This window comes from Stenotrophomonas sp. 71799_Sma, assembly GCF_056482505.1.
The window spans coordinates 3,995,656-4,220,592 of sequence record NZ_CM151202.1 but is presented as its reverse complement, the minus strand read 5'-3'; the positions used below and the strand labels follow the sequence as shown (position 1 = coordinate 4,220,592).

Genomic DNA, 224,937 nt, shown 5'->3' with positions numbered 1-224,937 from the left:
AGCTCTTTTCCGGGGTGTGGATGACCGCGCCCTTCGGGCCACGGGTGGTGATGTAGGCCTTGACCCGGCTGACGATCTCCTTCTCGTCCCAGCCGGTGCGCTCCTGCAGCAGGTTCGACTCGTAGTCGTTGACCACCACGTAGTCGGCCTGGTCGATGAAGGCGCGCAGCTCCGGGCCGTTGAACAGCGGCATGGCCTGGCCCGGGTCGAAGATGAACGGAATACCGTCTTCGTGGAATTCCTGCGCGTTCTGGATCATGCCTTCGCGGCCGTCCGGGCCGACCAGCCCCAGAGTCACGCCCGGTACGCCACGCACGTGGTTCTCGTAGGAGCGCATCATCGCGCCCGGGTGGAAGGCGGTGATCTGGTTGTTGTCGTGGTCGGTGGTGATGAACGCCTGCGGGGTGAACAGCTCATCAATCACGCGCACGCGCGACAGGTCGATGCCCAGGCCGTCGAAGTATTCGCGGTACGGGCCGAAGTCCGAACCCACGGTGCCCATCGGGATCGGCTGGCCGCCCAGCAGGTGCAGGTTGTAGGCGATGTTGCCGGCGCAGCCGCCGAACTCGCGGCGCATGCGCGGGACCAGGAAGGACACGTTCAGGATGTGCACCTTGTCCGGCAGGATGTGATTCTTGAACTGGTCCGGGAACACCATGATGGTGTCGAAGGCAAGAGAACCACAGATCAGAGCGGACATCGATGTAAGCCTATGCGGTGAATTTTGGGGTGGGCCGGCCCGGTTCGGCGGGCAAGCAAACGGCGCCCTTGGGCGCCCGACGGCGCAAAGGTTACCCGCTGGTGTCGCTCAGGGCCAGAACCGGGTGAGACCCGATCAGGCCGAAAGCCTGTGAAGACGCGGGTTCAGCTAGTTTTTTCCTTGCTCGGCGGCAGGCGGGTTGCTAGGCTTGTCGGCCTCGATTTCTGCCCATTTTTTCGCCATCCCGCGGCGGGCACGACACCCCTCAGGACTCCTTCCTCAGATGTTCAAGAAACTCCGTGGCATGTTCTCCAATGACCTGTCCATCGACCTGGGCACGGCCAACACCCTCATCTACGTGCGCGGGCAGGGGATCGTGCTGAACGAGCCATCGGTCGTGGCCGTGCGTCAGGACCGTGCCATTGGTGGCACCCGCTCGGTGGCAGCCGTAGGCGCCGAAGCCAAGCAGATGCTTGGCCGTACCCCGGGCCACATCACCACCATCCGCCCGATGAAGGACGGCGTCATCGCCGACTTCACCTACACCGAGGCGATGCTCAAGCACTTCATCAAGAAGGTGCACAAGTCGCGCGTGCTGCGCCCGAGCCCGCGCGTGCTGGTCTGCGTGCCGGCCGGCTCGACCCAGGTCGAGCGCCGCGCGATCAAGGAATCGGCCGAGGAAGCCGGTGCCCGTGACGTGTTCCTGATCGAAGAACCGATGGCCGCCGCGATCGGCGCCGGCATGCCGGTTACCGAAGCCCGTGGCTCGATGGTCATCGATATCGGCGGCGGCACCACCGAAGTGGCGGTGATCTCGCTCAACGGCATCGTCTATTCGGCCTCGGTCCGCATCGGCGGCGACCGCTTCGACGAGTCGATCACCAACTACGTGCGCCGCAACCACGGCATGCTGATCGGTGAAGCCACCGCCGAGCGCATCAAGGTCGAGCTGGGCTGTGCCTACCCCCAGGCGGAAGTGATCGAAATGGAAATCTCCGGCCGCAACCTCGCCGAGGGCGTGCCGAAGATGATCAAGATCAGCTCCAACGAGGTGCTTGAAGCCCTGCACGAGCCGCTGTCGGGCATCGTCAGCGCGGTCAAGCTGGCGCTGGAACAGACCCCGCCGGAACTGTGCGCCGACGTCGCCGAGCGCGGCATCGTGCTGACCGGTGGTGGCGCCCTGCTGCGTGACCTGGATCGCCTGATTTCCGAGGAAACCGGCCTGCACGTGCAGGTGGCGGACGATCCGCTGACCTGCGTGGCCCGCGGCGGTGGCCGTGCGCTGGAGCTGGTCGACATGCACGGCAACGAGTTCTTTGCGCCGGAATAAGCCGTCCCGGCTGCCTGCGCCCGCAGCGCCCCTCCGGGGTGCGGCCCACCATGAGGGTAGGCCGGCACCGGCGGGGCGTCCGCGTGTTTCCCTTCCGCCTTCTGCCAGTTGAATCGTTGCCGTGCCGCCCTACGCCGGACCTCCCGTTGCTTCCCGATCCGGTGATGCCGCCAGCCCGCTGCGTCTGCTGGCTTATCTCGCACTGGCCATCACCCTGATCGTGCTTGACGACCAGGCCGGCTGGCTTGCGCAGCTGCGCGGGCAGGCCAACAGCCTGGTGCAGCCGGTATGGGCACTGGCGGGACTGCCGGGCAAGCTCGGCAACCAGGTCAAGGACTCGGCGGCCAGCCACGGCCAGCTGGTCAACGAGAACCGTGAACTGCGCAACCAGCTGCTGCTGGCCAACGCCCGCCTGACCCGCCTGCAGACCGCCGCGCTGGACAACGCCCAGCTGCGCGAACTGCTGAACGTGGCCGAGCGCAGTGGCCTGGACGTGCAGCTGGCGCCGATCCTGGACATCGACCTGGATCCGGTGAAGCAGCGTCTGGTGCTCGACGCCGGCAGCCGCGAAGGCGTGCACGTCGGCCAGGCGGTGATCGATGCCGGCGGTCTGATGGGCCAGGTGATCAGCGTCACTGGCGGTACCTCCACCGTGCTGCTGCTGACCGACCCCGACCATGCCGTGCCGGTGACGGTGGCCCGCAACGGCGTTCGCCTGATCGTCTACGGCCGCGGCGACAAGCTGGAACTGCGCGACATCCCGCTCAGCGCCGGCGTGGAAGTGGGGGATGAGATCGTCACCTCCGGCCTCGGTGGCCGCTTCCCGGCCGGCTTCCCGGTCGGCACCATCACCGGCCTGCGTCCGGACGATACCCATGCCTTCCTGGTCGGCGAACTGAAGCCGGCGGCGCAGCTGGATCGCGGCCGCGACGTGCTGCTGCTGCGCCCGGGTGCAGCAATTCGCTTGCCTGCGGTCAGCGAACTGCCGCCGACTGCACCTTCGGTGCAACCGGCCCCCGCATCCTCCCTTACCCCCGCGCCTTCGGCGCGCCCCCCCAACAAGAGGGGGGCTCTCCACCCGATGCTGGGTCGGCGACGGTAGTGCCGGCCGCTGACCGGCAACCGACTCCGTCTTCGACGAAGCCGGTTGCCCCCGCATCCTCCCTTGACCCCGCGCCGTCGGCGCGCCCCCTTGAACAACAAGGGGGCTCCACTCCAGCCAGCTCCACGGTAGTGCCGGCCGCTGGCCGGCAACCGACCGCGCCGGAGGCCCAGCGATGAGCCGCCTGCGCGACAACCCGTGGGTGCTGCCGGCCAGCCTGGTGGTGGCGCTGCTGCTGGGCCTGCTGCCGTTGCCGGCGCTGCTGCAGCCGCTGCGCCCGTATTGGCTGGCGCTGGTGCTGGCCTATTGGGTGATTGAAGCGCCTGAGCGTGTCGGCCTGGGCGTCGCTTTCGCCAGTGGCGTGATCGCCGATCTGCTGTACGGCGGTGTACTCGGCGAACAGTCGCTGCGGCTGGTGATGCTGGCCTTCATCCTGCAGCGTTTCCGCGCCCGCATCCGCTTCTTCCCGATGTCCCAGCAGATGCTGGCCATCGGCGGCCTGCTGTTCAACGACCGCATCGTCAGCGCGCTGGTCCACATCGTGGTGGATGAGCCGACCCTGCCGTGGTCGTACTGGTGGGCACCGCTGCTGGGCATGGGCCTGTGGCCGCTGGTATTCGTGCTGCTGGACGCGGTGCGCTTCGGCAAGCGCGGGCGCTGAGCCATGATCCCGCGCCGCCAGGTCAAGAACCCCCACGCCGAAGCCGAACAGTTCCGCCGCCGCGCGGCGCTGGGCTTCCTGGGTGTGCTGGTCTGCCTGCTGGGCCTGGGCGGCTGGTACTTCAAGCTGCAGGTGCTGGACCACGACGTCTACGCCACGCGCTCGGAAGCCAACCGCATCAAGCCGCGGCCGGTGGTGCCCGGGCGCGGCATGATCTACGACCGCAACGGCCGCCTGCTGGCCGAGAACGTGCCGGCCTTCCGCCTGGACGTGACCCCGGACAAGGTCAAGGACATGGACGCCACCCTGGAAGGGCTGGCGAAGATCATCAGCATCAGCCCGGAAGAACTGGAAGCGTTCAACAAGTCGCGCAAGGCGCGCCGCAAGTTCCTGCCGGTCACGCTGAAGCTGCGCATGAGCGACGAGGAGATGGCACGCTTCGCCGTCGACCGCTGGCGCTTCCCCGGCGTCGAGCTGGAACCCTATCTGACCCGTCGCTATCCCTATGGCGACCTGTTCGCGCACATCATCGGTTACGTCGGCCGCGTCGATGACAAGGACCTGGAAATCCTCGGCGAGGGCAATGCCGCGCTGACCCACATCGGCAAATCCGGTCTGGAGCGCTATTACGAGCAGCAGCTGCGCGGCAAGGTCGGCTACGAGCAGGTCGAGACCAACGTGCAGGGGCGTGCGATCCGCACCATCGGCCGCGTCGCCGCGCAGTCCGGCGCCGACCTGCGGCTGTCGATCGACGCCGACCTGCAGCGCGCCATGGTGGCCGCCTTCGGCGACCAGGAAGGCTCGGCGGTGGCGATGGACCCGCGCACCGGCGAAGTGCTGGCGATGGTCAGCCTGCCGTCCTACGACCCCAACCTGTTCGTCAACGGTATTTCCCATGCCGACTTCAAGGCGCTGAACGACAACCCGTCGCGGCCGCAGTTCAACCGCCTGGTGCTGGGTGGCGTCGCGCCCGGTTCCACGCTGAAGCCGCTGATCGGCCTGGCGGGCCTCGATTCGGGCGTGCGCCGCCCGGAAGACAAGGTGCTGTCCACCGGCATGTTCTACCTGCCCGGCACCTCGCGTGGCTGGGGTGACTCGCACCGCGGCGGCCACGGCTGGACCGACCTGCGCAAGTCGATCGCGCAATCGGTCAACACGTACTACTACAAGCTGGCGCTGGATCTGGGCATCGAGCGCTTCGACCATTACATGGAGTACTACGGCTTCGGCCAGCCGACCGGCATCGACCTGACCGGCGAGATCGGGGGCATCCTGCCGTCGCCGGCCTACAAGCGGAAGAGCCGCAAGGAAGCCTGGTATCCGGGCGATACAGTCAACATCAGCATCGGCCAGGGTGACTGGAAGGTCACTCCGCTGCAGCTGGCGCGGGGCGTCAGTGGGCTGGCCAACGGGCAGCTGCGCACGCCCCATCTGGTGATCCAGCAGCGTGCGGGGTTCGACCACGACTGGATGGCGACCGACCCGGGCGAGAGCAAACCGGTCAGTCCGAACCCGAACAACCTGCAGGCGGTGCGCGAAGGCATGATGGCCACCATGCTGCCTGGCGGCAGCGCTGCGCGGATGGCGGCCGGCGCGCCTTACACGATGGCCGGCAAGACCGGTACCGCGCAGGTCATCAGCCGCAAGGGTACCGCCGCGGTGAATCCGAAGAGCCTGCCGATGCACCTGCGCCACCGCGCGTTGTTCGTCGGCTTTGCGCCGGTCGAACAGCCGGTGATCGCGCTGGCGATCGCAGTGGAGGGCGGTGGTTACGGCGGCGCGGCGGCAGCGCCGATCGCACGCAAGGTGTTCGACGCCTACCTGCTGGGCAAGATGCCCGAAGGCATGCAGCCGCTGGACAGCGAGCGCGGCACCACCGCCATCGGTGCAACCGCATTCGACAACGAAGATGTGGGCGCGCGCCAGGCCGGTGACCTTGCTGCGGCACAACTGGGGGAACACCCCGTGCTGATTGGCGTGCCTGCGCCGGAACCGGCACCCGCACCCGCACCCGCACCGCAGCCGGGGCCGCCGGCCGCCGCCGCGCTGCCGGCCACGCCACGCCCGACCACCGCGGAGCCCGCACGATGAGAGTGTTCCTGCGTTGGGCCGGCGACATGCTGCGCCGCTTCTTCAGCACGCTGGACTGGGTACTGTGCCTGGCCCTGGGCGCGCTGATGGTGATCGGCCTGGCCACCTTGAAGAGTGCCGGTGGCGACGGCCTGGTGATGGCCCAGGGCGCGCGCTTTGCAGTGGGCATGGCCGCGCTGTGGGGCATCTCACGGGTACCGATCCTGCGCATCCGCTCGGCCACACCGATGATCTACGCGATCTCGATGATCCCGTTGCTGGCGGTGTTCGTGCTGGGCACCGGCAAATACGGCCGGCAGTGGCTGGACCTGAAATTCTTCTACCTGCAGCCGGCCGAGCTGCTGAAGGTCAGCCTGCCGATGATGGTGGCCTGGTACCTGCACAAGATGCCGTTGCCACCGCGCTTCAATACCGTGCTCGTGTCCCTGGTCATCATCGGCGTACCGACCGGCCTGGTGATGCTGCAGCCGGACTTCGGTACTGGTGTGCTGATCGCCGCCAGCGGCGTGTTCGTGTTGCTGTTGGCCGGCCTGCCGTGGTGGTGGGTCGGGCTGGGCGTAGGTGGCGTGGCTGCGGTCGCGCCGGTGGCCTGGTTCTGGCTGCTGCGGCCGTACCAGAAGGACCGCATCATGATGTTCCTGGACCCGGAGATGGATGCACTGGGAGCCGGCTGGAACATCATCCAGTCGAAGATCGCGATCGGTTCCGGCGGCTTCGATGGCAAGGGCTGGGGCGAGGGCTCGCAGTCACATCTGAACTTCATTCCCGAGCAGACCACCGACTTCGCGTTCTCGGTGCTGAGCGAGGAGTTCGGCTGGATCGGCGTGGCCACCGTGCTGGCGCTGTACCTGGTGGTGATCGGGCGCTGCCTGTGGATCGCCAGCCAGTCGCGCGATTCCTATTCGCGCCTGCTGGCCGGCGCCACCGGCCTGGCGTTCTTCGTCTACGTGCTGGTGAACGGCGGGATGATCTCCGGCCTGCTGCCGGTGGTGGGCGTGCCGATGCCGCTGATCAGCTATGGCGGTACCTCGGCGGTCTCGCTGCTGGCCGGCTTCGGGTTGGTGATGGCCGTGCGTAGCCACAATCCAGTGCACGGCGGCTACGGGTAACACCGGCCCCGCGCTTCGTCGCGCTTCCATATGCTCGCTTGCTTCTCGCTGTTCTGTAGAGTCGAGCCATGCTCGACTGCTTCTGCTGCATGAAAGGCAGTCGAGCATGGTTCGACTCTACAGACGCAGAAGCACCCTGACAGCTTCACGCAAGCGCGCGTTGTTACCGTGGCCAGCGTGGACTGGAAACGAATGCTTGGCGGCTGCCGTGAGGCGGTGCGCACGATCGACCTGCCGTTGCTGGTCGCGTTGTTGATCCTGATGGGCGCGGGGCTGGCGGTGCTGCACAGCGTTTCCGGTCCGGTCACCGGGCAGGCGGCGCGCTTCGCCGGTGGCCTGCTGGCGATGTGGCTGCTGTCGCGTGTTTCGCTGCTGCGCCTGCGCGCGTGGACACCGGCGCTGTACGCGCTGTCGATGCTGCCGCTGATGGCGGTGTATGTGATCGGCACCGGCAAGTACGGGCAGCGCTGGCTCAACCTCGGCGTCTTCTACCTGCAGCCCTCCGAGCTGCTCAAGCTCAGCCTGCCGTTGATGATGGCCTGGTACCTGCACCGGCAACCGCTGCCACCGTCACCACGCACGGTACTGACGGCCGCAGTGCTGATCGGCGTTCCCGCCGTGCTGATCCTGATGCAGCCCAACCTCGGCACCGCCACGCTGGTCACCGCCAGCGGCGTGTTCGCGTTGTTGCTGGCGGGCCTGCACTGGGGCTGGGTGGCCACCGGCGCGGTGGGGCTGGCGGTGGCCGCGCCACTGGCCTGGCTCGGCGTGTTGCGGCAGTACCAGAAGGATCGCGTACTGACCTTCCTAGACCCGGCAGCAGACCCGCTCGGCACCGGCTGGAACATCCTGCAGTCGCGCATCGCGATCGGTTCCGGTGGCTGGCAGGGACGTGGCTGGGGGCAGGGCACCCAGGCCACACTGGATTTCCTGCCCGAGTACACCACCGACTTCGCGTTTTCGGTGCTGGCCGAGGAGTTCGGCTGGATCGGTGTGGCGACGCTGTTCGCGCTGTACCTGTTCGTGGTCGGGCGTTGCCTGTGGATCGCAGTGCACGCGCGCGACACGCATGCGCGGTTGCTGGCCGGCAGCCTGGGGCTGGCGTTCTTCGTCTACGTATTGGTGAACGGTGGAATGATTTCCGGCCTGCTGCCGGTGGTGGGCATTCCGATGCCGTTGATCAGTTATGGCGGGACATCAGCGGTCTCGCTGCTGGCCGGCATCGGACTGGTGATGGCGGTACGTGGGCACCGGCCCGTGCACGGGGGATAGGGTTTCCAGCCAACGGCGCAGCCCCTCGTGGGTGGTCGCGCAAAGCAGTTCATGGGTGGGGCCGGGTAGATGGGCTGCGCAGGGGACGCTGCAAGTACGTCCATGTAGCTCGGTCGCCGCATCCATGCGGCTCACGCCCCTGCGCAGCCCATCTACCCGGCCACGGACAGGTTCCGTGCGCGTCCACCCACGGAGAAGAAAAAGAAGATCAAAAGCAAAAGCGGCCTGGCGGGTCGCTTCCTTGCTTTGTGTAGAGCCGAAGGCAGCGGCAGGAGCCGCTGCCAACGTCGCCCACGGCGACGGCCCGAAGGGTGCCGGTCAGGACGACCGGCATAGCCATGCTCGGCTCTCGAGCAAGCGCAGCGCGCGACCCGCTTGTGATCTTCTCTTTCTTCTCCGTGGGTGGCAGACCACCGAAATCTGTCAGAGGGCGGTCGGGTTGGGTATGCGGGGGTGTCAGCCGCATGGATGCGGCTGCCAAGCCTCCAGGGACGGATTCACGGCGTCCCCCGCGTACCCAACCTGACCGGCCCAGCGGCGGCTTCTGCTTTCCGCAACACACCCCACCCACGAGGGGCTGCGCCGTTGGCTGGAAACTTCCTGACTCTGCGCAACGCCCGTTGTGGAAGCGTTCTCACAACGATGCACGGCAGCACGCCCACTGACCAAAGTCCGGAAAAAGCGTTAGCTGGTTCACACTTTTACAGCGCGTTGATCCTGATCAATGGACTTGTCGTAATCGGCCTGCACAATGGCGGCCCGTTCGGCACGGCGCGCCGTCAATCGTTGCAGCGCGAGGGGGCGTCGGGCGGGAAGCAGTACTGATCCAACGGGTACAGGGAGCGCGGAGCACTGCCACTGGGGAGCGGCAGCCGCGCGGGTACCGACCGGATCCGGTCGCCGGTTGCGTCTGCGGGGATGGGGACGCAACCGGCAACCTCTATCTGAATGGGGAAGTGTGATCACGACGTCTTCACATTTCCCGCTGCTCGCAGGCAAATCGTTGTGATTCATGGTGTTAGGGGTTTTAATTCATCCATGACCTGCTAACCTGCGACGATGATTCGACGCACTCTGGCCTGCATGCTCACCCTCGGCCTGGTCGCCTGCGCGACCCAGCCGAAGTCCCCACCGTCTTCGCCCCAGGCCAGCAGTACGCCGCGCCAGCCCGCCGCCAAGGCCCATGGCCCGGCCGAGGCCGCGCCCGAAGCCGCTGCCGCCACCGCGCCGCCGGTCGATCTCACCCCGGTGCCGTTCGAGGTCGCACGGGCCCGCTTCATTGCCGATACCGCCAAGCGCTATGGCCTGAAGCCGGAGCAGATCAGCAGCGTGCTCGACCAGGCGCAGGTGCGCCAGCCGATCATCGCCGCGATGTCGCGCCCGGCCGAACGGGTCAAGCCGTGGAACGAGTACCGGCCGATGTTCATCAGCAAGGCGCGCATCGATGGCGGCCGCGCGTTCCTGGCCCAGCATCGCGCCGAACTGGATCGCGTCCAGCAGCGCACCGGTGTGCCGGCCGAAGTGATCGTGGCGATCATCGGCGTGGAAACCAGCTACGGGAAGAATGCCGGCAGCCACCGCGTGCTGGATGCGCTGTACACGCTGGCCTTCTATTACCCGCGCAGCGGCGACCCGGCCAAGCTGGAACGCGAAGTGCGCCGCGAGCTGTTCTTCCGCGATGAGCTGGCCAAGCTGTTCGAGCTGGGCCGCGAAGAGAACCTGGACATCACCACGCTCAAGGGCAGCTATGCCGGCGCGATGGGCATGGGCCAGTTCATGCCGTCCAGCTACCTCGATTACGCGGTGGACGGTAATGGCGACGGCCGTCGCGACCTGTTCACCAGCTACGACGACGTGTTCTCGTCCATCGCCAACTACTTCGTGAAGAAGGGTGGCTGGGTGCGTGGCGGGCAGGTGGCCGTGCCGGCCACGTTGGCGCCGGGCCGCGAGGAATTCAATCCGACCGAATGGATGCCGACCTGGTCGCTGGCCGACCTGACCAAGCGTGGCTACCAGCCCAGCGCAGCGGTGCAGCCGGGCGCCACCGCCACGCCGATCACGCTTGAAGGCAGCACCGGCAAGCAGTACTGGCTGGGCTTCCAGAACTACTACGCGATCACCCGCTACAACCTCTCGAAGATGTACGCGATGGCCGTGTTCCAGTTGTCCCAGGCCATCGCCGGACAGGAGCTGCCCCCGGCATGAACATCAGATGGCTGGTCCCAGGCTTGATCGTCCTCGCGCTGGCTGCCTGCAGCAGCGCGCCGAAGAAGCCGGCCACGGCCGGCCATGGTGGCAAGTCCGGCGGCACCCTGGTGCAGGGGCGCGGCCCGCGCCCGGCACACTGCCCGGAAGGATCGCCCTACGCGGCGGCCAAGGAAGACCTGAGCACCCGCGGCAACTACACCGCCGGTGGCCTGTACAAGCCGGGCGTGCGTGACAGCACGCCGGACTACATTCCCAACGTGGCCTGCATCCCCGAGCCGGAAGTGACCGCGGAAGAACGCTCGGCGATCGGCAACAAGACGCCGTACGTGGTGCTGGGCAAGTCGTACAAAGTGCTCGACGACACCCGCAACTATGTCGAGCGTGGCACTGCGTCGTACTACGGTGCCAAGTTCCATGGCCGCCTGACCTCCAATCGCGAGGTCTACGACATGTACCAGTTCACCGCTGCGCACAAGACGCTGCCGCTGCCCAGCTTCGCCCGCGTGACCAACCTCGACAACGGTGAGTCGGTGATCGTGCGCGTCAACGATCGCGGTCCGTTCCATGATGGCCGCGTGGTTGATCTCAGCTATGCCGCCGCTGTGCGCCTGGGCATCACCCAGCGCGGCACCGGCAACGTGGAAGTGCGCGCGCTGCAGCCGGGTGAGGGCAACCTGCTGGCGCAGAAGCCGTCGCGCCGCGAGCGTCGTGCTGCGGAAGCTGCCGCCGCCAGCGCTGTAGCCAGTGCGCGCCCGGCACCGCCCGCGCGTGCCGCCGTCGACAGCGACATCGATCGCCTGGTCAAGGGGCTGCCGGCCGATGGCATGCCGGCGCGTGGCCAGCCGGCCACCACCCAGGGCGTGGCCAGCACCGTGCCGGATGTGGCGGTCAGCAGCCTGCCGCCGAGTGCTCCGCCGGTGCGCAGCACCGCATACGCGCCAGCTCCGGCGGTCGTTGCCAGTACCACGCCGCGCGCCGCTGCGCAGGCACCGGTCCGCACCGCCGCCGCTACCCCCAGCCTGTCGCAGCAGGTGGTGGGCGCAGTCATGGTGCAGGTTGCCAGCTTCTCCAACCGTGACAACGCCAACCGCGCGATGGGCCAGCTCAACGCCGCCGGCATCGTCGGTGCGACCATCAGCGATATCGCCGCCGGTGGCCGCACCCTGTTCCGCCTGCGCGTCCCCGCCAGCGACCATGCCAGTGCCGCGGAACTTGTCGGCCGCATCGCCGGTCTGGGGCTGGGTTCGCCGCAGATCGTCAAGGATTGATCCACCCGGGCCGGTGCTGCCGGCCCACGCTGCCCCGGCCTTACAATGGCCGCTACGTTCCACCCTCCATTCCCGGCCGTCCCCTGGAGCCTGCTGTCCAATGAATTTCCGTTCCGCCGCCACCGCCCTGGCCGCCACCCTGGTGGTGGGCCTGGCTTCCGCCCAGACGCCGCTGCCGACTCCGGCCACGCCGGCGCCTGCCGCCGCCGCTGCCGCCCCGGCCACCGTCGCCACTCCGCCGGCGCCGGCGCCGAGTGTGTCCAAGGCCTGGGTGCTGATGGATTACGCCACCGGCCAGGTGCTGGCTGGTGAAAACATCAACGAACAGCTGGCTCCGGCCAGCATCACCAAGGTGATGACGTCCTACGTGATCGCCGCCGAGGTCAAGAACGGCAAGGTCCGTGCGGATGACCAGGTGATGATGAGCGAACGCGCCTGGCGCGAAGGTGGCGCGGGTACCGATGGCAGCTACAGCGGCTTCCCGGTCAACCAGACCGCGCGCCTAGAAGACATGGAAAAGGGCATGGCGATCCAGTCCGGCAACGACGCCGCGATCGCCCTGGCCGAGCACGTGGCAGGCAGCGAAGAAGCTTTGCGTCGCTGATGAACAGCTATGCCGCCAAGATCGGCATGAAGAATTCGCACTTCGTCAACGCCCATGGCCTGACTGCGCAGGGCCACCACAGCACCGCCTACGACCTGGCGCTGCTGGGCCGTGCGATGGTGCGCGATTACCCGGAAACCTACGCGTACAACAAGATCAAGGAATTCCAGGTCGGCAACATCAAGCAGCCGAACCGCAACCTGCTGTTGTGGCGCGATGGCAGCGTGGACGGCATCAAGACCGGCCACACCTCGGAAGCCGGTTACTGCCTGATGAGCTCGGCCCAGCGCGGCGACCAGCGCCTGATCGCCGTGGTGCTGGGCGGCCAGTCGGAAAAGCAGCGTGCCGATGACAGCCTGGCCCTGCTGAACTGGGGTTTCCGCTTCTTCGAGACCCACCGCCTGTACGAGCCGGGCAAGGCCGTGGCCGAGCACAAGGTCTGGAAGGGCACCACCGACAAGGTGCAGCTGGGCGTGGCCCAGCCGATGCTGGTGAGCGTGCCGCGTGGCCGTTACAACGACCTGAAGCCGAGCATCGACGTGCCCAAGACCCTGGAAGCACCGTTCACCGCCGGCCAGCAGATCGGCACCGTGAAGGTGATGCTGGATGGCAAGCTGGTGGCCGAAGCGCCGCTGGTGGCGGTGGCTGCCGTCGAACAGGCCGGCTTCTTCAAGCGCCTGTGGGACAGCTTCTGGATGTGGTGGGAATCGGAATGATCCACGCCCCGGCGTGGTGAAGGAAACGGCCGGCAAATGCCGGCCTTTTCTGTTTCGGGATGCCGCTTGCGCATGAATCCTGCCGGATGTGGGTAGTGCCGGCCGCTGGCCGGCTCCTCATGAACCCATCCGGATATGCCGGCCCCGGTGTGCCGACCAACGGTCGGCACCTACCTACAGCGAGCGGCTGATGGTGAAGCTGCCGAACACCGGCGCTTCGCGCTGGCCGTTGAACTCGCGCGTGCTGTGGTAACGCGCCGCGGCGAACTTCCAGCGTCCGTACATCACCGCCACGCCATAGCCGCCGTAGGCCACCACATGGCGCTTGTCCACACTGTGGCTGTTGCGGAACGTGTTGCCATCCAGCGTGATGTCACGGATCACCCAGGCGGCGTCCGAGGTCGCGAACAGGTGCCAGGACCAGCCATTGGGACGGCCGCCGCGGGTCGGCGCAGTGTTCTCACCGGCCGGGCGCAACGGCGTGCTGCCGAAGTCGTCCGGCAGCTTCCAGCCGAAGCGCACTTCACCGCCAAGGTTGGCCTTGGTTTCCAGGTTGCCGATTGATCCGCCGTAGTGGCTGATCGCGTCCCAACCCCAGCCGTCGGCATTGACGCTGGCATCGCCCGGCCAGCGGCGCATGCGCTCATGGGTCAGCATGAACAGGGGCTCGTTGTGCAGCTGGTTGTCCCAGCCCTTGAATTTCTCGTCGCCCAGCACTTCGTGCACGGCATTCTGCACCTGCTTGCCCTGTGCCCACGGGCCAACCACGCCCAGCGTCAGCTGGGTGGTCTGCAGGCGGTCGCCGCTGCGCGCATTGAAACCGAAGTTTGCGATCAGTACGCCGGCGTAAGGGCGGTCGTCCTCGATCAGGTCCCTGCGGCTGAAATCGGTCGGGGTGAAGATGCCCTGGCCGATGCTGAAGATCATGTTCTGCTGTTCGAACTTGCCCGGATGCAGCCCTTCCAGGTACTGGTTCACCCAGCGGGCCATGCGTGGCAGGCAGGGGTCGTCGGTGTAATCGACCAGATTGGGCGAGACCAGGGTCAACAGTGCACCATTGGTATAGCCCTGGTCCTGGTGGCGGCCGCCGAACAGGTCGTTGTCAACGCGGAAATTGACCTGCGGAGGGTGGTCGCGCATCGCGTCCGGGCCACATTGTTCGGCCGCCTGGGCGGCGAGGGGGAGGGCAGCAGCCAGCAGGCCGGACAGCCCGAGGGCTGCAAGGCGGCGTTGGGAAGGGGGGCTCATGTGGAGGTTTTTTCTGTCTGTCGTTATATGCCGCGACACGGTACTCGTGCGGGCGTGATGGAACGAGCGCGTTCGAATCACTTGTCTGTTCCGAAAACGACATTGTCTCGTGAAGACAATCCTGCACTGTCCTGCGGCGCCCCAAGGGGCAACGGCCAATGCTGAACGGCCGTTCAGCTGCAACGCAGCGACTCACCGGTGCACTGTTTGACGTTGATGAATACTCTTGGGTTTGTTGGCCTGCGGCCCGATAATGGGGGCATGGAAATCAAGTCCGACAACCCCGACCACGGCTTCCAGTTCCCCGGCCAGTTCGAGCTCAGTGCCATGGGCCCGGCCAACCGCGGCCTGGAACATGAGCTTCCCCGCCTGCTGCTGGCTGCCGGCATCGATGTGGTGAATGAACGCATCAGCTGGAAGCATTCCTCCAACGGCAAGTACGTGTCCGTGCGCATCGTGTTCAAGGCCGAGAGCCGCGAACAGTACGACCTGGCGCACCAGGCACTGCGCGACCACCCGGAAGTGAAGTGGACGCTGTAGCCGACAGCTGCCCGGCCGAAGCCGCCCCGGAAGACCGCGCGCCGCGCCCGGCGCTGGTCCGCGACCTCGGCCGCCAGGCCTATGAACCGGTGTGGCGCGCCATGCAGCGCTTCACCGACCAGCGCAGCGAGGCCGACGCCGATGAGCTGTGGGTGGTCGAGCACGACCCGGTATTCACCCTGGGCCAGGCCGGCAAGGACGAGCATGTGCTGGCGCCGGGCGAGATCCCGGTGCTGCACGTGGACCGCGGCGGCCAGGTGACCTATCACGGCCCCGGCCAGCTGGTGGTCTATCCGCTGCTGCGCCTGCCACGGCTGGGCATCGGTGTGCGCGACTACGTGTGCCGCATCGAGCAGGCCATCATCGATACCCTGGCCGAGTGGAACATCGGCGCCGAACGCCGCGAGGGCGCCCCGGGCGTCTACGTCGGTGGCGCCAAGATCGCCGCGCTCGGCATCCGCGTGCGTCGCGGCTGTACCTTCCATGGCCTGGCCTTCAACGTGGCCATGGACCTGGAACCTTTCCACCGCATCAACCCCTGTGGCTATCAGGGGTTGCAGGTGACCTCGGTAGTAGACTTGGGCGGGCCCTCCGGGATGGAGGCCGTCAAGCCGGTGCTGCTGGACCACCTGGCCCGCCAGTTCGGCCTGCTGCTGCAGCCCACGCCCGAACTGCCTGATCTTTCTGCGGCCGCCTGACCGCCCCCCGGAACTGCCATGACTGAAACCACCGCCCGTTCCATTCCCCTGCAGATCGTGCAGGGCGACTCTCCGTCCGCCGCGCCGTTGCAGGCCGGGGTCAAGCAGCTGGGCGGTGACAAGATCAACCGCTCGCCGGTGCAGTTCGCCGACGCGCCGGTGCTGCGCAAGCCGTCCTGGATCCGCGTGCGCATTCCTTCGGGCAATGCGGTGCAGAACCTGAAGGCCAAGCTGCGCGAGAACCGCCTGGTGACGGTGTGCGAGGAAGCCAGCTGCCCGAACATCCACGAGTGCTTCGGCCACGGCACGGCAACGTTCATGATCCTCGGCGAGGTCTGCACCCGCCGCTGCTCGTTCTGCGACGTCGCCCACGGCCGCCCGAAGCCGCCGGATGCCAACGAACCGGCCAGCCTCGGCCAGACCGTGGCCGACATGGGGCTGAAGTACGTGGTGGTGACCAGCGTCGACCGAGATGACCTGCGCGACGGCGGTGCCCAGCACTTCGTCGACTGCATCAGCGCCATCCGCGCGAAGTCGCCGGGCACCCGCATCGAAGTGCTGACCCCGGACTTCCGCGGCAAGGGCCGCATGGAGCGCGCGCTGGAGATCCTGGCGCAGAACCCGCCGGACGTGTTCAACCACAACATCGAAACCGTGCCGGACCTGTACCGCAACGTGCGCCCGGGTGCGGACTACCAGTGGTCGCTGAACCTGCTGAAGAACTTCAAGGCGCAGCACCCGGACGTGCCGACCAAGAGCGGCATCATGCTGGGCCTGGGCGAAGAGTTCGAGCAGATCAAGGCCACCATGCGCGACCTGCGCGCGCACGACGTGGACATGATCACCATCGGCCAGTACCTGCAGCCGACCGCGCATCACCACCCGGTGCTGAAGTACTGGACCCCCGAGGACTACAAGGCGCTGGAAGACTACGGCTACGAGCTGGGCTTCAGCCACGTGGCCTCCGGCCCGATGGTGCGCTCGTCGTACCACGCCGACGTGCAGGCCAAGGGCGCCGGCGTCTCCTGAGGTGGGTGCGGACCGTTGGTCCGCACGCCTTCGCCAAGCACGGCCCGGCGCTGCCAATGGGTGCCACCACCATCGTGGGTGCGGACCGTTGGTCCCACGCCTTCGCCTGCATTCACAATTTGCTACACCGGCCCGGCTAGGCTGGTTTTCCACCGAGCGCGGCCGGGTGACAAACCCGGCAACTTTCGGCACTGTCGTGGTGTCTTAACACCCCGCAGTCTCCCCCTTGGCAAGGCGCCTTCGAGCACGTCAATGAAATTCAAAGCCCCCGCATTCCTGATGGCCCTGGCGCTGGTCGCGCCGCTGGCGCTGGCGGCCAAGGCCGATTCGCCGGCATTGCCCGCTGCGGCAACCGCCGATCAGGTGACCACCTCCAAGCTGGTGTACGGCCTGCTGTCCGACAGCCGCTACGCGTACCGCCCGCGTGCGCTGGACGAGGCCACCTCCAAGGACGTGTTCAAGCGCTACCTGGAGACGCTGGACGGCGGCAAGCAGTACTTCACCCAGGCCGACGTGGCGCGCTTCGCGCCGTTCGAAGCCAACATTTCCTCGGCCATCCGTGGCGGCGAGCTGGAGCCGGCGTTCCAGGTGTTCGCGGTCTACAAGCAGCGCGTCGGCGAACGTGTGGCCTACGCGCGCAAGCTGCTCAAGCAGGAGCCGGACTTCACCACCGACGAGCGCTTCGAATACGACCGCAAGAAGGTGCCGTGGGCGGCCAGCAGTGCAGAGCTGGATGAGCTGTGGCGCAAGTCGGTCAAGAACGACTGGCTGCGCCTGAAGCTGGCCGGCAAGAAGCCGGACGACATCCGCAAGACGCTGGACAAGCGCTACGCGACGCTGGAGAAATCGGTCAATGAACTGAAGGGCGAAGACGTCTTCCAGTTCTTCATGAACTCGTACACCAGCGCCGTTGACCCGCACACGGATTACTTCACCCCGCGCACCGCCGAGAACTTCAACCAGGCGATGTCGCTGTCGCTGGAAGGCATTGGTGCGCAGCTGCAGCGCCAGGACGACGTAGTGGTGATCCGCGAGATCATCGCCGGTGGCCCGGCCGCAGTGGATGGCACGCTGAAGCCGGGTGACCGTATCGTCGGCGTCGGCCAGGGCAAGTCCGGCCTGGTCGAGGACGTGATCGGCTGGCGCATCGACGACGTCGTGGCCAAGATCCGCGGCGCCAAGGATACCCAGGTCAAGCTGGAGTTCATCCCGGCTGCTGAGGGCGCCGACGGCAAGCACCACACCCTGGTGCTGACCCGCCAGAAGGTGCGCCTGGCCGAACAGGCCGCCAAGGGCGAGACCATGACCATTCCGGCCGCCAATGGCGAGCCGGCGCGCAAGGTCGGCGTGATCAAGCTGCCGACCTTCTACCAGGACTTCGAAGGCCGTCGCCGCAACGCGGCCGACTACGCCTCGGCCACCCGCGACGTGGCCAAGCTGCTGGCCGGCTTCAAGAACGACAAGCTGGACGGCGTGGTGCTGGACCTGCGCAACAACGGTGGTGGTTCGCTGGATGAAGCCATTGAACTGACCGGTCTGTTCATCGAGCAGGGCCCGGTGGTGCAGGTGCGCGAGTCCGGTGGCCGCGTCACCGTCAACAGCGACCGCAACCAGGGCGTGGCATGGGATGGCCCGCTGGCAGTGCTGATCAACCGCGGTTCGGCCTCGGCTTCGGAAATCTTTGCCGGTGCCATCCAGGATTACGGCCGTGGCCTGGTGATCGGTGAGACCAGCTTCGGCAAGGGCACCGTGCAGAACATCGTCGACCTGGACCGTTGGCCGAGTGGCGAGACCCAGCGCTTCGGCCAGGTGAAGCTGACCATCGCCCAGTTCTTCCGCATCAGCGGCAGCAGCACCCAGCACAAGGGTGTGGTGCCGGACCTGGCGTTCCCGGCCAGCGTCGATGCCACCGAGTTCGGCGAGAGCACCTACGACAACGCGCTGCCGTGGACGCGCATCGCTGCCGTGCCGCACACCCAGTACGGCAACTTCGCGCCGCTGCTGCCGAAGCTGGAAACCCGCCATGACGCGCGCATCGCCGCCGACAAGGAATTCCAGTGGTGGAACGAGGACGTGCAGCAGTTCCGCACCGAGGCCGCGAAGAAGTACATCTCGCTCAACGAGGCCACCCGCCGCGCCGAGCGTGAGCGCCAGGACACCCAGCGCAAGGAGCGCCAGGCGATGCGCAAGGAACTGGGCCTGGCCCTGGACCCGCTGGCCGATGACAGCAACGACGACGGCCTGACTGGCAACGAGCGCGACATCGTCAAGGATGCCGCCCGCGAGAAGGCTGCCGAGAAGCGTCCGGACCCGCTGCTGCGCGAGTCGGCCTCGATCCTGGCCGATGCGGTGAACCTGCTGGCCAATGATCGCCCGCTGTCCGCACAGGTGCTGCCGCAGTCGACCGGCGCTGGTCGCTGGGCGGACTGAGCCGGCGACGGCATGTGATACCCGAGGGGCCGGCATTGCCGGCCCCTTTCTGTCTGGGGACCTCGCTCACGGTAGCGCCGGGCCATGCCCGGCGAGCGAAGTGCCACAAACGACTTAATCCCCTCCGTCCCCTTTTCTGTGCATGAACCGGCAGCAACGGGGTGGCTCGGTCACGCCGGTTTCAACCTGCCGCACACGGCCGCAGGGCTACCCTTGGCGGTACCGTCCTCGCAGGAGTACCCATGCGGGCCTCCCGTCTTTCCAGTGCTGCCGTGGCGCTCGCCAGCGCCCTGATCCTGTCGGCCTGTGGTGGCCGCGCCGCCGACAGTACGTTGCTGCGCGAATCCTTTGATTCCGGCGACACCTTCTCGCGTACCGTCGATGGCCGCCCCGGTGACGCCTGCGAGGCCGCGCGGCGCACCCTGCTCAGCCAAGGCTACGCCATCGCCCGCTCCGACGAAGCGCAGGTGGAAGGCAACAAGAACTTCCAGCCACGCGAGGACGACCACGAGCAGCTGGTGCTGCGCATCTCCTGCGCGCCGCGTGGCAGCCAGACGCTGGTGTTCGTCAGCGCGGTGCAGGACCGCTATGCGTTGAAGAAGAGCCCGACGTCGGCCAGCGTGGGCGTGGGTGCATTGGGCTCGGTGTCGCTGCCGTTCGGCAGCAATGACGATTCGCTGGTGAAAGTGGCCAGCAGCACCGTCACCGATGCCGGGTTCTATCAGCGCTTCTTCCAGCGCCTGCAACAGTACCTGCCGGCGGATGCTGGCAAACCCGCACCGCCTGCGCTCGCGCCGCCCGAGCCTGCATCGTCCGAGCCCGCACCGGCCCGCAGCACGGATCAAGGGTGATCGTGCGCGGCACGTTGATGGGCGTGGCACTCCTGCTGATGCCCGCGCTGGGCATTGCGTCCGCAACGCCGGACTGCACGCAGGGCCTGCTGCAGCGGCTGGGATGGCGCTTTGACGAGGTCACGGCCGGTGCACCACAGGTGCACGGCGGCCCGGTGTGTACACGTGCCTCGCTGGCTGAAGCACAGGCGGCAGGCGATCTGCGCGTGGGGTGGCCGGCCGGAATGTCCGCTGCAGCACGCCAGGCGTTGCTGCAACAGTTGCTGGACGATCCAGCCACGGTCTGCGCCTATGCCTTCGAACTGGGCGCGGCCACGCAACGTGCGGCTTCGGCACTGCAGGACAACCCCACCTTCCGCTTCTCCGGCCCGCAGCTGGGCTGGATCGGCTTCGGCCTGCAGGGCCCACGCGCGCAAGGCTGGCAGCGCACACGCAGTTTCGGTCGTGGCTTCGTGCCGAGCGCGGGTAACAGTCATGCACTGGAGGCGTTCTACAGCGGTGCCGTGCGTGCCGAATGCGGGGTCGGCCGCCAGGTCGCGCAGCTGGCTACGCAACGAGAGCTTTATGGTGATGCCGCGTTCGATACTGAGTTCGCAGCGGATGAACTGTCGATCGGCACCTTCCTCGCCCTGCACGATACCGACAGCATCCTGCTCGGCGCACATGCCGGCGATTTCTTCGCCGATGGCAAGGCGGTGCGCACCTCGGCGATGGGGCGGCAGGCCTTCGTTGGCGTGCCCGGTTTCATCGAACATGTGTACGACAAAGGCACGCTGGACGACCTGAGCAACCAGGCCGAGAACTTCGTGGTAGCCGACGTGGGCGCAGATGCTGCGCAGGCACTGGCGATGCACGGTGGGCTGGCCTGGTACGACCAGCGCAATGTCGAACTCTGGAAACTCGCGCAGGGTATCCCGCGCATCGGCCAGCGCTACTTCGAGCGCCTGCTGTTCGAGCGCGATCCCAACCTTCGTGCACGGCTGGAACCGCGCTACCACGACACGCTGGCACGCATGGACCAGCTGCTGGACGATCCGTTCTACCAGCAGTTCGTGATCTATGTGCATCCACGCGGTATACGTCCCATCGGCTACCACATCGCCCGCCTGCTCGATCGCAACCCGCGGACGCCGTTTTCGATCGACCTGGCGGTGCACAATCTGCATACCACGCTCTACCGGCGTTGGCGCGAGGCGCAGCTGCGCCAGTGCGCGGCTACCGGCAGGCCAGGCAGCCTGACCCTAGACCCCAACTGAAGGTGAAACAATGGACATTGCAATGATCGGCCTTGGCCGCATGGGCGCCAACATGGCCCAGCGCCTGCATCGCGGCGGCCACCGCGTGGTCGGCTACGACCCGGGCGAGGGTGCCCGCCAGCGCGCTGCCGAGGCCGGCCTGGAAGTGGTTGATTCGCTGGCCGCCGCGGTTGCCGCGCTGCCGGTGCCGCGCGTGGTGTGGCTGATGGTGCCGGCCGGCGAAACCGTCGACCAGACCCTGGGCCAGCTGACCCCGCACCTGGCCGAGGGTGACATCGTCATCGATGGCGGCAACTCCAACTACCAGGACTCGATCCGTCGCGCCAAGGCACTGGCCGAAGACGATCTGGGCTACGTCGACTGCGGCACCAGTGGTGGCGTGTGGGGCCTGCAGGAGGGCTACAGCCTGATGGTCGGTGGCGAAGCGTCGGTGGTGGAGCAGATCGCACCGCTGCTGCGCACGCTGGCACCGGCCGAAGATCGTGGCTGGGGTCGTGTCGGCCCGTCCGGCGCTGGCCACTTCACCAAGATGGTCCACAACGGCATCGAGTACGGAATGATGCAGGCCTACGCCGAAGGCTTCGCGCTGATGGAGCGCAAGCAGGAAATGGAACTGGACCTGGCCCAGGTCGCCGAAGTCTGGCGCCACGGCAGCGTGGTGCGTTCGTGGCTGCTGGACCTGAGCACTGAAGCCCTCAAGCGCAATCCGTCGCTGGATGGCATCGCCCCGTACGTGGAGGATTCCGGCGAAGGCCGCTGGACCGTGGCCGAAGCGATCGCACTCGATGTGCCGGCACCGGTGATCACCCTGTCGCTGCTGGAACGCCTGCGCTCGCGCGAATCGAATTCGTTCACCGATCGCCTGCTGTCGGCGATGCGCAATGAATTCGGCGGCCACGCCATCAAGAAATCGTAAGCACCGCGGTGGGGTCGGAGCCCTTCGGCGTTGCCGAAGGGCTCCGACCCCATGAAGCCAGTCGAGCATGGCTCGACTCTACAAAAGCCGTCTCCGATGGTTTCCACGTCGATGTGTCGACCAAGGTCGACACCTACCGTCGGACCCACCCCGCCATCCACGGAATGCCCGCTTTTGACGTTGGCGTTGCCGTTGATTCGGCAGGTGCAGGGCGCAGCCCTGCCGATCACCCCAACGCGATTCGCCGCCCTTCGCGCGCGCTGTCCATGCCGGCCTGCAGCAACCGCATCAGCTGCAGTGCCTGCACCTGGCTGACCGTCGGCTCGCCATCGCCGTGCATCGCCGCCGCGAACTGCGAATACAGCCGCCGGTAGTCGCCCGGCAGGTTGTCCACGGTACTGCGCTGCACATTGTCCTCAGCATCGCAGCGCACCAGCTCGCCGTGCCGTGGGTCGATGCCCCAGCCTGGCGCTCCTGGCGCAACACCGCGCCGCAGCTGTGCCTCCTGCACGTCCAGCCCATGCTTGATCCAGCTGCCACGGCTGCCATGCACACTGAAGTGCGGCGTGGGGGCCGCCACCAGCGAACCGGCATGCACGATCGCGCGATGCCGCGGGTAGTGCAGTACCGCGTGGAAGTAATCGATGCCGCTGCCGCCTTCGCGCTGCACGGCCAGATCGGCATCGATCGCCTCGGGCCAGCCGAACAGCACCAGCATCTGGTCGAGCAGGTGCGGGCCGAGGTCGTACCACAGGCCACTACCCGGCCCGTCCTGCTCGCGCCAGCGGTCGCGCACCTGCGGGCGGTAACGATCAAAGTGTGCATGGCACTCGGCCACGTCACCGAGCGTGCCTTCGGCCAGCAGCGCCTGCAGGGTGAGGAAGTCGGCATCGAAGCGCCGGTTCTGGAACACGGTCGCGATGCGTCCGGCATCACGTGCCGCAGCCAGCACCGCTTCGGCTTCAGCGACATCCAGCGCGAACGGTTTGTCGACCAGCACGTGCTTGCCCGCGGCCAATGCCGCGATCGCCAGCGGTGCGTGTTGTCCGTTCGGTGTGGCGATCACCACTGCGTCCACCGCCGGGTCGTCGAACACCTCCTGCGGCGTGGCGCGCACGTGCACGTCGCTGAACGCGCGCAGCAACGTGTCGCGCTGCGAACTGACGATGCTGTGCAGCACCAGCCCGGGCGTGTGCTGGATCAGCGGCGCATGGAAGACGCGGCCGGCGAGGCCGTAGCCGATCAGGGCCAGTTGCAGGTCGGGGCGCATGAGGCGGCTCCGGCAATGGGGAAGGGCAGGGTAAACGACACCTGCGTACAGGCCAAAACTGAACCGTTGCCGTTGGAATCGCCTCGATTCACAGCGGCATGACCGCAACGCCACGCCTGCTCTACGGAGGCTTGTCCAGACTGGCAGCACATCCCGAAGGAGTACGACACGATGAGCAATACCACCCGCACGCTGATTGCTTCCGCCCTGACCCTGGGCCTGGCGCTGTCCTCCTCGGCTGCCTTCGCCAAGGACCCGGCCGCGAAGAGCCCGCCGACCAGCACCCATCCGGCAACCCATGCTGATCGCCATGACTCCAACGAGCCGGTGACCGATACCTGGATCACCACCAAGGTGAAGGCCGATCTGCTGGCCAGCAGCAACGTTCCGGGCACTGAAATCAAGGTGGAAACCGTGAACGGCGTGGTCAGCCTGAGTGGTGCCGTGGCCACCCAGGCCGAGAAGGACAAGGCGGTCACCACCGCCAAGGGCATCAAGGGCGTGACCCGCGTCGATGCCGCTGCATTGAAGGTCAGCGCTGCTGCCAAGCGCTGACCCCGGAGGGCGCCCCGCATGGGGCGCCCGCTGCCTGGGTAGAGTCGAGCTTGCTCGACTGCCCTTTGGGTTGCAGCCGAGCACGTCTCGGCTCTACCGTGGGTTTCCGCAACCCGTTCAGCCAACCAAGCTGGAAACTCCAGAGTTGTGACCGCCTGCGCTATATTGCCCGTTCCGCCGCAGCCGGGCCGGTATCGGCCTACGCTCCGCGGCTGTGCTGACGAGGAACTATGGCGCTGGTTTTCAGTGATGACATCTGGGACCGTTGGCGGTTGCCGGCCTTGGCGCTGGCCGCCGCCGCGATCATCGTGGTGCCGTGGTTGACCCTGCGCCAACTGCAGCAGGACAGCGAAGATGCGATGGCCTGGGTCAATCATACCCAGGCCGTGGGTGTGGCCCTGCAGCAGCTGCAGGCTGATGTACGCGATGTCGAATCGGCTGCGCTGACCCTGTCCAAGGGTGTGGATGCGCCTGGCCTGCGCGAGCGCATGGCCAAAGCCAATGACCTTCCCGGTCGCCTGGCTGAACTGGGCCGGATGACCCGCGACAATCCTGAGCAGCTGATCCGCATCGGCCGTATCGAGTCGATGCTGGAAGGGCGCATGGCGCTTGCCCGCGAACTGGCAAAGTCCGAACCCAACAGTGATCAGCGCGAGCTGGTGCAGGACCTGAGCACGCGTTACCCGATCCGTGGCCTGGTGGAGGAACTGCAGGCGAGCGAGCAGAAGCTGCTGACACAGCGCGCCGAGCAGGCCGCACGCCAGCGCAAGCAGACCGAGCTGGTGTCGTGGAGTTCGCTGGTGATCCAGCTGGCGCTGCTTGGCCTGGTGCTGTGGCTGCTGCAGCGGCAGATCGGTCGCCGCCTGCATGCCGAACGACAGTCGCTGCGTTCGGCCGCGCGTGCAGCCTCGGTGCTGCAGACCGTGCGTGAGCCGATCGTGCTGCTCGACCGCGACCTGCGTGTGCAGCTGCACAACCCTGCCTTCGCCGAGCTGTACGGGCTGCAGGATGAACGCGCCGATGGCCTGTTGCTGGACACTGTCGGCGACGGTGCATGGAAAGACCCCGTGATGCGCCAGCGACTGTCCGATGTGCTGTTGCGCGGCCGCGAACTGTGGGACTTCGAGCATGAACAGCGCGCCGCCGATGGCATGGTGCGCTACATGCTGCTCAACGCGCGGCGCATGCCGCTGCCGGACACCGACGACGAAGTGGTGTTGCTCACGGTCAGCGACGTCACCGTGCAGCGTGCCGTGCAGCTGCGGGTGGAGGAACTGAACCGCCAGCTGGAAGGCAAGGTTGCGCAGGTGTCCGAGGTCAACAGGGAACTGGAAGCCTTCAGCTACTCGGTGTCGCACGACCTGCGTGCACCACTGCGCCACGTGGCCGGTTTCTCCGACAAGCTGTCGCGCCATCTGGGCGACGCCGCCGATGACAAGAGCCGCCATTACCTGGAGGTGATCTCCAGTTCGGCGCGGCGCATGGCGGCACTGATCGACGACCTGCTGGTCTACTCGCGGCTGGGCCGTGCGGCAATGCGCCAGCAGGCGGTGGACATGCAGTCGCTGGTGGCCGATACCCGCGCCATGCTCGATTCCAACCTGCAGGCCGAAGCCGAGAACAGCGGCCATGCGCACCACGTGGAGTGGAGCATCGCGCCGCTGCCGATCGTGGTGGGCGATGAGAACATGATCCGCCAGGTCTGGCTGAACCTGCTCGGCAACGCGGTGAAGTACTCGGGCAACCGCGAACCAGCGAAGATCCGCGTGGACTACCAGCCGCAGCCTGACGGCGGTCATCAGTTCACGGTCAGCGACAATGGTGCAGGCTTTGACATGGCCTACGCCGGCAAGCTGTTTGGTGTCTTCCAGCGCCTGCACAAGGCCAGCGACTACCCGGGTACCGGCATTGGCCTGGCCAGCGTGCGCCGCGTGCTCACCCGTCATGGCGGCCGTATCTGGGCCGAGGCCGAACCGGACGTCGGCGCCACCTTCCACTTCTACCTGCCTCCCGCGATCGATGCGGACAAACAAGGGCCTTCTGCATGACCACTCTGCGCACCATTCTTCTCGCCGAAGACAGCCCGGCTGATGCCGAAATGGCGATCGACGCCCTGGAAGAGGCGCGTCTGGCCAACCCCATCGTGCACGTCGAGGATGGCGTGGAAGTGATGGACTACCTGTTGCGCCGTGGTGCCTTCGCCAACCGCGAGGAAGGCCTGCCGGCGGTGCTGCTGCTGGACATCAAGATGCCGCGCATGGATGGCCTGGAAGTGCTGCGGCAGATCCGCGAGCACGAAGAGCTCAAGCGCCTGCCGGTGGTGATCCTGTCGTCCTCGCGCGAGGAAAGCGACCTGGCCCGCAGCTGGGACATGGGCGTGAACGCCTATGTGGTCAAGCCGGTGGACGTGGACCAGTTCTTCGGCGCGGTGCAGACCCTGGGCAAGTTCTGGGCGTTGATCAACCAGGCACCGGAACTCGAGTGAGCCCATGCCCCTGACCGGTCCCGCCCTGGGGGCGCTGCGCATCCTGCTGGTGGAGGACTCACCGGAAGATGCCGAGCTGATGTCCGAACAGATGCTCGACGCGGGCCTGGAGGCCCGTTTCGAGCGCGTCGAAAGCGAGGCCGAGCTGCGCCAGGCACTGGTCGCGTTCCAGCCGGACATCGTGCTGTCCGACCTGAGCATGCCGGGGTTCTCCGGTGATGACGCGCTGCGCATCGTGCGCGAGACCTCACCGGAAGTGCCCTTCATCTTCGTCTCCGGCACCATGGGTGAGGAGAATGCGGTGGCGGCGCTGCAGAAGGGCGCCAACGATTACATCATCAAGCACCTGCCGGCGCGCCTGCCGTCGGCGGTGGCGCGTGCGATCCGCGATGCACGCAGCGCCATAGAGCGCGCGCGGGTGGAAACCGAACTGATGCGCGCGCAGCGCCTGGAAAGCCTGTCGCTGCTTGCCGCCGGCCTCAGCCACGACCTGCGCAACATCCTGCAGCCGCTGCTGATCATGCCGGACCTGCTGAAGGCGCGCACCGAGGATCCGCAGCTGCACCACCTGGCCGATGTCATCGCCGAGTGCGGCCGCCGTGGCCACGAGATGGCCGAATCGATGCTGTCGTTCGTGCGCGGCTCGCGCAAGCCGAGCGAGCGCATCGAGATCGATGGCCTGTTCGATGCGGTGGCGCTGCTGTTGCGCAGCAACGTGCCCGATGCGGTGCGCCTGGAGTTGCAGGTGCAGGACGAAGGCCTGGTGGTCGACGCCAACTACACCGAACTGCAGCAGGTGATGCTGAACCTGGCGCTCAACGCGATCCAGGCGATGCCCAACGGCGGGCGCCTGAGCCTGACTGCCAGCCATGCCGGCGAGCGCGATGGCGTGGACTGGATGCAGATCTGCGTGGCCGATGAAGGCATCGGCATGGATGCGGACACGCTGTCGCACCTGTTCAATCCGTTCTTCACCACCAAGGCGGATGGCACCGGCCTGGGGCTGATTTCCTGCAAGCGCATCGTTGAAGGCGCCGGTGGCAGCATCCACGTCAACAGCCAGCCGGGGCAGGGCACCTGCTTCGAGCTGCGCCTGCCGATGCATGAGGCCATCGATGGCAGCGAGCCGATCGAGCAGCTGGTGGCGCTGGGCAGTGGCCAGTCGATCCTGGTGGTTGACGGCGAAGCCACGCGCCTGTCGCTGCTCGGTAATGCGCTGTCCAGCCAGGGCTATCAGCTGCAGCTGGCATCCGATGGTCCGGCGGCGCTGCGCTGGATGCAGCAGGAGGCGTTGCCGGCACTGGTGATCGCCGATGCCGGTTCCAAGCTGCTGCCGGCCAGCCAGCTGCTGGGCGAGATGGCTGTACTGGGCTATCGCGGCCCGGCGCTGGTGCTGGAAGACGCAACGGTGGATGTATCGGCCGATGCATTCCCCGCTGGCGTGGAAGTGCACGTGCTGCGTAAGCCGCTGCAGATGCAGCAGGTGTTCCGCGCGGTGGCCGAAGCGCTGGGCTGATGCCGCGGTAGTGCCGGCCGCTGGCCGGCATTCCCGTGCAGTGGGATCACTGCGGTTGCCGGCCAGCGGCCGGCACTACCGGTCCCCGGTTTCTCTGGAGATGCGTGGCTGGTATTGGCCGCTGCCGATGCAGCAGGTCTTCCGCGCGGTGGCCGAAGCGCTGGGCTGATGCCCGGCACTACCGGTCCCCGGTTTCCCTGAAGATGCGTGGCTGGTATTGGCCGCTGCCGATGCAGCAGGTGTTCCGCGCGGTGGCTGAAGCGCTGGGCTGATGCCCCGGTAGTGCCGGCCGCTGGCCGGCATTCCCGTGCAGTGGGATCACTGCGGTTGCCGGCCAGCGGCCGGCACTACCGGTCCCCGGTTTCCCTGGAGATGCGTGGCTGGTATTGGCCGCTGCCGATGCAGCAGGTGTTCCGCGCGGTGGCCGAAGCGCTGGGCTGATGCCGCGGTAGTGCCGGCCGCTGGCCGGCATCGCCGTGCGATGGGATCACTGCGGTTGCCGGCCAGCGGCCGGCACTACCGGTCCCCGGTTTCCCTAGAGATGCGTGGCTGGTATTGGCCGCTGCCGATGCAGCAGGTGTTCCGCGCGGTGGCCGAAGCGCTGGGCTGATGCCGCGGTAGTGCCGGCCGCTGGCCGGCATCGCCGTGCGATGGGATCACTGCGGTTGCCGGCCAGCGGCCGGCACTACCAGTCCCCGGTTTCCCTGGAGATGCGTGGCTGGTATTGGCCGCTGCCGATGCAGCAGGTCTTCCGCGCGGTGGCCGAAGCGCTGGGCTGATGCCGCGGTAGTGCCGGCCGCTGGCCGGCATTCCCGTGCGGTAGGATCACTGCGGTTGCCGGCCAGCGGCCGGCACTACCGGTCCAGGGTTTCCCACGGGAAGCGTGGCAGCGCGTCCACCGCCTGTTCCAGCCGCCGCGACCAGTTCTGGTGAATATCGGCATACAACGCCGAATCCGCGCCCAGCCGCAGCTGCTGGCCGATGCGCAGCTCGCCGTCGCGCAGCAGCGCCAGATCGATCGGCAGGCCCACCGACAGGTTGGAACGGATGGTGGAGTCCAGCGAGACGATCGCCGTACGCGCGGCATCCTCCAGGTGTGTGGCCGGGCTGAGGATGCGGTCGAGGATCGGCTTGCCGTACTTGGACTCACCGATCTGCAGGTAGGGTGTCTCCGGCGAGGCGGCGATGGCGTTGCCCAACGGGTAGACCATGTACAACCCTGGGCGTTCACCGGCAACCTGGCCGCCGAAGATAAGCGTGGCCTGGGTGTTGACCCCGTCATGGCCGTGCTCGCTGTGCTCGGTCCTGACCTGGCTGTCGACCAGCAACTGGCCGACGTAGGCCGCGGCCTCGAACAGGTGGGTCATGTCACGCAGGTTGGGCGTGCGTCGCTCGTCGGCATCGCGCCCCAGGCGCGACACCAGCAGCTGGGTGGTGGCCAGGTTGCCAGCCGCCATCAGTACGTAGGCTGCCTGGCCGGGGTACTCGAACACGTGCAGCTTGCGGTGCACGCGCACATCGTCCAGCGAGGCATTGGTCCGGGTGTCGGCGGCGAAGACCAGGCCCTCGTCCACCTCGATTCCAACGCAATAGGTCATGTCGGTGCCCTATCATGTGCGTCCCGGATTGTAGGCAGGTCGCCGTGACGACGGCATGTCCACGCCCCCCCAAGTGCCGTCACCTGAACCGCATGACCACCGTGCTCCTGAGCCTGGGCAGCAACGTCCAGCCCCGTCGCTACCTCCACGCCGCGGTGGCGGCCCTGCGCGAGCGCTTCGGCGCGCTGCAGGTGTCGCCCGCCTACCGTACCGCCGCGGTCGGCTTCGATGGCCCGGCCTTCCTCAACAATGCGGTGGCGATCGAAACCGACCTGCCGCTGCAGGAACTGGACGAGTGGCTGCATGCGCTGGAAGACGCGCACGGGCGCGACCGCAGCGGGCCGCGCTTCTCCGATCGGACCCTGGACATCGACGTAGTGTTCTACGGGGATCTGGTGGTGGAAGGTCCCGGCCACCTGCGCATTCCGCGCCCGGAGCTGAAGCACGCCTTCGTGCTGAAGCCGCTGGCCGACATCGCGCCGGGCTTCATCGACCCGGTCAGCGGGCAGGACCTGGCAACGCTGTGGCGTGCGCACAGACAGTTTGGCGAGGCGTTCGAGGTCGTGGACCTGGAATGAGGGTGGTTGCCGGCTGCTGGCCGGCAACATTTCAACTGACCGTTCGCCCACCATCCACGCGCAGGGTGTGGCCGGTGACGAAGCTGGCTTCGGCCACCAGCCAGTAGACCGCCTCGGCGATCTCCTCGACCGTGCCGATCCGTGCCAGCGGCGTGCGTGCCAACAGCGCCTCGCGGGCGAAATCGTCCTTGCCCTGTTCCGGCCACAGGATCGCCCCCGGCGCTACTGCATTGACCCGCACTTTCGGCGCCAGCTCCAGCGCCAGCGAGCGGGTGGCCATCTCCAGCGCGGCCTTGGCCATGGTGTAGGCGATGTGGTCGCGCATCGGGTCGGTGCCGTGCAGGTCGGTCAGGTTGACGATGCAGCCCTGCTGGCGGCGCAGGTAGGGCGCCGCCGCCTGTGACAGCAGCAGCGGCGCGCGCGCATTGACCGCATACAGCTCGTCCATCGCCTCGGCGGTGACCTGGCCGAGTGGGGTGGGGAAGAAGTTGGAGGCGTTGTTGACCAGTGCATCCAGTCGCCCGAAGTGGGTGACGGCCTGCTCCACCAGGTCGGCCAGGGCGTCGGCGTCGCGCAGGTCGGCCTGCAGGGCCAGCACGCTGCCCGGGCGCACGTTGTCGAAATCGAACGCGGCCTGCTGCAGCTCCGCGCTGGAGGTGTTGGCGTGCAGCACCACCGACCAGCCACAGGCATGGAACTGGCGGGCGATGGCCGCACCGATCCGGCGCGCGCTGCCGGTGATCAGGACCACGGGGTGGGTATCGCTCATCGAGGGTCCTCCAAGGCTCGGCTATCCTGTGCACCATTGTCACCGCATTCGAAGACGCCATGCAGCCCACCTTCCCCCTGCCCGAAGCCGATGCCCTGGCCCATAGCGACCAGCTGGCGGCCGCCCTGCGCGCCGAGATCCTTGCGCAGGGCGGGGCGATGCCGTTCTCGCGCTTCATGGAGCTCTGCCTGTATGCCCCCGGCTGGGGCTATTACAGCGCCGGCGCCAGCAAGTTCGGCGGCAGCGGCGATTTCACCACCGCGCCCGAGCTCGGCAGCCTGTTCGCCGGCAGCGTGGCCAATGCGCTGGCCCCGGTGTTCGCCCAGTTGGGCGCTCAGGCGCGCATGCTGGAGCTGGGCGGCGGCACCGGCGCCTTCGCCGAAGCGGTGCTGCTGCGCCTGGCCGAGCTGGACGCACTGCCGGCGCGCTACGCCATCCTCGAACCCAGTGCGGACCTGCGCGAGCGCCAGCAGCAGCGCCTGCAGCAGAACCTGCCGGCCGAGCTGGCCGCGCGGGTGGACTGGGTCGACCGCCCGTTTGAAGAGGATTGGGAGGGCGTGGTGTTCGCCAACGAGGTGATCGACGCGCTGCCGACTCCACGCTTCCTGATCAGGGACGGCGAGGTCTACGAGGAAACCGTCGAGCTCGATGGCGATGGCAACTTCATCCGCGGTGCGCAGCCGGCCGACGTCCTGCTCAACGGTGCGGTGCGCCATCTTGAACGCTACCTGGAAAAGCCTTTTGCCGAGGGCTACCGCTCCGAAGTGCTGCCGCAGCTGCCGTACTGGCTGCAGGCGGTGGCCGGTGGCCTGCAGCGTGGCGCGATGCTGTTCGTCGACTACGGCTACAACCGTGGCGAGTTCTACATGGAAGATCGCGATGACGGCACCGTGCGCGCGTTCTATCGCCAGCACGTGCACAACGAGATCTACCGCTGGCCGGGCCTGCAGGACATCACGGCGTCGGTGGATTTCACCGCGATGGCCGAGGCCGGCATGCACGCCGGTTTCGAGCTGGCCGGTTACTGCAGCCAGGCCAGTTTCCTGCTTGGCAACGGCCTGGACCAGGTGCTGCTGCTGGCCGAGGAACGCACCGATGAAGTGGGGCGCATCCAGCTGCGTGACCAGGTGAAGAAGCTGACCCTGCCGACCGAGATGGGCGAGCGCTTCCAGGCCATCGGCCTGCAGCGCGACGTCGATTTCGAGCCGGCGTTCGAGCTGGGTGACCTGAGCTGGCGCCTGTGAGCCACGCGTTGCCGGTGATCAAGCCGCTGCAGCGGCCGCGCCTGTGGGCCGTGCTGTGGGCGCTGGCGGTGCTGCTGGTGATCGTGGTCTGCCTGATCCCGCCGCCGCCGATTCCGCTGCCGGAAAACAGCGACAAGGGCGAGCACTTCCTCGCCTATTTCATCCTCGCCGGCAGCGCGGTGCAGCTGTTCCGTCGCGGCCGCCCGCTGCTGTGGGTGGGCGTAGGCCTGGTACTGATGGGCATCGGCATCGAGTTCGCGCAGGGCGCGCTGACCAGCAACCGCATGGCCGACCCGATGGATGCGCTGGCCAACACCATTGGCGTGCTGGCCGGCATGGCCACCGCACTGACCCCGATGCGCGACCTGCTGCTGCGCTGGCGCGGGTAAAGGCGTGCCAACCAAGGTTGGCACCCACCTGTAGATCCACGCCATGCGCGGATGGAATCCGTAGATCCACGCCATGCGTGGCCATGCGTGGATGAACTGCCCGGGGTGCCGACCAAGGTCGGCACCCACCAGGACAGACCTGCCGTCATTTCCCCAGCGTGACCTCATCCAGCACCCACATCGCCGGGCGCGTGTCGCCGGTGAAGTTGATGCACAGGTCACCGGTGCCCTGGGTACCCTTCGGCAGCGCTGCACGCAGTGTCACGAAGCCATCGGCACCGGGCTTGGCCGGCAGCGGTACCTCAGCCAGCACCTTGCCGCTGCAGTCGCCGCGACGCACCTGCATCTCGCCGTGCGCGCGCTTGGCCTTTTCGAAGCGGCGCTTGGGTTCGTCGTGGGCCAGCTGGAAGTAGTACGGAATACGTCCCGCACGCACTTCCACGCTGCCGATGCCGTCCAGCTGCGCCTGCGGCCAGCGCCAGCACGGCTGGAAGATGTCCACGTTGAACACCGCACGGTTGCCTTCGCGGGGGCCATCGTCTTCCAGGCGCAGCACCAGCCCCTTCTTGCCCACGCAGCTGAGCAGTTCATCACTGCGGCGGCTGAGCAGCGATTGCGCAGTGAAGTCCGCAACCGTCGGCTTCGCGGCCAGCATCTGGCCCTGGTAGAACGCGGCGGCCTGCACGGCGGCGGGCAGCTGCGCCGTCAGCGGCTGCTGGTACAGCGGCGACTGCGCGGTCACCGGCTGTCCGTCGGTGCGGTAGCGCACCTCATAGCCCAGCGGATTGGCCAGAGACACGGTCACCGTGTTCTTCGCGCGATCATCGGTATAGTCCACGCCTACTTCGAACGGGGTCTGCGCATAGGCCAGGCCCCAGGCACGGTAGCGCTGCAGCTGTGCCGGCAGTCGTGCGAGGAAATCGCGGAAATCGCGGTGTTCCGGCGTGCTCCAGCCGGTCTCGGCCACGGCGGCCAGGCGCGGGAACAGGTTGTGCTGCAGGCGTGCGTAGTTGCGCGTGTGCTCGGTGAACATGTTGGCCTGCAGGCCGAGAATGTGCCCGCGCTTGTCGGCGGCCAGTTCGGCCGGCACCGGCTCGAAGTTGTACAGCTTGCCGAGGTTGACCTGGGTCGGGCGACCAGGCGGCTCGTTCTGCGAGGCAGTCTGCAGGTAGTCCAGGTACAGGTAACCCACCGGCGACATGATCACGTCATGGCCGGCACTGGCCGCAGCGAGGCCACCTTCGGTGCCCTGCCACGACATCACCGTGGCCTGCGGCGGCAGACCACCTTCGAGGATCTCATCCCAGCCGATCAGGCGCCGGTCGTGCTCCTCCAGGAACGTCTCCAGGCGCTTGATGATGTGGCTCTGCATGGCCATCTCATCCTTGATGCCCAGTGCACGCATGCGCTGCTGCACCTGCCTGGAGGCTTCCCACTGGTCCTTCACTGCCTCGTCGCCACCCACGTGCACGTACTTGGCCGGGAACAGTTCGATCACTTCCTCCAGCACGTTCTCGAGGAAGGTGACGGTGCTGTCTTCAGTGTTGAACAGGTTGGGGAACACGCCCCATTCGCTGATCGGCTTCAACGGCGTATCGATGGTGCCCAGCTCCGGATACGCAGCAATCGCGGCAGTCGCGTGGCCCGGGACATCGATTTCCGGGATCACCTGGATATGCAGCTTCGCCGCATAGGCGATCACCTCGCGAATCTGGTCCTGCGTGTAGAAACCGCAGTACGGATGCTCCTGGCCGCTGGCCGGGTCGACGCCGCCATCACCGGCCGGCAGGCGGCAGCTGCCCACATCGGTCAGCTTCGGGTAGCGCTTGATCTCCATGCGCCAGCCCTGGTCGTCGGTGAGGTGCCAGTGGAAGGTGTTGAGCTTGTGCGCGGCCATCGCGTCGAGTACGCGCTTGATCTCGTCCAGGCTCTGGAAGTGACGTGCGGAATCGAGCATGAAACCGCGCCAGCTGAAGCGCGGCGCGTCCTGGATCTGCACCGCCGGCAGCACGCCATTGCTGCCGCCGGTGGCGAGCTGGGCGAGGGTGGTCGCGCCGTAGAACAGGCCGGTTTCGTTGCCGGCCTGGATCAGCACGCCCTGCGCGGTGCTCTCCAGCGTGTAGCTTTCGCCGCTGTCGCGGAAGGTGGGCACGATCTGGAAGCGGATGCTGCCCGACGTGCCTGCCGCCTTGCCCCTGGCTGGTGCAAGGCGCGGACCACCGCTGCGGGCCAGCAGATCGGCGAACTGGCTGGCGACGCGCTGCGCGGCTTCGCCTTCGGCCTGCAGCACGGTGTCGGCGCGGACGGTGATGCCGCTGCCCTGGCCGCGCTGCACGGTGGCCGGGGCGGGAATCAGCATCAGGCTGTCGGCGCGCAGCAGGGGGCCGGGTGCTTCAGCGGCAGGCGTGGGATCGGCGGCGAGTGCCGGCAGTGCCGGCAGCAGGGCGAGCAGGCTGCCCAGCAGCACTGCGCTGCGCATCCGGGCGCGGGAAGGCTTGACCATCGGAACGACTCCTTGGAACGGTGCGATGAACGCTATACATGAAAAACGCCGGGCCCGGAATGACCCAGGCCCGGCGTGCGTGCACGACTCGGCGATGTTGCCGCCGCTGGATCAGTACTTGAAGCGGAAGTTGAGGTAGTACTGGCGGCCGTTGCTGTAGAACGAGGTCGGGATGGCCGCGGTCTGGTAGTACTTGTAGGTCGGGTTGTTGAGGTTGAGCGCATCGAAGCTGATGCTCAGCCAGTCGGTGGCCTTGTAGCTCAGCGATGCCGACAGCGTGCCGAAGTCATCCTGGTAGTACGGGTTGGCACCGGACAGGCCGATCAGGAACGACGAACGGCGCGTGTAGCTGACGCGTGCACCGAAGGTGTCGTTCTCGAAGTAGGCACCCACGTTGTAGGTGTTCTTCGAAGTGCCCAGCAGGTTGTCGGTTCCATCGGCCCAGGTGTGCTCGGTGCTGCCATCAGCGTAGGTGTAGTTCGCGTTGACGCCGAAGTATTCGCCGATCGGCTGTTCATAGGCCACTTCAATACCGCGTACCTTGCCGTCGGCATTGCGCGGGCGGGAGATGTTGTATTCCTCGAGGCGGTTGGTCAGCTCGCTGAACAGCATTTCCTTCTCGGTGCTGAAGGCCACGTAGTCCTTCAGGCGCATCGAGTACGCACCGATCGACAACATGCCGCGCGGCATGAAGTACCACTCCAGGTTGGCATCGAAGTTGGTCGACACCACCGGCTTCAGCTTCGGATTGCCGCCGCCGCCGGTACGGTTCAGGTCCGAACCGTAGGATGAAGCGCCCAGGGCCGAGAAGTCCGGCAGAGTCTGCGTCTGCGACGCAGCCACGCGCAGCACCAGATCGTCACGCAGGTCGTACTTGAAGTTGGCGCTCGGCAGCACACGGTTGTGCTTGTTCTCGAAGGCCTGGCGGGTCCAGGCACCGAACAGGCTGCTCACGTCCGGCACAGTCGAACCGGTGGCGGCCGCGTAGGTATCGATGTCCTGCTTGATGTTGACGTAGCGCAGGCCGACGTTGCCGCTCCAGCGGTCGCCGCTGAAATTGCCCTGCACGTAGGCAGCGAAGTTCTTCTCCGACACCTTCCATTCGGCGCCGTAGTTGTGGCGGCCAGTCGGGCCATCATTGCCGGACAGCCAGGTGGAGTTGTTGGTCACTGCATCCTTCAGTGCACCTGGGGTGAAGTACCACAGGTCGCGCGGGAAGCTGCCACCGATGCCGTTGGCGAAGCCACCGGGGAAGTTGGCGGTCGCGCCGTTCTTCAGCGCATTCCAGATCGCGCCCGGGGTTGCGCCTTCCGGCGACTTGGCCTCGCGCTTGTGGTCGCCGAAGCGGGCGCCGAAATCGATCGAGTTCAGTACGCCGGCATCGGCGAAGTACTGGTTGAAATCGAGCGTGGCCCACTTTTCCTTGTCGATCGCGGTGACCTGCTGGTTGCCCCAGGTGCCGAAGTCGGTCACGCCGCCCGGACCGATGTTGCCACCAACGTTCCAGTCGATCGGCGAGCCGTTGCCGTGGGTCGACCAGTTGGCACCGCCACCGCGGGCCAGGTTGACCTCGGCGATGTACTGGCGCGGCGTATCGCCGGTGCCCTTGGTGTTGCCGGCCTGGAACTTCATGCCCAGGTTGTCGCTGATTTGCCAGTCGGCATCGAAGGTGATGTAGTTGGTCTTGGCCTTCGACTCGCGGTAGATCATGTCGTACACCGCGTAGTCGCGGTCGGCCTGGCCGGCGAAGGTGGCGTTGGCCAGTACGCCATCCTTGACGACGTAACCCGGATTGGGGGCCTGGCCCGGAATCAGGATCTTGTTGCCATTGGCATCTTCAACGGTGCGGTCGTTGAGGATGCGGCCGCCCCACAGCATGAAGTTGCGGTTGTAGTTGTTCGCCTTCAGTTCCGAGCTGAAGCCTTCCAGGCCCAGGGTCAGGTTGTCCATCGGCTTGAACTGCAGCGACACCAGGCCGCCCTTGCGCTCGCGGGTCTGTTCGAACAGGGTCGAGCCGAGCAGGCCCGGCGCGTACACGCCGGCCAGGTCCGGGTTGGACTTGGCCACGGTGCCATTCGGATCGATCTGGAAGAAGCCGCCCGGTACTTCCTGCGCTTCGCGGCGCAGCTCGCGCTTCTGGCTGAAGGCCTGCACCATCACGCCGAAGTTGCCTTCATCGTTTTTGTAGTTGAACAGCGCCGACAGCTGCGGGTCGTTCGACTTGGCCTGGTCCGAACGCACCATGCCGACCGAACCTTCTGCGGTGAACTGCTTGGAGAATTCCAGCGGCTTGCGGGTGAGGATGTTGACGGTACCGGTGGTGCCGCCGTCCTGCAGCTTGGCCTGCGAGGACTTGTTCACTTCCACCGAGCGCACCAGTTCCGACGGCAGCAGCGAGTAGCTGACGCTGCGGCCGACGTTGTTGCCCTGGCTGAGCACGAACCAGTCGGCCGAGCCGACGGTATGGCCGTTGATCAGGGTCTGGGTCAGGCTCGGGCTGGTGCCGCGCAGGCTGACACGGTCGGCTTCGTCGAAGCCGCCTTCGTCGGCGCTGGACGAGCTGATGTTCACACCCGGCAGGCGCTGCAGGGTGTCGGCGACGTTGTGCGCGGGCAGCTTGCCCACGTCTTCGGCGGTGACCACTTCCACGCGCGCATTGGCTTCGCGCTTGGTATCCAGCGACTTTTCCATCGAACCACGGATGCCGGTGACCTGCACGGTATCCAGGTCGGTGGCGGTCTGGGTGGCCTGCTGCGCGTGCGCGCTGAAGGCGAGGCAGCTGACGATGGCGGCCGAAAGCAGGGTCTTGCGGGTGTTCATGATGTCTCTCCTCATCACTCGATTGGATGCCGGCGGCGGTGTTCGATTACGGTTGCGATGACATGCGCGGGGCGGCGGCGAAGTCCCGTGCGTTGGCGTGCCACGTACTGCGTGCTGCGATTGCGTTGAAGCCTGTTGCGGTGTCAGGCGGCCGACTGCTGCAGGTACCAGCTGGCAGCGCCGACCACGCCCAGCTGGCCGTGCTCGACGACCTTCACCGGGATGCGTGCCAGCGCTTCGCCCATCGGTCCCTTCTGCAGGTAGCGTTCGACGAAAGTGCTGGCGTGCAGGTATTCACGGATCTGCGGCAGGATGCCGCCGGCCAGGTAGACGCCACCGTGGGCGCCGTAGTACAGCGCCATGTCGCCGATGGTGCTGCCGAGCAGGCCGCAGAACACATCCAGCGCCTGGCGCGCATGTGCATCGCTGTCGGCCATGGCCGCAGCGGTAACCGCGTCGGGGCTGGCCAGGGTCGGCGCCTGGCCCTGCAGTGCGCACACCGCGCGATACAGGTTCATCAGGCCCGGGCCGGAGATCGCGTGTTCGATCGACACGTGCGCGCGGTCGCGCTGCATGTGGCGGACGATGGCCATTTCCAGTTCGGTGCTGGCGGCCAGGGTCGGTTGCCCGGCTTCGGTCGGGAGCACCACCGGGCCGTGCGCGGTGGGGATCCACAGCGCGGCGCCGAGGCCGGTGCCGGGGCCGACCACCAGGGTCGGGCCGCGGGCGGCGGTTTCCGGTCCGCACAGGTGCAGCACGCCACTGGCGTCAACCTGCGCAGCGGCGTAGGCCACGGCTTCGAAGTCGTTGACGATGTAGACCCGCTGCAGGCCGACGTCGGCTTCCACCTGGCGCGCCGACAGCGGCCACGGCAGGTTGGCGGTGATCACCGTGCCGTCCTCGCGGGCGTAGCCGGCACTGGCGACCACGCAATGCGTGGGCCGCGGGCCTTCGCCGAGGAAGTCGGACAGGATCGCGCTGAGGCCGGCATGGTCGGCGTTGCGGTACTTGCGGTACTCCAGCACCTGCACCGGATGGGCGGCATCACCGCTGGCCTGGACCCGGGCCACGCGCACATGGGTGCCACCGACGTCGGCGGCCAGGAACGTCGGCGCGACTCGGGACAGGACATGGGCCGGGGCGGGGTGGCTGGCGGTCACGCGGGCTCCTGCTGCAGGTGGGGCCGGACCCGGGATCGGGGGCGGCGATTGGGGCGGAGTCTGTAACCCCGCTGACAACGATGTCAACGAGTTCGTGACACTTTCGTTGCTGCATCGCAACGAATGCGACATGCAGTAAACGTTTACATGGCGTGAGTGCAGGTTTCACGTGGGAACCGTTGCCGCACATGGGCCAAGGCCTTCGGCGCATTCAGCACGATGCGTTGCGATCGGGTTGCGCAGTGCAGCACGAGGTTCACAGGGCTGCGCGTGGAAGTTGACAAACCGCGGCTGTCCATCGAAAGAATGTGACAACGTTGTTCCCAGCCACTCTCCGACGCCGCGTTCTGCGGCCGTCGCCGCAGGAGCCCTCCTGATGTCCGCCGTCCCCGCTGCAAGCGCGCGCCCGAACGTGGCCACCTCCATCGCCATCGTAGGCGTGTTGTTCTTCCTGATCGGCTTCTTCACCTGGCTCAACGGCCCGCTGATCACCTTCGTCAAGTTGGCCTTCGAACTCAGCGAGGTCGGTGCCTTCCTGGTGCTGATGGTGTTCTACCTGTCCTACTTCTTCCTGGCCCTGCCGGCGTCGTGGATCCTGCGCCGCACCGGCATGAAAAAGGGCCTCAGCCTGAGCCTGCTGGTGATGGCCGGTGGTGCTGCGTTGTTCGGTGAGTTCGCCACCCAGCGCTGGTACCCGGGCGCGCTTGGCGGCCTGTTCGTGATCGGCAGCGGCCTGGCCCTGCTGCAGACTGCGATCAACCCCTACATCTCCATCCTCGGCCCGATCGAGACGGCGGCACGCCGCATCGCGCTGATGGGCATCTGCAACAAGATCGCCGGCATGCTGGCGCCGGTGCTGATCGGCACGCTGGTGCTGCACGGCATCGGTGACCTCGATGCACAGGTGCAGGCCGCAGATGCGGTCACAAAGGCCGCGCTGCTGAACGAGTTTGCCGCCAAGATCCACACCCCGTACCTGGCGATGGCTGCGCTGCTGGTGGTGCTGGCGGTGGCGGTGCTGTTCTCGCCGCTGCCGGAAATCAAGTCGTCCGAAGCCAACGCCACGCCGGCGGCTGCCGGTGCCGCCGAGCGTCGCAGCATCTTCCAGTTCCCGCATCTGTGGCTGGGCGTGCTGTGCCTGTTCGTCTACGTGGGCGTGGAGGTGATGGCCGGCGATGCCATCGGTACCTACGGCCACGGCTTCGACCTGCCGCTGGACCAGACCAAGATGTTCACCTCGCTTACCCTGGGCGCAATGCTGGTCGGTTACGTGGTCGGCCTGCTGCTGATCCCCAAGGTTGTCTCGCAGTCGCGCTACCTGACCATTTCGGCGGTGCTTGGCGTGGTGTTCTGTCTTGGCGCCTGGGCCACCCACGGCTATGTGTCGGTAGCCTTCGTGGCCCTGCTGGGCTTTGCCAACGCCATGATGTGGCCGGCCATCTTCCCGCTGGCGATCCGTGGCCTGGGCCGCTTCACCGAAACCGGCTCGGCCCTGCTGGTGATGGGCATCGCCGGTGGCGCGATCATTCCGCAGCTGTTCGCCGTGCTCAAGCAGCACATCGACTTCCAGCTGGTGTTCGTTCTGCTGATGGTGCCGTGCTACCTGTACATCCTGTTCTATTCGGTGATCGGGCATCGCGCCGGCCTGCCGCAGGACAAGGCCTGATCGGCGATGATGGACGGCAGCCAACCCCAGGGAAAACCCATGCGCAGAGCGACTATCAAGGACGTTGCGGAGAAAGCCAAGGTCTCGCTGAAGACGGTCTCGCGGGTGATCAACAACGAGCCTTCGGTGATGCAGGCCACCCGTGCGCGGGTGCTGCGTGCCATCGCTGAACTCGATTACGAACCCGATCCATCCGCGCGCAACCTGCGCAGCGGCACCACCTTCGTGATCGGGCTGGTCTACGACAACCCGAACCCGTACCACATCATCGGCGTGCAGAACGGCGTGCTGGCCGCGTGCCGCGAGACCGGTTTCGGCCTGCAGATCCATCCCTGCGATTCCAGCTCGCCGCTGCTGGCCGATGAGCTGGCCGACTGGGTGCAGCGTTCGCGCCTGGCCGGGTTGGTGCTGACCGCACCGATGTCCGAGCGCCGCGACCTGATCCAGGCACTGACCGCGCGCGGCATCAAGCTGGTGCGCATCATTGCGGCCACCGAAGACCCGGCCGATGGTGCCTGCGTATTCGTCGACGACCGCGAGGCCGCCTACGAGATCACCGAGCACCTGATCCAGCTGGGCCACCAGCGCATCGGCTTCCTCTGGGGCGGCATCTCGCACCGCTCATCGGGCGAGCGCTATGCCGGTTACGAAGCCGCACTGAAGGACTACGGCATGACCGTGGACAAGCACCTGGTGGTGCAGGGTGACTACACCTTCGACGACGGTTTCCGGGGCGCACGCCGCCTGCTGGCGCTGCGCGAGCCGCCCACGGCCATCTTCGGTTCCAACGACGAAATCGCCGCCGGTGTGCTGGCCGCCGCCAAGTCGGCCGGCATGAACGTGCCGTATGACCTGTCCATCGCCGGTTTCGAGGACAGCCCGTTCTCGCGCCAGTCGTGGCCGCCGCTGACCACCGCCAAGCAGGCCACCGAAGACATCGCCCGCCACGCCGCGCGCCTGCTGATCGCACAGCTGCGCAGCGACGCCTATGACGATGCGCCGGCACCGCTGCACAACCAGGGCTTCGTGCCGCAGCTGGTGGTGCGCGGTTCGACCGCGCCGATGCGCCCGGTCGGCGCACGCCCCCTTCCTTCCGATCCTGCCTGAGCCTGCCATGTCGCTGTCAGACCCCACGTCCACCCTGATGTTCGCCGAAGCCGCTGAAGCGGCCGACGTGGTCGCGCGCCAGTTCTCGCGCAACCACGCCACCATGGAAACCCTGGCCGCCAGCCTGCGTGCGGCGCCGCCGCCGTTCGTGGTCACCTGCGCACGCGGCAGCTCCGACCATGCCGCCACCTATGGCAAGTACCTGCTGGAAACCCAGCTGGGCCTGGTGGTCGCATCGGCTTCGCCGTCGGTGGGTTCGGTCTATGCCGCACCGCTGCAGCTGCGTGGCGCGCTGTTCATCGTCATCTCGCAGTCGGGCAAGAGCCCGGACCTGCTGCGCAACGCGGAAGCTGCCAAGGCCGCCGGCGCGCGCGTGATCGCACTGGTCAACGTCGAGGATTCGCCGCTGGCGCAGCTGGCCGATACGGTCATTCCGCTGCATGCCGGTGCCGAAAAGAGCGTGGCGGCGACCAAGAGCTACCTGGCGTCCCTGGCCGCGCTGCTGCAGCTGGCTGCCTACTGGAAGCAGGACGCAAGCCTGCGTGCGGCGCTGGACCTGCTGCCGGACGCGATGCGCGAGGCCTGGCAGTGCGACTGGACGCCGGTGACCGAGGGCCTGGTCGAGGCGACCAACCTGTTCGTGCTCGGCCGTGGCCTGGGCCTGGGCGCGGCGCAGGAAGCCGCGCTGAAGTTCAAGGAAACCTGCAGCCTGCATGCCGAAGCCTACAGCTCGGCTGAAGTGAAGCATGGCCCGATGGCGCTGGTCGACCGCGGTTTCCCGGTGCTGGCCTTTGCGCAGCCTGATGAAACCGGCGCCGGCACCCGTGCCGTCGTCGAGGAATTCACCGCGCGCGGTGCACAGGTGTGGATGGCCGGTGCCGGTGGCAACCTGCCGGTAGCGGCCGCGCCGCATCCGCTGTGCGCACCGCTGCTGACCGTGCAGAGCTTCTACCGCGCGATCAACGCGCTGGCGCTGCGTCGTGGCTTCAACCCGGATCTGCCGCCGCACCTGAACAAGGTCACGGAGACGGTGTGATGGCCACGGTCCTGCGCAATGCCCGCATCCTGGCAGGCGACGAGTTCCGCGACGATCTGGCGGTCGTGATCGAGCATGGCCGCATCAGCGCGCTGCTGCCCGATGCAGCGCCGCAGCTGGGCCAGGCCGCCGAGCAGGTTGATCTGAGCGGTGGCTGGCTGCTGCCCGGTTTCATCGATGTGCAGGTCAATGGTGGCGGCGGCGCGCTGTTCAACAACACGCCAGACGTGGCGGCACTGCGCACCATCGCGCAGGCGCACCGCCGCTTCGGTACCACCGCGATGCTGCCGACGCTGATCAGCGACGACGTGGGCGTGATGCGTGAAGCCATCGATGCGATGCGCGAGGCGATCGCGCAGGGTGTGCCAGGCGTGATCGGCATCCATCTGGAAGGACCGTACATCGCGCCGGCCCGCAAGGGTACGCACGATGCCAGCAAGTTCCGTGTGCCAGACGAAGCAGAGATCGCGCTGGCCGCATCGCTGGACAACGGTGTGACACTGCTGACGCTGGCACCGGAACGCGTGCCGCTGGAGACCATTCGCGCGCTGGTCGAGCGCGGCGTGGTCGTTGCCGCTGGGCATACCGCAGGCACCTACGAAGAGATCCGCGCCGGTCTGGATGCAGGCGTGCGTGGCTTCACCCACCTGTACAACGCGATGTCGCCGCTGCAGGGCCGTGAGCCCGGCGCGGTGGGTGCTGCGCTGGAGGACCGCGACAGCTGGATCGGCATCATCGTCGATGGCGTGCATGTGCATCCGGCCAGCCTGCGCGTGGCGCTGGCAGCCAAGCCGCGTGGTCGCCTGCTGTTGGTCACCGATGCGATGCCGCCGGTTGGCGCCGACGATCCCAGTTACGTGCTGTACGGCGAAACCATCACCGCCATCGACGGCGTGGTGCGCAATGCCGCCGGTTCGCTGGCGGGCTCGGCGCTGGACATGGCCACCGCGGTGCGCAACACCGTGCAGCTGCTCGGCCAGCCACTGGCCGAAGCCGCGCGCATGGCCTCGACCTATCCGGCCCAGTTCCTCAACGTTGACGATCGTCTGGGCCACATCGCCGAGGGCTACCAGGCCGACCTGGTGCTGCTGGACGATGCCCTGCAGGTGCGTGGCACCTGGATTGCCGGACAATACGAGGCCGCCTGATGGCCGATCCCTTGAAGGGAAGTATGCCGCCGCGCCGCCTGGGCTCGATCGATGCCCTGCGCGGCATCACCGTGGCGGCAATGCTGCTGGTCAACAACCCGGGTGACTGGAGCGCGGTGTTCGCGCCGCTGCGTCATTCGGAATGGCATGGCTGCACGCCCACCGATCTGGTGTTCCCGTTCTTCCTGTTCCTGGTGGGCGTGTCGATGGCCTTCAGCGTGGCGCCACGCGCGCTGGACACGGCGGCGCGACCCGCGTTGGCGCGCGGCGTTCTGGAGCGCGCACTGCGCATCCTGGTGGCCGGTGCGTTGCTGCACCTGCTGATCTGGTGGGCGCTGCATACCCCTCACTTCCGCATCTGGGGCGTGCTGCAGCGGATCGCGGTATGCGCGGCGCTGGTGGGCGTACTGGCGGTGTATGCGCGGCCGCGCATGCAGGCGGGCGTGCTGGTCACGTTGCTGGTGGGGTACACGGTGCTGCTGCTGGGCATCGGTGACCTGGCGCCATGGACCAACCCGGCCAGCCGTCTGGATACCACGCTGTTCGCACCGTGGATCTATCAATGGCACGCCGACACCGGGCTTGGCCACGACCCGGAAGGGCTGCTGAGCACGCTGGGTGCGCTGGCCAGTACCGTGCTTGGCCTGTTGGCCGGAGGACTGCTGCGCAGCGGGCGTGCCGCGGCGCTGGCGGGGCTGGGTGCGGTGACTGCCGCGCTGGGCCTGCTGCTGGCCGTGGTGCTGCCGTTGAACAAGCAGCTGTGGACACCCAGCTACGTGCTGTGGACCGGCGGCCTGGCCGCGCTGGCGCTGTGGCTGGGCCATGTGTTGATCGACCAGAAGGGTTGGCCGGCGCTGGGCCGGCGCTTCGGTGTCAACGCGATCACCGCGTATCTGGGTGCATCGATAATGTCGGTGGTGCTGATGGCCAGCGGCGCCTGGGGCTGGTTCTGGCAGCAGCTGGCCACCGCGATGCCGCAGGCGCTTGAGCTGGCGTCGATGCTGCAGGCGCTGGCGTTCGTCGCGCTGTGGTGGGGCGTGGCGTGGTGGCTGGACCGGCGGAAGATCTATCTGAAGATCTGACCCCATCCGCCAACGGCATCCATGCATGGCGTGGATCTACCAGGTGCCATGAGTGAATCGATTGGCGATGCAGGGTCAGTAGATCCACGCCATGCGTGGATGCTTTGCGCTTGATTCCCACGTGCCGAAAAAATGAACGATTTCAGCCACATCACATTGGCGTGAGGACCGGGCGATTTCACATCTGAACTGTGATTCTCTGCACGCAAGTTCACCTGTCGAAACGGTTCACCACACGGCAGACTGCAAGCGCAGTGCCGCACATACGCAGTTCCTGATTTCCCGTCCAGGAGTGCCCCATGTCCCGTGCCGTTCCGCGTGCGTTCCGCCCGCGCCGCCTTGCTGTTTCCGTGTTGCAGGCCCTCGCCGTTCCCTCCCTGCTTCTGACGACCGCCAGCGTCGCCTGGGCCGGCTGTAACAACTCGACACCGACCGCCGGCCAGACGGTCACCTGTGATGCCAACGCACCGAATCCGCAGACCACTCCCGTTACCGCCAGTGGCGCGGCTGACGTCACCGTCAACGTCGGCAATGGTGCCCAGTTGCAGCAGAGTGGTGGTGGATCGGCCCTCGTGCTGGTCGGTGCCGGTGGTCACCTGCTGTCAAACCAGGGCACGATCAGTTCGGTGGGCGGTGCGGCCGTGCAGCTTGGGGGCGGCAGCCGCGTCGACAACCGCGGCAGCATCAGCACCGGCAACAACATTGCCCTGCAGTTCATCGGCGCAGGTGACAGCGTGCTGGTCAATCGGGGAACGATCAGTGGTCAGACCGGCGTGCAGTTCGATGCGGGCAACGATCGCCTCGAGATGCAGGCCGGCAGCATCACCGGAGGCGTACTGCAGGGCGATGGAAACGATGTGCTGCTGCTCAGTGACGGCACGATCGACAGCGTCGACCAGGGCGGTGGCGATGACCAGATGACTGTCACCGGCGGCACCGTCACCGGCGTGGTGGTGCAGGGCAGTGGCCGCGATGATTTCGTCATGAGTGGCGGCACGATCGGCGCGCTGCAGCAGGGCGACAACATCGATACCTTCCGCATGAGCGGTGGCCGCATCGTCGGTGCGTTCGAGGATGGCGACCAGGCCTGGATGACCGCTGGCCGCATCGGCCGCGTCAACATGAAGCTGGACAAGAATCTGTGGGATCAGTCCGGCGGCATCGTTGAGGGCAACGTGGTCACCGGCTTCGACACCGACACCATCATCATCTCGGGTACGGCCTACATCGGCGGCAACATCAGTGTCAGTGGTGGTGCCGACAGCGTGACCATCACCGATGGCACCGTGCGCGGCCAGGTACTGCTCAGCACCGGCAACGACACCTTCAACTGGAACGGCGGCGGCATCGTCTACGGCGCGATCGACATGGGGCCGGACAACGACGTGGCCAACCTCAGCAACCTCAACCAGGGCAACCTTGGTGCAGTGCCGCTGTTCGACGGTGGCAGTGGCATCGATCAGCTCAACTTCAACAACGTCAAGGCTGCGGGCGTGGGACGCTTCCAGAACTGGGAGACAATCAGCCTGGCCAACAGCACCGAGCTGACCTTCGATGGTGATCTGGTGCTGGGTGACAGCGGAACCGGCACCGGCACGCTCACGGTGGATGACACCAGCACTGTCTACGCGGGCAGTGGCGGCCATGCCGTCCGTCCGTTCAACAGTGGCACACTGGTGGAGATGGTCAATGCCGGGCGCATCGACCTGACCGGTGCCGGCGCTGGCGACGTGTTCACCGTGCGTGGCAACTACCGCGGTGACGGTGGCGGCCTGTACCTGCGTACCGTGCTGGGTGCGGACAATTCCACCAGCGATCGACTGGTGATCGATAGCGGTGCCGCCACCGGCACGACCGGCATCGGCGTCATCAACGCTGGAGGCAGTGGAGCGGCCACGTTGGCCGATGGCATCCTGTTGGTGCAGGCGTTGAATGGTGGTCGCACCGCGCCGGGCGCGTTTTCGCTGTTCGCACCGGTGGCGGCCGGTGCCTACGAGTACTTCCTGTTCAAGGGCGGTGTCAGTGCCGGTACCAGCGAGAACTGGTACCTGCGCTCGACCGTGGTGGCCGGGCCTGCACCGGCGCCCAACGGAAGCGGTATCAATGGCGCGCCGCCGCCGCCGACGCCACCCGTCGCACCCCCACCACCGATCACCCCGGCACCGCCACCGCCGCCCGAAGGCGCCACCGATCCGGATCTGACCGCAGGCGAGACCGCGCCGCCACCACCGCCGCCGGAACCCGTGCCGGTGGCGCCGCCCAGTGATCCAGCGGTGCCGGACGTGCCGGTGGCTGGCGGAGCGCTGCCCGGAACCGGTGCGCCGCCGACGCCGGGTGCACGCCCCGCCGAGGGCGCAGTGGTACCGCTGTACCGCGTGGAAACCGCCACCTACGCCGTGGTGCCGCCGCTGCTGCGCGAGACCTCGCTGGCCAGCCTCGGCACGTTCCATGAGCGGCAGGGCGAGCAGCGCCTGCTGTACAACCAGGGCGCATTCCGCACGGCCTGGGGCCGGTTGGTGGGGCAGAGCAGCGAGATCCATTGGAAGGGCGATGCGCAGCCGGGCTTCGATGGCGATGTGATGGGCCTGCAGGCCGGCCTCGATGTGTGGGCCACGGCCAATGACAGCCATCGCAATCAGATCGGCGTGTTCGTCGGCCGCACCCGCGCGCAGGGCAAGACCACCGGCCTGGCACTCGGCTGGGAGAACGTGCAGGTGGGGCAGAACCGCTTGGACGACAAGCACGTGGGCCTGTACTGGACGTTCACCGACAGCAGCGGGGGGTACATCGACGCCGTGGCGATGCAGAGCCGTTACGACGGCCGCGTACGTTCCTCTCGCGGGCTCGGCTTCGGCCTGAGCGGCGACGGCACCAGCGTGTCGGTGGAGGCCGGCAAGCCGCTGCTGCACTTCGGTCAGTCCGCATGGTGGCTGGAACCGCAGGTGCAGGTGATCTGGCAGCGCACCTCGCTGGACGACCGTCGCGATGAAGTATCGAGCGTGCGTTTCGACAACGACAATGCCTGGACCGGCCGCATCGGCCTGCGCCTGGCCGGCGATTACCAGTTGGCCGACAACGGCTGGCAACCGTACTTCAAGCTCAATTACTGGCATGGCCGTTCCGGCGAGGATCGCATCGGCTTCGACGATGACGTGATCGTCAACTCGCCGCGCTCGCGCGCAGTGGAAGCCGGCGTGGGTGTGGTCGGGCGCTTCAATCGCACCATCAGTGCGTACGCCGTGGCCGACTACACGTGCGAGCTGGGCGGCGACCGCAACGAGAAGCGCCGCATCATCGAAGGCAACATCGGCCTGCGCGCGGACTGGTGACCACCGCAGGATTGGGTAGGTGCCGACCTGGGTCGGCACAGATTCCACCGGCGCCATGACCTTGCTCTGGTAGGTGCCGACCTTGGTCGGCACGACTCTCTCCGCTGCCATGACCCTGTAGAGCCGAGCCATGCTCGGCTGCTTCGGTCCACTCCCACAGAGCCGAGCATGGGCTCGGCTCTATAGAACACTGGTGCGTGGCGAGATCGATCCCGCCACGGCTATCCTAAGGCTTCGATACATGACAAGGAGTCGTCGATGCTGGACCTAAGGAATGTTCGTGCCGCCATGCTCGCCACGCTGCTGCTTTCATCTGCGGCCGCTGTTGCAGAGGAAACAGTGGAGCTGCCGTCGCCCGAGGCGCGTGAGCAGATGCTGCAATTGTTGGAAACCCAGTCCTTGTACCGTGGCCGCGTCGATTGGAACGACGTGCGCGCACGCCTGAACGCCGCAGGCGATGACCGCGCACAACAGCGCCGTGTTCTGGATGAGGCCGCCGCACGCAGCAGCGGAGGCCACGGCCGTTGGTTTTCACCAAGCGAGCAGCGTCAGCGCTCCGAACGTGCTCAGCGCTTGAATGCCGCTCAGGCGACCGACCTCGCTGCCCCCAGACACGCCAATCCCCGCATCGGCGTGCTGCGGGTGAGCCCCTTCGTGGAAGACCTGCAACGCAGCGAATCGGAACGTTATGAAGCACGCAAGGTCTACGCGCTGGCGTTGCAGGAGCGTATCGCTGGCCTGGATGACGGAATGCGGTGCGGCTGGGTAGTGGATGTAAGCAGCAATGGCGGCGGCAACATGTGGCCGATGTTGTTTGGTTTGTTGCCATTGCTGCATGGAACGCCGGATACGCAGGGAGCGTTGATCGGCGCTTTCCGTAGTGCCAATGGATTGCTGTGGTGGCGGCAGGCGGAAGGTGAAGTCGTGCAAGGCAACGCATCGATGCTGCGTTCACGACAGGGCGCGTATCGGCTGCGTGCGGGCACGGCACCGGTGGCGGTGGTGATGGGGGCAGGCACTGCCAGCTCCGGCGAAGCAGTGGCACTCGCGTTTCGAGGGCAACCAGGGAGTCGTAGTTTCGGTCAGCCGAGCGCGGGCTTTTCTACCGGCAATCGACCGACGACGCTGGTGGACGGTACCACCTTGCTGTTGACCCACAACGTCATGACCGACCGTAACGGCCAGGGCGACGGTGGCAGGATGCAGCCGGATCAGGCTACCCCCAGCGGACCAGCCACCCTTGCCGCCGCCCAAGCCTGGCTGCTGGCCCAGCCCGCCTGCCAGAGCAGCTGATCCATGATCCTGAACGGCCAGCAGGAGCGGGTGGTGGTCGGCCCAACCGAACCCCAACACTGCCTGCGCTGCCAGACGGAAACCGAGTTCGCGCCCCAGCTGCGCTACAAGATGGCGCGCATCGACCTGCTGTTCGGCCTCACCTACCATCGCCGCTACGAGACCCGCTCTGGTAGGTGTCGACCTTGGTCGGCACAGATTCCACCGGCGCCATGACCCTGTAGAGCCGAGCCATGCTCGGCTGCTTTGATCGTGTCCCATGCAGCCGAGCATGGGCTCGGCTCTACAACGGCTATCCGCATAATGGCGCGGCATGATTCGCCACGGTTATGCTGTGAACCTGACCCAACGACAAGGAAACGTCGCATGCAGATGTGCAAGGGAGTGCCTGGGAATGGCGCGCTGATACTGACCCTTCTGGCAGCCAACGCAACGGCCGCCATCGCGTCCACCACCGAAGTACCTTCGCCGGAAGCGCAGGTACAGATCCTGGATCTGCTCGAGCATGAAGCCTTGTACCGCGACAAAGTGGACTGGCCTGCCGCTCGTAAGCGACTGGCGTCGTTGCAGGCGTACCCGGGTGCGTTGCATACCGCTCTGCGTGAGATCATCGTGGAGAGCACCGGGGGGCATGGTGTCTGGATGACGCTTGCACGCAAGCGTGAAGCCACGGAGCGCTCGAAGCAGGTCGGCGCTGAGGCCGTTGCCAAGGCGAAAGTGACTGGTGCCGTCGATGCACGCATTGGCTGGGTGGTCATCGAAGGCTATGCCGCCACGCCGGGGGCTGCGCGGCAGGACGAGTTCAATCAGGACATCCAGCGCGCGCTGCAATGGCAGGATGTCATCCGTGGCAAGGACAGCGGCGATCGCTGTGGCTGGATTGTCGATCTGCGCAGCAACCATGGGGGCAACATGTGGCCGATGCTGCTGGGTGTTGCGCCGTTGCTGCGCACGTCGTCGACAGGCGTGGAAGAGGTCGGGTCGTTTGCTACTGCCCACGGGTCGCGGCGCTGGAGTCTGACGCCGACCATGGTGCAGGTCGATGGTCGTCCCAGGCTGGGATTCGGTCGACCGGGGTATTCCCTCAAGCAGCCCGGCGCGCCCGTCGCCGTTCTGGTCGGGTCGAATACCGCCAGCTCTGGCGAAGCGACGATGCTGTCATTCAGGGGGCGCCCCCAGACGCGGAGTTTCGGGCAGTCGACAGCGGGCTTCTCGACAAGCAACGATACGCGGCCCCTGGTGGATGGCAGTGTGTTGGCAGTGACGACCGCGGTGATGAAAGACCGCACTGGCGCTGGCGCCGGTGCCAGGATTACTCCGGATGAATTGACGACAGGCGATGCGGCCACCCTTGCCGCCGCCCAAGCCTGGCTGCTGGCCCAACCCGCCTGCCAGGGCCGCTGATCCATGATCCTGATCGGCCAGCAGGAACGGGTGATGGTGGTCGGCCCGACCGAAGCCCACCACTGCCTGCGCTGCCAGACGGAAACCGAGTTCGCGCCCCAGCTGCGCTACAGGATGGCGCGCATCGACCTGCTGTTTGGCCTCACTTACCACCGCCGTTATGAGCTGGCCTGCACCCGGTGCGGGCACGGCTGGGTGCTGGACACCGACACCATGGACCAGCAGCTGGGTGGGGTGCCGATCTCGTGGCGGCACCGCTTCGGCCTGCCGCTGATGCTGGTGGTGGTGGCCGGTCTGGCGGCGTTGGGCTGGCTGTGGCGGCACGGATTCCTCGGTTGAGGACCGGGCCTGTTAAAGTCTGCCCTGCAATCACGTACCGGAAGCGACCATGGACCACGACACCCCGTTCGACCCCCTCAACGACCTCGAGGTGCGCCTGTTGCAGGCCCAGGACGGCACGCTGACCGCAGCGCAGTTCCTCGACGGCCTGCTGACCTCGACGGCGTTCGTGCTGCTGGACAAGGCCATTGGCGAAGACGGCGCCTGGGACGAGAGCATCTCGCCGCTGGTGCTGACCAGCGAGAGCGGCGAGGCGATGTTCGCGGTGTTCACCGCGCCCGAGCGTGCTGGCCTGTGGCACGAGCAGCTGCCGCAGTTCGCCCATGCCATGCCGATTGCGGTGCATGCGCTGTTGGCCGGTATCGGCGACGGCGTCGGCCTGGTGCTGAACCCGGGCCTGGACGTGGGCATGGAGATGATTCCCGATGCCGTGGCCCAGCTGAAGCAGCGTGCAGCGGCGATCACCCGCGGCATGGCGCACTGAATCCAGGGATTGTCTGGTTGCCGGCCAGCGGCCGGCACTACCCGTGATGCCGGACGGCGGCGATGGTTTGCAAGTGCGTCCTGTTCAATGGAGAGGAGCATCGTGGGCAAGCGTTCTAACCGATCGCTGTGGGTCTATGAGATCGGCCTTCTTGCGGGTTTGGCACTGGCAGCTGCGTTCATCACCCGGTTCAATCCGGTGGAGACGCTCCGGTTGGGTGGTTGGCTCTTCCTCTTGATGCAACCTATCTTGTTGGGTGCTCATGCAGTCGACCACTTCTCGCGCAAGCGTCGTCGATAGACGGGCGATGTGAAGGTGCCGGCCAGCGGCCGGCACTACCCGGGCTTCAGCGGGCGGCGGCGATGGCTTTCACCCGCGCCTTGGCCAGCGCCTCGCCAATGGCCGGGCCCTTCAGATGCGTGGTATCCAGATCCCGTGCCTGCACTGACAGCGCCGCCTGGTGCAGGCGCTTGAGCGTCTCGCCCTGCGGGTAGTCGCTGTCCTCGAAACCGAGCCGGCCGCGCTTGTCGGCCTCGCAGCACAGCGCGATGCGGGCCACGCGTTCCGGCCGGCGCAATGCATCGCAGCGACCCAGCAGTTCCAGCACGGTGGCATCGCGCAGTTCGTCGATGCGGTGCACGTTCAAGTGCTCGCGGCACACCGCTTCGGCCAGCTGCTGGTGCTCGGTGGGAATCTTCAACCGCGCGCACAATGCCTTCAGCGGTTTGATGCCGCGCTGCTCGTGCATGATGTGGCGTGGCCATTCCTCCGGCGGGGTCAGGCCCTTGCCGAGGTCGTGGGTGAGGGCAGCGAAGCCGACCAGGTCATCACCCGGTGCCAGTTTCGCGGCCATGTCGCTGACCATTTCCTGGTGGATGCCGGTGTCGACTTCCGGATGGAATTCGGCACGCTGCGGCACGCCATACAGCGCTTCCAGCTCGGGCAGGATCGGGCCCAACGCATGCGCAGCGTGCAGCGTGCGCAGGAAGGCGGAGGGCCGTTCACTGACCAGCGCCTTGCGCAGTTCCTGCCAGACGCGTTCCGGCACCAGCGCGTCCAGCTCGCCACTGGCGGCGACCTCGCGCATCAGCGCCATGGTCTCTTCGGCGACGGTGAAGCCCACTGGCGCGAAGCGTGCCATGAAGCGCGCCGCACGCAGCACGCGCAGCGGATCTTCCACGAACGCCGGGCCGACGTGGCGCAGCACGCGCTGCTCAAGATCGCGAACGCCACCGTAAGGATCGACCAGCGTGCCGGTTTCCTCATCGCAGGCGATCGCGTTGATGGTGAAGTCGCGGCGCTGCAGGTCCTCTTCCAGCGTCACCGCCGGATCGGCATCGACCACGAAGCCGCGATAGCCACGGCCGGATTTGCGCTCGGTGCGCGCCAGCGCGTACTCCTCGCCGGTCTTCGGGTGCAGGAACACCGGGAAATCGCGGCCGACGGCGGTGTAGCCCTGCGCCTCCATCTGCGCGGGCGTGGCACCGACCACCACCCAGTCGCGGTCGCCGGCAGGGCGTTGCAGCAGGCGGTCGCGCACGGCGCCGCCGACAAGATAGATCTTCATGGGAGGATGATCGCATGCCCGGCGCAGATGCACCGGTAGTGCCGGCCGCTGGCCGGCAACCCCTGGGCAAATAGCGGTTGCCGGCCAGCGGCCGGCACTACCGACGCAGATGCATCACGGCAGGCCGCGCCACTCCGGCACGAACAGGCCTGCCAGGAACCACAGGCCGTAGACGATCCACAGGCAGAGGAAATAGAGCTTGATCTGCGCTTCGTCCCACAGGCTGCCCCAGCTGTCGATGAAGGCCAGCGACTTCCAGCCTTCCATCCAGGCCGCGCCACCCCAGCGCAATACCCAGGTGGCGAACAGGCTCCAGGCGGCGAACATCCCGATCCAGGCCAGCAGGCTCATTGCTTTCCCCTCCCCGGGAAACGGATGCCGGGTAGTGCCGGCCGCTGGCCGGCAACCCTTGGATAATGGCCGAAGCCGGCCAGCGGACGGCACGACCGTGTTGCGATCAATCGCCGCCCTGGTCAGCGTTGGCGGCGCAGCTGAAGCTCTTGCGCTTGTCCACCAGGCGGCCCATCAGACGGTCGCTCAGAGGCAGCGCATCACCATTGAGGCGCCAGTCGTAGATCACGCTGAAGGCCAGCACGCGTGCGACGTACTCGCGGGTTTCCTTGTAGCTGATGGTCTCGATCCACAGGTCCGGGTCATAACCCGGGCGCTGGCTCTGCCAACGCGCGGTCGGGGTCGGGCCGGCGTTGTAGGCGGCGATGGTCACGTACGGCAGACCGTCGTACTTGTTCATCAGCTGGCGCAGATAGGCGGTACCGATGGCGATGTTGGTGTCCGGGTCGTACAGGCTGTCGGCGCCGCCGTAGCCGGTCAGGCCGATCGACTTGGCCACGCCGGCACCGGTGGCCGGCAGCACCTGCATCAGGCCCATGGCGTTGGCAGGCGAGCGCGCGCGCGGGGTGAAGGTACTCTCGGCGCGGATCTCTGCCGCCACCCAGGCCGGATCGATCGCGTTGCGTGCCGATTCGCGGCGGATGGTGGCGTCGTGGTGCAGCGGGAAACGCAGGTCGTACAGGCGCTGTTCCTGCGGCTGCTTGCCGAGTGCGAACACGGCGCGGTCGAACCAGCCATTGTCCTGCGCCACGCGCACCGCGAGGCGGCGCTGGGTATCATCGAAGCGCGACAGCGCGCTGTTCCATTCGGCCACGGCCCAGCCGGCGCGATCGATCTGGTACAGCGCCATCGCGCGCTGGATGGCTGGGTCGCGTGCGATCACCGCCTGTGCCTGCGCGCTGTCGTTCGGCTTCCACGGGCACAGCGTGTAGCCCTGCTGCAGTTTGTCGGCGGCGAGGAAACCATGGAAGGTCGGTGCGCGCGCGGCCTCGCGGAACAGCGGCTGCGCCTGTTGGGCCTGGCCGGTCTTCTCCAGCATGCGGCCTTCGAAGTAGCGCCAGCGCGGGTCGCTGCGCTGCTTGCTGCCCATCTTGCGGATCGCGGTCAGCGCCGCCGGCCAGTCACCGCGCGACATCGCTTCGCGCACGCGCCACTCGTGCAGGCGTTCGTCGTACGCCGATTCCGGCACCGCGTTGAGGCGCCGCGCCGAATCGGGCAGGTAGGACGCCACCGTCCACAGTGCGATCTGGTACAGCACCTGGCCCTGCTGCTCGGCACTCAGGCCCAGTGCCTGCGCGTACTGAGGCAGCTGCTGTTCGGTGGCGCCGGGATCGGCCTTGGCCAGCTTGGCCAGGCCATCGGTGGCGATGCGCCGGCTGCGCTCGTTGCGCGGCCAGTTCAATGCGCTGGCGTTGGGCTTGTCGACAAAGGCCGCGTAATTGTTGGCCAGCGCCAGGTCGGTGGCAGGCAGGCCCCGTGCGGCGCTGCGCATCACAGCGGGTTGCTGGGCGTCGGCGGCAGCGTCGATGCGTTCCCAGCGCAGGGCGTCGCTCAGACCTCCCTGTGCCTGCAGCACGGCAAAAACGGCATCACAGCCGTCCGGCAGCGACTTGCCGTTCTTGCGCCACAGATCCTGCGCTTCACTGATCCACTGCGGATCAACCTTGCCGGTCACCTGGCGCGCGGTCAGCTGCGCACAGCGCAGGCCGGCGTTGTCGGTGGGCGCCCAGTTGGCGAGCAGGGTCGGCCAGTCCTGGCGGCGTGCGACCGAGGGCAGCCATACGCTGCGGAACGTGGTGGCCACGGCCTGGCCGTCGTAGCGCTTGAGGAAGGCCTGCGCCTGCGCGGTATCGACGGTGTCGATGTTGCGGCGCAGGTTGGCGTACTCCAGCCAGCCGTATGCCGGATGGCGGCTGAGTGCGGCGGCCTGGCCGGGATCGAACTGGCCGCGTTCGGCGGCAGCGATCGCGGCCTTCAGCTGCGCGTTCTGGGCGTCGAGGGACTGGGCATTGGCGCAGCCGATCAGCAGCGTGGTGGCCAAGGGCAGCAGGGACAGGGCGGTCGAAGAGCGTCGGGTCATGGCGGGCAGCATAGCGGGCAATGGCTGAATTCAGTTTCGCATTGCGTGCACGCGATGGGTCGGCAACGGCAGCTGAATGCTCGTGCAGCAGGCACTGCCTCGCGAGCCTGCGGGCGACGTAGTGTCGAGCTTGGGCGAACGGCCCGGCTGCAGGGAGCGGCACATGGCGTTCAGTAGCGCAGGAAGAAGCGGCCCGCTGGCGGACATCAATGTCACGCCACTGGTGGATGTGATGCTGGTGCTGTTGATCATCTTCATCGTGACCGCGCCGATCGTGGCCCGGCCGATTGCCGTGCAGTTGCCGCAGGCCACCGATCGCGTGGTCGACCGTCCCGAACCGCCACCGCCGATCGAGCTGCGCCTGGACGCTGCCAACCAGCTCAGCTGGAATGGCCAGCCGATGGCGATCAGTGAGCTGCAGGCGCGTCTGCAGGCACAGGCGGGCGAACATGCCGGCAACCTGCCGGAGCTGCGCATCGCCACCGATCCGGCGGCCGAATACGAAGGCATGGCGAGGATTCTGGCCGCAGCCGAGGCGACCGGCATGGAGCGCATTGCGTTCGTGCGGTAGTGCGATGTCTCACTGCCGCTCATGCGGTGATTGCTGCATGAGCGGCGCTTCCCCTGCTGACAGCGTCGCATCCAGGATCCGCAGAAAGGCCATTTCAATCTGCGCTGGAACCGGGGTTGGATGTGCTCGCCACCTTCCGGTCCCAGGGGCACGTTCAACGTCGAAAGCAGTCAACTCGGCTCTCTCGAAATCCACCACAACCGTCAATCCCTCTCCCGAGACCAACGCCGCATCGCTGGGAGAGGGGCAGTTGTTGCACTCGATCACGCCGCCTGCTCTCGATTCGCCCGCCAGGGAAAAAAGCAGCGTCATCACCGTCGTGACACCCAGCACCGCACTCACCGCTTTCATGATCGATCCTTCCGCGAATGGCTGGAGGTGCGAGTCTGCGCTGGATCGACTAGCGGCGCCTTCTGAAAGAGGGAATTTCAAACTATTCCTGAAACGGTCCGGCAGAGACCTTTTCCATGAATGTGGCAGCCCCCGGCGCGCGCTGTCGCAGCCGGCATCAAGGCTGCCTGTCGTGAACAATATCGTCCGGTCATAACCTGCAGCCATCTGACGCAATCGGCCTCCAATTGCGTCAATTCCGCGTGAAAGAGTGTCGATCATCACGCCGCGATTTTTACCACTTGTTTACAAAGGAGACGGCGCCGCCATGCAGGGAGGGAGTGCGGCAGCCCATGTCCCGACATTCCTTTGGAGAGAGAGCGAATGAATCACCTGCACCACCGCCCTTTGGCGGTTGCCGTCGCGCTGTGCGTGATGACCCTGGCACCGTTGGGTGCCGCTGCACAATCCACCACCAACCTCGATGCGGTGGAAGTCACCGGTACCCGCATCAAGCGCGCTGAAGTCGAAGGCCAGGTGCCGATCCAGACGCTGACCCGCGGTGATATCGAACGCACCGGCCTGACCTCGATCGGCGAAGTGCTGCAGCAGCTCACCGGTTCCGGTTCCGCGCTCAATGCCAAGTTCAATTCGTCCGGCAACTTCGGCTTCCCGCCCGATGGCAGTGGTGTAGGTGCTGGCTCGGCGCAGGTGGACCTGCGCCACCTGGGCGCCAAGCGCGTGCTGGTGCTGGTTGACGGCATCCGCTGGGTCAATGAGTCGTCCGCCTCCGGTGTGGGCTCGGCCACCGACCTCAACACCATTCCGCTGGCCATCGTCGAGCGCATCGAAGTGCTCGAAGATGGCGCGTCGTCGCTGTATGGCTCCGATGCCATTGCCGGTGTGGTCAACATCATCACCCGCCGCGACTTCGATGGCGGCCAGGTGACCCTGAACTACGGCGAGTACAGCAAGGGCGATGGCACGCAGAAGGGCGTGGATCTGGCCTGGGGCAAGAGCGGCGACCGCTTCAGCCTGTTCCTCGGCGCCAGCTGGACCAAGCAGGATCCGGTGTTCGCCAATGACCGCGAGCAGTCGCGCTTCCCGATTCCCGGCACCGGCCTGGCCTTCGGCAGCGGTGGCATTCCGCAGGGCCGTTTCATGTTCACCGACCCGAACACCGGTGCGGTGCAGAACATCGTGCCCAATACCGGCGTGAGCAACCCGCGCTACGACGGCAGTGCCGGCTGCGCGCGCACCGATGACTATCACTGCTTCACCAGTGCTGATCGCTTCAACTTCGCCGAATACAACATGGTGCTGACACCGTCGGAGCGTAAGGGCCTGTTCGGTCAGTTCCGCTTCGACATCACCGACAACGTGCAGTGGTACGTCAAGGCACTGGGCAACCGCCGTGAGTCGACCAACCAGGCCGGCCCGGAGCCGCTGTTCTTCGGTCCCGATGGCGCCACCGGCAATCCGCTGGCCGACAACATCACCGTGTCTGCGCTCAACCCGTACAACCCGTTCGGCTTCGACCTGGTCTCGGGTGACAACCTGAGCCTGATCGGTCGCCGTCCAGTAGAGGGCGGCGCGCGCGTGTTCAAGCAGGAAGTGGACACCACGTATTTCGCCACCGGCTTCGTCGGCAACTTCCAGGCGGCTGACCGCAGCTGGTACTGGGACGTCAACGGCATGTACAGCAAGAACAAGGCCGAACAGACCAACTACGGCAGCTACAACATCTACAACGTCAACATGGCGCTGGGCGATCCGTCCGTCTGTGCGGCGACGCCGGGCTGCGTGCCGCTGAACATCTTCGGCGGTGCCGGTTCGATCACTCCGGACATGCTGAAGTGGATCCAGCCGGTGGTGCGTGACCGCAGCCAGAACGAACTGAGCCTGTTCACCGCCAACCTGTCCAGCGACCTGTTCACGCTGCCGGCCGGCCCGGTGTCGTTCGCTACCGGCTTCGAGTATCGCAAGTACGAGGGTTCGTACCAGCCCGATCCGCTGACGGTGGCGGGCCACTACAACGGCGTGCCTTCGCAGCCGACATCCGGCTCGTATGACGTCAACGAGGCCTACCTGGAGTTGAGCGTGCCGATCTTCGCCGACTCTTCATTCGGCAAGAAGCTGGACCTCAGCCTGGCCGGCCGCTATTCGGACTACTCCACCTTCGGTGGCGAATTCACGCCCAAGTACGGCCTGCGTTGGCAGGTGACCGACGATTTCGTGCTGCGCACGACCTATGCCGAGGGCTTCCGTGCACCGTCGATCGGTGAGTTGTACGGTTCGGCCGCGCGTGCCGACCTGCAGTTGTTCGATCCATGCTCGGTGGGCCTGGGCGGTACGCCGCCGCGCGGCAGCGCCGCCAACTGTGCCGCGCTGGGCGTGCCGGCCGGCTTCCAGCAGGCCAACTCGCAGATCTCGGTGACCACCGGCGGCAACCGCGAGCTGGATCCGGAGCGCTCGCGCAGTTTCAGTGCCGGTTTCGTGTGGAGCCCGTGGTTTGGCAACAACACCTCGTGGTCCGAGCGCTTCGACGTGGAGGTGACCTTCTATCGCCATGCCATCGATGGCGCGATCCAGGCAATCAACGCGCAGACCCAGCTGGACCTGTGCGTGGAAACGCTGGATCCGATCTACTGCGATGGCATCACCCGCGCCAATACCGGTGCAGTGAGCAGCTTCAACAACCGCCTGACCAATCTCGGCTCGATCAAGACCGATGGCTGGGACGTGGATCTGTTCTGGACGTTGCCGCAGAGCTCGATCGGCCAGTTCAAGCTGGGCTGGAAGAACACGTTCGTCGGCCGCTACGAGGCCACCGGTGCGGCGGGCCAGAAGCAGCCGCAGAAGCCGGGCGTGGAAGTGGCCGACAGCTCGATTCCGGAATGGACCAGCAATGCCAGCATCGGTTGGACGCTGGACCGCTGGAGTGCCAACTGGACCGTTCGGCATATCTCCGAATTGACCGAGAACTGCGGTGACGCCTCTGTATTCCCGGTCTGCAGCAACCAGGCCGCAGGCACCAATACGCTGTCGGCCACCACCTTCCATGACATGCAGGTGGGCTACAAGATCGACTGGATGAAGGGGCTGCAGCTGACCGCTGGCCTGAACAACGTGTTCGACAAGGATCCGCCGATCTGCCTGTCGTGCTCGTTGAACGGTTACGACGCTTCGACCTATGACATCCCGCGTGGCCGCTACTGGTACCTGCGCGCGGACCTGCGTTTCTGATGAAGGGACGGCGCCGGGCTCAGCCCGGCGCCGTTGCAGCGTCGAGCCATGCTCGACTCCATGAAGGTGGTCAATCCGGAATGTCCTGTTCCGGGTCATCCTGTTCAAGGCTGGCACGGCGGAACGCGGTGCGTGCCCATCCCAGCCCGGCCACGATCATCATCGGCCCGACCGCGAAGGCGGGCAGTGAGGGAATGCGGAACTGTGGCAGTGTTTGGACCAGCAGGTTGTACAGGATCCAGGCCACCAGGATCAGGCCGATCCCCGCGCACAACAGTCCGAACAGCACCTGTGGAATGCCCATTGCCAATCCCAGCGCGCGCTCGGAGCGGGTGGGAGTGGGGATGGCGCGCAGTTCACGGCCCAGATCGAACCAGAACAGGATCGCTCCGGGCAGGCCGATCAGCAGAAGCAGGATGAAGTAGCCATTGCCTGTAGCGACCATCAGCGGCAGCGAAGAGAACAGGGCCACGAGCGAGAGACCGAGTTTCGTGCGGGTGCGCATGGCCGGTCGTCCTGGAGGGGAAAGGCGCGGAGGTATCCGTCTGCGCGACGCTACACCTGCAAGGGCAGCGCGGCAAAGGGGGCGCCGAGCGCCCCCGTTGTGGTGTCGAGCCGTGCTCGACGACCCCGTGTGATCGAGTCGAGCATGGCTCGACGCTACAAGGCCGGTTGGATCAGAACGCCCAGGTGAACGTCAGCGAGCCATTGCGGCCGTCGCCGTAGGCACCGTAGCCGGTGATCTGCGAGTAGTACTTCTTGTCCAGCAGGTTGTTGAGGTTGGCCTGCACGCTGAACTCCGGCGAGATGCGGTAGCGCACGAAGGCACTGACCAGCGCGTAGCCTTCCTGTTCGAAACGGCCCACTACCGGCGCAGCGTAGTAGATGCGGTTCTGCCAGTTGGCACCGCCGCCGACGGTCAGTTCCTGCAGCGATTGCGGGGTGTAGCTGGTGAACAGCTTCAGCGCGGTCTGCGGCAGGTTGGTGTTGATGTCGGCGCCGTTGATGTCCTTGGCCACGTAACGTGAAGCACCGAAGGTCGCGTTCCAGCCCGGTGCCAGTTCGCCATTCACTTCGAACTCGAAGCCACGGCTGACGGTGCCACGTGCAGCGATGTAGGCGGTCTCGTTCATTTGCCCGTCGACCTTGTCCATGGTTGCCTGGCCAACGTTGTCCTGCTCGATGCGGAACACTGCCACGGATGCATTCAGCCGGTTGTCGAACCACGCGCCCTTGACGCCGACTTCGTAGCTCTTGCCATCGACCGGATCGAGGTAGCTGCCCTGCTTGTTGCGCAGCGTCTGCGGCTGGAAGATCTCGGTATAGCTGGCGTAGGCGGAGTAGGTATCGTTGATGTCGTAGACCAGGCCGGCATACGGCGTGGTCACTTTGTGCGAGCGGTCGTTGCCTTCGTCTTCGCTCTTCCAGTCGGTGTAGCGCGCACCGATGATCAGCTTCAGTGGATCAGCCAGCGACAGGCGTGCGGCGGCATAGCCGGCCTTCTGGGTGATGGTGCCCTGGCTGGCAAGCTTCAGCGGTCGCCAGTTCGGCTGCGGGAAATCACCGGTCCAGCCGAAGTAGCTGGCCAGCGGCAGGTACTGTGCATTCGGATCGTTGAAGTCAGGCTGGAAATCACCATAGTTGGCGAACTCACGCTTGTTGTAGCTCAGGCCGGCCATGAACTGGTGCTCGCGGCCGAACAGCTGGAACGGCCCATCGATGTAGCCATCGATGCCATCAACCTTGCGCTCGGTGTTGTAGAAGCCGGCCATCGGCGTGATGCCGGCGCCCGTGGTCTTGTTGAACGCGGTGTAGGCCGGATAGAACAGCTTGTCGTCGGCCTTGGTGCGGTCGTGGGTGGCGCCGATCTTGAACTTCCAGCCGTTGCTGAAGGCATGCTGCAGGGTGGCGAACGCACGCTTGCTGGTGGTGTCCCAGTAGGTCCAGTCCGGCGACGGATTGAACGAGGTCGGATAGTTGGTCGGGCTGCCATCGGCGTACCACATCGGGAAGCCGCCCCAGGTCGCGCCGTTGGCGCGCTTCTGCTGGTAGTCGTAGCCTACGCTGAGCTGCGTGTCCGGGGTCAGGTCGGCGTCGATGACGGCATAACCCAGCGTCTTGCGCTGGTTGTAGCGGTCCATCTGACCATCGGTGTCCAGGTAGCTGCCGATCACCCGGCCGCGCACCGTGCCACTGGCGTTCAGCGCGGTGCCCACGTCCACGGTGGTGCGTGTGCGGCCCCAACTGCCGACGTTCACCGAGATGCTGCCGGTCAGTTCTGCGCTGTCGGCGTGTTTGCGGATGAGGTTCACCGAGGCGGACGGATTGCCGGCACCGCTGAGCAGGCCGGTAGCGCCGCGTACCACTTCCACGCGGTCGTACAGCGCAAGATCGAGGCCGGAATCGCCGTAGCTCCAGTTCTGCACCATCTGCGTCGGCAGGCCATCGAACTGGTAGGCATCGATGTAGAAGCCACGCGCGTAGAACTCGGTGCGCTCGCTGTCGGACTGGGTGCTGGTCACGCCGGTGGTGTTGGCCAGCACGTCGATGATGTCGTCCAGCTTCTGATCTTCGATGCGCTGGTGGCTGATGATGCTGACCGACTGCGGGATCTCGCGCGGTGCCAGATCGAAGCGGGTACCGGCCGAGGTGCGGCGCACCGAATAGCCTTCGGCACGTTCGCCCTTGACCACCACCTTGTCCAGCGTGGTCGGATCGGCGGCGGTGTCGGCGAAGGCGGCCGGGGCCACGGCGCAGAGAACGGCAAGCACGGCAACGGACAGCCGCTGCGGCTGCAGGGTACGGAAGGCGGGACGGGTCATGGGGGTCCTGGACGAGCACGCGCGTTCGGCCGGCATCCAGGAGGCGAGGCGCTACGGGTAGGGGAAGGGCGGGCAGGCCGTCCTGGCACCACCGGAAACGAAAGAAATGGTAATACGAACTATTCCTATTTACAAATCATGAACAGTTCGGCGCGCGGGCGCGCCATGGCGATCAGCGAAGCAACGGCAACGGGTCGCGGGGGCCGTTCGTGGCGTAGATGCCCCAGTGCAGATGCGGTGGCGTGCCCTTGGCATTGCCGCTGTCGCCCACGTGGCCGAGCAGGTCACCGGCCTGCACCACCTGGCCGCGCGCCAGGCCCTCGGCCCAGCCTTCCAGATGCGCGTAGTAGTAGCGTTCCCGCCCGGGCCCGATCACCCAGACCTGGCGGCCACCGAGGCCGCGTTCGCTGACATCCGCGATGACGCCGGCAGTGACGCTGCGCACCGGCGTGCCGCGCTGGGCGAAGATATCGATGCCGGCGTGGGAGCGGTCGCGGCCGCGCGGCGCGCCGAAGGTATCGGCGATCTGGCGGGGGCGCACACCCTCCACCGGCACCGGGAGTTCGGTGGCCGGCGGCATGCGCGAGAGTCTCCACAGCATCCTCGGCGTGGCCGCCCATGGGCTGTTCCACAGCGCCATCGCGGCAACGACGGCAATGGCCAGCCACAGGCCGCGCAGCAGCCAGCGGCGCAGGCGACCGGCAGGAGAGGAAGGAGTGCTCATGGTCTCCGACTGTAGCGTCGAGCCATGCTCGACGGCTGTTGCTCTGCGGTAAAAACGCAGTCGAGCATGGCTCGACGCTACAGAACCGGTGCCAGCGGGACCTCGAAACTCCGCTTCAAGGTGCCCAGTGCCACCGAGGTACGGAAGCGCTCGATGTTGTCATCGCCGCCGAACAAGCGCTCGGTGATCGCCTCGTACTCTTCCATCGACGCCGCCGAAAGCAGCAGCAGGAAATCGCCGTCACCGGTGATCGAGTAGCACTGCTGCACGGCCGGGTCGTCCTGCACGCGGCGCTTGAACGGCGCCACCCGCTCGCGCTGCTCGCTGACCACGCGCACCTCGACGATGATGGTCAGCGGCCGCCCGACCTTGGCGGCGGCGACCACCGCTACATTGGCCGCGATCACGCCGCTGTCCTGCAGGCGCTTGATGCGGCGCTGCACGGCCGGGGTGGACAGGTGCACGGCCTCGGCGATTTCGCGCTGCGGCAGGGTGTTGTCCCGCTGCAGCAGGTCGAGGATGGCGCGGTCGAAACTGTCGAGCACGGGGGCGATGGCCATGGCGAGCAGAAGTTGCACGAACGGGCCGTCAATTGAGCCAAGTGCTCGGCGCCGGCGCAATAGACTTTGCGCATGCAGACCTCACGACTCGCGCCGATGTTGCCGGCGCTGGCGGTGCTCGGCTCGGTCACCTCGCTGGCCATCGGCACCTCCTACGCAAAACACCTGTTCCCGCTGATCGGTGCCCAGGGCACCAGCGCGCTGCGCGTGGGCTTTTCGGCGCTGTTGCTGCTGCTGTTCTGGCGGCCATGGCGCTGGAAGACCAGCCGCGTGGATGCGATCACCATCCTGCGCTACGGGCTCACCCTGGGCCTGATGAACCTGCTGTTCTACATGGCCCTGCGCACGATTCCCTTCGGCATCGCGGTGGCCATCGAGTTCACCGGGCCGCTGACGGTGGCGATGCTGTCATCACGACGACCGATCGACTTCCTGTGGGTGGGCTGCGCGGCGGTGGGGCTGCTGTTGCTGTTGCCGATCGGTGGCGGCCCGGCGCTGGATCCGGCCGGCGTGCTGTATGCCATGGGTGCGGCGGCGTGCTGGGGCCTGTACATCGTGTTCGGCAAGCGTGCCGGCCATCTGCACGCCGGGCATTCGGTGTCGCTGGGGCTGCTGGCGGCGTCGCTGGTGGTGGTGCCGGTGGGCGTGGTGCATGCCGGCGCCGCACTGCTCGATCCGAAGATCCTGGCCGCTGGCCTGCTGGTGGCGTTGGTGTCCAGCGCGATTCCGATGTCGCTGGAGATGATGGCGCTCAAGCGCCTGCCCAAGGAGACCTTCGGCATCCTGATCAGCATGGAGCCGGCAGTAGCCGCGCTGTGGGCGATGCTGCTGCTGCACGAGCACCTGCATGGATTGCAGTGGCTGGCGATCGGCTGCACGGTGCTGGCCTCGGTGGGCAGCACGATGACCGCGCGGCGGCTGAAGGTGCCGGTGGTGCAGGCGGGGTAGCGCCGGGCCATGCCCGGCGAAGAGCGTGCCAACCAGGGTTGGCACCCACCAGGAGCGGTCAGCGCAGGGCGTCCGCCGGGACGTCGATCTGCATCGCCAGGGCGAGGTGATCGGAGAACGCGGCCGGTACGGCTTCCACGGTGCGGGTCTGCAGGCCGCTGCTGACCAGGATGTGGTCGATGGCGCGATCGGGGCGCCAGCTGGGGAAGGTCGGCACGATGCAGCCGGGTGGCTGCAGCCGGGTCTTCTGGTACAGCACCTGCATTTCCGGGCGTTCGGCCAGGCAGTTGAAGTCGCCCATCAGCACCGCATTGGGATGGTCGGACAGCAGCTCGGCGATGAAGCCCAGCTGCGACATCCGCGAACCCGCACCCAGCGACAGATGGGCCACCGCTACCGCCAGGCCATCGGCGCCGTCGCCGAACTTGGCCAGCAGCACGCCGCGCCCGCCGATGCGGCCGGGCAGGGCGTGATCCTGCACTTCCACCGGTTCCAGCTTGCTCAGCAGGCCGTTGGCGCTGGAGGCGACCCCGCCCATGCGCCGGTTCGGCTGGTGGCTCCAGTAGTTGAAGCCGGCACGCTGGGCCAGGTAGTGGGTCTGGTTGGTGAAGCCCGAGCGCAGGCTGCCCGGGTCGGCCTCCTGCAGGCCGACGATGTCATGTTCGCGCGCCAGGGTGGCGATCGCGTCCAGGCTGCTGCGCTTGCGGCCCGCCGGCAGCGCATGTGACCAGCTGCGGGTCACATAGTCGCTGTAGCGGCGGGTACTTGAGCCGGCCTGGATGTTGGCCGTCAGCAAGCGCAGGGTCCGTGTACGGGGGGAATTCACGGCCGGGAAACGCTTCTCTTGGATCAGTGAGCCTGGGCCGCACCGCGTTCGCGGGCGATCAGGTGGTCGGCAATGCGCAGCATGTCCGGGAAGCTCTTGCCCTTCACCAGGTACTTGCCGTTGACGATGATCGACGGGGTGCCGCTGATCTGGCTGCGCTGGGCGAACTGCTTGGCCGAGTTGGTCTTGGCATTCACCGCGAAGCTGCCCATGGTGGCGGCGAACTGCTTCGGATCCACGCCGTAGGCACCGTAGAACTTGGCGATGTCGTCAACCGAATCGGTGCCGCGCTCGCCCTTCAGGGTCTTCTGCGAATGGATGGCAGCGTACAGGGCTTCGTGGGTCTTCTCCTGCACGCCCAGGGTCTGCGCGGCGTAGAAGGCACGGGCGTAGTTGTCCCAGGTACCGCCGAACATGGCCGGCACGTAGACGAAGTTCACGTCGCTCGGCAGGCCGGCCTTCCACGGGCCGACCAGCGGCTGGAACGCGGCGCAGGCCGGGCAGACATAGCCGAAGATCTCGGTCACTTCGATCTTGCCGGCGGCCGGCTGGAACGGCTGGCCGTTCGGGATCACCTGGTAGTCGGCGCCTTCCACCGGGGCCGGGCCGGTCAGTGCGGTGGTGGTCGGGGCCGGTGCAGCGGCCGGGGCGGATTCAGCCGCGGCCTTCTCGCCTTCGGCAGCGGCCGGGGCGGCGCCTTCGGTACCCGCTGCCGGAGCGGCCGGTTCGGTGGTCGCCGGAGCTGCAGCCGGTTCGGTCGGGGCCGCGGTGGTGTTGGTGCTGCCGTCGTCGGCCTTGCAGGCCGCCAGGATCGGCAGCAGCGCTGCGAGGGCGAGGGCGTAACGGATCTTCATGGAAACGTCTCCAGCATCTGGAAAGGTGGGGCCGGCGTCATGCGCCGGCCAGGGGGAAATGATGACACGCGGCGGCGAAAGCGCCGTGTCGGTGGTGGGTGTTGGTTCAGCGGCCGCGGGCGGCGCGGGCCTGGGCGATCAGCGCCGAGGCGATGCGCAGCTGGTCGTCGAAGCTGTCGCCACGGACCAGGTACTGGCCGTTGATGATCAGCGCCGGGGTCCCGGGGATCTTGGTGCGCTGGGCGAACGCGCGGGCGGCATCGACCTTCTTCTGTACGGCATCGCCGCGCAGGGCCTGCAGGTAACGGTCCGGGGTCACGCCGTAGGCCTTGTAGAAGGTGGCGAGCTCATCGGCCGAGACGTTCTGCATCGGCAGCGAGCCGTCCTGGTGCAGGGCCTTGAACACGGCGCCATGGCTGCGCTTGGCCACGCCGACTTCGTCGGCGGCGTAGTAGGCCAGTGCCCAGGCATCCCAGGCGCCGCCGAAGGCTGCCGGAACCGGAGTGAAGCGCACATCGGCCGGCAGCTTGGCTGCCCAGGCTTCCAGCTGCGGTTCGAAACGGGCGCAGTGCGGGCAGGTGTAGCCGAAGACCTCGACCACCTCGATCTTGCCGGCCAGCGGCTGGAACGGGCCCGGCTGGGCGATGCGCTCGTAGTCCTTGCCTTCGACCAGCGGGGCATTGGCGGGGGTGGCGGCGCAGGCTACCAGCGGCAGCAGCACCAGCAAAGACAACAGCAGGCGGGAAATCAACCTCATCGACACGCATCTCCGTTGAAAAAAGCAACGCCGGCGCGGTCGCCGGCGTGAAGGAAACATACCGCAGCCGCGGGCCGGCGTGGCGACCCGGGCCGACCAGTGGTGGTCAGGGGGCGGCAGCCGGTTGTGCCGGCGCGGTGGCAACGGCCACGTCGTCGGCCTTGTTGTGCAGGCCCTGCAGGTAGCTCGACAGCGCCTGCACCTCCTGCTCGCTCAGCTTCTGCGCAACCGCAGCCATGATCTGGAAGTGCGCCTTGTCGGTCTCGTTGGTCTGGCCGGCCTGGTATTCCTGCAGGCGGCGCGCGACATAGCTGGCATGCTGGCCACCGATGTGCGGATAGGCCGGCCCCGGATTACCGGCGCCACTGGGGCCGTGGCAGGCCATGCAGGCCGGCAGGCCACGCTTGGCATCGCCGCCACGGTACAGCTGCTGGCCGATCTCGTAGAACTTCATGCCCTTGTAGGGGCCGTCGGTGACCGCCGTGTCATCGGCGATGCCGGCAGTGGCCTTCTGCGTGGCGAAGAACGCGCCGATGTCGCGCATGTCCTGCGGGGTGAGGTTCTGCACGAACGGCACCATCGCCACCGCCGCGCCGGAGCTGCGCTGCCCGTTGGCGATCAGGGCCATCTGCTGGGCGACGTAGCGTTCGCTCTGGCCGGCGATGGACGGGTACATCTCCACCGTGGAATTGCCGTCTGCGCCATGGCAGGCCGCGCAGGCCGAGGCCTTGGTCTGGCCGGCCTTGGCATCGCCCCAGTGGGTCTTGCTGAAATCGACCTCCAGCGAGGCGGTGTTGATCGGCCCGTTGTCGGGCAGCGGGGTCAACGTGGTCTGCGCGAACGCAGCGGCGGCAACGACTACGGCAGTGGCAAGGGCGGATACGGCAAGAACGCGAGCGTGGCGCATGCTGAAGCTCCGTATGGACCGGGCCGGGCGGCAGCCACGGCATCGTCCGGATTATCAACGCCGTTTCCGCGCACGGTCAACGCAGCAGTGCAGCATTTTCCCGGCGGAGGGCCCGGGGCCGGGCGCGCGGTGCCACAACATGCGATCCTATGCACATGTCATTGCTCATCGAACGCGCTCAATACCACCTCTCTGCCCACAACATGGGGCAGCTGCCGCCCGATGAGGGGGCCGAAGTGGCCTTTGCGGGCCGCTCCAACGCCGGCAAGTCCAGTGCTCTCAACGCATTGACCCGCCAGAACAGCCTGGCCCGGGTCTCCAAGACCCCCGGCCGCACCCAGCAGCTGGTGTTCTTCCAGGTGACCCCGGAAGCCCATCTGGTCGATCTGCCCGGTTACGGCTACGCCAAGGTGCCGCTGGACCTGCAGGCGCACTGGCAGGCCTTCATCGACCGCTACTTCCGCACCCGCAATGCGCTGAGGGGCCTGGTGGTGGTGATGGATATCCGCCACCCGCTGAAGGACTACGACCGGCAGATGCTGGCCTATGCCGTGCAGCGTGGCCTGCCGGCGCATGCGTTGCTGACCAAGGCCGACAAGCTGAGCCGCAGCCAGCAGATGCAGACCCTGCAGAAGGTGCGCAAGGAACTGCACTCCTCCTTCGGTGATACGGTCAGCGTGCAGGTGTTCTCCGGCGCCGCCCGCACCGGTGTGGACGAAGCCCGCGGCATCATCGGCGGCTGGCTGGGGCTGGAATAAGGCGGCCAGCGGTCGCCTGCCTTTTCATCGGGGTGTACGGATGGAAGGATTTGCAGCAACGTTCTGGCAATGGCACGGGGCGGGTGACGGTGCCCGCGTCGAAGCGGCCTGCACCTTGCTCTCTGCCCTCGATTTCCTCCAGCAGGACGCATTGGGCCAAGCGGCAAAGCTGCCGCAGTGTCTTGCCTGTGAGGTCCAGTCGTCGGTCCTGATGCCTCTGGTGGCCGTCATGGACGGTCTGGCCGATGAGGTGCCGCCATTGGGCCAGCAGGCGCTGCTGAGGCTTCGCGAATCCTGCGCTGAGCTTGATGCGACCTCGCTCAGCTGTTCTGATGACGGGATCTTCGAACACGCGCAGTGGCAGGCGATCCGGATGGACGCGCGGCAAGCGGGTTTGTACTTGGCGCTGCAGGAACTGTTGCCGTACCTGGACGAACTACGGGACGCGCAGCGCTCGGCACCCGGCCGGTAGGGCCGGGCATGGCCCGGCGCGACCGGTCTGCTTCCGGGTAGTACCGGCCGCTGGTCGGCGATACCTCATTTCAACGGCGAATACTCCGCCGGCACCCACGCATAGGCCTTGCCCTCGCCACGCACATGGCCCAGACCGGGGAATGGCAGGTGCGCACCGGCCACCCACCAACCGTTGGCGGTGGCCTGCTGCAGCAGGCCGCGACGGCTGGCGATGGCCGCCTTGCGGTCCGAATCGGCCTCGAAGGCCGCCTCCGGGTGCGCGAACTGCACTGCGTGGAAGTGCAGCACATCACCCCACACCAGTAGCGACTGGCCCTGGCTGTCGAACCGGTAGGAGACATGGCCGGGCGTATGGCCATGGGTGTCCATCGCCACCGCGCCACCGGGCAGGGCATCGCCGGGGTTGAAGGTACGCAGGTGGCCGCTGGCCTGGTAGGGCGCTACCGCGTTGCGCGCCAGCGGGAAGGCAAAGCGCACGCCCTTCGGCGCGGTGGCCTCGCTGGCCGGGTTGAGCCAGTAGTCGGCATCGGCCTTGGACAGCCACACCGTGGCATTCGGGTAGGCCGGCTTGCCCTGCGCGTCGAGCACGCCGCACAGATGGTCCGGATGGGCGTGGGTCAGCAGCACCTCATCCACCTCGGCCGGGTCCACGCCGGAGGCGCGCAGGTTGCCCAGCACCTGGCCCAGGCCGGGGCCGAAGCACTGCGCGGTACCGGTATCGACCAGGGTCAGGTGGTTGCCCTGGCGCACCAGGAAAGCATTGATCGCGGTCTGCAGGCCCTTCTTGTCTTCGGGCACGTAACGGCCTTCCAGCAGGCGGCTGACCAGCGTCGGCGGCACGCCCACGACTTCCTGCCGGCCCAGCGCGACCACGCCATCGAACAGGGCGGTGACCTGCAGCGCACCGACGCGCTGGTGGTAGACGCCTGGGACCTGCTGGGTGGGGGCAGGCGATGTGGTTTCGGCCAGCGCGGCCAGTGGCAGGGATGACAGGGCCAACAGCAGGGCGCGGTGCAGCGGCAGGGGACGCAGGGTCATGGTGGTTCTCGGTGGACGACGGGCGGTTCCGTTGCCGTATAGCGTGCCGTGGTCGACGTGTGTGCGGCGCTCAAACCACTACGCGGAATGCTCAGGGAAGGGGTGTTGTCTGCAGGGCTGCGCCCTGCACCCGCAGAGGCAACAGCAACAGCCGAAGCAACAGCAACAGCAACAGCCGAGGCAACAGCAACAGCGGGCTATCCGTGGGATGGCGGGGTGGGTCCGGTTGCGGGGGCCGCTGCAAGTACGTCCATGTAAGCTCGGTCGCCGCATCCATGCGGCTCACGCCCCCGCAACCGGACCCACCCCGCCTTCGACAGTTTTCTGCGATCTGTTGGAACGGCAAACTGCTCTGGTGGGTGTCGACCTTGGTCGACACAGTAGATCCACGCCATGCGTGGATGACTCATTCGATATCTGACAGATGTGTCGACCAAGGTCGACACCTACCAACAGCCGCGGAGATCTGTCAGAGGTGGGGCGGTGTCGGAGTGCGGGGTGTCAGCCGCATGGATGCGGCTGCCAAGCTTACAGGGACGTACTTGCAGCGTCCCCGCACTCCGACACCGCCCCGCCATCCCTCGGATAGCCGCTGTTGCTGTTGCTGTTGCTTCGGCCGTTGCCGTTGCCTCTGCGGGTGCAGGGCGCAGCCCTGCCGAACCCCCTCAAATGTCTGTGGGAGCCAGTCCGTACTGCTCGGCGAAGCGCTTGCTGAAACTCGCCGCAGACCGGTAGCCCGCGCGTGCTGCGACGGTCTTCAATGGCAGGTCCGTGGTGTAGAGCAGCTGCATGCCATGCGCCAGCCGGGCCTCGGTGAGCAGCTGGCGCAGGCTGGTGTCCTCGGCGGCGAGACGACGACGCAGGGTCGCACCGCTCAGCGCGAACTGTTCTTCCACATCACGCGATTGCCAGTCGCGTGCCGGTTCGGCGGCGATGCGGTCGCGGATCTGTTCGCCCAGGCTCGGCGCCTGCGGCAGCAGCAGGTTGCCGTGGCCCTGCCGGCACAGGGTCAGCACCAGCGAGGCCAGGGCCAATCGTGCCTCGCTGTAGCGGCCGTCCTGCAGCGATTGCCGCCACTGCCGCAGCACCGGGCCATGGTCGATCAACGGCAGACGTGCCATCGCCTGGCCAGGGGCGGGAAGGTCCTCGCTCCACAGCGTGCGTGCGGCCGCCAGCACTTCGGCACACAGCGGCACGATGGCACTGAGGTAGCGGCCGGTCCCCGGGTCGGGCGTGTTGACCACATCGATCCGGCAGCGCTGGGTCAGCAGCAGGATGTCGCCGGGGATGAATTCCAGCGACTGGTGCGCGGTGCGCACCTGCTTGCGGCCCTCCAGCAGGATCGCGAACTGCGGTTGCGGAATCTCCACCGAGCTGGCGCCATGCTCGCGACGGGCGGTGATGCAGGCATAGCCTTCGGCGCGCTCACAGCCTGCCAGACTGGCCATCTCGGCCAGCAGTGCGGTGGCCGGGGGCAGCATGGCGGTCATGTCACGTGTGCGCCGAGCAGGCGACCGACGCCGGCGGCCGCGGCCATCGCCAACGCGCCCCAGAACATCACCCGGATCGCGCCGCGTACCGGCGGTGCGCCGCCGGCCTGGGCCGCCATCGCGCCGGTCAGGCACAGGCCGAGCAGGGTGCTGGCGGTGGTCATCATCGCGACCTTGTCGACCGGCGCGAGCAGCGCGGTCAGCACCGGCAGTGCCGCACCACAGGTGAAGGCGCCGGCCGAGGCCAGCGCTGCCTGCAGCGGGCGCGCGCGCAGGGTATCGGTGATGCCCAGCTCGTCGCGGGCGTGGGCGCCCAGTGCGTCGTGGGCGGTGAGCTGCTCGGCCACCTGCCGCGCCAGCGCCGGCTCCAGGCCGCGGTGGCGGTAGATCGCGGCCAGCTCTTCCAGCTCGCTGTGCGGATCTTCGTGCAGTTCGCGCTTTTCCATCGCCAGGTCGGCATCTTCGGTGTCGGCCTGGGTCTGCACGGAGACATACTCTCCAGCGGCCATCGACATCGCGCCGGCCACGGTGCCAGCCACGCCGGTGGCCAGAATGGTCGCCGCGGAGGCGCCGCTGGCGGCCACGCCGACCACCAGGCCGGCCACCGAGACGATGCCATCGTTGGCCCCCAGCACGGCGGCACGCAGCCAGCCGACGCGCTCGGAGCGGTGCAGTTCGGGGTGTCGTGAATGGCGGCTCATGGCCCCGAGTGTACGAGGGTCAAGAGGGCGTCGGTAGGATGCTGAAAACCGTCTCCGTCGCATGACGCAACGGGTCGCCACGCTATAGTGCGCCCTTGCGATGGAAGGCCCCGGGCCCCACATCCCCCGCCACTGTCCAGCGAGCCTTCCCCTTGTCGAGCCCCAGCCACGTCGCCGATACACCCATTACCGACCGCTCGCAGCTGGTGGAGGTGATCGCCTCCGGCGAGAAACCCCGCGCGCAGTGGCGCATCGGCACCGAGCACGAGAAGTTCGGGTTCCGCCTGGATGACCTGCGCCCGCCGACCTTCGAGGGCGAGCGCGGCATTGAGGCACTGCTCAACGGCCTGGTCCGCTTCGGCTGGGAGCCGGTGCAGGAGAACGGCAACACGATCGCCCTGCTGCGCGATGGTGCCTCGGTCACGCTGGAACCGGCGGGCCAGTTGGAACTGTCCGGCGCGGCGCTGGAGACCATCCACCAGACCTGCGTGGAGACCGGCACCCATCTCAACGAAGTGGCACAGGTGGCAGGTGAGCTGCAGCTCGGCTTCCTCGGCATGGGCTTCCAGCCGAAGTGGAAGCGCGATGAGATGCCGTGGATGCCGAAGGGCCGCTACAAGATCATGCGCGCCTACATGCCCAAGGTCGGCTCGCTGGGCCTGGACATGATGACCCGCACCTGCACGGTGCAGGTGAACCTGGATTACGCCACCGAAGCGGACATGGTGAAGAAGTTCCGCGTGTCGCTGGCGCTGCAGCCGATCGCCACCGCGCTGTTCGCCGATTCGCCGTTCACCGAAGGCAAGCCGAACGGCTACCTGAGCTACCGCTCGCACATCTGGACCGACACCGACGCCGACCGCACCGGCATGCTCGACTTCGTGTTCGAGGATGGCTTCGGTTACGAGCGCTATGTCGATTACCTGCTCGACGTGCCGATGTATTTCTCCTACCGCGATGGCATCTACCACGACGCCAGCGGGCAGAGCTTCCGCGATTTCATGCAGGCCAAGCTGCCGGTGCTGCCGGGCGCGCTGCCGACGCTGCGCGACTGGTCGGACCACATGACCACCGCGTTCCCGGAAGTGCGCCTGAAGAAGTATCTGGAAATGCGCGGTGCCGACGGTGGCCCGTGGAGCCGCCTGTGTGCGCTGCCGGCATTCTGGGTGGGCCTGTTGTACGACGACACCGCACTGGATGCGGCCTGGGACCTGGTACGGGATTTCACCCTGGCCGAGCGCCATGCACTGCGCGACGGCGTGCCGAAGCATGCGATGAACCTGCCGTTCCGCACTGGCAGCGTGCGCGACCTGGCCCGTGAAGCGGTGAAGATTTCCGTCGAAGGCCTCAAGCGCCGCGCGGCGCGCAATGCCGACGGCCAGGACGAGAGCAAGTTCCTGGACGTGCTGCAGGAGATCGTCGAGTCCGGCCTGACCCCGGCCGAACGCAAGCTGGCGCTGTTCCATGGCCGCTGGCACGGCGACGTCGATCCGGTGTTCCGCGAGTTCGCGTACTGACACTGTTCCGGCGGGTGCCAACCGGGGCCGGCACCTGCCGTTGCGTCACCACCCGCGCGCTGCGAACAGGCGCGCGTAGATGCCGCGAACCACATCCTGCTTGCTGCGGTTGTAGGCCTGCACGTTGGCATTGCCCTGCAGTGCTGCCTGCTTGGCCTGTGCATAGCGCCTGCGGTCATCTTCATGGCTGTGCAGCCAATCGCGGAACAAGCAGTGGCGGAGGTGCTCGGCGCAACCAGGTGCGAACACGTGCAGGTTCACGCGCGGCACGTCCAGTCGCAGCATGCGGTGCTGGTACCACGAGGGTTCGCGGATGGTAAGCACGTAGCCCAGTGCCTGCAGCGCTGGCAGCCAGGCCGCTTCGTCGGCGGGATCGGCAACCAGCAGGTCGATGTCCAGTACCGGTTTGGCCGGCAGGCCCGGCACCGCGGTGGAGCCGACATGTTCAATGCCCAGCGCGGTGTTGCCGAGTGTCGCCTGCAGCTGCGTGCGCTGCTGCTCGAACTGGTCGGCCCACAGCGTGGACCAGGGCACCACCTGCAGCGCTTCCGGCTGCGGCGCGCCGAGAACCCAGGGATTCTCCTCAGGGTCGCCATCGGCGAAGGTGGTGATTGCGGTGGGATCGAACGGGATATCGGACATGCCCACCATGGTGCCATGCCCAGCGGTGATGTCAGCCCGGCTTGCCGTCGCGCCGTGGGCACAGGTAGATCCAGCCCAGCCGCGCCACCCACGGTGCCAAGGCCAGCAACCAGCCGATGGCTGCGGCGAAATGCCACGCATGGGCGTCGGGCATCAGTTCGGCAGCGATGCGCATGATCGCCACCGCCTGCAGCGCGACGAACGCAAACCAGGCCACTGCCGGCATCACCAGCGGTCGGCCGGAATGGCCCTGGGTGACCCGGGTCACCATCGCCACCAGCAGGCTGCCGAACAGGCCCACGGCGAGGGCATGCAGCGGCGCGCGGCCGAGCAGTTGCGGATGGCCCAGCATCTGGCCGATGTCCTGCAGCAGATACAACGCGAAGCTGATCGGCAGCCACGCCAGTGCCAGGAACAGGGCCGCGAGCAGGCCCGGCATCGGCCCGCGTGGCCACCAGTGCCATAGCGCCTGCAGCGACAACATCAGCAGCGGCGCATCGGCCAGCCACAGCAGGTGGTCGACCTGCAACGCGCTCAACAGCAGGCGCAGCATCAGCAGCGCCCACATCGCAGCCAACCAGCGCAGCGGGCGCCACGCCACATAGCCATCCACCACGTTGTTGGCGAAGAACGGGATCATCCGGTGCGCGACGGTGAGGTAGACCGGTAGCAGCAGGCCGAAGGTGCCGAGTGCCACCGTGACCGGCATCAGCATGGCGTGGCCGCGCCCCACCGCCATGAACAGCAGCAGCCCCAGCCAGCCCAGCAGCAGTGCGGCATAGCAGGCGCGCGCATGCCAGTTGCGGTTGGGACCGGCGGCCTTGAGCACGCGTCCCAGCACGATCAGTCCGGCGCTCCAGCCGGCCAGTGCCAGCAGCAGGCCGGGCCACAGCCCGGGTGTCCACCCGCAGGCGGCGGCAATCAGCAACGCCTGCCCACCAAACAGGCCGATGCCGACCGGCGCATAACGGCTGCGTGGCAGCTCCGGCTGTGCCAGCCAGCGCGGGAACACGGTGAGCAGGAAGCCGAAGATGAAACTGGGCAGTACCAGGTACTGCATCAGCAGCGCGTGCAGCCAGGCCGGAGGCAGCGGCGGTGGCTGCGGCGTCCACAACCCGCGCAATGCGCCCAGCCACAACGCCCACCACAGCATTGCCAGCAGCAGGTTGCTGGCGCCGATGAAGAACAGCAGCCGGTGCGGCGCGCGCATCAGCATCGCAGGGGAGGGCAGGCGGGCCATGCAGCGAGTCTGCGCCCGGCTGGTGGCCGGGTCCTTGATCTTCGTCATGCCCAAGGAGGGAGGCAACCGCTTCGCTCGCCGGGCATGGCCCGGCGGACGGGCCGTGCAACGCAAACAAGAAACCCCGGCAGTGCCGGGGTTCTTCGTTCACAGTCGCCGATCGATCAGGCGGCGTTCTTCATCGTCGCCATGTCGATCACGAAGCGGTAGCGCACATCGTTCTTCGCCATGCGCTCCCAGGCTTCGTTGACGTTCTTGATGTCGATCATCTCGACATCGCTGACGATGCCGTGCTCGGCGCAGAAATCCATCATTTCCTGGGTTTCGGCCATGCCGCCGATCGCCGAGCCTGTCAGGTGCTTGCGGCCGAAGATCACGCTGCCGCCGGTCAGCGGCGGATCCAGTTCGGTCAGCACGCCGACCAGGCACATGGTGGCCTCGCGCTTGAGCAGGCCCATGTACGGGTTGGTGTCATGGCCAACCGGAATAGTGTTGAGCAGGAAGTCGAAGCTGCCGGCGTGCGCCTTCATCTGCGCGGCATCGCGCGAGACCAGCACTTCATCGGCGCCCAGGCGCTTGGCATCGGCACCCTTTTCCGGCGTGGTGGTGATCATCACCACGTGCGCGCCGAGGGCCTTGGCGAACTTCACGCCCATGTGGCCGAGGCCACCGAGGCCGATCACGCCGACCTTCTGGCCCGGGCCGACCTTCCAGTGGCGCAGCGGCGACCAGGTGGTGATGCCGGCGCACAGCAGCGGGGCGGCGGCCTTCAGGTCCAGCGTTTCGGACACCTTCACCACGAAGCGCTGCTCGACCACCACGTGGTCGGAATAGCCACCGTAGGTCGGCGCGCCGCTTTCGCGTTCACGGCCGTTGTAGGTCCAGGTCGCGCCTTCGGCGCAGTACTGCTCCAGGTCGTGCTCGCAGGCGTCGCAGTGGCGGCACGAGTCGACCATGCAGCCCACGCCGGCGTGGTCGCCCACCTTGAAGCGGGTGACGTTGCTGCCGACCTCGGTGACGCGGCCGATGATCTCGTGGCCCGGCACCATCGGGTAGATCGAGCCACCCCAGTCGTCGCGGGCCTGGTGCAGGTCGGAGTGGCAGATGCCGCTGTAGAGGATCTCGATACGTACATCGTCCGGGCCGACGGCGCGGCGTTCGAACTCGTAGGGGATCAGCGGGTCGGTATGTGAATGGGCGGCGTAACCACGGGCGAGGGACATGGGGAATCCTTGGCAGGGTTTGTCGAAAGGCGCTTTACAATACGCCCCGTACCCAGTGGCAAAAAGCCCGGATATCGGCATGATTCATCAAGTGAAACTGCACAATCATGGCCACTGACAATCTCTCCCACCTGGCCGCGTTCGCCGCAGTCGCCCGCCACCGCAGCTTCCGCCGTGCCGGCGCCGAGCTGGCGCTGTCGACCTCGGCGGTGAGTTATGCGATCCGCGCGCTGGAAGAACGGTTGGGGGTGGGCCTGTTCCATCGCACCACCCGCAGCGTGGCCCTGACCGAGGCCGGGCAGCGCCTGCTGGAGCGCCTGCAGCCGGCCTTGGGGCAGGTGCACGATGCGTTGGAGGAGATGAACCAGTTCCGTGCCGCACCGGCCGGCCTGCTGCGCATCAATGCCACCCGTGCGGCGGTGGCGACACAGCTGGGACCACGGCTGGCGCGCTTCCTGCACGCCCATCCCGACGTGCGGGTGGAGCTGACCGAGAACGACGGCCTGGTCGACATCGTCGCCGAGGGCTACGACGCCGGCGTGCGCCTGCACGAGTTCGTACCCGAGGACATGGTGGCAGTGCCGATGGGGCCACCACTGCGCGGGCTGATTGTCGGCTCGCCGGAGTATCTGCGGCGGCATCCTGCGCCACAGCATCCGCGCGATCTCGCTGCACACGAATGCATCCGCTTCCGCTTCGCCAGCGGGCATCTGTACAAGTGGCAGTTCGAGCGCGGTGGGCAGGCGCTGGAGATCGACGTGCCCGGACGGCTGACGCTGGGCGAGCAGGGCACTGTGGTCGGCGCGGTACTCGATGGCATCGGCCTGGCCTACGTGCTGGAAGACACCGCGCGGCCCTACATCGAATCGGGGCAGATGGTGGCGGTGCTGGAAGACTGGAGCGAACCGTTCGCCGGCTTCGCGCTGTACTACCCGAAGCAGCGGCAGATGCCCGGTGCGCTGCGTGCGTTCGTGGATATGCTGCGCGAGTGAATCGCGGTGGATGGTGCAGTGCCGTCCAATGACCGGCTCCAACGAGAGCTTTCCGGGTAGATCCACGCCATGCGTGGATGGCGTTCACCCGCTAGAGTGAGTCTTCTCAACAAAAGGACGTCATTGAGCATGCTCGCCGATCTCGAACAGGCTTCCGGCCAGACCTTCCCGCCGTTGTTCCGCCAGCTGGTGGAAGGCAACCGTTTCAGCTGGGGCGAGCAGGGCCCGAACTGGTACCGCACGGTGTTCCCGCAGGTGCAGCCGCAGCCGCCGGTACTGCTGTATGCCAACGACTATGAACCGATCGAGCCGAGCGAACTGCGCGCAGCGTGGGAAGATCTGACTACCGAAGATCATTACAACCCGCTGCGCGATGACCTGAAACTGCTGCCGTTCGCGCGCACCGGCGCGGGTGATCATTACTGTTTCTGGACCAATGCACCGGGTTCCAGCGATTCGCCGGTGCTGCTGGTCTGGCATGACGATGATCGCGCCGATCTGCTGGCCGCGAACTTCCAGGACTTCCTGTTCCGCAAGATGGCCGAAGCGGTGGTGGAGCTGGAGGAAGAGGAGTCGCTGCTTTCGGAGGGCGATATCGGAACCAATCTGCAGGCTTGGCTCGGTACCCATCGTGGCTGGCTGCGAGGGGACCAGGTAGCGGCGCTGGAGGCGTTGTATGCACGCGTGGATGACATCACTGCGGGTGAGATCAGTGACGAGGACGTGCAGCCGCTGCTGCAGCTGATCGCGTTCGACGGTATCGACAGCGAAATGCCCTACGTGCAGGCGTGACCTGATCCGAAGCGCTGCCGGTAGAACCTCGCCATGCGTGGATGCGGCCGGCTACGGCACCTGCAGTACGGGTGCCAACAATTCCAGGCAATCACGCAGATGCACCTCTACCGGCGCATCCTCGGCCACCACACCGATCACGCGTTCGCGCAGCGGCTCGGCCACGGCCATCGCCAGGATCAGCCGTGCCATGCACGCGGCATCTCCCTCGCGCAGCAGCCCGCGCTGCTGCTGACGCGCCAGCCAGTCGGCCAGCAGCGCACGGCCGCGTTCGATGCCATTGTCCAGATAGGCCTGCAGCAGCGCGTCCTTGCCGGGAAAGTCGGTGGCCAGCAGGCGGAATACCTGCACTGCCTGCGCCGACAGTGCCTGCGCGCACACCGCGTGCAGGATGGCCTGCAGCAACGGCATCACCTCGTCGGCGTCGTGCGCATCGCGCTGCAACTGCGGCGCGAAGCCGTCGGTCCACTCGCGCACGGCCAACCCGACCAGTTCCTCGCGGTTGCTGGCGTGGCGGTACACGGTCTTCTTCGCTACCCCGGCGTGCGCCGCCACCGCTTCGATGGTGGTGGCCTCGTAACCCTGTGCCAGCAGCAGCTCCAGCGTGGCCTGCAGCACGGCGTGGCGGACTTCGGCTTCCGGCCGCGCAGGGCGGCCGCGGCGGCGGATTGGTGAGGGTGGCTCGGGCAGGGTGGTGCTGTTCATTGCGCCCATCTTACCGCATTCGGATAATTGAGAAACGAAGAGCGTTTCCGTATTATCAGGTCTCCCGACATGCAGGAGACCCCGATGGATACCGCTGTGAACGCCCGCGCCTGGCTGGACCACCACGATCTGCTCGACCCGGCGCCGATGCGCTTGGAAACCGGCATCCAGCGCCGCGAAGATGGCACCCTGCTGGTGGCGGTGCGTACCGATCTGCACGGCTGCAAGGGCCGCATGCTGGACTGGTGGTTCACCTTCTTCGAGACCACCCAGCACATCCGCTGGTGGCATCCGGTCGATCATGTCGAGCATCGCGGCTGGGACGCGGCCTGGCAGCGCGGACGCAGCTACCACGGTGCCAGCATCCACGCGGTGGAATCGCTGGCCGATATTCCGCCGGTGGCGGCGCGTTTGAAGTTCCATGACCCGCGCACGTTGCTGGTGCCCGAGCGCCTGCAGGTGGCACAGGATGCAGGCGATGTATCGGCAGTGATCGCCGCGCGCATCGGCTTTGGCGACCACGTACGCCTGGATGCAAACGGTGATCCCTGCGACGGGCAGATGCTGCACGTGGCGCGCGATACGCCGTTTGGCTGTGTGCTGCGCAGCCGCTTCGTGCTCGGCCTGGACAGCACCGATCCGCACTGCGATGCCGGCGATGCGGTCGGCCTGGGCCTGCTCAAGCACTGCTACACGGAGTTCAGTTTCCTCTCGCGCCTGCTGCCGTCGCTGTACTACGGCGAGCGCGCCAACGGTGAAGTGGCGCCGTTGCCGTGGTGAACGATGCGCCGGTCACTCGGCCAGCGCGTCGTAGCCTTCGCCACTGAACTGGATCAGGCAGAAGCCGTGGCCGAACGGATCGGCCAGCACGGCGATGCGCCCCCAGCGACGCTCGCGCACGGACTGCTCAAGCGTCGCCCCGGCCGCAACCGCACGGACCAGTGCGGCTTCGATGTCATCCACCACCCAGTCCAGGTGCAGCGGCGTCCAATGGCGCTCGTAGTCGCGCACGTCGCCGTCTTCGGTGGCGGCGCTGCCGGCCTCGTTCTGCAGCAGGTACAGCGGCGTTGGCCCACCGAGCAGCTCCACGGCGCCCGGGCCTAGACGGCGCCCGATGCTCAGGCCGAAGGCTCGGATGTAGAAGTCCTCGGCAGCGGCAAGATCGGGGACATCGAGGTTGACGATGAACGATGCGGTGGGCGTATCCATGGGCAGATCCGGTGGATGCGGGTGGGCAGTGTACGCCCGCATCCACGCATCGCGTGGCTCTACTGCGCGCGCGGGTAGTCGAGGTAGCCTGCCTCGCCGCCACCGTAATAGGTATTGCGGTCGGGCGTGGCCAGCGCGATGTTGTGCTGCAGGCGTTCGACCAGATCCGGGTTGGCGATGAACGGCTGGCCGAATGCGGCCAGGTCGATGGTGCCGGCCTCGACCAGCTGCAGGGCGCGTTCGCGGGTCATGCCACCGGCCAGGATCAACGTGCCACCGTAGACCTGCTTGAACTGCTGCAGGAACGCCTCGCCCAGCACCGACTGCCCCGCCTGCAGGTTGTCGTTGAGATGCACATAGGCCAGCCCGCGCTTGCCCAGTTCCTCGGCCAGGTACAGATAGGTGGCCTCGTTGTCGGGGTAGTACGGCATGTCGAAGGTGAGGTTGTTCGGTGCCAGGCGCACGCCGATGCGGTGGGCGCCGATGCGCTGGGCCATCGCATCCACCGTCTCCAGGATCAATCGCGCGCGGTTCGGCAGCGAGCCGCCGTAGCGGTCGTCGCGCTGGTTGATGAGCGGGTTGAGGAACTGTTCGAACAGGTAGCCGTTGGCGGCATGCAGTTCGATGCCGTCGAAGCCGGCGGCAATGGCGTTGTCCGCCCCGCGTACGAAGTCGTCGATGATGCCGGGGATCTCCGCGGTCTCCAATGCACGTGCCGGGGTGGGATCGGCATGGCCGCGGCTGCCGTCGTCCAGGTACACGAACGAGGTGTTCTTCGGTGCGCTGGCCACCGGGCGGGTACCGGCGCTGACCGGTTGTCCACCCCCGGGCTGCAGCGAGGCATGCGACATGCGGCCGACGTGCCAGAGCTGGGCGAACATCGTGCCCTGCGCGGCATGCACCGCCTCGGTGACGAGCTTCCACCCGGCCACCTGTTCGGCCGACCAGATGCCCGGCACATCGATGTAGCCCTGGCCCTGCGGCGAGACCGGCGTGCCTTCGCTGATGATCAGGCCGGCGCTGGCACGCTGCCGGTAGTACTGCGCGGTGAGCTCATTGGCGACCGAGCCGGGGTTGCGGGCACGGGTCATCGGGGCCATCGCGATGCGGTTGCGCAGGGCGATGCCTGTCAGGTCGAACGGACGGAACAGGGCGGCGGTCATGTTGGTCATCTCGGTGCGGGGAAGAGCGCCAGCGGCGCGATGCACACAGGATGGAGTTGACATGCGGGCGCATAAAGCGCTTCGATCTCCCTTGGTGGGGGACTATTTGTCCCCAATGGGGTGCGAACGATGCTGCCGCTGGAATCCTTGAATGGCCTGGTGACGTTCGTCACGACCGCACGCTCGGGCAGCTTCACCGAGGCGGCAGACGCGCTGGGCATCTCGCGCTCGGCGGTGGGCAAGGCCATCGCCCGTCTGGAAGCGCGGCTGGGGGTGCGCCTGTTCCATCGCACTACGCGGCGCATCGCACTGACCACTGATGGCGAGGCGTACTACGCCTCCTGTGCGGCGGCGCTGGAAGAAATCTCCGCGGCCGAGGCCTGTCTGGGTTCGGCGGGCCTGCCCAGCGGGCGGCTGCGCATCGACATGCCGTCCTCGTTCGGGCGGCTGGTGGTGCTGCCGGTGCTGCTGCGGTTGTGCCGCCAGTATCCGGACCTGCAGTTGACGATGACCTTCACCGATCACTTCGTCGATCCGGTCGAAGAGGGCATCGACCTGCTGATCCGTTTCGGTGGGCTGCACCAGGCCGAGCACCTGGTCGCGCGCCGGTTGGGGCGCCAGCGCCTGGTCACCTGCGCATCGCCGGCGTACCTGCAGGCGCATGGCGTGCCGCGCACGGTGCAGGAACTGGCGCAGCACCGCAGCATCGTCGGCTTCCGCCACGGGCAACCGATCTGGTGGCGGATCGGCAGCGAGGAGGACGAGGGAACGTTCATTCCCAGTGCGCCCTATCAACTCAATGATGGCGACGCGGTGATCGAAGCGGCCATCGCCGGCCTCGGCATCTGCCAGATGCCCATTTCACTGGTGCGCCGCCATCTCGATTCCGGCGTGCAGCAATCGGTGCTGGACGAACACATGCAGCGGCACATCGACATCCATGCGCTGTGGCCACCGACGCGCCACCTGCGGCCGAAGGTGCGCTACGTGGTGGATGAGCTGACCCGGTTGGCGGAACAAGGTCTGTTTGATTGAGCGGGGCCCGTACACCGGGCCCCGCCTGTGGAAACGCTGCGCCAGGCCTACTTGAAGTTGTAGCGCAGGCTGGCCATGTAGCGACGGCCCAGTGCATCCAGTACATACGGGAACGGCCCGATGTCATCGCCCACGTTGATCACCGACAACGTCACGCGCGCGGCGTCGGTGATGCGGTAGGTGACGTTGGCGTCCCAGGTGGTCCAGCTGTCGCGGTAGAAGTACTGACGGCTTTCCGGGGTATCGGTCATCGTGTACTGGGCGCGGCTGGTGTAGTTGGAGGCCACGCCGTAGTTCCAGTTGCCGATGCGATGCTGGGCGGTCCAACGGAACTGGCGCTTGGGCTCGTTGAAGCTGCCCGCCTGTTCGACGAACGGCACGTCCCGGTTCGCGGCCTGGCCACGGTTCTTCGGCATGTAGCCGTAGAAGTCCAGGTCCAGTACGCCGAAGCGCGACAGGTCCCAACGGTAGCCGACTTCGGCGGTCCAGCCACGGAACATCAGCACCGGGCCGTTGCCATACTCGGTCTTGATGCTGGTAGCCACGCCGGTGTTCGGATCACGCGTCACCAGGCTGCAGAAGCGGTTGGCGTTGGGGACGTTGGCGGCGTTGAAGTCGGCAGTGTCGAAGCAACCGGTGATGATGTCGTTGGCGCTCAGCGACGTGATCACGTTGTTGATCTTGATGTCATACCAGTCGGCGGCGACGCGCAGGCCCGGGATCCATTCTGGGGCGAACACGATGCCGGCCGTCCACGACTTCGCCGTTTCGTTCTGCAGGCGGGTGCTGCCGTTGGTCGAACCCAGCGTATTGGTCGGCTGCTGGCGGAAAGTGTTCGGATCGGCACCCGGGTAGGCGGCGAAGAACGCCTGGCAGTTGCGGCGACGCACCGCCGGATTTGAGCCGCCGCTGATGTTGTCCAGCGAGCACACTTCCGGGATGTTGTAGTAGGCCGGCTGCTGGGTGGTGTAGAGCTCGGCGATGGAGGGCGCGCGTAGTGACTGGGTCTTGTTGCCGCGCAGCTGCAGGCCGGCGATCGGTTCGTACTGGATGCCGTAGGTGAACGCATTGAACGCGCCGGCGACGGAATTGTCGACGCGGCGGAACTTGGCGGTCAGGTCCAGGCGATGCAGGACCGGGATATCCCAGTCGGGATTGAACAGCGGTGCCAGCACTTCGGCGAACACTTCATTGGTGTGGTACTTGCCTTCCGCCGCCTGGGTCGGCACTGAACGGCCCTGGCCCAGGCGCTGGTACTCGCTGGGGGTGAAGGAGCCTTCTTCGCGGCGGTGTTCGAAGCCGGCCGCCGCGGACAGCTCGCCGCCGGGAAGATCGAACAGGCCGCCGGATACCGACGCATTGATGACGGTCTGGCGGGTCTGCGCCTTGGCCACGGTCCGGGTGGAGACATAGTCCAGGGCTTCGCGCGACGCCTGGTTCTCGCCGAACAGATTCAGCGGGCGGCAGTTCGCATCGGCCGTGGTGCCCGGGCGGGTGGCATCACAGATGATGCGCCCGCTGGCGTCGGTGGTGACGTTGATCGCATTGATGAAGTTCTGCTGGATCAGGCCGGTGCCGAGGTAGTCGAAGTCACCGCGGCCGTGGGTGACGCTGGCTTCCCAGTTGAAGCTGCGCTTTCCGACCTCGAAGAAGCCGTTCAGGCCGAGCACCGCACGGGTCAGGCGGGTTTCGGTGCTGGCGTTGTTCATCGACAGATCGCGCGAAGATCGCGACAGGCGGAACGAGGTGATGCCGTTGTCGGCGAGGATCTTGCGGGTTTCCGCACTGAGGAACGGATTGCTGGCGCTGAAGGTCAGTGCACCGCTGGCGGTACCGCCGCCGTCCAGGCGCGCATTGCCGAAGGACACCGCGTTGTAGACGTTCTGGTCGAGGGTTTCGCGGGCGGTCGCTTCGTATCGCGAAAGTTCGAAGAAACCGCGCACGTTGTCGGTGAAGTCGAAGCTGCCGGTGGAGAATACCGAGCGTCGTTCGAGGTCGGCGATCAGCGGCACCGTCTCGAACAGGTTCAGGCCGTCACCGCCGGAAGCGTTGCCGCCCGCGTAGCTGGTGCCGGGATTGAACTCGACCAGCTTGCCCTCGTTGTTGAACTGCCACAGTTTGTCTTTGTTCGGGCCGAAGCCAAGGATGTCGCCCAGGCCGTTGCGCGTGTAGCTGCCGGTTGCCGGCATCACCAGGCCACCGAAGGTCATGCTGGCAATGCGCCGGTTGCGGATCCAGACCTGGTCGGGGATACCATCGCGGGGCCCGGTGTTGAACGGAATGCTGCCGTCGATGCGGCCATCATTGGTCGGCCGGCGCAGGGGCTGGGCAGTGGCATTGGCCGCCGTGGGATTGGCCTGCAGGCTGTAGCCCTGGCGGTAGAAATCGCGTTGCAGCGCGTTCACCCCATCGGCGTTGTCCAGCTCGGCGGCAACCACGATGTGGCCACGGCCATCAGCGAAGTCGGTACCGAAGATGGCCGACCAGGAGTAGCGCTCGTTGTCGTTCTTGCTGGTCCTGCCGTAGCCCAGTTCGACTTCGGCACCCTCGAACCGGTCGCGCAGGATGATGTTGTTGACGCCGGAGATCGCATCCGAGCCATAGGTGGGGGCACCGCCAACGCTCAGGCTTTCAATGCGTTGCACCATGACGCTGGGAATGGCGTTCATGTCGACCTGGATGCCCGAGCCGCCGCCGGCTCCGAAGATGGTGGGCGGTGTAGAGGTGACGAAGCGGCGTCCATTGACCAGGGTCAGCAGGCGATTGCTGCCCAGCCCGAACTTGCTGGCGAAGTTGACGCCTGCACCGAAGCCGGCCTGGTCGCCGCGCGAACTGACGCCGGCACTGACCCCGGGAATCCGGGTCAGGGCATCGATGAGGTTGGTGTCGCCATAGTTCTCGATCGATTCACGGCTGACCACCGCGGCGGGCTCGAGCGTGTCGAAACCGGCGCGGTAGATGCGCGAGCCGGTGACGGTCATCCGGTCCAGCTGCACGGGGGTCTTGCTGCTGGCGGGCTCGGCCTTCTGTTCCTGCGTGGCGGCCTGCTGCGCCATGGCCGGTGCGGCGGCCACCAGCACCAATGCCGAACCCAGCGCGACAGACAAGCGACTGCGGGCGAACAACGGTCGGTACATGATTTCTCCCTGGTCACGCCAATGTGACTCAGGGGTAAACGCAGGGGCGAATGCGACACCCTACGTCATGAAAAAGTAACAAATGAATCTATTTATTGTTCATTCATATTCTGGGCTGATCTGTCCCTGGGGCATGCCTCGGCAGCACCAGATGGCTTCATTCGCCCCTCTGTGTATACTATCCCCCAGTATAGTTCCGAAGTGGCCCCGCCATGCCGCACTCCCCCGAAGAGAAGAAGAAGGTCCTGGCCCGCGTGCGCCGCATCCGCGGCCAGTGCGATGCGCTGGATCGCGCGCTGGAAGCCGGTGCCGACTGCGGGCCGGTGCTGCAGCAGATCGCCGCCATCCGTGGCGCGGTCAATGGCCTGATGTCCGAAGTGATGGAGGCCCATCTGCGCGAGGAGTTCGGGCAACCCGCTGCCTCAGACGAACAACGCGCCGAACGCGTGCGCGACATGAGCGCGTTGATCCGCTCGTACCTGAAATAAGCATCGGCGCCATATCGCGCCGATCGTCCTGCCATTCCCTTTCCGCCTGATCCTGGAGAAGCCACCATGAAGTCCCGTGCCGCCGTCGCCTTTGGTCCCGGCCAGCCGCTGCAGATCGTCGAGATCGACGTCGCCCCGCCGAAGAAGGGCGAGGTGCTGGTCAAGATCACCCACACCGGTGTCTGCCACACCGATGCCTTCACCCTGTCCGGCGATGATCCGGAAGGCCTGTTCCCGGTGGTGCTGGGCCATGAAGGCGCCGGCATCGTGGTGGAGGTCGGTGAGGGCGTGACCAGCGTCAAGCCCGGCGACCACGTGATTCCGCTGTACACCGCCGAGTGTGGCGAGTGCCTGTTCTGCAAGAGCGGCAAGACCAACCTGTGCGTGTCGGTGCGTGCCACCCAGGGCAAGGGCGTGATGCCCGACGGCACCAGCCGCTTCAGCTACAACGGCGAGCCGCTGTACCACTACATGGGTTGCTCGACCTTCAGCGAGTACACCGTGGTGGCCGAAGTCTCGCTGGCGAAGATCAATCCGGACGCGAACCCGGAGCACGTCTGCCTGCTCGGTTGTGGCGTCACCACCGGCATCGGCGCGGTGCACAACACCGCCAAGGTGCAGGAGGGCGACAGCGTGGCGGTGTTCGGCCTGGGTGGCATCGGCCTGGCGGTGATCCAGGGTGCGCGCCAGGCCAAGGCCGGCCGCATCATCGCGGTGGACACCAACCCGTCCAAGTTCGAACTGGCGCGCGAATTCGGCGCCACCGACTGCATCAACCCGAAGGACTACGACAAGCCGATCCAGCAGGTCATCGTCGAGATGACCACCTGGGGCGTGGACCACAGCTTCGAGTGCATCGGCAACGTCAACGTGATGCGCGCGGCGCTGGAATGCGCGCACCGTGGCTGGGGCCAGAGCGTGGTGATCGGCGTGGCCGGTTCGGGCCAGGAGATCTCCACCCGTCCGTTCCAGCTGGTGACCGGGCGCAAATGGATGGGCACTGCCTTCGGCGGCGTGAAGGGCCGCAGCCAGTTGCCGGGCATGGTGGAGGACGCGATGAAGGGCGATATCGAACTGGCACCGTTCGTCACCCACACCATGGACCTGGACAAGATCAACGAAGCCTTCGACCTGATGCACGAAGGCAAGTCGATCCGTTCGGTGGTCCACTACTGAGCCGCGTCATGGGCTGGCTGGATGCTCTGCGCCGGCCGCGTGCGGAAGACCCGCGCGCGGCCCTGGTGGCTCCGATCGAGCAGGCGTTGCGTGCGCTGGGCTGGGTAGTGGGGGAGGTGGGGCCACCGCGTGCGGTGACCTCGGCCTTCGGCAGCGACGATGGCATGCCGTTCGAGCAGTGGCTTGCGCAGGTATTCCTGCCGCGCCTTCATGAGGCGCGCGCAGCCGGACAGTGGCCGCCGCGCAGCGATGTGGCCGTGGCGGCCTGGCGCAATCTTGATGGCCAGCCTGGCGTCGAATCGTTGCTGCGCCTGCTGGCGCAGCTGGATGAACGGATCAACAAAGGCATCCACGCCGCGCGTGGATAAGCCGACCAAGGTCGGCATCTACCAGAAGCACGCGTGCGCTGACGCGCCGCGCAGGAGAGCACCATGGAACGCATTGAACACCGCGCCTGTTTCGGCGGATGGCAGGACGTCTACCGCCATCATTCCACCACGCTGGGCTGCGACATGCAGTTCGCCGTGTACCTGCCGCCGCAGGCGGAAACGCAGAAATTGCCGGTGCTTTACTGGCTGAGCGGGCTGACCTGCACCGAGCAGAACGTCATCACCAAGGCGGGCGCGCAGCGCTACGCGGCCGAGCATGGCGTGATCATCGTCGCGCCCGATACCAGCCCACGCGGCGATGACGTGGCCGATGCCGAGGGCTATGACCTGGGCAAGGGGGCGGGGTTCTACCTCAATGCCACCCGTGCACCGTGGGCGAAGCACTACCGCATGCACGACTACGTGGCGCAGGAACTGCCGGCACTGATCGAGGCGAATTTCCCGGTCACCGATGCGCGCGGCATCAGCGGCCACTCGATGGGCGGTCACGGTGCGCTGGTGATCGCGCTGCGCAACGCGGGGCGCTACCGCAGCGTGTCGGCGTTCTCGCCGATCGTTGCGCCCAGCCACGTGCCGTGGGGGCAGAAGGCCTTCCACGCCTACCTGGGCGACAACCCGGCGGACTGGGCGCAGTGGGATGCCAGCGAACTGGTCGCCGTGGCCACTGAGCGCCTGCCGTTGCTGGTCGACCAGGGCCAGGCGGACGAATTCCTGCAGACCCAGCTGCAACCGCAGCGCCTGCAGCAGGCCTGTGATGCCGCCGGCCATCCGCTGACCCTGCGCCTGCAGCCGGGCTACGACCACAGCTACTACTTCATCGCCAGTTTCATCGGCGAGCACATCGCCCACCACGCCCGCGCCCTGCACGGCTGACGGCTTTCCGGTTGTGCCGGCCGCTGGCCGGCAACCTGCAGCCCTGTGATTCCCCGGGATTGCCGGCCAGCGGCCGGCACTCCCATGGCGGGGCACGCGAAGTGTCGTATTTGCTGTATTGGATCACGTGGCCGTGGCGCGAGCGGGGCTATCGTGCGCCCATACGGCCTTGCGGATCGGGGGATGCATGCCGGTAGTGCTGGCGCTGCTGTATGTGCTCTGCCACGGCCTGGTCGTGGCCCTGTGGTCGGGTCCGGCCGGTGCGGGTTCCTTCGGGTTCCTCACGGGTGCCCCGTTGCTGGCGGCGGCGGCCTGCCTGTGGCGGGCGCGCCGCGACCGTGCCGCGCTCGGCTGGCGCGCCACCGCCCTGGCGCTGCTGCTCTGGGCGGGTGGCATGGCCGTCAACATGATCGATGCGCTCGGTGCCGGCCGTGCCGATGTCACGCCGCAGGCCAGCCTGTTCCTGTATGTGCTGTACGGCGTGCCGCTGGTGTTCATCCTGGCCCGTGCACGCCGCGAGCGGCTGAGCATCAGCCTGATCGACGCGGCGATGGCCGCGTTGCTGGGCGTGCTGTTCTTCGTGCATGCGCAGTCGTTCGCCGCGCGCGTCGACATCGACGACCACGCGTTGTCCAACATGCAGCGCATGTTCGATATCCAGAATCTGTGCATTGCCGGGTTTGCGGTGGTGCGCTGGCTGGTGGGAGACGTTCCGGAGCGGCGCAACTTCTTCCGCGCGCTGGCGATCTACGCGGTGGGCTACCTGATGGTGGCGTACTACATCAACCACTACACCTCGGAACAGTCCTTCGGTGCCTACAACGATCTGCTGATCGACCTGCCGTTCCTGCTGCTGGCGTTGCTGGCGATGAGCCAGGCGCCTGCGCCGACGTTCGTGATGCACCCGAGGCTGGGCAGAACGGTGCAGGCGGCGGGGCCGATGATCCTGCCATTGCTGCTGCTGGTGGTCGGTACCCTGGTGGTTGATCATGCGCGGCCGCTGGCGGTCACTGGCTTCGTGGTGGCAACGCTGGGCTTCGGCGTGCGCAGCATCCTGTTGCAGGTGGACCTGATGGAACGGCAGGCATCGCTGGACCAGCTCGCTCGGCAGGATGGCCTGACCGGTGTGGCCAACCGGCGTGAGTTCGATGCACTGCTGCTGGCGGAATGGAACCGTGCGCGGCGCAGCGGCACCGAGCTGGGCCTGCTGCTGGTGGATATCGACCACTTCAAGGCCTTCAACGACCGCCACGGACATCCGGCCGGGGACCGCTGCCTGCAGGCCGTGGCCACGGTCCTGAAGATCAGTGCCGGCCGTGCCGGTGACAGTGTTGCCCGTTACGGCGGCGAGGAATTTGCGGTGATCGTGCCCGGAAGCCCGCTGTCGGGCGTGCTGGCGCTGGCCGAGCGCCTGCGTGAGGCGGTGGCGGCGCTGCCACTGCCGGAAGGGTCGGTCAGTATCAGCATCGGCGTGGGCTACCTGCACCCGCCGGCTCTGGCCAGCGCGGATCAGTTGCTGGCGGATGCCGATGCCGGCCTGTACGCCGCCAAGCGTGCCGGTCGCAACCAGGTGATCCTGCATGCGCACGTGCTCGACGACGAAGGCAGTGCGCACGGCAGGATGGATTGCTGAGCGCGCCGGGTGCCCGGTCCCCGTGCGTGATTACGCACGGGCGGCGCGGCCGGGTCAGCGCTGCCGCAACCAGCCAGTGGGATCGAGCAGCCTCAGCCCGACCGGTGACAAAGAGCGCTGGCGCAACGGCAGGTTTGCCGCCTGCACGGCCATCGCACAGCGCGCCAGCTGCTGGCGCAACGGTGCCAGCGTGTCATCTTCGCGCGGGCGTGCATGCCGCCACTGGGCGATGCGCAGCAGGCAGACCAGCAGGTCCAGTTCGCTGGCCGCGATGAACGGTGAGCCAGCGGGCAGCAGGTCGATCGGGGCGGTGGGCGTGGCCAGCAGCGGCAGCAGGCCGACGAACGCGTCGCAGCCTTCGGGATCAATACCGAGGCTGCTCAGCTGGGCGAGTCCATCGGCCTGTTGATCAGGATCGTGCAGCTGGCGTATCGCCGCCAGCAGTGCCTGTTCGCCGCGGCCGAACTGGCGGCCGAAGGCGCGGTAGTTGACGCGGGTGGGAAACAACGGGGAACGGGAGGCCATGGTTGCTAGGGTTGTGGGTCGCGGGTTTCCACCAGCACGGGACAGGGCGCGTGGTCGATGGTCCATTGCCCGATCGAGGGTTCGAACAGGCGTTCCAGGCGGGACAGGTGGCGGTGGCCGATGACGATCAGGTCGCACTTCAGGCGCCGGGCCTGCTCGCTGATCACTTCGCCCGGGTCACCCGAGGGAATCTGCGCGATGGCGTCGACGCCGCGCTCGCGCAGCTCGGCCAGGGCTTCGGCCAGCACCGCTTCGGCCCGCGAGCGCTGGCGGGCGGCTTCCGGGTACTCGATGCGGTCGGCTTCGCTGGCATCGGCCGCCAGCGCGAATTCGGGGTCGAGCACGCACAGCAGGTGCAGGCGGCTGTGGGGGCCGGTGATGGCTGCGGCCAGGTCCAGCACGCGTGCGTGCTGGGGGCCACCGTCCAGGGCGACCAGCAGGGTATTGAACATGGATGTCTCCTTGGCAGGCCGGGGATGGTCGCCGATGTCACTGCGCGCACCCATGCCGTGCGCGGCAGTCAATGAATGCGTAAAACGCAATCGACTGTGGTTACAAGTGTCGTAGAGTCATCTGATTTACTGGAGACTGTCATGCCCCTGCCGGACCTGAACCTGTTGCTGGCACTGGACGTGCTGATTGACGAATGCAGCGTGGCCGCCGCCGCGCGGCGGATGAACCTGAGCGCGCCGGCGATGAGCCGTACCCTGGGCCGGATCCGCACCGCGCTGGGCGACCCGGTGCTGGTGCGTGCCGGCCGCGGTCTGGCCCCCACGCCCCGCGCGCTGCAGTTGCGTGAGCAGGTCCGCGATGTGATCGAGCAGGCCCACCGTGTGTTCAACGCCGGTCGCGAGATCGACCTGCGCACCCTGGAGCGCACCTTCAATGTCCGCGCCAATGATGTCTTCATCGGTGGATTCGGCGGACGCCTGCGTGAACTGTTCCGCCAGCAGGCGCCGCGCGCGGTGCTGCGCTTCGTGCCCGAGGGCGATACCGACGACGACGCGATGGCGCAGGGCCGGATCGACCTGTACATCAGCACCGCCGGCAAGCACGCGCCCGATACCAAGGTGCAGAACCTGTTCAGTACCTCGTTCATGGGCGCCGCGCGCGAAGATCATCCGTTGTTCGATGAGGAGATCAGCGCCGAGCGTTTTGCTGCCTGCGACCACATCGCGGTGTCGCGGCGGGGGCTGCCGCGTGGCCCGATCGATGACGACCTGGCCACGCTGGGCCTGCAGCGGCGGGTGGCGCTGATCAGCCCGACCTTCCACGGCGCGATCTTCGCTGCCGCCGAGTCGGACCTGATCCTGCCGCAGATGCCGAGCGTGATGCTGGAGCGGATCGTCAGCATGCGCCTGCCGCTGCGCCTGTTCCCGCTGCCGATCCCGGTGCGCACCGCCGCCATCGTCCAGGCCTGGCACCCGCGGCTGGACAACGATGCTGCGCATCAGTGGCTGCGGCGCTCGATCAAGACCATGTGCGAAAGCGCAGGGGAGGCTCCGCGCTGACACTTTCATGCGTGCGCTTGACGCACGCCTGGGATGCGGGCTGCGCCATTTTTCGCAGGGTACCAGCTCCCTAGACTGCGCTCCCCGGAGTTTCACTGAGCGCATTCCAATGACCCTCAACATGCCGTGCACTGCACGGATCGGTGCCCGGCGATGAGTACGCCGGCCGCCGCTGTCCCGGCCGCTGCTGCGCCCCGTCCTGCCGCCGCCCCCGGGCTCGACCGCCGCGTTCTGGTCGGCCTGTGTGGCGTGCTGCTGGCGGTGCTGGTGTCGGGCTTCAACGAGAACATCACCAAGGTCGCCCTGGCCGACATCCGCGGTGCGATGGGTTTCAGCGTCGATGACGGCAGCTGGATCGTCGCCCTCTACAGCGCGATGTCGGTCAGCGCGATGGCCTTCGCCCCGTGGTGTGCCGCCACCTTCTCGCTGCGCCGCTTCGCGCTGGCGATGATCGGTGGCTTCATGGTGCTGGGCGTGCTCTGCCCGCTTGCCCCGAACCTGCAGGTGTTCCTGCTGCTGCGCGCGCTGCAGGGGCTGTGTGGTGGTGCGCTGCCGCCGCTGCTGATGAGCGTGGCACTGCGCTTCCTGCCGCCGGGCATCAAGCTGTATGGCCTGGCGGGTTACGCGTTGACCGCTACCTTCGGCCCGAGCATGGGCACGCCGCTGGCCGCGTTCTGGGTCGAGCAGGTGGGCTGGCACTGGGCGTTCTGGCAGATCGTGCCGTACTGCCTGGCTGCCATGGCGATGGTCAGCTGGGGCCTGCCGCAGGACCCGCTGCGGCTGGAGCGTTTTGCCCAGTTCGATGGCGTGGGCCTGGCGCTGGGCCTGCCGGCGCTGGTGCTGCTGGTGCTGGGCCTGGTGCAGGGCCCGCGCCTGAACTGGTTCGACTCGCCGATGATCACCCTGATGATCGGTGGCGGCGCCGGCCTGATGGTGCTGTTCATGATCAATGAATGGTTCCACCCGCTGCCGTTCTTCAAGCTGCAGCTGCTGGCCAACCGCAACCTCAGCTACTCGCTGGTGACGCTGGGCGGCGTGCTGTTCGTGCTGCTGGCAGTGATCTCGATTCCCTCCGGTTTCCTGGCCAGCGTGCAGGGCTACCGGCCATTGCAGACCGCACCGATGCTGCTGTGGGTGGCGCTGCCACAGGTGATCGCACTGCCGTTGGTGGCGGCGTTGTTGAACATCCGCGCAGTGGATTGCCGCTGGGTGCAGGCCACCGGCCTGGCGATGCTGGCGCTGGCCTGCTGGCTGGGCTCGCACCTGGATGTGGCCTGGATCCGCGACAACTTCCTGTGGGTACAGCTGCTGCAGGTATTCGCCCAGCCGATGGCGGTGTTGCCGCTGCTGATGCTGGCCACTGGCGGGCTGGCACCGCAGGACGGTCCGTTCGCCTCGGCGTGGTTCAACACGGTCAAGGGCTTTGCTGCCGTGCTCGCCAGCGGCGTGCTGGATGCCGTCGCCCAGGGCCGCCGTCATTTCCATTCCACCGTGCTGGTCGACCGCCTTGGCGAGCAGCCGTGGCTGGCCGAGGGCCCGCAGCTGGGCGCGCGCCTGCATGCGCAGGTGCAGGCGCTGACCTCGGCCGACCTGTACTGGGTGGTCGCGCTGGTGGCGCTGGCCTTCATTCCCCTCATTGCCTGGATGCCCACCCGCATCCATCCGCCACGTGCCGTGGCCTGAACCTTTCGCAGGAACCCCCTCATGACGATCAATCGAACCACTCTCAATACCGGCCTGGGCCTGGGCGTGCTGGCCCTGGCCATCGGTGCCTGGCTGCTGCTGCGCGACGGCGGTCACCAGACCACCAACAATGCCTATGTCGTTGCCGACTACACGCTGGTCGCGCCGAAGATTCCCGGCTTCGTCAGTGCCGTGGAAGTAGAGGACAACCAGTCGGTGAAGGCGGGCGACGTGCTTGCCCGCATCGACGACCGCGACTACCAGGTGGCCCTGCAGGCGGCCCGTGCCGACCTCGCCAACGCCCGTGCACAGCTGGCCAACGCGCAGGCCGCACTGGCCCAGCAGGACTCGCTGATTGAACAGGCCAGGGCCAGTGTCGATGTCAGCCGCTCCGAACTGACCCTGGCCAGCGCCGACCAGCAGCGTTACCGCGAACTGGCCCGTGACGGCGCCGGCACCGTGCAGAACGCACAGCAGGCGCAGTCGAAGCAGGCCGTGGCCAGTGCGCATCTGCAGCAGGGCCAGGCCGCGCTGTCGACCGCACGCCAGCGCACCGACATCCTCAGCGCTGGCGTGCAGGCCGCGCAGGCGGCGGTACAGCGTGCAGAAGCGGCGCAGGCGCGTGCCGAACTGGACCTGTCGCACACCGTGCTGCGCGCGCCGATCGACGGCATGGTCGGCCGTCGTGCGGTACGCGTGGGCGCCTACCTGACCCCGGGTACGCCGGTGGCTGCGGTGGTACCGCTGAAGCGCGCCTTCGTGGTCGCCAACTTCCAGGAAACGCAGATGACCCGCATGCAGGCCGGCCAACAGGTCGAGCTGAAGGTGGACGTGTTCCCGGGCAAGCCGCTGCGCGGGCACATCGACAGCATCGCACCGGCCACCGGCGTCACCTTCGCCGCCGTCGCACCGGAAAACGCCACCGGCAACTTCACCAAGGTGGTGCAGCGCATTCCCGTCAAGATCGTGCTGGAACCCGGCCAGCCACTGCTGGACCAGCTGCGTGCCGGCATGTCGGTGGAAGCCAGTGTTGACCTGGGCAGCCGCGCCCGCGCGCAGAGCGTGCAGCACAGTCCGGGCCACAAGAGCGGGGAGGGTGCATGAGCGCAGTCACCCTGTTCCGCACCTTCGTTGCGGCCAGCCTGTGCACGGCCCTGGCTGCTTGCACGATGGGTCCGGACTTCGTACGCCCGCAGGCGGAACTGCCCAGCCACTGGCAGGGTGAGGCGGTCGCCGGCAACGCCATCGACCAGGACGCGGCCTGGTGGGCCGGCTTCGACGATCCACTGCTGGGGCAGCTTGCCGGCCAGGTGCTCGCGGCCAACCTGGACCTGCAGCTGGCCGCCAACCGCGTGCAGCAGAGCCGCGCCGCACGTGGCATCACCGCCGCCGATCGCCTGCCCAGCGTCAGCGCGAGCGCCAGTGGCGTGCGTGCACGCAACAGCGAGGTGGGCCTGAATGATCCGTCCGGCAACGGCGGCCGTGATGACTACGGGCTGTTCCAGGCCGGCATCGGCCTGAGCTGGGAACTGGATCTGTGGGGGCGTGTGCGCCGCCAGGTGGAAGCGGCCGACGCACGCGTGCAGATGGCCGAGGAGGATGCACACGCGGTGCGCATCGCGCTGCTGGCGGAAACCGCGCGTGATTACCTGCAGCTGCGCGCGACGCGGCAGCTGCTGGCGATCACCGAGGACAACCTCAGCATCGCCCTCGACATGAAGCGCCTGACCGAGGCACGCCAGCAACAGGGCGTGGCCAGCACGCTGCAGGTGTCCAGCGCGTCCGCGCAGGTGGCATCGCTGCAGGCACGCATCGCGCCGCTGCGGCATCGCGAATCGCAGCTGCGCAATGCGCTGGCGTTCCTGTTGGCGCAGCCGCCGCAGGCGCTGGACGCGCAGCTGCAGGATGCACGCCGTGACTGGCCGGCGTTGCCGGCGGTGGCGGTGGGGCTGCCCAGTGAACTGGCCGAGCGTCGCCCGGACATCCGTCGTGCCGAAGCGGCACTGCATGCGGCAACGGCCGGCATCGGCGTGGCCAAGGCCAGTTTCCTGCCGCGCATCACCTTGAATGGCGACGCTGGGTTCCAGGCCAAGCAGCTGGATGATCTGGATGGCTGGAACGCGCACCGCTTCAGCATCGGGCCGTCCATCAGCGTACCGATCTTCCAGGGCGGGCGGCTGAAGGCCAACCTCGCGCTGAGCAGGCTGCAGCAGCAACAGTCGGCGCTGCAGTTCCGCCGTACCGTGCTGCAGGCCTGGCACGAAGTGGACGACGCCATCGATGGCTATGCCGCCGAGCAGCAGCGCACGGTGCAGCTGCATGTGGCGGTGGACGAGAGCGAGAGCGCACTGGGCGCGGCGCGCCGGCAGTACCAGGCTGGCGTGGTCGACATGCTGGATGTGCTGACCACCCAGCGCATCGCGCTGGACAACCAGGCTGCGCTGGCCAACAGCCAGGCCACGGCTGCGATCGCGCGGGTGGAGCTGTACCGCGCGCTGGGCGGTGGTTGGTAGGGAAATGGAACCGCCGGGCCATGCCCGGCGGTTCGTCGGTAGTTGCCAACCTTGGTTGGCGATTTTCCCGGAAGCGCCAACCAAGGTTGGCGTCGACCAGAGCACGGCCTTGGGCGGGGGCTGGTAGGAAATCGTCGGGGTAGTGCCGGCCGCTGGCCGGCACCTCCATCGATGTTGCGGTTGCCGGCCAGCGGCCGGCACTACCAGGGCATGGCCTCAACGCACGTCGCGCAGTTCCCAATGGTGGCCTGCCAGAAGGCGCAGGCGCTGCTTGAACACGTCACTGTCGATGCGGGTGGTGGCCACCAGGTTGATGCGCAGGTCCTTCTGCTCGCCGGTCACGGTGGCATCCGGGTCGGTCACGCCCCACTGCGGTTCCACCGCGTCCGGGTCAGGCTGCTTGGCCTTCCAGCGCTCGAACAGGCTGCCATTGCGCAGCGCATCCTGCAGCTCTTCGGCGAAACCGGCGGCGCCCTGCGAATGGAAGGACAGGTCAGGGTCATTGCCGCGGGCCTTGGACGGGTCGGGCAGGCTGATGTGGTACTGCGCAGGCATGGAGTTCTCCTTGAAGTGCGGGAAGACTGGCACAACCGCGGTGGAATCGATGTGCAGATCCGCGCCGCGTCGGGGCCTCACTCGAACCGATGCGGCCCATCGGCGAAGCCCACGGTGACTGCGCCCTTGCCGACGTTGACCATGCCGGTCAGGCTCATCACCGATTCGTACACGGTCACGCCATGGGTGGCGCAGACCTCTTTCAGCTGTGCATAGCCGGGCAGGGTGCGCAGCTCTTCCAGCTCACCGCCGTAGCTGACGCACACCGTCGGTGTCATCAGCCCGGCGCGTACGCGCTGGCCAACTACCGCGAACAACTTCTGCACGGCGTTGTCGAAGCCCTTGATCTTGGCCACCGGTCCGGTCTCGCCGCGGTAACCGTGCAGCACCGGCTTGATGTCCAGCGCACTGCCCAGTGCGGCGCTGAGCAGGCCGACACTGCGGTCGCCCTTGTGCCGCGCACGCGCGCGCATGTAGTACAGGTCACGGGTGACCATGTAGCCGTGCACGTTGCTGGCCAGCTCCTCCAGCCGCTCGCGGATCTGCTGCACGCTGGCGTTGCTGTCGCGCAGGCGCACCGCTTCCACTGCGGTCACCGCCTGCGCGGCGAACAGGTTCTGGGTGTCGAGCACGCGCAGCGCGAACGGCGAGTTGTAGCCCGCTGCCTGCCGCACCGGCTTGTAGTCGTTGAGGATGGCGAAACTGGCCTGCAGCGCGTTGTCATGGATCGGGCTGCGGGTCTTGGTGATGGTCATGCAGAACACGTGGTCGTAATCGATCACCAGCTGCTGCAGGAACAGGTCGCGGATCTGGTTGACGCTGAAGGGGATGGTTTCCGCTTCAGCACCGTGTTCGGCCACGTGCGCGTGCAGAAAGCTCAGTGTGGCCTGTTCATCGCGATGATCGGCCAGCACCGCTTCGCCGATGCGTACGGTGATCGGCAGCAGCACGATGTTGTGGGTGGCGATGAAGTCCGGCGGCAGGTCGCAGGCCGAGTCGACGACGATTCCGATGCGCATCCGCGGCTCCCCCTCCAGGGCGGTTGTAGGTTCGGAAACGTGAAATCTATCTCAAATCCCAGCCAGGCGCGCGAGGGAAACGCGCCACGCCCTGTTCAGCGACTGCGCTGCACCGCCACCGGCAGGGTGGCCAGGCGCAGCCATTCGGGCTGCCGCAGCAGGCCCGGATCGGCCAGCACCGCCGCCATCAGAGGGTGCGCGTCGTTGCCCCAGAACAGCTCCTCATCGATAGCCAGGGTCGGCACACCGAACACCCCGGCGCCAATTGCGGCCTCGGTGTTACGGCGCAGCTGCTCCTTCACCGCCGGGTCGGCGATGGCGCTGGCGACATCGTCAATACCCAGCTGTGCGGCCGGTTCGCGCAGGGCGTCAGGGCTGTCGGCCGCGTTGCCGTCGCGCCAGATCCAGTCGAACAGGACGTCCACCGCCTGCACGCTGGCACCGGCGGCCAGGCACAGGCGCAGGGCGGGCAGCGGGTTGAACGGATGGCCGGGCGGGAATCGCAGCGGTGTGCCCTCGGCCTGCGCGGTCCACAACAGCTGGCGGTAGATGAAGCGGCGCTTGGCCGGAATCTCGGCCGGCCCTAGGTTGCCCAGGTGATGCAGCACCGCACCGAAGGCAATTGGCACGGTCTGGATCTGCGCGAACTGCGGCAGCTGCTTCAGCTTCTGCCAGTGCAGGTAGGAGTAGGGCGAGATGAGGTCGAAGTACCAGCGCAGTGTCGCCATCGGTGTGTCCTCGTGTGCGGTCAGGGCTGCGCGTTGCGCTGCAGGTAGCGGTCACGCAGTTCGGTCTGGCGTGAGCGCATCGGCATCGCACGGCCGCCCAGCCAGACCTGCTCGGCATAGTGCGCCACGTCCAGCGGATCGCCCTCCCACAGCACCAGGTCGGCGCGCTTGCCGGGTTCGATGCTGCCGATCTGGTCGGCCACCCCGAACGCCTGTGCAGGCACCCGGGTCAGCCCAGCCAGGCCATCGATCCACGGCAGGCCGTTGGCCACCGCGTTGCCGGCCAGCTGGCGCATCTTGCGCGCGTTGTGGGTGGCGTCGCCGCGCTGCACGAACGACACCGGCACGCCGGCACGCTGCAGGCGCGCGGCGTTTTCCAGGGTGGCGCCGATCTGGTCGAAGCTGGCCGGCAGGTTGGCCAGCACGTCAACGAACACCGGCACCTGTGCGGCGGCCAGCTCCGGCGCGACCTGCCAGGCTTCGCTGGCACCGGCGATGGCGATCTTCACCTTTTCGCGGGTGGCCCAGCGCAGCAGCTGGCGGATATCGGCGGCGCGATCCACCTCCACCACGATGCGGCCCTGGCCGGCCAGGTAGCGACTGAGCGTGCGGCGTCCGGCTGGCGTCAGCAGCGCGTGCGGCGAGTCCGCAGCCACCTGTCCGCGTGCTTCGTCGATCATCTGCTGCAACAGCATCCATTGCGCGGCGCGCGAATGCCCGGTCAGTTCGGAGGCTGCCGCGCCGATGCGCAGGAACAGGGCACGCGGGCCGATCGGATCGGTGCTGCCATCGAGCCGCATCACGCCGCCCTGGCCGGCCACGAAACCACCGCCGGTGGCAGCGCCCAGCGCGGTGAAGCCGATGCCTTCCAGGCGCGTGACCGGAATCAGCACTGAGGCCGGGTTGTAGGCGAGGGTGACGTCGAATTCCGGCCGCAGTGGCTGCTCACCGAGCTTCAGCGAACTGTCCACCGTGCTCGATTCACCGGAAACTTCTTCGATACCGGTCTCGGTGATGCCACCGAACAGTGCCGGTGTCAGGGGACGGCCATTGGCCTCGACCACGCTGGCGCCGGCCGGCGCCGACAGGCCGTTGCCCACCGCGCGGATGATGCCGCCCTGCACCAGCACATCGGCGTTCTGCAGGCTGCCACGCGTGCTGGCCGTATGCACGGTCGCGTTGCGCACCAGCAGGTCCTGCGCCGAGGCTGCGGTTGTCATCAACAACAGCGCAACCAAGGTAGCGCCGGGCCATGCCCGGCGACGCTTGTTCAACACGCCCATCAGCGCACCTCCTGGCCAAGCTGGAAATCGGAACGCGGCGTCGCTGCCGGTGCACTGCGGTCGTACAACCTGCGGCCATCAATGAAGACCTGCTCGGCCAGCGCGTACGAGCTGAAGGGATTGCCGTTCCAGACCACCACATCGGCCATCTTGCCGGCCTCCAGGGTGCCGGTCTGGCCTTCAATGCCCAGTGCCTTGGCGGCGTTGGCGGTCATCCAGGTGATGGCGTGTTCGGGCGTGATCTCCGGCATGCGCGCGCGGCGCGCGGACGCCATCACCTTGGCCGCTTCCTGGTTCAGGCGCTGGATGCCTTCGGGTGAGTCGGAGTGGACGATGGCGCAGCTGTTCTTCGGCCGGTCGACCAGCGCGATGTTCTCCGGGATACCGTCGAAGGCTTCCATCTTGAAGCCCCACCAGTCGGCCCACAGCGCACCGCAGACGCCGTCGGCGGCCAGCCGGTCGGCCAGCTTGTAGGCCTCCACGCCGTGGTGGAAGGCGGCTACCTTGAAGCCGAATTCCTTGGCCAGATCGAGCATGGTGGCCATCTCGTCGGCGCGGTAGCAGTGGATGTGCACGCGGATGTCGCCTTCGATCGCACCGGCCAGCGTGTCCAGCTTGAGATCGCGCTTGCCGCCGGCATCACCGGCGCTGTCGCCCTTGTCGCTGCCGAACCAACCCTTGCGCTTGGCCGGCTTCGGCTTGTTCTTGGCGATGTAGTCGGCGGCATCGATGAAGGCGGCGCGGTAGCCGGCCACGTTGCCCATGCGCGTGGCTGGGGTCACGCCCTTGCCTTCGCCATAGACGCGCTTGGGGTTCTCGCCGCAGGCCATCTTCAGGCCCCACGGTGCACCGGGGAACTTCATCGCCTGGTAGGTCACCGCGGGTACGTTCTTGAGGGTCACGCCGCGGCCACCCACCAGGTTGGCCGAGCCCGGCAGCACCTGCATGCTGGTCACACCGCCGGCCAGTGCGGTGGCGAAGCCCGGGTCCTGCGGCCACACCGAGTGCTCGGCCCAGACGTTGGCGGTGACCGGTGCGGTCATCTCGTTGCCGTCGCTGTGCGCGCCGACGCCGGGGCTGGGGTACACGCCCAGGTGCGAGTGCACGTCGATCAGGCCAGGGGTGACCCACTTGCCCTGCGCATCGATGCGGGTGACACCGGCATCGGCCTGCAGCTGGCGGCCAACGGCGACGATGCGGCCTTCGCGCAGCAGCACGTCGGCATTGTCCAGGCGCTGGCCGGTGCCGGTCAGCACGGTGGCGTTCTGGATCAGCACCGGCGCATCGGGATGCGCCTGGTAGGTGCTGGGGTAGGGATCGGCGACGAAGCGCGAGGCGCCCACCGCCGGAGCCGTGCTCAATGAAAGCAGTGCCAGGGCTACCCCGGCGCGCAACAACGTCGATGCCATGCAGTTCCCCTTGCAGCTGGTCCAACCGTCGACGCTAGCCCGGAGGCGGCGGGCTTGCCAAGTGACCTTCTTCACAGGCCTGTCGACGGTGGCTCGACGGCACCGGCCGGGTGGCTGAAAATACCCGGTCCCCCGCCGTACCGGACTGCCCATGAAGAGCAAGCAGGAAATCGTCGACAACTGGCTGCCGCGCTATACCGGCGTACCGCTGGACCAGTTCGGCCAGCACATTCTGCTGACCAACTTCGGCGGCTACCTGCATACGTTCTCCGAGCTGACCGGCGCGCCGGTCATCGGCCTGGACCGGCCGATGGCCAGTGCCACCATCGATGGCATCACCATGATCAACTTCGGCATGGGCAGTCCCAATGCCGCGATCATCATGGACCTGCTGTCGGCGGTGATGCCCAAGGCGGTGCTGTTCCTGGGCAAGTGCGGTGGTCTCAAGCGCAAGAACCAGCTGGGCGACCTGGTGCTGCCGATCGCGGCGATCCGCGGCGAGGGTACCTCGGGCGACTACCTGCCGCCGGAAGTACCGGCGCTGCCGGCCTTCGCGCTGCAGCGTGCGGTTTCGACCATGATCCGCGACCTCGGCCACGATTACTGGACCGGCACCGTCTACACCACCAACCGCCGGGTCTGGGAGCACGACGAGGCCTTCAAGGAGCGGCTGCGGGCGATGCGCTGCATGGCCATCGACATGGAAACGGCCACGGTGTTCGCCGCCGGCTTCGCCAACCACATCCCCAGCGGCGCGCTGCTGCTGGTTTCGGACCAGCCGATGATCCCGGACGGGGTCAAGACCGAGGCCTCCGATGCCAAGGTCAGCTCCCAGTTCGTGGAAAACCATATCCAGATCGGCATCGAGGCGCTTAAGCTTATCCGGCGCAACGGCAAGTCGGTCCGCCACCTGCGCTTCGACGAATGATGATGAAGGCCGGGCGCGGGGCGTCCGGGCCTGGGAGTAGGTAATGGACGTTGCCGCGCAAGTGGTGGAATTCTGGAAGGAGGCGGGCCCTGCGAAGTGGTTCGCCCGCGACGACGCGTTCGACGCGCAGTTCCGCCAGTTGTTTCTGGATGAGCATTTCGCCGCCGCTTCGCGCGGGCGCGAGCATTGGCTGGGCAGTGCCGAAGGGGCGCTGGCCCTGATGCTGCTGCTGGACCAGTTCCCGCGCAACTGCTTCCGGGGCACTGCCCATTCCTACGCCACCGATGGCCTGGCCCGGCACTACGCCATGCGTGCCATCGAGGAAGGCCTGGACCTGCAGCTGGTGCCGAAGCTGCGCGCCTTCATCTACCTGCCGTTCGAGCACTCCGAGGATCCGCTGGACCAGGACCGCTCGGTGGCGATGTTCGACGTGCTGGGTGACAAGGAATACCTGCAGTACGCCGAACTGCACCGCGACATCATCCGCCGTTTCGGGCGCTTCCCGCATCGCAACGCCGTGCTGGGCCGCATCCCCACGCCGGAAGAACTGGATTACCTGGCCGAAGGCGGGTTCGCCGGCTAAGAAAAAGGGGACGGAGGGGATTAAGTCGTTTATGGCAAAAACGACTTAATCCCCTCCGTCCCCTTTTTCAGTGCCGATCAGTACTTCGGCACGCCGTTGTCCACGTCTTCCGACCAGGCGTTGATGCCGCCGGTGACGTTGAACACCTTGGTGAAGCCGAGGGCGCGGAACTGCTCGGCGGCCTGCGCGCTGCGGCCACCGTGGTGGCACATGAAGGCCAGTGCGGTGTCCTTCGGCAGGGCTTCCAGCGCGGCGCGGCCGTTGCCGTCGAAGCTCTTGAACGGTACGCCGACGGCTGCGATGGCGCGCTCGTCGGCCGGGCGCACGTCCACCAGGGTGATGTTGCCGGCGCGCACCAGGTCGTCGGCATCGCGCACGCTGATTTCCTGTACCGGCTTCGGCGCGTTCGGGTTGTCGATGGCCAGGCCCTTGCCGCGGATGTCGTCCACCCAGTCGATGGTGATGCCGTTGGCGCGACGCGCGCTGGCCAGGTCGAACTGCACGCGCAGGCCGTTGGACTCGGCGGCAATCGCGCCTTCGTCGTGCGGGGCCAGCTGGAAGTTCGGCTGGAAACCGGCGTCGATGGACAGCTGCAGGGCCGCGCCCGGGGCATCGGCCAGCGCGCCCTTGAGCATTTCCACGGCTGCCGGGGTGACGGTGATGCTCGGCGGGGTACGGTCCGGCGCAGCCAGGCCCAGCACGCTGCTCAGCTCGCCGCTGGCGGCCATCTGCAGCACGATGTCGCTGCCGCCGACCAGTTCGCCGTCGATGTACAGCTGCGGGATGGTCGGCCAGTCGCCGTAGGCCTTGATGCCTTCACGGATTTCCTGGTCGGCCAGCACGTTGACGTGGGCGAACTCGACGCCGAGGTCCTGCAGGGCGCCCACGGCCTTGGCCGAGAAACCGCACTGCGGCATCGACGGCTGGCCCTTCATGAACAGCACGACGCGGTTGGCGTTGAGGATGGATTCGATGCGCGAACGCAGGGCGGGATCGAGGGACATGGACGTCGGGGTTCCGGGAATTCGAATCATCAATTCTAACCCCCATGGCATCATGGGGGATGAGCAACGCAGGAACATTGCATCGCATCCCGCCCCGCCCCTGGCGCTGGCTGCCCTGGCTGGTGGCGTCGCAGCTGGCCGTGATCCTGGTCTGGGCCCTGGCCGGCTGGCAGTGGGGGCTGCCGCTGATGGTGGCCAGCCATGCGCTGTTCATGGTGCCGGTGTTCCTGCCCAACAGCCGCTTCTATGCGCCGGTGCTGAGCCGACTGCCGGAGGCCGGCAACACGGTATGGCTGACCATCGATGACGGTCCTGGCCCGGAAACCCGCGCCATGCTCGACCTGCTGGACCGCCACCAGGCGCGCGCCACCTTCTTCCTGGTGGGCGAACGTGCGCTGGCGCAGCCGGAACTGGTCGCCGAGATCCTGCGCCGTGGCCATGACCTGGGCAATCACAGCCACAGCCATCCGCAGGCGCGCTTCTGGCGGCTGGGCCCGGCGGCGATGCGCGCCGAGATCGAGGGCTGCCAGCATGCCCTGCAGGCGGTAAGCGGCCAGCCGGTGCGCTGGTACCGCTCGGTGGTGGGCATGACCAATCCGTTCGTGGCGCCGGTGCTGCAGCGGTTGGGGCTGGTCCGGGTAGGCTGGAGCGCGCGCGGCTACGACGGCGTCGGCTGCACGCCGGACGGCGTGCTGGCACGGTTGCTGCCGGATCTGCGCCCGGGCGCGATCGTGCTGCTGCACGAAGGTGCCGCCCATGGGCATAACCTGGTGATCATCGAGCGCGTGCTGCAGGCACTGCACGAGCGCGGGCTGAAGGCGCAGCTGCCGGCCGGATAACCGGTAGCGCCGGGCCACGCCCGGCGAGCGCAGCGGCATGGATGGAATCCGCCGGGCATGGCCCCGCGCTACCGGATGCGGTGCGCCACCAGCAGCCAGCTGTTGAACGGGGTACGCCCGTGCAGCGGCCGGGGCGACGTCACCTGCAATCCGGCCTCGATCAATGTCGCCTGCAACACCTGCGGATCGGGATAGTGGCGCGGTCGTGTGCCCATCCAGCCGATCAGCCAGGCCAGCCGGTCGGCGACCCGCGTGGTGCGGTCGCGGCCATCGCCGGTGGCCAGCGGTGTACGCAGCAACAGGCAGCCGCCGTGGGCCACCTGTGCGCTGGCCGCGCGCAGCAGGGCCTGCTGTGGGCCCGCGTCCAGATACTGAAGCACGTCCAGCAGCAGGACGTGCCCGGATTGGGCCGGCAGCGGCGCCTGCACATCCACGCAGTCGAAGCGCACGTCCTGCAGGTCGGCGGCAGCACGTTGCGCGCGGGTGATCTTGCCGGCATCCACGTCCACGCCCAGGTAATGCTGGGTACCGCCGCGCTGGCGCAGCACATGGGCGAACAGGCCCAGCCCGCAGCCCAGGTCCAGCACAGGCTGCCCATCGTCAGGCAGATGCTGCAGCACGCCGTCGTACAGCGGATCGCTGCCGAGCTTGCCGCGGGTGTAGTAGTAGTCGCGGCGGCTGCCCCAGGCCTGCGCTGGCCGGAATGCTTCTGCGATCAAGCGGGCCTGCGGGGCGGTCAGGGGCGTGCAGGGCAGGGGCGGGCCGTTCCGTGGCGTGCCGTCCATCGCCTCAGTCCGTGCCGCCAAGCAGATGCGCGGCCACCGGCAGAGCGCGCGCGCTCCACAGCGCATACATCCGCGCTGAAGGATGCAGGCCGTCCTCGGCAAACATCGTCGGGTCTTCGCCCTGCGCGCGGCTGATATCGGTGATGTCGACGAAGGCCACGCCCTGCTGGGTGCTGATCACCTCGGCAGCCGCGTTGAACTCGTCGGTCTCGATCTCGATGGCGGCCAGGTCGCGGCCACTGCCGGCGCCGAACGGGGTCGCACCCCAATCGGGGAAGGACAGCACCAGCACGCGGCCGGCGTCACCGCCAGCGAAGCCGATCGCCCGCTGCAGCAGCGCCTGGAACTGGCTGCGGTATTCGTCCAGCGGACGCCCGCGGTACTGGTTGTTGACGCCGATCAGCAGGCTGACGAAATCGAACGGCCCCTGCGGCGCGGCCGCATCGATGCCTGTATCAAGTTCGTCGGTGGTCCAGCCGGTGGTCGCAATGGTCTGCGGATCGGACAGCTCAGTGCCCTGTGCACGCAGCGCGGCAGCCAGCTGGTGCGGCCAGCGGCCTTCGACTGCAACCGCTTCACCGATGGTGTACGAATCGCCCAGCGCCAGGTAGGACAGGGTCACAGGTCAGGCCACCGAACGGCGCGGCTTCAGCGGCACGACCTTGGTCGCGTCCTCGGCACGGCGGGCCAGGGCACGGTCAATGCGCGCGAATACATCGCGCATCACCGAGGCTTCCGGCATCAGGGTCACGCGGAAATGGTGGCGGTAGGGCACGTTGAAGCTCGAGCCCGGCACCACCAGCACGCCCTCGTTGTTCATCAGGTCCAGCGCGAAGTTGTGGTCGTCGAAGCCCTTTGCCGCAGCGCCTACCACGGCCGGGAACGCGTACAGCGCACCGGAGGGAGCGACCAGCGACAGGTGCTCGCTGGCTTCGCAGGCTTCGATCACCGCACGGCGGGTTTCGTACAGGCGGCCGCCCGGCGTGCACAGCTCGGAAATGGTGTCCGGGCCGTTCACCGCGGCCTCGATGGCGTACTGGCCCGGCACGTTGGCGCACAGGCGCAGCGCACCGAGCAGGTCCAGCGCCGCGCGGAAGTCACCCAGGCGGGCATCGTCGCCGCTGAGGTGGGCCCAGCCCACGCGCCAGCCGCAGGCGCGGTGCACCTTGCTCAGGCCGCTGAAGGTCAGGCACGGATGATCACCGGCCAGCGGCGCGACCGGCTGGAACACCGCGTCGTCGTACAGGATCTGGTCGTAGATCTCATCAACCAGCAACAGCAGGTTGTGGCGGCGCGCGATCTCGACCACGCGCTCCAGCAGTTCGCGCGGGTAGCTTGCGCCGCTGGGGTTGTTCGGGTTGATCAGCACGATGGCGCGGGTGCGCGAGGACACCAGTGTCTCGATCTCGCTCGGGTCCGGCTGGAAGCCGTTCTCCGGTGCGCAGCGGTAGTACACCGGGCGGCCATCGTTGAGGATGGTCGAGGCCGACCACAGCGGGTAGTCGGGCGAGGGCACCAGCACTTCGTCGCCGGGATTGAGCAGCGCACGCAGCGACAGGTCGATCAGTTCGCTGACGCCATTGCCGAGGAAGACGCGGTCCGGGTGCGCATCGGGCGCGCCACGGCGGGCGTAGTAGCTGGCGATGGCTTCACGCGCGACCGGCAGGCCCTGCTGGTGCGTGTAGGGGTCGGTGCGGCCCATGTCGTCGGCGATCGCACGCTGAAGGTGCTCCGGCGCGCGGAAACCGAAGGCGCCGGGATTGCCGATGTTGAGCTTGATCAGCTTGCGGCCCTGCGCCTCCAGCTCCCGGGCTCGCCGCGCCAGTTCTCCGCGGATTTCGTAGCGCACTTCGGAAAGGCGCTCGCGGATGGCCAGGGGCTTGGGCGAGTTGGTGGACATGGGAGCTGGGCCGTCAAAAGGCATGGGGCTTCCATCCTACCGGAATTGCTGCAATGCATGGCAAGGGCTCCGGGCCCGTCATTGCTGGGCTGGCAGGGCGCCGGCACAGGTAGAATGGCGGCGATGACCCAGACCCCCGATTTCATCGCCCTGCAGACCATTGGCTGGCCCTGGCCGGGCCCGGCGCAGCAGGCCGACTGGCAGGCCGCGATGGCCGCACATCCGCAGGCCCGCCCGGCACGGGTGATCGAACAGCACCGCACCCACTACGTGGTGGCCGATGGCCCGGATGCGTCGATCAAGGCCGAGTCGCTGCCGGAATGGCAGCGCCCGCGCTTCCCCAGCCATGAACGGCCAGCGGTGGGTGACTGGGTGCTGCTCGATGGCATCCGCATCGTCGCCCTGCTGCCGCGGCGTACCGCGATCAAGCGCGGTGCGGCCGGCGAGCATTACCACCAGCAGGTGATCGCCGCCAACATCGATACGGTGTTCATCGTCTGTGGCCTGGATGCCGACTTCAATCCGCGCCGCATCGAACGCTACCTGCTGCTGGTCGGTGGTGGCGGTGCAGAGCCGGTGGTGGTGCTGACCAAGGCCGACCAGACCGAGTACAGCGAAGACGCACTGGCGGTGCTGGAAGAGCTGGAGATGCAGGGCATCGCGCTGCATGCGATCAACGGCCTGGATGCCGACAGCGTGGCGGTGCTGCAGCCGTGGCTGGGCCCGGGCCGCACGGTGGTGCTGGTCGGTTCCTCCGGTGCCGGCAAGTCCACGCTGACCAACACCCTGCTGGGCGAGCAGCGGATGAAGACCAACGCGGTGCGCGCCAACGATTCGCGCGGACGCCACACCACCACGCACCGCGCGCTGATGCCGCTGCCGACCGGCGCCTGCCTGATCGACACCCCGGGCATGCGCGAGCTGAAGCCGACCGGCGAAGAAACGCTGTCCGAAGGTGGCTTCGCCGACATCGAAGCGCTGGCCGCACAGTGCCGTTTCAACGACTGCAAGCACCAGCAGGAACCGGGCTGTGCCGTGCGTGCAGCGATCGAGGCCGGCGAGATCGAAGAGAGCCGGCTGCTGAACTACTTCAAGCTGAAGGAAGAAGTGGCCGCCGCTGCCGCCAAGCTGGCAGTACGCCAGGCCGAGACCGCGCAGGAACGCGGTGGCAAGAAGGGCAAGGGCCAGCAGTTCCGCCCGGCAGGCAAGCCGCGCAGGCGTTGATCGGTATCGCGGGGTCGGATCCCATTGCACCGCAATGGGCTCTGCCCCCTGCAATGAACCTGCGTCTGCCTGCTTCGGGTGGGTGCCAACTGCCCGCTCCTGGTAGGTGCCAACCTTGGTTGGCACGGATGTATCCGAAGTCCGCCTTCGGCGGATGCCAACCAAGGTTGGCAGCTACCCGATCCATTGCACCTACCAACGTGCGGGCAGAGCGCTATAGTCCGCGCATGGAACCGACTGCGACGCTGGACCGTGACGTGGCCCACCATGCAGCGCTCGATGCGCGCCTGGTCGAGGCCGTGGGAGGCATCCGCCTGCTGGGCCTGACCAGCTGGCCGGCGACGCTGCAGGCACCGTTCCTGGCCAGCGTGGCACGCGGCCAGCCGGTACTGCCGAAGGTGGACTACCCGAAGCTGGATTTCAGCGAGGAACGTCGTGCGCTGGCCGCGATTGCCGCCGACTGCGACGACAGCCATCCACTGGGTCACTACGTGCGGCAGTCAGCGCAGAGCTGGGACCTGGCTGCGCAGCTGCTGGAAGGACTGGGCACTGCCGCCGTCGACTCCTGTTCGGTGCAGCTGTTCGGCGCCCCCGAGCAGCCGTTGCCGGGCAATGGCCCGAGCACGCGCGAAGCGGCGCGCCACTTCATCCAGATCGCCGCCGAGCTGGACCACGAACTGCTGGCACCGGAAGAACAGGTGCCGGTCTCGGCCATCGCGCTGCAACTGCAGCTGCAGAACGATCTGGACGCGTTCTTCGAATCGCGCATCATCCAGGTACAGCTCGACCTGGAGCTGGTGTCCAAGGCCGCCGCCGGCCCGACCCGCATCCGCCTGCGCACCAGTGCACGCTTCAGCGCCTACGACCGCGCGCAGCTGTTCCACCATGAAGCGCTGGTGCATTCACTGACCGCCCTGAACGGCCGCGAGCAGCCGGTGCTGCCCAGCCTGGCACTGTCCTCGCCGCGGGTGACGGCAACCCAGGAAGGGCTGGCCACCTTCGCCGAGCAGATCACCGGCAGCATCGACATCGAGCGCCTCAAGCGCATCAGCCTGCGTACCGAAGCGATTGCGATGGCCCGCGAAGGTGCTGATTTCATCGAAGTGTTCCGCTATTTCTGCGATGCCGGGCAGAACGCGGAAGAGAGTTTCGCTTCGGCGCAGCGCGTGTTCCGTGGCGTGCCGCCGAGTGGCGGCCTGGCCTTCACCAAGGACACGGTGTACCTGCGCGGCCTGGTGTCGGTGCACACCTTCTTCCGCCACATGCTGGCCGAGGACCGCCTGCAGGTCTGCCGCTGGTTGTTTGCCGGCAAGATGAGCCTGACCGATGCGATCGCGTTCGCGCCGTTGTTCGATGCGGGGGTGCTGAAGCCGCCGCGTTGGCTGCCGCACTGGGTGAGCCGGGCGAATGGCCTGGCCGGGATGCTGGCGTTCTCGCTGTTCGCCAACCGGATACGGATGGACCAGCTGGCGCCGGAATGAAATGCGTTGGCGGCTTGTGGCGTCTTGATTGATATCGGAGAGAGCGGGGGGCTTGCGCTGGCCAGGACACGCCGCAAGTACGTCCCTGTAGGCTCGGCCACGGCATCCATGCCGTGGACGGTCCTGGCCAGCGCAAGCCCCCCGCTCCAGACAATTTCCTGCGAGACGGCCAGCAATCCACCAGAGGGATTGCGTTTGAAAAGCTTGAAAAGCAAATAGCCGGGCAGTGCCCGGCTCTTTGCTTTTGCTTTTGCTCTTGCTTTCAATTGCCTCCGCGCCGGCGCGGGGAACTGTCCAGCGTGGGTAGGCAGGCCCATGCAGGACCGTGAGGCGCATGGATGCGCCGATCGAGCCCCCATGGATGGGTTTACGGCGTGTCCTGCATGGGCCTGCCTACCCACGCCATGCAGGAACAATCAACGCGCCGCAGCGCCCGCTTTCGATTTAGAACTCCGCCGCCACCGTCATGAACAGCTGCCGCGGCGCACTCGCATGGATCGCATAGCGCGTGCCCTTCGGATCGGTCGGTGCGAACGAGCTCAGCTGGCCGGCGTAGCGCTTGTTGGTCAGGTTGGTCGCGTTCAACGACACCCGCACGTTACGCAGGCCCAGGCCCGGGCCGAAATCGTAGCCCGCACCGGCGTCGAAGGTAGTCACGCCCGGCACCGACTGGTCGTTGGTGTAAGTGTAGTAGCGCTTGCCGGTGTACTTGGCACGCAGGCTGGCGAAGAAGCCATCGCGGTTCCAGCTGATTTCACTGGAGGCCATGCGCTGCGGCGTATCCACTGTGATCTTGCCGGCCACCGGCACTACCGCGCCGCCGGACAGGTAGTCGTCCTCGTAGGTGGTCTTGTTCCAGGACAGCGCGTTGTACCACTGCAGGCCGTCGATCGGCTTGAGGATGAAGGTCAGTTCCGCGCCGTAGCTCTTCACCGAACCGACGTTGATGAAGCGCGTCACGCACTCCGGACGCGTGCCGACTTCGATGCTCGAGCACGGGTTCAGCGACAGCAGGCGGTTGTCGAACTTCACGTTGTAGGCAGCGATCGACGCCTGGTACTTCTCACCGAAAGTACGGAAACCGGCTTCCAGGCTCTTCGACTTCTCGGGCTCCAGGCCGACGCTGGCCGCGAACGATTCCGGCGACACCTGCAGCGGGCCGCCGCTGCCACCGCCGACGAAGGCAGCGATGTTTTCGGCATACGAGGCGAACAGCTCGTTGTTGGCGTTGAGCTTGAAGCCCAGGCCCAGCTGCGGCAGCACCGATTCCTTGGCAGTCAGCGTGCCCGAGGCGATGCTGGTTTCCACACCCGGGTTGGCGGTGGCGCGCATGCGGGTGTTGGGGCTCTTGATGCCGACGTCCACGGTCAGGCGCTGGTCGAGGAAGCGCATGCGGTCCTGTACGTAGAACTGGCGCGTGCGGATGTCGAAGTCCTGGTTGAACAGCAGGCGGTCCGGGTTCTTCAAGTACAGGTCGTCCAGGAACGGACCGCTGATGTAGTAGAAGTTGCGCGAGACGTTATGGTCGTTCTGCTCGTACCACAGGCCGGCTTCCAGCTCGTGGATACCGACCGTCCACGACAGTGCGGCGGTCAGGCCATCGCGGTTGATCGTGTAGTTGGTGCTGCGGATCGAGATCGGCAACATCTTGTCGGTGCCAGGGTAGGACGGCTGGCCCGGTGCCCACCAGTGGCCCTGGCCACGGTTGTCGTGGTGATAGGCCAGCAGCTTCAGGCGACCCTGCTCGCCCAGACGCAGGTCGGCATCCACCGAGTACAGGTTGTCGTCACGCAGTGCACGGCTCTGGTAGTACGCATCGTCGATGCTGTTGACGCCACCGCTGAACTTGCACTTGCTGCGGTCCAGCGTGCCCGGTGCGCAGTATGCGGCGGCGACGGCGCGATCCCAGTCCGGCGCGTAGATGTTCCAGTCATAGCCCAGGCCGCGCGCCAGCATGTCCTTGGACAGATAGGCGTAGTTGGCCTGGCTGGCGCGCGAGGTGGCCACGAACGCACCGAAACGATGGTCGCCCACGTTCCACACCGCCTTGGCGTTGAACTGGCGGGTGGTCTGGTTCTGGTACGGCGCAGCCCACATGTCCTGGTCCTGGTGCACGCCGGACACATAGGCCGAGAAGCCGTTGATGTCGCCGGTATCCACGCGCAGGTAGCCACGGCGCTGGCTGTTGTCGCCAACGGTGACGCTGGCGCGACCGCCGAATTCGGTGGACGGGTCCATCGAGAAGTACTGGATGGTGCCGCCCAGGTTGCTGGTCGAGGCCACGCCCAGCGAACCGATGCCCTGCGACAGCTCGGCGCCGGCCAGGTTCTCGGCGATGATCGCGCGGGCGATGCTCAGGCCGTTGTAGTTGCCGTAGCTGTTGTCGCCCAGCGGGATGCCGTCCAGCGTGTAGCCCAGGCGGCTCTTGTCGAAGCCACGCAGGCTGATGGTCTGCGATTCCTCGTTGGCACCGAAGGCGTCGTTGGACTGCACCGACACGCCCGGCAGGCGATCGAGGATCTTCTGGCCGCTGGTGCCCGGCGGCAGCACCTGCTTGTCGACGGCGGTGATGCGCTGCACCTGGCGGGTCTCGCCCTGGCCGATCACGGAGACGGTATCCAGCGTCTGCGCGCTCAGCGCGGCATCGGTGCTGGCGCCGGCATCGGCGGCGGTGGCGGCATGGGCGCTGGCGGCGGCGGAGAGCGCGATCGCCACGGCGATCGTCAGGTGTCGGGTCTGCATGGTGGTCCGTTGCATTGGGGGTGGTCACCGGCACGCGTGCGCGGTGCATGGCCACTATGCGAACGGAACATGAAACCTTCTTTACGGAAAACCAACGAACGATGCAGGGCAGTGGTGTGCGTCCTGCAACCTGTTCGTCATGGTGGTATGCCGGAGAGAATCAGAAGCGCTCACCGGGCCACCTGAATTTGAGCTGGTCCATGCAGTCACGATCATGTTCGGAGAATGAGAACCCGATCTGGATGCCGTTCAGTACCGTGCCGAACACCGTCGACTCGTCCAGACTATGCCCTGACGGGACGGAAAGGACGTTGAAGTCGGGGTAGCGACGACCCATCTGCTTTCGCGAGATGCAGGCGCCGCCCAGCGACAGCGTAATGCCTTTGATGATTCGCCCCGACGCGTCGGTGTGGATCTGGCCAGAAGGCCCCTTGATCCTTCCGGCGACCACGAATGGCGCCAGATCGATGGTGGCGCTGTCGCCCCGGCCCCTTCCTGCTTCCGAACGCGGGCCGGCCGGAGCCAGGGGGGACAGCTGCGCGACAAGGTCAGAGCGTGCCAGTTGCAAGGACCAGCGCTCCACGAGCCGCCAGGTTGCGTCCGCCTCTTCTGCAGTGGCAGCGGGTGGGGTTGCCGCCAGTGGCGTGGTGGCGACCGCAACAAGCGCAATCAGCATTGCACGCATGCCAACCTCCTTGATCCGCGATGTCAGCCGTTCGTCCATTGGGCACGGCAAGCGCTGGCAGGTATAGCACCGGTTCTGCCGATGCATCGGGAAGTGCGTCTCAGAAATGCAGAAACAAAAAGGGGCCGGATCCCCCTCGCGAACGAAGGTTCACCGGCCCCGCGCACTCCGTGGGGGAGGCGGTCCACGCGCTGCGTGGAGACGGGCTCAACCCATGTACAGGCCACCGTTGACCGGATAATCGGCGCCGGTCACGTACGAGGCTTCGTCCGAGGCCAGCCATGCGCACAGGCCGGCCACTTCTTCCGGACGGCCCAGGCGTCGCACCGGCACCGAGGCGGCCAGCCGGTCCAGCACGTCCGGCGGGAAGCTGCTGATCGCCTGGCTGGCGATGTAGCCCGGCGACAGCGTGTTGACGGTGACCCCGCGTGAGGCCACTTCGGCGGCCAGCGCACGGCTGAAACCATGCATCGCGGCCTTGGCGGTGGCGTAGTTCACCTGGCCGATCTGGCCCTTGTGGGCGCTGACCGAACCGATGTTGATGATGCGGCCCCAGCCCCGCGTGGCCATACCGTCGACCACCTGCTTGGTGAGGTTGAACAGCGCATTGAGGTTGGAGGCGATCACCGCGTTCCAGTCCTCCACCGTCATCTGCCGGAACAGCAGGTCGCGACTGCCACCGGAGTTGTTGACCAGCACGTCCACTTCACCGACTTCGGCGCGGACCTTGGCAAACGCCGCGCTGGTCGAGGCCCAGTCGGTCGCGTTGCCTTCGGAGGCGATGAAGTCGAAGCCCTGTTCGCGCTGCTCGCGCAGCCAGTTGGCCTTGCGCGGTGAGTTCGGCGCGCAACCGGCGACCACGGTGTGGCCGCTGCGGGCCAGGCTCTGGCAGATGGCAGTACCGACACTGCCCATGCCGCTGGTGACGTAAGCGATTCGAAGCGTCATTGCAGAAGGCTCCTTGATAAGGGGTCAGGCCGCGAGCGGGTACAGGCCGAACAGCAGGCTGCCGACCATCAGCAGCATCGAGATGGCGATGGCCCACTTCAGGGTGAACTTCTGGTGGTCGGCGAACTCGACCTTGGCCAGGCCCACCAGCAGGTAGGTGGACGGCACCAGCGGGCTGAGCAGGTGCACCGGCTGACCGGCCAGCGAGGCGCGCGCCATTTCCACCGGGGTGATGCCGTAGTTGCCGGCGGCTTCGGACAGGATCGGCAGCACGCCGAAGTAGAACGCGTCGTTGGACATGAAGAAGGTGAACGGCATCGACGCCACCGCCGTGATCACCGCCAGGTACGGGCCCCACGATTCCGGGATCACCGCCAGGAAGCTGTGCGACATCGCTTCGACCATGCCAGTGTTGTTGAGGATGCCGGTGAAGATGCCTGCGGCGAAGATCAGCGACACCACCGACAGCACGTTGCCGGCGTGGTTGACTACGCGGCGGCGCTGTTCGGCCAGGTTCGGGTAGTTGATCACCAGGGCGATGGCGAAGCCGACCATGAACAGCACCGGCATCGGCAGCACGCCGATGATCAGCGCCGTCATCAGCGCCACGGTCAGGGCCAGGTTGACCCACAGCAGCTTCGGACGCTTGATGTCCTCGGCGTCTTCCACGGTCGGCAGCGCATTGCTGTCGTCGGACACGCTGTTGTCCATCCAGCTGCCACCCTTGGGCAGGGTCACCACGCCCAGGCGACGGCGTTCCTTCAGGCCCAGGTACCAGGCCAGCAGCAGCACGCCGGCACAGGCGATCACCATCGACGGGATCAGCGGCACGAACACATCGGCCGGGTCCACGTGCAGCGCGGTGGCCGCGCGGGCGGTCGGGCCGCCCCACGGGGTCAGGTTCATCACGCCGCCGGCGAGGATGGTCACGCAGGTCATGTTCAGCGCGTTCATGCCCAGCCGCTGGTACAACGGCAGCATCGCCGAGACGGTGATCATGTAGGTGGTCGAGCCATCACCGTCCAGCGAGATCAGCATCGCCAGCACCGCGGTGCCGAGCACGATCTTCATCGGATCGCCCTTCACGAAGCGCAGGATCACCCGCACCAGTGGATCGAACAGGCCGGCGTCGATCATCACCCCGAAGTAGAGGATGGCGAACATCAGCATCACGCCGGTCGGCGCGATCTTCTTGATGCCCTCCAGCATCATCTCGTCGATGTTGGCGCCGAAGCCGCCGATCAGCGCGAACAGGATGGGGATGGTGATCAGGGCGACGAGCGGCGACAGGCGTTTGCTCATGATCAAGTACATGAACGTAATGACCATGCCAAAGCCGAGGATGCTCAGCATCATCTGCGGACTCCTTGCGAAAACAGGACGTGGGGGAGTGGAAGGGGCCCGGGCGGCATGCCCGGAATATCAGGTCTAGAAGTCGTACTGCAGGCGGCCGGTGACCGCACGCGTGCGGTCCACCGTGATCCCGGCGAGGCGGTCGCGGTTGCGGCTTTCGATCACGTTGAGCATGAAGCGCAGGTTGTCGCGCAGGTACCAGTTGCCACCCAGCGTCCACGCTTCGGTGCTGCCGCGGCGCAGGTCCGGTGCACCATCGAGGTGCTGTGCGCCCCACATCTGGTCGTAGCGCAGCGCCACTTCGAAGGCACCGGCCTTGTGCCGGATGTCCTTCACCCGCGCGAAGCGGCCGGTCTTGCGGTCGTAGGCGCGGCTTTCGCCGGTGACGAACCAGCTGAGCATGCCGTAGGCGGCCATTACGTCGCCGCGCTGCGCGCCGTCATCGAAGGTGGCGCCACTGAACTCGCCCTGCCACGACAGCGGGCCGCGCACCTGCGCGTATTCCAGCGACCACTTGTTGACATCGGTATCGCGGCCGGCGGAGAAGTCGACCAGGGTCAGGCGGCTCTCGTCGGACAGGTGGCCGGCCGGGCGCGGGCGGATGCGCAGGCCAGGCACGCCATTGGCGCCGGGGTTGTCGTAGGCCTCACGGGCCAGCGACAGGCCCAGGTGCAGCACGTCGCCATCGCTGGGCGAGGGCGCCCAGGTGACGCGGCCACCGGCGGCACGGCCCTTCACCTGCCAGGCGTCGATGCTTTCCAGGCTGTAGATGCTGGCCGCCCAGGTGAAGTCACCGGGGTTGGCCTGCCACGACGCACCCAGGCGGTACAGCGGCGCCAGCGTGGTGCCGGCGTTGCCGCGCTCCAGGAAGCTGCCGTAGTTGGAGCTGGTGCGGTCATCCAGCGAGAAGTACTGCTTGAACTGGCCCACGGTCAGCTTGCCGGCCTTGCCGAAGCTGCGTGCCAGGTACACGTCCTTGGCCTCGACGCGGTCGCCGGAGAAATCGGCTTCCAGCTTGTAGTCGACCACGAAGAACTTGCCGGACACGTCCAGCCAGGCGCGACGGATCTCGGTGTCGTCCTTGTTCGGCGTACCGCGGTTGTCGTTGTCGAAGGTGGCGAAGTCCAGGTGCAGGCGGCCTCCGAGCGAGGCCGTGACCGGACGGTCGTCTTCGGCGGCAAAGGCCGGCGCCGACAGGGCAGCCAGCGCCATCATGGCGGCAGGGCGCCGCCAGGCAAACGTGAATTCCACAAACCCTCCCAGGTGCGCGCCAGGCGCGCGGCAATCGTGGGCACCGGACGGTGCGCGGCCGCAGTCTGGGTCGGGCAAGCTGTCATCGTCCTGTCAACAGATTGTGCGGTGCAGCGTAAAACCGGCCGCTGCGCTCACTGGGCCACGCCCGGCAAGCGCGGCGGCGGCATGCGGTAGCATTCGTTTCCCCTCCCACCCGTGTGCCCATGCGCCTGCTGCTGGTCGAAGACAACCCGGATCTGGCCGATGCGATCATCCGTCGCATGCGTCGCAGCGGCCACGCCGTGGACTGGCAGGCCGATGGCCTGGCCGCCGCCAGCGTGCTGCGCTACCAGAGCTTCGACCTGGTGGTGCTGGATATCGGCCTGCCCAAGCTCGATGGCCTGCGCGTGCTGGCCGGCATGCGCGAGCGCGGCGACAGCACACCGGTGCTGATGCTGACCGCGCGCGACGGCATCGAAGACCGTGTGCAGGCGCTGGACGTCGGCGCCGACGATTACCTGGGCAAGCCGTTCGATTTCCGCGAGTTCGAAGCGCGCTGCCGCGTGCTGCTGCGACGCGCGCGCGGCCAGGCCAGCGAAGTGGTGCAGATCGGTGGCTTCCAGTTCGACAATGCCGCGCACCGGGTCAGCCTCGACGGCGAACCGATCGAACTGCCGAACCGCGAGTACCGGCTGCTGGAGATCCTGGTCGGCCGCCTCGGCCAGGTGGTCGGCAAGGATGAGATAGGCAACGGGCTGTTCGGCTTCGATGACGAGGCCGGCCCGAATGCCATCGAGCTGTATGTGGGGCGCCTGAGAAAGAAGCTGGCAGGTGCACCGCTGCGCATCACCACGGTGCGCGGCGTTGGCTACCTGCTGGAAGCCAGTGATGACAGCGCCGACGCCGATGGCTGACGCGCGTACCGCGAACGCCGCACCGGGCTCGCTGCGGCGCACGCTGCTGCTCTACCTCGGCGCGTTGCTGGCGGTGTTCGCGGTGGCTCTGCTGTTTGCCGCGCGCGGCTATGGCCAGCGCGCCGCCAACCGTTCCTACGATCACCTGTTGGTGTCCTCGGCGTTGTCCATTGCCGATTCGGTGGCCCTGGTCGATGGCCAATGGCAGGTCGATCTGCCCTATGCGGCGCTGGACCTGCTGGCGATGGCCCCGGAAGACCGCGTGTTCTATCGGGTCGCCGACAGCCGTGGCAACCTGATCACCGGCTATGGCGACCTGCCGGCGCCGCCTCGCCGGCCCGGCACGCAACCGCAGTTGTTCGATGCCGCCTACAGCGGCGAGACCGTGCGCTTCGTGGTGGTCGGCCGCAGTTTCGCCGCCGCCTCGGCGCAGGGCGAAGTACAGGTGCAGGTCGGCCAGACCCGGCGTGCGCGTGAAGCGGTCGCGCAGGACATGGTCAACCGCGCACTGCTGGCGATCGGTGTGCTGTCCGGCCTGCTGCTGGCGCTGGTGGCCTTTGGCGTGCATCGCGCATTCCGGCCATTGGTGCGGGTGGAACGCGAGCTGTCACGCCGCGAGCCCTCTGACCTGAAGCCGCTGGATGCCCGTGTACCGCGCGAGATGGACCAGATGGTGGCGGCGTTGAACCGCTTCATGGAACGGCTGTCCAGCAGCAACGAGACGCTGCGCGCGTTCATGGCCGAGGCCGCGCACCAGATGCGCACGCCGTTAGCGGCATTGCGTGCGCAGGCACAGCTGGCGTTGGATGACGACGATCCCGAAGACATGCGGCGCAGCCTGCAGGCGATCGAGCGCAACGCCACCCACATGAGCCGGTTGTTGAATCAGTTGCTCAGCGATGCCAGCGTGATCCATCGTTCGCATCTGCAGCGCTTTGCTGCAGTGGATCTGGCCGAGACCGTGCACCAGGCCCTGCATGAAGCGCTGCCGCAGGCCGGCCCGGCGCCGCGCGTGCAGCTGGCGATGACTGCCGAGCCGGTACAGGTGCATGGCGATGCGCTGCTGCTGCGCGAGGCGATCAAGAACCTGGTCGACAATGCACTCAAGTACGGCGGCGACGGTCCGTTGCAGATCGCATTGACCGTGGAAGGCGGGCAGGCCGTGCTGACCATCGCCGACCACGGTGCCGGCATTGCCGCCGCCGATGCCGAACGCGTGTTCGAGCGCTTCGCCCGTGGCGAGGGCGCGCCGTCCGGCGGCGCCGGGCTGGGCCTGGCCATCGTCAAGCGCGTGGTCGACAGCCATGGCGGCCGCATCGATCTCAGCAACCGTCCGCAGGGTGGTTTGATCGCTACCATCCGCCTGCCCCGGAGCAGTTCATGATCCGCCTGTTCGCCACCGCCGTTGCCCTGCTGTTGGCCCTGCCGGTGCTGGCCGCGCCCGGCGATGTGCGCCGTTTTCCCGCACAGGCAAAGACCACGGCGCAGCTGCGCATCCACGGCACCACCGACATCGAAGTGTTCGCGGTGGTCATCGCCGACTACCAGCGGCTGCACCCGGGCACCGAAGTGGTGTACGAGGACATCATCACCCAGGACCTGTACGCGCGGTACCTGCACGACCGCGGCGGACCGGCATCGCCGGACCTGCTGATCTCCAGTGGCATGGACCTGCAGACCAAGCTGGTCAACGATGGTCATGCACTGCCGCACCGCTCCGCTCAGACCACCGCGCTGCCGGCCTGGGCGCAGTGGCGCAACGAGGCATTCGGCATCAGCTATGAGCCGGTGGTGATGGTCTACAACACCCGCGCGCTGACGGCTGCGAGGGTGCCGCACACGCGCCGGCAACTGCTGGACCGGTTGCGCGCCGAAGGTGCACCGCTGCGCGGCAGGGTCGGCACCTATGACATCGAACGCAGCAGCGTCGGCTACCTGCTGTCAACGCAGGATGCGCAGCGTGGCAGCATCGCCGGTGCGCTGCTGGGCGCGCTGGGCGACAACGACGTGGTGCGCGAGGAGCGCACCGGCGTGCTACTGGACAAGGTGGCCAGCGGACAGCTGTCGCTGGTCTACAACGTGCTCGGCTCTTACGCGCAGGCGCGCATCGACGCGGGTGCTCCGCTGGCGATTGTGGAGCCTGAGGACTACACGCTGGTGGTACTGCGTACCGCGGTGATTCCACGCACCGGCCCACACCCGGAAGAAGCCCGGCGCTTCCTCGACTACCTGTTGTCGCCGCGTGGCCAGCAGGTGCTGTCACGCGAGGCACGGCTGATGCCGATCGTGACCGGCAACGCACGTGGCGACGATGCACCCGGCCGCAGCCGTCGCCCGATCCAGCTGGGCCCGGGCCTGCTGGTGTACCTGGATGCACTCAAGCGCCGCCAGTTCCTCGATGCCTGGCGCAGCAGCGTGGAGCCGGCAGGGCGCTGAGGCGACGGCCTGCCCGTACAATGGCGGCATGAGCGAATACACCATCCTGATCGCCGATGACCACCCGCTGCTGCGTTCGGCAGTGGTGCAGTCATTGCGGCAGAGCCTGCCGCTGGCGCAGGTGCGCGAGGTCGCCAGCGCCGAGGCATTGGCCGAAGCCCTCGACGCGCACCCGGACGTGGACCTGGTGCTGCTCGACCTGACCATGCCTGGCGCACACGGTTTTTCCGCGCTGCTGCACGTGCGTGGCTCGCATCCGGACATTCCGGTGGTGATCCTCTCGTCCAACGACCACCCCCGTGTGATCCGCCGCGCCCAGCAGTTCGGTGCCGCCGGTTTCATCCCGAAGTCGGCCCCGGCCGAGACCATTGGCGAGGCCGTGCAGGCGGTGCTCGATGGTGGACTGTGGTTCCCGGCGATGGCCGCCGAGCGCTCGGAGGCCGACGCCCTGCTGGCCAGCCGCCTGGCCCAGCTGACCCCGCAGCAGTTCCGCGTGTTGCTGTGCCTGGCCGATGGCCTGCTCAACAAGCAGATCGCCTATACGCTGGGATTGGCCGAGAACACGGTGAAGGTGCATGTCACCGCGATCCTGAAGAAACTCGAGTGCCATAGCCGCACGCAGGCGGCGGTGCTGGTGAAGGCGCTGGAGCCCGAGGGCGACGCCGGCATCGGGTTGTAGTTTCCAGCCAACGGCGCAGCCCCTCGTGGGTGGACACGTAGAGCAGTTCATGGGTGAGGCCGGGCAGGTGGACTGCGCAGGGGCCGCTGCAAGTACGTCCATGTAAGCTCGGTCGCCGCTTGCTCGTGTGCGCTGTCCTGCGCACACGGCAAGACCCGGGTTGGGCGTCCTGCCCAACCCGCCCGAGGCATGCCTCGGGCCCATGCGGCTCACGCCCCTGCGCAGTCCACCTGCCCGGCCACGGACAGGTTCCGTGCGCATCCATCCACGGAAGAGAAAAGAACATCAAAAGCAAAGGCAGCCTGGCAGGCCGCCTTTTGTAGAGCCGAGCCCACGCTCGGCTGCTTTGCGGTCAGTCCGCGATGCCGAGCATGGGCTCGGCTCTACACGAGCAAGCGCAGCGCGCGACCGGCTTTTGTTCTTCTTTTTCTTCTCCGTGGGTGGCAGGCCACCGAAATCTGTCAGAGGCCGGTCGGGTTGGGTTCGCGGGGGTGTCAGCCGCATGGATGCGGCTGCCAAGCCTCCAGGGATGGATTCACGGCGTCCCCCGCGCACCCAACCCTACCGGCCCACCCACGGCTTCTGCTTTCCACGACCAACCAGGCACCACCCACGAGGGGCTGCGCCGTTGGCTGGAATCACCCGCGATGCCGGATCAACAACTGACTCATCAGCGCCCGCAGCGCCGGCGGTTTCACCGGCTTGGCCATCATTCCCCAGCCACGCTCGGCAGCCATCTCACGCAATCCCGCATCGCGCTCGGCAGTGACCAGCACCACCGGCGGTCGGGCCCGCCACAGCTCTGCCAATGTCTCGTACAGCACCGGGCCGTGGTGGTCACCCATGCGCACATCCAGCAGCACCAGCTCCGGCACGGTTGCCGTCGTGGCCAACTGCAGCGCTGCCTGCGGGCCATCGGCCAGCAGCACCTCGCAGCCCCACCGCTCCAGCAGCGCGCGGCTGGCCGCGCACACGTGCGGATCGTCATCGATTACCCACACACGGCGCCCTCGCAGCGGGTTGTCCGCCGCCGGTTCCTGCGCCAGCACCGGCGCGGGCGCGGTGGCGGGAATCGCGCTGGCGTCGCCGAACGGCACGCCCACAGCGAACACGCTGCCCTGGCCCAGCTGCGAGCGCAGTCGGATCGGGTGTCCGAGCAGGCGGCCGATGCGGTCGACGATGGCCAGGCCAAGGCCGGCACCGCGCTGCTGGCCGTCGTGCAGGCGGCGGAATTCCTCGAAGATCTCGCCCTGCAACGCATCGGGGATGCCGGGGCCCTGGTCGTGCACTTCGATCCACAGCAGGCCCTCGCGGCGGCGGCAGCCGAGCAGCACGCGGCCACGTTCGCTGTAGCGCAGTGCGTTGGACAGGAAATTCTGCAGGATGCGGCGCAGCAGCGCTTCATCGCTGACCACTACGGCATCGGTATCGACCCAGTCCACCACCAGGCCACGTGACTGCGCGGCGATGCCGAATTCGCGCGCCAGTGTCTGCAGCAGCGGCCCGAGCCGGAACGCCTGCACACGGGTCGGCAGGCTGCCCGATTCCAGCCGCGCGATATCCAGCAGACTGTTGAGGATCGCATCCTGCGCGGCCAATGCAGCGTCGATGTGATCGCTGGTCTGCTGCTGCGCCGGATCGCTCAGCTTGCCGCGCAGCACCGAGACGAACATGCGTGCTGCGTTGAGCGGTTGCAGCAAGTCGTGCACGGCCGAGGCGACGAAGCGGGTCTTGTAGCGGTTGGCCTGTTCGGCCTCGCGGCGTGCTTCGTCCAGGTCGTGGGTACGTTCGGCGATGCGGTGTTCCAGTGCATCGGCCAGCGAGCGCAGTTCGCGTGCAGCATTCTTGTAGCTGGTGATGTCGGCGTAGCTGGTGACGAAACCGCCGTCGGGCAGCGGGTTGCCGCGGATCTCCAGCACCGTACCGTCGTCCTTCTCACTTTCGCGCATGTGCGGACGGCCGCTGCGCAGGTGGTTGAGGCGACGCTCGATGGCCTCGTCGACCGGGCCGGGACCGAGCAGGCCACGGCGTGCGTTGAAGCGGAACAGTTCCTCGATGGGCCGCCCCACGCGCACCAGGTCCAGCGGGAAACGGAACAGTTCCAGGTAGCGCGAATTCCATGCGACCAGACGCAGGTCCCGGTCGATCACCACCACGCCCTGCGGCAGGTGTTCAAGGCTGCGGCTGAGGCCGCTGTCGGCATCGGTGGCGGCCTGCAGCAGGCCATCCTGTGCGGTGCGCAGTTCCTGTGCATGCTGCTTGAGCAGGGTTTCCAGCTCGCGGCGGCTGCGCAGGCGATGCTTGGCCAGGCGCCGGCGCTGCTGTATGAACAGCACCAGGAAGCCCAGCGCCAGCCATGCGGCACCTCCGGTAAGCGCGGCCGCACGGCCGGCGGCGGTGGCGGCACTGGCGTCGTGCAGCAGGTGCAGGTTCCAGTCTTCGGCCGGCAGCGCAAGGCTCTGCCACAGCATCGGCTGCGGCAATGCCGGATCCAGCAGGCGCACCATGCGGCCGCCATCGGCCAGTACATCCTCGGTACGTGCGCGCAGTGGCTGCAGGGTGCGATCGGCGTACTGGCGGGCGTCCAGCATCTCGCGGCGCTCATCGGCGCCCAGTGGGCGCAGCAGGCGGTAGCGCCAGCTGTCACGGTTGGCCAGGAACACCACGTCGTGGTCGTCGCTGGCCAGCACCACGTCAGGGCTGCTCAGCCACTCCTGCTCCAGTGCCGACAGCTCGACCTTGATCACCACCACGCCGAGCCGCCTGCCGTCTTCCTCGATGGCCTGCGACAGGTAGTAGCCGGGCACGCCGGTGGTCATGCCGATGCCGTAGAAGCGGCCGCGGCCCTGGGCCAGCGCCTGGCGGTAATAGGGACGATAGCTGTAGTTCTCACCGACGTTGGTGGTCGGCTGGTCCCAGTTGCTCGCCGCCACCGCCACGCCATCGTGACCGACCAGGGTCAGGGTCGAGGCACGGGTGACTTCATTGGCGCGTTGCAGCTTGAGGTTCAGCCGCTGCCGTTCGGTGGGCGAGGGCGGTACGCGCAGCGCGTGCAGCAGATCCGGATCCAGTGCCAGTACCTGCGGCAAGGTGCCGAAGCGGTCGATGCGCTGCTGCAGGCCTTGGCCATACAACTGCAGCTGGCGTTGTACCTGGCTGCTTTCCTCGCCGAGGGCGCGCCGCCAGGCGTAGTGGCCGGCGGCGACCGCACACAGCACGGTGCCGCCGACCATCACCGCGATGGTCAGCAACAGCATCCGGTGGCGGCTGAGCCAGTACATGGCGGCAGTCTACGCAGGGCCGGCGGGCGTGGCGTGCACGCCCGCCGGGATCTGACGTGGAAGGGGTCAGAAGTGCATCTGCGCGCGCAGTTCGAAGATCTCCGGCGTGCTGTGCACGCCGCGACGGCTGGCGTCGACCTTGACGTAGTTGGCCTGGAACTTGAAGTGGCTGGTCAGGTACCAGTTCGCACCCAGAGTGAGGTCGTGCTGGCGGCCGCCGAGGATGCTGCCATCGTCGAGGTCCATGCGGCTGTAACGGGCCACCAGTTCCACCGCGCCGTAGTCGTGCGCCGGCTTGATGTTGGCCACCGCACCGGCGTTGTACGGGCGCGATTCGCCGGTCAATACCCAGCTGGCCATCGCGTACTGGCCGCTGCCGGTGTAGTCGGGCTTGCCGTCATGGCGGGTGACCGTGGCGCGCAGGGCTTCGGCCTGCACCGAGAACGGGCCGCGGATCCAGATGCCTTCCAGGCCGGTGCGGCGGATCTGGTCGGCGGTGACCAGCGCGCCGGAATCGACATAGCGGATGTCGGTCAGGCCGGCTTCCGGACGTGCGCGCAGGCGCGCGCTGGCCTCGTGGTGCACGTCGCGGCCATCGCTGTAACCGCGGGGATTTTCCTGCGAGTAGGCCAGGCCCAGGTGGATCACGTCACCCGGCGCCTTCACCGGGGTCCACACCGCACGCACGGCCTGGGTGGTGCCCGGGTTGTCACCCTGCAGGTCCTTGCCGCCATAGGCGCCGGCCTGCAGCAGGTACTGCGGACGCTCCAGCACCCATTCCACACCCGTGCGGCGGCCAGCGTAGAAGGCCTGCACCGGCAGCGCGGTTTCCAGGAAGCTGCCGGCGCGCGAGGATGTGTTCGCGTCCAGGCCGACCGGGGTCTTCATGTAGCCGAAGCGGAAGCGGCCGATGTCGCGGCCGAAGAAGGCCTTGCTTTCGAAGCGCACGAACACGTCCAGCCAGGTATCGGACTGGAAGTCGTAATAGACCATCGCGTCGTAGACGCCCTTCTTCTTCAGCGTCGCACCGAACTCCTTGCGGCGCACGGCGTCGTCGTCCTCAAGGCCGCTGCCCGAGGAGAAATCGTTGTAGTCGTAGGCGATGTTGGCGGTAGCGGCCAGCTCGGTGCCGTCGCCGAAGGCGTACTTGGTCGGCCAGTTGTCGAAATCGGCAGCCGAAGCGAAGGCGGGAAGCGCGGCCAGCGACAGGGCCAGCAAGGTGGGAATCGGGCGCATGTTGGGTGCGGCTCTCTCAGATTGCGTGTGGACAGGACAACAACGGCCGCAAGGGCCGGAACTTTCGCAATGACGCGCCCGGCCGTTCAGCTCGGGCCACCGGCCTCCCCGTGATCGGGCGGTGCGGCGCCAGTGTAGGCATCGCGGCCACCTGAACCGGGGGGCTAGTACCAATAGGTTATCTGCGCCAGCGTGCCCGGCGCGTACAAAGGCGTCCATTGGTCGCACCCCCTGCGCGTGCTGCACAGGGCCTGCGGTCAGTTTCCACGGTAACGGTTCCCGTGCAGTCCCGGGGCCGTACGTGCCTGAAAACGCCCCTTCCGGAGTCCGCCATGCACATCCCGACCGCAGCACCGGTGCCTGCAAAGCCGTTGCCGATCTATCGCCAGCTGTACTTCCAGGTGATCGTGGCGATCGTCCTGGGCGCCATCCTCGGCCACTACGAACCGTTGATCGGCGAGAAGATGAAGCCGCTCGGCGATGCCTTCATCAACCTGGTGAAGATGATCATCGCACCGGTGATCTTCCTGACCATCGTCACCGGCATCGCCGGCATGACCCACCTGCGCACGGTGGGCCGCGTATTCGCCAAGGCGATGGCGTACTTCCTGTTCTTCTCCACGCTGGCGCTGATCGTCGGCATGATCGTGGCGCACGTGGTGCAGCCCGGCGCCGGCATGAACATCAATCCGGCCGAGCTGGACCAGACCGCGGTGCACAGCTACGTCGAGAAGTCGCATGACCTGACCCTGGTCGGCTTCCTGATGGACATCATCCCGAAGACGCTGCTCAGCGCGTTCGTCGATGGCAACATCCTGCAGGTGCTGTTCGTGGCCGTGCTGTTCGGCATCGCGCTGGCATCGGTGGGCGAGAAGGGCAAGCCGATCGTGAACTTCCTGGAGGCGCTGGTCGCCCCGGTGTTCAAGCTGGTCCACATCCTGATGAAGGCCGCGCCGATCGGTGCCTTCGGCGCAATCGCCTTCACCATCGGCAAGTACGGTGTTGGCTCGCTGATCAACCTGGCCTGGCTGGTGGGTTCGTTCTACCTCACCGCCTTCCTGTTCGTGGCGGTCATCCTGGGCCTGGTCTGCCGCCTGTGCGGCTTCTCGGTGTTCAAGCTGGCGCGCTACCTGAAGGCCGAACTGCTGCTGGTGCTGGGCACCTCCTCGTCGGAGTCGGCGCTGCCGTCGCTGATGGAGAAGATGGAACGCGCCGGCTGCAGCAAGTCGGTGGTGGGCCTGGTGGTCCCGACCGGCTACTCGTTCAACCTGGACGGCACCAACATCTACATGACCCTGGCCGCGCTGTTCATCGCCCAGGCCACCAACACCGAACTGACCCTGGGCCATCAGATTGCCCTGCTGCTGGTCGCCATGCTCAGCTCCAAGGGCGCGGCCGGCGTCACCGGCGCCGGCTTCATCACCCTGGCCGCCACCCTGGCCGTGGTGCCGGAGGTGCCGGTGGCCGGGATGGCGCTGATCCTGGGCGTGGACCGCTTCATGAGCGAATGCCGCTCGCTGACAAACTTCATCGGCAATGCCGTGGCCACGGTGGTGGTCTCGCGCTGGGAGGGGGCGCTGGACCGCAACCGCCTGAAGCTGGCGCTGGATGGCCGCGAAAGCGAACTGCCGCCGCTGATCGATGCCGTGCCCGAGGCGCTGCCGGCCAGGGGCTGATCCAGGTGTGTCGTACCGCGGGGCCGATCACGACAGTGGTACGGCCCCGCGGCGTTTCAAGGCGTCCCATGGCTGTCATGGGACGCACCGAAGCTGGTGTCGCGGTACCGTCGCATACGGCACGGAATTGTGCGGTCGCAGCATGCCTGCGACAGGATAGCGACAGGTCCAGACGCTCCAACGGGGGTATCATCCCCTGTCCCTTCTGCCCATTCATGTAACCCACATCGATGTCCAACGAAGATTTCAAACAGGCCGCCCTCGATTACCACCGGATGTCCCCGCCGGGAAAGATCAAGGTTTCCGCTACCAAGCCCATGCTGACCCAGCGCGACCTGTCGCTGGCGTATTCGCCGGGCGTGGCGTACGCCTGTGAAGCGATCAAGGCCGACCCGCAGCAGGCCAGCGAGCTGACCGCCCGTGGCAACCTGGTGGCGGTGATCTCCAACGGCACCGCGGTGCTGGGCCTGGGCAACATCGGCGCGCTGGCCGGCAAGCCGGTGATGGAAGGCAAGGGCGTGCTGTTCCAGAAGTTCGCCGGCATCGATGTGTTCGACATCGAAGTGGATGAAACCGACCCGGACAAGCTGGTCGACATCATCGCCTCGCTGGAACCGACCTTCGGCGGCATCAACCTGGAAGACATCAAGGCGCCGGAATGCTTCGTGGTCGAGCGCAAGCTGCGCGAGCGCATGAAGATCCCGGTGTTCCATGACGACCAGCACGGCACGGCGATCATCGTCGGCGCAGCGGTGCTCAACGCCATGGCGATCACCGGCAAGAAGATCGAGGAAGTGAAGCTGGCGACCACGGGCATGGGCGCAGCTGGCATTTCCTGCGTGAACATGCTGGTGCAGCTGGGCCTGAAGCCGGAGAACATCCTGGCCTTCGACCGCGAGGGCGTGATCCACACCGGTCGTACCGACCTGGACCCGGAAAAGCAGCGCTATGCGCGCGACACCGACAAGCGCACCCTGGCCGAGATCGTCGACGGCGCGGACATCTTCCTGGGCCTGTCGGCGCCGGGCATCCTGACTGCCGACATGGTCAAGACCATGGCGCCGGATCCGGTGATCTTCGCGCTGGCCAACCCGACTCCGGAAATCATGCCGGAGCTGGCGCGCGCCGCCCGTCCGGACGCGATCATCGGCACCGGCCGTTCGGACTACCCGAACCAGGTCAACAACGTGCTGTGCTTCCCGTACCTGTTCCGTGGTGCGCTGGACGTGGGCGCGACCGCGATCAACGAGGAAATGAAGATCGCCTGCGTGCGCGCCATCGCGGCGCTGGCGCGTCGTGCGGCCACCGACATGGGTTCGGCCTATGGCGGCGAGACCCCGAGCTTCGGTCGTGAATACCTGATCCCGCGCCCGTTCGACCGCCGCCTGCTGGTGGAGCTGTCGGCCGCCGTGGCCCAGGCCGCGATGGACTCGGGCGTGGCCTCGCGCCCGATCGACGACATGGGCGCTTACCGCGACAAGCTGGCCCAGTTCGTCTACCGCACCAGCCTGATGATGAAGCCGGTCTACGACCGCGCGCGCAGCGACAAGCAGCGCGTTGTGTATGCCGAGGGCGAAGAGGAAGTGGTGCTGCAGGCGGTGCAGAACGTGGTCGATGACGGCCTGGCGCACCCGATCCTGATCGGCCGCCCGGAAGTGATCGAGTCGCGCATCGAGCGCCTCGGCCTGCGCCTGAAGATCGGCGAGAACGTTGAAGTCACCAACATCAACGACGACCCGCGCTTCAACGAGTACTGGCAGTACTACCACGGCCTGACCGGCCGTCGTGGCGTGACCGTGGCCGCGGCGAAGAACCTGATGCGTTCGCGCCCGACCCTGATCGCTGCAGTGATGGTGGCCCGTGGCGAAGCCGATGCGATGCTGACCGGCATCGTCGGCCGCTTCCACAAGAAGCTGGGTTACGTGCGCAGCGTGCTGCCGCTGGAGCCGAAGGTCACCTCGACCTCGGCGATGACCGGCGTGATCAACCAGCAGGGCGTGTTCTTCTTCGTCGATACCCACGTGCAGGAAGACCCGACCGCCGAGCAGCTGTGCGAAGCGACCCTGCAGGCGGCCTACCGCATGAAGCTGTTCGGCATCGAGCCGAAGGTGGCGCTGCTGTCGCACTCCAACTTCGGCAGCCACGATTCGAAGGACGCGCTGAAGATGCGCCAGGTGCGCGAGCTGCTGCTCAAGCGCAACCCGCGTCTGAACGTAGATGGCGAAATGCAGGGTGACACCGCATGGGACGAAGCGCTGCGCCAGAAGCTGCTGCCGGGCTCGACCCTGCAGGGTCGCGCCAACCTGTTCGTGCTGCCGAACCTGGAAGCGGCCAACATCGCCTACAACCTGGTGCGTGTGTTCACCGACGGCGTGGCGATCGGCCCGATCCTGATGGGCGTGAACAAGCCGGTGCACATCCTGACCACCAGCGCGACCTCGCGCAGGATCCTGAACATGACCGCCATTGCGGCGGTGGATGCGCAGATCCGCAAGCAGCTGGAAGCGGAAAAGAAGGCGTAAGCCTTCTTTCCGATTCCAGCTGCAGAAGCGCGCCCCCCGGGGCGCGTTTCTGTTTCCGCAAAGCGGAAACGGGTAGTGCCGGCCGCTGGCCGGCAACCGCAATCATGTCCACCACCACCGCAGCCGGCCAGCGGCCGGCTCTACCGCCCGCCGGCCTGTGCCACACGCGCTACGCCGCCCGGTCATTTCCCTGCAACGCCTTTGCGGCCCAATACGCCCACGCGGCCCGGCCGTGGGAAGGGACCGGACCGGCCTTCCCACCCTGGGCCCGACCAACTTTTCATGGGCGAGGGTGTCATGCGCAATCGAGTGACGCGGCGGTACTTCCAGCAGCTGTTCGCGCTCTACGCCGGCTTCGTGCGGTCGCGCTGAGGCAGCGATGTGGCAGCGCCGGGCCATGCCCGGCGAGCGCGCAGCGTGGCGAATCAGGCATTTCGCCGGGTGTGGCCCGGCGCTACCGAGCGAACGTGGCAAAGATGTGCCGCAGTGGTAGCTATTGAGCTACCGAAATATCTCCGATGGTCACCCTTCCTCCGCCACCATATCCCCGGCTACATTGCAGGCCTTGCCGCAGTAGAATTTCCCAACCGACGCTGCGATTGCTGCGCCTCCCAGGCACGCGACCACGATCATCAGCCAGCGATTGCGTTTCGACTTTCCTTTCATTTCATTTCTCCTTTTCTTCGATTCGATATCTCGATATGCCATCGGTTCGATTCCCGTTGCTGGTCCGGTGAGAGTTGGCTCCAGAGCCGCTCGGCATAGCGAAGCCCCTTGCCGCCACTGGCCTGGCTGAATGCGCGCGCATAGGCGTGTGCGCGTGCTGCATCGCGAGGCACATGCAGGCCATCCTCAAAGGTGGCCGCAAGAAGCATCAGGGTATTGCTGTCACCCGAGTCCGCGGCTTCGTTGAGGAATCTCACTGTCGCTTCCTTGAATCGCTTGACGAGCTCTTCATCGAACATGGAGTGCTCATCGTCGAACTGATGAGACGCCAGTCCCGAGAACATCAATTTCGCAGTGGAGTCGCCGTCTGACGCCGCGTAGTAGGCGAGGTCATAGATGGAGTGTTCTGATTCAAGAGCGGAGCAGTCTGAGTCACCCAGAACGTTTTCCCGGAACTCACGCTGCTGGTCGGGAGTCAGTCCCGTCGGAATGTCTGTTCCCGCCAAGCTTGCGGCGTTTGTGCAACGCGCTATGTCCTGCGCCAGCAGAAGGGCCTGCTGGGGCGACAACTTTCGGCGAATTGCAATCAACTGAGTCCCGGCGGCGGCAACGCTTGCGGCCTGCGTCGCCTCGATCGCAGCATCTTTTCCGTTGATACGAACCCGTACGGTCTGCTGCTCTTGGGGGGCAACAGCGAGAACGCTCGGCGTGTTGCTTCTCGTCCAGATCGCGGTCGTGATCAGTGCAATGGCTGCTCCTGTCACCAGCACAACGACCGCTTTGCGCCTACCGACCTTGGTTCTGATTTTCATGCAAGCAAGGTTAGCGACCCTCGCTCAGTCACGATGTCGGTTGCTGCCGCGTGCTGTTGTGAACAGGCGCCTATCCGACTTGTCGGATTACTCCGCGTGAGATCGTAATGAGATCCCGTTGGGCAGGTCATGCCGGGCCATGCCAGGCGGGCGCGCAGCGCGGCGAAACAGGCGTTTCGCCGGGCAAGCCACGGTGCTACCTGCGGTCAGCGCTTGCCGCGCCGTGCCGGCGCCGGTGCATCCGAACGCGGCTTGGCGTACTGCGCCCACAGCGCCGGCAGTGCCTTGCCGGTGTGCTTCTGCCACAGCGCCGGTGCATAGCGGCCGTCGCGCAGGGCCTTGTCCAGTGCCAGCACCAGGCCGGGATGTTCCGCCTCCGCCCACTTCAGGAACGCACCGGCCACCCGGTAGCCGCTGTCGACGTTCTGCCCCTTCTCGACCTTCACCGGCAATGCCCAGCCAGCGGCGGCGTTGTCCATGCCGTAGCGGTCGCGCGCGTAGTCGGCGATGCCTTCCACCAGCCAGCCCGGTACCCGTGCATCGCCGTAGCCGGGATACCCCTGCACGATGTGCATCGCCTCGTGGGTGACCAGGTCGATGTCGTTCGGATGCTGCGCCAGCCAACCCGGATTGATGGTGATCGTCGCTGCCTGGTCCTTGTCGCCGACGAAGGCGATGCCGGTGTAGGCCGGATCGATCACGATGCGCACCATTGACGGCGCAGCGGGATGGAAGTCCGCACGTTCGCGCAGGTACGCGAAGAAGAACGTATCGATCACCCGCTTGCGCTGCGGTGCGGCCAGGGCGCCACGGGCGTCCTGGTAGTTCAGCGTCACGCCGTCGCGGGTCAGCTGCGTATCGAACGCCTGGGTCTGGCCGAAGCTTGAGAAGGACAGGGCAACAAGGGCCAGAGGCAGTAGACGGAAGCGCATGCAGCTCATTGTACGGTGCCGGCCGCCAGCAGTTCGATCTCCGCCAGCGGCAGCCGTGCCGGTGCCGCCAGGCGCAGGCGGTACTCGCTGTAACGACCGGGTTTGGCGATGCGGAACGGACGGGTCTGGCGGGCGGATTCGAAGTCTTCGCCGCTGCGCTGGTCGAGCACGGCCCAGCTGCCGCCGCCGTTGCGCGCCTCCAGCGTCCACTCACCGCCCTGGATGCGGCCGTCACCGCTGGTCAGCGTGTACATCGTCGGGGTGCCCTCGGCCAGGCCGGTCAGCGCGATGGTTGCACCGGCGCCCAGACCCACCGTGGTGCCGGCATCGTCATCGACCAGCGCGGGCAGGGCACGGCCATCGGCCAGCGTCGCCTTCGCGCCGCTGCCGAGCAGGTCGTGCAGCAGCTGCGGGTGCTGGCCGCGCGCGGTCAACGAGCGCGGCACATCGTCCACGCCGCTGCCCCAGCGCGAGGGGCGGGGTCCCATCACGAAGTCGAGGGTCGCGCCCTTGGCGATCAGGTCGTGCGGCACCCAGGTCTTCGTCCACGGCGTACCGTTGATCTTCAGCGACTGCACGTAGACGTTCTCACGCGAGTTGTTGGCCGCGTTCACGGTCAGCACCGCGCCACCCTGCAGCTCCACCCGTGCATGCTCGAATGCCGGCGAGCCGATCACGTACTCCGGGGCGCCCATGCGCAGCGGGTACAGGCCCAGCGAGGCCAGTACGTACCATGCCGAGGTTTCACCGTTGTCCTCATCGCCCGGGTAGCCCTGGCCGATCTCGCTGCCGACGTACAACCGCGACAGGATCTCGCGCACGTGCTGCTGGGTCTTCCACGGCTGCCCGGCGTACAGGTACATCCACGGGATGTGGTGCGCCGGCTGGTTGCTGTGCGCATACATGCCCATGCGCACGTCGCGCGCTTCGGTCATCTCGTGGATGGTGCCGCCGTAGGAGCCGGCCAGTGCCGGGTCCGCGGTTTCAGGTGTGGCGAAGAAGGTATCCAGCTTCGCCGCCAGCTTTTCGCGGCCGCCATACAACGCGGCCAGGCCTTCGCCGTCATGGGCGGCGGTGAAGGCGAAGGTCCAGCCATTGGATTCGGTGTAGTCGTGGCCCCACACGCGCGGATCGTAGGCCTTTGCGTCCACGCGCCAGCGACCATCGGCCTTGCGGCCCTGGAAGAAGCCTGCCGCCGGATCGAACATCGTCGCGTAACTGGCGGCGCGATGGCGGAAGTAGTCGGCCTCGGTGCTGTAGCGCTCGCGTGCGGCGGGCGCGGTCGCGCGCTTGGCCAGGGCATCGGCCATGTTGGCGATGCCAAAGTCATTGAGTGCGCCTTCCATCGTCCACGACATGCCTTCGTGCACGTCGGCACTGGCATAGCCGCGGAAGGTCGAACGGTTCATGCCCTTGCGGCCGACATGGCGGTCCGGCGGCACCACGGTCGCGTTCTTCAGCGCGGCGGCATAGGCCTCGGCCGGATCGAACCCGCCGATGCCCTTCAGCCATGCGTCGGCGAAGGCCACATCGGAGCTGGTGCCGACCATCAGATCGGCGTAGCCCGGCGACGACCAGCGTGCAATCCAGCCGCCGGCGCGGTACTGCTCGATGAAGCCCTGCACCAGCTGCCCGGCATCGTCGGGCGTGAACAGCGCATAGGCCGGCCAGGTGGTGCGGAAGGTGTCCCAGAAGCCGTTGTTGACGAATACCTTGCCGTCGCGCACGGCGGCATAGCTGCGGGTCGCGCTGCCCTCGGTGTTGTCATCGCTGGCGCTGGCCTGGTTGGCGTAGCGCCACTCCGGTGCGGCGGCGCTGCCCACGTTCTCATGGCCGGAATTGGGGTACAGGAACAGCCGGTACAGGCTGGAGTACAGCGTGGTCTTCTGGTCGTCGCTGGCATCGCCGATGTCGAAACGGGCCAGGCGCGCATCCCATGCATCCTGCGCACGGCCGGCCACGCTTTCCAGTGTATCGGCGGCGGCCATTTCCAGGGCCAGGTTGTGCCGTGCCTGCTCCACCGAGATCAGCGAGGTGGCGATGCGCATGGTCACCCGCCGGTCGCTGCCGGCATCGAATTTGATGTAACCGGTCGGTCGGCCGGTGTTGAGGCGCCCACTGCTGCGCCACGGCCTGTCGAAGCTGGCCACCACGTACATGCGACTGGCGCCGTTGGACAGCCCGCTGCGCGTATCGGTGTAGCCGGACAGTGTCTGCGTGGCAGCGTCCAGGGTCAGGCCACCGCGTGCATCGACATTGTCGAACAGCAGGTTGGCGTCGCCGCCCTCGGGGAACTCGAAGCGGAACAGCGCGGCATGATCGGTCGGCGCGATGGCGGCCGCGATGCCGTTGTCGAAGCGCACGTCGTAGCGATACGGGCGCGCGCTTTCATGGCTGCGCTCGAATGACAGCGCGCGCTTGCGACGGTCGGCCTCCGGCACGCCACGGCTGGCCGAGGGCATCACCTGGAAGGTCTGGCGGTCGCCCATCCACGGGCTGGGCTGATGGCTCAGCGCAAGCGCCTGCAGCTGCGGGCGGTTCTGTGCGTCGTTCTGTTCGTTCCAGCGGTACAGCCAGTTCAGTGCGCCAGCATCGGTCACCGGGGTCCAGAAGTTGAATCCGTGCGGTACCGCGGTGGCCGGGAAATTGTTGCCGCGCGAGAAGGTGCCGTTGGCCTGGGTGCCACGGGTGGTCAGCACCCAGTCGGAGACGCGCGCTGGCTGCTGACGTGGCACTGTGTCCAGGCGCACGTCATCGATCCAGCCCGAGACCGGTGCACCGTCGGCACTGGCCACGTCCAGTTCGATCGCCACCACGCGGCGGCCCTTCAGCGCGGGCACGTCGCCCAGCCGCACCGCCTTGCGCGCCCACTGCTGCGGATACAGCGTCTTCGAATCGCCCTGCGCGCGCGCACCGATGGCCACGCCATGCTGGTCGCGTGCAGCGCTGGCCGAAACGCGGCTGCCATCGTCCAGCAGCAGGTCCAGTGACACATAGGTCGAGGCCACGGTGTCCTTGCCGACGATCTCCGGCAGCACCAGCCACGACAGGGTGGTATCGGCCTCGATGGTCATGTCCGCCTTGAACAGCTCGCGTCGCGCGCTGCCGCCTTCGCTGCTGTAGCGCAGTGCATGCAGGCCGCTGTAGCCCGCATTGCGCTTGGCGGCGTAAGGCGCAGCAGGGCCGTTGCCGATCGTGACCTGCAGTGCGCCTGCGGCCGGTGCCGGCGTCGGCTGGCCCGGTTCGAACGAGGTCTGCAGTCCCTGTGCCAGCACCGGCATCGCGGTAGTCGCACAGGCCAGGGCCAGGGCGAGCGGAAGCAGGGCGCGGCGTGGATCGGACAGGGTCATGCAGGGGTCTCCCGGAAGGGCAGGCGGCGGGCAGAACCCGCATCGGCGGACACCACGGACAGCATCGCTCCGCCCGCCGGGATGGCAGTGGAAGAAGCGATGCCGGTCCGGTGGGGGCGGGCCATGCGATCGGGTCGGATTGGAGTGGGCCGGTTTACGACCTGGCCCGATCCTGCAACAGCCGTGGCAACCTGACAAGTGCCATTTAGTTCGATCCAAATGCGGGAAATATCGTTTTCGGCGGATTTTCGGCGTGAACCTGCAGGATCGATCGGGAATTTCCGCCGGCACCCCGTCCCGAGGTGGCATGCAAGGCCGCAGGGAATCGGCCCGGTACGCGCAAAGACCCGTTGCGGCGCAATGTCGGGGCGGCCCAGATGCTAGAATCACAGGCCTCGCAACCCGTTCATCGACATCCGCCATGAGCCATACCGCCACTGCGCCCGCCAACGCCGAGAAGCGCTACACCGTGCACCGCAGCGATCTGCCGCTGAGCTGCCCGACCCCGGAAATGGCGCTGTGGAACTCGCATCCGCGCGTGTACCTGCCGATCGAAGACGAGCCCAACGGCGAAGCGCAGTGCCCGTACTGCGGTTCCGTGTTCGTGCTGGCCGACTAAGCGGCCGCCCCTTCGATGCGCCGATTGACCGTGGTGCAGTTGCTGCCGGCGCTGCACTCCGGCGGTGTCGAGCGCTCGACCCTGGAAATTGCTGCGGCCCTGGTCGCTGCCGGCCATCGTGCGCTGGTGGTCTCCGCCGGTGGCCGCCTGGTGCAGCCGCTGCTCGATAGCGGTGCCGAGCACCTCACCCTTGATATCGGCCGCAAATCGCTGCTGACCCTGCGCCACCTGCCGACCCTGCGCCGCCTGTTCGCTGAAGTTGGCGCCGACATCGTGCATGCCCGTTCGCGGCTGCCGGCCTGGCTGGGCCTGTACGCGATCCGCGCGATGCCTGCCGCACAGCGCCCGCATTGGGTGACCACCGTGCACGGGTTGAACTCGCCCAGCCGCTACAGCGCGGTGATGACCAGCGGTGAACGCGTGATCTGCGTGTCCAATACCGTGCGCGACTATGTGCAGCGGCACTACCCCACGGTTCCCGGAGCGAGGCTGCGGGTGATTCCGCGCGGCGTCGATGTCGCACAGTTTCCCCGCGTGGCCCGCGCCGACCGTCGGCCACGACTGGCGCTCGCAGCCGATTACCCGTGGCTGGCGCAGGTTGAGGGCCCGCTGCTGCTGCTGCCGGGGCGGGGCACCCGGCTGAAGGGGCATGCTCATGCGCTGCAGTTGCTGGCGGATGTGCGCGCGGCCGGTGTGCCTGCACAGCTGTGGATGCTGGGCACCGATGAACCCGGCCGTGAAGCCTACGTGGCCGACCTGCGCCGGCAGGCGGCTGCTTTGGGCGTGACCGACGCCGTGCAGATCAGCACGCCGACCGCGCGCATCGCCCAGGCCTATGCGGCCAGCGATCTGGTGCTGCAGCTGTCGGACAAGCCCGAAGCGTTCGGCCGCACCGTGGTCGAAGCGTTGTCGGTCGGTCGCCCGGTACTGGGCTGGGACCATGGCGGCGCCGGCGAACTGCTGCAGCAGCTGCAGCCGGCCGGCGCCGTGCCGCTGGGCGATGCACGGGTGCTGGGTGAACGTGCGCTGGCCCTGCTGGCGCAGCCGCCGTCCTTGCCGACCCGCATCCCGTTTACCCTGCAGGCCATGCAGCGCGACACCCTCCGCCTCTATGCCGACCTCGCCGGCTGACCCCGCAACCCTCGTGCGCGAGGACCGCGCCGGGCGCTGGGCGCCCTGGTGGGTGCTGGCGTACGTGGCGCTGTGGCCGTTGCCGGGCATCGCTGAAACCGTGCTGGGTCTTGGTGCGCTGTATGCCGCGGTGCGCATGATCATGCGCCGCCTGCAGCGCCGCCCGCACCTGCTGACACCCGCCGCCTGGGCGCTGACCTCGATCCTGTTCCTCGGTTACTGGCTGCCGCAGGCGTTCTCCGCCTTCGATGCGATCGATCCGGCGGCGTCGTGGACCAAGGCGGCCGCCGGCCTGCGCTACCTGCCCTTCATGTGGCTGGTGGCGATCGCCGTGGCCACCCCGCAGCGGCGCCGCGTGATCTTCGGTGGCCTGGCGCTGATCACCGCGCTGTGGACGTTGGATGCGCTGGTGCAGTCGGTGGCGGGCACCAGCCCGTGGTTCTGGTCGCTGCAGCAGCTGAAGCTCGCCGTCAGCGGCCATGCGCTGTGCCCGGCCGAGGAAGCCGCGCTGGCCGACCGCCTCAGTGGCGCGCTCGGGCCGTGCAACCTGAAATTCGGCCAGGTGCTGGCCAGCCTCTCGCCGTTCCTGCTGCTCCCCGCCGCACGCCGCTTCGGCACGCCGGGCTGGCTGCTCGCCGGTGCGGCGCTGGCCATCGTGCTGCTGCTGGCCGGTTCGCGCGCGTCCTGGATCACCTTCGCGGTGATCGTGGCCTACAGCGGCGTGCGCCAGCTCGGTTGGAAGCGCCTGGGCCTGCTGGCGGTGGTCGGCCTGCTGGCCGCGGCGGCACTGACCGCCAGCGTGCCGCAGCTGCGCGAGCGTGTGGCGCGCACCGCGATGGCCTGGGACGGCGGCACCGAGGGCGTCGACCAGGCGCTGTCCGGACGTGGGCGCATCTGGAGTGCGGCCGGTTGCATGATTGCCGGGCACCCGATCAACGGCGTGGGCGCACGCGGCTTCCGCGATGCGTACCCGCAGTGCGTCGGTGACGATGGGCCCGCGGTGTGGGGCGCCGAACCGGCGCTGCACGCACACCAGATCGTGCTGGAAATCCTTGCCGAAACCGGCGTGCTGGGCCTGCTGTTGTGGCTGGCCGCCGTCGCCCAGGCGTGGCGCGCCTGGCGTTTCGCACCGCCCGCGGCCCGTGACCGCGCGCGCCCTGCGATGCTGGCGCTGGCCGCCACCGTGTTCCCGCTCAACACCCACCTTGCGTTCTATTCCGCATTCTGGGGGGGGCTGACCGTGCTGCTGGCCGCGTTGTTCGCCGGCAGCCTGTTGGCCCGCGAAACGGACGACACGCCGACGGTGGTGTGATCGTCCATCCACGCATGGCGTGGCTCTACTCCACGTACCGAACAAACGTCCCCATGGTGGATCCACGCCATGGCGTGCATGGGGCGGTCACCGAACGAACGTCGCCGTAGTAGATCCACGCCATGCGTGGATGGGGCTTTACCGACGCAAACACGCGCCAACCTCCACTAGCCGTGCCTCCGTGTGTATCGCACGCTGAGGCCATGGCCAGCCCAAGACTCCGCTACGGTCGTTACTCCTGCACCGGTAACGTCTATTCACTGACTACGGTAACCCTCGATCGTGAACCCTTCTTTGCCGATGCTTCCAACGTAGCGATTCTGGTTGAAGCACTGCGCTTCGTAGAGCGCAAGGGCGTGAGCCACAGCTTCACCTGGGTGGTGATGCCCGACCAGCTGCACTGGTTGATGGAATTGCGCGGGGGAACCCTGGCCGAGTGCATGGCCCTGCTCAAATCACGCAGCAGCCGGCTGCTGAATCGGCGATTGGAGCGGCGAGGGTCGCTGTGGCAGCACGGTTACCACGATCACGCCGTACGCAGCGATGAATCCCTTCACGAGAAGGCGATGTACATCCTGGCCAATCCGGTCCGTGCGGGCTTGGCGTGCGTGATGGGGGAGTACCCGTACGCCTGGTGCCGCTGGCCGTTGTGAATCCCGGCACGGAATCGAAGAGCATCCACGCATGGCGTGGATCTACTTCAGAATGCCCCACGTCATTGAATCCACGCCATACGCGGATGAAGCCGCACAAGGCAGTAGATCCACGCCATGCGTGGATGAAGCCATCCCTCCCACCGCTACTTGTAGAAATCGCTCCGGCCGCCGGGCTGGCGCTTGAACCGCCGATGGATCCACAGGTACTGGTCCGGGGCTTCGCGCACCATTTCTTCGATGGCCTGGTTGACCCGCGTGGTATCGGCTTCCACATCCTCGCTGGGGAAATTCTCCAGCGGTGCGCCGATCTTCAGGAAGTACTTTCCGCCCTCGCGGCGGTGGAAGTACGGAATCACCGCGCAGCCGGTCATCCGCGCCAGCTGGTGGGTGGCGGTAATGGTGGATGCGGTATGGCCGAAGAACGGCACGAACACGGTGTCCTTGCCACGCATGTCCTGATCCGGCGCATACCAGAGGAAGCCGCCCTTCTTCAGGTGGCGCACGGTCGCGCGGATGTCCTCGTTGGCGAACATCGCCTTGGCATAACGCAGGCGGCCAAACTTCACCGCCCATTCGTACACCGGGTTCTTGTGCTTGCGGTACATGCCCGACAGGTCAACGTAGTCGCACAGCAGGCGGCCACACATCTCCAGGGTCATGAAGTGGCCGGAGACCAGCAGCACGCCGCGGCCCTCGGCCTGCATCTGCCGCAGATGTTCCAGACCCTCGATCTGCACCTGCGGGCGGATGCGGTCGATGCTGCCCCACCAGGCGCGGATGCACTCGAGCACGCCCACGCCCAGCGCGTCGAAGCTGTCGCGCACCAGGCGCTGGCGCCAGGCTTCGTCCTTCTCCGGGAAGCACAGCTGCAGGTTGACCTCGGCGGCGCGACGGCGGCTGCCGAGCAGGCGCCAGCTGATCCAGCCGACGCCCCGGCCGAGCGCACGCTGCAGCATCCACGGCAGGCGGGCGATGGCGAAGGCGCCGAGCATGGCGGCGAACATCGGCCAGTTGCGGGGATCGCGCAGCGACGGGCGGACGGCGGTGGTGGCATCTGACATGGCGCCATTCTACCAATCCGGCTGCGTGTCTTTCCCGGGGGGCTCCCGTATCCTTGCCGCATGCGTAAAGACCCTGTCGAATGGATCCTGCGCGGCCTGTACTCGGCCGTGCTCTACATCCTGCTGCCGATCACCGTGTACCACCTGGTCTGGCGCGGTTTCCGGGTCCGTGAATACTTCCGGCGCTGGGACGAGCGTTATGCCTCGTATCCGCAGCCGACCGGCCAGCCGCGGGTCTGGCTGCACGCGGTCTCGGTGGGCGAGGTCAATGCCGCCGCGCCGCTGGTGAATGCCCTGCGCCAGCAGCGTCCGGACATCCGCTGGGTCATCACCACCATCACCCCGACCGGTTCGGAGCGCGTGCGCGCGCTGTGGGGAGACGCGCTGGACCATGTCTATCTGCCGTACGACGTACCGGGCAGCGTCAACCGCTTCCTCGGCCATTTCCAGCCCAGCCTGGCACTGATCCTGGAAACCGAGCTGTGGCCGAACATGCTGTTCGGCTGCCGCGACCGTCGCATCCCGGTCTACATCCTCAACGCCCGCCTGTCCGCGCGTTCGCTGCGCGGTTACCGGGTGCTGGCGGCGCTGATCCGCCGTGCGCTGCGCACGGTCACCTGCGTGGCCGCGCAGTCGCAGGACGACGCCGAGCGCTTCGTGCAGCTGGGTGCTGCGCGTGAACAGGTGCAGGCGCTGGGCAACCTCAAGTTCGATATCGCCACGCCGGATGTGCGGGGCTTCGTCGAGCAGTTCCACGCCTGCGTGCCCGCCGGGCGCCCGGTGTGGATCGCGGCCAGTACCCACGATGGTGAGGAGCAGGCGGTGATCGACCTGCATCGGCGCCTGCGCCAGCAGCACCCCGACCTGTTGTTGCTGTGGGCGCCGCGGCACCCCGAGCGCTTCCCGAAGGTGGAGGCGCTGGCGCGCGAGCAGGGCTGGAACGTGACGACCCGTCGCGCGAAGCAATGGCCGGAGGCCGGCACGGATGTATTCGTCATCGACACCCTGGGCGAGCTGATGCCGTTCTATGCCTGCGCGCAGGTCGCTTTCGTCGGCGGCAGCCTGCAGCCGATCGGTGGCCACAATCTGCTGGAACCGGCGGCGATGGGCACTGCCGCTGTGACCGGTCCGCACCTGCACAACTTCGCCGAGATCTCACGGCGCATGCGTGAGGCCGGTGCCTTGCTGATCGGCGAGGACGTGCAGGCGGTAGGTGACCTGCTGCAGCACCTGCTGGGCGACGCAGCGGCGCGCGAGGACATGGCCCGTGCTGGATGCACGCTGGTCAGCAATGGCCGCGGTGCCCTGCAGCGCACGTTGGCGCTGGTCGCGCCACATCTGCCGCCGCCGCGCAGCTGAGCCGGGCAGCAACACCGCCAGGGCGGACACTACGTGGACCGACTGACGTGATCGACTGCATCAATTCTGCTTAGCAGCCGGATTCCTGTCGCAGCAGGACCGGATGCGTGGCTGCGAACGTGTTTGTGGTCACATCGCGATGCGCACGGTACGGATTCTGATACCGCCCTTTGGCGCAGGCTGCCAGCCTGCTGTCGACCGCGCATGGGCGGAATCAAGAGGGCTTGCGATGGACAGCGACAACCGCCGTGGCCGGCACGCGCTGCTGGGAATGGATCACTTCGCGTTGGTGGCGTTGACCCTGTTGCTGGGGGGCAGCGTGATCGCCCTGGTCGGCCAGTACACCGCCGCCCAGGCCGGCCCGGCCATCGTACTGAGTCTGCTGCTGGCCGCACTGGGCACAGCGCCGATGCTGTATTGCCTGCACGTGCTGAACCAGCAGCAGCCGGAAGCCGATGGCCTGTACGGCCCGCTGCGGGCCGCCTGGGGCACAGCAGTCGCGCGCCTGCTGGGTGCTGTGCTGCTGCTGGAGCTGGTGGTGACCAGCGCCGGCGTGGCGCAGTCCATGGCGGGCCACGCGCGTGCGGTGTTTGCCAGTCGCGGTATTGAAACCGGCAGCGCATTGCCGGATCCGGTGATGGCCGTCACCAGCCTGCTGGTGCTGGGTGCGTTCGTGTTGCTGCCTCCGCGTCGCATCGCGCTGATGGTCTGCGTGCTGTTGACGGCGAAGATCGGTGTAGGGCTGTTGCTGCTGGCGCTGGCGGTCCGCCATGTGCACTACGCGAACTGGATCCCGTGGCTGCCGGACGCCACCGCGCCCTATCGGTTCGGACCCGGCGGGGTGCTGGCGGCAAGCGTGCCCTTGCTGGCGGTGTTTGCCAGTGTGGGTCTGGCATTGGGGTTTCCTGGGCGTGGCCCGCAGGTGCGTGCGCGGTCACCAGGGCTGCTGGCGGCCGCGCTGCTGCTGGCAATGCTGCTGCTGATCGTGCTGGCGGCGTTGCAGGCCGGCCTGGTCGAGTTCCCGGCATTGGCCGGTACGCGGCCGTTGTCGGTGGCATTGCAGGGCCATCCGCAGTTGCAGTGGCTGCTGCCGTTGCTGCCGCTGGCGGGCATGGCTGGGCTGGCAGCACTGCTGCTGGTGCTGTTGTCGTTGGCCACACAGCTGGCAGCGCAGCTCTGGCCTGTGGCCGTGGATGAAGCGCCCGGGTTCCGGACACGGCTGATACCGGTCACCGTGGTGCTGGCGGCGCTGCTGGCGTTGGGAACGCCCGTCGATGCATTGCCGGTGCTGCCAGGTCCGGCAACCCTGCTGGTGATGGCGGCTTTGTGCCTGGCAGTACTGCGTGTGCGCGCGCCGATGCCGGGGGCTGCGATGGTGCTTGCGCCGCTGGCCGCGGCGCTGTGCGTGCTGGCCGCAGTGGAGCGGGCAGGCGCGTGGCCGGGCTGACGGCCGGCGGATCTGCGCCATGCCTGGGTGGGGCCGTACGCGCTGCCCACAAAAAAGCCACCCTCCCGGGTGGCTTCTTCGTTGCCGGCAGGGCGACGACTCAGTGCGTGGTCGTCGACGGGTTGCCCGCGTCCTGGGTCAGCAGGCGGTTCACGTCCTGCAGCTCGGCCACGTCCAGCGCACCCAGCGACTGGCTCAGCAGCAAGCGGTTCTGCAGGAAGGTGTAGCGGGCCTGTGCATAATCCAGCTGCGCCGAGAACAGGATGCGCTGGTTCTGGATCACGTCCAGCACGGTACGGGTACCGACTTCCAGGCCGACCTGCGACGCGTCGTACGCGCTCTGCGCCGAGACCACCGCCAGGCGGCGGGCTTCCACTTCGCTGATGCCCTGCACCAGGGTCTGGTAGGCATTGCGGGTGTTGCGGTCCAGGGCACGCTTCTGCTGCTCGTAGCCGTCCTGGGCGATGTCGCGCTGGGCCAGTGCCTGGCGCACGCCGGACTGGGTGGCACCACCGGCGAAGATCGGCACGCTCAGGGTCAGCCCGATGCTGTTGGTGCGTGCATCCGGCGACAACGAGCCGGCACCAGTGCTGTCACCCCAGGTTGCGCTCTTGCCCCAGCTGCCGCCCAGCGACAGGGTCGGGTAATGGCCGCCACGAGCGGCCTGCACGCCAGCCTCGGCGGCGCTGACCTTCAGTTCCTGGGCCTTCAGCGCCGGATTCTGGTTGGTGGCCTGGTGCACCAGCTCATCGATGTTGCCACGGTTGGCCGGCACTTCCGGGCGGAAGTCCGCCGGCAGGCCGCGCAGGTTGACCACCGGCTGGCCGGTCAGTTCGGTCAGGGCCTGGTAGTTATCGGCCAGGGTGTTCTGCGCAACGATGGTGTTGGCACGCGCCTGGTCGTACTGGGCGCGTGCTTCGTGCACGTCGGTGATCGGCGCCAGGCCCACTTCCAGGCGCTTGTCGGCGAAGTCGAACTGCTTCTTCGCGGCCGCTTCATTAGTCTGTGCGGCGTTCAGCGATTCGATTGCCACCAGCACGTTGAAGTAGGCCGCCGAGGTGCGCACGATCAGGCTGTCGTTGGCCGAATCGAGGGTGAAGTCCGCGGCCTTGCTCAGCTCGCGCTGCGAACGCAGGTTGTTGATCTGGGTCCAGTTGAACAGCGTCTGGCTCCCTTCGATCGTGTAGTTGCGGCGCTTGCTGGTCACGGTGCCGGAGTTGGCGTCATGGTCCGCCTCGCTGCGCGAGCGGTTCAGCGTGGCCTGGCCGTTGATCTGCGGCAGCAGGGCAGCGCGGGCCTGCACGGCGCCTTCCTTGTCGTACAGCCGGGTGGATTCGGCGGCGGACAGCTGCGGATCGCCATTGCGCGCCATTTCGTAGACCTGCAGCAGGTCGGCGGCATGGGCGGACAACGGCAGCAGGGCAGTGGCCAGCGCAACAGCGAGGGATCGGCGGATCATTGCGGCTTCCTTGGACTCAGAGGTGGAACTGGGGGGCCGGGGCGGCACCACGCAGGTAATCAATATCGGTCTCGAACAGGGACTCGGTGCTGCCGTCGGCCTTGACCAGCAGGGCCTCCATCGCCGGCGAACGGCCATGGATCACGAACAGGCGACCACCCGGACGCAGCCACGAGGCGAACTGTGACGGCACCACGTCGACCGCACCAGTGACACAGATCACGTCAAAGCGGCGTTCGGTCTGCCAGGACAGGGCGTCGGCCACTTCCACGCGGACGTTGGTGCTCAGGCCGGAAGCGTCCAGGCGGGCACGCGCGGCGGCGGCCAGTTCCGGGTCGATCTCCAGGCTCAGCACGTCGCGCGCCAGCGCGCCGATGCAGGCTGCCAGGAAGCCGCTGCCGGTGCCGATTTCCAGCACTTCGTCACCCGGCTGCAGATCCAGTGCCTGCAGGGTACGGCCCTCGATGACCGGCTTCATCATCTTCTGGCCATGGCCGATCGGGAGTTCAACATCGGCGTAGGCCAGCGCCCGGTGCGCGTCGGCGACGAAGGCCTCGCGCGGCAGGCGGGCCAGGACGTCGAGCACCTTGATGTCCAGCACGTCCCAGGGACGGATCTGCTGTTCCACCATCAGTTCGCGGGCGTGGGCGTAATCAATCGTCATGAGGTTCAAATCCAGCGCAGTGGGCCGGCCATTTTACCGGTGCCGGAGGCCGGCGGCGCGCCCAGAGCATCAGCTGCCGGGTGGCCGGGGTCGCAGTGCCGGAAGTCATCGCGACCTCCGGTTCGTTCAGTTTTGGTTATCCGGCCGTCCTGGCCCCTCGTGGCGCATAGGCGCGCAGGAAGAAGTCGATGCTGGCGGTCACGTGGATGAGAGGGTCGCATTCCACTGGTGACAGTGGCATGCCGCACATCATATGCATGTGCACTTCGCCCTTGACCAGGGTCAGGAACTGCTGGCCGGCCAGGTAATAGTCGGGGATGTCCAGCTCGCCGCGTTCGCCGCGCGCGCGCAGGAAATCGGCCAGGGCCTCGCAGGTACGTTCCGGGCCGGCCTGCCAGAACAGCTCGCGCAGGCGTTCGTCGGTCTCCGGCGCCATCATCATGCGCTGGATCGAGATCGCTGCGTCGGAGGTGATCAGCTCGAAGAAGGCCAGGCCGATGCCGATCAGCTGGTCGCGCAGGGGGCCGTCCGCGTCGGCCACGAACAGCGCGTCAGGCAGCATTTCAATGCATTTTGACTGCACGGCCTCGGAGAACAGGGTTTCCTTGTCGCCGAAGTGGCTGTACACAGTCAGCTTCGAGACGCCGGCCTGAGCGGCGATGGTGTCCATGCTCACGCCGGTATAGCCCTGTTCGATGAACAGTGCCTTGGCTGCTTCAAGGATCGCCGCGCGCTTGCCGAGGTCCTTGGGACGCCCGGGTCCGGCGGCCTTGGCAGCGGGCTTGGCCGACGGCTTGCGGGAAGTGGGAGAACTCATCACGACAATACTAGACCAAGCGGTTCGATATTTATACTATACCGGCCGGTTTATTAAATTGGGCCGGCAGTCGCGGCTCTCCCTTAGTTGCAACCCTGCGTTTTCAGGACGTTGACCGATGAAGATCGTGCGCTGGATGGGCGGTATGGTGTGGGTGGCTGCGCTGGCAGCCTGTTCGGGACAGGAACAGGCGCCACAGGCGGCCGTACCGGTGCTGGTGGTTCACCCCGGCGAACAGGCCGGGCAGGCCCCGGCGGCGTTCCCGGGCACGGTGCGTGCCCGGCAGGAAAGCCCGCTGTCGTTCCGCGTCGGTGGCAACCTGGTCAAGCGCCATGTCGATGCCGGGCAGCGGGTCAAGAAGGGCGATGTGCTGGCCGAGCTGGACGTGGCCGACTTCGCGCTGCAGGCCCGCGCCTCGCAGGCGCAGCTGGCTGCGGCCGAAGCCGATCTGGTACGTGCCCGCGATGACCTCAAGCGTTACCAGGTGCTGGCCGACCAGCAACTGGTCAGCCGCTCGCAGCTGGACCAGCAGTCCGCCGCCTTCAAGGCCGCACAGGGCCAGGCCAACGCCGCCCGCGCCAACCTCGATGTGCTGCGCAACCAGGCCGATTACGCCCAACTGCGCGCACCGGCCGACGGCGTGATCGCCAGCCGCGAGGCCGAGGCCGGGCAGGTGGTGTCGGCCGGCCAGACCATCTTCAACCTGGCCGCCGATGGCGGGCGCGAAGTGCTGATCGACCTGCCCGAGGCCACCATCCGCGACTATGCGGTGGGCCAGCCGGTCGAGGTGGAGCTGTGGAACCGTCCTGGCCAGCGCCTGCCGGGCACGATCCGCGAGATCGCCGCCGCCGCCGATCCGCAGGCACGTACCTACGCGACCCGGGTCAGCCTGGCCGCCGATGCGCTGGCCGATGTCGAACTGGGCCAGAGCGCACGCGTCTACAGCAGCGCCGGCCGCCACGGCACCCTGCAGCTGCCGTTGGGCGCGCTGCAGCGTGGCGCCAATGGGGCCGCCAGCGTCTGGGTGGTCGATCCGGCCAACAGCACGCTGAAGTCCGCAGCGATCACCACCGGGGCTTACGGCAGCGAAACGGTGCCGGTGCTGTCCGGTGTGGGCGCGGGCGACTGGGTGGTCGCCGCGGGTGGCCATCTGCTGCGTGCCGGCCAGCCGGTGATTGCCGTGGATCGGCAGAACCGCCCGGTGCTGAAGCCGGCCGCGCCGGCCACTGCCGCCAAGGCCAAGGAGTAAGCCGGTGCGCCGCTTCAATCTTTCCGAGTGGGCGCTGGCCAATCGTCCACTGGTGCTGTTCGCGATGCTCGCCTTCGCCTTGATCGGCGCGTGGTCGTACAAGCATCTGGGCCAGTCCGAGGATCCACCGTTCACCTTCAAGGCGATGGTGGTGCGTACGCTGTGGCCGGGTGCTACCGCCGAGCAGGTCTCGCGGCAGGTGACCGAGCCGATCGAGAAGGCGCTGATGAACACCGGCGAGTACGAGTTCATCCGCTCGTATTCGCGCCCGGGTGAATCGCAGGTCATCTTCATGGCGCGCGACAGCCTGCGCTCCAAGCAGATTCCGGATCTGTGGTACCAGGTGCGCAAGCGCGTGGGCGACATCCGGCCGACGCTGCCGCGCGAGATCGTCGGCCCGTTCTTCAACGATGAGTTCGGCGACACCTACGGCAACATCTATGCGCTGACCGGCAAGGGCTTCGACTACGCGGTGATGCGTGATTACGCCGACCGCATCCAGCTGGAGCTGCAGCGCGTGCCCGACGTCGGCAAGATCGATCTGGTCGGCCTGCAGGACGAGAAGGTGTGGATCGAGCTGTCCAACACCCGCCTGGCCACGCTGGGCGTGTCGATGCAGCAGGTGCAGCAGGCACTGGCCGACCAGAACGCGGTCACCGGCACCAGCTTCTTCGAGACCGCCACCGACCGCGTGCAGCTGCGCGTGACCGGCCAGTTCAACGACATCGACGCCATCCGCCAGTTCCCGATCCGTGCTGGCGACCGCACCGTGCACCTGGGCGACATCGCCGAGGTCAAGCGCGGCTTCGCCGACCCGGCGTCGCCGAAGATGCGCTTCATGGGCGAAGAGGCCATCGGCCTGGCGGTGGCGATGAAGGATGGCGGTGACATCCTCAAGCTCGGCGCCAACCTCGATGCAGAGTTCGAACGCCTGCAGAAGACCCTGCCGGCCGGCATGCAGCTTCGCAAGGTGTCCGATCAGCCGCAGTCGGTGGAGGAGTCGGTCGGCGAGTTCGTGCAGGTGCTGACCGAAGCCGTAGTGATCGTCTTGCTGGTCAGCTTCTTCTCGCTGGGCCTGCGCACCGGCCTGGTGGTAGGTGTGACCATCCCGCTGGTGCTGGCGATGACCTTCTTCGTCATGCACTACTTCGACATCGGCCTGCACAAGATCTCGCTGGGCGCGCTGGTGCTGGCGCTGGGCCTGCTGGTGGACGATGCGATCATCGCGGTGGAGATGATGGCCACCAAGATGGAGCAGGGCTACGACCGCCTGCGTGCGGCCAGTTTCGCCTGGGAGTCGACCGCGTTCCCGATGCTGACCGGTACGCTGATCACGGCGGCCGGCTTCCTGCCGATCGCCACGGCGGCATCGAGCACGGGTGAGTACACCCGCTCGCTGTTCCAGGTGGTGACCATTGCGCTGGTGGTGTCGTGGATCGCGGCGGTGCTGTTCATCCCGTACCTGGGCGACAAGATGCTGCCGGACCTGTTCAATCCGCAGCCGCCGAAGCCGGGCAGCCTGTCCGCGCGCTGGCTGGCCAAGCGCCAGCAGTGGGCCGACCGCTATCCGGTGCTGGCCAACCTGATCGCGCCGCCGCAGCACGGGCACGACCATGATCCGTACCAGCGCCCGTTCTATCGCAGCTTCCGTCGCTTCCTCGATGGCTGCCTGCGCCACCGCTGGTGGGTGATCGCCGCGACCATCGCCCTGTTCGTGTTCTCGCTGATGATGTTCCGCTTCGTGCCGCAGCAGTTCTTCCCGGATTCGACCCGGCCGGAACTGATGGTGGACATCGAGCTGGCCGAGGGCGCGTCGCTGCGCTCGACCCAGGCCCAGGCAGAGAAGCTGGAGAAGCTGCTGTCCAACCGCGATGGCATCGCCAACTACGTGTCCTACGTGGGCACCGGTTCGCCACGCTTCTACCTGCCGCTGGACCAGCAGCTGCCGGCCACCAACTTCGCCCAGTTCGTGGTGCTGGCCAAGGACATCAAGTCGCGCGAAAGCACCCGCGACTGGCTGCTGCATGAGGTGATCCCGAAGTTCCCGGACGTACAGATGCGCGTCACCCGCCTGGAGAATGGTCCGCCGGTCGGTTACCCAGTGCAGATGCGCATCTCCGGCGAGCACATCGAGAAGGTGCAGGCGATCGCACGGCAGGTCGAGGCCAAGGTGCGTGAAAACCCGCACGTGATGAACGTCAACCTGGACTGGAGCGAGCCGAGCAAGGTGGTGCGGTTGGTGATCGACCAGGAGCGTGCGCGCGCGCTGGGTGTGAGCAGTGCCCAGGTCAGCCAGTTCCTGTCCAGCTCGCTGGCCGGGCAGTCGGTGAGCGTGTATCGCGAAGGCAACCGCCAGATCGAGATGCTGCTGCGCGGGCCGGCCGATGAACGCAACCAGCTGGAGCTGCTGTCCAGCCTGTCGATGCCGACCGCCAACGGCGGCAGCATCACGCTGTCGCAGGTGGCGACGATGGAGTACGGCTTCGAGGATGGCATCATCTGGCACCGTAACCGTCTGCCGACGGTGACCGTGCGCGCCGACATCAGTGATGGCATGCAGCCACTGGACGTGGTGCATCAGATCCTGCCGACGCTGGATGGCATCCGTGCCGAACTGCCGAATGGCTACCTGCTGGAAACCGGCGGTACCGTGGAGGATTCGGCACGTGGCCAGAACTCGATCAAGGCCGGCATGCCGCTGTTCCTGGTGGTGGTGGCCACGCTGCTGATGCTGCAGCTGCGCAGCTTCTCGCGTGCGGCGATGGTGCTGGTGACCGCGCCGCTGGGCATCATCGGTGCGACCCTGTTCCTGCTGCTGTTCCGCGCCCCGTTCGGCTTCGTGGCGCTGCTGGGCACGATCGCGCTGGCCGGCATGATCATGCGCAACTCGGTGATCCTGATCGACCAGATCCAGCAGGACATCGATGCCGGGCATGACCGCTGGCATTCGATCATCGATGCCACGGTGCGCCGCTTCCGCCCGATCGTGCTGACCGCGCTGGCGGCGGTGCTGGCGATGATTCCGCTCTCGCGCAGTGCGTTCTATGGCTCGATGGCGATCTCGATCATGGGCGGCCTGATCGTGGGCACCGTGCTGACCCTGGTGTTCCTGCCGGCGCTGTACGCGGCGTGGTTCCGGGTCAAGCCGGACGAATCCGGGGCGTAATGCCCCGGGTTCGGCGGCCACTGCCCTGGTAGGTGCCAACCTTGGTTGGCACTGATGCACGCATCCACGCATGGCGTGGATCTACCGCAGCGGGTCTTGGCCCTGGTAGGTGCCAACCTTGGTTGGCACTGATGCGTGCATCCACGCATGGCGTGGATCTACTGCAGCTGCAGGCCGTTCCGCAGCACCGGCAGCAGCCATTCGATGAACACCTGCACGCGTTGCGCGCGGTGCTGCCGATGCGGTTGCAACAGGGTCACCGGCAGCGGTTGCGCCACGTGCTGTGGCATCACTTCCACCAAGGTTGGTAGTTTCTGCAGTAGAGCCACCCCATGGGTGGCTGCGGAGGACCAGGCTCAGTCATCCACGCATGGCGTGGATCTACTGATCTGCGTGGCGTGCATCTACGCATGGCGTGGATCTACTGCAGCTGCAGGCCGTTCCGCAGCACTGGCAGCAGCCATTCGATGAACACCTGCACGCGTTGCGCGCGGTGTTGCCGGTGCGGCTGCAACAGGGTCACCGGCAGCGGTTGCGCCACGTGCTGTGGCATCACTTCCACCAGCGCACCGGATTGCAGTTCGGCCTGCACGTCGTAGCGCGGAATCTGCAGCAGGCCGAGCCCCGCCACGCAGCACGCGATCGAGGCCTCGGCGCTGTTTACCCGTACCCAGCCAGGCATCGGCAGCGTGCGCAGCTGGCCACCGTCCTGCCATTCCCACGGTTCCACCCGCGCCGTGGTCGGCGATGCGTAGTTCACCGCGCGGTGCTGCTGTAGATCAGCGGGATGCTGCGGCACTCCGTGCTCACTCAGGTAACTGGGCGCGGCAACGTTGACGAAGTCGAGCTGGCCCAGCGTGCGTGCCACCAGGCTGGAGTCGCCCAGGTGGCCAACCCGCAGCACGGCATCGCAACCGTCCTCGATCAGGTTCACCGCGCGATCGGTCATGCCCAGGTCCAGTTCCACCTGCGGGTAGCGCGCAAAGAAATCCGGCAGGGCGGGGGCGATGATGCGTCGGCCGATGCGGCTGGGCACGTCGATCTTCAGTAGGCCAATCGGCTGCGCATCATCCTGGCGGAACAACGATTCAGCGTCTTCGACTTCGGCGATCAGGCGCAGGCAGCGCGCATGGAACACGTCGCCGTCGTGGGTGGTGGAGACCCGTCGTGTGGAGCGCTGCAGCAGGCGGGTGCCGAGCCGCTGCTCCAGCTCTGCAATGGCTGCCGAGACGGTGGAGCGGGGCAGGCCGAGCTGGTCGGCGGCGCGGGTGAAGCTGGCGCTCTCCACCACCCGGGTGAAGATACGGAAGCGATCGATCCGGTCCATTGTTCGCTGACTCTGGAAAGTTAAGTCAATATAGCGGGCTTTATCCGGATTTTCTGCACGATATCGTCATCAGGGCAGGTTGCCATCCCGGGCAGCCCCTCCCCGAGACCAAGCCATGACTGACCATTCCCTCAAGGGCAAGACCGTGCTGATCGCTGGCGGTGCCAAGAACCTGGGCGGGCTGCTGGCCCGCGACTTTGCCAGCCAGGGCGCCAAGGCCATCGTCATCCACTACAACAGTGCCGCCACCCAGGCCGATGCAGAGGCGACCGTCGCCGCCGTGCAGGCCGCTGGCAGCAAGGCGGTGGCGCTGCAGGGCGACCTGACTTCGGCCGCAGCGATGGAGCGCTTGTTCGCCGATGCCGTGGCTGCAGTCGGCCGGCCGGACATCGCCATCAATACCGTCGGCAAAGTGCTGAAGAAGCCGATGCTGGAGATCAGCGAAGCCGAGTACGACGAGATGAGCGCGGTCAATGCGAAGTCCGCGTTCTTCTTCCTCAAGGAAGCCGGTCGAAACGTCAATGACGGCGGCCGCATCTGCACCCTGGTCACCTCGTTGCTGGGCGCATTCACGCCGTTCTATTCCAGCTATGCCGGTACCAAGGCGCCGGTCGAGCACTTCACCCGTGCGGCGTCGAAGGAGTTCGGCGAACGCGGCATCTCGGTGACTGCGATCGGGCCTGGCCCGATGGACACGCCGTTCTTCTATCCGGCCGAGAGTGCCGATGCGCAGGCGTATCACAAGACCGCGGCGGCACTGTCGGCATTCACCCGCACTGGCCTGACCGACATCGCCGACATCGTGCCGTGGATCCGCTTCCTGGTCACCGATGGCTGGTGGATGACTGGGCAGACGATCCTGGTCAATGGTGGGTATACCACCAAGTAAAGCAGCCACGCATGGCGTGGCCCTACTGCGGTGGTGGGTGCCGACCTTGGCTGGTACGGATGGCTGCATCCACGCATGGCGTGGATCTACTGCGGTGGTGGGTGCCGACCTTGGTTGGCACGGATGGCTGCATCCACGCATGGCGTGGATCTACTGCACGGGGTTCGAACCATCCACGCATGGCGTGGATCTACAGTAGAGCCACCCCATGGGTGGCTGCGCACAATGTCCAAAGGGAGGGGCGCCACGCATGGCGTGGCGCTATCGGATCAGTTGAGCTTCGCCAGCACCGCATCTGTCGCAGCGGCGGTACTCACCGCCTGGCCCTTGGCGGCCAGGTCGGCAGTGAACACACCATCATCCAGCACGGCGTGCACCGCCGCTTCCACCGCAGCGGCTTCCGCTTCCAGCCCCAGCGAATGGCGCAGCAGCATCGCCGCGCTGAAGATCGTTGCGTATGGGTTGGCGATGCCCTTGCCGGCGATGTCCGGCGCCGAACCATGGATCGGCTCGTAGATGCCGACTGCGCCCGGCTCACCCAGCGAGGCCGACGGCAGCAGGCCCAGCGAGCCGGCCAGCATCGACGCCTCGTCGGTGAGGATGTCGCCGAACATGTTCTCGGTGACGATCACGTCGTACTCGCGCGGCTTGGCCAGCAGGTGCATCGCCATGGAATCAACCAGCTGGTGCTCCAGCGCTACATCCGGGAACTCCTCGCGGCCGATGCGCGCGGCCACGTCACGCCACAGGCGCGAGGTTTCCAGCACATTGGCCTTGTCCACCGAGGTGACCTTGCCGCGACGCTGTTGCGCCAGACGGAACGCACTGCGCAGCACGCGCTCGATCTCGGCTACGGTGTAGCGGCACAGATCGCTGGCGCTGTCGGCGTCGCGGGTCTTGTCGCCGAAGTAAATGCCGCCGGTCAGCTCGCGCACCACCACGAAGTCCACCCCCTGCAGCAGCTCGGCCTTGATCGGCGAGGCGTGCAGGGCGGCTTCATGGGTACGCACCGGGCGCAGGTTGGCATACAGGCCCAGCGCCTTGCGGATCGCCAGCAGGCCCTGCTCCGGGCGCACCTTGGCATTCGGGTCGGACCACTTCGGGCCGCCGACTGCACCCAGCAGTACGGCGTTGGCGGCCTGGCAGGCGGTCAACGTAGAGGCGGGCAGTGGCTCGCCATGGCGATCGATGGCGACGCCACCGATGTCGTGCTCGCTGAAGGTGAAGGTGTGGTTGAAGCGTTCGGCGACGGCCTTCAGGACGGCGACTGCCGCGGCGGCCACTTCCGGGCCAATGCCATCACCGGGCAGGACAACAATTTCAGCGTGCATGCTCACTCTCGTAGCGTTCGATTTCAGGGACACGGCCCAACAGATACCCCAACTGGTCGACACCTTCCAGCAGGCAGGTCTGCGAGAAGCCATCCAGCGGGAAGGAATAGACGCGACCATCTGGCGTGCGCAGTTCGCGCGCGGCCACGTCGATGGTCAGCTCGTCGTCCGGGCGCTGCATCAGCGCCTGCACATCGGCCTCGTCCAGCACGATCGGCAGCAGGCCGTTCTTCAGCGAGTTGCCGCGGAAGATGTCGGCGATCTCGCTGCTGACGATGGCACGCAGGCCGAGGTCGGTCAGCGCCCATGGTGCATGCTCGCGCGAGGAACCGCAGCCGAAGTTGCGGCCCGCCAGCAGGATGCTGCGGCCGGCGTTGTGTGGCTGGTTGAAGGCGAAGTCAGCCACCGGGGAACCGTCGGCCTGCCAGCGCCAGTCATTGAACGCGTTGCGGCCGAGGCCGGCGCGCTCGGTGGTGGACAGGAACCGTGCGGGAATGATCTGGTCGGTATCGATGTTGGTCTGGCGCAGCACCACGCTGGCCGAGGTCAGGGTACGGAATCCGCTCATCACGCCACCTCCTGTGCGAACAGTTCGCGGGTATCGGCAACGTGCCCGTTCACTGCGGCCCATGCCGCGCTCATTGGCGAGGCCAACAGCGTGCGCGAACCGGGGCCCTGGCGGCCTTCGAAATTGCGGTTGCTGGTGCTCACGGCCAGCTGGCCGGGCGCGACCAGATCGCCGTTCATGGCGATGCACATCGAGCAGCCCGGCTCGCGCCACTCAGCACCGGCCGCGCGCACGATCTCATGGATGCCTTCAGCCTCGGCCTCGCGCTTGACGATTTCCGAGCCCGGCACCACCAGCATGCGCACCCGCTCGGCAACCCGGCGGCCGCGCAGCACCTGCGCCACCTCGCGCATGTCACTCAGGCGGCCGTTGGTGCATGAGCCGACGAACACCACGTCCACCGGAGTTCCTGCCAGCGCCTTGCCGGCCTGGAAATGCATGTAGTCCAGGCCTTTCTGTGCGGCGGCATCGTTGGCCGCCGGAATCGGCGCATCCACTGCGATCGCGGTGCCCGGATGGGTGCCCCAGGTCAGGGTCGGGCGGATGTCGGCAGCGTCGATGTGCACTTCGCTGTCGAAATGCGCGCCGTCATCGCTGCGCAGCTGCTGCCAGCGTGCCACGGCGGCGTCGAAGTCGGCGCCCTTGGGGCCGCGCGGGGTCGCGGCGACGAAGTCGAAGGTGACCTGGTCCGGCGCCACCATGCCGGCACGTGCACCGGCCTCGATCGACATGTTGCACAGGGTCATGCGCTGTTCCATGTCCATCGCTTCGATGGTGCTGCCACGGAACTCGATCACGTGGCCGGTGCCACCATTGACGCCGATCACGCCGATGATGTGCAGGACCACGTCCTTGGCGCCAACGCCGGGTGCCAGCGGCCCATCAACGGTGATCGCGAAGGTCTTCGCCTTGCGCTGCAGCAGGCATTGCGTGGCCAGCACGTGGCCGACCTCGCTGGTACCGATGCCGAACGCCAGCGAACCGAACGCACCATGGGTGGAGGTGTGACTGTCGCCGCAGACGATGGTCATGCCGGGCTGGGTGAAGCCCTGCTCGGGCGCGATCACGTGGACGATGCCGCGGTTGTCCGAAGCCATGTCGAACAGCTCGATGCCGTGCTCTGCGCAGTTGCGTGCCAGCGTGGCCACCTGTGCCTCGGAGGCGGCGCTGGCGTAAGGCAGCGTGCCGTCGGCACGCACAGGCAGGGTCGGCGTGGAGTGGTCCATCGTCGCCTTGGTGCGATCCGGGCGGCGCGGCGACAGGCCGCGCTCGCGCAGCTCGGTGAATGCCTGCGGCGAGGTCACCTCGTGGATCAGGTGCAGGTCGATGTACAGCACGGCGGGCGCGCTGTCGGATTCGGGAACCACCACGTGGGCGTCCCACAGTTTGTCGTACAGGGTGCGGGGTGCGGAAGTCATGCGTGTGCCTGGCAGAAGTACGAAGGTGCGGACATCAGGAAAGATAGCGAAAAGGTCGAGTCAGCGGCGACGGGCAAGCACCCGCAGCCGCACGTAGTCGGCCAGCGGCTGACCGCCGGCGTTGCGCGGCAGCTCGGCCAGCAGAACGGTGGCGGCCTCGCGCACGGTGGCGCGTGCCTCGGCTGGCAGGTCATCCAGCAGCGGTGTGGCGAATACCCGCAGCCAGCCGGCCACGCCGGTCGGCAGTGCGGTCGGTCGCGGCGTGCACTCGATCAGCTGCACCTGGAAGCCATGCTGGCGCAGGCGGTCGGCGTAGGCATCGGCAGTGGGGAAGTACCACTGGAATGCGCTGGCGCCGTGGCCATGGGCCACGCGTGCGGCCTGCACCGCGGCAATGATCGTGGCCACGTTGCCATGCCCGCCGAACTCGGCAACGAAGCGGCCGCCCGGGCGCAGGGCGCGGCGCACGCCTTCCATCACCCGGTCGGGGTTGCCCATCCAATGCAGCGCTGCGTTGCTGAATACCGCATCGAACTCACTGTCGAACGACAGCGCGTGGCCATCCATCACCTGCGCATCGACGCCGCGCGCACGCGCGGCGATCACCAGCTCCGGCGAGGCATCCACGCCGTGGATGTGTGCGCCGCTGAGCGCCAGCTCAGTGCTGAGCACGCCATCGCCACAGCCCAGGTCGAGGATGCGTTCACCGGCGCGCGGGTCGAGCAGGCGCGATACCGCGCCGCCGAGCAGCGGCACGAAGCCGGCGTCGATCGCATAATCCTGGGCGTTCCACTGCTGGCCAGCGGCGCTGGTCGGGGTGGGGGTGTCGAAGGCGCTCATGGCGGGGTCCTCAGGCGGTGGCGGGGGTGGCAACGTCGGTGTTGCTGTGGGCGGCAGCCTGGCGCTGGCGCAGCAGGCGGTTGGCAACATCCAGCCAGGCCAGTGCGGAGGCTTCGATGATGTCCTTGCTGGTGCCGGTGCCGTCGTACTCCACGCCCTCGTGGCGTACGCTCAGATTGGCTTCGCCGCGCGCATCGGCGCCGATGCCGACGCTGTGCACGTGGTAGCTGTCCAGCATCAGCTGCACGCCGGTAGCGGCCGACAGCGCGCCGAACAGCGCATCGACCGGGCCATCGCCCTGCGCGGTCTCGGCCACGCGGTTGCCGTCCGGGTCGGACAATTCCACCAGCGCATTGGCGCGGCTGCCGACGTCGCTGATGGTCATCGACGCCAGGCGATAGCCCTGCGCGTTGGAGCCGCCCTGCATCAGCGTCTGCAGGTCGGCATCGGTGACTACGCGCTGCTGTTCGCACAGGCCCTTGAACTGCTCGAATACCAGCTTCAGTTCGTCTTCGTCCAGCCAGAAGCCCAGCGCACGCAGGCGCGCTTCGACGGCGGCGCGGCCACTGTGGCGGCCCAGCACCATCTGCGAATCCTCCCAGCCCACGTCTTCCGGACGCATGATTTCGTAGGTGCCGCGATGACGCAGCATGCCGTGCTGGTGGATGCCCGATTCGTGGGCGAAGGCATTGGCACCGACGATGGCCTTGTTGCGCTGTACCGGCATGCCGACCAGGCGCTGCAGCAGCTGTGAGGTGCCGACGATGCGCGGGGTGTTGATCGAGCTGTCCTGTTCGTAGAAGGCCTGGCGCACCTTCAGCACCATCGCGATCTCTTCCAGCGAGCAGTTGCCGGCGCGCTCGCCGATGCCGTTGATGGTGCACTCGACCTGGCGTGCACCGCCTTCGATGGCGGCCAGCGAGTTGGCCACGGCCAGGCCCAGGTCGTTGTGGCAGTGCGCGCTGAAGATCACATTGGCGGCATTCGGCACGTCGGCGACGCCGGCGATGACCTGCTGGAACATCGCGCGGATCTCTTCCGGCGTGGTGAAGCCGACGGTGTCGGGCAGGTTGATGGTGGTGGCGCCGGCAGCGATGGCCACGCGCGCGACTTCGATCAGGTAGTCCAGCTCGGTGCGGGTGGCATCCTCGGCCGAGAATTCGACATCGTCGATATAGGACCGGGCCAGCGATACGTGCTTGCGTACCGACTCCAGTACCTGCTCGCGGGTCATCCGCAGCTTGTGCTCGCGGTGCAGCGGGCTGGTCGACAGGAACACGTGCAGGCGCGGGTTGGCAGCGGCCTCCAGCGCACGTGCGGAGGTTTCGATGTCGGCCTGCAGGCAGCGCGACAGCACCGCCAGGGTCAGGCTCGGGCGGCGCAGTTCGCGGCCGATCAGTGCCATCGCCTCACGGTCGGACTGCGAGCTGGCCGGGAAGCCGGTCTCGATGATGTCCACGCCCAGTTCGTCCAGCGCACGCGCCATCACCAGCTTCTGCGGCGGGCTCATGCTGCAGCCGGGGGACTGCTCGCCGTCACGCAGGGTGGTGTCGAAGATGCGGATGCGCGGGGTGGTAATTCGTTCGATGGTGGTCACAGGGAAATCTCCTCGACAGCGGGTGCGACGGCTTGCAGGGGGGAAGGGGAAGAGGTGGGGGAAGCGATGGCGCTGGCCTTGGCGGGCGAGCGCGGTGTTTCGCTGCGCCGTCGCCGTGGTTTGCGTGGTGGGCGCGGGCGGATGTCGGTGAGCAGGCCGGCGAGGACGCCGGCATCGATGTTGCCGCCGGAGACCACCGCGCACTTGCGGCGGCCGGCGACGCGGCGGCCGGCGGCCAGCGCCAGCGCACCGGCACCCTCGGCGATGATGTGTTCTTCCAGTGCCAGGCGGACCAGGGTTTCGCGCAGTTCGGCTTCGCGCACGATCACCACGTCGTCCAGCAGCGAGGTGCACAGGCGGCGGGTCAGGAAGCCGGGAATCTTCACCCGCACGCCGTCGGCCAGCGAAGCAACGGGGGCGATCTCGCGCACGTCACCGCGGATCGCGCGGGCCATCGAATCGACGCCTTCCACCTGCGCGCCAACGACGCGGACGCCCTGCGATTTCAGTGCCAACGCAACGCCGGAGGCCAGCCCGCCGCCGCCGATCGGCACGATCACCACGTCCGGCGCGTGTGCGGCCAGCTCGATGCCGACCGTGCCCTGGCCGGCGATCACATCGGCATCGTCGAACGCGGACAGGAAGCGGTAGCCGTGGCGTTGTGCCAGTTCGACCGCGAAGGCGTAGGCCTCGTCATAGCTGGTGCCGTGCTGGCGCACGGTCGCGCCCCAGTGGGCGACGCCGGCGATCTTGGTGGCCGGTGCGCCGTGCGGCATCACGGTGATGGCCGGCACGTCCAGGCGGTAGGCCGCCCACGCCACGCCCTGGGCATGGTTGCCGGCCGAGGCGCAGATCACCGGCCGGGTGTCGCCGCGCTCGCGGCCGGCCAGCAGCGCGTTCAATGCACCGCGTACCTTGTAGGAGCCGGTGCGCTGCAGGTTTTCCAGTTTCAGCCAGGTGCCGAAGCGCTCGGCATGGTGCAGCGGGGTGGGCGGCAGGAAGCGGCGCAGACGAGCCTGCGCCGCCAGTACGTCGGCGACGCTTACGTCGCCGACATCGCTTTCCTGGCTGGTGTCAGCGGCCGGCATGGGCCACCAGCGCAGTGCAGAAGACCGCCGCATGCGGGCGCGGGCGGCGAAGAAGACGCCTCCGTACCGGCACCGTGGTCGCTACGGTACGGGTGTTCATACGGATGCTCCTTCCACGGCGGTGACCTGCACGGACACGCAGTCGTAGATCTTCTCGATCTGCCGGCACAGCGTTTCCGCCGGACGCTGGCCATCCACCACCAGCTGCAGGTGCCAGCGGCCATCGTCGGCGGCCACCGGCGCACCACTGATCGCACGCGGCGCGAAGCCACGGCGTTCGGCCATGCCGATCACGCGCAGCAGCGCGCCTTCGGCCGGGTGCAGCACCAGGTCAAGCCGGTATTGCATTGGGGGTCTCCTGGCGGGCGTGGGCGGGATTGCTTTCCAGCATCGTGCTGTTGGCGGTGTTCGGCGGCACCAGCGGCCACACGTTGGCGCGTGCATCGATGGCCACGTGCAGCAGCGCCGGGCCTGGTTCGGCCAGCAGTGCGGCCAGGCCGCCCTCCACGTCGTCGCGGTTGTCGATGCGGGTGGCGGCGATGCCGAACACCTGCGCCAGTGCCACGAAGTCCGGGTTGTCGGACAGGTCGATCTCGCTGTAACGCTCGGCGAAGAACAGCTCCTGCCACTGCCGCACCATGCCCAGCGAACTGTTGTCCAGCAGCACGATCTTCACCGGCAGGCGGCAACGCGCGATGGTGGCCAGCTCCTGCACGTTCATCATGAAGCTGCCGTCGCCGGAGACCAGCACCACGGTGCGATCGGGGCAGGCGAACTGCGCACCCATCGCGGCCGGGAGGCCAAAGCCCATGGTGCCCAGCGCGCCACTGGTCAGATGATTGCGCGGGTGGTTGAAACGGCAGTGCTGGGCGACCCACATCTGGTGCTGGCCGACATCGCAGGCGATCACTGCATCGGCCGGTGCCAGCTCGCTCAGGCGCTTCAGCAGCGCCGGGGCGTAGATATGCTGGCCGGGGGCGTCGTAACGCGCAGCGAAACGATCACGATGCTGTGCACAGCGCTTGCGCCATGCGTCCTGGTGGGCCTTGGGGGAGGGGAAGGCCGCACGCAGGGCGCGGATGGCATGGCCGACGTTGCCGGGCACGGCGACGTCGGCGCTGCGCAGCTTGGAGATCTCGTAGGCGTCGGCGTCGATGTGGACGACGCGGGCGAACGGTGCAAACTCGGCCAGCTTGCCGGTGGCACGGTCATCGAAGCGCGCACCCAGCACCAGCAGCAGGTCGCTTTCCTGCACCGCCATGTTGGCCGCGCGGGTGCCGTGCATGCCCAGCATGCCCAGCGACTGCGGATGGTGGGCCGGCAGTGCACCCAGGCCGCGCAGGGTCATTACGGTGGGGATGGCACTGGCCTCGACGAAGTCGCGCAGGTCCTGCACGGCATCGCCCAGGGCGATGCCACCACCTGTGTAGACCACCGGCTTCTCGGCCGCCGCCAGCGCGGCGATGGCCTCGGCGATGGCGGCCTCGGCCGGCGCCGGCGGCGGTTCGACGCTGCTGGGCACATGCGCCGGCAGATGGCTGGCATCGGCCAGCTGCACATCCTTGGGCAGGTCGATCAGCACCGGGCCTGGGCGACCCTCACGGGCAATGCGGAACGCATCGGCCACCACGCGCGGCAGGTCATCGACGCTGCGCACCAGCCAGCTGTGCTTGACGATCGGCATCGTCAGGCCGAACACATCCAGTTCCTGGAAGGCGTCGGTGCCCAGCAGCGGCGTGCCGACCTGACCGGTGATGCAGACCATCGGTACCGAATCCAGCATCGCATCGGCAATGCCGGTGACCAGGTTGGAGGCGCCCGGGCCGGAGGTGGCCACGCAGACACCCACCTGGTTGCTGGCGCGGGCAAAACCGTTGGCGGCCAGCGCCGCGCCCTGCTCATGGCGTACCAGGATGTGCTTCAGCGACGAATCCACCAGCGCGTCGTAGAACGGCATGATGGTGCCACCGGGATAGCCGAACAGCGTGCGGACGCCTTCGGCCTCCAGCGCCTGGGTCAGCCAGCGCGCGCCGTTGGGCGGCGCGCTGCGATGTGTCGAAGAGTTCATGGGGGAACCTTGCAAAGCGGGTGGGGGAGGGCCGCGCGGTTACGCGGCCTGTCCTTGCAACCAGACCATCTTGGCGCGCAGTTCCTTGCCTACCTTCTCGATCGGGTGCTCCAGGTCGGCCTGCTTGAACCTGTTGTAGTTCGGCAGGCCCGCTTCGTACTCGGCCACCCAGTTCTTGGTGAAGGTGCCGTCCTGGATGTCCTTCAGCACTTCCTTCATGCGCGCCTTGGTGCCGGCGTCGATCACCCGCGGGCCGCTGACGTAGTCGCCGTACTGCGCGGTCTCGGAGATGAACTCCAGCATGCGCGAGATGCCGCCTTCGTAGAACAGGTCCACGATCAGCTTCAGTTCGTGCAGCACTTCGTAATAGGCGATCTCCGGCTGGTAACCGGCTTCGACCAGGGTTTCGAAACCGGCCTGCACCAGTGCCGAGGCACCGCCGCACAGCACCGCCTGCTCGCCGAACAGATCGGTCTCGGTCTCTTCCTTGAAGGTGGTCTGGATCAGGTTGGCGCGAGCGCCGCCGAGGCCGGCCGCATAGGCCTGCGCGTGCTGCGCAGCCTTGCCGCTGACATCCTGGTAGACCGCCCAGATGCACGGTACGCCGCGCCCGATCTCATACTCACGACGCACCAGCGCACCCGGGCCCTTCGGCGCAACCAGCACCACGTCCAGGTCGGCGCGCGGCTCGATCATGCCGTAGTGCACGTTCAGGCCATGCGCGAACAGCAGGCAGGCGCCCTGCTTCATGTTCGGCGCCAGCACGTCGTTGTAGAGCTTCTTCTGCACCATGTCCGGGGTCAGCACGGCGACCAGGTCGGCGTCTTTCACCGCTTCAGCGGGCGCGATCACGGTGAAGCCATCGGCCTGCGCCTTGGCTTCGGTCGGGCCGCCCGGACGCAGGCCTACCACCACATCGAAGCCGGATTCACGCAGGTTCAGCGCGTGGGCGCGGCCCTGGCTGCCGTAGCCGATGACGGCGATCTTGGTCTGGGGCAGGTCGTTGGTGCTCATGGGGGAGGTTCCTTGCGGTGGGAAGAAAAAAGAACGGCCGGTCGTCGAGGTGACGTGCCGGCCGGTCAGGGGAAAGCGGTGGAGGAGGCGCCGCGCGTTGCACAGGCACAGCCACCACGAGGCGTCGCGGTGGTGCAGGTCCGGGTTGTGCGATCGGCGTTGTGCATGGTGGTTGCGTCTGAAACCAGGTCCTGAAATGAAAAAACCCGCACCGGGGCGGGTGCGGGTTTTTGAAGAGTTCCGGTGTGTTTGTTGCTTACACGCTGGCTCGTCCCGCACCTGTTGGTTGGGTAATAAGTACGAGCACAAGAATCGAACGCAGCGAAGCGGCGCCGATATCGGCGGCTTCGATGTGGGTTCGCGGTGGCGTGTTGTGATGCAACATGTGATCGAGAGAAACACAGCCGTTTCGGCGCTGTCAACCCTCGCAACGGATTTTCCATCGGTTTCCGGTGCATCCAGCGCAATCGCTTGCGGCACAAGGATGGTTGCCGCTGAAAGTGTTTCAGTGAACCCCAATTCACTCCTTTCAGGCCGGCTTTTGCGCGGAATCCGGCGGATTTTCGCCTTGGCGGGTGCGGAGCTTCCGCACCCCATCCCAGGATCAACGTCCATGACCTCTGCCCGATACCGCGTGAAGGCCGCAGCGGCGAAGATCGGGAACCACCCTTCCATCGGAACCCGACCGTGTCCCGACGCCTTGCCCGTTCCCTGCTCGCTGCCGCCGTGCTGGCTGCCGTGCCCGCGCTGTCCTTTGCCGCAGACCGCATCACCGGCCAAACCTTCGCCACCCGCTCGGAGGTGATCGCCCCGCATGCCATGGCCGCCACTTCGCAGCCGCTGGCCACCCAGATCGCGCTGGACGTGATGAAGGGCGGTGGCTCGGCGGTGGACGCGGCGATCGCCGCCAACGCCGCACTCGGCCTGATGGAGCCGACCGGCAACGGCATCGGCGGCGATCTGTTTGCCATCGTCTGGGACCCGAAGACGCAGAAGCTCTACGGCTACAACGGCTCGGGCCGCTCGCCGAAGTCGCTGACTCTGGCCGAGTTCCAGCGCCGTGGCCTGAAGGAGATTCCCGCCACGGGCCCGCTGCCGGTGTCGGTGCCTGGTGCGGTCGACGGCTGGTTCGCCCTGCACGACCGTTTCGGCCGCAAGCCGATGGCCGACAACCTGGCCCCGGCCATCCGCTATGCCCGCGACGGTCACCCGGTGGCTGAAGTGATCGCCTACTACTGGGACCGCTCGGTGCCCAAGCTGTCGCAGTATCCGGGCTTCAAGGAGCAGTTCACGATCAATGGCCACGCCCCGCGCAAGGGTGAGATGTGGAAGAACCCGAATCTGGCCAGTACGCTGCAGAAGATCGCCGACGGCGGCCGTGATGCCTTCTACAAGGGCGATATCGCCCGCACCATCGGCGACTATTTCAAGGCCAACGGTGGCTACCTGAGCTACCAGGACATGGCTGACCACCACGGTGAGTGGGTCGAACCGGTCAGCAGCAACTACCGTGGCTACGACGTGTGGGAGCTGCCGCCGAACAGCCAGGGCATCGCCGCGCTGCAGATCCTCAACGTGCTGGAAGGCTACGACTTCTCGAAGATTCCCTTCGGTTCACCGGAGCATGTGCACCTGTTCGTTGAAGCGAAGAAGCTGGCCTTCGCCGATCGCGCGCGCTTCTATGCCGACATGGCGTTCCAGCCGGCGCCGGTGCAGAAGCTGATTTCCAAGGACTACGCCGCACAGCGCCGCGCGCTGATTTCGATGGACAAGGCGCTGAAGGAAGTGCAACCGGGCACGCCGAAGCAGCTGGAGGAGGGCGACACCATCTACATGACCGTGGCTGACGCCGACGGCATGATGGTGTCGTTGATCCAGTCCAATTACCGCGGCATGGGCAGCGGCATGGCGCCGCCGGGGCTGGGCTTCATCCTGCAGGATCGTGGCGAGATGTTCGTGCTGCAGAAGAATCATCCCAACGGCTATGCACCGGGCAAGCGCCCGTTCCAGACGATCATCCCGGGGTTCATCACCAAGGGCGGCAAGCCGTATGCCAGCTTCGGCGTGATGGGCGGCGCGATGCAGCCGCAGGGCCACGCGCAGATCGTGATGAACCTGGTGGACTTCGGCATGAACCTGCAGGAGGCCGGTGATGCACCGCGCATCCAGCACGAGGGCTCGACTGAACCGACAGGTCAGGCCACGGCGATGACCGACGGTGGTGAAGTGAATCTGGAAACCGGCTTCCCGTATGAAACGGTGCGTGCGTTGATGCGCAAGGGGCATCGCATCGTGTTCGCCGACGGTCCGTACGGTGGGTATCAGGCGATCATGCGTGATCCGGAATCCGGCGTTTACTACGGTGCGTCTGAGAGTCGAAAGGATGGGCAGGCGGCGGGGTATTGAGGTTTCCCGGCCACCGGGCGCAGCCCCCTCCGCGGTGATGGTTCGTGGAAGCGGGATCATGTGATTGGGCCGGGCGGGTGGGCTGGTCGGGGGACGCCGTGAATCCGTCCCTGGAGGCTTGGCCGCGGCATCCATGCCGCGGACACCCCCGCCCAGCCCACCCGCCCGGCCCCTGACAGTTTCCGTGGCCATCACCGCAGGAAAAGAAAAAAGAAGATCAAGAACAAAGGCAACGGCAACAGCCGCGTGCTGTGGGTTGGGGTCGGATCCGTTTTCCACAGGAAAACGGATCCGACCCCTTCTTGTTTTCCGATACACCTCATCCACGCATGGCGTGGATGGACCAACCGTCACACGTAACCTGTCGGGGGTGGGGCGGTGTGGGTAGGCAGGACCGTTGGCGCCATGGATGGCGCCATCGAGCCCCCAGGGACGGGTTTACGGCGTGTCCTGCCTACCCACACCGCCCCGCCCAACCAGCAGAAACCCAGAGCTGCCCTGGCTTTTGAATTTGCACTTGCTTGAAAGAGCGGTGCAGCCGCAGGCTGCAAAACCCACTCAATCCTGATCGTGCGCGCGCGCCGCCTCCGCCTGGGTCTCCTCCTGCGCCGCCATCTCGCGCGCGATCCACGCATCGATCATGTGCCGCTGGCGCTGCGCCTGCCGCCGCTCGCGCGTGTACTCCTGGTCCAGCACCCGGTACAGCGACACCATCACCAGCACCATCAGCAGCGCGAATGGCAACGCCGCAATCGTGATCATGCCCTGCAGTGCATCCAGGCCACCGGCCAGCAGCAACGCCGCTGCAATCAGCGCCACCGCGATGCCCCAGGCCAGCTTGCGCTTCAACGGCGGATCGCCTGCCTCGTCAGTGGACATGCTGGCCAGTACCAGCACCGCCGAATCGGCTGATGTCACGAAGAAGATCATCAGCAGCACCAGTGCGATGCAGGAAAGCAGCAAGGGCAGCGGCATGCTGTCAAACAGGGTGAACAGCACCGTTTCATAGCCATTGCCCAGCGCCTGCACCAGGTCGGCGTGGCCGAAGATCTGCGCCCACAGCGCAGTACCACCAAACACCGCGAACCAGAAGAAGCCCAGCACCGTGGGTGCCAGCACGACGCCGATGACGAACTCGCGGACGCTGCGCCCACGCGAGATGCGCGCGATGAACGAGCCGACGAACGGGGCCCAGGAAATCCACCACGCCCAGTAGAAGATGGTCCAGTCCGCCACCCATGTGCTGCCCGAGAACGGCGACATGCGCAGGCTCATCGTCACCAGCTGGTTGAGGTACGACCCCAGTGTGGTGGTGAACGTATCGAAGATGAATCCGGTCGGACCCAGCACCAGTACGGTGGCCGCAAGAAGCGCGGCCAGCGCAAGGTTGAAGTTGGACAGCCACTTCACCCCGCGCTCGACACCGCTGGCGGTGGAGGCCATGTACAGCACGAACGCGATGGCGATGATGGTCAGCTGCAGTGGCACACCCGCGTGCAGGCCGAACACGCGTTCCATGCCGGCAGCGATCTGGATGGTGCCGAAGCCCAGCGTGGTGGCCACGCCAATGGCAGTGGCAACAACCGCGGCGATGTTGACCACGCGTCCGATCCAGCCGCGATGGTGCCGGCCGATGATCGGTTGCAGCATGTCACTGACCAGTCCACGGCCATTGCGGTTGAACTGGAACCAGGCCATGGCCAGGCCGATCAGCGCGTAGATCGCCCACGGGTGCAGGCCCCAGTGGAAGAATGCATAGCGCATCGAAGCCCGCGCCGCGTCCATGCTCTGCGGTGCGAGGCCTTCCGGAGGCTTGGTGAAGTGGGAAATCGGCTCGGCGGCGCCCCAGAACACCAGGCCGATGCCCATGCCGGCGGCGAACAGCATCGACATCCAGCTGGCGCGCGAGAACTCCGGCTCGGCATCTTCACCGCCGATGCGCAGGTTGCCGAAGCGACCGAATGCCAGATACATCAGGAACGTCAGTGCCAGGAACACGACCAGAAGATAGAGCCAGCCGACACTGCGGATGACATCGGCCAGTACCGACTGCACCACGGTATTGAAGGGGCCGGGTGCAACACCGGCAAGCAGCACCAGAAGCAGAACCAGTGCGATGGAAACGCGAAACACCATGAAGGAGCTTCTCCGATCAAGGGATTGAGGGGAGCGAGCAGAGCTTGCTGCGAGGGGCCGGCGACATGCAGCACAGACCGGGCAGGGGCCGCGAAGGCGGCGGGGAAACACCGGCCGCAGCGGCACGATGCGTGTGCACGTTACTGAATGCGATGTCACGGTTCTGTTAATACAGAAACAGCGGATCCACGCCGTGCGTGGATGGAACAGCCAGGAGCTGCAGTGCGTTCTATGCTCTAATGCACACCAAGAAGCGGGGGTACCGCGGCCATGTGGCCACGGTTGAGACAGTCCCTTGGAACCTGATCCGGCTCATACCGGCGTAGGGAAGCTTTGTAGTGCAGCCATGCCCGGACTCCGCCCAAGGACCGTCCGGGCGCGGCAGCAGTGCGCCGCCGCTTCGTCCCTGACCTTCCTGGACGATGCCCGATGAACGCACAGCTCTCCGCCCTGCAGCAACAGGCCCAGCAACTCTCCGAATCCGTGACCCGGCCCATTCCCGGCTCGCGCAAGATCCACGTGCCCGGTTCACGCCCGGATCTGCAGGTGCCGATGCGCGAGATCGCGCTGACCCGCACGCCGACCTTGTTCGGCGGCGAAGAGAATGCACCGGTGACCGTTTACGACACGTCGGGCCCGTACACCGATCCGGAGGTGCGCATCGATCTGTCCGCTGGTTTGCCGGCACTGCGTCGCGGCTGGGTGGAAGAACGCGGTGATACCGAGCGGCTGGAAGGACTGAGCTCTTCGTTCGGTCGCGATCGCGAGCATGACCCGAAGCTCGATGCGGTGCGCTTCCCCGCGCGCAGCCTGCCTCGCCGTGCGCGTGCAGGTGCCAACGTCACCCAGATGCACTACGCGCGCCGCGGCATCATCACGCCGGAAATGGAATTCGTCGCCATCCGCGAGAACCAGCGGCTGGACGCGATCCGCGATGCCGGGCTGCTGCAGCAGCACCCGGGCGAGGCGTTCGGCGCTTCGATCCAGAAGATCATCACCCCGGAGTTCGTGCGCGACGAAATCGCCCGCGGCCGTGCGGTGCTGCCCAACAACATCAACCATCCGGAAAGCGAGCCGATGATCATCGGCCGCAATTTCCTGACCAAGATCAACGCCAACATCGGCAACAGCGCTGTTTCCTCGGGCATTGCCGAGGAGGTGGAGAAGCTGGTGTGGGCGATCCGCTGGGGCGGTGACACGGTGATGGACCTGTCCACTGGCAAGCACATCCATGAGACCCGCGAGTGGATCATCCGCAACTCGCCGGTGGCGATCGGTACCGTGCCGATCTACCAGGCGCTGGAGAAGGTCGACGGCCGCGCCGAGGCGCTCACCTGGGAAATTTTCCGTGACACGCTGATCGAACAGGCCGAGCAGGGCGTGGATTACTTCACCATCCACGCTGGCGTGCTGCTGCGCTATGTTCCGCTCACCGCCAAGCGGGTCACCGGCATCGTCAGCCGCGGTGGCTCGATCATGGCCAAGTGGTGCCTGGCACACCACAAGGAGAACTTCCTCTACACGCATTTCGAAGACATCTGCGAAATCATGAAGGCCTATGACGTGACCTTCTCGCTGGGTGACGGCCTGCGCCCGGGCTGCATCGCCGATGCCAACGACGCTGCGCAGTTCGGTGAGCTGGAGACGCTGGGCGAACTGACGAAGATCGCCTGGAAGCACGACGTGCAGACCATGATCGAAGGCCCCGGCCACGTGCCGATGCAGCTGATCAAGGAGAACATGGACAAGCAGCTGCGCGAATGCGGCGAAGCGCCGTTCTATACGCTGGGGCCGCTGACCACCGACATCGCACCGGGCTACGACCACATCACCAGCGCGATCGGTGCGGCGATGATCGGTTGGTTCGGTACGGCGATGCTGTGCTACGTGACGCCGAAGGAGCACCTCGGCCTGCCCAACCGCCAGGACGTACGCGACGGCATCATGGCCTACCGCATCGCCGCGCATGCGGCCGACCTGGCCAAGGGACACCCCGGCGCACAGGTGCGCGACAACGCGCTGAGCAAGGCACGCTTCGAGTTCCGCTGGGAAGACCAGTTCCATCTCGGGCTGGACCCGGAGAAGGCCAAGGAATTCCATGATGAGACCCTGCCGAAGGATGCGCACAAGCTGGCGCACTTCTGCTCGATGTGCGGCCCGCACTTCTGCTCGATGAAGATCACCCAGGACGTGCGCGACTACGCCGAGGCCGGCATGAAGGAGAAGTCGGAAGAGTTTCGCGCGGCCGGCGCCGAGGTCTATCACCAGGGCTGACGTGTAACGGGTAGTGCCGGCCGCTGGCCGGCATTCCGTCGTGCGTGGGACCGGGAGAGTGCCGGCCAGTGGCCGGCACTACCGCTCATCACGTCGCTCCCGGCTATCCTCCGCCCATCACCCTGGGGAAGGACGCCATGCCCGTTGCCATCACCACCCGCTGGCTGGCCATTGCCCGCCGCCATCCTTCGGCCTGGCTGCTGGGTGCCCAGTTGATCGCGGTGCTGCTGTATCCCGCACTTGATGACACCGCCGGCGGCCGTGCGGCACTGGGCATGTTCGGCATGGCGGTACTCGGCCTGGCGCTGTGGGTGGTCCAGCGCAGTCCGCTGGGCACCTGGCTGGCACTGCTGCTGGCCATTCCTTCGGTGGTGTTCTCGCTGGCCGGCGCACTGCTGGATCGCAGTGCGCTGCTGACCACCGCGCAGCTGCTGGAAAGCCTGCTGTACTTCTATACGGCCGGTGCGCTCATCGCCTACATGCTCCAGGACCATAAAGTCACCCGCGATGAACTGTTCGCAGCAGGTGCGACATTCACGTTGCTGGCGTGGGCCTTCGCGTTTGCTTTCGCCGTGTGCCAGCAATGGTATCCGGGCAGTTTCCAGGGCACCGGTGGTGGCGCGCAGCGCACCTGGATGGAGCTTCTTTATCTGAGCTTCAGTTTGCTCTCGGGTGTTGGCTTGAGCGACGTTGTGCCACTGCATTCGCAGGCGCGCGCCTTGGTCATGCTGGAGCAGTTTTCAGGCGTGATGTACGTAGCTTTGGTGGTTTCGCGACTGGTTGGATTGACCATGCTGCGGCGCATGTGAAAATGAACGCCAGATAAAAATTTCGCGCCCCGCAGGGCGCGAATGGTGCAGCAAATTATGTGAATGCGTCGGCGAGAGAGAGCCTGGATGTCGACCACGCGATAGGCGAGGTAACCCGCATAGGCTAGTATTCGCCCGCTTCATTGTTTTTGCGGTATGCGCCGATGCTTTGTGCGGAGTCTGGCTTTTTGCTGTTCCCAGGACGGGAGGGTATCGAAGGCAAACGCTGCCCCGGACCTGTCTCTACTGTGTAGCGGAAAATGAACAGCAGTGAAAACCAGCCCCCCGGATTCGATCGGATCCGGATAGGAGAGTGCACTGTCACTCTGTCCTCGCGCGAAGTCGAGGTCGTGGGTGCGCGTCGCCCGCGTCGGCTGACGCCGAAGGCGCTGGGCGTGCTGCGTGTGCTGCTGCGCCAGCCGGGGCGTGTTGTCACCCGCGATGAACTGTTCGCGGAAGTCTGGCCGGACACGCTGCCGACCAATGATGTGCTTACCCAGGCCGTCACCCAGCTGCGCAAGGCGTTCAGCAACGACGACGACAACGGCCAGGCCTATATCGAGACCATCGCCAAGACCGGCTATCGCCTGCTGGTGCCGGTGCAGGTACTGGACGATGTCGAGCCGGCGCCGCCCGCGGGAGCCGATGACGAAATCGTGGACATGCAACCGGCGATGGCCATCGCCGAGATGATGCCGCCACACGTGCAGGCATCGCGCCGCCGCTGGCGCCACGTCCGCCGGCGCGTACTGCTGGTGCTGGGCGTGCTGATGCTGGCCACGGTGGTGGTGCTGACCGCGCTGCTGCTGCGGCGGGCACCGGCCAGCAGTTCAGCTGTGGACGCGGCCGTGGAGAACGGCACGCGCGTGATCGGCAGCCCGCAGCGTCCCTATCGGTTGATCACCGCGACCAGCGGCTTTGAAACCTATCCCACGCTTTCACCCGATGGTTCATTGGTGGCCTATGAGGGCGCCAACGAAGACGGGCAGGGCGGTGGCGCGATCAAGGTGCAGACCTCCGGCAACGCGCCTGCGCGGCAGCTGCTGGCTCCGCCGGCCGGCTCGGTCGATCGCTTCCCGAGCTGGTCGCCGGATGGACGCGAGATCGCCTTCGCGCGGTTCAGCAACAACGGCGGTTGCCAGGTGCTGATCGCCAGCGCGACCGGTGGTGCCCTGCGCCAGGCCACACGGTGCGATGGCACCGAGCTGCTCAGTTTCGACTGGACGCCGGACGGCCGTGGCCTGGTCTTCGGCAGCATGGTGGGGCGCTATGCCCATCGCGGCATCCGCAAGCTTGATCTGGCCAGTGGCCAATGGGAGGCGCTGGACTACGGTGTCGCCGAGGATGACTTCGACTATGCGCCGCGCTACTCGCCTGATGGCAAGTGGCTGGTATTCGTGCGCAATCCGCAGCTGGGCGACCTGTGGCGCATGCCGGCCGCGGGTGGCACGCCCGAGCAGCTGACCAACGAGGCCGCTGAACTGCGTGGCTGGGCCTGGTTGCGTGATGGCCGGACGATCGTGTTTGGACGCCGTGTCGACAGTGAGGTGCGCCTGTACTACCTGGACGTCGAGAGCCGCACGCTGCGCGACGCCGGGCTCGACGACGCACAATGGCCGGCGACGGCGCGCCGCGCGGGCATGCTGGCCTTCGTTCACCGCCGCGCGCAGTTCGGCATCTTCAAGGTGCCGATGGAGGGCGGTTCACCCCCGCAGCGTCTGTTTGCGTCCAGCGGCCGGGATGGGCAGCCGATGGCGGCGCCGGATGGACGCCAACTGGTGTTCACGTCCGATCGTTCAGGCAGCTTCGCGCTGTGGTGGGCGGACATGGAGCGCCCCGATTCGCTGCGGCCTATCGAAGGATTGCGGCCTGAGGCACGTCAGGCACCGGACTGGTCGGCCGACAGCCGGCGGTTGCTGGTGGTCGGGCGCGACGAACACGGACGCACGGTGGTCTATGAGATCGCACCGCGTGACGAACGCGTCCAGCCGTTGCCGGTACCGTCGGAGCAGCCGCTGCAGGCACTGTACGGCGCAAACCCGGACCAGCTGCTGGTAGTCGAGCGCGATGACCAGCAACAGACGCGGCTGAGCCTGTTTGATCGAAGCGTGCAGCCTTGGCGCCGCCTTGCCAGCATCGAGGGCGTGTCTCAGGCGCGGTTCGATCGCAGCAGCGGGCGAGTGCTGTTCACCCGCCTGGCGGCAGGTGGCCTGTGGTCGGTGGATGCGGCGCTGGCGCCAGGCAGCGTGCAGCAGATCAGCGATGACCAGCCCAGCCGGTGGCGGTACCGGGCCTGGACCGTGGCCGGCAACAGTGCGATCGGCTATCTCGGTACGTCCACCCGCTGCGGTACGACACTGGTGCTGATCCAGGCCGGGCGCGAGGAACCGGAACGCTGCCTGGATGCGGAACGCCTCAGTGCCGGCAACGGGCTGAGTGCCGGCGCTGATGGGCGCACCCTGTTCGTGGCAATGGCGGTCAGCGACGGTGCCGACATCGGTGTGATGCGTTTGCCCGAGCGCTCGCCGACGCTGCTTCCGGCGTTCTCCAAGTTGTTGTTGTTCAACGGAAATGGGCCTTCGTAATTTCTTCGTGGCGACCTCGCCGCGAATTCGTGGCGATCTCGTCTGACTTTCCTGACGTGGTGCCGCCTGATTTGGCAAAACGGAGGCCTGTACTAGGCAAATCCGTGGTGCCCCCATGCGTCAACTCTCGCTGGCCGATCGCGGCCAAACCGTCTCTCTGGACCGGTCGCTCGACGATGCTGCGCCGACCTGCCTGGGCGTGGCCCGGCTCGGCAGCCTGCAGACCGCAGGCAGCAGCTTCACTGTGTGGATGCAGGTGCGCGGCAGCTCCTGGGTGGAAGCCAAGGAAGGACGCTTCCGCTTGCGCCAGGGCGAGTGGATCGCCTTCGAGAAGGAGTCGCGGCCGCTGGTGCAGGCCGGTCGCAACGGCTTGTGCGTTGGCCTGAACCTGACGGTCGAAGCGCTGCGCGTGCTGGCCGAGATGGCCGATTGCGGTCTGTATGCCGGGCGTGGGCGCATGAACCGTGGCGATGCCCGCGTTGCGCTGCGCCTGTGGCGCGATGCGCTGGCCAGTGGCCAGCCGGCACAGGCACTGCGCCCGCTGCTGCTGCACCTGGCGGGCCTGCAGCGTGGGCTGGCCGACAATGTGCAGCGTTGCCCGGGGCGCTCGCGCAGCCGCAAGCGCCAGGTGTTCGGCCGCATGCAGCGCGCCCGCCTGTACCTGGAAGGCAACAGCCACCGCGTGGTGCGCATCGGTGAACTGGCCGAGCTGACCAACTTCTCCAGCTGGTATCTCTCCAAGACCTTCCAGAGCCTGTACGAGGAAAGCCCGCAGTCGCTTTCGGCGCGGCTGCGCCTTGAGCGCGCTGCCGACCTGCTGCGTGACACCGACATGATGGTCGGCGAAGTTGCTGCAGCCAGTGGCTTCGACAACTGCTGCAGCTTCGCGCGTGCGTTCCGCGCCCGCTACGGCCAGTCCGCATCGCGCTTCAGGGAGAACGGCGGCTTGCTGCCGCCACAATCTGCAAAGTCTCCGGTTGGTTCGCGCAAATACAGCGCTGCAACGCAATCGTAACGTGCTGGGGTGTTTTAACACGCTGCTAACACGTACCTTGGAGAGATAGATGAACGTTCGTAATCCCGCAGTGCGGCTGGGCCTTCTGCCGGCTGGCATTGCGTTGGCGCTGACGCCCGCCTTTGCTTCTGCACAGGAAGCAAAGGATGCGACCACCCTGGATCGCATCGAAATCACGGGCTCGCGCATCCGCGGCGCCTCGATGGAGACCCAGCAGCCGGTCCTCACCCTGAGCCGTGAGAACCTGGAAAAGCAGGGCTACACCACCGTCGCCGATGTCCTGCAGAACCTGACCTCGGCAGGTTCGCCGGCCATTTCCCGTGCGGACTCGCTGTCCTCCGGCGAAAACGTTGGCGGCTACTACGTCGACCTGCGCAACCTGGGCGCGCAGCGCACCCTGGTGCTGATGAACGGCAAGCGCCTGGGCGCGACCACTGCCGGCTACCAGGATCTGAGCCAGATTCCGATGGCCGCCGTCGAGCGCATCGAAGTGCTGAAGGATGGCGCCTCCGCCATCTACGGTTCGGACGCCATCGCTGGCGTGGTCAATGTGATCACCCGCAAGCGCTTCGACGGTGCTGAAGCCAGCGTCTACGTCGGCCAGTACGGCCGCGGCGACGGCGACACCAACACCTACTCGTTCACCCTCGGCTCCGAAGGCGAGCGTGGCGGCGTGACCCTGTCGGCCGAATACTCCAAGCAGGATCCGGTGTGGGCGAAGGATCGTTGGTTCAGCCGCGACGGCGGCCTGGGCCCGAACACCACCTCCGGTGATTGGAGCCCGCTGAGCCAGAACAGCACCTGGTGCGACCCGCGCGTGTGGGGCGACTGCAAGCCGCGCGCTGCAGGCCAGCCGCAGCCGGAGTGGATGACCCTGAATCCGGGCGGTGACCCGAAGAATGCGGCCGACTACCACCAGCTGACCCCGGCCGAGTACTCCAATGCCAACCAGCAGATGATGGTGCAGACCGGCATCGAGCGTAAGTCCGTGTACGTCAACGGCAGCTACGATCTGGCCGACTCGATCACCTTCAATGCTGACGTGCTGTACAACCAGCGCACCACCGACCAGCAGATCGCGGGTTACCCGTACCAGTCGCTGTCGTTCGGTACCCCGCTGTCGAAGGACAGCGCGTTCAACCCGATCGGTCAGGACGTCGAGTTCCGTCGCCGCCTGTGGGAAGTGCCGCGTACCACCAAGAGCGACCTCAAGACCCTGCGCTTTGCGCCGAGCCTGAGCGGCTTCTTCGAATTCGCCGGCAAGACCTGGGATTGGGACGTCGGTGCGCTGTGGAACCGCAATGAGCTGACCAAGACCGGCTACGGCGACATGAGCCTGATCGCCTCGCGTCAGGCACTGGGCCAGTCGTTCATCAATGGCCAGGGTGTTGCCCAGTGCGGTACTTCTGCCAAGCCGATCCCGCTGAGCCAGTGCCGTCCGTGGAACCCGCTGCTGCCGTATGGCGTCAACGGCCAGGGCTCGCTTGCCGACCGTGATCTGCAGAACTTCCTGTTCCCGACCTACACCGACACCGGTGTGACCAAGACCACCAGCTACACCGCCAACCTGTCCGGTTCGCTGTTCGAGCTGCCGGCCGGTGACCTGGGCGTGGCCATGGGCTACGAGCACCGCAAGGAAGAAGGCCGCTTCGTGCCGGACGCCTTCCGTCAGTCGGGCCAGTCGACCGGCCTGGCGTCGACCACCACCTCGGGCAACTACTCGCTGGATGAGTTCTACCTGGAACTGAACGTGCCGATCCTGTCGGACCTGCCGTTTGCCAAGGAACTGACCTTCAACGTCGCCAGCCGCTACTCCGACTACAGCAACTTCGGTGACACGATCAACTCGAAGTTCGGCCTGGTGTGGCGCCCGATCGAAGAGCTGCTGGTCCGCGGTACCTACGCCGAAGGCTTCCGCGCGCCGACCGTCGACGATCTGTACGGCGGCACCAACTCGAGCTTCGAGCGTTACACCGATCCGTGCGGTTCGACCTCGCCGGGCAACGTCGCTGGCAATGCTGCCTGCGCCGGGGCTGGCGTGCCGGCCAACTACGTGCAGGTCGGCCAGGGCTTCGCGCCTTGCAGCACCTTCCCGTGCGCGACCCCGGACCAGTTCGTCAGCGGTTCGAATTCGGCTCTGAAGCCGGAAACCTCCAAGAGCAAGACGGTTGGCCTGGTCTGGAGCCCGCGTTGGGTGCAGGGCCTGGACATCTCGCTCGACTGGTACCGCTACGAGCTGAAGAACATGATCATCGCTGACAGCGTTGATCGCATCCTGCGTGACTGCTACGTGCTGGGCAACGCAGCTCGCTGTGAAGGCGTCACCCGTGCCGCCGATGGCCATATCGAGGCGCTGACCTACGGCCTGGCCAACCTCGGCTCGATGGAGACCGAAGGCTACGACCTGGGTGTCAAGTACCGCCTGCCGGAACTGTCGATCGGCAAGTTCAGCATCGACTGGCAGACCAGCTACCTGGCCAAGTACGACGAAGCCGGCCAGAACAAGAAGGGTGAGAACATCACCATCGGTCGCGTTGGTGAGCCGGGCCTGTTCCGCGTCCGTTCGAACCTGGGCGTGAACTGGGAGCTGGGTGACTTCGGTGTCAACTGGACTGCTCGTTACTACTCGGGCATGAAGGAAAGCTGCATCGACGACGCATGGTGCGACGCCCCGAACCACTACGCCAATGGTGAGCCGGATCCGCTGCGCCACACCGGCTCCAACACCTTCCACGACGTGCAGGTCAGCTGGAAGGCTCCGTGGGATGCCACCATCGCCCTGGGTGCGAACAACGTGTTCGATCACCGCGGTGCGCTGCAGTACTCGGCGCCGAACTCGAGCTTCGCCTACTACGGTGGCTTCGACGTCGGTCGCTTCCTGTACATGAAGTACACCCAGCGCTTCTGATCGTTCGAAGTGCGATAGCAATACCGGGAGGGCGGACCGCAAGGTCCGCCCTCTTTTTTTGTAGGGGAATTCCGAAATGTCGTGGAAGGTGAGCAGAGTCACGTTCCTGTCGTGTCGTAATCAACACAGTTGCTGGGTCCACTTGCGGACACTTGCACATGGAGAGAGTGATGAAGAGCACGCTGTTGCACAAACTGTCTGCTGCTGCACTGATCTATGCAACATTGGTGGGTGCGGTGTTCGCCCAGACCGGTGGCGTCTGTGGGGGCGGGCTGTACTGCGAAGAGCTGCGCCAGCAATGCCTGGCTGCAGGCAATTCGAAGGTCATGTGCGATCTGCAGTATCGCCACTGCGTGCAGGACGCCTGCGGCGCGCGCTGATGCAAAAAAAGGCGCGCCTTTGGGCGCGCCTTCGAGGTTGTTCCTGCGTTGACAGCTCAGGCCTCGCTGGGTACCAGTCCCATCAACGCATTGGCATGCTCGCGCCACTGCGGCAGCCTGTTGAGTACACCTGCGCGCTGCAGGTAGTCCTCATCCACCGGATCGCCGTTGACCAGCGCCAGCGCCACATGCACCGCACCGGTCACCCAGAAGCTGCGCGTATTGGCGCGCTGCGGCTGCAGGTGGAAGGCAACCGCTTCGATGATCGGCATCGGCAGGCCCCACAGGCCCAGCAGGTAGGCGCCGGCCTCGGCATGGCCGGGGCGGGTGTCACCGGCCAGCGACGGTTCGCTGCGCTCGTTGCGTACGCCGGGCAGCAGCAGGCCGATGTCGGCCAGCAGGGCGGCGGTCGCGCCCAGTTCGGCACTGGATTCGGGCAGCAGGCGCGCGGCCAGGCGCGAGGCGAGCAGGGCGCGCTGCTGCAGCGAATTGCGTTCGGCGGTGGACAACGTGGGTGCGGAAAACACCTCGCTGGCCAGCACCAGGTCGCGCAGCGTCGACAGGCCCAGGCGGGTCACGGCCGTGCGCAGGTCAGCGATGGTGCGTCCCTGGCTGAAGAACGCCGAGTTCGACAGCTGCAGCACCTTCGCGGCAATGGCCGGGTCGGCCGCCACCAGCTTGGCGACGTCGGCGCTGTCAGCGTCGTCGTCATGCTCCAGCGCCTGGGTCAGGCTCAGGTACAGGTGCGGCGGCGAGGGCAGCTTCTCGATACGGCCGATGGCATCGCGCAGGCGTGGGCTGTCCAGTACTTCGCGCAGCTCTTCCAGGCTGGTCAGTGCCTCCAGCAGCACTTCCGGTGCCAGTGGCAACGGCAGGAAACGGTGGGCGACACCGATCAGGCGTGCCGGCGGCGGCCGGTTGCCATGCTGGGCATCCACCAGCGCAATGCGGATGGTTTCCGGGCGCAAGGTCCGGATCTGGCCCAGCAGCGTGGTGGCATTGAGGTCCGGCAGCTGCGGGCAGACGATCACCGCATCCACGCCCTGCGTAGCCACCGCGGTCATCGCGGTCTGGCCATCAGTGGCGGTCAGCGGCTGCCAGTCTTCCCCAAGATCGGCAATGAATTCGGTCAGCTCGGCCGGCAGGCTGGCTGCATCCCCAACAAGCAGAATACGCACGACACATTCCCCTGGCTGTCTCGACGATGGATGTCGACGACGTGTGAAGTGACGCAATTTACCTAATACGGCGGCACGTGTGATGTGCCGTCGTCATGAAACGTGACCCGCATCGCTCCAGCGGGGTGCCGCCGGAGCGATCCGGTTCAGGCTCAGGCCTTGCTGTCGAGATGGCGCTGGTGCGCCTCGATCAGGATCTGCTTGGCCTCAGCGGCGCCGCCCCAGCCGTCGAGCTTGACCCACTTGCCCTTCTCCAGGTCCTTGTAGTGCTCGAAGAAGTGGCCGATGCGCTCCAGCCAGTGGCTGGACACCTGGGCGATGTCTTCGACGTGGGCATAGCCACTGAAGATCTTCGACACCGGCACGGCCAGGATCTTCTCGTCGCTGCCCGCCTCATCGCTCATCTTAAGCACGCCGACCGGACGGCAGCGCACGACCGAGCCCGGCACCAGCGGCAGCGGCAGCACCACCAGCACGTCGGCCGGATCGCCGTCGCCGCACAGGGTGCTCGGCACGTAGCCGTAGTTGCAGGGGTAGCGCATCGGGGTGGACAGGATACGGTCGACGAAGATCGCGCCGGTTTCCTTGTCCACTTCGTACTTCACCGGCTCCGAGTCCTTCGGGATCTCGATGATGACGTTGATTTCTTCCGGCGGGTTCTTGCCGGGCGAGACGAGTTCCAGACCCATGGTCGTGCTCCAGGTGGGGGATGTAGACGGATAGCCCCCCATTTTATGCCTTTGCCGGGCGCTGTGCAGAGGGAGGGGCCGACGGCGCTGCGGGGCGGGGGCCTACCGGGCAGGCCGGGATTGGCTGATGGGGGCGGCCGGCATGGGAGCGCAGGCTGGACCAACCTTCCCAAGGAGTCTGCCCATGAACGTGTCTGCCCTGTCGTTTGGCCTGACCTGCATGTTGCTGGTTGCGCCTTTGGCCCAGGCGTCCCCTTATGTCGACCTGATCGACTACCCGCACCAGGAGGCCAACTGGGACCGCTTCTTTGCCCTGGAAGGCCGTTTGCAGCATGGCTTCGATGCCATCTGTGGCGACACCTTCTGCGAGGGCGAATACAGCGATATCCGCGCCCTGCGCCTGCGCTGTTCGGTGGATGCGGTGCGGGGAACCGTGCATGAATGCCTGTGGGCATTCGCCGCCAGCGATCTGGACGTGTCCCGCAACGATGGCGCGATCGTGGCCCGGCAACCGACCTGGCTGTGCCGCCTGCCGCTGGTGGCGGGAACCCCGGTGGAAGCCTTCCATGCCGCGCTCGCCGCACGCAATCCACTGCATGACCCGCTGCCGGGGACCTCGCAGAGCGTCTATGACGGGCTGACCGGATGCATCCATTGATGAGAACGTGACTGATTCTCATTAACGGAGTAGCATGCGCCGCGCCTTCCGTCTGTCGTCCCGGTTCCGCGCATGTCCTCCAATGCCGCCTCCCTCACCGAACTGCTGATCCGCGAGCGGCCTGCGTTGCTGCGCCGGGTGCAACGCATCCTGGGGGGCGACAACGGCGCCGAGGACGTGATCCAGGCGGTGTGGTTCAAGGCACGTGGCGTCGATGACAGCCAGGCCATCGACAACCCGCGCGCCTATCTGTACCGGCTGGCCGCCAACCTGGCCACCGACCATGGCCGCGAATCGACCCGGCGCAACCGTCTGCTGGCCGACCACTACCTTTGGGGGCCGGACGAGGTGATCTCGACTGAGGAGCAGGCGATGGCACAGGACGAGCTGCAGCGGGTGCTCGACGCGGCGGGACACCTGCCGGAGCCGACCCGCACCATCTTCCGGCTCAACCGCCTGCAGGGCCTGACCCAGGCCGAGGTCGCCCGCCGTCTGGGTGTGTCGGTGACTACCGTCGAGAACCATGTGCGCACCGCGCTGCAACGCCTGGCCTGGGCGCGCAGCGGCCGATGATCGCCCCGGCTTGGGGCTGGCCCTCGCTGAAACGTCTTGATCACTGGACCGTGGATGCGGTCTAGTTCCTCCGCCCGCGCTTGAATGCGCCTGTCCGCCAGCCGATGAGCCCGCCGAACACGCTGCCCGCCGCCAATGACGATGCCCTGGCCGAACAGGCCCGGGGCTGGATCGCGTGGCTGGCCTCGGGTGACATCGGCGAGGGGCGCATGCATGAGTTCGAACGCTGGCTGGCACAGCCGGGGCACCGTCGGGCCTTCGAGCACGAGCGCGCGCTGTGGCGCAGCGTCGGACCACGCCCGCAGGCCCGGCCCGCCGAACGCCGGCGCCCGCGGCGGCTGCGCTGGGCAATGGCCGCTGCAGCTGCGCTGGCGATGCTGGTGGCATGGCCGGAGGCCTGGTTGCGGCTACAGGCCGACCATCGCAGTACGCATGTCGTGCAGAACGTGCAACTGCCCGATGGCAGTCGAGCCGTGCTGGATGCGGACAGCGCGATCGCCGTGCGGTTTGATGCCGATGCACGCCGGATCGAGCTGCTGCGCGGGCGCGCCTGGTTCGAGGTCAGCCCGGATGCCCAGCGGCGTTTCAGCGTGCGCGCGGGCAATGGCGTGGTCGAGGACATCTCGACCGCGTTCTCCGTCGCACGCGACAACGATCAGGTGGAAACCCAGGTCGGACAGGGCAGGGTGCGCGTGGCCAGCCCGGCCGACGGTGGCTGGACCTACCTGCAGGTGGGACAGCGTGCGGTCTATGGCGAGCGCAGTGGCGTGACGCGTCTGGGAGATGTGGCGGCCGACAGTGTCGGCGCGTGGCGGCAGGGTGAACTGCTGCTGGAGCAGGCCAGCGTCGCCGAGGCCATGCAATGGGTCGGGCGCTATCGCGCTGGCCCGACCTTCGTGCGTGGCGATCTGTCGCAGCTGCCGGCCGTCAGTGCAGCATTGCGCATCGATCGCCCGGAGCAGGCGCTGGATGCGTTGGCGGCAACAGCAGGTCTTCGGGTTACTCGTCTTCCATTCGGCGTCGCCATCGTGCAGTAGATCCACGCCATGCGTGGATGACCGTCCCTGTGCCGACCAACGGTCGGCACCCACCACTGCAAGCAGCCGACCAACGGTTGGCACCCACCACTGCAAGCAGCCTATCAACGGTTGGCACCCACCGCAGCAAGCAGCCGACCCACGGTCGGCACCTGCCGCGGCCGCAAATCGCTCTTGGGGTTGCCACGCTTTCATCCGTCTTACTCCGCGAACGTACCCGCCGCCGCCAGTACGTCGCCGTGTCCGCCCGTGTTGCGGATGTCGCCGCGCCCGCGGCACCGATTACCTGACAGGTTCCCCCATGTTCGATTTCCATCGTCCGGGCCGCATGCCGCGCCCGTCCCGCCTGTGCATCGCCCTGCTGGCGGCCGTCCTGGCCAGCGCCGCGCCCTCCGTACTCGCGCAGGATGCCAGCGGTGACCATACTGCCGTGCAGCGCTTCGATATCCCCGCGCAGCCACTGGACGAGGCGCTGCGCAGCTACATGCGCCAGTCCGGTGTGCAGGTCGTGTACCCGGCCACCCTGGCCCGGGGTGTGACCTCGCGTGCGGTCAGCGGCAGCCTGTCGGCCAGCGAGGCTTTGCAGTACCTGCTGCAGGGCAGTGGCCTGGCGGTGCGCCGGGTCAGTGCCGATGCGGTGACCCTGGAAGCGGCAGCGTCGGCGCAGGCCGACAGCGGTGTGATCGTCACCGATACGCTGAGCGTGGCCGGCGACCGTATCGACAGCGGCGCAACCAGCGACGAGGCGCGCCTGCTCGACGGCTATCGCAGCGTCGGCTCCACCACCACGCTCAACCGCACGCACCTGGAGCGATTCCGCGGTACGTCCAACGGCGACATCGTCAAGGGCGTGGCTGGCGTCACCGCCGGTGATCCGCGCGTGGGCAACGGCTTTGACGTCAACATCCGTGGCATCCAGGGCCAGGGCCGCGTGCCGGTGATCATCGACGGTGGCCAGTCCAGCATGGATACCTACCGTGGTTATGCCGGCCAGTCGCAGCGCACCTACCTCGACCCGGACCTGATCTCCAGCCTGACCATCACCAAGGGCCCGAGCCTGCAGGCCAACGCCTCCGGTGGCATCGGCGGCGTGGTCGAGATGGAGACGCTGAAGATCGGTGACGTGCTGCGCGAAGGCCGGGACTTCGGCGTGCGCGTGCGTGGCGGCCTGGCCAACAACAGCGCCAACAACCTGCCGTCCTACAGCGCCGCGCCGCGCACCGATCGCAGCGCCACCGGCAGCCAGTTCTTCAACGTCGCCGCTGCGGGACACTGGGATCGCTTCGATCTGGTTGCCGCCTACGCCTACCGCGACAACGGCAACTACTTCTCCGGCAAGCATGGCTACGATGACTTCCCGCAGACCCGGCGCACGCTGGCACCGCTGAATCCGCCGCGTACCGAGGTGTTCAATACCTCGGCCCGCTCGAAGTCGGCGCTGCTCAAGGGCACCTGGCGCATCGACGATGCACAGACCCTGGAAGCGGGCTACCGCCGCTACGAGGGCACCGCCGGCGAGATAATGGCCTCGCAGATCATCCGTGTGGATCGTGACCGCATTCCGCAATGGGACCCGGGCCACGTCGACATGGACAGCTATACCCTGCGCTATCGCTTCAACCCGGACAGCGAGCTGGTCGACCTGCGCGTCAACGCCACGTACACCGACACCGACAGCGTGATGTACAACAGCCTGACCGGCATCACCCCCTGGTACTTCGATCGCCGCACCGAGTGGTACGACGCGCCCAGCTTCAGTGGCGACCCCGGTTACAAGGATGCCTACCGCAATCCGCTGCGGCAGAAGCGCTTCGGCCTGGATGCCAGCAATACCTCGAAGTTCGATACCCGCGCCGGTGCATTCACCCTCGACTACGGCCTGTCCTACAGCGATGAGGACATCGCACCGGGCAGCTCGGGGCCGGTCATGCACGATGACCTGATCAACAACCGCTTCCTGCGCAACGCCGAGCGCAAGGAATACAGTGCCGTGGCCTCGCTGAAGTGGCAGCCCGATGAGCATTGGGAACTGCTGGCCGGCGGCCGCTGGAACCGCGTGGACGTGCATGACCGCAACCGCCTGGCCATGCCCGATGCCTACGAGGTGCAGGGCCAGTACCGCTACACCGAGCTGCTCAATGGCAACCCGGCGCTGCCGTCGTGGCGGGCCAAGCGCATCGCGCTGCTGAACTGGTATCCGGACGCCAACGGCAATTTCACCCAGGAATCGCTGCTGGCTTCACCGTACAAGAAGGGTACGGTGGGCGACATCGGTGGCTGGAACTTCTACGACGCCGGCAAGGCGCAGGACCTGGAGGTGCCGGTCAGCTGGAGCTGGTCGCAGCCGATCCGTCGCCGCGACACCGCGTTCTCGCCGACCGCCAGCGTGGCCTACCGCTTCAGCGAAGACACCATGGTCTACGTGAAGTATGCCGAAGGCACCAAGCTGCCGAGCCTGTTCGAGACCACGCTGGGCCTGTTCACCGCCGCCAAGCCGGTGGGCGAGCTGAAGCCGGAGCGTGCGCGCAGCTGGGAGATCGGTGCCAGCACCATCCGCTATGACCTGTTCACCGCCGGCGACCGCCTGGCGCTGAAGCTGGCGTACTTCGATACCCGCATCGACGACCTGATCACCCGTGACTACCGCACGCTCTCGGCCGGCCTGATCCGCAACGTCGACCAGTTCAAGGTCTCGGGCATGGAGTTCCAGTCCAGCTATGACAGCGGCAAGGTATTTGCTGATCTGTCCGCGCACTACTACTTCAAGGCCAAGACCTGCGCACCGGACATCGCCGCCGAGCGCCGTGCCTATGGTGCACAGCGCAGGAACGATGAACTGGCCAACACGCCGAACTGTGTGGACGGCGGCTTCGAGGGCTCGTACACCAATACCCAGAACCCGCCGCGCTACATGGTCAACCTGACCCTGGGCTCGCGCCTGTTCGACGAGCGCCTGACCTTCGGTACCCGCGTGGTCCACAACGCCGGCCCGATCAGCAAGCTGGACAAGGACTGGAACGTGGGCCTGTCGGCGATCCAGCAGCTGTACCGGCCGACCACCCTGGTCGACCTGTTCGCCAGCTGGAGCTTCAACGACCAGCTGTCGGTGGAGGCGGGCGTGGACAACGTCACCGACCGCTACTACCTGGATCCGCTGGCGCTGGGCGTGATGCCGGCCCCGGGCCGTACCGCGCGGCTGGCGCTGACCTGGAAGTATTGATCGTCGGGGTCGGATCCCTTTCCTGCAGAAAGGGCTCTGACCCCAGCGGGAGACAACGGTAGCGCCGGGCCATGCCCGGCGCCTTCCTCCAGCCAATTACAGCCCGGTCGCCGCCTTCACCGCATCTTCGTGCAGCGACTCGTTCAGCTCATCCACCACCGTGGTCCATGCCGCATCGGCCTGCAGCGACTCGGACAGGAACTGGCGCTGGGCATCGTTCCAGTACGGTGCCTCGACCACTTCCACATCGGTGGCCAGCTGGTGCTCGCGGATGAAGCGGGCGATGCCCTCGGCGCTGGCATCCAGGCCCAGCTGCAGGAACAGGTTGGTCATGCGCGGTTCGGTGGTGATCATCGTCGGTTCCTGCGGGAAGAAGGGATACGCCATTATCGGTGCACATGGCCTTGGGGAAAGCCCCGTGGCGAACGTCTACAGCAGGACGACCCCCTTGGCATCCCCCATGAACGCACACATCGCCCCTGAAGACAGCCGCAGCCTGCGGCTCAAGGCCGCCACCCGCGACAGCCATGGCGCGCTGGACAAACGCATCATGGCCGGCGACATCTTCGCCGACCGCGGCAACTTCGCCCGTTTCCTGCGCGTGCAGTACCGCTTCCACCGCAGCATCGATGCGCTGTATGCCAACCCTGCGCTGGACGCACTGCTGCCCGATCTGGGCGAACGCCGCCGCCTGACCCAGGTGGCGCGCGACCTGCAGGATCTGGAGCAGACCCTGCCGGGGGCCGACATCGCGGCGTTGCCGTCCGATCTGGAGCTACCCGCCGCATTGGGGTGGCTGTATGTGGCCGAAGGATCCAACCTGGGCGGCACCGTGCTGTACAAGATGGCCACCAAGCTCGGCCTGGACCGCGATTTCGGCGCCCGTCACCTGGCCGCGCACCCGGATGGCGCGGCGCGCCACTGGCGTGAATTCACCGCTGCGCTGGATGCGGTGCCGCTGAGCGCCGAGCAGGAGCAGCAGGTGATCGATGCGGCGGACGCCGCCTTCCGCAGCGTGCACGGCCACGTCGAAGTGGAATTCGCCTGATGCACGCCTCCCGCCTATCGGCGCAACGCTGATGCGCTGGCTCTGGTTCGCGCTGGGCTGGCTGATGGTCGGCCTCGGGGTGATCGGCGCGCTGCTGCCGGTGATGCCGACCACCATCTTCCTGATCCTGGCCGTGGGCTGCTTCGCGCGCAGTTCGCCGAAGTTCGAGCAACGCCTGCTGGCGCACCCGCGCTACGGCCCGTCACTGCGGCTGTGGCGCGAGCAGGGCGCGGTGTCGCGCAAGGGCAAGGCGTTTGCCAGCGCCGGCATGGCGGTGGGCTTCGCGCTGTTCTGTTGGGGCGCACATCCGTCCTGGCGGCTGCTGCTGGGCGTGGGCCTGTTCTTCGCGGTCAGCGCCGGCTACGTGCTCAGTCGGCCCGCACCGCGGTTGGAGCCCAACCCGGTCGTGGAAGTGGACGACGCCAATGATCCGCGCACGGTACGCCGCCGTGCAGCGACCCCTGATGCTGATGGAAACCGAGACGATGCTGCCTGCTGACCTGGCCCCCGTGGCTGCCCCTGCACTGACGCCCTGGGGCATGTATCTGGCCGCCGACGTGGTGGTGAAGACAGTGATGATCGCGCTCGCGCTGGCGTCGCTGGCCACCTGGACCGTGCTGCTGGCCAAGGGCTGGGAACTGGCCCGCCAGGCACGGCAGCTGCGCGCAGCGCGTGCGCTGCTGCTGCAGGCGCCGAGCCTGCCCGGCGAGAGCGCCGACGCCAGTATGCAGCAGGGTACCGCACTCGCCATGCTGGACGCAGCGCGCACCGAACTGCGCCTGTCGCAGGAACTGGATAGCCGCGACGGCATCAAGGAGCGCGTGGCCTCGCGCCTGGACCGCATTGAACTGGAAACCGCGCGCGTGCAGCGACGCGGCATCGGCGTGCTCGCCAGCATCGGCGCGGTGGCGCCGTTCGTCGGCCTGTTCGGCACGGTGTGGGGCATCATGAACAGCTTCATCGGCATCGCGCACAGCAACACCACCAACCTGGCGGTGGTTGCGCCCGGCATCGCCGAGGCTCTGCTGGCGACCGCGCTGGGTCTGGTCGCAGCGATTCCCGCCGTGCTGGTCTACAACCACTTCAGCCGTGTACTGGCCGGCCTGCGGGGTCTGCTCGGTGATCTGTCGGCGGCCGTGCAGCAACTGGTCTCACGCGATCTCGATCGTGCCGTTCCGCGTACCGCAGCGGCGCCGCTGCGTGCGGTGCACTGAGGCGCGACGATGGCGATCAGGACCGCGTCCGACCGTGACGATGCGCCGGAAGAAGCGCATGAGATCAATGTCACGCCCTTCATCGACGTGATGCTGGTGTTGCTGATCATCTTCATGGTGGCCGCACCGCTGGCCACCGTGTCGGTGCCGGTGCAGCTGCCGGCCAGCAATGCCAGTGCCACGCCGCCGGAACAGGCACCGGTGTACGTGACCGTGCAGGCAGATCTGTCGCTGCGCGTTGGCGAACAGGCCGTAGCGCGCGACGGGCTGGCGGCTGCATTGCAGGCGGCCACTCACAGTGACACCACGCAGCGCATCTTCCTGCGTGCCGATACCCGCGTGCCCTATGGCGAACTGATGGCCACGCTGGATGCGCTGCGAGTGGCCGGCTACCTGAAGGTGGCGCTGGTCGGCCTGGAGCAGGGCGCACGATGAGTGGACTGCGGCGCTGGGCGACCAGCCTGGCGATCGTGCTGCTGGTGCATGCGCTGTTGATCGGCGCGGCCTGCTGGTGGGCGGCTCGTGCGCCAGCGCTGACGGCTGCGGTTCCGCCTGCGGCGCTGATGCTGGAACTGGCGCCGATGGCGCAGGCACCGCCGGTGCCGCCGCGCGAGGTCGCCACCGGGCCGCTGCAGCAGCAACAGCAGCGGCAGGCGCCGAAGCCGGCCCTGCGCGAGCAACCCAAGGCGCCGGTGCAGCCGCACGGTGAGCTGCCACCGCCGCGTACACCGGAGCCGACGCCGTCGCCGCACACCGCTGACGCCAACGTCGCGCAGACCAGCGCACCGCCGCAGGTGGCGGCTGACGCGGCCACACGCTACACCGCACCGCAGACCACGGCCGGCGAACGCAGTCGTGCCGAGGCGACCTGGGAAGGACGCCTGCTCGGGCACCTGCAGAAACACCGCCGCTATCCGCGCCAGGCCGAGCGGCTGCGCCAGCAGGGTGTGGTCTACGTGCGCTTTGCGGTTGCCCGCGATGGCGCGGTCTCGGGGTTGAAACTGGGCCGCAGCAGTGGCTTCGCGCTGCTCGACCAGGAGACGCTGGACACCGTGCAGCGGGCCAGCCCGGTACCGGCGCCGCCGGCCGAAGTGGCCGGCGACCCGGTGGAAGTGATGGTGCCGGTGTCGTTCTTCCTGCGCGGGCGTTGACCTCGTAGCGTCGAGCTTGCTCGACTGCTCTTGCGGTGTGGGCCAGAAGCAGTCGAGCAAGCTCGACTCTACGGGTTTGCGCATGGTGTGGATCTACAGCAGCGGCACCAGCAGCAGCGCCACGATGTTGATGATCTTGATCAGCGGATTGATCGCCGGACCGGCGGTGTCCTTGTAGGGATCGCCGACGGTATCGCCGGTTACCGCCGCCTTGTGCGCTTCGCTGCCCTTGCCGCCGAAGTGGCCGTCCTCGATGTACTTCTTGGCGTTGTCCCAGGCACCGCCGCCGGTGGTCATCGAGATGGCCACGAACAGGCCGGTCACGATCGTGCCGATCAGCAGGCCGCCCAGTGCGCGTGGCCCCAGCAGCAGGCCGACCACCACCGGCACCGCCACCGGCAGCAGTGAGGGCACGATCATTTCGCGGATCGCCGAGCGGGTCAGCATGTCCACCGCCTTGTCGTACTGCGGCTTGCCGGTGCCCTGCATGATGCCGGGGATCTCACGGAACTGGCGGCGCACTTCCTCCACCACCGCACCGGCGGCGCGGCCAACCGCTTCCATCGCCATCGCACCGAACAGGTAGGGAATCAGGCCGCCGATCAGCAGTCCGATGATCACCGTGTGGTCGCTGAGGTCGAAGCGGAATTCCTGCCCCGGATGTGCTGCCTGCAGGTTATGGGTGTAGTCGGCGAACAGCACCAGTGCCGCCAGTGCCGCAGAGCCGATCGCATAACCCTTGGTCACTGCCTTGGTGGTGTTGCCCACCGCATCCAGCGGATCGGTGATGTCGCGGATCTCCGAGGGCAGCTCGGCCATCTCGGCGATGCCACCGGCGTTGTCGGTGATCGGTCCGTAGGCATCGAGGGCGACGATCATCCCGGCCATCGACAGCATCGCGGTGGCGGCGATGGCGATGCCGTACAGGCCAGCCAGCGCGAACGCGCCCCAGATTGCCGCACACACCGCCACCACCGGTAGCGCGGTGGACTTCATCGAAATGCCAAGGCCGGCGATGATGTTGGTGCCATGCCCAGTGGTCGAGGCCTGTGCCACGTGCTGCACCGGCTTGTACTGGGTGCCGGTGTAGTACTCGGTGATCCACACGATCAGGCCGGTCAGCACCAGCCCGATCAATGCGCAGCCATACAGCGCCATCGGCCCATGCACGTTGTCACTCATCAACCCGGTGGTGATCGGGTAGAACGCAATCGCGGCCAGCACGCCGGACACGATCACGCCCTTGTACAGCGCGCCCATGATCGAGCCGCCCGGCTTCACCTTGACGAACAGCGCGCCGATGATCGAGGCGATGATCGACACGCCGCCCAGCACCAGCGGATACAGCACCGCATTGGCGCCTGCCTCGGCCAGCATCAGGCTGCCCAGCAGCATGGTGGCGATGACGGTGACCGCATAGGTCTCGAACAGGTCGGCGGCCATGCCGGCGCAGTCACCCACGTTGTCACCCACGTTGTCGGCGATCACCGCCGGGTTGCGCGGATCGTCTTCGGGAATGCCGGCTTCGACCTTGCCGACCAGGTCGGCACCGACGTCGGCACCCTTGGTGAAGATGCCGCCGCCCAGGCGCGCGAAGATCGAGATCAGCGACGAGCCGAACGCCAGCCCGACCAGTGCATGCAGCGCCTGGTCCATCTGCAGGCCCATGCGCAGCAGCAGCGCGTAGTAGCCGGCCACGCCCAGCAGGCCGAGGCCGACCACCAGCATGCCGGTGATCGCACCGCCGCGGAAGGCGACGTCCATCGCCGCGCTGATGCCGTGGCGGGCAGCTTCGGCGGTGCGCACGTTGGCGCGTACCGACACGTTCATGCCGATGTAGCCGGCCGCGCCGGACAGCACCGCACCGATGGCGAAGCCGATCGCGGTGTACCAGCTGAGGAAGATGCCGACCAGCACGAACAGCACCACACCGGCCACGCCGATGGTCAGGTACTGGCGGTTGAGGTAGGCACGCGCACCTTCCTGGATCGCGGTGGCGATCGCGATCATGCGTTCATTGCCGGTGGGTTGGCGCAGGATCCAGCGCGCCGAGACGATTCCGAACAGGATCGCGAGAATGGCGCAGCCCAGCGCCAATGACAGCCCGTGACGTTCCAGCATTAGACCCCTCCGCAGAATGGATGTAGGCATCCAGTGGCGATGAACGGCACCACGAGGGGGACGACGGGCTGCAGCCTGGAACCAACCCGTACCGACCTTGGTGGTCGTCCGACGTATGGCGGTGTTCAGCATTCCCTGGTGCCCGCAGTATGCGTGCCGCGCACTGTAGAGTCGAGCCGTGCTCGACTGGTTTTTACGAGCCCCGCCGCATGCCGCCAGTCCATGGGCATGATTCGAAAGCCACAGGCCTTTGCACCCCGTTAAGCCAGCCTCTGCAAGCCTGCGCCCAGTCCCGTAGGAGATTCCCCATGCGCCTGTCCCTGTTGATGCTTGCCGCCCTGGTCCCGGCCGTACCGGCACTCGCCGCGGAAACCCCGGAGCTGCAGCGCGCCGTGGGTGCCCCCCAGGCCGTGGGCGCGGTGCACACCCTGCGGCAGATTCCCGAGGCCTGCGCGCGCCTGGAAGGTGCCTTCACCGGTCAGGCGGCCGAGCCGTATCGCTTCGCGCCGGTGCGGACCAGCGAGCAGTGCCAGCCGCGCGCGCGTTTCGTCGACTATGCCAAGGCGCAGCCAAGCGCCGACAAGGGCTGGAAGCTCAATGATGTGATCCGCGTACCCAATGCCGCGTGCCCGGCGCAGCAGGCGGTAGTGCGGGTGTGGCGCCTGCCGTCGAGCAACAAGGTCGAGCTGGACGGGCAGGGCCAGTCGCGCATCTATCTGGAAGAGGCCAAGAAGCAGGCCGCTGCCGGCCAGATTCCGCAGGTGACGATGTTCGCCGCGCAGCTGCAGATGGAAGGCAAGGCCTGCAATTGAAATTGCGTGGGCGATGTACCCGCGCGGTCATCCACGGGGAGTGCCGGCCGCTGGCCGGCAACCCTGCAATCATCACTCCGCCAGCGTCGCCCCGCGCGCCACCAGCAGCTCTCGCAGGGCCCTGCGATGGCAATGCGCTTCATCCTCGCAGTAGCACCCCACGCTGATGTCGCTGTGCTGTGACATCGCGGCCAGCAGGTCCAGCGCGTGGGCCGCGTCCGGCGCCTTCATCTCGGCCTTGTAGTGGCGGAAGAACGCATTCCAGTCGGCCGCGGTTTTCGCTTCGTGCGCCCGCTTTACCAGTTCCGCGCTGGGTGACAGGGTCGGGAACCAGACGTCGTACCAGTCCTGTTCCGCGAACTCACTGCGCGGCACGCCGCGTGGCGGCCGCCGCACGGTACCGATGCGCAGCCCTTCGCCGGGGTGGCGCGGCGTACCCAGTCGAACAACACGCAGTGCCATGATGACCTCCGGACGGGGCATCCATCATCCTGCGATGCACGTGCGCCAGGCGTGAACCGCTGTGGAAACGAAAAGGCCCGGGCGCCTGCGCACCCGGGCCTTTTCCCATGCTGGCAGCGATCAGTTGCCGCGGCAGTCCTTCAACCACAACACACGACCAATCTGGTCGTAGCTGTCGACCACGCCGGTCAGCGTCACCTTCTCGCGCGGGCGCAGGGCCAGCGCATACGCGGCCTGGTTGGCTGCAAACGAGCAGGAAATGGCCACGCGCTCAAAGTCGATGCTGCCATCGCTGGGCAGGTCAAAGCTGGTGTTGTAGGTGCCGCCACTGCGCAGCACGGAGGTGATGCGACCGGTGATGGCGTAGGTCTTGCCCTTGTAGCGCGGCTCGACCGCGGCCGGGTTGTCCTTGTTCTGGTTGCGCAGCTGGAAGCCGAAGCGGTCGGCGGCAATCGTTACCACCGACGCCTGCGGAGTGGCCTTGGCTGCCTGTTCGCCAGCCTTGCCCGGCTTGATCTGGTTGAGCAGCTTGCACATTTCTTCGCGCACGCCGTCGGCCGAGGCAATGGCGCCCTTGTTGACCTTCACCACCATGCCGACGGTGCCCTGGCCGCCTTCGGAGGTGGCACTGATGATCATCGGAATCGGCTTGTGGGCCATGGATTCCGGCTCTTCGATCAGCATCGAGCCGCCTTCCACGTCCTCGCTGAGGACGTCCATGTTGGCGTTCTTGGCGATCACCCGCATCTGGCCGATGGCACTGGCCACGGTCAGGTCCGGATGGGTGACCGATGAGGTGAAGGTCGTGCCGACGAAGGGATTGCCCTTCTTCTGGAAGTTGCTTTCGCAGGTTGCAGCGAAGGCCGGCGCGGCAGCACCGCACAGCAGCGCGGCGATCAGGATCGGGTGCTTCATGGTTACAGTCCTTGTGAAATGGCAGCACAGGCCCGGGCCTTGAAGGCCGGGCAGCGTCGAATCTGGCTTGCGGCGGCCCCTTTGCCCCGGGCCGGAGCCCGATTGTGGGGTGCTTCGGCGGCCGCCGCAATGTGCCCTGCGCTCCGCACAGGGCTCAGCACAGAGGGGCGTATACGACTTAATCCCCTCCGTCCCCTTTTTCGGCTCAGCCCTCGAAGGCCGGCAGCTTCTGCTTCACGGCCACGTTCTTCAGCGTCACGTACTTCGGCAGGCCGTCGGTGCCGTACGGCAGCGGGGCTTCGCCCTTGATCAGCGGCGACAGGTAGGCGCGTGCCTTGGCGGTGATGCCGAAGCCGTCGCGGCGGATGAAGCCGGCGGGCATCTTCTTTTCATGATTGGCGATCTTCGACAGCGGCGCCGCTTCGATCTTCCAGCGATAGGGCGCATCGGTGCTGCGCACGATCACCGGCATCACGCCGTTCTGGCCCTTCAGTGCCAGCTGCACGGCGGCCTTGCCGACCGCCTGCGCCTGCTCCCAGTCGGTCTTGCTGGCCAGGTGGCGGGCCGAGCGCTGCAGGTAGTCGGGCAGCGCCCAGTGCACCTTCAGGCCCAGCTGGTCCTTGACCCGGCCGGCCAGGTGCGCCGCCACGCCGCCCAGCTGCGAGTGACCGAACGAGTCCTTGCCGCCGCCCGCGTCGGCGACGAAGCGGCCATCGGCGGTGGCGATGCCTTCCGACGCCACCACCACGCAGTAGCCGACGCGCTCGACCACCGCCTTGACCTTGGCCAGGAACGCCGCTTCGTCATAGGCGCGTTCGGGCAGCAGGATGATGTGCGGCGCTTCGTCATCGCCGTTGCCGGCCAGACCGGCGGCCGCAGCCAGCCAGCCAGCGTGGCGGCCCATGGCCTCGTAGATGAAGACACGGGTGGAGGTCTCGGCCATTGCCGCCACGTCCAGCGCCGCCTCGCGCACCGAGACCGCGGTGTACTTGGCCGCCGAGCCGAAGCCGGGGCAGGTGTCGGTCACCGCCAGATCGTTGTCGATGGTCTTGGGCACGCCGATGCAGGTCAGGTCGTAGCCGGAGGCCTTGGCCAGCTGCGAGACCTTCAGCGCGGTGTCGGCCGAGTCGTTGCCGCCGTTGTAGAGGAACCAGCGCACGTCGTGCGCGCGCAGCACTTCCAGCAGGCGGTCGTAGCGGGCACGGTCGGCGTCCAGCGATTTCAGCTTGACCCGGCACGAGCCGAAGGCGCCGCCCGGGGTATGGGCCAGCGCGCGGATCGCGGCGGCACTCTCTTTGCTGGTGTCGATCAGCTCCTCGCGCAGGGCGCCGAGGATGCCGTTGCGGGCAGCCAGGACCTTGATGCCCTTGGCCCGGGCCTGCTCGATCACCGCCGCTGCCGTGGCGTTGATGACCGCGGTGACACCGCCGGACTGGGCGTAGAGGAGAGTACCGTTGCGCATGCTTCTACCTGCTCGGGGGAGGGGACATTGCAGGGACATTACCCGGATGCGGTAAAGTGGCGCTATTGCGGTGCAGCGATACCGGTCCGTCCGGGACGCGAACCTTCTTTGTTTTCAACACGTTGGAGTCAGGTCAATGCGATTGGTTCTGTTGGGACCGCCCGGTTCGGGCAAGGGGACACAGGCGACGCGCCTGAAGGAAAAGCTGGGGATCGCCCACATTTCGACCGGTGACATGCTGCGCGCGGAAATCGCCGCGGGCACGGAGCTGGGCAAGCAGGCCAAGACGGTGATGGATGCCGGCAACCTGGTGTCGGACGACATCCTGCTGGGCATGCTGGAGTCGCGCCTGACCCAGGCCGATGTCGCCAAGGGCTTCATCCTCGATGGCTACCCGCGCAATGTGGCCCAGGCCAATGCGATGGACGGCCTGCTGGCCAAGATCGGCCAGCCGCTGGATGCCGTGGTGCAGCTGGACGTGGCCACCGAGCTGCTGGTCGAGCGCATCGCCGGTCGTGCCAAGGAACAGGGCCGCGCCGATGACACGCCGGAAGCGGTGCGCCAGCGCCTGCAGGTCTACAACGACCAGACCGCCCCGGTGGTCGACTTCTACGCCGGCCGTGGCACCCTGGCCCGCGTCGACGGCGTCGGTGAGCTGGACGAGATCGAAGCCCGCATCCTGGCGGCGATCAAGGGTTGATCCTGCAGGGCCGGTGCACTGCCGGTCCTTCGGGCGCAAAAAGCACAGGCCTGGTCCGCGAGGACCAGGCCTGTGTCGTTTGATAGGCGCCAGCAGAGGGCTTGCTCAGGGCCCCGCAGCATGAGCTCCCTTGGGGATGGCCTCTTGGGGAGTAGGACCGGTTCGGGTACTGCGGCTGGCAGTTCGAATTGTGTCCGGGTTCACAGAACATCGCTATCGGGATTTCCCTGACAGATGATTGGAGTTTTCTCACATCCTGTGTAGGACTTGTCTTACCCCGGATCGGACATTGGCCCTATACAGCCGTCATCGGTCACAATCCTCGGTCATGAGCAGCGTACATATCCTTGCAATCGCCGGCACCTTCATGGGCGGCGTGGCCGCCCTGGCGCGGGAACTGGGCCATACGGTCAGCGGCAGCGACCAGGCCATCTATCCGCCGATGTCGACCCAGCTCGAACAGCTGGGCATCACCCTGGACCAGGGTTACCGCGCCGACAGCGTGCCGGCCGGCACCGACGAGGTGGTGATCGGCAACGCGCTCTCGCGCGGCAACCCGGCCGTGGAGGCCGTGCTCGATGCCGGCCAGCGCTACATCTCCGGCGCCCAGTGGCTGTCCGAACAGGTGCTGCCGGGCCGCGACACCCTGGCCGTGGCCGGTACCCACGGCAAGACCACCACCACCACCATCCTCACCTGGCTGCTGGAAAGCGCCGGTCGTTCGCCCGGTTTCCTGATCGGCGGCGTCGCCGAGGATTTCGGCGTCTCCGCCCGCCTGGGCCAGGGCCGCGAGTTCGTGGTCGAGGCCGACGAGTACGACACCGCCTTCTTCGACAAGCGCAGCAAGTTCGTGCACTACCGGCCGCTGGTGGCCATCCTCAACAACCTTGAATACGACCACGCCGACATCTTCCCGGACGTGGCCGCGATCCAGCGCCAGTTCCACCATCTGGTGCGCACGGTGCCGGCGCGTGGCCGACTGATCGTCAACGGCGAGGACCCGCATCTGGCCGAAGTGCTGGCGATGGGCTGCTGGACCCCGGTCGAGCGCTTCGGCTTCGACCCGTCGCTGGAATGGCATGCCGAGCTGCTGGCCGCCGATGGCAGCGCCTTCCGCGTGCACCACCGCGGGCAGGCAATGGGCGATGTGCACTGGTCGTTGCTGGGCCGCCACAACGTGCTCAACGGCCTGGCTGCGCTGGCTGCCGCACATGCGGTGGGCGTGGCGCCGGCCGACGTGATTCCTGCGCTGGCGCGCTTCCGCAGCGTCAAGCGCCGCATGGAAGTGATCGGCCGCCATGACGGCATCACCATCTACGACGATTTCGCCCATCACCCGACCGCGATCGCCACCACGCTGGAAGGCCTGCGTGCCAAGGTGGGTGACGCGCGCATCGTGGTCGCGATGGAGCCGCGCAGCAATTCGATGCGGCTGGGGGCGCACGCGCAGGCGCTGGCCCCGTCGCTGGCGTTGGCTGACGAGGTGGTGTTCCTGCATCGCCCGGAACTGGCCTGGGATGCGGCCGCGGTGATCGCCGCGGTGCGCGGCGAAGCGCACGCGGTGCCGGATACCGACGCATTGCTGGCGCAACTGCAGGCCAGCGCGCGCAGTGGTGACCACGTGGTGTTCATGTCCAATGGTGGCTTCGACGGCGCGCCGCGCCGTTTCCTGGCCGCGCTGCAGGCCCGATGAGCGTCGACGGTTCGCTGCCGCTGTTTCCGCTGCACACCACGCTGGTGCCGGGTGCGGCGGTGGGCCTGCGTGTATTCGAGCGCCGCTATCTGGACCTGGTCCGCGACAGCGGCCGCAGTGGCGAAGGCTTTGGTGTCTGCCTGATCCTCGACGGCCAGGAAGTGGGAGCCCCGGCGACACCGGCAGCGTATGGCGTGCAGGTACGCATCGAAGACTTCGATGTCGGCGCAGAAGGCGTGCTGCAGTTGCGCCTGCGTGGCACCCGCCGCTTCCATGTCGAGCGCACCCGCGTACGCGACAACGGTCTGGTGGTAGCCGACGTGCGTTGGTGCGATGAAGACCCGGACGATGAGCTACGGCCGCAGCATGCGCTGCTGGCCACGGTGCTGGGGCACATCATCGAACAGGCCGGCGAGGCCTATGCACCGGCCAACCCGGCGTTGCTGGACCAGGCCAGCTGGGTCGGCTGGCGGCTGGCCGAACTGCTGCCGCTGAGCGAGCAGCAGCGCCTGCAGCTGCTGCAGATGGACGACCCGCACCAGCGGTTGCAGCAATTGCTGGGCTGGATGCCGTAGCCGATAACCGCCAACCAAGGTTGGCCACTACCAGAGCGCAGCGGAACCGGGAAACGCCAACCAGGGTTGGCGACGGACAGAGCGCGCCGGAACCGGTAGCTGCCAACCTTGGTTGGCGGCCTTTTCCCGAAGCGCCAACCAAGGTTGGCGACTACCAGAGAAGCACCGGCGCCATCACGGCGTGGTCTTCAACCGCAGCACCGGCAGCCCGGTTTCGCTGTGCACATCCTCCCGCTGCGGCAGGTTCTGCACGGCGTCCTTCACCGCGTTCAACGCCGGGTCGACACCCCGCAGCGGGTGCCACATGCCGATCCATTCGAAGTGGCGCTCGTAACGCAGGGTCTGTGCACTGCCCAGCCACAGCGGCGTGTTGCCCGGCTGCAGCTGCGCGGGTGCCGGCCACAGGCGCAGCACATAGCGCTCATCCGGCTTCGCACCCTGGCGCACCATCAGCAGTGCTTCCACGCGGGTATCCAGCGTCGCCGGCAACACCGGCAGCTCGTCGGCACCGGTGTTCTTGTCCAGCATCAGCAGCGCCTGCTGCCAGCCGGCCTGCTCCTGCCGCTTCCAGCCGCGGGCTTCCAGCTGCGCCTGCAGCGGCGCCAGCGGGCCCGCCACCTGCACGTCCAGCGGCCAGCGCTGGTCGTCGTCGAACTCGTTGCGGCGCGCCGGCAGCGTGGCCCAGTCGTGCTGCCACCAGGCTTGCGCATCCATCGCCTGCGGTGCCGGCAGGGTCGGCTCGAACCGCTCCAGCTTCACCGGAATGTGGCGCGGCGCGTACCACATCGCCGCCACGGCGAATACGCCGTAGAACAGCCAGGCCACCGGCTTCACCCAGAACGAGCGGTTGAAGCGGCGGCGGTAGGCGATGCCCAGCACCAGCAGCCAGAACGTGCCGAACAGCATGCCGCCGATCACATCGCTCAGCCAATGCGCGCCCAGGTACAGGCGCGAGAAGCCGATCAGGCTGACCACGATGCCCGACACCAGGTACGGCCAGACGCGGGTGCGACCGGGCATCTCGCGGGCGATCAGCACCGCGAAGAAGCCGAAGGTGATGGTGGCCATGGTCACCGACACCGACGGGAAGCCAAAGCCGCTGCTGGCATCGATCGGGCGCACCACATCCACGGTGGCACCGAGCAGCATGGTCAGCGCCAGGCCGAAGGCGAGGGCGGCCAACCAGTGTGCGGCGGCCATCCAGCGCCGGCGCCAGACCAGGTAGCCCATCGCCGCGGCCGTGGCCGGCAGCAGTACCTGCCAGGCGCCCAGCGATGCCAGTGCGGCCATCGGGTAGTCGGCCAGCGGGTTGCGCAGCGCCAGCATGGCCTGGTGCACCAGCAGGTCGATCGCCAGCGGCTCGCCGTGTGCGACCACCACGGTCAGCAACGCGAACCAGCCCCAGCCCAGTACCAGCAGCATCAACGCCAGCATTGCCAGCGGCACGGACTCACGCCGCTTCGGGTCCAGCACGCCAACGGTGTAGCGGCCCAGCGTCGGGTGACGGTTGGACCAATCCAGCAGGCGCGCCAGCCAGTTGTCCATGCGCGCGGCCGACCAGCGATAGCCGTACAGAACGATGGCCCAGACCAGGCCGAGGATCACCGCCAGCAGGCCGACCACCACCACCAGTCGTCCGGCCACGGCGGCCACGGCGTCATACGCCTCGCCAAGAATCCAGCCCGGCGCCAGGAACAGCACCGCCCAGGAGATGCTGGCGATGCCGCTGGCCTGCACGTAGCGGCTGGCCGGCATCTTCATCATGCCGGCGATGGCCGGCACGAACGGGCGGATCGCGCCCACGTAGCGTGCGATCAGGATGCTTTTGAAGGCGTTGCGGCGGAACAGGTTCTCGCCGCGGTCGAGCAGCTGCGGGTAGCGGCTGAACGGCCAGATGCCGCGCAGGCGGTCGCCCCAGCGTCGGCCGATCCAGTAACTGATACCGTCGCCGGCAAATGCGCCCAGGGCTGCAGCCGCCACCGCGTACGGCCCGGAGATCTGGCCCAGGCCGATGAACACGCCCACCGCGAACAGCAGCGGCAGCGCCGGCACGATGGCGCCAAGAATGATCACCGCATCGCAGAAGGCGATGAGGAAGATAACGGCACCCGCCAACACGGGGTGAGCGGCAATCCACGCGAGCGTGGCGTCGATCCATGAAGAGTCCATTGCCCGATTATAGGGGCGTGAAGGTGACTGGTTCCCAGCCGCTTCGTGACCGTTTGCAACCGGCGCCTTCGCCTAGAATGGCCCCATGCCGCATACGCCAGACGCTCCACCGCACGCTTTGAAGGCCGACAGCTTCGGCCAGATCCTTCTTGTGAAAGGGCCCGATGGCCCCTTCGTGCGCCGTGATCTGGGCGCCACGCCGCTGTGGCTGCGGCTGCCGGCCTGGTGGCTGGCCCGCCGCGAAGCACGCGCGCTGCGCCACATCCACGGCATGGCCGATGTGCCGCAGCTGCTGGCGTGGGATGGCCGTCACCTCGACCGCAGCTTCATGGCCGGCGATGCCATGTACCAGCGTCCACCACGCGGTGACCTGGCCTGGTTCCGCTCGGCGCGTCGGCTGCTGCAGCAGCTGCACCGCAATGGCGTGGCCCACAACGATCTGGCCAAGGAAGCCAACTGGCTGGTCACCGAAGACGGTCGTCCAGCGCTGATCGACTTCCAGCTGGCGGTGATAGGCAACCCGCGCTCGCGCTGGATGCGGCTGCTGGCCCGCGAGGACCTGCGCCACCTGCTCAAGCACAAGCGCATGTATTGCCGCGAGTCGCTCACCCCGGTGGAGAAGCGCGTGCTCAAGCGCACCTCGTGGGTGCGCGAACTGTGGTTCGCTACCGGCAAGCCGGTCTATCGCTTCGTGACCCGCCGCATCCTGCATTGGGAAGACAACGAAGGGCAGGGGCCGAAGCCGTGAGCAGTGCGTCCGTCGTGAGCAGGCCGCCAACTGCCTGCAGTGTGCTGCGTGCGCAATTGCCCGGTGCCGACTTCGTGCACGCCTGCCAGGCGACGACTCGTCGCGATGGGCGCTCGGCCCTGCAGGCCTACCGCGATATGGCCGCGACCATTCCCGGCTGGTTCGATGGGCTGATGGCGCTGCGCAACCACGGCATGCGCCTGCTCGGCATGAAGCACCTGGGCTCGTTGCGGGCGGTGCAGGTTGTTGCGGATCCTCAACCCGGCCAGCGGCTGGGCATCTTCACCCTGCAGTCGCTGGACGACGATGCCATCGTGCTGGAAGACGACGACCGCCACCTGCGCGTGCAGCTGGCGCTGCAGTGGCAGGGCGACGTGCTGGAAGTGGCGACCGTGGTGCATACGCACAACGCGTTCGGGCGCGTGTACATGCTGCCGGTTGCGCCGGTGCATCGGTTGATCGTGCCGCATCTGTTGAAAAAGAAGGTGCAGTTGTACCGGTAGATCCAGGCCATGCGTGGATGTGGTTTGTGATCCGTGGGCTGCTTAACGGCTAAACGGCTCATTGCCAAGTGCCGCATAAATGTGGATTCCGCTGGCAGCAGAAGGCTCGCGACATCCAAACCAGGGACAACCCGCAAAAGAATCATTGAGGTGATGCATGTGGTATTGCGCACACGCCATTTTCTACTACGAGAGTCCAGGACAGGGGGCGTTCCGGGTGCATGAGAACGTGTATCTGATCAGTGCCGACAACGATGAACACGCTCTTGAGAATGCAGAAGCGCTTGCTTCCGGGTATGAGGATCTGACCGGTCGCCTGGTGGGTGAAGACGGTAGGCCTTCCCTCTATCGATTCGCCGGAATTCGCAAGCTGATATCAGTGGCGAGTGATGAGGACACTGCCGAGGGACGCCTGCACTCGGGTGTGGAGGTCACGTACTCCGTCATGGCGGTGGATACGTTGGACCAGGTGAAGCGGCTTGCCCGTGGTGATGGCGTGGCAGTGCTGTACCAGGAATAGAAATGTAGAGCCGAGCCATGCTCGGCTCTATAGAGGGCGGTGGCTTTACGGCGTTGCCGGCACCACCTGCTGGCCGATGAAGTTACGCTTGGCATCGAAGTCATAGGCGATCTGCAACTGCCCCACATCCGGGCAGGCGTGGCAGTCGCGCAGCGGCGTGCGGTACAGCAGGCGGATGCCGCCGTTGTCCAATGGCGAAGCGCCGGCCGACTGTGCCGGCGCGAACGGCGTGGCCTGCGGGTTGGCCTTCAGCAGTTCCTGCACAGCGGGGTCGGCACGCAGGGTGTCGTCCAACTGCACGGCATCCACATCGATGCGCTTGCCGCTGGCATCGACCAGGCGGGTGCCTTCATTGGTGTTGGCGCGGAACGGGTACTCGACCGTGGCAATGCCCAGTCCTTCGTTCTCGTGCCAGGCGGTCACATAGGCCAGCTCGCCGCCGCTGGACAACTGCTCGGCGGCGGTGATGGCATCGGCGCTGGCGCCACCCGCGCGCATCGCATCGCGCAGGCAATCGCGGGTCGCGGCGTTCTCACCCTGGCGGCAGGCGTTGAGATCGCCATCCCAGACCACCGCCTCGCTCCAGCGCATCCTGCCGTCGGCGGCGGCCTTCTCCGCGCTGGGCGCGTCACCGGCGGGCGGCTCCTTTCCGGGTTCCGGCGAACGGCCCTGGCAGGCGGTCAGCAGGACAAGCCCCAGGGCAGGCAGCAACAGGCGGGAACGGCGCATGGCGTGGACCTCGTGCGTTGTCTGGAGGCCCAAGTATCGTCAAGGGCGGGTGAACTCCGCGTCGGCGCGGCATACTAGCGGCTCATTGCATACGCTGGAGTGTGGAACGTGGGCAGTCTGCAGGGCAAAACGCTTTTCATCACCGGTGCCTCGCGCGGCATCGGCCTGGCCATCGCACTGCGCGCTGCGCGCGACGGCGCCAATGTGGCCATTGCGGCCAAGTCGTCGGTGCCGAACCCGAAGCTGCCGGGCACCATCCATACCGCGGCCGAAGCGGTAACGGCGGCTGGCGGCCAGGGCCTGGCCCTGAAGTGCGACATCCGCGAGGAAGAGCAGGTGCAGGCGGCGGTGGCGGCCACGGTCGATACCTTCGGTGGCATCGACATCCTGATCAACAACGCCAGCGCGATCTGGTTGCGCGGCACGCTGGATACGCCGATGAAGCGCTTCGACCTGATGCAGCAGGTCAATTCGCGTGGCAGCTTCCTGTGTGCGCAGGCCTGCCTGCCGTACCTGCTGCAGGCGCCGAACCCGCACATCCTCACCCTGGCGCCGCCGCCGAGCCTGGAGCCGAAGTGGTGGGCACCGCACACCGGCTACACGCTGGCGAAGATGGGCATGAGCTTCGTCACCCTGGGCCTGGCCGCCGAATTCGGTCCGCAGGGCGTGGCGGTGAATGCGCTGTGGCCCCGCACGGTGATCGCCACCGATGCGATCAACATGATTCCGGGCGTGGATGCGGCTGGCTGCCGCACGCCGCAGATCATGGCCGATGCCGCACATGCGGTGCTGGTGCGTGAAGCGGCCGGCTTCCACGGCCAGTTCCTGATCGACGATGAAGTGCTGGCACAGGCCGGTATCACCGATCTTTCCGGATACGCGGTGGATCCGTCGCGGCCGTTGTTGCCGGATCTGTTCCTGGATTGACCGCGCGTCGCTGGAAGAGGCCGAGGGCTGCGACCCTCGGCCTGCTGCGCTAGAATGCGTGGCTGTAATCGATTTCAACAAGGATGTGAGCACATGTCACGCACTCTTTCCGTCGCGGCGTTGGCCGCTTCGCTGTCGTTGATCCTGACCGCCTGCGGTGGCAAGGCACCCGCAGCTGCGGGCGGCGCCGCTGCCTCCGGCACGCCGGACGCCAGCACGGCCCCGTCCGATACACAGCAGCAGTTGACCGCCAAGCTCAACGCCTACATCGGCTGCTTCAACGCGCTGGATTCGAAAACCCACGGCAGCATCCAGTCCTACACGCGCTGGATCAAGGATGTCGACGCTGGCCCGACCGGACGCGAGACGCACGTGTATGGCCCGTTCGAGATCAGCGACTACGACATGAAGCAGTGCGACGCTCCGGTGACCGAGGCGATTGCTGCCAAGCCGGCGCTGGCCGAACTCGATGCGGCTGCAGGTCACTACCAGCAGGCGCTGAAGGCACTGGTGCCGGTCAGCAAGGACGCGCATGACTACTACGATCGCCAGGACTACGAAGACGACCAGTTCGCCAAGGGCAAGCAGCTGCACGCGCCCTTGATGGCCGCCTTCAAGGATTTCGTGGCTGCCAGCGAAACGTTCAATGCCGAGCTGGAGCGCCAGAACGACGCCGCCCAGCGCGAGCAGCTCAAGGCGCTGGAACAGGCCGAGGGGCGCACGCGCGAGTACTACCGTCTGGCGATGATGCTGGAAGCCAAGGCCATCATGGATCTGATGAGCGAGGATGATTTCGATCAGGCCAAGGCCCGCGAACGCCTGGATGCCTTCAACCGCATTTCCGATGAAGCGCACGCCAAGGTTGCCGACCAGGAACCGGGCAAGTCGGACTGGGAAGGCTTCGAGCGTGGGGCCGAGAATTTCCGGCGCGAAGGCAAGGAGCGGCTGCAGCGCGTCAGCGAGAAAAAGCCTTACACCGATTTCGAACGACGCATGCTTGATTCGCCGTCGATGGCGCCGCGTGGCTCTGCCAGCAAGCTCATGCAGGAATACAACACGCTCGTTTTCCAGAGCAACCGCCAGTGACCGGCGCGCCAGCACCCATGCGAGAGACCATGACGACTTCCTGTCTGCGTATCGCGCCGCTGCTGCTGATCGGCGCTGTGGCTGGCCTGAGCGGCTGCAACAAACCGGCAGGGTTGTCGCTGGCCGACCCCAGCCTGGAGAAGGTGAACGCCTACATCGAGTGCTACAACGGCGTTGAACAACCCATTCACGAGGGTTTCCAGACCTACACCAGCTGGATGAAGGACCCTGAAGCCGGCCCGACCGGCAATGAAGCGCAACCGCGTTCGCCCGGCAAGGTGCTGTCGCACCGCGTCGAGTACTGCGGCCAGCCACTGACCGACGCGCTGGCGAAGACCCCGGCCTTGCCGATGGATGGCCCCGCGCGTGACTATCAGCAGGCCTTCCAGGCATTGAACACCCTGGTCGAGCGCGCCGATGGATACTTCACCCGCGAGGATTATCGTCGTGATGGCGGTGAAGGGATGCGCAGCCAGCATGCCCCGCTGATGCAGGCCTATGCTGATTTCTTCAAGGCCAGCGAAGCGATGGATGTGGCGCTGGAAAAGAACGAGAACGATCGCCGTGCCGCGCAGCTGAAGCAGATCGAGGAGAGCGAAGGGCGCTCGCTGGCCTACTATCACCTTCGCCTGCTGGGCGACGGCAAGCTACTGGCCACGGCGTTCCAGGACGACGCACCGGATGTTGCGGCGCTGCGCGTGCAGCTGGCTGACTATCAGGCACTGGTGACGGAAATCCAGAACGGCGGCGTCGGCAAGGACGACCCGATGTGGGGCCACGTGCAGCGTTCGGCGGACAAGCTGGTGCGTACTGCGGGACGTGGCGTCGAGCGCCTGGAGCAGCACAAGCCGATCACCGCCGAAGCACTGGCGGCAGAGCGGAAGGCGTCGGGCAGTTGGCTCACCACCGACCCGGAAGGAGCGCAGTCAACGATCCTCGCTGCATACAATGATCTGGTGACCACCAGCAACCGCATGCGGTGAGCAACGGCACACGCATCCATGCGTAACCGCCGAGAGGTAGTGCCGGCCGCTGGCCGGCATGTGCCTCAATGGTTGAACGCATCCGGCAGCTTGCCGCCGCACTTGCGGCAGTGCAGTGCATTTGGTTCATGGCCTTCCAGCCCACAGTCCGGGCAGCCGCGCGCATCGCGGCGCGCGGCCTGCTCGGCTTCACGCATGGTGCTGGCCAGTTCGGCGGTATAGATGCCGGTGGGCACGGCGATGATGCTGTAGCCGATCAGGATCAGCACCGAGGTGACGAAGCGGCCGAGCACGGTCTGCGGCACGATGTCGCCGAAACCGACCGTGGCCATGGTCACCACCGCCCAGTACATGCTGGCCGGGATGTTGGTGAAGCCGTGTTCGGGGCCCTCGATCACGTACATCAGCGCACCGGCGATGATGGTGATGGTGATCACCGTGAACAGGAACACCAGCACTTTGCGCCGGCTGCGCCACAGTGACGTCATCAATACGCCGCTTTCCTCGATGTAGCGGGTCAGCTTGAGGATGCGGAACACGCGCAGGATGCGCAGCGCGCGCACCACCAGCAGGCTCTGCGCGCCGGGGATGAACATCGACAGGTAGGCGGGCAGGATCGACAGCAGGTCGATGATGCCCCAGATGCTCACCGCGTAGCGCAGCGGGCGCTTGACCACCGCCAGTCGCAGGAGGTACTCGGCGGTGAAGATGATCGTGAAGGCCCATTCCAGGATGTACAGGCCGGTGGACCATTCGGCATGCAGGTGCTGCACGCTGTCGATCATCACCACCAGGATGCTGGCGACGATCGCCACCACCAGGATCAGGTCGAAATTGCGCGAGGGCCGCGAGTCGTGGCGGTAGATGATGTCGAACCACCGACGGCGCCAGCCGGTCTCGGTGGCGGGGTTCAGCTGGGGGGCGGAAAACGGTCGCATGGGCGCATTGTGCCGCAGGGGTTCCGGCGCGAGAATGGGGATTCCTGAACCCTGCCGACTGCCATGACCGCCGCTACCGATCCGCTGATCTCCCTTTCGCACTATTACCTGCCGGTCTACAAGCCCCGCCAGGTGGTACTGGAACGAGGCCAGGGCGCCCGCGTGTGGGACAGCCAGGGCCGTGAGTTCATCGACCTGGCCGCCGGCATCGCCGTGTGTGGCCTGGGCCACAACGACCCGGACCTGGTCGCCGCGCTGGTCGAGCAGGCCGGCAAGCTCTGGCACACCAGCAACGTGTTCTACAGTGCACCGCCGCTGCACCTGGCCGAGGAGCTGGTGAAGGCCAGCCGCTTCGCCGAGCGCGTGTTCCTGTGCAACTCCGGCGCCGAAGCCAACGAAGTGGCGATCAAGATGGTCCGCAAGTGGGCCTCCAGCCAGGGCCGCCCGGCTGACAAGCGCGTCATCATCACCTTCCGTGGCAGCTTCCACGGCCGCACCATGGGCGCAGTGACGGCTACTGCCCAGCCGAAGTACCAGGAAGGTTACGAGCCGCTGCCCGGTGGCTTCCGCTACATCGATTTCAACGATGAGGTGCAGCTGGAAACGGCGATGGCCGCCGGTGACGTGGCCGCAGTGATGCTGGAGCCGATCCAGGGCGAGGGCGGCGTGATGCCGGCCAAGTCCGGCTTCCTCAAGCGCGTGCGCGAGCTGTGCGACCAGCACAACGCACTGCTGGTGCTGGATGAAATCCAGGCCGGCATGGGCCGCACCGGCACGCTGTTCGCGCACTGGCAGGACGATGTGGTACCGGACATGGTCACCCTGGCCAAAGCGCTGGGTGGTGGCTTCCCGATCGGTGCGATGCTGGCCGGCCCGAAGGTGGCCGAAACCATGCAGTTCGGCGCACACGGCACTACCTTCGGCGGCAACCCGCTGGCTGCTGCGGTGGCCCGCGTGGCACTGCGCAAGCTGGCCTCGGCGGAGATCGCCGCCAACGTCAGCCGTCAGTCGAAGGCGCTGCGCGATGGCTTCGCCCGCATCAACGACGAGTTCGGTGTGTTCAGCGACGTGCGTGGCCGTGGCCTGATGCTGGGCGCGGTGCTGAGCAAGGACTTCGCCGGCCAGGCCGGTGCGATCCTCGACCACGCCGCCGAGCAGGGCCTGCTGACCCTGCAGGCCGGCCCGGACGTGCTGCGCTTCGTGCCGTCGCTGAACATCACCGACGAAGAAGTGGCCGAAGGCCTCAAGCGCCTGCGCGCGGCGATTGCCGCGTTCATCGCCGCGCGCTGAATCTGCTGAGGTCGGACCCCTCTCCTGCGGAGAGGGCTCTGACCCCGATCAGTTCACCGCGTAACGCTTCAACACCTTGCCCAATCCCCGGCCATCGCGCACGGTTTCCGCGTGCAGGCCGGCGGCGCGTGCGCCGCGCACGTTGGCGAACAGGTCATCGACGAACAGCGTGCGCGCAGGTGCCACGCCGAGTACCTCAAGCGTGCGCAGGAAGACTTCCGGCGCCGGTTTGCGCAGGCCGAAATCGGCGCTGCAGAACACGCGGTCCTGCAGGGCAGGGAACAGTTCCGGCAGCAGGGTGGGCAAGGCCTGTTGCATCAGCGCGCCGTTGTTGGTCAGCACTGCCATCGGCAACTGCAGGGCCTGCAGCCGCTGCAACACGGCAGCCTGCGGATGGCTGGCGGCCCGCCGCGCCGCGGTCCAAGCAGTCACATCGACCGTCGTGCCTAGAAGCTCTCCCAGCTGCGCCAGATAGGCCGGGCCATCCAGCGTGCCATTGTCATGTGCCGCTTCCAGCCCGCTGTCGTACAGCGCGGCCTGCACGGTTTCCGGCACGACATCCAGCGCCTGCGCAAGGTACAGCACGCGCTGCGCGCGCTGGTACTGCACCAGCACGCCATCCACATCCAGCAGCAACAGGTCGATCCGCATTGGTCGAGCATGCCATTGCAGTGAACACGCGGGAAACCCTGGAGCAGCCATGCGACAGACGGTCGCAGACGCGGCCGCAGGGGCCTGCCTAGAATGGCGCTTGAATCCGCAGGAGATGCAACGATGAAGGCTTGGATGGTGGCAGTGGGACTGGGCGCGCTGATGCTGGCGCCGTCAGCGATGGCGCGGGTGTGTGCGGTGAGCATCGACAGCACCGACCAGATGAGCTTCAGCAGCCGCGAGATCAAGGTGGCCGCTGATTGCACCGCCGTGGATCTGACCCTGCGCCACACCGGCAAGCTGGCCGCTACCGCGATGGGCCACAACTGGGTGCTGACCCGCAGCGCGGATTACCAGCCGGTGGCGATGGCTGGCATGCGTATGACCCTGGCCGACAGCTACCTGCCGAAGGCCGACAAGCGCGTGCTGGCGCACACCAAGGTGATCGGCGGTGGTGAAACCGCGCGCGTGCGCTTCTCTACCCAGGGCCTGCAGAAGGGCGGTGACTACACCTTCTTCTGCTCGTTCCCCGGCCACTTCGCGATGATGAAGGGCAAGTTCGTCTTCGGTTGAGCAGCCACGCATGGCGTGGCTCTACCAGTAGATCCACGCCATGCGTGGATGAAAAAGGGGACGGAGGGGATTAAGTCGTTTGTGCACAAACGACTTAATCCCCTCCGTCCCCTTTTTCGTGCAGAGCGGGCTCAGTCCTTGGCGGCCTTGAACGCCACGCATGCAGCGGCGAGGGTGGCCTCGATCACCGCATCGTCGTGCGCGCTGGACAGGAAGCCGGCCTCGTACGCCGACGGTGCCAGGAACACGCCCTGGTCCAGCATCGCGTGGAAGAAGCGGTTGAACGCCGGGATGTCACAGGCGGTGGCCTGCGCATAGGTCTCCACCTTCTCGCTGGTGAAGAACAGGCCGAACATGGCGCCCACGTGGGTGGTGGTCACCGCCACGCCGGCGTCGGCAGCGGCCGCTTCCAGGCCGGCACACAGGCGCGCGGTGCGCTCGGCCAGGTCGGCGTGGAAACCCGGCTGCTGGATCAGTTCCAGCATCGCCAGGCCGGCGGCCATCGCCACCGGATTGCCGCTCAGCGTGCCGGCCTGGTAGATCGGGCCGGCCGGGGCGATCTTCTGCATCAGCTCGCGACGACCGCCGTAGGCGCCCACCGGCATGCCGCCGCCGATGATCTTGCCGAAGGTGGTCAGGTCCGGGGTGATGCCGTAGTGCGCCTGCGCTCCGCCGAGGGCGACGCGGAAGCCGGTCATCACCTCGTCGAAGATCAGCAGCGCGCCGTGCTTCGTGCACAGTTCGCGCAGGTGCTGCAGGTAGCCCTCGCGCGGCGGGATGCAGTTGGCGTTGCCGACCACCGGCTCGATGATCAGGCCGGCGATATCGTCGCCCTGCTGCTCGAACAGCGCGGTGGCCGCTTCGAAGTCGTTGTAGGGCAGGGTCAGGGTCAGTTCGCTCAGGCCTGCCGGCACGCCCGGCGAGGTCGGCACGCCCAGGGTCAGCATGCCGCTGCCGGCCTTGACCAGGAACGAGTCGCCATGGCCGTGGTAGCAGCCTTCGAACTTGACGATGCGGTTGCGGCCGGTGGCGCCGCGCGCCAGCCGGATCGCCGACAGCGTGGCTTCGGTGCCGGAGTTGACCATGCGTACCATCTCGCACGACGGCACCAGTCGGGTGATGGTCTCGGCCATGGTCACTTCGGCCGCGCAGGGCGCGCCGAAGGACAGGCCATTGTCGATCGCCTTCTTCACCGCCTGGCGCACCGCCGTGTGGTTGTGGCCGACGATCATCGGGCCCCAGGAACCGACATAATCGATGTAGCGGTTTCCATCGACGTCGTACAGGTAGGCGCCATCGGCGCGCTCGACGAAGAACGGTTCGCCGCCGACCGATTTGAACGCGCGCACCGGCGAATTGACGCCGCCCGGCAGCAGCTGCTGGGCGCGGGAGAACAGGGCGTGGGACTGGTCGTGGTTCATGCGGATTTCCTGGGCATTACGCGAACTGGGCGAGGTAGGCGCGCTGGATCGCAACCGGGTCTTCGGCGGCGAACACGCTGCTGACCACGGCGACCAGATCGGCGCCGGCGTCGATGATGGGACCGACATTGTCCGGCGTCAGGCCGCCGATCGCCACCCGCGGCACGCCCAGTGCGGCGCTTTGCCGCAGCAGGTCGGTGTGGGCGCGGCTGGTGGTGATCTTGGTGGTGGTCGGGAAGAACGCGCCGAAGGCCACGTAGCTGGCGCCGGCCGCCACGGCCTGCTCGGCGTTGGCCAGCTGGTCGTAGCAGGACGCGCCGATGATGGCGTCCGCGCCGAGCAGGGCACGCGCGCTGGGGATATCGCCATCGGTGCCGCCCAGATGCACGCCGGCGGCGCCGACCGCCTTGGCCAGCGCCGGGTCGTCGTTGACGATCAGCGGCACGCCGTGTTCCGCGCACAGCGCCTGCAGGGCGGTGGCCTGCTCCCGCCGCAGCGCGTCGCTGGCGGTCTTGTTGCGGTACTGCAGCCAGGTGGCGCCGGCGGCCAGCAGCGGCGCGGTGCGGGCCAGCAGGCGCGCGGTATCGGGCTCGTCCGGGGTGATCAGGTAGACGCCGCGGGGCGCCGGGGAAGCAGAAGTCATCGATGGCTACCGGTGAGTGAGCCGCGATGGGACAATGGCGGCCCGTGAATCCAGCCTTGATTATCCGATGAGCGATGCCACCCCCACCACCTTGCGTACCTGGATGTGCGTGGTCTGCGGCTTTCTTTACAGCGAAGCGGAAGGCTTGCCGGAAGAAGGCATCGCGCCGGGGACGCGCTGGGAAGACATTCCCGAGACCTGGACCTGCCCGGATTGCGGCGTGACCAAGGCCGATTTCGAGATGGTCGAGGTCGATTGATGGCGGGGCCTGCAGGCCCTCCTGTGGGTGCGGACCGTTGGTCCGCACACCGGACACCCTCAATGCAGCCGCGGTACCGGCCCGCCGAGGTCGATCAGCTTCTCGCGCAGCCACTGCGCATCGCTGGCTTCCGGGTTGCGCTTCAGATACTGCCCCAGGTCGTGGCGGGCACCGGCCAGATACTCCAGCTGCAGGTAGGCCAGGCCGCGATCACGCAACGCGTCGTCCTGCTCCGGGGCCAGCTTCAGCAGGCGGTCGGCACTGCGTGCGGCGCGGTCCCATTCGCCGGCTTCGGCATACACGCCGTGCAGGTTACGCAGCATGCGCATCAGGATCGCGCGCGCCGGCGCCGGATCGAGGATCTGCGCCAGCACCTGGTCGTCGGGCATCTGCCCGCCCAGGTGTGACTTGGCCCGCTCGCGCAGTTCGTCCACGTCCAGCGGGCGGCCGCCATTGAACGGGTCCATCACCAGCACGCCGTCGTCCACCGGCAGGCGCACCAGGAAGTGGCCGGGGAAGGACACGCCGTCGAGCGGGATTCCCAGCCGGCGCGCGACTTCCATCTGCACCAGCGCCAGCGAGATTGGGTTGCCCAGGCGGCGCTCGAATACCTGGTTGAGGTAGCTGTTGCGCGGGTCGTAGTACTCGTCGTGGTCGCCGCTGTAGCCCAGCTCGTCGAACAGGTGGCGGTTGATCGCCGCCATCTTCAGCGGGCTGTTGTCGATGCTGTCCACTTCCGAACGGAGGTGGTCGACATGGCTCTGGATCAGCGCGTCATAGGTGGACGGCTGCAGATCGGGGTATTCATCGCGCGCGATCAGCAGCGCGGTCGGCAACAGTGGCAGCGCCTCGTCTTCGAGGTCGGCCAGTGCATCCCAGTCGGGGAGTGAGATCCGGTCCTGCATGGCCACAGACTGGCGTCATTCGCAGGCGGTTTCAAGCGGTGCCGCGTGAAAAGAACATCGTCTTGGAAATGTCGTGTCGACCAAGGTCGACACCTACCAACAGCCGCCGGCCAACTGTCAGAGGTGGGGCGGTGTGGGCTTGCAGGACCGCAGGCGCCATGGATGGCGCCTGCGGTCCTGCAAGTCCACACCGCCCCGCCATCCCTCGGTAACCCAGCTTTTGCCTTTGATGTTGATTCGGCGGGTGCCGGGCGCAGCCCGGCAGAACCCTGTTACTCGATGCCCGGGCCGAAGGTCAGCTCGGTGCCGTCCTTCAGCTTGAGCTTCTCGGCCTGGCCGGCGTTGAGCTCCAGTACATAGCGCGCCGGGCCACCGCTGGGGTAGGGCGGGCACATGTCGCCGGCCGAGCACGGCGGCACGTCGCGCTGCTGGCTGACCAGCTTGCGCTGGCTGTCGAAGTACAGGATGTCCAGCGCAAGCTTGGTGTTCTTCATCCAGTACGCCTGCATTTCTTCGCGGTCGTGGATGAACAACATGCCGTGGTCAGCGGCCATCTGGTCGCGGAACATCAGCCCGCGCGCGCGGGTTTCATCGTTGGTGGCCAGCTCCACCTGGTAGCGCGCACCATCCAGCTCGACCCAGTGGCGGGCCGCATCGGTGGCACAGCCGGCCAGGGCCAGCAGCGGAAGCATCAGCAGCGAACGCAACAGCGACATCGTCAGGATCCTTCGAAAGGGTCAGAGCACGACCGGCGGCTCACCACCGACGATCACCACATCGGCGCGACGGCGCGCGAACAGGCCGACGCAGACCACGCCGGGCAGCTGGTTGAGCTCGCGCTCCAGCTTTTCCGGATCGGTGATCTGCAGGTTGTGGATGTCCAGGATCTGGTTGCCGTTGTCGGTGACCACGCCTTCGCGCCAGGTCGGCTGGCCGCCGGTCATGTCGCGGATCTGGCGGGCGACCAGGCTGCGCGCCATCGGGATCACTTCCACCGGCAGCGGGAACTTGCCCAGCACCGGCACCTGCTTGCTCGGGTCGACGATGCAGATGAAGCGCTCGCTGGCCTCGGCGATGATCTTCTCGCGGGTCAGCGCAGCGCCGCCACCCTTGATCAGGCACTTGTTGGCATCGCACTCATCGGCGCCGTCCACGTACAGCGACAGGTTGCCGCTGTGGTTCAGCTCGATCACCTCGATGCCGTGCTGCTTCAGGCGCGCGGTGCTCTGTTCGGAGCTGGACACGGCACCCTTGATGCGGTGCTGGATGCGGGCCAGGGCATCGATGAAATAGGCCACGGTGGAACCGGTGCCGACACCGACGATCATGCCGTCTTCAACGTACTCGATGGCTTTCTCGGCGGCCAGGCGCTTGGCTTCGGACATGGGAGAACTCTCAGGCAGGGAATCAGGATTTCTTTTCCAGCGACAGCAGCAGCTTCCACTGCGCGGCGGTCACCGGGAACACCGACAGGCGGTTGCCCTTGGCAACCAGCGGGAAGCCCTCGCCGAGTTCTTCGGCGTGCAGCTTGATCTCGTCCAGCGCGATCACCTGCTTGAGCTTGCGGTCGAAGGCCACGTCCACCAGCATCCAGCGCGGGTTCTCGCGCGTGCTCTTGGGGTCGTGGTAGTCGGATTTCGGGTCGAACTGGGTGTCGTCCGGATAGGCCGGGCTGGCGACCGTGGCCAGGCCGACGATGCCGGGCACCTTGGTATTGGAGTGGTAGAACAGGATGCCGTCGCCCACCTGCATGCCATCGCGCATGAAATTGCGCGCCTGGTAGTTGCGCACCCCGTTCCAGGGTTCGACCTTGACTTTGGCCAGGTCATCGATGGAGAAGGCGTCCGGTTCGGACTTCATCAGCCAGTAGCGCTTGCGGGCGGTCATGCGTTCACGGGGCAGCGGAGGGGAACAGGGTGCCGTCTTCGGTGCAGATCGCATCCACCAGCACGTCCCACGACGCCACCGGCAAGGACTCGACCTGCTGCACCGCGAATGCAGCGCCGACCAGCCAGGGCGGCGCCGGCCGGTCGTGGCGGAAGGCGAAGCTGCGATCATACCAGCCGCCCCCCATGCCCAGCCGCCGGCACTGTGTGTCGAAACCCACCAGCGGGGTCACTACCAGCGCCATCTGCGCCGGTTCCAGGGTGTCTTCCACCGCCACGTCCGGCTCGGGAATGCCATAGCGGTTGCTGGTCAGCGGCTGCCCGGGGCGCCACGGTGCGAAGCGCAGCACGTCACCCGCCAGTACCGGCAGGCAGTAGGTCAGTGTGTCGGGTAGCTGCAACTGCCAGCGGTGCAGGGCAATTTCGCCATCCAGCGCCCAGTAGCCGGCCACGGCGCCTTCGCGCGGGGCGAACGGCAGGGCCAGCAGGGCATCGGCAAGCGATTCGGCGGCGGCGATGCGCTCAGCGGCGGAAAGGTCGCGGCGGCGTTGCCGCAGGTCGTGGCGCAGGGCCTGGCGCGGGTCGGTCATGGCAGCGTGCGGCAAGGATCAGCCGTCATTGTGCCGGAAAGAACAAGGGCGACGCCCGAAGACGCCGCCCTTGCTGGAATATTGCATTCTCCGCAATGTCGATGCATGCGAAACGACCTTGAACCCGGGGGCTCAAGTGGGAACGCTGGAGAACCATCGGGCTTCCCGCTACAAGGCGGACCTGCACTCCCGGCGCTGTCGCGCTCCCGGTGTCGTTCTTAAGGGACAAGGCGAATGTTTGCACATGCCGTCGAGTACCGCAGAGAACGCGTGGCCATTATAGCCAGCACGCAGGATCTGGATAGGCCGTTCGTCGGCAACAGTCCGTGCCAATTCAGATATGAGAAAAGGGGACGGAGGGGATTAAGACGTTTCCGGCACGGAAGGGGCGAATGCGCCTTGATTCCCTCCGTCCCCTCTTCTACGGGGTGCCGTCGATCGCGCGGTCCAGGCGCCGGTTCAGGTCGGCCAGCGTCTGCTGCAGGGCGACTGCCTGGCGGGCGTTCTCGTCGCGCAGCAGTTGCAGTTCATGGGCCAGGTTCAACGCCGCCAGCACGGCGACGCGGTCGACCGCGGCCATGCGGTTGCTGCCGCGGATTTCGCGCATGCGCGCATCGAGCAGGCGGGCGGCGGCCATCAGGCTATCGCGTTCATCGCCGCCGACACCCACGGTGTATTCACGATCGAGGATGCGGACACTGACCGGTTCGGCGCTCATGTGTGCTGCTCCAGGGATTTGAGCCGGCTGATCATTGCTTCCACCCGCGAGCGTGCCTGCTCGTTCTTGGCCAGCAGCGTGGAACGCTCGGCCACCAGCTGTTCCTGCTGGTGGCGCAGGCTGCGGTTCTCCTCGGCCAGGCGCTGGTTGCGTTCAAGCAACGCTTCCACGCGGGCAGCGAAGTCCTGCAGCAGTTGGGCAAGGGGATCGGCGGGTTCCATACGGGCACGATAGGCAAGCCGGGTAAGGGCGGTCAAGCGTTGTCGCAGCAAGGCCTGACGGTCGCAGAGAGGATGCCGTCGGGTTGCTACACTACGGGGTCTCACGGGCGCGCGCGTGCGCGCCCCGGGTTTCCTTTCCGAACGAGCCGCACGATGACCGAACTTCCCTCCGTCGACGACGTTACCCGCGCCAGCCAGGAATTGGGCCTGGGCGCCACCGCTGCCGAGCTGCACGGCGCACTGTGCGGCTGGCTGGCCGCCGGTGGTGCCCCCGGCAATGATTGGCCGGCGCGTGTGCTGGCCGACGACAACCTGCCGCCGGTGGCCGCCGACAGCGTGCTGGGGCAGCTGCTGCAGGTCACCATCAAGCAACTGGAAGACCGCGATTTCGCCTTCGAACTGCTGCTGACCGATGGCGACGACGTGTCCGCGCAGGCTGATGCCATGTTCAGCTGGACCCGTTCCTTCCTGGGTGGCTTCGGCCTGGGCAGCGGCGGCCGCCGCCCGACCCTGTCCGAAGAGGGCGAAGAAGCGCTGACCGACATGGCCAGCCTGGCGCGTGCCTCCAGCGAGGATTTCGAGGCCGGCGGCGATGACGATGACGAAGCCCTGTCCGAGATCGAGGAATTCATCCGCGTGGCGGTGTTGCTGCTGCACGGTGACGTGGTGCTGGCCTCGCGCCATCGGCAGCGCCTGAACTGATGGACATCAAGCAGCGCACCGGCATCGCGGCCGGCGAATACAAGCGTCGGCGCCGCCAGCTGATGGACATGGCCGGCGAGGATGCGATCCTGGTGCTTCCCGCCGCCGCCGAGAAGGTGCGCAGCCTCGATACCCATTACCCGTTCCGGCAGGATTCGGACTTCCAGTACCTGAGCGGCTTCCCGGAGCCGGAAGCGGTGCTGGTGTTGATCCCGGGCCGCCGCCACGGCGAGGCCATCCTGTTCTGCCGCGAGCGCGATGCCGAGCGCGAGGCCTGGGACGGCAGCCGCGCCGGCCAGGAAGGTGCGGTGGCGCAGTACGGCATGGACGATGCGTACCCGATCGACGATCTGGACGACATCCTGCCGGGCCTGCTGGAAGGGCGTTCGCGCGTCTATTACCACTTCGGTCGCGACGCCGATTTCGACCTGAAGCTGATCGGCTGGGTCAACCGCGTGCGTTCGCAGGTGCGCCACGGCGCGCAGCCGCCGCATGAGTTCCTGGAGCTGGGCCACCTGCTGCATGAGCAGCGCCTGTTCAAGTCCGGCGCCGAAGTGGCGCTGATGCACCACGCCGCGCAGATCAGTGTACGTGCACATCTGGCAGCGATGAAGGCGGCGAAGGCCGGCATCCACGAGTACGAACTGCAGGCGGAGCTGGAACGCGTGTTCCGCGCCAACGACGCGGTGCCGGCCTATTGCAGCATCGTCGGTGCAGGTCGCAACGGCTGCATCCTGCATTACCGCGACAACAACGCACGTTCGCGCGATGGTGAGCTGGTGCTGATCGACGCCGGTGCCGAATACCGCGGCTATGCCAGCGACATCACCCGCACGTTCCCGGTGAACGGCCGCTTCAGCGCCGAGCAGCGCGCGCTGCACGACCTGGTCGGTGACGCGCAGGCCGCGGCACTGGCCCAGGCCAAGCCGGGCGTGGCCTACGAGATGGGTCACCTGGCGGCGGTGCAGACCCTGACCGAAGGCCTGCTGCGGCTGGGCCTGCTGAAGGGCACGCTGGAAAAGAACCTGTCCGAGGGCCTGTACCAGCGTTTCTACCGGCACAAGACCGGGCACTGGATCGGCATGGACGTGCACGACGTGGGTGACTATCGCCTGGCCGGCGATTCGCGGCTGCTGGAGCCGGGCATGGCGTTCACCATCGAGCCGGGGCTGTATATCGGCGTGGACGATACGACGGTGGAACCGCGCTGGCGCGGTATCGGCATCCGTACCGAGGATGACGTGCTGATCACCGATGACGGGCATCGCGTGCTGACCGAAGGCCTGGCGCGCAGCGCCGACGAGATTGAAGCGGTGATGGCGGGGTAAGGGGTTTCGGCAGGGCTTGCAGCCCTGCACCTGCTGCAATCAACGGCAACGTCAAAAGCCGAAGCGGCATTCCGTGGGAGGGCGGGGCACTGTGGGTTTGCGGGGACGCCGCAAGTACGTCCCTGTAGGCTTGGTCGCCGCATCCATGCGGCTCACACCCCGCAAACCCACAGTGCCCCGCCTTTGACAGGTTCAGGCGGCTGTTGGTGTGTGCCGACCGTTGGTCGGCACATCTGTCAGATATCGAATGAATCCTCCACGCATGGCGTGGATCTACTGGCCACTGCGGCCGTTGGAACGCGCGGCTGTTGGTAGGTGTCGACCTTGGTCGACACAGAGCGAGCGCAGCGAGCGACCCGCTTCTGCTTTTCTTTTTTCTTTTCCGTGGTTGAACGCGGCAGGAAACTGTCAGAGGCGGGGCGGGGTGGGTTCACGGCGTCCCCCGCGAACCCACCCCGCCCCGCCAAGCGCGGCTTTTGACTTCTGCGACCAACCACAAGGGGCTCAGCCGTTCGCCGCCGCAAACTCCGGCCGCGTCAGGTTGTCCGCCTCGCCCTCAGTGCAAAGCACTTCGTCTTCGATGCGGATGCCGCCATACGGACGGAAGAAATCCACGCGCTCCCAGTTGATCGCATCGCCATGGCCGGCATCCTTCACTTCATTCAACAGCATGTCGATGAAGTACAGGCCCGGTTCGATGGTCACCACCATGCCCGGTTCCAGCACGCGGGTCAGACGCAGGTACGGGTGGCCCGCCGGGCGCTCGATGCGGCCACCCTCGTCGCTGGCCGCGAAACCGGCCACGTCGTGCACCTGCAGGCCGATCAGGTGACCGATGCCATGCGGGAAGAACACGGCGCTGACGCCGGTTTCCACTGCGGTCTGCGGCGAGACCTTGATCACGCCGAAGTCCTTCAGCACGCCCATCAGCGAAAGATGTGCGTCCACGTGCAGCTGCTTGTAGTCGAAGCCCGGGCGCACCGCTGCGCACATCTGCTGCTGGGCACCGTCGACGGCGGCGATCATCGCGGCGAACTCGTCGTGGCCCTGCGCGGCGTAGGTGCGGGTGATGTCGCTGGCGTAGCCGTGCGCGCTGGCACCAGCATCGATCAGGAAGCTGCGCAGCGGCTGCGGCGCCTTGCGGCCCAGCTCGGTGTAATGCAGCACGGCGGCATGTTCGTTCAACGCCACGATGTTGCCGTAGGGCAGCTCGTTGGCGTCCTGGCCGACGGCCTGGCAGTACGCCATATGGATGCTGAACTCGTCGGCGCCGTTGCGGAACGCGGCTTCGGCGGCACGGTGGCCGCGCACGCCCAGCACCTGCGCCTGGCGCATCAGCGCGATTTCATACGGCGTCTTGCTGCCGCGGTGCCATTCCAGGTAGTTCACCACCGGCGCCGGGTTGTTCGGCACGTAGTTGCCCAGCGTGCTCTGCGGCTCGCCGAGGATCGCGCAGCGCGACGGGTCGGCCGGCAGCAGGGCCAGCGCCTCTTCGGGCTTGCGGATGATGTGGATGTCGAAGTGCTCCACCCACCAGCCACTCGGTGCGTCCGGTACCACGTGCCAGTAATCGAACGGCTGGTGGAAGATCACCGCCGGACGCTTGCCGGGGGTGAACACGATCCAGCTGTTGGGCACGCGGGTCAGCGGCAGCCAGGCCTTGAACTGCGGATTCACCGCATACGGGTAGTCGCGGTCGTCGAACACCTGGTAGTGCAGGGTGCCGCTGGGCACCACCAGGTGATCGAAGCCGCCGCGGGCCAGCGCCTGTTCGGCGCGTCGGCACAGCACGGCCAGGTGGTCGGGATACAGGGCGCCGGGGTCTTGCTGGATCATTGCGGTGGCTCGACACGGAAAACGGCCCTAGATTCTGCCGCATACCGCGAAAAACCGCTGTGCCGGAACCGGCACTCAGACCGTCGAAACCGGTCCCTCGTCGCTGTCCTCGCCCACCCACTGGCGCAGCAGCTGCCGATGTTCGCGTGACAGGGTCAGGAAGCGGAAGCCGGTCCAGCTCTGGCCGGGAACGTGTGCGGGCTCGCTCCACAGCAGGTGCACGCCCACGTCGATGGCCTGCTGGCGGCCATCACCCAGCGGCAACGGGAAGCGCAGCTGGTACAGCGCATCCTCGCGCAGCGGCACGCTGGCCAGCATCAGCATGCCGGTTTCGGAGACATTGCCGAGGCGCCCGACCACGCACTCGCGCATCTGGTCGGTGACCGGCACCAGGTCCGAGACCTGGCGGCGCGGCGCGCGGCGGGTGTCCTGCGGCGGTACGGCTTTCATGCGGGGGTCTCCTGTGCGCGGCCCGTGGCCAGTGCGCGCAGCGCACCAAGGCTGGCTTCCCAGGCACGGTCGACCAGCCGGCCCTTGTCTTCGGTGACCAGTTGCGCGCGCCCGGCACTGATCTGCCGTGCCAGCGTATCCAGGTCGGTATCGGTGATCTTCTGCCCGCGTGGATTGACGAACAGGGCGTGGCCGGTCAGCAGGCTGTACCAGGACAGGCGCTGGCGGCGCAGCGTGCCATCACCGGTATCGATGTCGAACCAGCTGCCGAACGGCAGCGTGGACAGTTGCTGGTAGGCGGCTTCTTCGGCACTGCTGCGGGGCGTTGCAGGCGCCGTGCCGGTGGGCGCGCCGGCGTGTTCGCCCAGGCGCGCACGTGCCTTCAGGCGGGCACTGAGTTCGGTACGCGAGGTGCTTTCATCCTCGCCGCCGGGCGTGGCCAGCCTGCGCGCGACGGCGGCGGCTTCCTCGGCGTGGTAGCCGACCTGCAGCAGTGCGGCCTCCACGTCCGCTGCCAACGCGGTATCGGTGCCGCCGGGGGCGTCGATGGCCTGTGCGGTGATGGCAGCGATGCGCTCGGTCTGTTGCAGGCGTTCCTGCCACTGTGGCGAATCATCGCCATGGCGCAGGCGGGTGAGGGTCAGTGCATCGGCCCAGGCCTGGCGCAACAGGGTCTGCACGAAGCGCGGTGGCGACTGCGTGTCGCAGCACTGGTCGATCTGTGCGGTGGCCTGGCGACGGGCCAGTTCCAATCGTTCCTTGCCGCGCGCGGCTTCCACGTGGCGGCGCTCGGCCAGTTCGGCACGATGGGCCGCCGCGCGCTGGTGCTGCTGCACGTCTTCGTTGGCGGCGGCAAAGGCCTCCGGTGCGCGCGCATCCTGCCCCAGCAGGCCCTGCACGCTCTGCGCCATGCGCTGCAGCAGCTGTGGGTCGACGTCATCGTCGCCCAGCCAGTTGGCGCCGACTTCGGCAATCTGGTTGAGCAGCTCGCGCGCCGGGTGCTCGTCACGTACGAAGAAGCCCGGATCGGCCATTGCCGCACGTGCCAGGGGCACCTGCAGGCGGGCCAGCAGGGCGGCCGGCACCGGATCGGGACGCTGCTGCTGTTGCACCTGCTGCATCAGCATGCGCAGCAGGTCCAGGTTGTCCCGATCGTGACTGCCCAGCTGGGCCTGCGCACCATGCTCGCTGCGCAGCTGCGCGACCACGGCGGCCTGCAGGTCGGCCACGCCGGTTGCCGCGCTGGACTGAGCCTGCAGACGCGCGAGTACCGCGTCGACTGCCGCACTGGGCACTGCGCCGCTGTCCGCCGGGGCAGGGCTGGCGTGCCGGGCCTGCTGCAGCAGCTCATGCAAAGCACTGCCGGTGGATGTGGTCACGCCCGGCGTGGCGGGGCCGGCTGCACCACCCTCGTGGAAGGCGTCCTGTACCAGGCTGGACCAGGAGCCGGCCGGTGCCGAACCGTTCCAGCCGGTCAGTGGGGCCGCGCTGCGCTTGGCCGGCTGCGTGGTGCGGCCGCCACCCACCGACTGGGTGATGATCCGCCGCGTGCTCGACGAGCGTGCCAGGTAGGGGGTGTAGACCAGCCCCGGCAGTACGCCGGACTGGGCCAACAGGGCATTGGCACGGTCAAGGATATCGCCCAGCCGTTCCAGCACCTGCCGTTCGAAACTGCGATACAGCGCCAGCTGTACCTCGACGCTCAGCGCGTCCTGTTCGGCAATCCGGCGCACCATCGCGCACAGTGCCTGCGGCGCCAGCGGCAGGGTGTCGGCCTCGAAGGCCGGCGCCGCCGCCAGTACCCCCAGGCGTTGGCCGAGCAGGTTCAGTGTGTTGGTTGAACGCAGGGTTTCGCGCCGCACCATCTCGGTCAGCAGCAGGTCGCGATCCACTTCGTGCTCATCAACCAGCGACAGCCCGAGCATGCCCGGCAGCGCTGGCGGCGTAGCACTGGTGCTGACACCGTTGGCCGGTTCGCGCAACCGTGCGAGGGCGTCGGCAACGGCATCGAGCATGCGGTCGGCGAAGTGGCCAGCGAAGGCGTGCAGCTGTCCACGCTGGGCCATCAGTTCGGCCTGCTGCTGCGGATTGCGTGCGCGATCGGCGTCGTGCAGCAGGGTCTGCTCCAGCGCTTCGACAGTCAGGATCAGGGGCGCGGCCAGCGTCTGCCGGCACAGGCCGATCAGCGCGCCCAGCAGCTCACGTACCCGCGGTGGCAGGTCGCTGGCGGCCAGGCGGTTCTTGTCGGCAGGAGTGATGGAAAAGACAGCTGACATCGGCAGGCGGTATCCGGATTCCCGCGGATCGATCTGGTGAATCTACCGTGTCGGCCGCTGTCGGCGCTACTTTAGGGCGAATGTGCATCCCGGTCGCCAGGCATGGCCCGACCGATGAACGGTAGTGCCGGCCGCTGGCCGGCAATCCGCGCCGATCGAGCTGCCGGCCAGCGGCCGGCACTACCCGCTACTGCAAGACGCTCACTCCTCCAGGAACAGGCTCACCACATCGTTGGTGAAGCGGCGGCCCAGTTCGGTCGGCTGCACATGGCCATCGGTCACGTCCAGCCAGCCGTGCTGCACGGCCTCGGCCAACGGTGCATCCAGCACGCTGCGCGACAGCCCGGTACGCGACTCGAAATCGCGCAGGCCGAAGCCTTCGTGCAGGCGCAGCAGATTCAGCATGTACTCGAAGGGCAGGCGCTCAGGAGCGATTACATCGTCACCCCCGAACGAGGCCGGGGTGCCCGCGCTGTCCAGATAAGCCTGCGGATGCTTCAGCTTCCAGCGTCGCAGCACGTGTTCCTCTGCACCGGAGCTGATCTTGCCGTGCGCGCCGGCACCGATGCCCAGGTAATCGCCGAAGCGCCAGTAGTTCAGGTTGTGCGCGCTCTGCCGGCCAGGGCGTGCGTAGGCGCTCACCTCGTACTGGCCGAAGCCTGCCTGCGCCAGCAGGGCCTGGCAGTGTTCCTGCATGTCCCAGGCGTTGTCTTCATCGGGAATGCCCTGCGGCGGCCGCGCGAAGAACACCGTGTTCGGTTCCAGGGTCAGCTGGTAGTGCGAGATATGCGCCGGCTGCAGCGCGAACGCACGTTCCAGATCGGCCTCGGCACCGGCCAGGGTCTGTTCCGGCAGCGCGTACATCAGGTCGATGTTGAAGTTGTCGTAGCCCGCGTCCTGCGCCATCTTCACCGCGCGCTCGGCTTCGCCACTGTCGTGGATGCGGCCCAGGCGCTTGAGCATGGCGTCGTCGAAACTCTGGATGCCGAAGCTGAGGCGGTTCACGCCGGCTGCGCGGTAGCGGTCGAAACGGCCATGCTCGGCCGTGCCCGGGTTGGTTTCCAGGGTGATTTCGGCGTTGGGCGCGAAGCGCAGGCGCGCGCTGGCCTGCTGCAGGAAGCGGTCGATCGCTTCCGGCGGGAACAGGCTGGGCGTGCCGCCACCGAAGAACACGCTGTGCACCACCCGGCCCCAGACCAGCGGCAGGTCCTGGTCCAGGTCGCGCAGCAGCGCATCGATGTAGGCATCGAACGGCAGTTCGCCCTTGGCCTGGTGCGAATTGAAATCGCAGTACGGGCACTTGCGCACGCACCACGGCAGGTGCACGTACAGCGACAGCGGTGGCGGTACCAGCCGCGGCGAGGTGTCGTGGTCAGCGGAGCAGGCTTCGCCGGGCAGGTGGTTGCAGTGGTCGTGGGCGTGCGGCATGGGCTTCATCGGTAGTGCCGGCCGCTGGCCAGCTTCCCTGGTTCGATCGGGTGGCGTCAGTACAGCGTCGCCAGCTGCTGCTTGAGCTGTTGCAGGGCAATGGCACGGTGGCTGATGGCGTTTTTCAGGGCCGGCTCCATCTCCGCGGCGGTCAGGCCGTGGGTGGTGTCAAGGAACACCGGGTTGTAGCCGAATCCATTCGTGCCGCGCAGTTCACGGATGATCTGGCCCTCCCAGCGACCTTCGCAGATCAGCGGCTGCGGATCGGTGGCGTGGCGCAGCAGCACGATCACCGCATAGAAGCGGGCGCCGCGCTGGCCATCGGGAACGTCGGCCATCGCCTCCAGCAGCTTGGCGTTGTTGGCCGCGGCATTGGTCGGGTGGCCGGCATAGCGCGCGCTGTACAGGCCCGGTGCACCGCCGAGGGCATCGACGATCAGGCCCGAATCATCGGCCAGCGCCGGCAGGCCGGTCGCTTCGCAGGCCGCGCGCGCCTTCAGCAGCGCGTTCTCGACGAAGGTCAGGCCGGTCTCTTCCACGTCGCCCAGGCCCAGCTCGGCGGCCGAGGTGATCTGCAGCGGCAGGTCGGCGAGGATCTCCTGCATCTCCACCAGCTTGCCGGCGTTGTGGCTGGCCAGTACCAGTTTCTTCATTGACGGGGCTCCAGCAGGTCCCAGGTGTTGCCATACAGATCGCTGAATACCGCGACCGTTGCATAGGGTTCTTCGCGCGGCGCTTCCAGGAACTCGACCCCGGCGGCCAGCATCGCCGTGTGGTCGCGGTGGAAGTCGTCGGTGTTGAGGAAGAAGGCGACGCGGCCACCGGTCTGGTTGCCGATGCGGCTGCGCTGTTCCTCGTCGCTGGCGCGGGCCAGCAGCAGGGCGGCAGCGCTGCCGTCGGTCGGCCCCACCACCACCCAGCGCTTGTGGCCCTGGTCGATGTCCTCCAGCAGTGCGAAGCCGAGCTTGCCGGTGTACCAGGCAATGGCTTCGTCATAGTCGGCCACCACCAGGGTGGTCAGGGCGATGCGCCGGTTCATGCCGACAGCGCCGCCTGCTGTGCGTCCAGCAGCTCGCGCACGCCCTTCTCGGCCAGGCCCAGCAGCGCGTCCAGTTCATCGCGGCGGAAGGCATGGCCTTCGGCGGTGCCCTGCAGCTCGATGAAGCCACCGCCGTCGTTCATCACCACGTTCATGTCGGTGTCGCAGTCGCTGTCTTCGGCGTAGTCCAGGTCCAGCACCGGGGTGCCGCGGTAGACGCCCACCGACACCGCTGCCACTGCACCCAGGATCGGGTTGCGCTTGATGTCGCCGCGCTTCATCAGCACATTCACCGCATCGACCAGGGCCACGTAGGCGCCGGTGATGGCGGCGGTGCGGGTGCCGCCGTCGGCCTGCAGCACGTCGCAGTCGAGGGTGATGGTGCGCTCGCCCAGCGCGTTGCGGTCCACGCACGCGCGCAGGCTGCGGCCGATCAGGCGCTGGATCTCCAGGGTGCGGCCGCCCTGCTTGCCACGGGCGGCTTCGCGGTCGCTGCGGGTGTGGGTGGCGCGCGGCAGCATGCCGTACTCGGCGGTCACCCAGCCTTCGCCCTTGCCGCG

General features: G+C 66.9%; 200 protein-coding genes, 1 other RNA gene, 3 pseudogenes and 1 riboswitch (2 of these 205 cut by a window edge). Of the genes and pseudogenes, 108 read left to right on the top strand and 96 right to left on the bottom strand.

Features of this window, described 5'->3' with window-relative positions; translation table 11 throughout:
* A protein-coding gene (locus ACZK4Z_RS19500) for a carbohydrate kinase family protein (RefSeq protein ID WP_049463230.1) crosses the window boundary here: on the bottom strand, positions 1-700 show its 5' portion. 239 nt of this gene lie to the left of the window's left edge; only the first 700 of its 939 coding nucleotides appear in the window; it begins with the start codon at positions 698-700; its stop codon lies off the left edge, out of view.
* Positions 701-983: 283 nt separating this feature from the next.
* Here ACZK4Z_RS19500 and ACZK4Z_RS19495 point away from each other — a divergent pair, with 283 nt between their 5' ends.
* The 9 genes and pseudogenes from ACZK4Z_RS19495 (at position 984) to ACZK4Z_RS19455 (ending at position 13,061) form a co-directional block, all read left to right on the top strand.
* A complete protein-coding gene (locus ACZK4Z_RS19495) occupies positions 984-2,030 on the top strand; it encodes a rod shape-determining protein (RefSeq protein WP_005419402.1) in 1,047 nt (348 codons plus the stop codon).
* Between the two features lie 121 nt (positions 2,031-2,151).
* A pseudogene (gene mreC, locus ACZK4Z_RS19490) lies at positions 2,152-3,311 on the top strand (rod shape-determining protein MreC).
* Positions 3,308-3,793, top strand: a complete 486-nt coding sequence (gene mreD, locus ACZK4Z_RS19485; protein ID WP_032130319.1) for a rod shape-determining protein MreD — start codon at positions 3,308-3,310, stop codon at positions 3,791-3,793. The pseudogene mreC and the gene mreD overlap by 4 nt, the downstream one beginning before the upstream one ends.
* A 3-nt stretch (positions 3,794-3,796) precedes the next feature.
* Positions 3,797-5,884, top strand: a complete 2,088-nt coding sequence (gene mrdA, locus ACZK4Z_RS19480) for a penicillin-binding protein 2 (RefSeq protein WP_125893449.1) — start codon at positions 3,797-3,799, stop codon at positions 5,882-5,884.
* A complete protein-coding gene (rodA, locus tag ACZK4Z_RS19475; RefSeq protein ID WP_032130317.1) occupies positions 5,881-6,993 on the top strand; it encodes a rod shape-determining protein RodA in 1,113 nt (370 codons plus the stop codon). The genes mrdA and rodA (ACZK4Z_RS19475) overlap by 4 nt, the downstream gene beginning before the upstream one ends.
* A gap of 192 nt (positions 6,994-7,185) precedes the next feature.
* The gene (gene rodA / locus ACZK4Z_RS19470; protein WP_049421382.1) at positions 7,186-8,265 is read left to right on the top strand and encodes a rod shape-determining protein RodA; all 1,080 of its coding nucleotides are present in this window, start codon (positions 7,186-7,188) and stop codon (positions 8,263-8,265) included.
* A 1,059-nt stretch (positions 8,266-9,324) separates the two neighbouring features.
* A complete protein-coding gene (gene mltB / locus ACZK4Z_RS19465) occupies positions 9,325-10,470 on the top strand; it encodes a lytic murein transglycosylase B (protein ID WP_478445060.1) in 1,146 nt (381 codons plus the stop codon).
* Positions 10,467-11,741 (top strand): septal ring lytic transglycosylase RlpA family protein, encoded by a 1,275-nt coding sequence (locus ACZK4Z_RS19460; RefSeq protein ID WP_478445059.1) that lies wholly within the window; start codon positions 10,467-10,469, stop codon positions 11,739-11,741. Before mltB ends, ACZK4Z_RS19460 begins: the two co-directional genes overlap by 4 nt.
* Before the next feature lie 100 nt (positions 11,742-11,841).
* A pseudogene (locus ACZK4Z_RS19455) lies at positions 11,842-13,061 on the top strand (D-alanyl-D-alanine carboxypeptidase family protein).
* A 174-nt stretch (positions 13,062-13,235) separates the two neighbouring features.
* Here the strand turns inward: ACZK4Z_RS19455 and ACZK4Z_RS19450 are convergent.
* Entirely contained in the window at positions 13,236-14,309 is a 1,074-nt protein-coding gene (locus ACZK4Z_RS19450; RefSeq protein WP_032130312.1) for a lipid A deacylase LpxR family protein, read from the bottom strand.
* Between the two features lie 261 nt (positions 14,310-14,570).
* On the opposite strand from ACZK4Z_RS19450, the gene ACZK4Z_RS19445 reads away from it, so the two are divergent.
* From ACZK4Z_RS19445 to gnd, 7 genes are all read left to right on the top strand, one after another.
* Positions 14,571-14,849 (top strand): YbeD family protein, encoded by a 279-nt coding sequence (locus tag ACZK4Z_RS19445; protein WP_005411067.1) that lies wholly within the window; start codon positions 14,571-14,573, stop codon positions 14,847-14,849.
* Positions 14,837-15,547 (top strand): lipoyl(octanoyl) transferase LipB, encoded by a 711-nt coding sequence (gene lipB / locus ACZK4Z_RS19440; protein WP_032130311.1) that lies wholly within the window; start codon positions 14,837-14,839, stop codon positions 15,545-15,547. The genes ACZK4Z_RS19445 and lipB overlap by 13 nt, the downstream gene beginning before the upstream one ends.
* An 18-nt stretch (positions 15,548-15,565) precedes the next feature.
* The gene (gene lipA / locus ACZK4Z_RS19435) at positions 15,566-16,576 is read left to right on the top strand and encodes a lipoyl synthase (protein ID WP_049421379.1); all 1,011 of its coding nucleotides are present in this window, start codon (positions 15,566-15,568) and stop codon (positions 16,574-16,576) included.
* A 252-nt stretch (positions 16,577-16,828) separates the two neighbouring features.
* Positions 16,829-19,006 (top strand): carboxy terminal-processing peptidase, encoded by a 2,178-nt coding sequence (locus ACZK4Z_RS19430; protein ID WP_032130309.1) that lies wholly within the window; start codon positions 16,829-16,831, stop codon positions 19,004-19,006.
* Between the two features lie 242 nt (positions 19,007-19,248).
* Complete coding sequence (locus ACZK4Z_RS19425) at positions 19,249-19,857, top strand: DUF2242 domain-containing protein (protein WP_032130308.1); 609 nt, start codon at positions 19,249-19,251, stop codon at positions 19,855-19,857.
* Between the two features lie 17 nt (positions 19,858-19,874).
* On the top strand, positions 19,875-21,113 hold the full coding sequence (locus tag ACZK4Z_RS19420; RefSeq protein ID WP_125893463.1) for a hypothetical protein: 1,239 nt from the start codon (positions 19,875-19,877) through the stop codon (positions 21,111-21,113).
* A gap of 10 nt (positions 21,114-21,123) precedes the next feature.
* Positions 21,124-22,029: a phosphogluconate dehydrogenase (NAD(+)-dependent, decarboxylating) gene (gene gnd, locus ACZK4Z_RS19415; protein ID WP_014648435.1), complete on the top strand. Its 906-nt coding sequence runs from the start codon at positions 21,124-21,126 to the stop codon at positions 22,027-22,029.
* Between the two features lie 226 nt (positions 22,030-22,255).
* On the opposite strand, the gene ACZK4Z_RS19410 is transcribed toward gnd, so the two are convergent.
* Positions 22,256-23,299 carry an oxidoreductase gene (locus tag ACZK4Z_RS19410; RefSeq protein ID WP_125893455.1) on the bottom strand — a complete coding sequence of 348 codons (1,044 nt, stop codon included), beginning with the start codon at positions 23,297-23,299 and terminating at the stop codon, positions 22,256-22,258.
* Positions 23,300-23,470: 171 nt separating this feature from the next.
* On the opposite strand from ACZK4Z_RS19410, the gene ACZK4Z_RS19405 reads away from it, so the two are divergent.
* The 7 genes from ACZK4Z_RS19405 to ACZK4Z_RS19375 all read left to right on the top strand — a co-directional run bounded on the left by ACZK4Z_RS19405 (position 23,471) and on the right by ACZK4Z_RS19375 (position 28,634).
* Positions 23,471-23,854: a BON domain-containing protein gene (locus tag ACZK4Z_RS19405; protein WP_006470382.1), complete on the top strand. Its 384-nt coding sequence runs from the start codon at positions 23,471-23,473 to the stop codon at positions 23,852-23,854.
* Between the two features lie 230 nt (positions 23,855-24,084).
* Positions 24,085-25,902 (top strand): sensor histidine kinase, encoded by a 1,818-nt coding sequence (locus tag ACZK4Z_RS19400; RefSeq protein ID WP_032130516.1) that lies wholly within the window; start codon positions 24,085-24,087, stop codon positions 25,900-25,902.
* Positions 25,899-26,339, top strand: coding sequence for a response regulator (locus ACZK4Z_RS19395; protein ID WP_005411057.1), 441 nt, complete (start codon positions 25,899-25,901; stop codon positions 26,337-26,339). Before ACZK4Z_RS19400 ends, ACZK4Z_RS19395 begins: the two co-directional genes overlap by 4 nt.
* A gap of 4 nt (positions 26,340-26,343) precedes the next feature.
* The gene (locus tag ACZK4Z_RS19390; protein WP_125893459.1) at positions 26,344-27,855 is read left to right on the top strand and encodes a hybrid sensor histidine kinase/response regulator; all 1,512 of its coding nucleotides are present in this window, start codon (positions 26,344-26,346) and stop codon (positions 27,853-27,855) included.
* A 312-nt stretch (positions 27,856-28,167) separates the two neighbouring features.
* Positions 28,168-28,296: a hypothetical protein gene (locus tag ACZK4Z_RS19385; protein ID WP_262975182.1), complete on the top strand. Its 129-nt coding sequence runs from the start codon at positions 28,168-28,170 to the stop codon at positions 28,294-28,296.
* A gap of 40 nt (positions 28,297-28,336) precedes the next feature.
* Positions 28,337-28,465 carry a hypothetical protein gene (locus ACZK4Z_RS19380; RefSeq protein ID WP_262975182.1) on the top strand — a complete coding sequence of 43 codons (129 nt, stop codon included), beginning with the start codon at positions 28,337-28,339 and terminating at the stop codon, positions 28,463-28,465.
* 40 nt (positions 28,466-28,505) lie between these two features.
* Positions 28,506-28,634, top strand: a complete 129-nt coding sequence (locus ACZK4Z_RS19375) for a hypothetical protein (RefSeq protein WP_262975181.1) — start codon at positions 28,506-28,508, stop codon at positions 28,632-28,634.
* Between the two features lie 75 nt (positions 28,635-28,709).
* Here the strand turns inward: ACZK4Z_RS19375 and ACZK4Z_RS19370 are convergent, their stop codons facing one another.
* Positions 28,710-29,453 (bottom strand): proteasome-type protease, encoded by a 744-nt coding sequence (locus ACZK4Z_RS19370; protein ID WP_125895640.1) that lies wholly within the window; start codon positions 29,451-29,453, stop codon positions 28,710-28,712.
* 92 nt (positions 29,454-29,545) lie between these two features.
* Between ACZK4Z_RS19370 and folK the strand changes: the two genes are divergently transcribed.
* Positions 29,546-30,031: a 2-amino-4-hydroxy-6-hydroxymethyldihydropteridine diphosphokinase gene (folK, locus tag ACZK4Z_RS19365; protein ID WP_125895639.1), complete on the top strand. Its 486-nt coding sequence runs from the start codon at positions 29,546-29,548 to the stop codon at positions 30,029-30,031.
* Between the two features lie 31 nt (positions 30,032-30,062).
* Here folK and ACZK4Z_RS19360 read toward each other — a convergent pair whose 3' ends face one another.
* Positions 30,063-30,800 carry a pteridine reductase gene (locus ACZK4Z_RS19360; RefSeq protein WP_024957037.1) on the bottom strand — a complete coding sequence of 246 codons (738 nt, stop codon included), beginning with the start codon at positions 30,798-30,800 and terminating at the stop codon, positions 30,063-30,065.
* A 59-nt stretch (positions 30,801-30,859) separates the two neighbouring features.
* On the opposite strand from ACZK4Z_RS19360, the gene ACZK4Z_RS19355 reads away from it, so the two are divergent.
* Together ACZK4Z_RS19355 and ACZK4Z_RS19350 are read left to right on the top strand one after the other, a co-directional pair.
* Complete coding sequence (locus ACZK4Z_RS19355; RefSeq protein ID WP_012512116.1) at positions 30,860-32,044, top strand: class I SAM-dependent methyltransferase; 1,185 nt, start codon at positions 30,860-30,862, stop codon at positions 32,042-32,044.
* Positions 32,041-32,433 carry a VanZ family protein gene (locus ACZK4Z_RS19350; protein WP_125895637.1) on the top strand — a complete coding sequence of 131 codons (393 nt, stop codon included), beginning with the start codon at positions 32,041-32,043 and terminating at the stop codon, positions 32,431-32,433. Before ACZK4Z_RS19355 ends, ACZK4Z_RS19350 begins: the two co-directional genes overlap by 4 nt.
* Before the next feature lie 145 nt (positions 32,434-32,578).
* On the opposite strand, the gene ACZK4Z_RS19345 is transcribed toward ACZK4Z_RS19350, so the two are convergent.
* From ACZK4Z_RS19345 to ACZK4Z_RS19335, 3 genes are all read right to left on the bottom strand, one after another.
* Complete coding sequence (locus tag ACZK4Z_RS19345; RefSeq protein ID WP_125895636.1) at positions 32,579-34,936, bottom strand: beta-N-acetylhexosaminidase; 2,358 nt, start codon at positions 34,934-34,936, stop codon at positions 32,579-32,581.
* 111 nt (positions 34,937-35,047) lie between these two features.
* Complete coding sequence (locus tag ACZK4Z_RS19340; protein WP_125895635.1) at positions 35,048-37,756, bottom strand: TonB-dependent receptor; 2,709 nt, start codon at positions 37,754-37,756, stop codon at positions 35,048-35,050.
* Positions 37,757-37,899: 143 nt separating this feature from the next.
* Entirely contained in the window at positions 37,900-38,916 is a 1,017-nt protein-coding gene (locus tag ACZK4Z_RS19335; RefSeq protein ID WP_125895634.1) for a glucokinase family protein, read from the bottom strand.
* Between the two features lie 376 nt (positions 38,917-39,292).
* On the opposite strand from ACZK4Z_RS19335, the gene ACZK4Z_RS19330 reads away from it, so the two are divergent.
* The 12 genes from ACZK4Z_RS19330 to ACZK4Z_RS19275 all read left to right on the top strand — a co-directional run bounded on the left by ACZK4Z_RS19330 (position 39,293) and on the right by ACZK4Z_RS19275 (position 52,104).
* Entirely contained in the window at positions 39,293-40,582 is a 1,290-nt protein-coding gene (locus ACZK4Z_RS19330) for a sugar MFS transporter (protein WP_106469126.1), read from the top strand.
* Between the two features lie 39 nt (positions 40,583-40,621).
* A complete protein-coding gene (locus ACZK4Z_RS19325) occupies positions 40,622-41,689 on the top strand; it encodes a LacI family DNA-binding transcriptional regulator (protein ID WP_032128950.1) in 1,068 nt (355 codons plus the stop codon).
* Positions 41,690-41,696: 7 nt separating this feature from the next.
* Positions 41,697-42,725, top strand: coding sequence for an SIS domain-containing protein (locus ACZK4Z_RS19320; RefSeq protein ID WP_049400482.1), 1,029 nt, complete (start codon positions 41,697-41,699; stop codon positions 42,723-42,725).
* The gene (gene nagA / locus ACZK4Z_RS19315; protein WP_032128952.1) at positions 42,725-43,873 is read left to right on the top strand and encodes an N-acetylglucosamine-6-phosphate deacetylase; all 1,149 of its coding nucleotides are present in this window, start codon (positions 42,725-42,727) and stop codon (positions 43,871-43,873) included. Before ACZK4Z_RS19320 ends, nagA begins: the two co-directional genes overlap by 1 nt.
* 23 nt (positions 43,874-43,896) lie before the next feature.
* A complete protein-coding gene (locus tag ACZK4Z_RS19310) occupies positions 43,897-44,955 on the top strand; it encodes an acyltransferase family protein (protein ID WP_125895633.1) in 1,059 nt (352 codons plus the stop codon).
* A gap of 299 nt (positions 44,956-45,254) precedes the next feature.
* Complete coding sequence (locus tag ACZK4Z_RS19305) at positions 45,255-48,284, top strand: autotransporter family protein (protein WP_125895632.1); 3,030 nt, start codon at positions 45,255-45,257, stop codon at positions 48,282-48,284.
* A 258-nt stretch (positions 48,285-48,542) separates the two neighbouring features.
* Positions 48,543-49,577, top strand: coding sequence for a S41 family peptidase (locus ACZK4Z_RS19300; RefSeq protein WP_125895631.1), 1,035 nt, complete (start codon positions 48,543-48,545; stop codon positions 49,575-49,577).
* A gap of 3 nt (positions 49,578-49,580) precedes the next feature.
* A complete protein-coding gene (locus tag ACZK4Z_RS19295; protein WP_125895630.1) occupies positions 49,581-49,793 on the top strand; it encodes a hypothetical protein in 213 nt (70 codons plus the stop codon).
* Between the two features lie 150 nt (positions 49,794-49,943).
* Positions 49,944-50,981 carry a S41 family peptidase gene (locus ACZK4Z_RS19290; protein WP_049400477.1) on the top strand — a complete coding sequence of 346 codons (1,038 nt, stop codon included), beginning with the start codon at positions 49,944-49,946 and terminating at the stop codon, positions 50,979-50,981.
* Between the two features lie 3 nt (positions 50,982-50,984).
* On the top strand, positions 50,985-51,320 hold the full coding sequence (locus ACZK4Z_RS19285; RefSeq protein ID WP_125895629.1) for a hypothetical protein: 336 nt from the start codon (positions 50,985-50,987) through the stop codon (positions 51,318-51,320).
* A 49-nt stretch (positions 51,321-51,369) separates the two neighbouring features.
* A complete protein-coding gene (locus ACZK4Z_RS19280; RefSeq protein ID WP_125895628.1) occupies positions 51,370-51,804 on the top strand; it encodes an SseB family protein in 435 nt (144 codons plus the stop codon).
* Positions 51,805-51,906: 102 nt separating this feature from the next.
* On the top strand, positions 51,907-52,104 hold the full coding sequence (locus tag ACZK4Z_RS19275) for a hypothetical protein (protein ID WP_125895627.1): 198 nt from the start codon (positions 51,907-51,909) through the stop codon (positions 52,102-52,104).
* A gap of 46 nt (positions 52,105-52,150) precedes the next feature.
* Here the strand turns inward: ACZK4Z_RS19275 and ACZK4Z_RS19270 are convergent, their stop codons facing one another.
* The 3 genes from ACZK4Z_RS19270 to ACZK4Z_RS19260 form a co-directional block, all read right to left on the bottom strand.
* Positions 52,151-53,371: a multifunctional CCA addition/repair protein gene (locus tag ACZK4Z_RS19270; protein ID WP_125895626.1), complete on the bottom strand. Its 1,221-nt coding sequence runs from the start codon at positions 53,369-53,371 to the stop codon at positions 52,151-52,153.
* 114 nt (positions 53,372-53,485) lie between these two features.
* Entirely contained in the window at positions 53,486-53,722 is a 237-nt protein-coding gene (locus ACZK4Z_RS19265; RefSeq protein ID WP_125895797.1) for a hypothetical protein, read from the bottom strand.
* Between the two features lie 106 nt (positions 53,723-53,828).
* The gene (locus ACZK4Z_RS19260; protein ID WP_125895807.1) at positions 53,829-55,814 is read right to left on the bottom strand and encodes a transglycosylase SLT domain-containing protein; all 1,986 of its coding nucleotides are present in this window, start codon (positions 55,812-55,814) and stop codon (positions 53,829-53,831) included.
* A 151-nt stretch (positions 55,815-55,965) separates the two neighbouring features.
* Between ACZK4Z_RS19260 and ACZK4Z_RS19255 the strand changes: the two genes are divergently transcribed.
* Positions 55,966-56,373, top strand: coding sequence for an ExbD/TolR family protein (locus ACZK4Z_RS19255; RefSeq protein ID WP_032128960.1), 408 nt, complete (start codon positions 55,966-55,968; stop codon positions 56,371-56,373).
* A 9-nt stretch (positions 56,374-56,382) separates the two neighbouring features.
* On the opposite strand, the gene ACZK4Z_RS19250 is transcribed toward ACZK4Z_RS19255, so the two are convergent.
* Complete coding sequence (locus ACZK4Z_RS19250) at positions 56,383-56,985, bottom strand: hypothetical protein (protein ID WP_125895798.1); 603 nt, start codon at positions 56,983-56,985, stop codon at positions 56,383-56,385.
* Between the two features lie 102 nt (positions 56,986-57,087).
* Between ACZK4Z_RS19250 and ACZK4Z_RS19245 the strand changes: the two genes are divergently transcribed.
* A complete protein-coding gene (locus tag ACZK4Z_RS19245) occupies positions 57,088-59,949 on the top strand; it encodes a TonB-dependent receptor (RefSeq protein ID WP_125895799.1) in 2,862 nt (953 codons plus the stop codon).
* A 70-nt stretch (positions 59,950-60,019) separates the two neighbouring features.
* Here ACZK4Z_RS19245 and ACZK4Z_RS19240 read toward each other — a convergent pair whose 3' ends face one another.
* From ACZK4Z_RS19240 to ACZK4Z_RS19225, 4 genes are all read right to left on the bottom strand, one after another.
* Entirely contained in the window at positions 60,020-60,454 is a 435-nt protein-coding gene (locus ACZK4Z_RS19240) for a hypothetical protein (protein WP_125895800.1), read from the bottom strand.
* Positions 60,455-60,626: 172 nt separating this feature from the next.
* A complete protein-coding gene (fhuE, locus tag ACZK4Z_RS19235) occupies positions 60,627-62,771 on the bottom strand; it encodes a ferric-rhodotorulic acid/ferric-coprogen receptor FhuE (protein ID WP_049421357.1) in 2,145 nt (714 codons plus the stop codon).
* A 172-nt stretch (positions 62,772-62,943) separates the two neighbouring features.
* On the bottom strand, positions 62,944-63,495 hold the full coding sequence (locus tag ACZK4Z_RS19230) for a M23 family metallopeptidase (RefSeq protein ID WP_125895801.1): 552 nt from the start codon (positions 63,493-63,495) through the stop codon (positions 62,944-62,946).
* A gap of 77 nt (positions 63,496-63,572) precedes the next feature.
* Complete coding sequence (locus tag ACZK4Z_RS19225; protein ID WP_032128965.1) at positions 63,573-64,055, bottom strand: Lrp/AsnC family transcriptional regulator; 483 nt, start codon at positions 64,053-64,055, stop codon at positions 63,573-63,575.
* Positions 64,056-64,127: 72 nt separating this feature from the next.
* On the opposite strand from ACZK4Z_RS19225, the gene ACZK4Z_RS19220 reads away from it, so the two are divergent.
* The gene (locus tag ACZK4Z_RS19220; protein WP_032128972.1) at positions 64,128-65,003 is read left to right on the top strand and encodes an EamA family transporter; all 876 of its coding nucleotides are present in this window, start codon (positions 64,128-64,130) and stop codon (positions 65,001-65,003) included.
* 58 nt (positions 65,004-65,061) lie between these two features.
* Here the strand turns inward: ACZK4Z_RS19220 and ACZK4Z_RS19215 are convergent, their stop codons facing one another.
* The 4 genes from ACZK4Z_RS19215 to ACZK4Z_RS19200 all read right to left on the bottom strand — a co-directional run bounded on the left by ACZK4Z_RS19215 (position 65,062) and on the right by ACZK4Z_RS19200 (position 68,347).
* Positions 65,062-65,799 (bottom strand): endonuclease/exonuclease/phosphatase family protein, encoded by a 738-nt coding sequence (locus ACZK4Z_RS19215; protein WP_005419292.1) that lies wholly within the window; start codon positions 65,797-65,799, stop codon positions 65,062-65,064.
* Between the two features lie 53 nt (positions 65,800-65,852).
* Positions 65,853-66,683 (bottom strand): thiol:disulfide interchange protein DsbA/DsbL, encoded by an 831-nt coding sequence (locus tag ACZK4Z_RS19210; protein WP_125895802.1) that lies wholly within the window; start codon positions 66,681-66,683, stop codon positions 65,853-65,855.
* Positions 66,684-66,789: 106 nt separating this feature from the next.
* Positions 66,790-67,440: a thiol:disulfide interchange protein DsbA/DsbL gene (locus tag ACZK4Z_RS19205; protein WP_125895803.1), complete on the bottom strand. Its 651-nt coding sequence runs from the start codon at positions 67,438-67,440 to the stop codon at positions 66,790-66,792.
* 106 nt (positions 67,441-67,546) lie between these two features.
* Positions 67,547-68,347 carry a c-type cytochrome gene (locus ACZK4Z_RS19200; protein WP_032128969.1) on the bottom strand — a complete coding sequence of 267 codons (801 nt, stop codon included), beginning with the start codon at positions 68,345-68,347 and terminating at the stop codon, positions 67,547-67,549.
* Between the two features lie 155 nt (positions 68,348-68,502).
* Between ACZK4Z_RS19200 and yihA the strand changes: the two genes are divergently transcribed.
* Positions 68,503-69,105, top strand: coding sequence for a ribosome biogenesis GTP-binding protein YihA/YsxC (yihA, locus tag ACZK4Z_RS19195; RefSeq protein WP_041864681.1), 603 nt, complete (start codon positions 68,503-68,505; stop codon positions 69,103-69,105).
* Between the two features lie 40 nt (positions 69,106-69,145).
* Complete coding sequence (locus tag ACZK4Z_RS19190) at positions 69,146-69,577, top strand: hypothetical protein (RefSeq protein WP_125895804.1); 432 nt, start codon at positions 69,146-69,148, stop codon at positions 69,575-69,577.
* A 65-nt stretch (positions 69,578-69,642) separates the two neighbouring features.
* Here ACZK4Z_RS19190 and ACZK4Z_RS19185 read toward each other — a convergent pair whose 3' ends face one another.
* The 3 genes from ACZK4Z_RS19185 to ACZK4Z_RS19175 all read right to left on the bottom strand — a co-directional run bounded on the left by ACZK4Z_RS19185 (position 69,643) and on the right by ACZK4Z_RS19175 (position 72,808).
* Positions 69,643-70,617, bottom strand: a complete 975-nt coding sequence (locus ACZK4Z_RS19185) for an MBL fold metallo-hydrolase (protein WP_125895805.1) — start codon at positions 70,615-70,617, stop codon at positions 69,643-69,645.
* Positions 70,618-71,282: 665 nt separating this feature from the next.
* Entirely contained in the window at positions 71,283-72,107 is an 825-nt protein-coding gene (locus tag ACZK4Z_RS19180) for a helix-turn-helix transcriptional regulator (RefSeq protein ID WP_049400270.1), read from the bottom strand.
* Positions 72,104-72,808, bottom strand: coding sequence for a VIT1/CCC1 transporter family protein (locus ACZK4Z_RS19175; protein ID WP_032129894.1), 705 nt, complete (start codon positions 72,806-72,808; stop codon positions 72,104-72,106). Before ACZK4Z_RS19175 ends, ACZK4Z_RS19180 begins: the two co-directional genes overlap by 4 nt.
* A gap of 152 nt (positions 72,809-72,960) precedes the next feature.
* On the opposite strand from ACZK4Z_RS19175, the gene ACZK4Z_RS19170 reads away from it, so the two are divergent.
* Complete coding sequence (locus ACZK4Z_RS19170) at positions 72,961-74,325, top strand: glutamate--cysteine ligase (RefSeq protein WP_032129893.1); 1,365 nt, start codon at positions 72,961-72,963, stop codon at positions 74,323-74,325.
* Between the two features lie 45 nt (positions 74,326-74,370).
* Here ACZK4Z_RS19170 and ACZK4Z_RS19165 read toward each other — a convergent pair whose 3' ends face one another.
* The 3 genes from ACZK4Z_RS19165 to ACZK4Z_RS19155 all read right to left on the bottom strand — a co-directional run bounded on the left by ACZK4Z_RS19165 (position 74,371) and on the right by ACZK4Z_RS19155 (position 77,430).
* Positions 74,371-74,967, bottom strand: a complete 597-nt coding sequence (locus tag ACZK4Z_RS19165; RefSeq protein ID WP_260467383.1) for a GrpB family protein — start codon at positions 74,965-74,967, stop codon at positions 74,371-74,373.
* Positions 74,968-74,998: 31 nt separating this feature from the next.
* Entirely contained in the window at positions 74,999-76,255 is a 1,257-nt protein-coding gene (locus tag ACZK4Z_RS19160; RefSeq protein WP_125895895.1) for an NnrS family protein, read from the bottom strand.
* Between the two features lie 116 nt (positions 76,256-76,371).
* On the bottom strand, positions 76,372-77,430 hold the full coding sequence (locus ACZK4Z_RS19155) for an NAD(P)-dependent alcohol dehydrogenase (protein WP_032129891.1): 1,059 nt from the start codon (positions 77,428-77,430) through the stop codon (positions 76,372-76,374).
* A 107-nt stretch (positions 77,431-77,537) separates the two neighbouring features.
* Here ACZK4Z_RS19155 and ACZK4Z_RS19150 point away from each other — a divergent pair, with 107 nt between their 5' ends.
* Positions 77,538-78,422, top strand: coding sequence for a LysR family transcriptional regulator (locus ACZK4Z_RS19150; protein ID WP_125895894.1), 885 nt, complete (start codon positions 77,538-77,540; stop codon positions 78,420-78,422).
* A 129-nt stretch (positions 78,423-78,551) separates the two neighbouring features.
* Positions 78,552-79,214: an SMI1/KNR4 family protein gene (locus ACZK4Z_RS19145; RefSeq protein ID WP_253143898.1), complete on the top strand. Its 663-nt coding sequence runs from the start codon at positions 78,552-78,554 to the stop codon at positions 79,212-79,214.
* 51 nt (positions 79,215-79,265) lie between these two features.
* On the opposite strand, the gene ACZK4Z_RS19140 is transcribed toward ACZK4Z_RS19145, so the two are convergent.
* The gene (locus ACZK4Z_RS19140) at positions 79,266-79,928 is read right to left on the bottom strand and encodes a TetR/AcrR family transcriptional regulator (protein WP_049421841.1); all 663 of its coding nucleotides are present in this window, start codon (positions 79,926-79,928) and stop codon (positions 79,266-79,268) included.
* Positions 79,929-80,003: 75 nt separating this feature from the next.
* On the opposite strand from ACZK4Z_RS19140, the gene ACZK4Z_RS19135 reads away from it, so the two are divergent.
* Positions 80,004-80,699 carry a DAPG hydrolase family protein gene (locus ACZK4Z_RS19135; protein ID WP_253143900.1) on the top strand — a complete coding sequence of 232 codons (696 nt, stop codon included), beginning with the start codon at positions 80,004-80,006 and terminating at the stop codon, positions 80,697-80,699.
* Between the two features lie 12 nt (positions 80,700-80,711).
* On the opposite strand, the gene ACZK4Z_RS19130 is transcribed toward ACZK4Z_RS19135, so the two are convergent.
* Together ACZK4Z_RS19130 and ACZK4Z_RS19125 are read right to left on the bottom strand one after the other, a co-directional pair.
* Complete coding sequence (locus tag ACZK4Z_RS19130) at positions 80,712-81,128, bottom strand: VOC family protein (protein WP_253143902.1); 417 nt, start codon at positions 81,126-81,128, stop codon at positions 80,712-80,714.
* Positions 81,129-81,187: 59 nt separating this feature from the next.
* Positions 81,188-82,291 (bottom strand): alkene reductase, encoded by a 1,104-nt coding sequence (locus ACZK4Z_RS19125; protein WP_253143904.1) that lies wholly within the window; start codon positions 82,289-82,291, stop codon positions 81,188-81,190.
* A 129-nt stretch (positions 82,292-82,420) separates the two neighbouring features.
* Between ACZK4Z_RS19125 and ACZK4Z_RS19120 the strand changes: the two genes are divergently transcribed.
* Positions 82,421-83,326 carry a LysR family transcriptional regulator gene (locus tag ACZK4Z_RS19120; protein WP_478450991.1) on the top strand — a complete coding sequence of 302 codons (906 nt, stop codon included), beginning with the start codon at positions 82,421-82,423 and terminating at the stop codon, positions 83,324-83,326.
* 47 nt (positions 83,327-83,373) lie between these two features.
* On the opposite strand, the gene ACZK4Z_RS19115 is transcribed toward ACZK4Z_RS19120, so the two are convergent.
* Positions 83,374-86,463 carry a TonB-dependent receptor domain-containing protein gene (locus tag ACZK4Z_RS19115; RefSeq protein WP_478450168.1) on the bottom strand — a complete coding sequence of 1,030 codons (3,090 nt, stop codon included), beginning with the start codon at positions 86,461-86,463 and terminating at the stop codon, positions 83,374-83,376.
* Between the two features lie 212 nt (positions 86,464-86,675).
* Between ACZK4Z_RS19115 and frmR the strand changes: the two genes are divergently transcribed.
* The 5 genes from frmR (at position 86,676) to ACZK4Z_RS19090 (ending at position 91,022) form a co-directional block, all read left to right on the top strand.
* Positions 86,676-86,951: a formaldehyde-responsive transcriptional repressor FrmR gene (frmR, locus tag ACZK4Z_RS19110; RefSeq protein ID WP_005411009.1), complete on the top strand. Its 276-nt coding sequence runs from the start codon at positions 86,676-86,678 to the stop codon at positions 86,949-86,951.
* 66 nt (positions 86,952-87,017) lie between these two features.
* On the top strand, positions 87,018-88,127 hold the full coding sequence (locus ACZK4Z_RS19105) for an S-(hydroxymethyl)glutathione dehydrogenase/class III alcohol dehydrogenase (RefSeq protein WP_012512082.1): 1,110 nt from the start codon (positions 87,018-87,020) through the stop codon (positions 88,125-88,127).
* A gap of 8 nt (positions 88,128-88,135) precedes the next feature.
* The gene (locus tag ACZK4Z_RS19100) at positions 88,136-88,495 is read left to right on the top strand and encodes a YqcC family protein (protein WP_049421830.1); all 360 of its coding nucleotides are present in this window, start codon (positions 88,136-88,138) and stop codon (positions 88,493-88,495) included.
* A gap of 63 nt (positions 88,496-88,558) precedes the next feature.
* Positions 88,559-89,389 carry an S-formylglutathione hydrolase gene (gene fghA, locus ACZK4Z_RS19095; protein WP_478450167.1) on the top strand — a complete coding sequence of 277 codons (831 nt, stop codon included), beginning with the start codon at positions 88,559-88,561 and terminating at the stop codon, positions 89,387-89,389.
* Positions 89,390-89,576: 187 nt separating this feature from the next.
* Positions 89,577-91,022, top strand: coding sequence for a GGDEF domain-containing protein (locus tag ACZK4Z_RS19090; RefSeq protein WP_125895596.1), 1,446 nt, complete (start codon positions 89,577-89,579; stop codon positions 91,020-91,022).
* Between the two features lie 54 nt (positions 91,023-91,076).
* On the opposite strand, the gene ACZK4Z_RS19085 is transcribed toward ACZK4Z_RS19090, so the two are convergent.
* Both ACZK4Z_RS19085 and ACZK4Z_RS19080 read right to left on the bottom strand, forming a co-directional pair.
* Positions 91,077-91,547: a hypothetical protein gene (locus ACZK4Z_RS19085; RefSeq protein WP_049400257.1), complete on the bottom strand. Its 471-nt coding sequence runs from the start codon at positions 91,545-91,547 to the stop codon at positions 91,077-91,079.
* Between the two features lie 5 nt (positions 91,548-91,552).
* The gene (locus ACZK4Z_RS19080) at positions 91,553-91,999 is read right to left on the bottom strand and encodes a universal stress protein (RefSeq protein ID WP_478450166.1); all 447 of its coding nucleotides are present in this window, start codon (positions 91,997-91,999) and stop codon (positions 91,553-91,555) included.
* A gap of 141 nt (positions 92,000-92,140) precedes the next feature.
* On the opposite strand from ACZK4Z_RS19080, the gene ACZK4Z_RS19075 reads away from it, so the two are divergent.
* From ACZK4Z_RS19075 to ACZK4Z_RS19060, 4 genes are all read left to right on the top strand, one after another.
* A complete protein-coding gene (locus ACZK4Z_RS19075) occupies positions 92,141-93,058 on the top strand; it encodes a LysR family transcriptional regulator (protein WP_032129879.1) in 918 nt (305 codons plus the stop codon).
* Between the two features lie 153 nt (positions 93,059-93,211).
* Positions 93,212-94,741 (top strand): MFS transporter, encoded by a 1,530-nt coding sequence (locus ACZK4Z_RS19070; protein WP_032129878.1) that lies wholly within the window; start codon positions 93,212-93,214, stop codon positions 94,739-94,741.
* Between the two features lie 21 nt (positions 94,742-94,762).
* On the top strand, positions 94,763-95,845 hold the full coding sequence (locus tag ACZK4Z_RS19065) for an HlyD family secretion protein (protein ID WP_006384446.1): 1,083 nt from the start codon (positions 94,763-94,765) through the stop codon (positions 95,843-95,845).
* The gene (locus tag ACZK4Z_RS19060) at positions 95,842-97,254 is read left to right on the top strand and encodes an efflux transporter outer membrane subunit (protein WP_125895595.1); all 1,413 of its coding nucleotides are present in this window, start codon (positions 95,842-95,844) and stop codon (positions 97,252-97,254) included. Before ACZK4Z_RS19065 ends, ACZK4Z_RS19060 begins: the two co-directional genes overlap by 4 nt.
* 216 nt (positions 97,255-97,470) lie before the next feature.
* Here the strand turns inward: ACZK4Z_RS19060 and ACZK4Z_RS19055 are convergent, their stop codons facing one another.
* The 5 genes from ACZK4Z_RS19055 to ACZK4Z_RS19035 all read right to left on the bottom strand — a co-directional run bounded on the left by ACZK4Z_RS19055 (position 97,471) and on the right by ACZK4Z_RS19035 (position 102,248).
* Entirely contained in the window at positions 97,471-97,809 is a 339-nt protein-coding gene (locus tag ACZK4Z_RS19055) for a hypothetical protein (protein WP_032129876.1), read from the bottom strand.
* Positions 97,810-97,886: 77 nt separating this feature from the next.
* Positions 97,887-98,828, bottom strand: coding sequence for a DegV family protein (locus tag ACZK4Z_RS19050; protein ID WP_032129875.1), 942 nt, complete (start codon positions 98,826-98,828; stop codon positions 97,887-97,889).
* A gap of 95 nt (positions 98,829-98,923) precedes the next feature.
* Positions 98,924-99,556, bottom strand: coding sequence for a 2-hydroxychromene-2-carboxylate isomerase (locus ACZK4Z_RS19045; protein WP_049421816.1), 633 nt, complete (start codon positions 99,554-99,556; stop codon positions 98,924-98,926).
* 20 nt (positions 99,557-99,576) lie between these two features.
* Entirely contained in the window at positions 99,577-100,839 is a 1,263-nt protein-coding gene (locus tag ACZK4Z_RS19040) for an amidohydrolase family protein (protein ID WP_253143916.1), read from the bottom strand.
* Complete coding sequence (locus tag ACZK4Z_RS19035; protein WP_049462465.1) at positions 100,839-102,248, bottom strand: amidohydrolase; 1,410 nt, start codon at positions 102,246-102,248, stop codon at positions 100,839-100,841. Before ACZK4Z_RS19035 ends, ACZK4Z_RS19040 begins: the two co-directional genes overlap by 1 nt.
* Positions 102,249-102,399: 151 nt before the next feature.
* On the opposite strand from ACZK4Z_RS19035, the gene ACZK4Z_RS19030 reads away from it, so the two are divergent.
* Both ACZK4Z_RS19030 and ACZK4Z_RS19025 read left to right on the top strand, forming a co-directional pair.
* Positions 102,400-103,176, top strand: coding sequence for an AMP nucleosidase (locus ACZK4Z_RS19030; RefSeq protein WP_005414446.1), 777 nt, complete (start codon positions 102,400-102,402; stop codon positions 103,174-103,176).
* A 43-nt stretch (positions 103,177-103,219) separates the two neighbouring features.
* Positions 103,220-103,759 (top strand): DUF924 family protein, encoded by a 540-nt coding sequence (locus ACZK4Z_RS19025; RefSeq protein WP_006384394.1) that lies wholly within the window; start codon positions 103,220-103,222, stop codon positions 103,757-103,759.
* Between the two features lie 77 nt (positions 103,760-103,836).
* On the opposite strand, the gene grxD is transcribed toward ACZK4Z_RS19025, so the two are convergent.
* Positions 103,837-104,763 carry a Grx4 family monothiol glutaredoxin gene (gene grxD, locus ACZK4Z_RS19020; protein ID WP_049421809.1) on the bottom strand — a complete coding sequence of 309 codons (927 nt, stop codon included), beginning with the start codon at positions 104,761-104,763 and terminating at the stop codon, positions 103,837-103,839.
* Between the two features lie 59 nt (positions 104,764-104,822).
* On the opposite strand from grxD, the gene ACZK4Z_RS19015 reads away from it, so the two are divergent.
* The gene (locus tag ACZK4Z_RS19015) at positions 104,823-105,602 is read left to right on the top strand and encodes a polysaccharide deacetylase family protein (RefSeq protein ID WP_125895592.1); all 780 of its coding nucleotides are present in this window, start codon (positions 104,823-104,825) and stop codon (positions 105,600-105,602) included.
* A gap of 68 nt (positions 105,603-105,670) precedes the next feature.
* Here the strand turns inward: ACZK4Z_RS19015 and ACZK4Z_RS19010 are convergent, their stop codons facing one another.
* The 3 genes from ACZK4Z_RS19010 to ACZK4Z_RS19000 are packed head-to-tail and all read right to left on the bottom strand — an operon-like array spanning position 105,671 to position 108,287.
* On the bottom strand, positions 105,671-106,387 hold the full coding sequence (locus tag ACZK4Z_RS19010; protein ID WP_125895591.1) for a class I SAM-dependent methyltransferase: 717 nt from the start codon (positions 106,385-106,387) through the stop codon (positions 105,671-105,673).
* A 4-nt stretch (positions 106,388-106,391) separates the two neighbouring features.
* The gene (locus ACZK4Z_RS19005; protein ID WP_125895590.1) at positions 106,392-107,009 is read right to left on the bottom strand and encodes an SGNH/GDSL hydrolase family protein; all 618 of its coding nucleotides are present in this window, start codon (positions 107,007-107,009) and stop codon (positions 106,392-106,394) included.
* Positions 107,010-107,012: 3 nt separating this feature from the next.
* Positions 107,013-108,287, bottom strand: a complete 1,275-nt coding sequence (locus ACZK4Z_RS19000; RefSeq protein WP_125895589.1) for a pyridoxal phosphate-dependent aminotransferase — start codon at positions 108,285-108,287, stop codon at positions 107,013-107,015.
* 114 nt (positions 108,288-108,401) lie between these two features.
* Between ACZK4Z_RS19000 and rsgA the strand changes: the two genes are divergently transcribed.
* Together rsgA and ACZK4Z_RS18990 are read left to right on the top strand one after the other, a co-directional pair.
* Positions 108,402-109,511 carry a ribosome small subunit-dependent GTPase A gene (rsgA, locus tag ACZK4Z_RS18995; RefSeq protein ID WP_032129866.1) on the top strand — a complete coding sequence of 370 codons (1,110 nt, stop codon included), beginning with the start codon at positions 108,402-108,404 and terminating at the stop codon, positions 109,509-109,511.
* Between the two features lie 227 nt (positions 109,512-109,738).
* Positions 109,739-110,992, top strand: a complete 1,254-nt coding sequence (locus tag ACZK4Z_RS18990) for a flavohemoglobin expression-modulating QEGLA motif protein (RefSeq protein ID WP_478450990.1) — start codon at positions 109,739-109,741, stop codon at positions 110,990-110,992.
* A gap of 444 nt (positions 110,993-111,436) precedes the next feature.
* Here the strand turns inward: ACZK4Z_RS18990 and ACZK4Z_RS18985 are convergent, their stop codons facing one another.
* The 5 genes from ACZK4Z_RS18985 to ACZK4Z_RS18965 all read right to left on the bottom strand — a co-directional run bounded on the left by ACZK4Z_RS18985 (position 111,437) and on the right by ACZK4Z_RS18965 (position 117,935).
* Positions 111,437-113,734 carry a TonB-dependent receptor gene (locus ACZK4Z_RS18985; protein WP_125895070.1) on the bottom strand — a complete coding sequence of 766 codons (2,298 nt, stop codon included), beginning with the start codon at positions 113,732-113,734 and terminating at the stop codon, positions 111,437-111,439.
* Between the two features lie 160 nt (positions 113,735-113,894).
* Positions 113,895-114,419: a hypothetical protein gene (locus ACZK4Z_RS18980; RefSeq protein WP_125895072.1), complete on the bottom strand. Its 525-nt coding sequence runs from the start codon at positions 114,417-114,419 to the stop codon at positions 113,895-113,897.
* A gap of 207 nt (positions 114,420-114,626) precedes the next feature.
* Positions 114,627-115,367, bottom strand: a complete 741-nt coding sequence (gene phbB, locus ACZK4Z_RS18975; protein ID WP_005419193.1) for an acetoacetyl-CoA reductase — start codon at positions 115,365-115,367, stop codon at positions 114,627-114,629.
* Between the two features lie 24 nt (positions 115,368-115,391).
* The gene (locus tag ACZK4Z_RS18970; RefSeq protein WP_125895106.1) at positions 115,392-116,720 is read right to left on the bottom strand and encodes a CitMHS family transporter; all 1,329 of its coding nucleotides are present in this window, start codon (positions 116,718-116,720) and stop codon (positions 115,392-115,394) included.
* A 75-nt stretch (positions 116,721-116,795) separates the two neighbouring features.
* On the bottom strand, positions 116,796-117,935 hold the full coding sequence (locus ACZK4Z_RS18965) for an OprO/OprP family phosphate-selective porin (RefSeq protein ID WP_125895108.1): 1,140 nt from the start codon (positions 117,933-117,935) through the stop codon (positions 116,796-116,798).
* 242 nt (positions 117,936-118,177) lie between these two features.
* On the opposite strand from ACZK4Z_RS18965, the gene ACZK4Z_RS18960 reads away from it, so the two are divergent.
* Genes ACZK4Z_RS18960 through ACZK4Z_RS18945 form a run of 4 tightly spaced genes read left to right on the top strand, consistent with a single transcriptional unit; the run spans position 118,178 to position 121,982 of the window.
* Positions 118,178-118,867, top strand: a complete 690-nt coding sequence (locus ACZK4Z_RS18960; RefSeq protein ID WP_049463657.1) for a response regulator transcription factor — start codon at positions 118,178-118,180, stop codon at positions 118,865-118,867.
* Positions 118,860-120,251: a sensor histidine kinase gene (locus tag ACZK4Z_RS18955; RefSeq protein WP_049421788.1), complete on the top strand. Its 1,392-nt coding sequence runs from the start codon at positions 118,860-118,862 to the stop codon at positions 120,249-120,251. The genes ACZK4Z_RS18960 and ACZK4Z_RS18955 overlap by 8 nt, the downstream gene beginning before the upstream one ends.
* A complete protein-coding gene (locus ACZK4Z_RS18950) occupies positions 120,248-121,303 on the top strand; it encodes an ABC transporter substrate-binding protein (RefSeq protein WP_125895074.1) in 1,056 nt (351 codons plus the stop codon). Before ACZK4Z_RS18955 ends, ACZK4Z_RS18950 begins: the two co-directional genes overlap by 4 nt.
* Before the next feature lie 28 nt (positions 121,304-121,331).
* On the top strand, positions 121,332-121,982 hold the full coding sequence (locus ACZK4Z_RS18945) for a response regulator (protein WP_005414428.1): 651 nt from the start codon (positions 121,332-121,334) through the stop codon (positions 121,980-121,982).
* 638 nt (positions 121,983-122,620) lie between these two features.
* Here the strand turns inward: ACZK4Z_RS18945 and ACZK4Z_RS18940 are convergent.
* Positions 122,621-125,263 carry a hybrid sensor histidine kinase/response regulator gene (locus ACZK4Z_RS18940; RefSeq protein WP_180838234.1) on the bottom strand — a complete coding sequence of 881 codons (2,643 nt, stop codon included), beginning with the start codon at positions 125,261-125,263 and terminating at the stop codon, positions 122,621-122,623.
* Between the two features lie 66 nt (positions 125,264-125,329).
* A complete protein-coding gene (locus ACZK4Z_RS18935; RefSeq protein WP_071228137.1) occupies positions 125,330-126,499 on the bottom strand; it encodes an OprO/OprP family phosphate-selective porin in 1,170 nt (389 codons plus the stop codon).
* Positions 126,500-126,831: 332 nt separating this feature from the next.
* On the opposite strand from ACZK4Z_RS18935, the gene ACZK4Z_RS18930 reads away from it, so the two are divergent.
* Entirely contained in the window at positions 126,832-128,175 is a 1,344-nt protein-coding gene (locus ACZK4Z_RS18930) for a dicarboxylate/amino acid:cation symporter (RefSeq protein WP_049398388.1), read from the top strand.
* 230 nt (positions 128,176-128,405) lie between these two features.
* On the top strand, positions 128,406-130,697 hold the full coding sequence (locus tag ACZK4Z_RS18925; RefSeq protein WP_032129106.1) for an NADP-dependent malic enzyme: 2,292 nt from the start codon (positions 128,406-128,408) through the stop codon (positions 130,695-130,697).
* Between the two features lie 522 nt (positions 130,698-131,219).
* Here ACZK4Z_RS18925 and ACZK4Z_RS18920 read toward each other — a convergent pair.
* The 4 genes from ACZK4Z_RS18920 to ACZK4Z_RS18905 form a co-directional block, all read right to left on the bottom strand.
* On the bottom strand, positions 131,220-131,363 hold the full coding sequence (locus ACZK4Z_RS18920) for a hypothetical protein (RefSeq protein ID WP_164080778.1): 144 nt from the start codon (positions 131,361-131,363) through the stop codon (positions 131,220-131,222).
* Positions 131,360-132,175: a hypothetical protein gene (locus ACZK4Z_RS18915; protein WP_478450989.1), complete on the bottom strand. Its 816-nt coding sequence runs from the start codon at positions 132,173-132,175 to the stop codon at positions 131,360-131,362. The genes ACZK4Z_RS18920 and ACZK4Z_RS18915 overlap by 4 nt, the downstream gene beginning before the upstream one ends.
* Positions 132,176-132,381: 206 nt before the next feature.
* The gene (locus ACZK4Z_RS18910; protein ID WP_125895078.1) at positions 132,382-133,116 is read right to left on the bottom strand and encodes a basic secretory protein-like protein; all 735 of its coding nucleotides are present in this window, start codon (positions 133,114-133,116) and stop codon (positions 132,382-132,384) included.
* Complete coding sequence (locus ACZK4Z_RS18905) at positions 133,113-136,457, bottom strand: GH92 family glycosyl hydrolase (protein ID WP_125895080.1); 3,345 nt, start codon at positions 136,455-136,457, stop codon at positions 133,113-133,115. Before ACZK4Z_RS18905 ends, ACZK4Z_RS18910 begins: the two co-directional genes overlap by 4 nt.
* Before the next feature lie 421 nt (positions 136,458-136,878).
* Here ACZK4Z_RS18905 and ACZK4Z_RS18900 point away from each other — a divergent pair, with 421 nt between their 5' ends.
* The 4 genes from ACZK4Z_RS18900 (at position 136,879) to ACZK4Z_RS18885 (ending at position 140,172) form a co-directional block, all read left to right on the top strand.
* Entirely contained in the window at positions 136,879-137,076 is a 198-nt protein-coding gene (locus ACZK4Z_RS18900; protein ID WP_005410967.1) for a zinc-finger domain-containing protein, read from the top strand.
* 15 nt (positions 137,077-137,091) lie between these two features.
* Complete coding sequence (locus ACZK4Z_RS18895; RefSeq protein WP_125895082.1) at positions 137,092-138,207, top strand: glycosyltransferase; 1,116 nt, start codon at positions 137,092-137,094, stop codon at positions 138,205-138,207.
* Positions 138,188-139,519, top strand: a complete 1,332-nt coding sequence (locus ACZK4Z_RS18890) for an O-antigen ligase family protein (protein WP_125895084.1) — start codon at positions 138,188-138,190, stop codon at positions 139,517-139,519. The genes ACZK4Z_RS18895 and ACZK4Z_RS18890 overlap by 20 nt, the downstream gene beginning before the upstream one ends.
* A gap of 203 nt (positions 139,520-139,722) precedes the next feature.
* Complete coding sequence (locus ACZK4Z_RS18885; protein WP_478450988.1) at positions 139,723-140,172, top strand: REP-associated tyrosine transposase; 450 nt, start codon at positions 139,723-139,725, stop codon at positions 140,170-140,172.
* A 146-nt stretch (positions 140,173-140,318) separates the two neighbouring features.
* On the opposite strand, the gene ACZK4Z_RS18880 is transcribed toward ACZK4Z_RS18885, so the two are convergent.
* A complete protein-coding gene (locus tag ACZK4Z_RS18880; RefSeq protein WP_293796000.1) occupies positions 140,319-141,236 on the bottom strand; it encodes an LpxL/LpxP family Kdo(2)-lipid IV(A) lauroyl/palmitoleoyl acyltransferase in 918 nt (305 codons plus the stop codon).
* 60 nt (positions 141,237-141,296) lie between these two features.
* On the opposite strand from ACZK4Z_RS18880, the gene waaA reads away from it, so the two are divergent.
* A complete protein-coding gene (waaA, locus tag ACZK4Z_RS18875; protein ID WP_478450987.1) occupies positions 141,297-142,595 on the top strand; it encodes a lipid IV(A) 3-deoxy-D-manno-octulosonic acid transferase in 1,299 nt (432 codons plus the stop codon).
* A 229-nt stretch (positions 142,596-142,824) separates the two neighbouring features.
* Complete coding sequence (locus ACZK4Z_RS18870; protein WP_164080783.1) at positions 142,825-144,042, top strand: APC family permease; 1,218 nt, start codon at positions 142,825-142,827, stop codon at positions 144,040-144,042.
* A 100-nt stretch (positions 144,043-144,142) separates the two neighbouring features.
* Here the strand turns inward: ACZK4Z_RS18870 and ACZK4Z_RS18865 are convergent, their stop codons facing one another.
* From ACZK4Z_RS18865 to ACZK4Z_RS18855, 3 genes are all read right to left on the bottom strand, one after another.
* Positions 144,143-145,501, bottom strand: coding sequence for a TolC family outer membrane protein (locus ACZK4Z_RS18865; RefSeq protein ID WP_049460783.1), 1,359 nt, complete (start codon positions 145,499-145,501; stop codon positions 144,143-144,145).
* Positions 145,502-145,517: 16 nt separating this feature from the next.
* Positions 145,518-146,165, bottom strand: coding sequence for a protein-L-isoaspartate O-methyltransferase family protein (locus ACZK4Z_RS18860; protein ID WP_478445031.1), 648 nt, complete (start codon positions 146,163-146,165; stop codon positions 145,518-145,520).
* A 136-nt stretch (positions 146,166-146,301) separates the two neighbouring features.
* Positions 146,302-146,982, bottom strand: coding sequence for a TetR/AcrR family transcriptional regulator (locus tag ACZK4Z_RS18855; protein WP_478450986.1), 681 nt, complete (start codon positions 146,980-146,982; stop codon positions 146,302-146,304).
* Between the two features lie 118 nt (positions 146,983-147,100).
* Here ACZK4Z_RS18855 and ACZK4Z_RS18850 point away from each other — a divergent pair, with 118 nt between their 5' ends.
* A complete protein-coding gene (locus ACZK4Z_RS18850) occupies positions 147,101-148,231 on the top strand; it encodes an efflux RND transporter periplasmic adaptor subunit (protein ID WP_125895090.1) in 1,131 nt (376 codons plus the stop codon).
* Between the two features lie 4 nt (positions 148,232-148,235).
* Complete coding sequence (locus ACZK4Z_RS18845; RefSeq protein ID WP_478450985.1) at positions 148,236-151,397, top strand: efflux RND transporter permease subunit; 3,162 nt, start codon at positions 148,236-148,238, stop codon at positions 151,395-151,397.
* Between the two features lie 158 nt (positions 151,398-151,555).
* Here the strand turns inward: ACZK4Z_RS18845 and ACZK4Z_RS18840 are convergent.
* Positions 151,556-151,699: pseudogene (locus tag ACZK4Z_RS18840) on the bottom strand (LysR family transcriptional regulator); the annotation flags it as partial.
* Positions 151,700-151,818: 119 nt separating this feature from the next.
* The gene (locus tag ACZK4Z_RS18835) at positions 151,819-152,724 is read right to left on the bottom strand and encodes a LysR family transcriptional regulator (protein ID WP_125895092.1); all 906 of its coding nucleotides are present in this window, start codon (positions 152,722-152,724) and stop codon (positions 151,819-151,821) included.
* A 115-nt stretch (positions 152,725-152,839) separates the two neighbouring features.
* On the opposite strand from ACZK4Z_RS18835, the gene ACZK4Z_RS18830 reads away from it, so the two are divergent.
* The gene (locus ACZK4Z_RS18830; protein ID WP_012512043.1) at positions 152,840-153,613 is read left to right on the top strand and encodes an SDR family oxidoreductase; all 774 of its coding nucleotides are present in this window, start codon (positions 152,840-152,842) and stop codon (positions 153,611-153,613) included.
* A 269-nt stretch (positions 153,614-153,882) separates the two neighbouring features.
* On the opposite strand, the gene leuB is transcribed toward ACZK4Z_RS18830, so the two are convergent.
* The 9 genes from leuB to ilvC form a co-directional block, all read right to left on the bottom strand.
* Positions 153,883-154,944, bottom strand: coding sequence for a 3-isopropylmalate dehydrogenase (gene leuB, locus ACZK4Z_RS18825; protein ID WP_180838222.1), 1,062 nt, complete (start codon positions 154,942-154,944; stop codon positions 153,883-153,885).
* Positions 154,934-155,512, bottom strand: a complete 579-nt coding sequence (leuD, locus tag ACZK4Z_RS18820; RefSeq protein ID WP_125895096.1) for a 3-isopropylmalate dehydratase small subunit — start codon at positions 155,510-155,512, stop codon at positions 154,934-154,936. The genes leuB and leuD overlap by 11 nt, the downstream gene beginning before the upstream one ends.
* Complete coding sequence (gene leuC / locus ACZK4Z_RS18815) at positions 155,512-156,930, bottom strand: 3-isopropylmalate dehydratase large subunit (protein WP_125895098.1); 1,419 nt, start codon at positions 156,928-156,930, stop codon at positions 155,512-155,514. Before leuC ends, leuD begins: the two co-directional genes overlap by 1 nt.
* A gap of 60 nt (positions 156,931-156,990) precedes the next feature.
* The gene (locus tag ACZK4Z_RS18810) at positions 156,991-157,770 is read right to left on the bottom strand and encodes a class I SAM-dependent methyltransferase (protein WP_125895100.1); all 780 of its coding nucleotides are present in this window, start codon (positions 157,768-157,770) and stop codon (positions 156,991-156,993) included.
* 10 nt (positions 157,771-157,780) lie between these two features.
* The gene (locus tag ACZK4Z_RS18805) at positions 157,781-159,367 is read right to left on the bottom strand and encodes a 2-isopropylmalate synthase (protein WP_032130450.1); all 1,587 of its coding nucleotides are present in this window, start codon (positions 159,365-159,367) and stop codon (positions 157,781-157,783) included.
* A complete protein-coding gene (locus ACZK4Z_RS18800; protein WP_032130451.1) occupies positions 159,364-160,455 on the bottom strand; it encodes a threonine dehydratase in 1,092 nt (363 codons plus the stop codon). The genes ACZK4Z_RS18805 and ACZK4Z_RS18800 overlap by 4 nt, the downstream gene beginning before the upstream one ends.
* Before the next feature lie 96 nt (positions 160,456-160,551).
* Entirely contained in the window at positions 160,552-160,803 is a 252-nt protein-coding gene (locus ACZK4Z_RS18795) for an ACT domain-containing protein (protein ID WP_014038403.1), read from the bottom strand.
* The gene (ilvG, locus tag ACZK4Z_RS18790) at positions 160,787-162,523 is read right to left on the bottom strand and encodes an acetolactate synthase 2 catalytic subunit (protein ID WP_478450984.1); all 1,737 of its coding nucleotides are present in this window, start codon (positions 162,521-162,523) and stop codon (positions 160,787-160,789) included. The genes ACZK4Z_RS18795 and ilvG overlap by 17 nt, the downstream gene beginning before the upstream one ends.
* A 39-nt stretch (positions 162,524-162,562) precedes the next feature.
* Positions 162,563-163,537: a ketol-acid reductoisomerase gene (gene ilvC, locus ACZK4Z_RS18785; RefSeq protein WP_032130453.1), complete on the bottom strand. Its 975-nt coding sequence runs from the start codon at positions 163,535-163,537 to the stop codon at positions 162,563-162,565.
* A gap of 687 nt (positions 163,538-164,224) precedes the next feature.
* Here ilvC and ggt point away from each other — a divergent pair.
* Positions 164,225-165,943 (top strand): gamma-glutamyltransferase, encoded by a 1,719-nt coding sequence (ggt, locus tag ACZK4Z_RS18780; RefSeq protein WP_293799347.1) that lies wholly within the window; start codon positions 164,225-164,227, stop codon positions 165,941-165,943.
* A 558-nt stretch (positions 165,944-166,501) separates the two neighbouring features.
* On the opposite strand, the gene ACZK4Z_RS18775 is transcribed toward ggt, so the two are convergent.
* Positions 166,502-168,079: a BCCT family transporter gene (locus ACZK4Z_RS18775; protein ID WP_049400562.1), complete on the bottom strand. Its 1,578-nt coding sequence runs from the start codon at positions 168,077-168,079 to the stop codon at positions 166,502-166,504.
* Positions 168,080-168,324: 245 nt separating this feature from the next.
* Positions 168,325-168,426, top strand: a riboswitch (TPP riboswitch).
* Positions 168,427-168,508: 82 nt separating this feature from the next.
* On the opposite strand from ACZK4Z_RS18775, the gene thiC reads away from it, so the two are divergent.
* The 6 genes from thiC (at position 168,509) to ACZK4Z_RS18745 (ending at position 178,050) form a co-directional block, all read left to right on the top strand.
* Positions 168,509-170,353 carry a phosphomethylpyrimidine synthase ThiC gene (thiC, locus tag ACZK4Z_RS18770; protein WP_071228157.1) on the top strand — a complete coding sequence of 615 codons (1,845 nt, stop codon included), beginning with the start codon at positions 168,509-168,511 and terminating at the stop codon, positions 170,351-170,353.
* Positions 170,354-170,490: 137 nt separating this feature from the next.
* Positions 170,491-171,162: an ion channel gene (locus ACZK4Z_RS18765; protein ID WP_125895004.1), complete on the top strand. Its 672-nt coding sequence runs from the start codon at positions 170,491-170,493 to the stop codon at positions 171,160-171,162.
* A gap of 260 nt (positions 171,163-171,422) precedes the next feature.
* Positions 171,423-173,747, top strand: coding sequence for a winged helix-turn-helix domain-containing protein (locus tag ACZK4Z_RS18760; RefSeq protein WP_107431606.1), 2,325 nt, complete (start codon positions 171,423-171,425; stop codon positions 173,745-173,747).
* 115 nt (positions 173,748-173,862) lie between these two features.
* On the top strand, positions 173,863-174,762 hold the full coding sequence (locus ACZK4Z_RS18755) for a helix-turn-helix transcriptional regulator (RefSeq protein WP_032128400.1): 900 nt from the start codon (positions 173,863-173,865) through the stop codon (positions 174,760-174,762).
* A gap of 49 nt (positions 174,763-174,811) precedes the next feature.
* Positions 174,812-177,670, top strand: coding sequence for a TonB-dependent receptor (locus ACZK4Z_RS18750; RefSeq protein ID WP_125895002.1), 2,859 nt, complete (start codon positions 174,812-174,814; stop codon positions 177,668-177,670).
* A gap of 170 nt (positions 177,671-177,840) precedes the next feature.
* Complete coding sequence (locus tag ACZK4Z_RS18745) at positions 177,841-178,050, top strand: hypothetical protein (RefSeq protein WP_032128398.1); 210 nt, start codon at positions 177,841-177,843, stop codon at positions 178,048-178,050.
* A 56-nt stretch (positions 178,051-178,106) separates the two neighbouring features.
* On the opposite strand, the gene ACZK4Z_RS18740 is transcribed toward ACZK4Z_RS18745, so the two are convergent.
* Together ACZK4Z_RS18740 and ppa are read right to left on the bottom strand one after the other, a co-directional pair.
* Complete coding sequence (locus ACZK4Z_RS18740) at positions 178,107-179,228, bottom strand: HDOD domain-containing protein (RefSeq protein WP_100446678.1); 1,122 nt, start codon at positions 179,226-179,228, stop codon at positions 178,107-178,109.
* 152 nt (positions 179,229-179,380) lie between these two features.
* Complete coding sequence (gene ppa, locus ACZK4Z_RS18735) at positions 179,381-179,917, bottom strand: inorganic diphosphatase (RefSeq protein WP_005410935.1); 537 nt, start codon at positions 179,915-179,917, stop codon at positions 179,381-179,383.
* Positions 179,918-180,101: 184 nt separating this feature from the next.
* Here ppa and ACZK4Z_RS18730 point away from each other — a divergent pair, with 184 nt between their 5' ends.
* The 4 genes from ACZK4Z_RS18730 to ACZK4Z_RS18715 all read left to right on the top strand — a co-directional run bounded on the left by ACZK4Z_RS18730 (position 180,102) and on the right by ACZK4Z_RS18715 (position 185,405).
* Positions 180,102-180,575, top strand: coding sequence for a hypothetical protein (locus ACZK4Z_RS18730; protein WP_125895000.1), 474 nt, complete (start codon positions 180,102-180,104; stop codon positions 180,573-180,575).
* A 72-nt stretch (positions 180,576-180,647) separates the two neighbouring features.
* The gene (locus tag ACZK4Z_RS18725; protein WP_125894998.1) at positions 180,648-181,148 is read left to right on the top strand and encodes an RNA polymerase sigma factor; all 501 of its coding nucleotides are present in this window, start codon (positions 180,648-180,650) and stop codon (positions 181,146-181,148) included.
* 104 nt (positions 181,149-181,252) lie between these two features.
* A complete protein-coding gene (locus tag ACZK4Z_RS18720) occupies positions 181,253-182,185 on the top strand; it encodes a FecR family protein (RefSeq protein ID WP_125894996.1) in 933 nt (310 codons plus the stop codon).
* Between the two features lie 301 nt (positions 182,186-182,486).
* Positions 182,487-185,405: a TonB-dependent receptor gene (locus ACZK4Z_RS18715; RefSeq protein WP_478450983.1), complete on the top strand. Its 2,919-nt coding sequence runs from the start codon at positions 182,487-182,489 to the stop codon at positions 185,403-185,405.
* Positions 185,406-185,501: 96 nt separating this feature from the next.
* On the opposite strand, the gene ACZK4Z_RS18710 is transcribed toward ACZK4Z_RS18715, so the two are convergent.
* Positions 185,502-185,759: a DUF2789 domain-containing protein gene (locus tag ACZK4Z_RS18710; RefSeq protein WP_006390068.1), complete on the bottom strand. Its 258-nt coding sequence runs from the start codon at positions 185,757-185,759 to the stop codon at positions 185,502-185,504.
* A gap of 106 nt (positions 185,760-185,865) precedes the next feature.
* Here ACZK4Z_RS18710 and ACZK4Z_RS18705 point away from each other — a divergent pair, with 106 nt between their 5' ends.
* Genes ACZK4Z_RS18705 through ACZK4Z_RS18685 form a run of 5 tightly spaced genes read left to right on the top strand, consistent with a single transcriptional unit; the run spans position 185,866 to position 188,818 of the window.
* The gene (locus ACZK4Z_RS18705; RefSeq protein ID WP_125894992.1) at positions 185,866-186,453 is read left to right on the top strand and encodes a biliverdin-producing heme oxygenase; all 588 of its coding nucleotides are present in this window, start codon (positions 185,866-185,868) and stop codon (positions 186,451-186,453) included.
* A gap of 31 nt (positions 186,454-186,484) precedes the next feature.
* Entirely contained in the window at positions 186,485-186,952 is a 468-nt protein-coding gene (locus ACZK4Z_RS18700) for a YbaN family protein (protein WP_125894989.1), read from the top strand.
* A complete protein-coding gene (gene exbB / locus ACZK4Z_RS18695) occupies positions 186,939-187,667 on the top strand; it encodes a tonB-system energizer ExbB (RefSeq protein ID WP_107431601.1) in 729 nt (242 codons plus the stop codon). The genes ACZK4Z_RS18700 and exbB overlap by 14 nt, the downstream gene beginning before the upstream one ends.
* A 9-nt stretch (positions 187,668-187,676) precedes the next feature.
* Positions 187,677-188,102: a TonB system transport protein ExbD gene (gene exbD / locus ACZK4Z_RS18690; protein ID WP_125894987.1), complete on the top strand. Its 426-nt coding sequence runs from the start codon at positions 187,677-187,679 to the stop codon at positions 188,100-188,102.
* Positions 188,099-188,818, top strand: coding sequence for an energy transducer TonB (locus ACZK4Z_RS18685; RefSeq protein ID WP_125894985.1), 720 nt, complete (start codon positions 188,099-188,101; stop codon positions 188,816-188,818). Before exbD ends, ACZK4Z_RS18685 begins: the two co-directional genes overlap by 4 nt.
* A 93-nt stretch (positions 188,819-188,911) precedes the next feature.
* On the opposite strand, the gene ACZK4Z_RS18680 is transcribed toward ACZK4Z_RS18685, so the two are convergent.
* Entirely contained in the window at positions 188,912-190,939 is a 2,028-nt protein-coding gene (locus ACZK4Z_RS18680; protein WP_125894983.1) for a sodium-translocating pyrophosphatase, read from the bottom strand.
* 308 nt (positions 190,940-191,247) lie between these two features.
* Here ACZK4Z_RS18680 and ACZK4Z_RS18675 point away from each other — a divergent pair, with 308 nt between their 5' ends.
* A complete protein-coding gene (locus ACZK4Z_RS18675) occupies positions 191,248-191,751 on the top strand; it encodes a hypothetical protein (RefSeq protein WP_032128388.1) in 504 nt (167 codons plus the stop codon).
* A 72-nt stretch (positions 191,752-191,823) separates the two neighbouring features.
* On the opposite strand, the gene ACZK4Z_RS18670 is transcribed toward ACZK4Z_RS18675, so the two are convergent.
* From ACZK4Z_RS18670 to ACZK4Z_RS18660, 3 genes are all read right to left on the bottom strand, one after another.
* Complete coding sequence (locus tag ACZK4Z_RS18670) at positions 191,824-192,213, bottom strand: DUF488 domain-containing protein (protein ID WP_032128407.1); 390 nt, start codon at positions 192,211-192,213, stop codon at positions 191,824-191,826.
* A 120-nt stretch (positions 192,214-192,333) separates the two neighbouring features.
* Entirely contained in the window at positions 192,334-193,128 is a 795-nt protein-coding gene (locus ACZK4Z_RS18665; RefSeq protein WP_049400701.1) for a hypothetical protein, read from the bottom strand.
* 205 nt (positions 193,129-193,333) lie between these two features.
* Positions 193,334-194,590 carry a 6-phosphofructokinase gene (locus ACZK4Z_RS18660; protein WP_125894981.1) on the bottom strand — a complete coding sequence of 419 codons (1,257 nt, stop codon included), beginning with the start codon at positions 194,588-194,590 and terminating at the stop codon, positions 193,334-193,336.
* 136 nt (positions 194,591-194,726) lie between these two features.
* On the opposite strand from ACZK4Z_RS18660, the gene ACZK4Z_RS18655 reads away from it, so the two are divergent.
* The 3 genes from ACZK4Z_RS18655 to ACZK4Z_RS18645 all read left to right on the top strand — a co-directional run bounded on the left by ACZK4Z_RS18655 (position 194,727) and on the right by ACZK4Z_RS18645 (position 197,558).
* Complete coding sequence (locus ACZK4Z_RS18655) at positions 194,727-195,290, top strand: adenylate kinase (protein WP_032128385.1); 564 nt, start codon at positions 194,727-194,729, stop codon at positions 195,288-195,290.
* Between the two features lie 328 nt (positions 195,291-195,618).
* Positions 195,619-196,983, top strand: a complete 1,365-nt coding sequence (gene mpl, locus ACZK4Z_RS18650) for a UDP-N-acetylmuramate:L-alanyl-gamma-D-glutamyl-meso-diaminopimelate ligase (protein ID WP_125894979.1) — start codon at positions 195,619-195,621, stop codon at positions 196,981-196,983.
* Positions 196,980-197,558, top strand: coding sequence for an LON peptidase substrate-binding domain-containing protein (locus ACZK4Z_RS18645; protein ID WP_125894977.1), 579 nt, complete (start codon positions 196,980-196,982; stop codon positions 197,556-197,558). The genes mpl and ACZK4Z_RS18645 overlap by 4 nt, the downstream gene beginning before the upstream one ends.
* Before the next feature lie 174 nt (positions 197,559-197,732).
* On the opposite strand, the gene ACZK4Z_RS18640 is transcribed toward ACZK4Z_RS18645, so the two are convergent.
* A complete protein-coding gene (locus ACZK4Z_RS18640) occupies positions 197,733-199,727 on the bottom strand; it encodes a bifunctional DedA family/phosphatase PAP2 family protein (protein WP_125894975.1) in 1,995 nt (664 codons plus the stop codon).
* An 85-nt stretch (positions 199,728-199,812) separates the two neighbouring features.
* Between ACZK4Z_RS18640 and ACZK4Z_RS18635 the strand changes: the two genes are divergently transcribed.
* The 3 genes from ACZK4Z_RS18635 to ACZK4Z_RS18625 all read left to right on the top strand — a co-directional run bounded on the left by ACZK4Z_RS18635 (position 199,813) and on the right by ACZK4Z_RS18625 (position 201,498).
* Entirely contained in the window at positions 199,813-200,475 is a 663-nt protein-coding gene (locus tag ACZK4Z_RS18635) for a serine/threonine-protein kinase (protein ID WP_049400706.1), read from the top strand.
* 14 nt (positions 200,476-200,489) lie between these two features.
* On the top strand, positions 200,490-200,978 hold the full coding sequence (locus ACZK4Z_RS18630) for a DUF2867 domain-containing protein (protein WP_428993073.1): 489 nt from the start codon (positions 200,490-200,492) through the stop codon (positions 200,976-200,978).
* 157 nt (positions 200,979-201,135) lie between these two features.
* Positions 201,136-201,498: a DUF4288 domain-containing protein gene (locus tag ACZK4Z_RS18625; protein WP_071228176.1), complete on the top strand. Its 363-nt coding sequence runs from the start codon at positions 201,136-201,138 to the stop codon at positions 201,496-201,498.
* Between the two features lie 45 nt (positions 201,499-201,543).
* On the opposite strand, the gene ACZK4Z_RS18620 is transcribed toward ACZK4Z_RS18625, so the two are convergent.
* Positions 201,544-202,227, bottom strand: a complete 684-nt coding sequence (locus tag ACZK4Z_RS18620) for a hypothetical protein (protein ID WP_125894971.1) — start codon at positions 202,225-202,227, stop codon at positions 201,544-201,546.
* A gap of 108 nt (positions 202,228-202,335) precedes the next feature.
* Here ACZK4Z_RS18620 and ACZK4Z_RS18615 point away from each other — a divergent pair, with 108 nt between their 5' ends.
* From ACZK4Z_RS18615 to ACZK4Z_RS18605, 3 genes are all read left to right on the top strand, one after another.
* A complete protein-coding gene (locus ACZK4Z_RS18615) occupies positions 202,336-203,154 on the top strand; it encodes an SDR family oxidoreductase (RefSeq protein WP_071228178.1) in 819 nt (272 codons plus the stop codon).
* Between the two features lie 93 nt (positions 203,155-203,247).
* Positions 203,248-204,240, top strand: coding sequence for a YiiG family protein (locus ACZK4Z_RS18610; RefSeq protein WP_125894969.1), 993 nt, complete (start codon positions 203,248-203,250; stop codon positions 204,238-204,240).
* A gap of 17 nt (positions 204,241-204,257) precedes the next feature.
* Complete coding sequence (locus ACZK4Z_RS18605) at positions 204,258-205,223, top strand: YiiG family protein (RefSeq protein WP_121504500.1); 966 nt, start codon at positions 204,258-204,260, stop codon at positions 205,221-205,223.
* A 65-nt stretch (positions 205,224-205,288) separates the two neighbouring features.
* Here ACZK4Z_RS18605 and ACZK4Z_RS18600 read toward each other — a convergent pair whose 3' ends face one another.
* Entirely contained in the window at positions 205,289-206,161 is an 873-nt protein-coding gene (locus ACZK4Z_RS18600) for an ion transporter (protein WP_125894967.1), read from the bottom strand.
* A gap of 63 nt (positions 206,162-206,224) precedes the next feature.
* Here ACZK4Z_RS18600 and ACZK4Z_RS18595 point away from each other — a divergent pair, with 63 nt between their 5' ends.
* Positions 206,225-207,451, top strand: coding sequence for an acetylornithine transaminase (locus tag ACZK4Z_RS18595; RefSeq protein WP_006467246.1), 1,227 nt, complete (start codon positions 206,225-206,227; stop codon positions 207,449-207,451).
* A 48-nt stretch (positions 207,452-207,499) separates the two neighbouring features.
* On the opposite strand, the gene ACZK4Z_RS18590 is transcribed toward ACZK4Z_RS18595, so the two are convergent.
* Complete coding sequence (locus ACZK4Z_RS18590; protein WP_125894965.1) at positions 207,500-208,102, bottom strand: HAD-IA family hydrolase; 603 nt, start codon at positions 208,100-208,102, stop codon at positions 207,500-207,502.
* Positions 208,103-208,225: 123 nt separating this feature from the next.
* Here ACZK4Z_RS18590 and azu point away from each other — a divergent pair, with 123 nt between their 5' ends.
* Positions 208,226-208,675, top strand: a complete 450-nt coding sequence (gene azu / locus ACZK4Z_RS18585; RefSeq protein ID WP_049460658.1) for an azurin — start codon at positions 208,226-208,228, stop codon at positions 208,673-208,675.
* 131 nt (positions 208,676-208,806) lie between these two features.
* On the opposite strand, the gene hemL is transcribed toward azu, so the two are convergent.
* Both hemL and thiE read right to left on the bottom strand, forming a co-directional pair.
* Positions 208,807-210,096, bottom strand: a complete 1,290-nt coding sequence (gene hemL, locus ACZK4Z_RS18580; protein WP_125894963.1) for a glutamate-1-semialdehyde 2,1-aminomutase — start codon at positions 210,094-210,096, stop codon at positions 208,807-208,809.
* Between the two features lie 16 nt (positions 210,097-210,112).
* The gene (gene thiE, locus ACZK4Z_RS18575; RefSeq protein WP_125894961.1) at positions 210,113-210,739 is read right to left on the bottom strand and encodes a thiamine phosphate synthase; all 627 of its coding nucleotides are present in this window, start codon (positions 210,737-210,739) and stop codon (positions 210,113-210,115) included.
* Positions 210,740-210,773: 34 nt separating this feature from the next.
* Here thiE and ACZK4Z_RS18570 point away from each other — a divergent pair, with 34 nt between their 5' ends.
* Positions 210,774-210,998, top strand: a complete 225-nt coding sequence (locus ACZK4Z_RS18570) for a rubredoxin (RefSeq protein WP_080291769.1) — start codon at positions 210,774-210,776, stop codon at positions 210,996-210,998.
* Between the two features lie 59 nt (positions 210,999-211,057).
* On the opposite strand, the gene ACZK4Z_RS18565 is transcribed toward ACZK4Z_RS18570, so the two are convergent.
* From ACZK4Z_RS18565 to ACZK4Z_RS18530, 8 genes are all read right to left on the bottom strand, one after another.
* Positions 211,058-211,903: a SirB1 family protein gene (locus tag ACZK4Z_RS18565; RefSeq protein ID WP_010484022.1), complete on the bottom strand. Its 846-nt coding sequence runs from the start codon at positions 211,901-211,903 to the stop codon at positions 211,058-211,060.
* Between the two features lie 272 nt (positions 211,904-212,175).
* A complete protein-coding gene (locus tag ACZK4Z_RS18560; protein ID WP_125894959.1) occupies positions 212,176-212,619 on the bottom strand; it encodes a DUF192 domain-containing protein in 444 nt (147 codons plus the stop codon).
* 21 nt (positions 212,620-212,640) lie between these two features.
* Positions 212,641-213,288, bottom strand: a complete 648-nt coding sequence (gene rpiA / locus ACZK4Z_RS18555) for a ribose-5-phosphate isomerase RpiA (protein ID WP_006389802.1) — start codon at positions 213,286-213,288, stop codon at positions 212,641-212,643.
* Between the two features lie 22 nt (positions 213,289-213,310).
* On the bottom strand, positions 213,311-213,790 hold the full coding sequence (locus ACZK4Z_RS18550; protein WP_032128370.1) for an EVE domain-containing protein: 480 nt from the start codon (positions 213,788-213,790) through the stop codon (positions 213,311-213,313).
* A 4-nt stretch (positions 213,791-213,794) separates the two neighbouring features.
* Positions 213,795-214,379 (bottom strand): 5-formyltetrahydrofolate cyclo-ligase, encoded by a 585-nt coding sequence (locus ACZK4Z_RS18545; RefSeq protein WP_478450982.1) that lies wholly within the window; start codon positions 214,377-214,379, stop codon positions 213,795-213,797.
* 83 nt (positions 214,380-214,462) lie between these two features.
* Positions 214,463-214,648, bottom strand: a non-coding RNA gene (gene ssrS / locus ACZK4Z_RS18540) — 6S RNA.
* A 152-nt stretch (positions 214,649-214,800) separates the two neighbouring features.
* Complete coding sequence (locus ACZK4Z_RS18535; RefSeq protein WP_005410899.1) at positions 214,801-215,097, bottom strand: cell division protein ZapA; 297 nt, start codon at positions 215,095-215,097, stop codon at positions 214,801-214,803.
* Positions 215,094-215,318, bottom strand: coding sequence for a TIGR02449 family protein (locus tag ACZK4Z_RS18530; RefSeq protein ID WP_478450981.1), 225 nt, complete (start codon positions 215,316-215,318; stop codon positions 215,094-215,096). Before ACZK4Z_RS18530 ends, ACZK4Z_RS18535 begins: the two co-directional genes overlap by 4 nt.
* A 153-nt stretch (positions 215,319-215,471) precedes the next feature.
* Between ACZK4Z_RS18530 and ACZK4Z_RS18525 the strand changes: the two genes are divergently transcribed.
* The gene (locus ACZK4Z_RS18525; protein WP_032128368.1) at positions 215,472-216,020 is read left to right on the top strand and encodes a YecA/YgfB family protein; all 549 of its coding nucleotides are present in this window, start codon (positions 215,472-215,474) and stop codon (positions 216,018-216,020) included.
* 5 nt (positions 216,021-216,025) lie between these two features.
* Entirely contained in the window at positions 216,026-217,348 is a 1,323-nt protein-coding gene (locus ACZK4Z_RS18520) for an aminopeptidase P N-terminal domain-containing protein (protein ID WP_100437673.1), read from the top strand.
* Positions 217,349-217,852: 504 nt separating this feature from the next.
* Here ACZK4Z_RS18520 and pepQ read toward each other — a convergent pair.
* From pepQ to rph, 7 genes are all read right to left on the bottom strand, one after another.
* The gene (gene pepQ / locus ACZK4Z_RS18515) at positions 217,853-219,184 is read right to left on the bottom strand and encodes a Xaa-Pro dipeptidase (RefSeq protein WP_125894955.1); all 1,332 of its coding nucleotides are present in this window, start codon (positions 219,182-219,184) and stop codon (positions 217,853-217,855) included.
* Between the two features lie 75 nt (positions 219,185-219,259).
* The gene (locus tag ACZK4Z_RS18510) at positions 219,260-219,634 is read right to left on the bottom strand and encodes a PilZ domain-containing protein (protein ID WP_180838787.1); all 375 of its coding nucleotides are present in this window, start codon (positions 219,632-219,634) and stop codon (positions 219,260-219,262) included.
* A complete protein-coding gene (locus tag ACZK4Z_RS18505) occupies positions 219,631-221,910 on the bottom strand; it encodes a DUF1631 family protein (protein ID WP_125894953.1) in 2,280 nt (759 codons plus the stop codon). The genes ACZK4Z_RS18510 and ACZK4Z_RS18505 overlap by 4 nt, the downstream gene beginning before the upstream one ends.
* 201 nt (positions 221,911-222,111) lie before the next feature.
* Positions 222,112-223,338: a radical SAM family heme chaperone HemW gene (hemW, locus tag ACZK4Z_RS18500; RefSeq protein WP_253145461.1), complete on the bottom strand. Its 1,227-nt coding sequence runs from the start codon at positions 223,336-223,338 to the stop codon at positions 222,112-222,114.
* Between the two features lie 56 nt (positions 223,339-223,394).
* Complete coding sequence (gene rdgB / locus ACZK4Z_RS18495) at positions 223,395-223,991, bottom strand: RdgB/HAM1 family non-canonical purine NTP pyrophosphatase (protein WP_014038346.1); 597 nt, start codon at positions 223,989-223,991, stop codon at positions 223,395-223,397.
* Positions 223,988-224,377, bottom strand: coding sequence for a VOC family protein (locus ACZK4Z_RS18490; protein ID WP_125894072.1), 390 nt, complete (start codon positions 224,375-224,377; stop codon positions 223,988-223,990). Before ACZK4Z_RS18490 ends, rdgB begins: the two co-directional genes overlap by 4 nt.
* On the bottom strand, positions 224,374-224,937 hold the 3' portion of the coding sequence (rph, locus tag ACZK4Z_RS18485; RefSeq protein WP_012512000.1) for a ribonuclease PH. Its footprint extends 162 nt past the window's final position; 564 of the gene's 726 nt are visible here — the last part of the coding sequence; its start codon lies off the right edge, out of view; its stop codon occupies positions 224,374-224,376. The genes ACZK4Z_RS18490 and rph overlap by 4 nt, the downstream gene beginning before the upstream one ends.

Bases quoted from the DNA above. Each gene is read 5' to 3' on its own strand.
- ACZK4Z_RS19495 (WP_005419402.1), top strand. From the start codon at position 984: ATGTTCAAGAAACTCCGTGGCATGTTCTCCAATGACCTGTCCATCGAC.
- ACZK4Z_RS19410 (WP_125893455.1), bottom strand. From the start codon at position 23,299: ATGCGCCCCGACCTGCAACTGGCCCTGATCGGCTACGGCCTCGCCGGC.
- ACZK4Z_RS18655 (WP_032128385.1), top strand. From the start codon at position 194,727: ATGCGATTGGTTCTGTTGGGACCGCCCGGTTCGGGCAAGGGGACACAG.
- rodA (WP_032130317.1), top strand. From the start codon at position 5,881: ATGAGAGTGTTCCTGCGTTGGGCCGGCGACATGCTGCGCCGCTTCTTC.
- ACZK4Z_RS18490 (WP_125894072.1), bottom strand. From the start codon at position 224,377: ATGAACCGGCGCATCGCCCTGACCACCCTGGTGGTGGCCGACTATGAC.
- ACZK4Z_RS18635 (WP_049400706.1), top strand. From the start codon at position 199,813: ATGCCGCATACGCCAGACGCTCCACCGCACGCTTTGAAGGCCGACAGC.
- leuB (WP_180838222.1), bottom strand. From the start codon at position 154,944: ATGCACGCTGAAATTGTTGTCCTGCCCGGTGATGGCATTGGCCCGGAA.
- ACZK4Z_RS18530 (WP_478450981.1), bottom strand. From the start codon at position 215,318: ATGGAACCCGCCGATCCCCTTGCCCAACTGCTGCAGGACTTCGCTGCC.
- ACZK4Z_RS19085 (WP_049400257.1), bottom strand. From the start codon at position 91,547: ATGGCCTCCCGTTCCCCGTTGTTTCCCACCCGCGTCAACTACCGCGCC.
- ACZK4Z_RS19245 (WP_125895799.1), top strand. From the start codon at position 57,088: ATGAATCACCTGCACCACCGCCCTTTGGCGGTTGCCGTCGCGCTGTGC.
- ACZK4Z_RS19205 (WP_125895803.1), bottom strand. From the start codon at position 67,440: ATGAGGTTGATTTCCCGCCTGCTGTTGTCTTTGCTGGTGCTGCTGCCG.
- ACZK4Z_RS18935 (WP_071228137.1), bottom strand. From the start codon at position 126,499: ATGCGCCCGATTCCCACCTTGCTGGCCCTGTCGCTGGCCGCGCTTCCC.
- ACZK4Z_RS19130 (WP_253143902.1), bottom strand. From the start codon at position 81,128: ATGGATACGCCCACCGCATCGTTCATCGTCAACCTCGATGTCCCCGAT.
- ACZK4Z_RS18850 (WP_125895090.1), top strand. From the start codon at position 147,101: ATGAAGATCGTGCGCTGGATGGGCGGTATGGTGTGGGTGGCTGCGCTG.
- ACZK4Z_RS18535 (WP_005410899.1), bottom strand. From the start codon at position 215,097: ATGAGCGCCGAACCGGTCAGTGTCCGCATCCTCGATCGTGAATACACC.
- ACZK4Z_RS19400 (WP_032130516.1), top strand. From the start codon at position 24,085: ATGGCGCTGGTTTTCAGTGATGACATCTGGGACCGTTGGCGGTTGCCG.
- ACZK4Z_RS18670 (WP_032128407.1), bottom strand. From the start codon at position 192,213: ATGGCACTGCGTGTTGTTCGACTGGGTACGCCGCGCCACCCCGGCGAA.
- ACZK4Z_RS19030 (WP_005414446.1), top strand. From the start codon at position 102,400: ATGAAGAGCAAGCAGGAAATCGTCGACAACTGGCTGCCGCGCTATACC.
- ACZK4Z_RS19250 (WP_125895798.1), bottom strand. From the start codon at position 56,985: ATGATCGACACTCTTTCACGCGGAATTGACGCAATTGGAGGCCGATTG.
- mrdA (WP_125893449.1), top strand. From the start codon at position 3,797: ATGATCCCGCGCCGCCAGGTCAAGAACCCCCACGCCGAAGCCGAACAG.
- ACZK4Z_RS18755 (WP_032128400.1), top strand. From the start codon at position 173,863: ATGCGTCAACTCTCGCTGGCCGATCGCGGCCAAACCGTCTCTCTGGAC.
- ACZK4Z_RS19360 (WP_024957037.1), bottom strand. From the start codon at position 30,800: ATGAGCGATACCCACCCCGTGGTCCTGATCACCGGCAGCGCGCGCCGG.
- fhuE (WP_049421357.1), bottom strand. From the start codon at position 62,771: ATGACCCGTCCCGCCTTCCGTACCCTGCAGCCGCAGCGGCTGTCCGTT.
- ACZK4Z_RS19310 (WP_125895633.1), top strand. From the start codon at position 43,897: ATGCCGCCGCGCCGCCTGGGCTCGATCGATGCCCTGCGCGGCATCACC.
- ACZK4Z_RS18870 (WP_164080783.1), top strand. From the start codon at position 142,825: ATGGACAGCGACAACCGCCGTGGCCGGCACGCGCTGCTGGGAATGGAT.
- ACZK4Z_RS18725 (WP_125894998.1), top strand. From the start codon at position 180,648: ATGTCCTCCAATGCCGCCTCCCTCACCGAACTGCTGATCCGCGAGCGG.
- ACZK4Z_RS18830 (WP_012512043.1), top strand. From the start codon at position 152,840: ATGACTGACCATTCCCTCAAGGGCAAGACCGTGCTGATCGCTGGCGGT.
- ppa (WP_005410935.1), bottom strand. From the start codon at position 179,917: ATGGGTCTGGAACTCGTCTCGCCCGGCAAGAACCCGCCGGAAGAAATC.
- ACZK4Z_RS18620 (WP_125894971.1), bottom strand. From the start codon at position 202,227: ATGCGCCGTTCCCGCCTGTTGCTGCCTGCCCTGGGGCTTGTCCTGCTG.
- ACZK4Z_RS19180 (WP_049400270.1), bottom strand. From the start codon at position 72,107: ATGACCGCCATGCTGCCCCCGGCCACCGCACTGCTGGCCGAGATGGCC.
- ACZK4Z_RS18605 (WP_121504500.1), top strand. From the start codon at position 204,258: ATGCGAGAGACCATGACGACTTCCTGTCTGCGTATCGCGCCGCTGCTG.
- hemL (WP_125894963.1), bottom strand. From the start codon at position 210,096: ATGAACCACGACCAGTCCCACGCCCTGTTCTCCCGCGCCCAGCAGCTG.
- ACZK4Z_RS19370 (WP_125895640.1), bottom strand. From the start codon at position 29,453: ATGACCTATTGCGTTGGAATCGAGGTGGACGAGGGCCTGGTCTTCGCC.
- ACZK4Z_RS18855 (WP_478450986.1), bottom strand. From the start codon at position 146,982: ATGAGTTCTCCCACTTCCCGCAAGCCGTCGGCCAAGCCCGCTGCCAAG.
- ACZK4Z_RS19340 (WP_125895635.1), bottom strand. From the start codon at position 37,756: ATGAACACCCGCAAGACCCTGCTTTCGGCCGCCATCGTCAGCTGCCTC.
- ACZK4Z_RS18775 (WP_049400562.1), bottom strand. From the start codon at position 168,079: ATGGTGTTTCGCGTTTCCATCGCACTGGTTCTGCTTCTGGTGCTGCTT.
- ACZK4Z_RS19295 (WP_125895630.1), top strand. From the start codon at position 49,581: ATGATCCTGAACGGCCAGCAGGAGCGGGTGGTGGTCGGCCCAACCGAA.
- ACZK4Z_RS18680 (WP_125894983.1), bottom strand. From the start codon at position 190,939: ATGCTGGAACGTCACGGGCTGTCATTGGCGCTGGGCTGCGCCATTCTC.
- ACZK4Z_RS18915 (WP_478450989.1), bottom strand. From the start codon at position 132,175: ATGAAAATCAGAACCAAGGTCGGTAGGCGCAAAGCGGTCGTTGTGCTG.
- mpl (WP_125894979.1), top strand. From the start codon at position 195,619: ATGAGCAGCGTACATATCCTTGCAATCGCCGGCACCTTCATGGGCGGC.
- ACZK4Z_RS18660 (WP_125894981.1), bottom strand. From the start codon at position 194,590: ATGCGCAACGGTACTCTCCTCTACGCCCAGTCCGGCGGTGTCACCGCG.
- ACZK4Z_RS18900 (WP_005410967.1), top strand. From the start codon at position 136,879: ATGAGCCATACCGCCACTGCGCCCGCCAACGCCGAGAAGCGCTACACC.
- ACZK4Z_RS18940 (WP_180838234.1), bottom strand. From the start codon at position 125,263: ATGTACTGGCTCAGCCGCCACCGGATGCTGTTGCTGACCATCGCGGTG.
- ACZK4Z_RS18955 (WP_049421788.1), top strand. From the start codon at position 118,860: ATGGCTGACGCGCGTACCGCGAACGCCGCACCGGGCTCGCTGCGGCGC.
- ACZK4Z_RS18865 (WP_049460783.1), bottom strand. From the start codon at position 145,501: ATGATCCGCCGATCCCTCGCTGTTGCGCTGGCCACTGCCCTGCTGCCG.
- ACZK4Z_RS18970 (WP_125895106.1), bottom strand. From the start codon at position 116,720: ATGCTGAGCATCCTCGGCTTTGGCATGGTCATTACGTTCATGTACTTG.
- frmR (WP_005411009.1), top strand. From the start codon at position 86,676: ATGCCGCACTCCCCCGAAGAGAAGAAGAAGGTCCTGGCCCGCGTGCGC.
- ACZK4Z_RS19460 (WP_478445059.1), top strand. From the start codon at position 10,467: ATGAACATCAGATGGCTGGTCCCAGGCTTGATCGTCCTCGCGCTGGCT.
- ACZK4Z_RS19075 (WP_032129879.1), top strand. From the start codon at position 92,141: ATGCCCCTGCCGGACCTGAACCTGTTGCTGGCACTGGACGTGCTGATT.
- ACZK4Z_RS19125 (WP_253143904.1), bottom strand. From the start codon at position 82,291: ATGACCGCCGCCCTGTTCCGTCCGTTCGACCTGACAGGCATCGCCCTG.
- ACZK4Z_RS18990 (WP_478450990.1), top strand. From the start codon at position 109,739: ATGGAACCGACTGCGACGCTGGACCGTGACGTGGCCCACCATGCAGCG.
- ACZK4Z_RS18890 (WP_125895084.1), top strand. From the start codon at position 138,188: ATGCCGACCTCGCCGGCTGACCCCGCAACCCTCGTGCGCGAGGACCGC.
- ACZK4Z_RS19420 (WP_125893463.1), top strand. From the start codon at position 19,875: ATGGGCGTGGCACTCCTGCTGATGCCCGCGCTGGGCATTGCGTCCGCA.
- mreD (WP_032130319.1), top strand. From the start codon at position 3,308: ATGAGCCGCCTGCGCGACAACCCGTGGGTGCTGCCGGCCAGCCTGGTG.
- exbB (WP_107431601.1), top strand. From the start codon at position 186,939: ATGCTGCCTGCTGACCTGGCCCCCGTGGCTGCCCCTGCACTGACGCCC.
- ACZK4Z_RS18625 (WP_071228176.1), top strand. From the start codon at position 201,136: ATGTGGTATTGCGCACACGCCATTTTCTACTACGAGAGTCCAGGACAG.
- ACZK4Z_RS19375 (WP_262975181.1), top strand. From the start codon at position 28,506: ATGGGATCACTGCGGTTGCCGGCCAGCGGCCGGCACTACCAGTCCCCG.
- rodA (WP_049421382.1), top strand. From the start codon at position 7,186: ATGCTTGGCGGCTGCCGTGAGGCGGTGCGCACGATCGACCTGCCGTTG.
- ACZK4Z_RS18795 (WP_014038403.1), bottom strand. From the start codon at position 160,803: ATGCAATACCGGCTTGACCTGGTGCTGCACCCGGCCGAAGGCGCGCTG.
- ilvG (WP_478450984.1), bottom strand. From the start codon at position 162,523: ATGAACTCTTCGACACATCGCAGCGCGCCGCCCAACGGCGCGCGCTGG.
- hemW (WP_253145461.1), bottom strand. From the start codon at position 223,338: ATGCCGCACGCCCACGACCACTGCAACCACCTGCCCGGCGAAGCCTGC.
- fghA (WP_478450167.1), top strand. From the start codon at position 88,559: ATGGAACGCATTGAACACCGCGCCTGTTTCGGCGGATGGCAGGACGTC.
- ACZK4Z_RS18565 (WP_010484022.1), bottom strand. From the start codon at position 211,903: ATGCAGGACCGGATCTCACTCCCCGACTGGGATGCACTGGCCGACCTC.
- ACZK4Z_RS19045 (WP_049421816.1), bottom strand. From the start codon at position 99,556: ATGGCGACACTGCGCTGGTACTTCGACCTCATCTCGCCCTACTCCTAC.
- nagA (WP_032128952.1), top strand. From the start codon at position 42,725: ATGGCCACGGTCCTGCGCAATGCCCGCATCCTGGCAGGCGACGAGTTC.
- ACZK4Z_RS18720 (WP_125894996.1), top strand. From the start codon at position 181,253: ATGAGCCCGCCGAACACGCTGCCCGCCGCCAATGACGATGCCCTGGCC.
- ACZK4Z_RS19070 (WP_032129878.1), top strand. From the start codon at position 93,212: ATGAGTACGCCGGCCGCCGCTGTCCCGGCCGCTGCTGCGCCCCGTCCT.
- ACZK4Z_RS19345 (WP_125895636.1), bottom strand. From the start codon at position 34,936: ATGGTCAAGCCTTCCCGCGCCCGGATGCGCAGCGCAGTGCTGCTGGGC.
- ACZK4Z_RS19055 (WP_032129876.1), bottom strand. From the start codon at position 97,809: ATGCCTGCGCAGTACCACATCAGCCTGCCCGACCCGTCCAAGGCCCGC.
- ACZK4Z_RS19330 (WP_106469126.1), top strand. From the start codon at position 39,293: ATGTCCGCCGTCCCCGCTGCAAGCGCGCGCCCGAACGTGGCCACCTCC.
- ACZK4Z_RS19090 (WP_125895596.1), top strand. From the start codon at position 89,577: ATGCCGGTAGTGCTGGCGCTGCTGTATGTGCTCTGCCACGGCCTGGTC.
- thiC (WP_071228157.1), top strand. From the start codon at position 168,509: ATGAACGCACAGCTCTCCGCCCTGCAGCAACAGGCCCAGCAACTCTCC.
- ACZK4Z_RS18905 (WP_125895080.1), bottom strand. From the start codon at position 136,457: ATGACCCTGTCCGATCCACGCCGCGCCCTGCTTCCGCTCGCCCTGGCC.
- ACZK4Z_RS18685 (WP_125894985.1), top strand. From the start codon at position 188,099: ATGAGTGGACTGCGGCGCTGGGCGACCAGCCTGGCGATCGTGCTGCTG.
- ACZK4Z_RS18570 (WP_080291769.1), top strand. From the start codon at position 210,774: ATGGCGGCCCGTGAATCCAGCCTTGATTATCCGATGAGCGATGCCACC.
- ACZK4Z_RS18835 (WP_125895092.1), bottom strand. From the start codon at position 152,724: ATGGACCGGATCGATCGCTTCCGTATCTTCACCCGGGTGGTGGAGAGC.
- ACZK4Z_RS18550 (WP_032128370.1), bottom strand. From the start codon at position 213,790: ATGACCGCCCGCAAGCGCTACTGGCTGATGAAGTCCGAACCGGACGCC.
- ACZK4Z_RS19060 (WP_125895595.1), top strand. From the start codon at position 95,842: ATGAGCGCAGTCACCCTGTTCCGCACCTTCGTTGCGGCCAGCCTGTGC.
- thiE (WP_125894961.1), bottom strand. From the start codon at position 210,739: ATGACTTCTGCTTCCCCGGCGCCCCGCGGCGTCTACCTGATCACCCCG.
- leuC (WP_125895098.1), bottom strand. From the start codon at position 156,930: ATGACTTCCGCACCCCGCACCCTGTACGACAAACTGTGGGACGCCCAC.
- ACZK4Z_RS18700 (WP_125894989.1), top strand. From the start codon at position 186,485: ATGCGCTGGCTCTGGTTCGCGCTGGGCTGGCTGATGGTCGGCCTCGGG.
- ACZK4Z_RS19305 (WP_125895632.1), top strand. From the start codon at position 45,255: ATGTCCCGTGCCGTTCCGCGTGCGTTCCGCCCGCGCCGCCTTGCTGTT.
- ACZK4Z_RS18560 (WP_125894959.1), bottom strand. From the start codon at position 212,619: ATGTCGCTGTTGCGTTCGCTGCTGATGCTTCCGCTGCTGGCCCTGGCC.
- ACZK4Z_RS18950 (WP_125895074.1), top strand. From the start codon at position 120,248: ATGATCCGCCTGTTCGCCACCGCCGTTGCCCTGCTGTTGGCCCTGCCG.
- ACZK4Z_RS19120 (WP_478450991.1), top strand. From the start codon at position 82,421: ATGCTGCCGCTGGAATCCTTGAATGGCCTGGTGACGTTCGTCACGACC.
- ACZK4Z_RS18910 (WP_125895078.1), bottom strand. From the start codon at position 133,116: ATGAGCTGCATGCGCTTCCGTCTACTGCCTCTGGCCCTTGTTGCCCTG.
- ACZK4Z_RS19355 (WP_012512116.1), top strand. From the start codon at position 30,860: ATGCAGCCCACCTTCCCCCTGCCCGAAGCCGATGCCCTGGCCCATAGC.
- ACZK4Z_RS18710 (WP_006390068.1), bottom strand. From the start codon at position 185,759: ATGATCACCACCGAACCGCGCATGACCAACCTGTTCCTGCAGCTGGGC.
- ACZK4Z_RS18715 (WP_478450983.1), top strand. From the start codon at position 182,487: ATGTTCGATTTCCATCGTCCGGGCCGCATGCCGCGCCCGTCCCGCCTG.
- ACZK4Z_RS19425 (WP_032130308.1), top strand. From the start codon at position 19,249: ATGCGGGCCTCCCGTCTTTCCAGTGCTGCCGTGGCGCTCGCCAGCGCC.
- rsgA (WP_032129866.1), top strand. From the start codon at position 108,402: ATGGCGGCGATGACCCAGACCCCCGATTTCATCGCCCTGCAGACCATT.
- ACZK4Z_RS19155 (WP_032129891.1), bottom strand. From the start codon at position 77,430: ATGTCCCTCGCCCGTGGTTACGCCGCCCATTCACATACCGACCCGCTG.
- ACZK4Z_RS19390 (WP_125893459.1), top strand. From the start codon at position 26,344: ATGCCCCTGACCGGTCCCGCCCTGGGGGCGCTGCGCATCCTGCTGGTG.
- gnd (WP_014648435.1), top strand. From the start codon at position 21,124: ATGGACATTGCAATGATCGGCCTTGGCCGCATGGGCGCCAACATGGCC.
- ACZK4Z_RS18960 (WP_049463657.1), top strand. From the start codon at position 118,178: ATGCGCCTGCTGCTGGTCGAAGACAACCCGGATCTGGCCGATGCGATC.
- ACZK4Z_RS18665 (WP_049400701.1), bottom strand. From the start codon at position 193,128: ATGAAGCACCCGATCCTGATCGCCGCGCTGCTGTGCGGTGCTGCCGCG.
- ACZK4Z_RS18765 (WP_125895004.1), top strand. From the start codon at position 170,491: ATGCCCGTTGCCATCACCACCCGCTGGCTGGCCATTGCCCGCCGCCAT.
- ACZK4Z_RS19190 (WP_125895804.1), top strand. From the start codon at position 69,146: ATGGAAGGATTTGCAGCAACGTTCTGGCAATGGCACGGGGCGGGTGAC.
- ACZK4Z_RS18525 (WP_032128368.1), top strand. From the start codon at position 215,472: ATGACCGAACTTCCCTCCGTCGACGACGTTACCCGCGCCAGCCAGGAA.
- ACZK4Z_RS19325 (WP_032128950.1), top strand. From the start codon at position 40,622: ATGCGCAGAGCGACTATCAAGGACGTTGCGGAGAAAGCCAAGGTCTCG.
- ACZK4Z_RS19290 (WP_049400477.1), top strand. From the start codon at position 49,944: ATGCAGATGTGCAAGGGAGTGCCTGGGAATGGCGCGCTGATACTGACC.
- mltB (WP_478445060.1), top strand. From the start codon at position 9,325: ATGATTCGACGCACTCTGGCCTGCATGCTCACCCTCGGCCTGGTCGCC.
- rpiA (WP_006389802.1), bottom strand. From the start codon at position 213,288: ATGTCCGAAGCCAAGCGCCTGGCCGCCGAGAAAGCCATCGAGTACGTT.
- ACZK4Z_RS18545 (WP_478450982.1), bottom strand. From the start codon at position 214,379: ATGACCGACCCGCGCCAGGCCCTGCGCCACGACCTGCGGCAACGCCGC.
- leuD (WP_125895096.1), bottom strand. From the start codon at position 155,512: ATGAGCGGATTCCGTACCCTGACCTCGGCCAGCGTGGTGCTGCGCCAG.
- ACZK4Z_RS19000 (WP_125895589.1), bottom strand. From the start codon at position 108,287: ATGTCCACCAACTCGCCCAAGCCCCTGGCCATCCGCGAGCGCCTTTCC.
- ACZK4Z_RS19135 (WP_253143900.1), top strand. From the start codon at position 80,004: ATGGATACCGCTGTGAACGCCCGCGCCTGGCTGGACCACCACGATCTG.
- ACZK4Z_RS18985 (WP_125895070.1), bottom strand. From the start codon at position 113,734: ATGCAGACCCGACACCTGACGATCGCCGTGGCGATCGCGCTCTCCGCC.
- ACZK4Z_RS19140 (WP_049421841.1), bottom strand. From the start codon at position 79,928: ATGGGCGCAATGAACAGCACCACCCTGCCCGAGCCACCCTCACCAATC.
- ACZK4Z_RS19225 (WP_032128965.1), bottom strand. From the start codon at position 64,055: ATGGCCATCGCCCCCGTGCTCGACAGTTTCGACCGCGCCATCCTCGAC.
- ACZK4Z_RS18505 (WP_125894953.1), bottom strand. From the start codon at position 221,910: ATGTCAGCTGTCTTTTCCATCACTCCTGCCGACAAGAACCGCCTGGCC.
- ACZK4Z_RS18675 (WP_032128388.1), top strand. From the start codon at position 191,248: ATGCGCCTGTCCCTGTTGATGCTTGCCGCCCTGGTCCCGGCCGTACCG.
- ACZK4Z_RS18980 (WP_125895072.1), bottom strand. From the start codon at position 114,419: ATGCGTGCAATGCTGATTGCGCTTGTTGCGGTCGCCACCACGCCACTG.
- ACZK4Z_RS18510 (WP_180838787.1), bottom strand. From the start codon at position 219,634: ATGAAAGCCGTACCGCCGCAGGACACCCGCCGCGCGCCGCGCCGCCAG.
- folK (WP_125895639.1), top strand. From the start codon at position 29,546: ATGACCACCGTGCTCCTGAGCCTGGGCAGCAACGTCCAGCCCCGTCGC.
- ACZK4Z_RS18880 (WP_293796000.1), bottom strand. From the start codon at position 141,236: ATGTCAGATGCCACCACCGCCGTCCGCCCGTCGCTGCGCGATCCCCGC.
- ACZK4Z_RS19300 (WP_125895631.1), top strand. From the start codon at position 48,543: ATGCTGGACCTAAGGAATGTTCGTGCCGCCATGCTCGCCACGCTGCTG.
- ACZK4Z_RS19050 (WP_032129875.1), bottom strand. From the start codon at position 98,828: ATGCGCATCGGAATCGTCGTCGACTCGGCCTGCGACCTGCCGCCGGAC.
- ACZK4Z_RS19265 (WP_125895797.1), bottom strand. From the start codon at position 53,722: ATGAGCCTGCTGGCCTGGATCGGGATGTTCGCCGCCTGGAGCCTGTTC.
- ACZK4Z_RS19115 (WP_478450168.1), bottom strand. From the start codon at position 86,463: ATGTACCGACCGTTGTTCGCCCGCAGTCGCTTGTCTGTCGCGCTGGGT.
- ACZK4Z_RS18745 (WP_032128398.1), top strand. From the start codon at position 177,841: ATGAAGAGCACGCTGTTGCACAAACTGTCTGCTGCTGCACTGATCTAT.
- ACZK4Z_RS19105 (WP_012512082.1), top strand. From the start codon at position 87,018: ATGAAGTCCCGTGCCGCCGTCGCCTTTGGTCCCGGCCAGCCGCTGCAG.
- ilvC (WP_032130453.1), bottom strand. From the start codon at position 163,537: ATGAGCACCAACGACCTGCCCCAGACCAAGATCGCCGTCATCGGCTAC.
- ACZK4Z_RS18945 (WP_005414428.1), top strand. From the start codon at position 121,332: ATGAGCGAATACACCATCCTGATCGCCGATGACCACCCGCTGCTGCGT.
- ACZK4Z_RS19280 (WP_125895628.1), top strand. From the start codon at position 51,370: ATGGACCACGACACCCCGTTCGACCCCCTCAACGACCTCGAGGTGCGC.
- ACZK4Z_RS19450 (WP_032130312.1), bottom strand. From the start codon at position 14,309: ATGAGCCCCCCTTCCCAACGCCGCCTTGCAGCCCTCGGGCTGTCCGGC.
- ACZK4Z_RS19380 (WP_262975182.1), top strand. From the start codon at position 28,337: ATGGGATCACTGCGGTTGCCGGCCAGCGGCCGGCACTACCGGTCCCCG.
- ACZK4Z_RS19175 (WP_032129894.1), bottom strand. From the start codon at position 72,808: ATGAGCCGCCATTCACGACACCCCGAACTGCACCGCTCCGAGCGCGTC.
- ACZK4Z_RS19065 (WP_006384446.1), top strand. From the start codon at position 94,763: ATGACGATCAATCGAACCACTCTCAATACCGGCCTGGGCCTGGGCGTG.
- ACZK4Z_RS18930 (WP_049398388.1), top strand. From the start codon at position 126,832: ATGCACATCCCGACCGCAGCACCGGTGCCTGCAAAGCCGTTGCCGATC.
- rdgB (WP_014038346.1), bottom strand. From the start codon at position 223,991: ATGAAGAAACTGGTACTGGCCAGCCACAACGCCGGCAAGCTGGTGGAG.
- ACZK4Z_RS19240 (WP_125895800.1), bottom strand. From the start codon at position 60,454: ATGCGCACCCGCACGAAACTCGGTCTCTCGCTCGTGGCCCTGTTCTCT.
- ACZK4Z_RS19145 (WP_253143898.1), top strand. From the start codon at position 78,552: ATGCTCGCCGATCTCGAACAGGCTTCCGGCCAGACCTTCCCGCCGTTG.
- ACZK4Z_RS18800 (WP_032130451.1), bottom strand. From the start codon at position 160,455: ATGCCGGCCGCTGACACCAGCCAGGAAAGCGATGTCGGCGACGTAAGC.
- ACZK4Z_RS19150 (WP_125895894.1), top strand. From the start codon at position 77,538: ATGGCCACTGACAATCTCTCCCACCTGGCCGCGTTCGCCGCAGTCGCC.
- ACZK4Z_RS19285 (WP_125895629.1), top strand. From the start codon at position 50,985: ATGATCCTGATCGGCCAGCAGGAACGGGTGATGGTGGTCGGCCCGACC.
- ACZK4Z_RS19220 (WP_032128972.1), top strand. From the start codon at position 64,128: ATGCAGACCTCACGACTCGCGCCGATGTTGCCGGCGCTGGCGGTGCTC.
- ACZK4Z_RS18645 (WP_125894977.1), top strand. From the start codon at position 196,980: ATGAGCGTCGACGGTTCGCTGCCGCTGTTTCCGCTGCACACCACGCTG.
- ACZK4Z_RS19035 (WP_049462465.1), bottom strand. From the start codon at position 102,248: ATGGCATCGACGTTGTTGCGCGCCGGGGTAGCCCTGGCACTGCTTTCA.
- exbD (WP_125894987.1), top strand. From the start codon at position 187,677: ATGGCGATCAGGACCGCGTCCGACCGTGACGATGCGCCGGAAGAAGCG.
- ACZK4Z_RS19200 (WP_032128969.1), bottom strand. From the start codon at position 68,347: ATGCGCCACGCTCGCGTTCTTGCCGTATCCGCCCTTGCCACTGCCGTA.
- ACZK4Z_RS18860 (WP_478445031.1), bottom strand. From the start codon at position 146,165: ATGACGATTGATTACGCCCACGCCCGCGAACTGATGGTGGAACAGCAG.
- ACZK4Z_RS19080 (WP_478450166.1), bottom strand. From the start codon at position 91,999: ATGTTCAATACCCTGCTGGTCGCCCTGGACGGTGGCCCCCAGCACGCA.
- ACZK4Z_RS18640 (WP_125894975.1), bottom strand. From the start codon at position 199,727: ATGGACTCTTCATGGATCGACGCCACGCTCGCGTGGATTGCCGCTCAC.
- ACZK4Z_RS18600 (WP_125894967.1), bottom strand. From the start codon at position 206,161: ATGCGACCGTTTTCCGCCCCCCAGCTGAACCCCGCCACCGAGACCGGC.
- ACZK4Z_RS18895 (WP_125895082.1), top strand. From the start codon at position 137,092: ATGCGCCGATTGACCGTGGTGCAGTTGCTGCCGGCGCTGCACTCCGGC.
- ACZK4Z_RS19040 (WP_253143916.1), bottom strand. From the start codon at position 100,839: ATGGGCGTGTTGAACAAGCGTCGCCGGGCATGGCCCGGCGCTACCTTG.
- ACZK4Z_RS18760 (WP_107431606.1), top strand. From the start codon at position 171,423: ATGAACAGCAGTGAAAACCAGCCCCCCGGATTCGATCGGATCCGGATA.
- ACZK4Z_RS19405 (WP_006470382.1), top strand. From the start codon at position 23,471: ATGAGCAATACCACCCGCACGCTGATTGCTTCCGCCCTGACCCTGGGC.
- ACZK4Z_RS18705 (WP_125894992.1), top strand. From the start codon at position 185,866: ATGAACGCACACATCGCCCCTGAAGACAGCCGCAGCCTGCGGCTCAAG.
- waaA (WP_478450987.1), top strand. From the start codon at position 141,297: ATGCGTAAAGACCCTGTCGAATGGATCCTGCGCGGCCTGTACTCGGCC.
- ACZK4Z_RS19230 (WP_125895801.1), bottom strand. From the start codon at position 63,495: ATGAGCACTCCTTCCTCTCCTGCCGGTCGCCTGCGCCGCTGGCTGCTG.
- ACZK4Z_RS19430 (WP_032130309.1), top strand. From the start codon at position 16,829: ATGAAATTCAAAGCCCCCGCATTCCTGATGGCCCTGGCGCTGGTCGCG.
- ACZK4Z_RS19210 (WP_125895802.1), bottom strand. From the start codon at position 66,683: ATGAAGATCCGTTACGCCCTCGCCCTCGCAGCGCTGCTGCCGATCCTG.
- ACZK4Z_RS18750 (WP_125895002.1), top strand. From the start codon at position 174,812: ATGAACGTTCGTAATCCCGCAGTGCGGCTGGGCCTTCTGCCGGCTGGC.
- ACZK4Z_RS19320 (WP_049400482.1), top strand. From the start codon at position 41,697: ATGTCGCTGTCAGACCCCACGTCCACCCTGATGTTCGCCGAAGCCGCT.
- ACZK4Z_RS18925 (WP_032129106.1), top strand. From the start codon at position 128,406: ATGTCCAACGAAGATTTCAAACAGGCCGCCCTCGATTACCACCGGATG.
- phbB (WP_005419193.1), bottom strand. From the start codon at position 115,367: ATGACGCTTCGAATCGCTTACGTCACCAGCGGCATGGGCAGTGTCGGT.
- ACZK4Z_RS19025 (WP_006384394.1), top strand. From the start codon at position 103,220: ATGGACGTTGCCGCGCAAGTGGTGGAATTCTGGAAGGAGGCGGGCCCT.
- ACZK4Z_RS19010 (WP_125895591.1), bottom strand. From the start codon at position 106,387: ATGGACGGCACGCCACGGAACGGCCCGCCCCTGCCCTGCACGCCCCTG.
- ACZK4Z_RS18920 (WP_164080778.1), bottom strand. From the start codon at position 131,363: ATGAAAGGAAAGTCGAAACGCAATCGCTGGCTGATGATCGTGGTCGCG.
- ACZK4Z_RS18590 (WP_125894965.1), bottom strand. From the start codon at position 208,102: ATGCGGATCGACCTGTTGCTGCTGGATGTGGATGGCGTGCTGGTGCAG.
- ACZK4Z_RS18595 (WP_006467246.1), top strand. From the start codon at position 206,225: ATGACCGCCGCTACCGATCCGCTGATCTCCCTTTCGCACTATTACCTG.
- ACZK4Z_RS18965 (WP_125895108.1), bottom strand. From the start codon at position 117,935: ATGATGGCGCTGGCTGCCCTGTCGGCGCCGGCCTTTGCCGCCGAAGAC.
- grxD (WP_049421809.1), bottom strand. From the start codon at position 104,763: ATGTCCCTCGATCCCGCCCTGCGTTCGCGCATCGAATCCATCCTCAAC.
- ACZK4Z_RS19395 (WP_005411057.1), top strand. From the start codon at position 25,899: ATGACCACTCTGCGCACCATTCTTCTCGCCGAAGACAGCCCGGCTGAT.
- ACZK4Z_RS19100 (WP_049421830.1), top strand. From the start codon at position 88,136: ATGGGCTGGCTGGATGCTCTGCGCCGGCCGCGTGCGGAAGACCCGCGC.
- ACZK4Z_RS18610 (WP_125894969.1), top strand. From the start codon at position 203,248: ATGTCACGCACTCTTTCCGTCGCGGCGTTGGCCGCTTCGCTGTCGTTG.
- yihA (WP_041864681.1), top strand. From the start codon at position 68,503: ATGTCATTGCTCATCGAACGCGCTCAATACCACCTCTCTGCCCACAAC.
- ACZK4Z_RS19185 (WP_125895805.1), bottom strand. From the start codon at position 70,617: ATGACCCTGCGTCCCCTGCCGCTGCACCGCGCCCTGCTGTTGGCCCTG.
- ACZK4Z_RS18730 (WP_125895000.1), top strand. From the start codon at position 180,102: ATGAACGTGTCTGCCCTGTCGTTTGGCCTGACCTGCATGTTGCTGGTT.
- pepQ (WP_125894955.1), bottom strand. From the start codon at position 219,184: ATGATCCAGCAAGACCCCGGCGCCCTGTATCCCGACCACCTGGCCGTG.
- ACZK4Z_RS19015 (WP_125895592.1), top strand. From the start codon at position 104,823: ATGAGCAACGCAGGAACATTGCATCGCATCCCGCCCCGCCCCTGGCGC.
- ACZK4Z_RS19160 (WP_125895895.1), bottom strand. From the start codon at position 76,255: ATGACGAAGATCAAGGACCCGGCCACCAGCCGGGCGCAGACTCGCTGC.
- ACZK4Z_RS18810 (WP_125895100.1), bottom strand. From the start codon at position 157,770: ATGAGCGCCTTCGACACCCCCACCCCGACCAGCGCCGCTGGCCAGCAG.
- azu (WP_049460658.1), top strand. From the start codon at position 208,226: ATGAAGGCTTGGATGGTGGCAGTGGGACTGGGCGCGCTGATGCTGGCG.
- lipA (WP_049421379.1), top strand. From the start codon at position 15,566: ATGACTGAAACCACCGCCCGTTCCATTCCCCTGCAGATCGTGCAGGGC.
- ACZK4Z_RS19255 (WP_032128960.1), top strand. From the start codon at position 55,966: ATGGCGTTCAGTAGCGCAGGAAGAAGCGGCCCGCTGGCGGACATCAAT.
- ACZK4Z_RS19270 (WP_125895626.1), bottom strand. From the start codon at position 53,371: ATGAAGATCTATCTTGTCGGCGGCGCCGTGCGCGACCGCCTGCTGCAA.
- ACZK4Z_RS19260 (WP_125895807.1), bottom strand. From the start codon at position 55,814: ATGCTGCCCGCCATGACCCGACGCTCTTCGACCGCCCTGTCCCTGCTG.
- ACZK4Z_RS19165 (WP_260467383.1), bottom strand. From the start codon at position 74,967: ATGTCCGATATCCCGTTCGATCCCACCGCAATCACCACCTTCGCCGAT.
- ACZK4Z_RS19445 (WP_005411067.1), top strand. From the start codon at position 14,571: ATGGAAATCAAGTCCGACAACCCCGACCACGGCTTCCAGTTCCCCGGC.
- ACZK4Z_RS18885 (WP_478450988.1), top strand. From the start codon at position 139,723: ATGGCCAGCCCAAGACTCCGCTACGGTCGTTACTCCTGCACCGGTAAC.